Here is a 225,675-nt window from a genome sequence, read left to right as displayed (position 1 = left end):
CTTCTTGACCAGGCCAGAACGGGTGAGGTCGACGATGCGGCGTTCATCGCCTGCATCCGGAACTCCCTGCCCTACGCCTGGTCGGTGATCAGCGAGCTGGTCGAACAGCGCGACAGGACCGGCTCCGCCTTCGCGGACAACCAGACCCCGCCCCCCGACGAGGCCGCGCGCGGCCAGCTCCTGCGTTGCCTGGCGAGCGACGCCATGCGCAACGCGCTGGAGCGTCACTTCGGGATGCGGCTGGCTTTCCAGAACTGCCACCGCGTAGCCGTGTTCGACCCGACCGCCACCGAGGCCCTGCGCGACTTCGTCACCCCGAGGTCGCAGATCCTCAATCAGGAGCCCGAGCTCGTCGACTGCTGACGTAACGCGGGCAGCACTTCGGCACCGAGTCTGGTGATGTTCTCCAGGGTGCGGGCGTGATCGCCCGCACCCTCCACCATGAGGATCAGGTGCCGCACCCCCGTCCGCCGAGCGGTCCTGGCGATCGTCCGCACGCAGTGCTCGGGCGAGCCGACGGGGTGGATACGACAGAGCATCTCGACATAGGCCGAAATATCGCGCTTCGGCCGTGCTCTCCCGTCTACCGGCACGTAACCCGCCAATCCCGGCTCAAGCCACGCCGGCATCGCCCCCGCCAGCTCCCGCACGGCCTCCGCCGTCGTATCCCCCACGAACCCGACCCCCGCCGCGACATGCCGCGTCTCCCGCAGACCGGTCCCCTGGGCCTGCCGGGCATAGTCGGCGATCATGGCGGCCTTCTCCTCATCGCCGACGTGCATCCCCAGCAACATCGGCAGCCCCCGCTCCGCCGCCAGCGCCACACTGCTCTCCGACGTGCACGCCACGACCGGCCGCAGTCCCGTCCCCGCCGCCCCCGGCACCATCGCCACCTCGCGGAACCGGAAGAACCTCCCGTCCGCGGACACCGCCCGTTCGGACAACGCCGCGCAGAGCAGGTCGAGCGACTCCCGCCAGCCGTACTCGAACCGCTCGATCCCGGTCCCGAACACCTCCAGGTCCAGCCACGGCCCGCCCCTGCCGACCCCCAGCCTGAACCGCCCGCCGGACGCGTGGTGCAGCACCGCCGCCTGCTCCGCCAGCGCCACCGGATGCTGCGTCGACAGCACGCTCACCGCCGTCCCCACCTCGATCCGGCTGGTACGGCCCAGCGCCACGCCGGCCAACGCCACCGCCGACGGGCACACGCCGTACGACATGAAGTGATGCTCGGCGATCCACGCGTCGTCGAACCCGGCCGCCTCCGCCGCCACCACGGCGTCCACCGTGTTCGCGATCACCTCTCCCGCCGCCATCCCCGGAAACCGAGCCGCCAGCAGAAACACCCCGACCCGCATCCCCGGATTCCCATGCTCGTGCACCACCACGGCTCCTCCCGGCCCGCGCGGACGCACGCCGAGGGACGAGCGCTCGCAGATCGGTCACTACGCGAGATTCCGGCAAGTTGCGACCTTCATTGCTGAAGATCGCATACTCCAGCGGCCAAGGCATGATGTCCACCGACGAGATCATGCGGCTGTTCCGCGGCGACGACTGGAGCGGGTGACGTCTCCAAGCTCCTCCGCCGCACCGTACGAATCTTCCAGAGGTTACAGGTCGAGGAGATCGAGCTGTCCCTCGCCCGCCATCGGATCGCGATGCCGCTTGAGATGCCGCCATCGAGGCAGGTCGTCGAGGTAGGACCAGGAGAGCCGGTGGTGCTCGGTCGGCCCGTGCTCCGCGAGCGCCGCCTGATGGATCGGCGAGGGATAACCGGCGTTGTCCGCGAAGCCGTACTCGTCGAAGCCCAGTGTCGCCATGTGGGCGTCACGCCGTACCTTCGCCAGCACCGACGCGGCCGCGACCGACACGCACGACAGGTCGCCCTTGATCTCGCAGCGGACCGGCCAGGGTGCGCCGAGGTAGTCGTGCTTGCCGTCGAGGATGACGGCGTCCGGGCGGACGGGGAGGGCCTCGAGGGCACGTCTGGCCGCCCTGCGCAGGGCCTCGGTCATGCCCAGCTCGTCGATCTCGGCCGCGCTCGCCTCGCCGTGGCCGATCCCCGCCGCCCAGGCGTCCACCAGGGGTGCCAGCGCCGTACGGCGGGCGGGGGTGAGGAGCTTGGAGTCGGTGAGCCCGGCGGGCGGATCGGAGAGATCGGTCACCACCGCGCAGACCGAGACCGGCCCCGCCCACGCCCCCCGGCCCACCTCGTCGACCCCCGCCACCAGCTTGGCCCGGCCGCCGGAGGTGAGCAGACGCTCGATCGCATATGTGGGACTCACGGCGGAAACGTTAGCGGTCGGCGAGGACCGGCGGCGCAGATCGCGCATCTGTCCGGCACCCACCGCGGAAATGCAGCCAGATCGACGGCGGACAGCGCACATCTACGCGACACGATCGTCAACGGGCCGCGAGGGTCAGCGGGGACAGGTCGGCGGCCAGGACCCGGGCGGCCACGTGCATCGCGCGCAGGGTGACCGACACCGAGGGGCGGTCGATGCTGGAGACCCGGGCGACGGCGTGGATCTCGCGGCCGAAGGGCTCGCCGGGGAACTCGCGGACGACGATGCCGCGCACCCCGGAGGCGAGCGCGAGGGCGGGCACGGCGGCGATGCCGATCCCCTTGGCGACCAGGCCGAGGATCGTGCCGAGCCCTTCGAACTCCCACGGGACGGGAAGCGCGCCGCCGACGTCGGCGAGCAGGCGGTCGACGGCGAGCCGGGAGGGTTCGCCGTCGGGTGTGGCCATCCACGGCTCGTCGCGGAGGGTGCGCAGATCGACCGGGACGGCGGGATCGGCCATCGGGTGCTTGCGCGGCACCACCAGGACCAGCGGGTCGTACAGCAGGGGGAAGACGCGCAGGGTGCCGGAGCCGCGTTCGAGCACCCGGCCGTACCAGTCGTCGACCAGGGCGATGTCCACCTCGCCCGACTCGACCTCGCGCATCCCCCGCCCGGACCGCCCCTGGCGCATGCGGAGGGTCAGGGAGGTGTGGCGGCGGAGTGAGCGGGCGAGGGCGGGTGCGAAGGCCACCGCGGCGGTGGGGAAGGCGGTGATCACGACCCGGCCCGACGGGGTCGCCGCGTGCGCGGACAGGTCGCTCTCCGCGGCCTCCACCATGGACAGGATCCGTTCGGCGTGTTCGACGAGCCGCCGCCCGGCGTCGGTGAGTTCCGCGCTGCGGGCCGTACGGTCGAGCAGTGCCGTGCCGGCCTCCCGTTCCAGCGCCACGAGCTGCTGGGAGACGGCGGACGGACTGTAGCCGAGAGCGGTGGCGGTCGCGGCGATACTGCCACGGCGAGCGAACTCGCAGATCAACGTTAAACGCCGCAAATCGAGCATCAGACTTCCTTACGCCTACCCACGAAAAGCCTCGCTTGCCGTGATGCCTGATCCCCTTCACGCTGGGAACGTTCCGAGCATAAGCAGGAGGCACCACCATGAACGTAACCCTGTCCGCCACTTTGGCGGCGAACGAGGAGATCGAACGAAGACGCCGCGCCGGGGAGAGGGTGCTCAACCTGGCCTTCGGCGAGGCCGGGCTACCCGTCCACCCGGCCCTGCGCAGGCAACTGATCGCGGCGTCGGAGCGCAACGGCTACGGACCGGTCGCGGGCTCGGCCGACCTGCGAACCGCGGCAGCCGGCTACTGGAGCCGTCGCGGCCTGCCCACCGACCCCGACCTGGTGGTTTGCGGACCGGGCAGCAAGCCGCTGCTGTACGGCCTGCTGCTGGCGATCGGCGGCGACATCGTGCTCCCGATGCCGAGCTGGGTGAGCTACGCCGCGCAGGCGGACCTCGTCGGCGCCCGACCCATCCTGGTCCCCGCGCCCCCCGGCGAGGGAGGGGCGCCGGATCCCGGCCAGGTCAGGTCGGCGGTGTTGCGCGCCCGGGCGCGGGGCCGCACGGTCGGCTCGCTGCTCGTCACCCTTCCGGACAACCCGTCGGGCACCCTGGCCTCGCCGGAGACGATCCGCAGCCTGGTGGAGATCGCCAGGGAACTCGATCTCACGATCATCTCCGACGAGATCTACCGCGACCTGGTGCACGACCAGACGACCCCTTTTCTCAGCCCGGCCGACCTGGCGCCCGAACGCACTGTGATCACCACGGGACTGAGCAAGAGCCTGGCGCTCGGCGGCTGGCGGATCGGGGTGGCCCGGCTGCCCGACGGCGAGTACGGCCTGCGCGCGCGGATGCTCGCGGTGGCCAGCGAGATCTGGTCGAGCCCGGCGGCGCCGGTCCAGGAGGCGGCGGCCTACGCCTTCACCGAGCCGATCGAGCTCATCGAGCGGGTGGCGATGAGCCGGCGCCTGCACGGCACCGTGGTGCGCGCCGCGCACGCCCGGTTCACGGCTGCGGGGGCCGAGGTCGCGGAGCCCAAGGGGGGCTTCTACATCTATCCCGACCTCGGGCGTCTGCGGGAACGGCTGCGCGTGACGACCTCGGCGGAACTGGCCGCGATGATGCTCGAACGGCACGGGGTCGGCGTGCTGCCCGGGCACGCGTTCGGTGACGACCCGGCCGAGCTGCGGATCAGGGTGGCCACCAGCCTGCTCTACGGTGAGACCGCCGAGCAGCGCCTGGCGGCTCTGCGGTCCGGCGATCCACTGGCGTTGCCGTGGATCTCGGCGTCGCTCGACCATCTCAGCGAGGCACTGGCCGCGATGAGCTCGACGCGTTCCACCTCGCTCGTCGCCAGCTGACACGTCGAACGGCCCGCCCGGGATCTCCCGGGCGGGCCGTCGGCGTGTGTGGCCACGATCCTGGTGGACGTGGTCCCCCGGCTGCTACGACTCGTCGGCCTCGTAGATGTAGTCCCACCGGCCGCAGTACTTCTTGGAGTCGGTCCGCTCGTTCCAGTAGCAGACCCGGACCTGGACGTTCTCCACGTGACGCTCGGAGAAGCGGAAGGAGCGGTAACCGTCGGAGCCGCACTTCTTGGCGGCGCGGGTCTCCTCCTCGCCGTCCTCGTCCTCGAACTTCACCTGGACGTAGCCGCAGAGCCACCACGGCGAGTTCTTGTCGTACACCCGGCCCTCAACGTGGACCCGGCTGCCGCTGGTCGACACCTCGCCCCTGGCCCGGGCGCGGGCGTCGTTGTAACGCTTGGAGTAGTACGAGCCCCAGAAGTCCTCGAAGTCGGCCCGCACGCCGGTGCCGACGGTCGTGGCGGACGGGCCGCCCGTGCCGATCGTGGCGGACGGACCGCCGGCGCTGACGGTCGACGCGCTGGCGGCCGAGGCGGGCAGGGCGAGGGCAAGGGCGGTGGCGCTGACGGCCGCGAGGCCGAGCAGGGTGCGAGTGGTGCGGCGCATCGTGGTTCTCCTTCGGAAACTCCCCCAGTGCCGGGGCGATGGCTCATTGATAGGCCCTGCCGCCTGCACACCGCTTACACACTGTTGACGGCAGCCTGCAGCCCGCTATAAACGTGCTGTACGGCACGCGACAAGGGGCCCGCATCGGTTGATGCGAGCCCCCGGAATATCAGGGAGGCATGGCCGCCCCCGTTTGGCTCGGGGCCACGCCTTTCATGTGTCTCAGCATGTCCCCCCATGTTCAACGGAGGATCAACAGCCGATCAACGTTCGGCCTCCTACCTTTGGCGTAAGCGTTCAAGGACCTATCATCTGGTCATAAAACTTTCCTCGGAGTCGGAGAACCCCGGAATGGCTGTTCGGGACAGCGAAGACGGCCTGCGCTTCGCCGTGCTGGGGCCTGTTCAGGCGTGGCGGGACGGCAGGGAACTCGATCTGGGCACTCCTCTGCAACGTTCCATCCTGGCGATGTTGCTGCTCCGCGAGGGCAGGGCGGTCACCCCGACGGAGATGATCGACGCGATCTGGGGCGAGGAGGCGCCGCCGCGGGCGCTGGGTGCGCTGCGCACCTACGTCTCCCGGCTGCGGGCCGTACTGGAGCCGGGCCGTTCGCCGCGGTCCCGGCCGGAGCTGCTCACCTCGGTCGGCAAGGGCTACGCGCTGCGGCTGCCCGAGGACGCGGTCGACCTGACGCTGTTCGAGCGGGACATCGCGCGGGCGGAGACCGCCAGGCGCGCCGAACGGTTGTACGACGCGGCCCGGCTGCTGCGTGACGCGCTGGCGCTGTGCGGCGGCGAACCGCTGGCCGGAGCCGTCGGGCCGTACGCCGAGCACCAGCGTGACCGGCTCGCCGAGCGCCGGATGAACGTCGTCGAGTCGCTGATGGACCTCGACCTGCGGCTCGGCAGGCACAACGAGATCGTCTCCGAGCTGATCGCGCTCACCGCCGACCACCCCCTGCGCGAGCGCCTGCGCGCCCAGCTCATGCTCGCCTACTACCGGTGCGGACGGCAGGCCGACGCCCTCGCCGTCTTCGCCGACACCCGTCAGGCGCTGGTCGAGGAGCTGGGCATCGACCCGGGGACCGAGCTGACCACCCTGCACCGGCGCATCCTGGCCGCCGACCCCGCCCTCGCCGCGACCCCGGTCCCCGCCGAGCCGGTACGGCAGGAGCCCGAACCCGAGCAGGAGGAGGAGCTTCCCCGGCCGGCCCAGCTCCCCGCGGCGGTGGGCGACTTCACCGGCCGCCGCCAGGTCGTCGACCGGCTGCGGACGATCCTGGGAGGCGAGGGAGTGCCGGTCGCGGCCATCTGCGGGATCGGCGGCGTCGGCAAGACCACGCTCGCCGTGCACGTGGCGCACGCCGCCGGCGATCTCTACCCCGACGGGCAGCTCTACGCCGACCTGCGCGGCCACGGCGACGAGCGGACCGATCCCGGCTCCACCCTCGGCGCCTTCCTGCGCGCTCTCGGCATCCCGCCCGACGTCATCCCCGAAGGCGTGGCCGAACGGTCGGCGTTGTACCGTTCCATGCTCGCCGAGCGCCGCATGCTGGTGCTGCTCGACAACGCCTTCGACGCGGCGCAGGTGATCCCGTTGCTGCCGGGCGCGCCCGGCAGCGCGGCGATCGTGACCAGCCGCACGAAGCTGGCCGACCTCCCCTCCGGCCGGCTGATCGACCTGGACGTGATGGAACCGGACGAGGCGTTGTCGCTGTTCGCCGCCGTCGCCGGGCCCGAGCGGGTGTCGGCCGAGCGCGCCCCGGCGATGGACGTGGTCGCCGCCTGCGGATTCCTGCCGCTGGCCGTACGCATCGTGGCGGCGCGGCTGGCCGCGCGGCCCGCGTGGACCGTCGCCTCGCTGGTGCCCCGGCTGGCCGACGAGCGGCGGCGGCTGGACGAGCTGAAGGTGGGCACGCTCGCGGTGGACGCCACCTTCGCGCTCGGCTACAACCAGCTCGATCCCGCCCAGGCGCGGGCGTTCCGGCTGTTGTCGCTGCCCAGCGGGCCCGGCATCTCGTTGTCCGCGGCCTCGGCCGTGCTCGCCAGGAGCACGATGGAGTCGGAGGACATCCTGGAGTCGCTGGTCGACGCGAGCCTGCTGGAGGCGCCCACGCCGGGGCGCTACCGCTTCCACGACCTGCTCCGGCTGTTCGCCAGGCGGGAGGCGGAGCACGCCGAGCATCCCGAGGTCAGGGCGCAGGCGCTGGCCAGGCTGCTCGACTTCTACCTCGCCTCGGCGAAGGAGGCGCACCGGCTGGCCTACGAGGGCAGCCTGATCGCCGACCGCCTGGCCGTGAACGGCACCGGACGCGTCTTCGCCACCGCCGACGAGGCCGTCGCGTGGCTGGACGTGGAGGCCGACGCGCTGTTCGCGGCGATCGGCCAGGCGGCGGAGCGGGTGACCGGCCCGCTGCTGCCCGCCGCCGACCTGCTGCTGGCGATGGAGCCGCTGCTGGAGTCGGGCACGCACATGCGCGAGTTCGACCGGCGCACCGCCGAGCTGCTGGCCGCCGCGCAGCGGATCGGCGACATCCCGAGCGAGATCCGCAGCAGATACGTCCTGGGCCGGGTGCTGTTCGGCGCCGACGACCTCCTCGCCGCGGAGACGGAGTTCCGCGCGTCGCTCGATCTCGCGGGGGCCACCGGCGAGCGCATCGTGTCCGGCGAGACCATGAACGCGCTGGCCGTCGTCGCCGGCCGCCGGCGGCGCCACCACGAGGCGCTGGCCTGGTTCGACGCGGCGTCGAAGGTCTACCGGGAGATGGGCGCCCGGGCGGGTGAGGCGCTGGTGCTCAGCTACTCGGTGCGCGACCACCTGGGCCTCGGGCACGCCGACGACGCCATCGCCGCCGCCGAGCAGGGACTGGCGATCTTCACGGAGATCGGCAGCGGCGCGGGCACCGCCCGGGCCCGCTACCACCTGGGCATCGTGCTCTCCCGGGTGGGCCGCCTGAGCGAGGCCGTCCACCACCACGCCGAGTGCCTGGCCTTCTTCCGCGCCAGCAACCAGCGGGTCTGGGAGCAACGGGTGTGCTGCCGCCTGGCGCAGACGTTCATCGCCGCGGGCCGCTTCGAGGACGCGATCCGCCACGCCGAACAGGCGCTCACCGTGAGCCGCGAGATCGGCCACCCCTATGGCGAGGCCCTGTCACTCTCGGTCCTCGGCCACGCGCTCGCCGGCCTCGGCAGCACGGACAGGAGCAACGACTGTCTCCGGCGCGCCCACGACCTCTTCTCCCGGCTCGGCGCCCCCGAGGCCGAGGACCTCCGCGCCCTGCTGAACCTCGACCAGGTCCAACGCTGACACCCGCCCTTCGTCCACCCCCCGGACCTCGCCCAAGCCGGACCCCGGCCCACCCTCCAGCACCTCGGCCGCACCGGAATCCGACGCTCGCACCTCAACCAGCTCGAAACCCCGCATCCCGGCCGAGCCAGACACCAACCCACCCTCCCGCACCCCGGCCGGCCCGGAATCCGACGCTCGCACCTCAATTCGCTCGATACCCCCCACGTCCTCCCACGCCTCGGCCGAGCCAGACGCCGACCCGTGCTGCCGGACCTCGGCCGGCCCGGAATCCGACGCTCGCACCTCAACCCGCCCGATACCCCCCATGTCCTCCCACGCCTCGGCCGAGCCAGACGCCGACCCGTGCTGCCGGACCTCGGCCAGGCCGGGAGCCGACGCGTCCTGCCGGACCTCAGCCGGCCCGGGAACTGACGCATCCTCCTGGGCCTCGGCCAGGTGGGGAGCCGACACGTCGAGCCCGGCGAACAGGTCGTCATCGAGGCGTGTCATGCGCACGTGATTGATCAACCTGGACCGTCCTACGCGTTCGAGTGGTAGCCCGGCCGGCCGCCTGACCATCACGTTCCGCTAGGGGGCCCGGTTAAGGGGTGCGGCTCGCGACGGCTAGCCGCCTCACATCGACGGCCGGCCGGACTGGGCACGACCGCGAACCCCCCGGGGCCGCACCCATGGTCAGAGCCTTCCGCTCCCGGTTCAACGTCCGATCAACGCCGGATCAAAGCGCTAGAAACCCCTCCGCGACCAGGGCCCGGATCGACTCCGGAGGCGTGCCGTACGGCTCCTCGCCGGTCAGTTCGGCGATCGCGGCGAGCAACGGCCGCAGCGGCAGCCCGCCGTCGCAGACCCCCGCCAGCGCCGCCTCAACGGTCCCGACCGATGTCGTACGGCGGAGCCCGCGGATCTGGCGGAGCACGATCTGGCCCGGGTCGTCGGCTCCCGGCGGCCCGATCCGCTCCTCCAGCACCCCGTCGGGAACGCTCAGGCAGGCGGCCATCAGCTCCTCGTCGCTCACCCGGTGGGCCGCCGCGATCGCGGCGAGCACGTCGTCGACGTATCCGCCGACGGGGAGTTCGACCTTCTGGGTGAGCTCCTCGACGCGGATCACGGGGTCGAGCGCGCCCGAATCGTGCAGGGTGATCCAGCCGAAGCCGATCCCGGTCACGTCCATCGACTCCAGCCAGCCGAGCCACTCGTCGTAGCGCTCCCGGTAGGCGGGGGTGCCCTGCTCGGCGGCGTCTCTCAGCCACAGCTCGACGTACTCGGCGGGGTCCTGCGCCTCGCGCTGGACGGCCCAGCCGTCGCAGCCGGATCCGGCCAGCCAGCCGCCGACGCGGTCGCGCCAGTCCTCCCCCTTGACGTGCAGCCAGCTCGCGAGCACCTGGCACCGGCCGCCGGGGGCGAGGTACCGGGGCGCGAGCCGCAGCAGGTCGCGGCAGAACCCGTCGGCCTCGAATCCGGATTCCCGATAGGTCAGCCGCTCACGTGGGGAGATCACGAACGGCGGGTTGGACACCACCAGGTCGAACCGCTCCCCCTCGACCGGCTCGAACATCGATCCCGCACGGGCGTCGACGTCGCCGACGCCGGACAGCCGCCAGCTCAGCCCGGCCAGTTCGACGGCGCGCGGGTTCACGTCGGTCGCGACGATCCGCTCCGCCCGGCCGGCGAGGTGGAGGACCTGGACGCCGCACCCGGTGCCGAGGTCGAGGGCGCGTTCGACGGGCCGCCGGGAGACGAGCTGCGCCAGGTTGGCGGAGGCCCCGCCCGCGCCGACGACGTGGTCGTGCCTGAGCGCGGGGTCGCCCGGCCGTACCTTCCGGTCGGAGACGACGTAGCCGCCGGTCTCCCACGGCTGGAGGTGGACGGTGGCGCGGACCCCGTCGGCCTCGGCGACGAGCAGGCCCGTCTCGACCAGCCTCGCGACGTCGAGCGGCACGTCGGCGGCGGGCACCGGGACGCCCAGCCACCACAACCGGATCAGGACGCCGAGCGCGTCACGGTCGCGGGTGGCGCGCAGGGCGGGCACCAGTTCCTCGCGGGCGAGCGCGGTCGCGGCGACGTCGCCGAGTCGCTCGCGCACGCCGTCGATGGAGTAGTCGCTCTCGACGAGCCGGTCACGCAGGCGGTCGAGGAGGTCGGCAGGCACGTTCACCGGTCCATTCTGCACCGGACGCGTTGCGTCACAGGACGATTACATAACGGCCGTGGCGCCCTGCAAGTAGCAATCAAGCGAGAAGGGATAATTTGCCATGATCGCAGTCGTTACTACTTAGCGTTCGGATTGATAAATGTTGATTCCCTGCCTGGCCTGCGATTCGCGCTTCATCCCCGATGAGTACTTCCGTGCCTGCCACGACTACAACCGGGGGCGCGACCTCGTCGCCTGGACCTGCCCCCGCTGCGGAAACCGCGACGACCTGCGGGTCCTTCCCGGGGAACTGGGCTTCGGGTGTCCTGGCCGGCGGCGTTTCGACGTGCACGACCGGTTCCGGGTGCCAGGGCTCCGCCGTAAGCGCCAGATCCTGCGGCTGGACATCTCACTCGACGAGAAGACGTGGCGGGTGCCCACCCGGCTTTCGCCGACCGGCGTCCCCGACCACCGCTTCACCTGCGCGGAGACTCGGCTTCCCGCACCCCTGATCCGCGGCCGGTACGCGGGTGACTCCTAGCGCTCCTGCGCGTCGGGCTGGCGGAGGCTCTGCCAGGCGGCCTCGCCGAGACCGACGATCTCCTCGGGGGTCGGCTGGTGGGCGCTGGCGAACCAGAGGCGGCACATCTCCTGGGCGGGGCCGAGCCACAGCACGTAGCACATGGTCGGGTGGACCGGCTGGAGGACGCCGTCCTTCATGTGCGGGCGCCACCAGTCGGAGACCTGGCGGAAGAACGCGCGGCGGGCGTCGTGGACCTCGGTGCCGCCGGGCTCCTCACGCCGGGGCGGGCGTTCGCTGATCAGCAGGCGGGCACGCTCGGGATGCCGGCCGCACCAGGACATGTGCAGGGCGACGATCGCCTCGATGCCGTCGCGGGCGTTCTCGTGGCGGCGGATCTCTTCGAGGAACGCCTCGTGGTACATCGCCAGGGTCTCGGCGTACAGGACGCCGTACACGTGCTCCTTGCTGGCGAAGTGATGGTAGAAACTGCCGACGCTGACGCCGCTCTCCTCGCGGAGGCTGGCCAGGGTGGTGGCAGACACGCCGTCCTGGGCGAACCTGCGCAGCGCTCCCTCGATGATCCGGGTTCGGCCGTCGCGTCCGCTCTTGACACTCTTCACGAAAGCCATGGTGAGGGTGTAGAACCTTGTTCCGCAAATACCAGAGATGGTTCTAGAAACTGGTCTCAATTTCGACGGTTCCCGAGGCCACACGTGTGGTCGCCTGCGGCCATCTTCTGCGGATCATCGCCAGCACCCGGCGATTGTCGCCCAGCACGTCCATCCCGACGGTCCGCGCCCCCCGCGCCGCCGCCCGGCCGAGCAGCGTGCCGACGAGGCGGGAGCCGTACCCCAGGCCCTGCCACTCGTCCGCCACCACGACCGCGATCTCCACCGGCGAACCGGGGGCGGCGTGGAAGCTCATCGCGTGACCGATCACCGTGTCGGTGCCGGGGAGTACGGCGAGCAGGACGTCTCGCCGGGCGTCGAGGAGGAGCAGGGAACGCAGCACGCTCGGGCTCGGACGGGTCATCCCGGCGAAGAAGCGCGAGGTCGCGGTGGCGAGTGACAGCCCGCACAGGAACGAGCGGACCCTCTCCTCGTCGCCGGGCCCGGCGAGCCGGATCTCGACCACGTCGGCGGGTCGCACCTGAGTTCCAAGCATGGACTCAGGGTGACGTCTCCACCTGAGTATGTCAACTAGACTCAGATGCATATTGGACGGGAGAAGGCGACGACCTACTATTCGAGCATGACCGTGCCCTTCCGAGTGGACAACTGCTCGATCGGCGCCACCCTGGAGATCGTCGGGGAGAAGTGGACGTTCCTCGTGCTCCGCGAGGCGTTCACCGGCGTGCGCAGGTTCGCCGACATGCAGGCGGCGACCGGCGCCCCACGCCAGGTGCTCAGCGCCAGGCTCGCCCGGCTCGTCGAGGAGGATCTGCTGCGCAAGGTCCCCTACCGCGAACCCGGCCAGCGCCAGCGCGATGAGTACCGTCTGACTCAGAAGGGGCTCGACCTCTATCCGATCATGGTCGCGCTGATGCACTGGGGAGACCACTACGTCAACGAGTGCGCTCCCGTGGTGCTCACCCACCGCGGTTGCGGCGCCCCGATCGCACAGCACCTGCGCTGCGAGAACGGTCACGAGGTCCCCTCCCCGCGCGAGGTCACCCCGCGTCCCGGCTGAACCGTGAGCCGGAGACGGGAGCGGTAGGGGCGGTGCCTACCCTGGGGTGGTGTACCGGTTCCTGCTCACTCCTCGATGGCTGGGCTTCCACGTGTTGGTCCTGCTGATCATCCCCGCGTTCGTCCTGCTGGGTCAGTGGCAGTTCGGGCGCTACGAGGAGCGCTCATCCGCGACCACCAGGATCTCCGCGAACATGGCCGCCACCGCCACACCGGTGGCCGGCCTGACCACACCGGGCGGCGTGGTCCGCGAGGCCGACGGCTACCGCACGGTCACCGCGTCGGGCACCTACGACGCCGCCCACGAGCTGCTGGTCCGCCGCCGTCCGCAGAACGGCCAGACCGGCTTCTACGTCCTCACCCCGCTCGTCACCGGCCAGGGAACGGCCGTGCTCGTCAACCGGGGCTGGGTCCAGGCCGGGGCCACCGCCGACGCGCGCCCCGAGGTGCCGCCGCCGAGCACCGGGCACGTGACGGTCACCGGGCGGCTTCGACCCGCCGAGAGCGAGGCGTCCTCCGGCATCCGCAACCGGCCCGGCCTGCCGCCGGGACAGATCCTGCTCATCGACACCCCCGCCATCCGGGCCGGCCTGCCGTACGAGCTGCTGGGCGGATATGTCGAGCTGACCGCGCAGAGTCCCGCGGCGAAACCGGCTCCCGCGCCGGTCCCCGAGCCCGACATCGGCGGGGGCGGCGGGCTCAACCTGGCGTACGGCGTGCAGTGGTGGGTGTTCATCGTCATCGCGATCGGCGGCTGGTACTTCCTGATCCGGCGCGAGGCCGCCGACCGCAGAGCCGCCGCCTCAGCCCACGAGGACCGCGCTGACCAGGCGCCCGAGGGCGAGGACGGCCCGGAGCGTGCGGCCCAGGACGACCTGGGGCATGAAAGATCCGGAACGCTCGGGCCGTGACGGTCTAGGGGCAACTCAGGGCATGACGACCGGGATGGTCCCTGTCCGGAGATGACCGGCCGTACACCTGGTTAGCGGGCCGAGTCGCGCCTGTGGAGCCGTTCTGATTGAGCGTTCCTGCCCAACGGATACCAACAGGAGACCTCCCAGCTTGTTCTGTGTGATGCCCGCGTCATACGGTTTATCTGTGACTTCGCCGCTGCTTCCCGAACCCGAGCCGAGGCGGCGCGACTACGTGATCGTCTCGGCCGACGATCATCTCATCGAGCCGCCCGACATGTTCGAGGACCGGCTCCCCGAGAAATACGCCGACCACGCGCCGAAGGTCGTCGAGACCGAGGCGGGCCACCAGGTCTGGCGGTACGGCGGGGCCACCTACCCGTGTGCCGGGCTCGACGTGGGCGCCGGCCTGCCGCGAGAGCAGTGGACCCTCGATCCGGTCCGCTTCGAGAACATGCGGCCCGGCTGCCACGACATCGAGGCCCGCGTCGACGACATGGACCTCGCGGGCATCTGGGCCGCGCTCTGCTTTCCCGGCATGCTCGCCGGGCAGGCGGGCTCGGTCTTCTCCAAGACCCGCGACCAGGACCTCGGCCTCGCCGTGCTGCGGGCCTGGAACGACTGGCACGTGGAGGTCTGGGCCGGCACCTACCCCGAGCGCATGATCGCGTTGCAGCTGCCGTGGCTGTCGGAGCCCGAGATCGCCGCCAAGGAGATCCGCGACAACGCCGCCCGCGGCTTCAAGGCGGTCATCTTCCCGGAGTTCCCGACCCGGCTGCGGCTGCCGTCGATCCACAGTGGCCACTGGGACCCGCTGTTCGCCGCCTGCGAGGAGACGGGCACCGTCGTGTGCCTGCACACCGGCGCGGCCTCCTGGGCGCCTGTGCCGTCTCCTGACACCCCCATCGAGGCCATCACCACGCTGATCCCGGCCAGCGCGATGTTCGCCTGCGCCGACTGGCTCTGGTCGGGCGTCCCGCTGCGCTACCCCAACCTGCGCATCCTCATCGTCGAGGGCGGCGTGGGCTGGCTGCCGATGCTCGCCGAGCGCGCCGACTACGCCCTGGACCATCCGGTGGCGGGCGAGGCCAAGTGGGAGGGCGGACTCAAGCCCAGCGAGGTGCTGCGCCGCAACTTCTACTTCGGCACGCTCAACGACGCGGCCCTGTCGGGGGTACGGCTCGCCGTCGGCCTCGACCACGTGCTGCTGGAGAGCGGCTACCCGCACTCCGACTCCACCTGGCCGGACACCCAGCGGACGGTGGCCCGCAACCTCGGCTCGCTGCCTCCCCCCGACATCGCCAGGGTCGCGTACGGCAACGCCGCACGCCTCTTCGGTCACCCGCTGCCCTCGCGGGCCTGGCTCAGGTCGGAGGAGTTCTAGCGCGCTCCCAGTCGACGTAGCGGCCGCTCTCGCCCAGCAGCGAGGTCATCAGCCACAGGAAGACCCCGAAGTCGTCGGCGACGCCCACCAGGAGCAGGAAGTCGGGGATGACGTCGACGGGCGACAGGATGTAGACGACTCCCATGCCCATCATGACGAGCTTGCTCTTCGCCATCCCGGGATAGCGGCCGCGAAGCACTCCGCCGATCATGCGGGGCACGGCTCGCAACCGGGCCGTCACACCCGGCGTGCCCGGTCGGCTCACCTCGCGGTACGCCCGTAAGGCCGCCGCGGTACGCGCTGGTTTCGCCATCGTGCCTCCCTGAAGTCAACCCACGGCCTACCCCGGCCGCTCGGGTGGTTAACGTCCGGGGGGTATCAGCGCGTTCCTGGCGCGAGGTCCCGGACCGCCTGGGGGATGGGAACTTCACCGCCGGGGATGGGCGCGAGCACGGGGGTCGTCAGGCCGTTGGCGACGTACTCCTCGATCCTGGCCCGGCAGGTGGCCGCGTCGCCGTGCACGATCAGCGCGTCGACGACCTCGTCGGGGATCGCCTTGAGCGCGTCCTGCCGCTGCCCCGCCGCCCACGCCTCGTGCAGCGGGCGCAGCACCTCGCCCCGGCCCAGCCAGTCGTGGAAGGCCGCGTAGACGGGCACGGTCAGGTAGGCCGCCAGCATCCGTCTGCCCAGCGCCCGCACCTTCTCGGCGTCCTCGCTGACGCACACGAACAGCCGGGCGATCAGCTCGGTCTCGGCGCCGATCTCCGCCCTGATCTTCCCGACGTCCTCGGGCGCGAGCCAGTTGGTGATCGCCCCGTCGGCCTCGGACGCGGCCAACTGGAGCATCCGGGGCCGGAGCGCGGCCAGCACGATCTTCGGCGGCGTCTTGGGCGCCCGCTCCAACCGGAACCCCTTGACCTCGAAGGTCTCGTAGCGCTCGGTGACCTTCTCCCCCGCCAGCGCCTTGCGCAGGAACCGGAGCGTGTCCCGGGTCCGGGAGTACGGCTTGCTGAACTCGCCGGCGTTCCACCGCTCCACGATCGCCGGGGAGGAGGAGCCGATGCCGAGCACGAAACGCTCGGGGGCGAGGTCGGCGAGGGTCGCGGCGGACATGGCCAGCAGGGCCGGGCCACGGGTCGAGGCCGGCACGATGGCGGTGCCCAGCCGCAGGCCCGGCGCCCACTCACCGGCCAGCGCGAGCGGCACGAAGCCGTCGGTGCCGCCCACCTCGGCGGACCAGACGTCGGTGTAGCCCAGTGCGGGCAGTTCGGCGATCAGCTCCTTGGACTCCGCCAGCGTGCGGTCGAAGAAGGGGACCGTCATCCCCCAGCGCTTGGCCATGTTCGCCCTCCGTCCAGAATGTCATTCTGGAGTAGCGTACCAACCGACCGGTATGTCGCTCCGGTCAAGCGCGGAGTTCCTGGACGGTCTCGATGAAATCCCTGGCCACGCCCCGCATACCGGGCAGGTGCGACAGCCTGACCAGCCGGCCGACGAGGGGAACCGTGCGGTCGATCAGGTGGAAGGTGCGGGTGCAGTCGGGCGAGGTGTCGTGCACCCAGAACAGGACCACGCCCATCTGCATGAGCCACAGCAGCTCGGGCAACTCCTCGCGCAGCTCGGCGTCCATCCGGTCGGTCGAGCCCTGCACGACCTGCCGATAGATCTCGATCGACGACTCCCGCGCGGGCGTCGACTCCGCGCTGAACGGGCTCAGCGGGTTGGTCGGCTCGGCCGCGTGCTTGAAGAACTTGACCGCGAACTCGTGGTACGGCTCCGAGACGCGCACCCACTCGCGCAGCACCCCGCCCAGCCGCGCCTCCAGGGACCGCTCGGTGGCGAGCAACTCCCGGCAGGCGGCCTCGTGCTCCATCTGGGCACGGTCGTAGTACGCCTGGACCAGCGCCTCCTTGGAGGCAAAGTAATAGTAGGCGTTTCCCACAGAAACGCCCGCCTCAGCAGCGATCGCCCGCATCGTGGTGGCCTCGTAGCCCCGAGCGCGGAAAAGGCGCAGGGCTGTCTCCACGATCAGCTCACGGGTCGTCTCCGATCCTCGCCCTCGTTGGGCCGGTTCCACCACATTCGTCACTGTACGTCTCACCCTCCTGCTAGGTCATGAACCTTGACGGTGATCTCCAGTTCACCGCAAAGACTCGCTGACACGAGGGATCATCGCCCGGGAAACGTGGGATTGATCCAGCTGGCGGAAGGGCAATCCGCGAAAAGGGATCAACATGGGGATCAGTCCGTGCAAACGGGGGCCCAATTGGCTCGCCGGGTGCGTGTTGCTTGCCGTACAGACTTCCATCATCGCGCTGGTCTCGACAGGAGCCCAGACCGCCCACGCGCACGCCGCCGGGTATCCACCCACCGGCCCGACCATCACGCGAACGTACGTGACGATGCTGTCCGCCGCCCGGCAATCTCTTCAAGGAGCCGCCGACGTCGTGCCGCGCCCCCGCCCGAAGCAGGCCATGAGAGCACGGCTGGGCCATGGCCAGGCCATGCGGCGGCTGCGGAGCGCCGGCCTGCGGTGGCGGTCGTCGGGCGACTGCACCAACCGGAAGCTGCGCTGGTGCACCTCGCTCACGGCCGTCCGCAGGGGCACCGTCGCCTCGATCATCGAACTGAAGCGGCGCAGCGGGTGCCCGATCGTGGTCACCGGCGGCACCGAGGCGGGCCACTCGCCCGGCGTGTACAGCCACGCGGCCGGCTACAAACTGGACATCACGCTCAACGCCTGCGTCGACCGGTTCATCACCGGCCACTATCCCCTCTACGAGGTGCGGGGGGACGGCGCGCGGATGTACAGATCGCCTGACGGCGACCTGTACGCCCGCGAGCACGATCACTGGGACATCCTGTTCCGCTGAGACCCGCCTCGGCCGCGGAACTCAGAACTCGGCCGCGACCAGCTCGGCGATCTCCGCCGTGTTGAGGGCCGCGCCCTTACGCAGGTTGTCGCCGCAGAGGAAGAGGTCGAGCGTGTCCGGGAAGTCGAGAGCCTGACGGATCCGGCCCACATAGGTGGGGTCGGAGCCGACCACGTCAGCCGGCGTGGGGAAGACGCCGGCCGCGGGGTCGTCGAGCACGACCACGGTCGGCGCGTCCTCCAGGATCGCCCGGGCGCCGTCGGCCGTCACCGGCCCGGCGAAGGTCGCGTGCACCGCCAGCGAGTGGGTGGTGATCACCGGGACCCGCACACAGGTCGCGGAGACCCGGAGATCCGGGATGCCGAGGATCTTGCGCGACTCGTTGCGGACCTTCAACTCCTCGGAGGACCAGCCGTCGTCCTTGGCCGAGCCCGCCCACGGGACCACGTTGAACGCGATCGGCGCGGGAAACGGCGAGTCCGCCAGGTCGGGCACGGCCTTGCGGACGTCGCCCGCGACCGTGCCGATGCTCCGGTCGCCCGCCACGGCCGCGATCTCGTCGTAGAGCCGCTCGGACCCCGCCGCCCCCGCACCGGAGACCGCCTGGTAGGAGGCCACGACCAGGGCACGCAGGCCGTACGCCCGGTGCAGCGCGCCCATCGCGGCCATCATCGACAACGTGGTGCAGTTGGGGTTGGCGATGATCCCCTTGGGCCGGTCGCGGACCGCCTCCGGGTTGCACTCCGGAACCACCAGCGGCACGTCGGGGTCCATCCGGAAGGCGCCGGAGTTGTCGACGGCCACGGCGCCACGCGCGGCGGCGATCGGCGCCCACTCGGCGGAGACCTCGTCGGGCACGTCGAACATCGCCACGTCGACGCCGTCGAACGCCTCCGGAGAGAGCGCCTGGACCACAACCTCCTCGCCCCGGACCCGCAGCACCTTGCCCGCGCTCCGCGGCGAGGCGAGCAGCCGGATCTCGCCCCACACGTCGGGGCGGGTGGAAAGGATGTCGAGCATGACGGTGCCGACGGCACCGGTCGCGCCCACGACAGCCAGAGTCGGCCTGCTCATCGTCCGCTACCTCCGTACACCACTGCTTCTACCTGGTCCGCGTCGAGGTCGAACGCGCGGTGCGCGGCGCTGACCGCGGAATCCACCTCGTCCTGCCCGACGATCACCGAGATGCGGATCTCCGAGGTGGAGATCATCTCGATGTTGACGCCCGCGTCCGCGAGGGCGGCGAAGAACTTCGCGGTGACGCCGGGGTGCGAGCGCATGCCCGCCCCGATCAGCGACACCTTGCCGATCTGGTCGTCGAACAACAGCGACTCGAAGCCGATCCGGTCCTGGATCTTCTTCAGCGCGGTGAGCGCCGTCGTGCCGTCGGTCGCCGGGAGCGTGAAGGAGATGTCGGTACGGCCCGTGGCCGCGGCCGAGACGTTCTGCACGATCATGTCGATGTTGATCTCGGCGCCGGCCAGCGTCTTGAAGATCGCGGCAGCCTCTCCGACCTTGTCGGGCACCCCGACAACCGTGATCTTGGCCTCACTCCGGTCGTGTGCCACGCCGGAGATGATCGGCTGCTCCATCTCGCTTCCTTCACTGTCACTGGGGGTGGGCCGCGCGGCGACGACCCACGTGCCTTCCCGCTGGCTGAACGAGCTCCTGACGTGGATCGGCAGGTCGAACCTGCGCGCGTACTCCACACAGCGCAGATGCAGGACCTTGGCCCCGCAGGCCGCCATCTCCATCATCTCCTCATAGGAGATGCGCGGAATCTGCCGCGCCGCCCGGACGATGCGCGGGTCGGCCGTGAAGATGCCGTCGACATCGGTGTAGATCTCGCAGACGTCGCCGTCGAGCGCCGCCGCCAGTGCTACCGCCGTCGTGTCGGACCCGCCCCGGCCGAGCGTGGTGATGTCCTTCTTGTCCTGGGAGACGCCCTGAAAACCCGCCACGATGGCGATCTGGCCACCGTCGAGCGCCTCCCTGATCCGGCCGGGCGTGACATCGATGATCCGCGCCTTCCCGTGCGTGGAATCGGTGATCACCCCGGCCTGGGACCCGGTGAACGACCGGGCCTCGTGACCCAGGTTGGCGATCGCCATCGCCAGCAGCGCCATCGAGATGCGCTCTCCCGAGGTCAGCAACATGTCGAGCTCACGGCCCGGCGGCAACGGCGAGACCTGCTGTGCGAGGTCCAGCAGCTCGTCGGTGGTGTCACCCATCGCGGAGACCACCACGACGACGTCGTTGCCGGCTTTTTTCGTCGCCACGATCCGCTGCGCGACCCGCTTGATACTGGACGCGTCCACGACGGACGAACCACCGTACTTCTGAACGACGAGCGCCACGAGATCTCCGAAGCGTTGTAAGGCTGTGGAGGTCACAGTTTACGACGTCGTGCCAAAACGTCTTTACACGGTGGTGCGCTCGTCGACGACGTCGAGCCGCGTGTGCGCCACCAGGGCCTGCAGCGCACGCATCGCCGCGCCCGCGTGGTTGCCCCAGGTGTTGAAGTAGGAGTACTGCCACCACCAGAGCGCTTCGAGCGGCCGGCCGGCGCGGTAATGCCCCAGACCGTGCACCAGATCCGCGGCCACCGCCGTCAGATCGTCGGAGAGCCGGTACGCGGTGACGCCGGTGTCCTTGTAGGGATCGAACACCTCGGCGTAGTCGTCCACCTCGTTCAGCCGATCGGCCAGGGCCTGCCTGATCTCGTCGAGATCGGGGTCCTCGCTCAGCGGCGGCTCCCAGTTGCCCGACAGGATCACGTCCTGGCTGGCGCCGAGTTGCGCGCCGGCCAGGCTCATCTGCGCGACCTCCATCAGCAGCAGCGAAAGCGTCGCGTCGCCACCCTCGCCGCGCGCCAGCCGGGTCAGGCCGTCGACGTAGTTCTCAGCGTGCCCCGCGACCGTTTCCGCGAGTGCGCTCCACTCATCAGACATCCAGCAGCCTCCTTCCTTCGAACGCGCGGCCCAAAGTGACCTCGTCGGCATACTCGAGGTCACCGCCTACCGGCAGACCGCTGGCCAGTCGTGTCACTTTCACGCCCATGGGCTTCACCAGGCGGGCGAGATAGGTCGCCGTCGCCTCCCCCTCCAGGTTGGGGTCGGTGGCGAGGATCAACTCGGTCACCTGACCGTCGGCCAGGCGGGTCATGAGCTCGCGGATCCGCAGGTCGTCGGGGCCGATGCCGTCGATCGGGCTGATCGCGCCGCCCAGGACGTGGTAGCGACCGCGGAACTCGCGGGTCCGCTCGATCGCCACGACGTCCTTCGACTCCTCCACGACGCAGATCACGTGCAGGTCGCGGCGGGCGTCACGGCAGATCCGGCAGTCGTCCTCCGCCGCGACGTTCCCGCACACCCGGCAGAACCGGACCTTCTCCTTGACTTCGAGCAGCGCGTGCGCGAGCCGCTTCACATCCGTCGGATCGGCCGACAGCAGGTGAAAGGCGATCCGCTGGGCGCTCTTGGGACCGACACCGGGAAGCAGCCCCAGCTCGTCGATCAGGTTCTGGACGACCCCCTCGTACATCGCCTAGAACCCTGGCAACTGTCCGAGGCCGCCGCCGAGGCCCTGCGCCAGCGGGCCGAGCTTCTCCTGCTGCAACTCGGCCGCGGCGCGCACGGCGTCGCGGACGGCCGCGATGACCAGATCGGCGATCGTGTCGGCCGTGTCCTGCGGGTCGGCGGAGTCGATGACCTCCGGCTTGATCTTCAGCTCCTGGAGCTCGCCCGAGCCGTTGACCGTGGCCACCACGAGTCCACCGCCGGCCGAGCCCTCGACCAGCGACTCGCTCAATTCCTGCTGGGCGCTGACGAGCTGCTGCTGCATGAGCTGAGCCTGCTCCATCAGCTGCTGCAGGTTGACATCCCCTGGGTTCACCGTCGTGCGCTCCTCAGCCCTCGTGACGTTCGTCGCCACGAGCCTACGGTGTTTGGGCCGAACGTTGCACTGGCGGCGGCCCGTGTTCCCCAGCTTCCCCAGTAATCCCACCGGCCGGGTCCCAGCCCCCCTCCAGACGCCCGGGACCCGGCCTCCAACGCCCGCCGGAGCGGCCGCGCCTCAGCGGGTGGAATCCGAAGGTAACCGGGACGAGGTTGCACACAGGTTGCGATTGCCCACTCACCCTCTGCACATCGGATTGGTCGAATGGCTTGCATGGACAGCCCGAAACCCGGATGCTTCGCCCAGGGCGCGACTACTGGGGGTTGCACATGGGTAACAGACGTCTCCCCCCGAAGGACGAACGCCGCCGCCTTCGCAAGTGGCACGAGGCGGCGATGGCCGGGGAACGCCCGCCCGAGACCCAGCGGCGCCTGATCTCCGCGTCCTGGCGGCGCTCCCTGCGCGCCGGAGTCGACCCCGAAACGCCGTCGGCCCCCGCCGTCTACAACCAAACGGACATCCGAGACGTACGGCAGGCGCATCCGCTCAACCCGCTGCTCCCCGTCCTCGCCGACACCGTGCTCCCCGCCACCGACGAGACCGGCGCCTTGATGGTCGTCACCGACGCGGACGGCCTGGTGCTGTGGCGTGACGGCGACCGCCAGGCGATGCGGCACGGCGACCGGATCGGACTCGCGGACGGCTTCGACTGGAACGAGGAATCGGTCGGCACCAACGGCATCGGCACCTCCCTGGTCGCCGGCCGGCCCGTTCACGTCTACGCCGCCGAGCACCTGATGAAGGTCCTGCACACGTGGTCCTGCTCCGCCGCGCCGATCACCGATCCCGACAGCGGCCTGGTGCTCGGCTGCGTCGACATCAGCGGTGTCGTCAACGACCTGCATCCGTCCACGGTCGCCCTGGTCGGAGCGGCGGCGAAACTCGCCGAGAGCCGGCTCGCGCTGCGGATGCGCGAACTCGACGACCAGCTCAGGGCGCGCTACGAGGCACGGCCGCGCAGCTCTGATCCCGGTGTGCTGCTCGCCCCCAGCGGGCGCGTCATCGCGGGCGACCCCTACGGGAAGTGGGGGGCCAGAATCCCCGTCCCCGACGCCGGCCCGGGCGACGTCGTCCTGCCCGGCGGCGTCCTGGGCACGCTCGAACCCATCGGCGACGGCTACCTGCTGCGCCCCGGCAGCCGGCTAGTCCTCTCGGTGCTGAGACTCTCCTGCCTCGGCACCGACCACCCGACCGCACGCCTCGACGGCACCACCGTCCAGCTCTCCCAGCGCCACGCCGAGATCCTCACCCTGCTCGCGCTCAACCCGCACGGCATGACCGCCGAACAACTGACCTGCCGGCTCTATGGCGACTTCGGCAACCCGGTGACCATCAGGGCCGAGATCCACCGGCTCCGCGCCCTGCTCGGCACCGCGATCGCGGCCAAGCCGTACCGCCTGACCTGCCAGATCGAAGCCGACTTCCTCGACCTCAAACGGCTGCTCACCGTCCAGGACCCCACCGCCGTCGCGCACGCCTACCCCGGCCCGCTCCTCCCCCGCTCCGAGGCGCCCGCTATCCGCAGCGAACGCGACGAGCTCGAAGGGCAGGTCCGCGCGCGCATCCTCCTCAACGGCTCCCCGTCAGACCTGTGGATCTACGCCCAGACCGACTCCGGCCGCGACGACCCGCAGATCCTCCAGCGCCTCTCCACCCTCCTGCCGGCCACCGACCACCGCGCCATGATCGCCCGCCTCCGCCTGTCCACCGACCCCTGACCAGGCGACACAGATCAGGTGTGGTCGATCTCGCCGATGACCTGGCCGCCGAGCTCCCGCTGGATCAGCGCCATCCCGGTGAGCCCGCCGGCGTCGGCACCGGCGTCGGCGTCGTTCTCCAGATCCACCTCTTCGGAGTCTTTCGACCGGGTCTGCCGGGCGGGAACCGCCTCCGGCCACCCGTTGTTCTGCTTCGGCCGGGACTGCGACTGAGCCGCCGACTGAGCCGCGGACCGCGCCGCGACCAGCCCCACGCTGGGCGGCGGCGGTGAGCCCACATCCTCAGGGGGCGGCGCGTCAGGCCACGACTCATCGGTAGCCGCCGGAGCCCCCGAGGCCCGTACGGCAGGCGCCTGCTGAACGGCAGACGAAGCCGCACCCCCGGCCCGTACGGCGGCGCCCCCGTTCACGGAGTTCGCGGCCCCGTCACCCTGGCTGCCGTTACCGGTCGAAGAACGCGCGGACCCGCCTCCCGGCCCGGCACCGCCACCCGGCCGCTCCGGCGCGCCACCACCACTCGGCCGGACCGGTGCGCCGCCGCCACCGGGCCGCACCGGCGCACCACCGGCGCTGCCGGGCGCCGGGCCGCCACCGGAACCGACGACCGCCTCGACCCGCCACTGGCCCCCGAGCACATCGCCCAGAGCGGCGGCGACCACCGCGTCCTTACCTCCGCCGACGAAGTTCTTCATCGCGCCGACCTGGGCGAAGCCGAGCGTGACGATGTTGCCCTCGACGCCCACGACCTGGGCGTTGGTGTTGACGTTCGCCCACACCACGATGCTGCGCTGCTTCAACGCGCCGAGCACCGCCGGCCACGCCTGCTGCAACCCGCCGGGCCCGGAACCGGTCTGCACCGGCTGGGGAGCGTCCGCCACGGGCTCCGCGGAGACCGCCGGAGGCGTCGCCCCCGGCCGAGCCGCCGCCGGCCAGTCGTCCGCCCCGGCATCCCTGACGCTCGCCGTACCCTCCTCCGCCGGAGCGGCGGAAGCCGGCATCCCTGCCGGTGGGCCCGCTTCCCCCGGCGTGGGCTCGGGAGTGGTCTCCCTCCGCCCGGCCTGAGCGGCCGCCCGGGGCACCGCGATCTCCCGGGGCACCGCGCTCTCCCGGGACGCCGGGCTCTCCCGGGGCGCGCTCGGGGCGGCCTCGCGTGGCGCCGGGGCCTGGGCGATCGGCCCACTCCGCTCCAGCCGCTCCAGGCGGGCGAGCAGGGCGGCCTCCCCCTGCTCGGCGGCGGGGAGCAGAATCCTGGCGCACATCAATTCGAGCAGCAGGCGCGGAGAGGTGGCTCCGCGCATCTCGGTCAGGCCGGCGTTGAAGACCTCGGCGGCCCTCGTCAGCTCGGCGGGCCCCATGGACTGCGCCTGTGCCTGCAACCGCTCCAGCTCATCGGCCGGACGATCGAGCAACCCGCTCCCGGCCGCCTCCGGCACGTTGGCCAGGATCACCAGGTCGCGGAACCGCTCCAGCAGGTCCATGGCGAACCGCCGCGGATCGTGCCCGCCCTCGACCACCCGGTTGACCGCCTGGAACACCGCCGATCCCGTCCGGGCGGCGAACGCGTCGATCACCTCGTCGAGCAGGTCGGCGTCGGTGTAACCGAGCAGCGACACCGCCTTGGCATAGGTGATGCCCGCGTCGTCGGCCCCCGCGAGCAACTGGTCCAGAATCGACAGCGAGTCACGCGCGGACCCGGCCCCCGCCCTGATCACCAGGGGCAACGCGGCCGGCTCGTACGGCACGCTCTCCGAGAGGAGGATCTCCTCCAGCAGCGCGCGGAGCGCGGCGGGCGGCATGAGCCGGAACGGATAGTGGTGGGTACGCGACTTGATGGTCCCGATGACCTTCTCGGGCTCGGTGGTCGCGAAGACGAACTTCAGGTGCGGCGGCGGCTCCTCGACGAGCTTCAACAGCGCGTTGAAGCCCTCGCGGGTCACCATGTGCGCCTCGTCGATGATGTAGATCTTGAACCGCGCGGACACCGGCGCGAAGAAGGCCCGCTCGCGCAGGTCACGCGCGTCGTCCACACCTCCGTGCGAGGCGGCGTCGATCTCGATCACATCGAGGTGCCCCGGTCCGGTCGCGGCCAGCGCCACACACGAATCGCACTTGCCACACGGATCCGGGGTGGGTCCCTGCTCGCAGTTGAGGGACCGGGCGAGGATTCGGGCACTGGAGGTCTTGCCACACCCGCGAGGCCCGCTGAACAGGTACGCGTGGTTGATCCGGCCGGACCGCAACGCCTGCCGCAGCGGCTCGGTCACATGATCCTGGCCCTTGACCTCAGCAAACGTCCCGGGCCGGTACTTGCGGTACAGCGCGAGGCTCATGTGGGGTCCCCTCCAACGAAGAGAACCCCCCGCACACCCGCCAGAGCCCGCTTATCCTTGCTGCCTTCCGGCCCTGGGGAGGTTCACAGGATGACGCCGCGCGAGGGGTCCAGAGACAGTGTAGCCCGGTCCGCGAGTGCTCCGGCGCAGAAAACAGGGTCACTCCATGCCCGGGAATCCGGTAAGCTTCTCGACGGAGGATTCGCCTAGTTGGCCTAGGGCGCACGCTTGGAAAGCGTGTTGGGGGCAACCCCTCAGGAGTTCGAATCTCCTATCCTCCGCGCCTGGTTGAGGCAGAAACGCAGAGGGGCCGGTCCCATCCAGACCGGCCCCTCTTGCTGTGCCGGGTCTCAGTTGCACCCAGCGCCCACACGTGGCAGCACTCACCACCCTCGCCCGACCCCTCCGTGGACGCGAACCGACTCGGCCCGGAACTCCTAAAGCTCCGGCGAGCCGCCACCTTGTTGATCAGTGGGTAAGGCGGCGGGGGGCCAGGACCTCTGTGACCTTGGCGATGGCCTCAGCGCCGGGTTTGACGGTCCACGCGCTGATCAGCTCATCCTGTTCCCAGACGGTACGCACGTCGGAGTTCCTCCCCCAGGCCGATGCCATCAACGGGCCCGATCACCATCGAGAAGCCCGAGGGGGTTACCGGAAGGCATGCGCCACCTGAGACAACTACGTACTGAAATCGATGGCTAACTCTTCGCATATCGCCCAAGCGGCCTCCGGGCCGGGGTGGCGGCTCGCCGTAGCTATAGGAGGTCCAGGCCGTATCGCTTGGCCAGCCTGTGGCGCAGATCCTGGTCGAAGGTGTTCGTCTCGATGACGACCCGGTTGGCCTCCTCGTCGATCCCCGCCCCAAGGGAGCCGGGCTCGTCAAGCAGCCCGGGCCCGCCATCGAACGCCCAGCTCAGTGCCGCCTGACTGTTCGCGACCCGCCGCACCTCCGGCACGATGTCGAACCTGACCCGACGCGCGCTGGCCGCTCCGGTGCTCTCGTTACACTCTGCGCGCATGCAGCGGGCCCAGGCGCAGACCGCGAGATTTTGTCATCCGAACTAGCTGGGCAGACGCTTGAAGGTCGTTAAGCCACGTTAGGCAAGCAGTCTGGCCGCGCGGCTAGCCCGCCCTCCCCCAGCGCCTCCAGCGCGGCCCTCACCTAGTCGTCCGCGTTCAACTGCCCCGCCGGCCCGGCCTTTCACGCGCCGACCACTTTCCCGTGGGGAAAATAGATGCTACTTTCCTCAAAGGAAAGTAGTAGTCGACTTCGGGGGGATGGTCCCATGAACCAGCACGACGCCCAGACTTCGCTCGACGACATCCACCGCCTCCAGGACAGGACCCGAGAGCAGATCGTCCGCCAGAGCTTCGCGCTTCCGCGCGTGGTCATCTCCGCGCTCGGCCTCTTCATCGCCCTCGCGGCCATCGACCTCCCGCGCCCCTGGAACTTCGTCGTCCTGGCGCTCGGGATGGTCCTGTACGCGGGCGTGGGGATCGTCTACGAGCACCGGGCCTCGGTCTGCCGGAAGGCCACCCGCCAGGAGGCCCTTTTCCACGGCGGGCTGCTGGCCTGCATCATGGTGGCCTTCAGCATCGGCCGGATCGCCGCCTTCGCGCTGTTCGACCTGCCGCCTCAGGGGCTGCTGTCACAGGCCGCCGCGGGCGCGATCGTGGCGGCCGTGGCGTACGTCGCGGCCACGCCCGTGAACCGCTCCATCATGAAGTCGATCGTCCAGCAGGGCGGCGGGGCCGCCTGATGGATCCGCTCTTCGACGAGTTCCTGCACGTCCCGGCGCGTCTGTCGGTCGTGGCGCTGCTGGCGCCGGCCGAGTGGGTGGACTTCGGCTTTCTCAGAGACTCGGTCGGCACCAGCGACTCGGCGCTGTCCAAGCAGGTCTCCGCGCTGGCCGCCGCCGGATACGTCATCGTCCGCAAGGACCAGGACAAGCGGGCGCGGCGGACGTACGTGCAGCTCACCCCGCAGGGACGGCTGGCCTTCCAACGGCATGCGGCGGCTCTGGAGCGGATCGTCGCCCTCGCCCGCGATTCCGCCGGTCAGCCCACCACCGACTAGAAGTGCACTGAGGATGTTGGGTGCTGGGTCCGCTTACGGGGTGTTCCTGCTCCGGTCCACGACTCGAAGGCTGTCCTGGTCAACCCGCCGCCGGCTCGGCGAGCCGGGCCTCCAGACCGGCATCGGCTCGTCCACCAGCTCAGCGCATCATCGCCATTCAGCTGCGCCAAGCTCGGGCTCGACCCGCCGCGCAGATAGTCCTGAGGTCAGCGCGGACGCGGACCGGCTCTGAACAGCTTCGCGTTCTCCCCCGCCCACCGGTCGAACGTCACCGGCTCCCGGCCCAGAATCTCCCGCACGTCATCCGTCCCCGGATGCGGCTGCGACGCCCATGAGGTCAGCAGTTCCACGTCCGCTTCGCCGAGCCCGGCCTGCCGCAACCGCTCGCGCGCCTGCGCGTCGCTGATCTCCACGAACTGCAGCCGTCTGCCCGTCGCCTCGGCGATCGCGGCCAGCCGCTGTCGCGGCGTGATCCCCTCAGGACCGGTCAGCGCGTACGAGCGGCCCGCGTGCCCGCCCAGCACCAGTACGGCCGCCACCACCGCGCCCACGTCCGCCTCGTGCACGAACGCGCTCGGCACATCACCGTACGGTTCCCGCACTTCGCCCGTCTCCCTGAGCTCCTCGGCCCACGTGCCGGTGTTTCCCATGAAGTCGAGCGCCTCCAGCCGGGTCCACTCCACCCCGCTGTCCTCGAAGGCCCGCTCCACCGGCCCGACCGCGCCATTCCACAACAACGTCACCCGCCGCACGCCGGCCTTCCGCACCACGTCGGCGATCTCCGGATCCGTCGGCGTGCCACCGGCGGCGGCCAGCAGATGCGCGCCGACGACGCCCTCCAGGGCGGCGGCGAGGGCGTGAGGGTCGCCGACGTCCCCCTTCACCACCTCTACACCCTGCGGAAACACCGCGGCGCCGGGGTTCCGAGTCACCGCGCGCACCCGCTGCCCGGCCTTGAGCAACTCATCGACGACATGCCATCCGGCCTTGCCGGTGGCTCCGATCACCAGGTATGTCATGCCTCCCGACGCTAGACGGGCCGTACAGCCTCCCACTATCGGACTTTTGGCCTAGGCCACGGCGCCTGGTGCTGTGGGATGGTGGTCACGTGACGTTGGAGGACCTCGTCCGGCTGCGCCGGGCCCGTGACCTGATGGACCGTGACTACGCGAAGCCGCTGGACGTTCCGGCGATAGCACGTGTCGCTCTCATGTCGCCGGGCCATTTCTCCCGCAGCTTTCGCGCTGCCTTCGGGGAGACGCCGTACGGCTACCTGATGACGCGCCGGATCGAGCGGGCCAAGGCGCTGCTGCGGCGGGGTGACGTGACGGTGACGGATGTCTGCTTCGCGGTCGGCTGCACATCGCTGGGGTCGTTCAGCTCGCGGTTCACCGAGCTGGTCGGCGAGAGCCCGAGCTCGTACCGGGCCCGCCGTCATGACGAGGGGGCCGCCATCCCGGCCTGCGTCGCAAAGATCTACACACGACCGGTCAGGAATAGAGAAGCGAAAGCTGCCCTCCGCCCGTAGCGTGAAATGCATGGACATCAAGCTTTCAACGTGCTTCATCGCCGTCGACGACCACGACAAGGCGCTCACCTTCTACCGCGACGTTCTCGGCCTGGAGGTGCGCAACGACGTCGGCTTCGAGGGGATGCGCTGGGTGACCGTCGGCGCGCCGTCACAGCCCGATGTGGACATCGTCCTCGAGCCGCCCCTCGCGGACCCGAACGCCTCGCCCGCCGACAGGGAGGCCATGGCGGAACTGCTGGCGAAGGGCCTGCTGCGCTCTGTCATCTTCAGCACCGACGACTGCGACGCCGCCTTCGAGCGCATCCGCGCCGCGGGTGGCGAGGTGTTGCAGGAGCCGATCGACCAGCCGTACGGCGTCCGCGACTGCGCCTTCCGCGATCCCTCCGGCAACATGCTGCGCTTCACCCAGTCTCGCAAGCAGTGAGCTCTGGTCCCGCGAACCGGACGCTACCGGCCTACGAAACGCCCTGAAGTTACAGCGCTTCCCCACTTACGTAGGAGGCCACTCGCTGCCGCAAGGTGTTCGCCCGCGGCGCGTAGTCCTAATCTTCACGCTCGGTGGCGTCGCCGCCCTGAACGTGGTCGGAATCGCCCCCGCTGTCACCCAGCCGCTGCGATGGCCCTCCTATGGATTCTTTGGTTCGACAGTCGGTAAAATGTTGTGCGAGTAAAGCAACTCTTATTGATGTCCGGCCGAAGATGAGGATTCACATATGTCGACCGGCTCCGATGATCATTCAATGCGGCGATCGGATCTCGCTGCAGCCGTGGTAGGCGCTGAGGACTATTTGAAGTCGCCGGTGCACCTTGGCCGCGCGCTGTCCGGGTCCATCGTGAATACGGTCCACGAGATCCGGGTCGACGGAAAGCGCATGATCCTCAAGTTTGGCGAGGAAAGCGGAATCAAGCGAGAGTACGCCGTTCTGCTTGAACTCAAAGGACGGCGCCTTCCAGTGCCGCGCGCGGAGCTCGTGAAGGCATCTGCCGGCGGTCCCGGTGTTGTGCTGCTGATGGATGCGTGGGATGGGGCTGCGGCCGAGGAGGACAGCCCTGCGTTGGTCGGTGCCGGAAGGGCTCTGCGACACCTGCACAGCTTGGAGAAGAACGGATTCGGGCCCGTCGATCCCAGTGCATCTGAAGTTCGAGGCTCTTACTCCAGCTGGTCTGCCTATGTCGACCACCTGTTGGAGCGAGCTTGGAGTCGAATCCCGGAGGCCGTACTGGATGCGGAACTGCGCGGCTTGATACTGACCGTGGTACAGGAAAGCGCGGACTCGCTATCCCATCCCGGCAACGGCGTTCTGTTGCACGGCGACCTCGCTCCTAGGCACGTCTGGTGCCATGACGAACGATTTGTTGGACTTATCGATTGGGGTGATGCGATGGTGGGTGATCCGGTGTTCGACATCGCTCGGGCGTCGCTGGCAGGGCCGACAGCACTGAAGTTGCTGATGAGCGGGTATGGCCAGGAAGTAGAATTAGACGCCCGATTGCTTTCCCTTTATCGCTTGCTGTGGTCCCTTTCGGCGTTGACGGGCGAGTGCGAGGCAGGTGGCGATTGGCTGGAGAGCTACCTGAATATCATCATCAAAGAAGCCGCTGCTGGGTAAAGCGGCCATTTTCCGGCAGCGGTATGTACAACCACGCTGGTTGAGCGCTCAGCCAGGTGAGGCGAAGCTCCGTGTTCAGGCCCGGGAGTTGAGGGTTGGCCGAGTCCAGAGGCTGAGGTCACTGCTGGTGGCGACTGCGAGGGTGCGGCCTGAGGGCGAGAATCCGGCGGCGCGGAATGTGGAGTAGTTGGCGTGGAAGATGTGCCACCAGCGCTCTCCCGGTGGGTCCTTGTATATGTCGCCGCCTGCCGAGAGCAGGACGCGGTCGTTGGGCCATTCGGGGCTGACGACATTGAGGGCCCAGCCGTCCGGGGTGGTGCTGTGGAGGCCGCCGCCGAAGAGGCCGGCGATGTGCACCCGGGTGCCTGCGATTGGCCCGAGACCGGGACAGGTGAGATCTGGGGAGACGTCGGGTGTGTCGGGGTCGGGATCACGATCCCGCGCGATCTTCTCGCCGGTGACCGCGTCGAAGAGCCCGTGGCCGTCGCTGGAAACGACCATGACCAGATCGCGGCTGCTCTCCGGATGGACGGCGAAGCCGATGCCCAACAGGCCGCCGATGGGCGTTCTGTTGTCCAGCACCGGATGCCAGGGCGCCGGGGCCTGGAGGACGGGAGCAGCCAGAAGGTGCTCGCGCAGCCGTTGCTGATAGTCCGAGATCAACACATCTCCCTGTGAGGCCGCGACCCGTCATCAGGCACGAATCCGCCAACTGAAGTTGGGGAGAGGCTACGGGTTCCGCTCGCAGATCCGCTCGGGCCAACTACCCCCGGCCTGCTGACCAGTGAGGCCCCAGCGACGATGCATGCACGTGCAGGACTGGGGCCTTGGAGTCGCGCCTGAGGGCGGCTCCCAACTGATCGACGTGGCACCGGAGGCGCAATCGCTCGCCTTGACGGGAAGCACGTGGCCGCTGAATACTCGGTTCCGAGTGATAGGAGGCGATCTCTTGGTTTCGAGTAATCGGCGTGTCGGGTCCAATCCGTTGGGGCTGGCGGTGCTGGGGCTGCTTATCGAGTCCCCGATGCATCCCCATGCCCTCGCCACGACACTGCGGGAACGCGGCTTGGACCGGGTGTTCAAGGTGACCACCGGGTCCCTGTACGACGTGGTCCGGGCACTGGAACGGACCGGCTGGATCGAGGTGCGGGAGACGGTTCGCGTCGGCGCCCGGCCGGAGCGGACCGTCTACCAACTCACCACGCTGGGGGGTGAGGAGTTCGTGCGCTGGGTGGACGACTTGATCCGCGTTCCAGCTGATGAGTATCCGAAGTTCATGTCCGCGGTCAGCTATCTCGGCGCGCTCGGACCGGACGGCGCGGTGGCGGCGTTGCGCGAGCGGGCCGGCCGAGTGCGCACGTCGCTGGAGGAGCTCCGGCAGGGGCACCGCGAGGTGCTGGAGGCCGGCGAGGTGCCGCGGTTGTTCGTCGTGGAGGCCGAATACGCGGTGCGGATGCAGGAGGCCGAGCTCGGCTGGATCGAGGAGACCATCAACGAGATCGAGACGGGCCGGCTGCCCTGGCCCGAGCCGAAGACCGGCGAGGGGGCTCAGTGAAGCCACGAGGAGCTGACGGTTCGATGACGGTCATGGTGGCCGGGGCGGGGCCGGGCGGGTTGATGCTGGCGGCGGAACTCGCGCTCGCCGGGGTCGAGGTGACAGTGGTCGACCGGTTGCCGCGACGCTCGCCGTACTGCCGTGGTTTCACCCTCAATGCCCGTAGCCTGGAACTGCTGGATCGGCGCGGTGTCGTCGACCGTTTTCTGGGCGAAGGCCCGGCGGTGCCGTACGGCATGTTCGCCGATCCGAGCCGGCCGCTGGATCTGACCGCGATGGACACCGATCACGCGTATGTGCTCGGCATCGCGCAGACGCGGGTGGAAGAACTCCTGGAGCAGTGGCTGGCCGAGCTGGGCGTGCCGGTGCGCTGGGGGCACGAGGTCGTCGGCTTCGACCAGGACGGCGACGGGGTCGATGTGACCGTCCGGGTCGGCGGCGAGCACGAGGCCAGGCGGGTCGGCTACCTCGCCGGTTGCGACGGCAGCCGCAGCATCGTACGCAAACTCGCCGGGATCGGCTTTCCCGGCACACCGGCGACCGCGTTCGGCCTGCTCGCGGACGTGAACCTGGCCGACCCCGCCGACCTGCCGTACGGAGTGACGGAAGGCGAGCGTGGCACGGTGTTCGTGATCCCCCGGCCCGGCTATGTGCGGATCGTGCTCGACGAGCCGGCGCCGCCCGCCGATCGTGACCAGCCGGTCGAACCGGCCTACTTCCAGCAGGTGCTCGACGAGACGCTCGGCCGCCCGGTGGGGCTTGCCGATCCGCGCTGGCTGACCAGGTTCTCCAATGCGGCCAGGCAGGCGGATCGCTATGTCGCGGACCGCGTCGTACTGGCCGGGGACGCCGCGCACATCCACCCGCCGGCGGGGGCGGTGGGCGTGAACGTGGCGTTGGCGGACGCGGTCAATCTCGGCTGGAAGCTGGCGGCCACCACGCTCGGGCACGCCCCGGACGGCCTGCTCGACAGCTATCACCAGGAGCGGCACGAGGCCGGGGCGCGCGTACTGCGGACCACGCGCGCACAGGCGATCCTCGGGCGGCGCGATCCCGAACTCGATCCGCTGCGGGACCTGTTCGGCGAACTCACGGACCTGCCACCGGTCGGCAGATACCTCGCCGAACTGGCGACCGGGGTGAGCACCCGCTACGACCCGAGGATCCCCGGCGACAATCCGATGCTGGGCAGGCTCGCCCCGAATCTGAAGCTGATCCTCGGCGACGAGGACACCACCGTCGCCGAACTCCTCCGGCCTGCCAATCCGGTGCTGATCCAGTTCGGCGACCGCGCGCTGCCGGCAGACGCGGCCGGCAGGGTGGACGTCTTCCGCGCCCGCTGCCCCGAGCAGCCCGACCTCGAAGGGCTGCTGATCCGCCCCGACGGGCACACCGCCTGGATCTCGACCACGACCGATCCGCAACCCGCCGACACCCTCGCCACCGCCTTGACCACCTGGTTCGGCGTCCGAACGCCCCCATCCGGTGCGTGGCGGACCCGCCGTTCGCCAAAAGGCGCCGGCTCTGCGTGAGTGATCGAGCTCAGGGCGAGGCACGGTTGCGTGTACTCGCCCTGAGCCTGTACGGCGTTACTTGCTGTAGTTCTTCCCGAGGGCCTTGCCAGGGATCGGCTTGGCGATGAGAGCGACGGGGATGAAGAAGCAGATCTGGCCGATCGCCAGGGTGAGCGTCCAGAGCGCCTTGTCGTCGTAGTGGGCGGATGCCTTGGCGTACAGCTCGTCGGGGACTCGCTCCCCGAACGGGTTCGCGGTGAGGACCGCCTCCACGAGCTCCAGAGCGACCCGTTCGGCGTCGGTGAAGTAGGGGGCGTCCTGCCATGACGCCACGGCGGTGATGCGCTCCTCTGTTTCCCCTGCTTTGCGGAGCTCGCCGGTTTGCCGGACGGCGTGGTAGGTGCTGCCGACGATCTGCCCGGCGCGGAGCTGCACCAGGTTGACGGTGGTCTGCGGAATCGAACCGTTCCGGGTGGCCTTGGTCATGGCTCCGGCGATTGTCGCCACCTCGGGAAAGAACTGGACGGGGTCGGGCAGACGTGACTGAAAGTTGTCCTGCTCGGCCGTCGTGGGTGTGGACATCACGAGGTCTTCCTTTCTCGATTCCAGCGGTTCTGAGGCTTGCGACCTGGTGGGTGCGGGGACGATCACACGTTCCGACGCGGGTTCTCGACGGCGATCCGCTTCCCGGCCGGGGTCGCTGAGCCTTCCTCCGTGTTGGAGGGTGTCTCAGCAGTCCGACGACACAACCCCGCGAAAGGTGAGGCGACCCGCCAACCTGCTACGAACCGATGCGATCCCCGAGCCGATGCCACAGACCGGGCAGCCGTCCCGAGCCGTGAGAGCTGCCGCCGCCCCCGGCCGCCGGCCGAAGGGGCAGCACGAGGGCCAGCGCGCCCGCGGTCAGCAGGCCGCCGGCGAGGAAGGCGCTGCGCACCCCCAAGAGGGGCAGGATGACCCCACCGGCGAGGGCGCCCGCGGCCACGCCCACGTTGAAGGCGGCCGAGTTCGCGGCGAGGGCGATCTCCGTACGGCCCGGCGCCACCCGCAGGACCTGGTTCTGGGTGGCCATGAAGACCGGCCCCACCGAGGCCCCGAGCAGCGCCAGCATGGCGACCGACACGACCCGCAGGTCACCGGCGGCGGACAGCGCGAGCAGCGCCACCGCCTGCCCGGCCACCGGAACCGCCAGCGTTGCGAGGGGGAACCGGTCGAGCAGCGGCCCGGTCAGGATGACCGCGGTGATCCCTGCGACGCCGAACACGAGCAGGAGTGCGCTGACCGAGTCGCCGGTGAAACCGCTCGCTTCTCTGAGGAACGTCACGACATAGGTGAACGCCACGAACGCTCCGGTCGCCGACAGGACCGTGGTCGCCAGCACGATCGCGAACCGGCGGGGGTCCGGGGTGACACCGCGGGCTGCGTGCCCCTCCTCGGGCCGCGAGGTCGGCAGCAGGACGGCGACGATGACGAGCGAGACGAGGGCGAGCCCGCCCAGCACCAGGAAAGGGCCCTGCCAGCCGGCGTGCCGTCCCAGCCAGGTACCGGCCGGGACGCCGAGCACCGAGGCCAGCGAACCACCGAGGGACAGCACGCCGATGATCCGGCCGCGCATCCGCGGCGCGAACAGTCCCACCGCCACCGGTCCCATCACGGCCCAGAAGAGCGCCTGGGCGGACGCGGTCGCCACCCGGGCTGCGAGTAGCGCCCCGTAGGAGGACGCCAGCGTCGGCACCAGGCTCGCGAGGACGAGTACGGCCAGCAGGCCGACGAGCAGATACCGGCGAGCGATCCGGTGGGTGAGCCGCGCGACGGGCAGGGACAGGACCGCCACCGTCAGGCCGTACCAGGTCACCAGGTGGCCGACGGCTGACGGTGACACGCGCAGGTCTGCGGAGACGAGTTCGAGCAGCCCGATCGGCAGGTTCTCGGTGGTGTTGAAGGTGAAGGCACCCAGCATGAGCGCCGCGACCACGGCGACCGCGCGCCAGGAGACGACAGAGGTGCAGGAGGATGGGGGCACCCGGCAAGAGTGCCGAACCGGCGACGCCCCTTCTACTCTTTCGGATACGGACGAATCACCGCTAACTGACCGGGAGGGCCGGGTGCCGCTGCGGATGCGTCTCGGCGTCGAGGATGTGCTGCGATGCCGGTTCGCGGTCTCACCGCTCTGCCAGACGCATGAGGCGCTGCGAATGCTGCGGCGGCCGGAGCGGCACGGCTACCACCGTGCGTGGCTGCGGCGCATGCAGGCCGCTGTGGCGGGACTCGACCTGGCCCGCATGTGGCTGTTCATGCCGCCGCGTGGCGGGTACACGCCGGACTTCCTCGGAGCACCGCCCGAGGTGCCGTCCGCCTCGTTCGCCGACGAACTGGCCCGTATGCGGTCCACCGACCCCGCCATGGCACATACGGAGATGGCCCGCTCGCTGGCGTGCACACCGGGCGCCACCGAATCTCCGGAAGGCAGGCGGGCGCTCGCCGACCCCGCGCGAGCGGTACGGGAGCTGGCCGATCTCACCGAGCGTGCCTGGCATGCGCTGCTGGCACCGCACTGGTCCGGGGTGCGGGCCCTGCTGGAGGCGGACATCGCCTACCGGTCAGGACGGCTGGCGGCAGGCGGGTGGGAGGCGCTCTTCGCCGACCTGCATCCGGATCTGGCCTGGACGGATCACACCCTCGTCCACCACACCCCGCACGACTACCCGGCGGCACAGCAGGCGGACGGCCGGGGCGTGTTGATGGTGCCCAGCGTCTTCGTCTGGCCAGACGTGGTGAGCGGCTTCGCCGCGCCGTGGCAACCCACGGTGATCTACCCGGCCAGGGGCGTGGGCACGCTGTGGCAGGACCCCGCCGCGGGGGTGACGAGCGCGCTCGTCCGGCTCGTCGGCCGGACCCGGGCCGCCATCCTCGCCGACCTGGACGGACCCGCCTCGACGACGGCGCTCGCCGCTCGCCACTCCATGGCGCCGTCCTCCGTGTCGGCCCACCTGTCGGTGCTGCGCGACGCCGGGCTGCTGACCTCACGCCGGCACGGCCACCAGGTGCTGTACGAGCGCTTGCCGCTCGCCGTGGCACTGCTGGCGGCCGGACCGGCGGCTCAGGGCTGAGCCTGCGATGGTGCGAGAGCGTGATGGTGCGGGAGGGGTGTCAGCGGTGGCCCAGCACGTTGACCACTCGGCCGTTGGGGTCGCGGACGAAGAACCGGCGCACTCCCCACTCCTCGTCCTGCAAGGGATGCACGATCTCCGCCCCGCTCTCCCGCATGACCGCATAGGCCGCGTCGACATCGTCCACCTCGACGCTCAGGTCGGGGGTGACCGATGCGGTCTTGTCGCCGGCAATGAAGCTGACCTGCGCTGTCGGGCTGGACGGGGAAGCGAGCGTGACGATCCAGCCGAGGTTCATGACCTCTTCGAAGCCCAGCAGCCCATAGAACTCCCGGCTCTCCGGCACAGCCTCTGACCGGACGTTGGGCACGACACGGCGAACGGCCATCGACGACTCCAAACGATGAGACTCCCTACGTGAACATGCCCTAGCAGCCGGGATAGGTACCGAAGCTCCAGAGGTTGCCCTCCAGGTCGCGCACGGTGAAAATACGGTTCCCGTAGTCCTCGTCCTTGATCTCCCGTACGACCTTCGCTCCGGACGCGGTCGCGCGGGCGTAGACGGCGTCCGGGTCGTCGGTCACGACGTAGATCGAGCCGCCGCCGGACGGCTGGGCGCACTCGTCGGCCGCGTCGACCGCGCCGATCATGATCCCGCCGGCACCGGATGGCCAGCCGATCTCCACATGCAGGGTGTCGTCGTCGCTACGGCGGGTCCGCTCCACGAATCCGAACGCGTCGACGAGGAAGCCGATCGCAGCGTCCGCGTCGCGGAAGGACAGGCAGGGCCACACTGAGGGACGGTCAGTACTGCTGGTCTGCGTCATGCGGCCCATCGTCGCCCAGGGCCGCGTCCACGTCTTGTACGGATGGGAACTCCGCGAGCCATTGCGTCGCGGTGAGGTCGCCCAGGGCGCGGAAGTCCCGCGCCAGGTGGGCCTGATCGACGTAGCCGCACTGGACCGCGGTGTCGGCCAGCGACAGCCGGGGCGGGGAGCGCAGCAGGCGCCGGGCGCGTTCGAACCGGATCACCCGGGCCGCCGCCTTCGGTGGCAGGCCGATCTCACGCTGGAACCGGTTGTTGAGGTGTCGGCGACTCCAGCCCACCTCCCGGGCAAGCGCGCCGATCCGCAGGTTCCCGGAGGTCTCGGTCAGCCGCCGCCACGCCTGCACCACCTCGGCCGGCGGCTCGCCGCGGCCGTCGTCGACCAGCCCGGACAGCGTGGTGTCCAGCAGCCGGAACCGGTGCCGCCACGTCGGCGCGGCGGCCAGCCGTTCGACCAGCTCACCGGCCCGATCGCCGAGCAGATCCGGCAGACCGACCACGTCACCGGCCAACTCGCCGGCCGGCAGTCCCAGCAAGGTCCGGGCGCCTCGCCAGGTCACATCCAGTTGTAGGCCGTGCTGCCGGCCGTCGTGCGACATCACGACCGGATCGTCGTGCAACCCGCCGGCCACGGACACGAAGGACGCGGGCCGACGTCCGACGAAGTCGAGCGTGCCGGACAGGCAGATGATGAGCGTCAGATGCGTGGACGGCAGCCCATGATGCAGCCCCGGCGCACCGGACCAGCGATACCCCGAGTACCCGGACACCAGCCCGCGTAGCACCGGCGCCGCCCGCCTCCACACATACTCCGACATGTGCCCAGGCTAGGACAGCACGGATCGTCGCTGCCGCGACCAAGCAGGACGATCTCCGGTCGCGTCTGCCCGACCCCATCCGGCTCATCCCCGAGCCGGCGGGTAACGCCCAACAGGCCCCGTGCCTCATCCCGAGCCCGTTCCAGGTCGATGCGCAGCCGGCCAAGCTCAGCGGTGGCACCAGGGCAAGGGCCAGAGGCGGTCGGCCAGCCCCAGGGTCGCGTGATGGCAGGCGCGCGGGATCATGGAGAGCCCGAGTCCGGGCCCGTCGTCCGCGAGGGCCGTTCGGCAGGCCCCGGCGATGACCCCGTCGTAGTCATCGCAGATCGTCTCAAGCCGGAGCGACGTGTCCACGGACCGCCCGCGCGCGGGACCGGCGGGACCGACGGCGGGCGGGCGCCGGGCCGGGAGAGGTCGTCCGCGGGGGATCATCACCCGGCGCGCCGACATCTTCTCCCTGACGGCCCTGGGCATGGGTTCGGCCACCGCCGGCGGGATGGTCACCGGCGACGCCATCCGCCCGCCATGAGGAGGGGGCTTGGGGGAGGAGACGGCCGCCGCCGCAGGTGGTTGTTCGCGGTGCAGCAGCACGCCGAGCCACACGTTGGCCCCCGCCGACAGAGCCAGCAGGAGGGGCGTGAGCAACGGCCCCCGCCGCCGGCCCGCCCGAGGCCAGACCGGCACGCCTCGTCCCACCGGAGGTTCGGGACCGCTGCGAACGTAGTAGCCGGGTGGATAGTCGTCTCCGTCCGGCAATACCGCCACCTCCTCCTGGCCTCCTGCCGGACCCACGGTAGCCGGACGATCACTCTCAGAGGCGATGCCTCGCCGATCGCAGGAGCCGACACCGAACCCGTGACCCGTACGCGATTCCGTGACGACTCGGGGCAACTGGTTCAGCGTGCCCCGGCAACGCCGGGCCCCTTGACGTACGGAACCGCGTAACTCCTGGCGTTCAGGGAAGTTACCCTGGGTAGTCGTAAGGCGACAGTGAGGGACGTCGGAGGATGGCTCTGGATGACACCCCCGGGAGCGGGACCCGGCCGCGCGGGCTGAGGGGCGAGGCGGTGACGAGGGCGGGGCAGGTGCTCGCCCTCGCGCTCGGGGTCGTCATGCTCGCCTTCCTCGGCCTCGACCCCGGCCCAGCCCCCGAGGAGGAACAGCCACCGCAGCCGGCTCGGTTGAGCGGCGCCCAGGCCGGCCAGTGCCTGACCGACGACTGCCGGATCATGCGCATCGTCGACAACGTCCAGGCGTACTGGACCAGGGACTTCGACGAGCCCGGCGACCAGTCGTACCGGCCCGCGCAGCCCGTCCTGTTCACCGAGACGATCGACACGCCGTGCGGGCGCACCACGTCGACCGGCGGCCCGTTCTACTGTCCCGCCAACCGCCGGGTCTATCTCTACCGGCCCTTCTTCGAGGCCCTCCAGCGCGACCACGGCGTCAGGGGCGGCCCGCTCGCGGAGGCGTACATCGTCGCCCACGAGTTCGGGCATCACGTGCAGGGCCAGCTCGGCATGCCGCAGGGCGACTCCCTGAGGATGGAACTGCAGGCCGACTGTTTCGCGGGGACCTGGGCGAAGAATGCCGTCCAGTCCGGTTTCTACGTCGAACCGTTCTCGTCCAACGACATCCGGCAGGCGTTCCAGGCGGCCAAGGCCGTCGGCGCGGCCATGTTCGGCAGGCCGTCCGGCCCGCCGCGCGACCCCGACTGGTTCGTGCGCGGCGCCTTCGACCAGCGCGTGAAGTGGTTCACCCTCGGCTACCAGAGCGGTGATCCGATGCGCTGCGACACCTTCTCCGGCGACATCTGAGCATGCCTCCCCCTGACCAGGGCAGTTTCCTCGCAGGAGGAGCCATGGACTTCAGGGACGACGCCAAACTCGACAGTTCACAGGTGGAGGACGCCGGCGGACGCGGCGGATTCCGCAGGGGCGGACTGGCCATCGGCGGCGGCCTCACCGGGATCATCGCGCTGATCGCGGCCCTGCTCCTCGGCCTCGACCCGGGTGACCTCACGGGCGGGGAGCCGGCCGGGCTGGAACCCACGTCCAACCTGAACACCGAGTGCAGAACCGGCCAGGACGCCGACCAGTCGGAGAAGTGCCGGGTCGTCGGGGTCGTCAACAGCATCCAGGCGTACTGGGCCGGCGCCTTCGCACAAGGCTCTTACCAACCGGCCAAAACCGTCCTGTTCTCCGGCAACGTGCAGACCGGCTGCGGCGCGGCCGACTCCTCCGTCGGCCCGTTCTACTGCCCCCGCGACCGGCGCGTCTACCTCGACCTGACCTTCTTCGACCAGCTCCAGAGCCGCTTCGGCGCGAAGGGCGGCCCGTTCGCCCAGGCGTACGTGATCGGCCACGAGTACGGTCACCACGTGCAGAACCTGGTGGGCACCCCGAGGGAGGACTCCGTACGGCTGGAGCTCCAGGCCGACTGCTACGCGGGTGTCTGGGCCGACAACGCGGTGCAGACCGGGTTCTACACGAGGAGGTTCACCGACGCGGACATCGAGGAGGCGCTGAGCGCCGCCGCGGCGGTCGGCGACGACCGGATCCAGGAACGCACGCAGGGCCGGATCGACCCGGAGGCGTTCACCCACGGCAGTTCCGAGCAACGCGTGAAATGGTTCAAGACGGGCTACCAGAGCGGCGATCCCGCCGCCTGCGACACCTTCTCCCAGCCGATCTGACCTGCCGAAAGACCCCCGGAGAAGCGGAGCATGCGGATCTTCTCATAAACTTCATAGCGTGATCTTCAAGCTGGTCGGCGACGGACGGCCTTATCCCGAACACGGACTCTCGCATCGCGAGTGGGCCCAGATACCTCCACGACAGGTCCGGCTCGACTCCCTGATCACCACGAAGGCGGTGCTCGACCTCCACTCACTCCTCGCCAAGGACTCCACGTTCTACGGGGATCTCTTTCCGCACGTGGTCTTCTGGCAGGACGAGTACTACCTGGAGGACGGCCTGCACCGCGCCCTCCGCGCCGCCCTCCACCAGCGCTCCGTCCTGCACGCCCGCGTCCTGGAGCTCCCCCCTGCCCCGTGATCCGCAGCGTCCTCACGCCGGCCCTGGAAGAAAGGTCAGTGACCACCCGATTCCGCGGTCTCCCGCGGCAAGCATCGGGCAGCGTAACCGATGACTTCCGCGGGCAAGGCAGGCGGCGGGGCTGCACCGTTCGCGTCCAGTCAGTCTGACGGGACGACCTTGCTTCGTGCGGTTGACGGCCTGGTCCTTCGTAACCGGGACCACAGCAAGGCACCGGGACCCGGACGCGAAGAAGCCCGCTCCCATGGGGAACGGGCTTCGGTGTCACTACGGGTGAGCGTGGCGGTGGAGGTGGGATTTGAACCCACGGAAGGTTGCCCTTCACACGCTTTCGAGGCGTGCGCCCTCGGCCACTAGGCGACTCCACCGTCGAGAAGCCTACCGGAAAACGAGGGGTGGTCGTTACCTGCGTCTGGCGAAGAAATCCCTGAGGACGGCGGCGCACTCGTCGGCGAGGACACCGGGGATGACCTCCGGGCGGTGGTTGAGCCTGCGGTCGCGCACGACGTCCCACAGGGAACCGACCGCGCCGGCCTTCTCGTCGATCGCGCCGTACACGATTCGGTCGACACGGGACAGTACGGCGGCGCCGGCGCACATGGTGCAGGGTTCCAGGGTGACGACGAGGGTGCAGCCGGTGAGCCGCCAGTCGCCACGGGCGCGCGCCGCCGTACGGAGGGCGAGGATCTCTGCGTGCGCGGTCGGGTCGGCGGCGGCCTCACGGTCGTTGCCGGCGGTGGCGAGCACGGTCCCGTCGGTGTCGAGCACGACAGCGCCCACGGGGACCTCGCCGAGTGCGGCCGACCGCCCGGCCTGGGCGAGGGCGAGCCGCATCGGCCCCTCGAAGGACGTCACCCCAGGTCCCCGGCGAGCGACCCGGCCACGGAGCACCGCCGGTCGCGAACCTCCTGGACGCCACCCCGAAGAACACCACGCAGACGGACGCCGCGTACACGGACATCACGCAGGCCGACACCGCGCATCTTGGCACCGCGCATCTTGACGGCGTGGCACGGACCGACAACGTGGCGCGGACCAACAACGTGGCGCGGACCGACGGCATGGCGCGGACCAACAACCTGGCGCGGACCGACGGCGTGGCGGGGACCAACAACCTGGCGCGGGCCGACGGCGTGGCGCGATGCGGGGGGCATCAGCGCAGGCGGTCGAGTTCGTCGGCGAAGGAGAGGCGTTCGGCGATGACGGAGAGGGTGTCGGCGGGCAGGACGCCCTCCTCCATGCTGAGCTCCAGCAGCTCCTCGGAGCTCAGCCCCAGGTCGCTGAGCAGCTCGAAGTCGCCGGCCGGGCGTACGCCGAGGTCGGCGGCCTCCTTGTCGGGGGCGACGCCGGCGAGCTCGGTGAACAGGGCGCCGAGGGAGTCGGTGAGGCCGGCCTGGGCGTCGGAGACGAAGACGCGGGGCTCCGCGTCGCCCTGGTAGCGGGCGATCGCGAACCATTCGTCCTCGACCTCGACGCAGAGAAGGGACAGCTCGTCGCCGTCGAGCCCGAGATGCTCCTGCACGGCGTCGCTCAGGTCATCGGCGAGCTCGGCGTCGCCGAGGTCGACTTCCGCGCCGCTCCATCCCGCCTCGGTTCTGACGAACGCGGCGGAGAACAGGCTGTGGCCGGAGGGTCTGGAGGGCATGACTAGCTCCCGAGGTCAGCCGAACACCGAGTCGAGGGCGCGTTCGAACGGCTCGGAGAATCCCAGCCGCGCGGCGATGCTGGAGAGCATCTCGTCGGGCAGCAGCTCGACGTCGCCGGAGAGGGCGCCGAGCTCCATCTCGTCGAGCCCGAGGTCGGCGAAGATCGACAGGTCACCCGCGGGCAGGGCGATGTCCTCGTCCTGGGTGATCGCGTCGAGCTCCTCCTCGTCGGGCACCGGCACGTCGAGGTGGTCGAGGGCCTGCTGAGCCAGCGGCCACTCCCACGACGCGGCGATGTCGGAGAGAAAGAGACTCACCCGCTCGCCGAAGACCCTTAACGCCACGAAGAACTCATCCCCAACGGCGACCAGCCCAATCGTGCCGCTCATGCTCGGCTGCTGTCGCAACGCGTGGATGAGCCCGTGGAGATCGGAGGTGAGTGCGATGGGAAGCATCGCGGCTTCCCACTGCTCATCCTCGCGATAGACCACGATGGCGAAGTCGAGTGCATCTTCGTCTGTCATCGTCACCCCACCGACGTGGTCCCTTTCGGTTTTCAATCGTCCCAGAAGCCTCTCACGACCGTAGGCTCCTCCGACCAAATTGTGATCAAAACCGGGTGTGCCACCGTGCCCGTACCGTCCAGGCACCTCACCGGCTACCGTGGAGGCCCATGAAGACCCTCGTCGTCGACCACCCGCTCGTGGCCCACAAGCTGACCGTGCTGCGAGACGTGCGCACCGATTCGCCGACGTTCCGGCGGCTCGCCGACGAGTTGGTCACCTTGCTGGCCTACGAGGCCACCCGTGACGTGCGCATCACCGACGTGACCGTGCAGACGCCGCTCGCCCCCGCCCACGGCGTACGGCTGGACCGTCCGGCGCCGCTGGTGGTACCGATCCTGCGGGCGGGGCTCGGCATGCTCGACGGGATGACCAGGCTGCTGCCGACCGCCGAGGTCGGCTTTCTCGGCATGGTCCGCGACGAGGGCACGCTGACCGCGCAGACCTACGCCACCCGGCTGCCCGAGGACCTGTCGGGCCGGCAGTGTTACGTGCTCGATCCGATGCTGGCCACCGGCGGCACGCTGGCGGCGGCCATCCAGCTGCTCCTCGACCGTGGCGCCGAGGATGTCACCGCGCTGTGCCTGCTGGCCGCGCCGGAGGGGCTCGCCCACCTGGACGAAGCCCTGGCGTCGTCGGGGCGGCCGGTGCGGGTGGTGACCGCCGCGCTGGACGAGCGGCTCAACGAGCAGGGCTACATCGTGCCGGGTCTCGGCGACGCCGGCGACCGCCTGTACGGCGTCGTCTGAGCGGGTCGCCGGCCCGCCCATCTGTGTGGCCCATCTTTCTGCGCAATTTGATGGGAATAAGCATCGCCCACCCCTCTTCTCGTTACATACTGTTGCGGTGTGGGTACTAAGCGTAAGGAACACATCTCTTCAGCGGCCTGGTCGGCCCGACAGGCGCGCACCGGGGAGAACCATGAGCGAGCGAACCGGCGGAGGCTCAGGATGAGGCGTCCCGAGGACGTCGAGCCGGATTCCTATTCGGAGGTCGAGGCCACGCTGCGGGACGAGTTCGCCGGGGTTCATCCGCCGGCGACGGTCACCCGATGCGTGGAAGCGGCCCACTACGGCGCGCTGGAAGTGACGGGCGGTGCACAGCGGGGGCTGGTGGAGCGCATCGCGCGCCGCCACCTCGAGGTCCTCGCCATGGTCGCGACCGAGCGCGGATGAGGGGCGGCCTGGAGACCGGGGTCAAGGTCAGACGCGGTCACGATCAGTTCTCGGCATCGCCCGAGACTCTCGTGGTCTGAGCGCTTTACCCAAGGTAAAGCGCGGGTAATGTATACAGCGGGTGCAGTGGGTGAGTGGTATCGGGAGGCGACCGTGCAGGTCAAGAAGGTTCTTTCGTACGCAGGCATCGGGTTTGTAGCGTTTTTCTTGCTGTCTCGACCTGGTGACGCCGCCGGCGTCGTCAGAGGCGCCATGCAGTCGGTTTTCAACGCCGCCGACTCGCTGGCCCAGTTTGTGGCGCACCTGTCATGAGACTTGTGACCCACGGGGACTCTGCGCCATCGTCGGTCAACCGCTACCTACTCCCCCATGAACAACAAGTCATCATGGTCCGGCGCCACCCTGCCATCCTGCTCCGGCCGGTGGCCGAGGTCTTCGGCGGCCTGATCATCGCCGGCCTGCTCAGCAGATGGCTGAGCAGTACGGCAGGCGGCGAGGCTCTGGTCATCGTCTGGTGGGCGTGGCTGCTGTTGCTTATTCGCTTCGTATGGAAAGTCGCGGAGTGGTCAGTCGACTACTTTGTGGTCACTTCCAAACGGATGCTACTCACCACCGGACTAATCACGCGCAAGGTCGCGATGATGCCGCTCGGCAAGGTCACCGACATGAGCTTCCAGCGTTCCCTGCTGGGGCGCATGCTCGGTTACGGGGAGTTCGTCCTGGAGTCGGCAGGCCAAGATCAGGCGCTCACGAACATCAACTATCTCCCCTACCCCGAGACTCTCTACCTTGAGGTCTGCTCGATGCTCTTCCCTGGCAGCGATGCTTCGGATGATTAATGCCTGATTGTCGGGAATCCCGAGTTGTGATCAAACCTTCACCCTCGGGATTCTTCACCTGGGGTTACCCGATTCCTCGCCTTTATGCAATCATGACGAGAACATTGACCATTACCCCGCCCTGAGAGATCAGATGCCGAGTCAGGGAACCATTGGTGACCGCGTCCGCGGATTGCGGCTGAGCAGGCGGATGTCCCAGGCCCAACTGGCCGGGCCCGACCTCTCCGACAGTTACGTCTCACTGATCGAGTCAGGCAAGCGCACACCGACGCCAGTCGTCGCGCGACTCCTGGCCGAAAGACTCGGCTGCACAACCGAGTTCCTGTTGCACGGCATCGAGCCGCGTCAGCGCATCGACACCGAGCTTGGCCTGCGTCACGCCGAGCTCGAACTCAACCACGGTGACCCGTCGGTGGCAGCCGACCGGTTCGGAGAGATCATCAAGGCCGCGGGCGAGGAGAACGCCATGCTCGCGGCGCACGCACGGCTTGGCCGGGCGCGCTCACTTGAGGCTCAGGGCAAGCTCAGTCCCGCTGTGGAGGCCTTCGAGCGCCTCCGCAGGGAGGCCGCCGCGCACCCCGAGCGTCTCGCCGATCTTCCCCTCACCGTCGCGCTGTGCCGTTGCTACCAGCGAGCGGGCGACACGCTGCGTGCCCGCGACCTGGGAGGCCATGCACTCCGTCAAGTTGCCCGGCTCGGTCTCACCCATGGTGAGGTCGCCGTCGAACTGGCGTCCGCGCTGGTCGAGGCCGGCCCGATCCCCACGCAGCAGAACGGAAACCTGTCCTACGTACGGCAGGTGCTCGCCGACAACGGGGTCCCACCGGCGGTCGACCGCGAGCAGGAGATCCACGCCCTCTGGCAGGCCAGCGTCACTGCCGCCCAAGGCGAAGACTCCGCCCTGGCCGTACGGCTCGCCGACGACGCGATCGCGACCGGGCGGCCCGCCCGGATGGCCGTGCGCCTGGCGCGGATCGCGATGGAGTGGTCCAGGCTCGCGATCGGCGTGACCACCGACGACCACCTCAACGAGGCGAACGACTACGCGACGGCCGCGACGGAGATCTTTTCTGTTTTCTCTGGCACGGTCCACGAACACGCGGCGAGCAAGATCGTGCTCGCCCGGGTGCGCCTCGCGATGGACGATGCCGACACCGCGGAGACTCTGGCGATCTCCGCGCTCGAACTGCTGACCACCACCGACGCGGCCACCGCCGCCGGCGCCCATCTGGTGCTGGCTCAGGTGGCGCTCGGCAGATCTCAGGGTGACGCACTGGGTGCCCTGGGCGACGCCAAGCGGGTGTTGGCGGAGGCGGCGCAACCCGACAGACAGACAGCTCGCGCCTGGCGTGAACTGGGGGACCTTTACGGAAGGGTGGGTGCGGGCGACGATCAGGCCGCCGCATACAACAAGGCGCTCGAAGCCGTGGGCGTACGCTCGTCGCTGACGGGCGTGACGGTCGACTCAGCGCTCGTTCGCTGAAACGGGACCCCTCCTCCGGGCTTGCCCCGCGGGTCTGGAATAATAGGGTTCTACCAGTCATTGACTCATAGGATGATTGGTTACCCCGGAGGAGGCGGACTGTGAGTCTGCGTACGGCTCAGCGGGCTTCCCTCGTCGACCAGGTGATCGACCAGATCAAGGAGCAGATCACATCGGGATCGTGGCAGTTGCACGCCAAGATACCGACGGAGACCGTGCTCGCCGAACAACTGGGAGTCGGGCGTAACACCGTGCGGGAAGCCGTTCGAGCACTGACCCATGCCGGCCTGCTCGACTGCCGCCAGGGAGATGGCACCTACGTGCGGGCCACCAACGAGTTGTCCGGCGCCATGCTGCGACGACTGCGGCAGGCCGAGCACCTTGAGATCCTTGAAGTGCGTCGCGCCCTTGAGGTCGAGGCCGCCCGGCTGGCCGCCACCCGGCGGACCGAGAGCGACGTCAAGCTGATCGAGGACGCGCTGGCCCACCGGGAGCGCGCCTGGGAGGCCGGCGAGCCCAACGCGTTCGTCGAGGCCGACCTCGCCTTCCACATGGCCGTCGTGCACGCCACCCACAACCGGGTGCTGCTGGATCTCTACGAAGACTTCTCCGAGGCGCTCCGCGCCAGCATCACCGCCGCGGGCACCTCGCTGAACAGCACCTACATCCCGCACGACGCCATCGCCAGAGCGATCGCGGCCGGCGACGCCACCGCCGCCGAACGCGCGGGCCACGCGTGCATGGAGCACATCCTCATCGCACTGACCGAGGCATGACGGTCAGCCGCGCATGAACCCCTGATCGTGAACGGACGGTTCCCGCCGGTAGCCGCGTGCGATCTCGTTGAGCGAACTCGCGCACGGCCGCCCGTTCCCCCTCCGCCGGGCGCAACCGCGCCTCTCTCCAGGGCCTCCGCCGCGTCGAGCAGGCTGTCACGCGCTTCCGCGGCGAGATCGCGCTTCGATCCCCGCGGACCTCTCTCAGCCTGCGGTGCAGGCGGCCAACGTAGTCGTCGATAACGCTCGTGCCGGCCACGGTCCTGCCGGCCGTGGCCGTTCCTGACGTCACCTCGTCCCCAGCCGGAGCCCGAGGAGTTCGAACCCGGCGTAGACGTCCCCGCTCGTCACGTTGACGAGGCGTCCGTGGTCCGGCTCCGTCACCGTGACGCCGGTGATGTGCAGCTGCTGTCCATCACCGACTTCCACGGCTAGGCTGCGGGTCGAGCGATCCCTGCGTCTCCTTGAGCAGCCCGAGCATCCGGCGCAGCTGCCCCATGGCGTCCCTGCCGCTGGCGGCGATCGCGTCGAACGCCGCCTCTCCTCCTCTCGGCATGCCGGGCTCCGATCCGCTTGAGAGCTGGGGTCGCGCTCGGACGCGCTCCGCCCCGGACCGCGTCAGCCGAGGCGGAGCGACATCACCAGGTAGCGGAACTCGGGGGCCGCGTCTCCGGGAACCTCGCTGATCAGCGCGGGCCTGGTCGGCGACTCCATGTTGATGCGGGCCAGCTCCGTGGTGACCCCGCCCAGGCCGTCGAGCAGGAACTGCGACTGGAACGCGATCTGCATGTCGTCGCCGGTGAGCTCGGCGTCGAGCACCTCCGCACCCCGGCCGATGTCACCGCCGCCGGCCTGGATCAGCACCTGACCGGAGCTGAAGGACAACCTGATGGCGGTGTTGCGCTCGGCCACCAGGGCGACCCGCCTGATCGCCTCGATGAACGGCGCGACCCGCACGTCGGCCCGGACCGACCAGTCGTTGGTCAGCCGCTTGCGATAGTCGATGAACTGCTCGTCGAGAAGACGGGCCGTGGTGCTCCTGCCGACGCTCTCGAACCCGGCGATGTTGTCGCCCAGGCCCAGCACCACCTCGCCCTCCCGCAGCGACCGGGCCACCTCGACCATCACCCGGGCGGGGATCATGGCGGCCGCGGTCACCTCCGGCCGCTCCGGCCGCCACGCGAAGTCACGGGCCGCGATGCGGTAGCGGTCGGTGGCGGCGAGGGCCACGCTGTCGCCGTCGATGTCGATCCGGATGCCGGTGAGCATGGGCAGGGTCTCGTCACGGCTCGCGGCGGGCGCCACCTGCCCCACCGCGGTGGCGAAGACGCCGCCGCCGACCGCACCGATCCGCTCGGGCATCGTCGGCAGGGCCGGGAAGTCCTCGACCGGCATCGTCAACAGCGCGAACTCGGCGCTTCCACAGCTGAGCAGCGCCTCGGCCCCCGTCGTGGAGATCTCCACCGGCTCGCCGGGCAGGCTCTTGCTGATCTCGGCGAGCAGCTTGCCCGGGATGAGGACCCGGCCCGGCTCGGCAACGTCGGCCTCGATCGAGGCGCGCGCCGACACCTCGTAGTCGAACCCGGACAGCGTCAGATCGTCGCCCGCCTCAAGGAGCAACCCGGACAGCACCGGCGTGACAGGGCGCGCGGGCAGCACCCGGGCGGTCCACGCCACGGCGTCGGCCAGGACATCGCGGTTCACCCGGAACTTCACTTGATCCACCCCTCGTCTCGGACAACCTCTCCGAAGGTAGCGGCTCGCTCCGACATTCAGCCTGCTTGCGCGGCATTCAGATAGGCCAGCACGGCGAGGACCCTCCGGTTGTCGTCGTCGGACGGGGCGAGGGCGAGCTTGCCGAAGATGCTCGCCGTGTGCTTGCCGACCGCGCTCTCGCTGAGGAAGAGCCGCTGGGAGATGGCCGCGTTGGACCGCCCTTCGGCCATCAGCTCCAGGACCTCGCGTTCGCGGGGGGTCAGGCTGCCGAGCGGCTCGTTGCGCGCCTTGCTGGCCAGCAGCTTGGCGATCACTTCCGGGTCCATCGCGGTGCCGCCGTCGGCGACCCTGCGAACGGCGTCGACGAACTGATGGGCGTTGAGGACGCGATCCTTGAGCAGGTAGCCGACCGCCCCGGAGCCGTCGGCGAGCAGTTCGCGGGCATAGAGCTGCTCGACATGCTGGGAGAGCACGAGGACGGGCAGGCCGGGCACCCGCCGTCTGGCCTCCAGCGCCGCCTGGAGCCCTTCGTCGGTGAAGGTGGGCGGCAGCCGTACGTCGACGATGGCGACCTCGGGGCGCTCCTCCGTGAGCGCCTTGAGCAGCTCGGGGCCGCTTTCGACTGCGGCCACGACCTCGAACCCGTGGGCCCGCAACAGATGCACGAGTCCCTCGCGGAGCAGGTGGAGATCTTCGGCGATGACGACTCTCACTCGGCCGGCTCCAGCTTCCGTAGCCTGGTGTTCTGCACGCTCAGCACAGTAGCGGTGGCGAGCAGCGCGAGTCCCAGCACGATCATCGCGGTGATCGTCACCCACCCCAGCGGCCCGGCCGGCCCGAGCCACCCCGCCCAGCGGTCGTACGGCGCGGCGGTGAGCTTGAAGATCGCGGCGACGATGCCGAGCGGGAAGAGCGGCAGTGCGAACGACCCGTAGCAGAAGCACATCAGCACCTTCTTCCACCTGGGCAGGCCGGTCGCGACCGGGGCCGGGGCACTGATCGCCTCGGGCACTTCGAGGGTGACGGCCGTCGGGCCGCCCGGCGGGCTGTGCAGCAGCAGGGTGCCGTCGAAGGACGCCATCCTGCGCTCGATGCCCCGCAGGCCGCTGCCCCGCTCGGGGTCGGCGCCGCCGCACCCGTCGTCGGTGACGGTCACCACGAGCGCCCTGCCGCTCAGGGCGGCCTCGACGGTGACCTGGTGCGCGTCGCCGTGCCGGGTGGCGTTGGTGAGCAGTTCGCTGACCGCGAAGTAGACGGCCGCTTCGACGGGGGCGTCGCACCGGTCCGGCAGGTCGGCGCGTACGGTCACCTTCAGCGGGCTGTCCAGAGCGAGGGCGCGCAGGGCCTCGGCGAGCCCGCGATCGGCCAGGACGGGCGGCTGGATCCCGCGGACGAGCCGGCGCAACTCGGCGAGCGCCAGGGCCGACGCCTCACGGGACTTGGCGATCAGCGCCTCCGCCGCCGCCGGATCGGTGTCGACCAGTTCCTCCGCCGCGCTCAGCGTCATGCCCACCGCCACCAGCCGGGCCTGGGCCCCGTCGTGCAGGTCGCGCTCGATCCGGCGGAGCTGCGCGGCCTGCGACCCGACCGTCTCCGTACGGGTCTCGGCAAGGTGGCGCACCTGGCCGGCCAGGCGGGACTTCTCCGTGGGGCCGAGCAGCCCTCTGAGCCACAGACCGTGCACGCGCAGGATCAGCGGCGCGGCGAGGAACCCCAGCACCGCGAGCGCCGCTCCCGTGGCGACCATGAGCGGCTCTCCGGTGAGCGCGAGCGCCGCGCCGTACACCGGCAGGGCGGCAGGCAGCAGCGGGAGCAGCGGGCCGCCGAAGCAGTAGGAGAACAGCCAGGCGAAGTCGCGCCAGGTCGCGGGGTCCTTGAAGGTCCAGTCGATGCGGAGGGAGAGCTTGGGCAGGCTGGGCGACTTGTAGAGGCTGCGGCCCGATCGGTACCAGCCGTCGGGCTGGCGGACCGGGGGCGGCGGCTTCGGCCGGTACGGCGAGGCGATGGCGACGCCGCACCAGCGCCCGGCCAGCCGTCTGGCGAGACCCGTCCACGCCCGGGTCAGCCAGACGGCGGGAAAGAAGAGGAAGACCATGCCCAGACCGACCGTGCACAGCAGCGCCCCCAGGACGACGACGGCGACCACGACCTGGACCACGCCGATCGCGGCCAGCACGACGCCTCGGACCACAGCGGTCGCGGACCTTCTCAGGAGTGTCATGGCGTCACCGCTCCAGCCACAGGCGATGGGGGGTGGCCTCGGCCAGCCAGCGTTCCCGCGAATGGCGGAGCGGGATGGTCGCGGCCATGCCGATCATGACCGCTCCCAGACAGATCATGAAGACGATGACCGGCCACTGGAACGGCTCGGGAACGTGCAGCGCGAGGAACCAGGCGCGCTCCTCGGTTCCGGAGAGTTTGAACACCATCGACACCAGCCCTTGGGGGAAGAGCGGCAACCAGCCGAGCGACCAGCCGAACACCACCAGGAAGACCTTCCACCCGGGCATCTTCGGCGCCTTGTCGGTGATGGTGTGGGTCAGCGCGTACGGCAGGTCGAGGGTCAGCGTGGTCGGGCTGCCGGGCACACCGGAGACGGCGAGCACCCCGTCGAAGGACGCCAGCCGCCGTTCGACGCCGTGCCGTACCTCCTCGGACGGCTCGGCGTCTCCGTCGCCGGTGATCGTGACACGCAGGGCGGCGCCCTGATGGCTGATGTCGATCAGCACCCGCTCGGCGCCGGGTTGCCCGGCGGCGTCGGTGAGCAACTCGCTGACCGCGAAGAAGGCCGCGGACTCCACCGGCGGCTCGGGCCGTACCGGCAGGTCGACCTCCACCGTCACCTGGATCGGGCTGTCCAGCGCCAGTGCGCGGACCGCGTCGCCGAGCCCGCGCTCGGCGAGCACCGGCGGGTGGATGCCGCGCACCACCCGCCTGAGTTCGCCGAGCGCGGTGGCCGACGCCTCGCGCGCCCTGGCGAGCAGGACCTTGGCGGCGGCCGGATCGTCGCGGACCAGCCCTTCCGCCGCGCCGAGGGTCATGCCCATCGCGATCAGCCGGGCCTGGGCCCCGTCGTGCAGTTCGCGCTCGATCCGCTGCAGCTCGGCCGACTGGGAGTCGATGGCCTCGGTCCTGGTCCTGGCCAGGTGGCGCATCGTCCCGGCGAGCAGGGTACGCGCGGTCGGGGCGAGCAGCAGGACGGTCCACCGGGCATGGGCCTGTAGCAGCCGGGGAGCCGCCAGCACACCTGCCGCCGCGACAGCCAGGCCGAGCGGGGCGGCGAACGGGTGCCAGAGGAACGGCGTCGCCACACCGCAGCCGATCAGGAGGAGGGGGAGCAGGCCGAGGACGCCGGACACGAAGGGGTCGAGTGCCAGCCACAGCATGTCGCGCCAGGTGGCGGGATCGGCGAACATCCACTTCCAGCGCATGTTCCACGCCGGGACGGTGGGCGTCTTGTAGAGGGTGCGCTCCGACCGGTACCAGCCGTCGGGCTGGAGGACGGGCGGGGGCGGGGGCGGGTCGTACGGCTCGGGGACGCGGATGCCCGACCAGGCCCACGCCCTGCTGCGGGCCAGCCCGGTGAGGACCCGGTGCATCCGCACGACGGGCGTCAGGAGGAAGACCATGCCGAGCCCGTAGACGAGGATCAGGGACATCGCCCCGGCGACGGTGGCCACGGCCTCCGCCAGCGCCGCGAGAACCAGCGCCATCGTGCGGAGGAGGGCTTGTGCGTGTCTCCTCATGGTTCCCCAGTCTCGGTGATCCCGCGGGGTGCCGGTAGTGGCCCTGAATACCTTTCCAGGTGGAGCTAGCCCCACCCCCACCGGGCGTCAAACCGGATTCCGTACGGCTCGCCGCGTTCCTACCGTCGTGGTCATGGCAGTCATCGAAGTGAACGAACTACGCAAGAGGTACCGCGACATGGTCGCGGTGGACGGTGTGTCCTTCACCGTCGAGGAAGGCGAGATCTTCGGCGTGCTCGGGCCGAACGGCGCGGGCAAGACGACGACGGTGGAGTGCCTGGCCGGGCTGCGCACCCCCGACAGCGGCACGATCTCCGTGCTGGGCCTGGACCCCCGGCGGGACGCCGCCGAGCTGAAGCAGATCCTCGGCATCCAACTGCAGAGCTCAGGGCTCGCCGAGAAGCTGAAGGTGTGGGAGGCGCTCGACCTCTACGCCTCCTTCTACCGCGCGCCCAGAGACTGGGACGCGCTGCTCGACCAGGTCGGCCTCGCCGACAAGCGGGACGCCGCCTACGGCAAGCTGTCCGGCGGCCAGAAACAACGGCTCTCCATCGCCCTGGCGCTGGTCGGCAACCCCCGGGTGGCGATCCTCGACGAGCTCACCACCGGCCTGGACCCGCAGGCCCGCCGGGACACCTGGGGCCTGATCGAGGAGGTCAGGGCGAGTGGGGTGACGATCGTGCTGGTCACGCACTTCATGGAGGAGGCGGAGCGGCTCTGCGACCGGCTCGCCGTGATCGACTCCGGCCGGGTGGTCGCGGTCGACAGCCCGGCGGGGCTCGTCGGCCGGGTCGACGGAGAGCAGCGAGTGACCTTCCGGACCTCGACGCCGGTGGCGGACCCGGTGCTCAAGGCCCTTCCCGAGGTGCTGAACGTGACCAGCTCACGCGGCCAGATCACCGTGACGGGCACCGGGAACCTGCTGACGGCGATCACTCTCGCCCTGGCCGAGCACGACATCGTGCCCATCGACCTGCGTGTCGAGCGGGCCAGTCTCGACGACGCCTTCGTCGCCCTCACGGGCAAGAAGATCGACTTCTAGGGAGAACGCCGAAATGATGAAGACACTCACGGTGGAGACCAAGCTCTTCCTGCGCGACCCGGCCTCGTTGTTCTTCGCCGTGCTGCTGCCCACCGTGCTGCTCCTGGGCCTGAGCAGCATCCCCAGCATGCGCGACCCCATTCCCGAGTTGGGCGGCCAGGCGGTGATCGACACCCACATGCCAGCGATGATGACCGTGCTCGCGGTCGTCATGCTGGCCTTCACGGTGCTGCCCGCGGCCATGGCGATGAGCAGGGAGAGCGGTCAGCTCCGCCGGATGTCGACCACGCCGGTCTCCCCGAGCCGGCTGATCATCGCTCAGGTCCTGATCAACGTCGGCGTCGCGATCATCGCCACCGGGCTGATGATCGTGCTCGTCAACCTCGTGCACGGCGTCGCCATGCCGCGGCAGCCGCTCGGATTCCTGCTGGTCTTCCTCCTCGGCAGCGCCTCGGTCTTCGCCGTCGGGCTGCTCATCGGCGCGCTGGCGCCGACTGCCAAGTCCGCGCCGGGGATCGGGTCGCTGCTGATGTTCCCGCTGCTCTTCGTCAGCGGGATGTGGATGCCCCGCGAGGCGATGGCCGACCTGCTGCGCCAGGTCGGCGACTTCCTGCCGGTGGTCCCGTTCGGCCAGGCGCTGCGCGACACCTGGGGCGGCGCCGCCCCCGCACCGCTGAACCTGGTCGTCATGACGGCCACCCTGCTGCTGGCGGGCGGTGCGGCGGTGCGGTTCTTCAAGTGGGAGTAATTTTGACCGATCGTTCTCGAATGGTTTAGAGTCGGGGCCATGGCAAGGACGAAGGAGTTCGATCCGGATACCGCCCTGCAGGCGGCTCTGGAGCTGTTCTGGGCGCGGGGATACGAGGCGACGTCGATGGCCGACCTGGTGGCGCGCCTCGGGATCGGCCGGGCGAGCCTCTACGCCACCTTCGGCAGCAAACACGAGCTCTACGTGCTGGCCCTGCGGCGGTATGTGGAGAAGCGCGATCCCTCACCGATCGAACTGCTGTCACAGCCGGGGCCCGCGCTGCCTGCCGTACGGGCGCTGGTCGAGCTCTACACCGAGCAGTCGGTGGCCGACCAGCGCGGATGCATGATCGTGAACGCGGCCGCCGAGTTGCTGCCCGGCGATCTGCCGGTGACCCGTTTCGTCGAGGGCAACTGGGGTTCGCTGGAGACGGCTCTGACGTCGGCGTTCATCCGGGCTCGTGCGCAGGGTGAGCTGCCCGCCGACCGGGATCCGCAGGCACTGGGGCGTTTCATTCTCGTCTTCCTGCAGGGCCTGCGGCTCATGGCCAAGGGCTCCCCCGATCCCGCCAGGCTCCGGGATGCCGCCGCCCAGGCCCTTGCCGTACTTGCGTGAACCGGCTTTTTTGTGCCGTAATTCTAGAACGACTGGTCAAGATAGAGGATCGAACATGAAATTTGCGGATAAGACGGTGCTCGTCACCGGCGCGGGTTCCGGCATCGGGCGCGCGGTCGCGCTGGGCTTCGCCCGCCAGGGGGCGACGGTCGTGGTGGCCGCCAGGACCCGCGACCCGCTGGAGGAGACCGTCAGGCAGATCGAGTCCGCAGGCGGCCGGGCCACGGCGACCACCGTCGACGTCACCGACTCCGCGAGCGTGGCCGCCCTCGTCGGCGAGATCGTCGAGAGGTACGGCCGGCTGGACATCGCGATCAACAACGCGGGCGTCTTCACCATGGGCAGCGTCACCGACCTCCCCGAGTCCGAGTGGACCCGCGTGCTGGAGATCAACGCCACCGGCGTCTTCCTGGCGATGAAGCACCAGGTGGCCGCCATGCGTACGGCGGGCAAGGGCGTCATCGTCAACGTGAGCAGCAACCTCGGCGCCCACATGCACGTCCCCGGCCTCAGCGCCTACGCCGCCTCGAAGGCCGCGGTCACCGCGCTCAGCCGTACGGCCGCGCTCGAACACATCGGTGAGGGCATCCGGATCAACGTGGTGAGCCCGGGTCCCCACGACACCGAGATGTCCATGCGTCCCGGCGAGACCGAGGCCGAACGCGAGACGCGCATGAAGGAGCAGGTGCCGATCGGGCGGGTCGGCTCGCTCGACGAGATCACCGGGACCGTCCTGTGGCTGGCCTCCGACGACGCCGGCTTCGCCGTGGGCAACGATCTCGTCGTGGACGGGGGCACCTCCCTCTGAGCCGGACGCCTCACCGGCGGTCGATCAGGCGGGGCGCTCCGTTGACGGTGAGCATGATGGAGTAGACGGAGGTGGTCGCGGTCACGAAGAGGCGGTTGCCCTTCGGGCCGCCGAAGACCAGGTTGGACACGGTCTCCGGGAAATGGATCTTGCCGATCAGGGTGCCGTCCGGGTCGAAGCAGTGCACGCCGTCGCCGGCCGCCGCCCAGATCCGGCCCGCGTCGTCGAGCCGGATCCCGTCGAAGACGCCCTTCGAGCACTCGGCGAGGACGTCGCCACCCGTGAGCGTGCCCTGCGGGGTCACCTCGAAGGCGCGGATGTGGTTGACGCGGGTGTCGACGATGTAGAGCAGCCGCTCGTCGAGGGAGAACGCCAGGCCGTTGGGGCGGACGAAGTCGTCGGCGACGATCCGCACCTCGCCGGTGGCCGGATCGGCGCGGTAGACGTGGCAGCCACCGATCTCGCTCTCGGCCCGGTGGCCCTCGTAGTCGCTGTCGATCCCGTACGACGGGTCGGTGAACCAGATGGAGCCGTCCGACCTGACGACGGCGTCGTTCGGGCTGTTGAACCGCTTGCCCTGGTGGCGGTCGGCGATGACGGTGATCGAGCCGTCGTGCTCGGTGCGGGTGACCCGGCGGTTGCCGTGCTCGCAGGAGACGAGCCGGCCCTCGGCGTCGAGGGTGTTGCCGTTGGTGTAGCCCGCAGGCTGCCTGAACGGGCCGACTCCGCCGGTCGCCTCATCCCAGCGGAGCATCCGGTCGTTGGGGATGTCGCTCCACACCAGGGAGCGGTGTGCGGGAAAGTAGACCGGGCCCTCCGCCCAGCGGCACCCCTGATAGAGCCGCTCGACCTGGTCGTCGCCTCGGCAATCCTTGAATCTCGGGTCCAACATCTCAATCATGACTTAACCCTATCTCGCTATATTGGGATACGACCGAACTCTATATGGCGAGGACAGGGTTTCTATGGATGAGATTGACCGTAAGCTCATCGAGCTCCTCCAGCACGACGCGGCCAGGCCGTACTCCGCGCTCGGCGAGGCGGTCGGGTTGTCGAGCGGCGCGGCCCATGAACGGGTGCGCAAGCTGAGGGAGCGCGGGATCATCCGCCGCACGACCATCGACGTCGATCCGGTCGCGCTCGGCCGGGGAGTGCTGGCCTTCGTGATGATCGACTCCAACGCCTGGATGGGCGACCCGCCCACCGCCGAGGCCCTGCTCGCCGTGCCCGTGGTCGAGGAGGCGCATGTGATCGCGGGCTCGTCGTCGCTGCTGGTGAAGGTGCGTACGGGCAGCACCGACGAACTCCAGGCGGTCCTGCGCCGGCTGTTCCAGATCGACGGGGTCACCGGCACCCAGGCGATCGTGGTGCTGCAGACCTTCTTCGAACGGCCCACGAGTAGCCTGTCGGCATGCTGAGAATCGCGCACATCAGCGACATCCACATCGGCGGCTCCCCGCAGAGCGTAGAACGCGCCGAACGGGTGATGCGCTATCTCGCCGCGCTGCCCGGCCCGATCGACGCGCTGATCGTCACCGGCGATCTGGCCGACCACGGAACGGTCGAGGAGTACGAAATCGTCCGTGACCTGCTGCGGCGGTCGCCCTACCCGACAGTCATCTGCCCGGGAAACCACGACTCCAGGCCGGAGTTCCGCAAGGTGCTCCTCGGCGAGCAGGGAGACGGCCCACCCAACGGGCCGGTCAACCAGGTGCTGCATCTGGCGGCGGCGACGATCGCGTTGTGCGACTCCAGCATCCCCGGCCGTCCTGACGGTCTCCTCGCGGACGAGACCCTGGCGTGGCTCGACGACGTGCTGGCCGCCAGCCGGGTGCCCGTCTTCGTCGGCATGCACCACCCGCCCATTCCGCTCGGCCTGCCGTACGTGGACGAGATCCGGCTGGGCGAGGCGCACCGGCTGGCCGAGGTGCTGGGCCGCCACCCTTCGGCGGCGGCGCTCCTGGTCGGGCACGCGCACACCGCCGCCAGCGGCACCTTCGCCGGGCTCCCGCTACGGGTGGCGCCCGGCGTGGTCTCCACGCTGCTGCTCCCGGTGGAGTCGGCGGAACGGGCGCCGATCGACTACGACCTGCCGCCCGCCGTCGATCTGCACCTCTACGACGACGGCAGCCTCGTCACGCACACCCGTGTGATCACTTAGCGCGCAGTCCCGCCCCGACCTCGTGCATGTGGCCCAGCGCCTGGCGGTAGGAGTCGACCAGGCCGCACTCATGGTAGGGAACGCCGATCTCCGCGCAGAACTCGCTCACGATGGGCTTGGCCTTGCGCAGGTTGACCGACGGCATGCTCGGGAACAGGTGGTGCTCGATCTGGTGGTTGAGCCCGCCCAGCGCGACGTCGATGACCCGGCCGCCCGTGACGTTCCGGGAGGTCAGCACCTGCTTGCGGAGGAAGTCGAGCTTCTCGTCGTCGCCGCAGAGCATCTGCATGCCCTTGTGGTTGGGGGCGAACGTCATGCCGAGGTAGACGCCGAAGACGGCCTGGTTCACGACCACGAACGCCAGCGCCATGCCGAACGGCAGCAGCGTGAAGATCACCGCAAGGTAGATCACGACGTGCGCGACGAGCAGCGCCCCCTCGATGGGGCGGTTCTTCATGGTCGACTTGAACAACGAGCGGAAGCTGGCGACGTGCAGGTTCATGCCTTCCAGCGTCAGCAGCGGGAAGAAGAGATACGCCTGCCAGCGGCCGATGAGCTTGGGCAGCCCGCGGCTCACCTTGGCCTGCCGCTCCGACCAGAGCAGCACGTCGGGCGAGACGTCGGGGTCGTGGTCCTCGTGGTTGGGGTTGGCGTGGTGCCGGGTGTGCTTGTCGGTCCACCACCCGTAGCCCATGCCGATGAGCAGGTTGCCGACCAGCCAGCCGGAGACCTCGGTGATGCGCTTGGTGCGGAACACCTGCCGGTGCGCGAGATCATGCGCGACGAGCGCGGCCTGCGAGAACGCCACCGCCAGCAGCGCCGCGACCACCAACTGCAGCCACGACTCCCCGACCAGCACGACCGCGGCCCAGCTGCCCACGTAGAGGCAGGCGACGATGGTGAACCGCGCGGCGTAGTAGCCGGGCCGTCGCTCCATCAGACCCGCCTTGGCGATCCTTCGGGACAGCCGTGCGAAGTCACTGCCTCTGGCGTCCTCTGACCGACCGGTGGGTTCGATCGCGATTGAGCTGGTCACGGGTCTCCTCACGTGGTTCCTTGACGATGGCCTCAGCCGTACCGGTTGCGGGTCTCTCTAGTCTCGGAACCACCCCGGCCTGCGGGAATCCCGTCGCCACCCCGGCTCTTGGTAGTGCTGACCCCACCATGACTCACGCCTGATTCGGCCGCGTGCGGGCGACCATGGGGGTATCGGCGACGAGCCAGTCCTTCGAAGCGGTGTAGACGATCACGTGTTACGACTCCCGCGTGGGATCTGTCTGGTCCGTGACCGCAAAGAGTAGCGGACGCGGGAGGTTTCGTCCCCATTGTCCGACCAGATGATGCTGACCTGCGAAAACTCAGTGTGCAGCCATGTCGACGAAACGGCTGTAGTGGCCCTGAAAAGCGACCGTAACGGTGGCTGTTGGGCCGTTACGATGCTTGGCCACGATCAGGTCTGCCTCACCGGCTCTCGGCGATTCCCGCTCATATGCGTCCTCGCGGTGCAGAAGGATGACCATGTCGGCATCCTGCTCGATCGAGTTGTGGACATTGATGCCGTTCGCCACGAAGTTATGAGTGCCGGGGACCGTGGCGTCGTAAACGGGTTGCATTCCCAGACTCTGAACCGAGGCTACCTCGTCCCAGAACACATCGTTGGTCGCGAGCATCTCCAACTCGGCGTCGTCCAGGATCGCCGCCACCTCGCCGAGGCTCTGCCGGGCGTGCCTCACCGTCGAGGACGGGTGATGCGCGAGGGCGCCACCGACCCGATCCCAGACCGCACCGGGTACGGCGTCGCGGTCGGCGCCGCCCCTCGCCGCGCGCAGTCCGGCCGTGCACCGGGCGGCTTCGGCCGATCGTTCGCCGACGCCGTCGAGGAAGCGCAACTGGTTCTCGGCGTCGTCGATCGACAACCGGTGCCGGCGGTCGCCGCTCCCGGACTCCCCGACCCGGGCCAGCACGTTGAAACGCAGCAGGAGACGGGCGACGTCGTCGGCCTGCCGGCGACCGGCCGACGCGTAGTGGACCTGGGCCTGTCCCGTCGTCTCGTCCCACCGGATCCGGCCGTCGGCCGCCCACAGGTGGCGCAGGAAGCGGGCGATCCGGTGCTTGGGCAGGGCGAAGACGCCCGGGGGCACGCCTGCCGGGTCGCCGGTCATCTCCTCCGGCGACCACACTTCTCCGGTCTCCAGGGGCGCGGGCACGTGGCGGGCGACCGCCAGTCGCGTGCCGGCCTGGACCTCTCCCAGCGGACGCCAGCCGTCGTAGGTCAGGAACGGATGGTTGGCCGTCGCCTCGATCTCCCGCCCGGAGGCGAGCCGCAGCCGGAAGACCTCCTTGACCCCGCTGGAGAAGGCATGCGTCAGGGTGCGGGGGACCAGCCGGAGCCCTTCGTCGAGCGACCAGACCGGGACGTCACGCTCACCGCTCGCCAGCAGGTCGCCGATCGACACCTCCGCGCCGGTGTCGGCGCGGAGGATCCGGGTCGCCGCCGTGAGACAGCCGGACTCACGCAGGTCGCTGACCATGGGCCGCTTGTCGGTCCGCTGCTCGGGGCCACGGTTGAGCTGCGAGATCGCGATGACCGGGACCTCAAGCTCCTTGGCGAGCAGCTTCATGGCCCGGGAGATCTCGGAGACCTCCTGCTGGCGGCTCTCCGTCTTCTTCGGCGAGCTCATCAGCTGGAGGTAGTCGACGATCACGAAGCGCAGGTCGTTGCGTTGTTTGAGCCGGCGGCACTTGGCCCGGATCTCCATCATCGACATGTTGGGCGAGTCGTCGATGAACAGCGGCGCCTCGGCGACCTCGCTCATCCGGCGCGCCAGCCTGGTCCAGTCGTCGTCGTTCATCAGACCGGACCGCATCGACTGCAGTGACACCCGCGCCTCCGCGGACAACAGGCGCATCGTGATCTCATTTCGCGACATTTCCAGCGAAAACACGACGGTGGTCATTCCGTGCTTAATAGCGGCAGATCTCGCGAAATCCAAGCCCAGGGTGCTGTTGTGCGTCGGTATACAGGCCCTGCTCGCCAGGTACATGTGATCGGCGTTGTCGACCTCGACGCATCGCACCGGCGTCGAGGGCACGGCCCGGACGTCGACGATGTACCGGACCAGGCTCGCGGGGCGCGCCGTGGCCGCCTGCCGGACGGCCTTGCGCGTAAGACGGAACACCGTCTCCGCCGCCGTAAAATCGATCATGTGACAGACCGAGGAGCCGGCGGCCCGGCCCTCGACCGCCCTGGTCCGCATGGTCGCCCGGTAGCCGAGGCTCAGGACGAGCTCCAGGGCGTCGTTGGCGAGCCGCTCGTTCGTCACGGCGAACTGGATGCGGCCGGCACGGCTCACGTAGCCGTCGGTGTCCAGCAGCCCGGCCAGCAGGGCCCTCCGCTGCTCCTCGGAGGCACGCAGGTATCGCCGCGGAATGTGCTTGTCACCGAGAACCCCCAAGGACCGCAGGGTCGCCCGCACGGTGTCAGGCCGGTCCCCGCAGTCGGCGCAGGCGGGCGACGGAACGGGATCACCCGACCGGGGAGCGACCATCGCCTCGCAGACCGCACAGCCACGCGACACCGGACCCTCCGGACCGGGGAACCCGATGGAGTGGGTGACGCCGTCGCCGGCACGGGTGACCCACAGACCCTCCGCTTCGACATTGGCGACGATCTCCGGGTCGACGGTCGTGAACCTCGCGTCCTCGCGATGACCTTCGCCGAGCCATATCCCGAGGACGTACGGCGGCAGAGGTAGGTCTTGCTCGTCCAGATCGAACGGCATCGCGACCCCGACCGCGTGGTTCGGCCGGGCGTCGGCCGGGGAGCGGCGCAGGGTGGCGGCGATCTCCTCGGTGGTCACGATCTCGCCGTGCATCGCCGTCGTGGCGGTGTTCTCCGGCCGGAGAACCGGTGCTTCGAGGAGCCGCCGGGAACCGTCGGGCCGGCCAGGGCCGGCCAGGGCGGAGGACATCGGCCCGATCCCCGTCTCCACGGTGCGGAGAACAGGACGGAACTCCCTCGCGATCGAGAGACGCACCCCGCTGCTCGACGCCACGGAGGCCTGCGTGACGCGGGCGGCCGACTCGGCGGGCCAGGAACGGGACGGCTGCCGGCGGCTCACGCGCGCGCTGGTCCGCCACTGGTGCCGGGCATCGGCGACGATCACCGTGCCGTCGCTGAACTCGACCTCGTAGCAGGGCCGCCCGCGCATCGCCTCGGTCGCCGCGACGACCCGGGTGGGCTTCCCGTCGGCGCCGATCAGATGATCACCGACCGCGACCTCGCCCATGGTCGTCCAGCCGGTGGGGGTAGGCAGCGGCGTGTCTAGCGCGAGGGCCTTCCCGATCGCCGGCCGGGCCGCCACGACGATCATCTGGCCGGGGTGCAGGCCGTTGGTGAGCGAGTCGAGGTCCTGGAAGCCGGTGGGGACGCCGACCATCTGGCCGGATCGGCTGCCGATGGCCTCGATCTCGTCGAGGGCGCCGGGCATGATGTCGGCGAGCGGGAGATAGTCCTCCGAGGTGCGGCGCTCGGTGACCTTGTAGATCTCGGCCTGGGCGCGGTCGACCAGCTCGTCGACCTCTTCGTTCTGCCCGCCGTAGCCGTAGGAGACGATGCGGGTGCCGGCCTCGATGAGCCTGCGCAGGATCGCCTGCTCCCTGACGATCTTCGCGTAGTAGCCGGCGTTGGCCGCCGTGGGGACGACGGCGGTGAGGGTGTGGATGTAGGCGCCGCCGCCGACCCGGCCGAACTCGCCGCGTTTCTGCAGCTCGTCCATGACGGTGATGGCGTCGGCGGGCTCGCCTCTGCCGTACAGGTCGGTGACGATGTCGTAGATGATCTGGTGGGCCGGGCGGTAGAAGTCGTCGGAGCGCAGTGCCTCCACGACGTCGGCGATGGCGTCCTTGGACAGCAGCATGCCGCCCAGCACCGACTGTTCCGCCTCGATGCTGTGCGGCGGGGTGCGTTCGAAACCTGCCGCGAAACCCGGCGACTCTCCGTCCACCGCGCACCCCCTTGCTCTCGCGGCCGGCCCACTTCCCCACATGTAGTCGACCAGTGAGACAGTTTCGCGGCTTGATGAGCATGGTCGCAACGCGGCCTGTGGATGAGCCTGTGGCTAACGTGTGTACTACTCCCCGAAGAGTGGGGAGAGCCTGGGGACGAGACTGTGGATAACTCTTCCACAGATCACGAGAACCCCGCCCTGTCAGCAAAAACGTTATCCACCGCCTGTGGATGAAAGAAAGTCGCAGTTATCTGGGGGGCCGCGTGTCGTTCGGCCCGACGTAATAGGCAGAATACCCATATGCCCCTTACCTCCCGCGCGGGCCGTCAACACGACCGCGAGATCTTCCGCCTGGCCGTCCCCGCGTTCGGCGCGCTGGTCGCCGAACCGCTCTTCCTGCTCACCGACTACGCCATCGTGGGGCGGCTGGGCACCACCGCGCTGGGCGCGCTCGGCATCGCCGGGGCGGCGATGACCGCGCTGGTGAACTTCTGTGTGTTCCTGGCGTACGGCACCACGGCGGCCGTCGCCAGGCAGATCGGCGCGGGCGACACCCGGCGGGGGATCAAGCTGGGGGTCGACGGGCTCTGGCTGGCCACCGGGATCGGCGTGGCGGTCATCGCGGTGGCCTGGCCGCTGGCCCCCGCGATCGTGACCATGTTCGGCGCCTCCCCCGAAGTCGCCGCCCAGGCGGTGACCTATCTGCGGATCAGCCTGATCGGCACCCCCGCGCTACTGGTCATCCTGGCCGGCACCGGCGTGCTGCGCGGTCTCCAGGACACCGTCACCCCGCTCGCCGTCTCGATCGGCTCCTTCGCGCTCAACGCGCTGCTGAACGCCTGGTTCGTGCTCGTACTGGATTTCGGCATCGCCGGGTCCGCCTGGGGCACCGTGCTCGCCCAGGCGCTCGGCGCGGCCGTCTACGTCGTGGTCGTCGTCAGGGGCGCGCGCCGGCACGGGGCTCCGCTGCGGCCGGACCTGTCCGGCATCAAGACGGCGGGCACGGCCGGCATCGCCCTGCTGATCCGGACCTTCTGCCTGCGCATCGTCATCATCATCGCCACCGTGGTGGCCACCCGGATGGGCGACGCGCAGATCGCCGCGCACGCCATCGCCATCCAGATCTGGACCCTGCTCGCCTTCGCCCTCGACGCCATCGCCATCGCCGGTCAGGCCATCACCGGCCGCGCGCTCGGCGCCGGCGACGTGGCGGCCGCCCGTGCCGCGACCCGGCGCATGATCGGGTGGGGCGTCGTCTGCGGCGTGCTGTTCGGACTCGCCGTACTCCTGTTGCGCCCGGTCACACCCGGCCTGTTCGACGCCGAGCCCGCGGTCGCCGCCGAGTTGCTGGCCGTACTGTGGCCGGTCGCGCTCTTCCAGCCGATCGCCGGGGTGGTGTTCGTGCTCGACGGTGTCCTGATCGGCGCAGGCGACCGTTCCTACCTGGCCTGGGCGGGGGTGTGGACGACGCTCGCCTATCTGCCCGCCGCGCTGCTGGTGGTGGCTCTGGGCGGCGGGCTGGTGGCGTTGTGGCTGGCCTTCGGGGTGTGGATGGTCGCGCGCCTGCTCACGCTGGGTTGGCGGGCGTACGGCACAGCGTGGTTGATCACGGGGGCGTGACCTGCTCTTGTCCATCATTTGACGACGCCGTGACCTTCGCGGCCCTTGTCGAGCCGAACCCTTCGGGGGATGGTGGGCGTCCGGCCTCCCGGGGCAAGGCCGCCAAATCTGGTCATCCCTCAGGAATGGTTCACTGTGTCCGCAGACCGCTCCACGTCGATCGGGCGCCGGCTACCCGCCACCGCCGCGACGGGCTTACGCACCGGAGCCCGCCGCCGGCTCCCTCTCGTGTACCGGCCACGCGACCTCGTCGTGCTCGGACTCGGCGTCATGATCGGCGCCGGAATCTTCAGCATCGCGGGCAGGCAGGCCGCGGCCGTCGCCGGGCCCGGCGTGGTCCTGTCCTTCATGATCGCCGGCATCGCCAGCCTGCTCGCCGCGCTCTGTTACGCCGAACTGTCGTCCACCATGCCGACCTCCGGGAGCGCCTACACCTATACATACGTGATCTTCGGCGAGGTATGGGCCTGGGTCATCGGCTGGGCGTTGATCCTTGAGATGGAACTGGCCGCCGCCGTCGTCTCCCGCGCCTGGTCCCTCTACGCCGCGCAGACGCTGAGCGACTTCGGCGTACGCGTCCCCGAGCCGCTGGCCGGGATGATCGGCCAGACCTCGGGGTTCGACCTGTTCACGCTGGTCATCCTGGTCACGCTGACCGCCGTCGTGGCGCTCGGCGCTCGGGTCGGGCTGCGCGCGCTGTGGATCTTCGTGGCGGCCAAGCTGCTGGCCATCGGCGCGGTGATCGTCGTCGGGGCCCTCCACTTCGACCCGGCCAACCTGGAGGGCAAGGTGCCCGCGCCCAGCGGCCCGGCGCCGGTGGAGACCGACTTCCTGCACACGACCGTGCTGGGCGCGGCCTTCGGCGAACCGCACACGTTCGGCTGGTTCGGCGTGTTCGCCGCGGCCCCGGCGATCGCCTTCGCCTACATCGGCTGGGACATCGTGGCCACCGCCTCCGAGGAGGCCGAGGACGCGTCTCGCACCATCCCCAGGGGGATGATCCGCAGCCTGGTGTTCGCCACCGTCCTCTACATCGCGGTCGCCCTGGTGATGGTGGGCATGATCCCCTACGAACGGATCGATCCGGCCGCGCCGCTGTCCGCCGCCTTCCGCCACGTCGGCGAGGGCTTCATGGTGCACGTCATCAACATCGGCGCGGTGCTCGGCCTGACCACGGTCGTGCTGGTGCTCCTGGTGGGCCAGACCCGCGTGCTGTTCTCCATGGCCAGGGACGGCCTGCTGCCGCGCGGCCTGGCCACCCTGAGCCGCCGCTACCACACGCCCTCGCGCGCCACCCTGGTGATCGGCGCGGTCGCCGTGCTCCTCGCCCAGACCGTGCCGGTGCTCACCCTGGAGCAGATGGTCGTCATCGGCACCCTCTTCACCTTCATGTTCGTGGCCGCCGGCGTGATCATGATGCGCCAGACGATGCCCGACCTGGACCGCGGCTTCCGGGTGCCGCTCTCCCCCGCCGTCCCGATGCTCTCCGTGGCCGCGTCGCTCTGGCTGATGATGAACCTCCAGCTCATCACCTGGGTCTACTTCACCGGCTGGATGATCTTCGGCCTGGTCGTCTACCTCCTGTACGGCAGAAGCCACAGTGTCCTGGCCATCGGCGCCGGACCCGACAGAACCGAGCCGGGACGGCACCGACGCTGACTACAGGCGGCGGCTCTCCAGAACGCTGCGCAGGAACTCCTGGGTGCGCGGCTCGCGCGGCGCGGTGAAGATCTGCTCGGGAGAGCCGCGTTCGAGCAGGACGCCACCGTCGAGGAAGCAGACGGTGTCGGCGATCTCCTTGGCGAAGCCCATCTCGTGGGTGGCCAGGATCATCGTCATGCCGCCCTCCTTGAGCTCTCTGATCACGCCTAGCACCTCGGTGACCAGCGCGGGGTCGAGCGCCGAGGTGACCTCGTCGAGCAGCAGCAGCCGCGGCCCGGTGGCCAGCGCGCGGATGATCGCCACCCGCTGCTGCTGGCCGCCCGAGAGGCGGTCGGGGTAGGCGGTCGCCTTGTCCGCCAGGCCGAACCTGGCGAGCAGGTCGCGGGCCTGCCGCTCGGCCTCCGCGCGGCCGGTCCCGTGGACCTTGCGGGGCGCGAGGCAGATGTTCTCCAGCACCGTCATGTGCGGGAAGAGGTTGTACGCCTGGAAGACCATGCCCAGCCGCTTGCGCACGTCGTCGGGATCGGTGCGGACCGCGGTGATCTCCTCCCCGTCCAGGTAGATCGCGCCGTCGTCCACGGTCTCCAGCAGGTTGACGCAGCGCAGCAGGGTCGACTTGCCCGAGCCCGAGGCCCCGATCAGGCAGACGACCTCGTGCGGCCGCACGGTGAGGTCCACCCCGCGCAGCACGCTGTGCCCGTGGTAGTGCTTCCAGACATTCTCGATCGTCAGCATCGTCACGCGCCTCGCCGCCGCTGCGAACGGGCCGCCAGATGGTCGGTGAGGCGGGCCATCGGGATGGTGAGCAGGATGAACAACAGGGCCGCCACCAGATAAGGGGTGTAGTTGAACGTACCGCTGGCGTAGATCTGCGCCTGCCGCAGCGCCTCGACGACGCCGATGGTCGACACCAGCGCCGTGTCCTTCTGCAGCGACACGAAGTCGTTGAGCAACGGCGGGATGACCCGGCGCACCGCCTGGGGCAACACCACGTAGCGCATGGTCTGACCGTGCCCGAGCCCCAGCGAACGCGCGGCGGCCCGCTGGCTCGGGTGCACCGTGGCGATCCCCGCCCGGAAGACCTCGGCGACATAGGCGCTGTACGACAGGGTGAGCGCGACGACGCCGAGCGTGACCTCGTCCTTGGGCACGCCCTGCAGTTCGAGCGCGGGCAGTCCGAAGCCGACGAGCAGGATCACCAGCAGGGTCGGGACCCCTCTGAAGACGTCCACATACGCCACGGCCAGCGCGCGCAGCGGGAAGAACACCGGCGCCTTCAACTCCCTGACCAGCGCGATGAGCAGGCCGACGATGAGGATCAGCGGCTCGGCGATCAGGAAGATCTGGATGTTCGTCCAGAAGCCGGACAACACGTCGGGCAGGGCCTCGGTGAACGCCTCGACGTTGAAGAAGGTCTCCCGCACCCGGGCCCAGCCGGGGGCGTTGGTGACCAGTGCCGCCAACGCCACCAGGCAGACCAGGGTCGAGGCGGAGGCCACGGACCCCGAGCGGAACGCCCGTCTGCCGCGCTGCCGCTCCCGCTCGACCTGCCGCTCGCTCTTGACCCAGCCGTCGACCTGCTGGGTCACTTCAGCTCCGGCGCGCCCGCGGCCGAACCCAGCCACTCGGTCTCGATCTTCGCCAGGTCGCCGGAGGAGGCCACCTTCCCGATCGCCTCGTCGACGCAGGAGACCAGGCGGTTGCCCTTCTCGAAGACCATCCCGAACTCCTCGGCCGCGCCCGGCGCGCCGAACTGACCGACGATCTTGGACTTCTCCACCTGGGCGGCCGTCACGTAGAAGCCGGTGGGCAGGTCCACCACGATGGCGTCGACCTGCTTGTTCTTCAGCGCGTTCACCGCGTCGACCTGCTGGCTGTAGACCTTGGGCTGGGTGGCCGGCTGGATGACGTCCGTGACCGCCTGCAGCGAGGTGGTGCCGACCTGGACGCCGATGACGGCGTCCTTGAGGCCCGCCAGGTCGGTGGCGGAGGCGAACTTCGACCCCTCGACCGCCACCACGGCCTGCTTGGCCTTGTAGTAGCCCTTGCTGAAGTCGACGACCTTGGCCCGGTCAGGGGTGATGGAGACCTGGTTGAGGTCGAAGTCGAACTTCTTCGCGCCCGGGGCGAAGGCGGTGTCGAACGCCACGGTGATCCACTCGACCTCGTCACGGGTGAAGCCGAGCTCGCCGGCGACGGCGTAGGCGACGGCGCTCTCGAAGCCCTTGCCGTTCGCGGGGTCGTCGTCGGCGAACCACGGCTCGTAGGCGGGCTTGTCGGTGGCGATGGTCAGCTTGCCCGGGGTCTTCAGGGGGAGCTGGTCCTTGGCGCAGGAGGCCGGGGCGGACGGGCTCGCCGTGCCGGCCGTACCGGTGTCGCTCACCGGGGCACAGGCGACCGCCGCCGTCACGAGCGCGCCCAGCGCGAGCAGCATCGAGGGACGGACCATGACAGCCTCCAGCGGGGACGTCCAACCTGGTGAACGTGAAGATTGTATGCGTATCCCATTATTTCCCGATCACTTGACCAGGACTTATCAACGCGTCAGGCCCTCCCCCGGAAACCGGGGAAGGGCCTGATCGCGAAGGGAACGCCGAGCCGGTGTGGCTCAGCCCGCGACGACCTCGACTTCGAGGGCGGCGGAGACCTCCGGGTGCAGCTTGACCGAGACCCGGTGCGCGCCGAGGCTCTTGATCGCGTTGTTGATCTCAATGCGACGACGGTCGAGCTGCGGGCCGCCGGCGGCCTTGACCGCGTCGGCGATGTCGCCCGTGGTGATCGAGCCGAACAGCCGGCCGGTGTCGCCGGCGCGGGTCTTCAGCGTCACCTTGAGCGACTTGAGCTGGCCCGCGACTTCCTTGGCGGTGCCGAGGTCGCGGATCTGACGCGCGTCGCGCGCCTTCTTGATCGAGGCGATCTGCTTCTCGCCGCCACGGCTCCACAGCATCGCGAAACCGCGCGGGAGCAGGTAGTTACGGCCGTAGCCGTTCTTCACCTCGACGATGTCGCCGGGGGCGCCGAGGCCGGAGACCTCGCTGGTGAGAATGAGCTTCATCGGTCCTGACCTCCTAGCGAGCGGTGCTCGTGTATGGCAGCAGGGCCATCTCACGAGCATTCTTGATCGCGGTCGCCACGTCACGCTGGTGCTGGGTGCAGTTGCCCGTCACCCGGCGGGCACGGATCTTGCCGCGGTCGGAGATGAACTTCCGCAGCAGCGCCGTGTCCTTGTAGTCGACGTAGGAGATCTTGTCGTGGCAGAACAGGCAAACCTTCTTCTTCGGCTTGCGCAGTGCCGGCTTGGCCATCGTGGTGCTCCTTTCAGAGCCCCGCCGAAGGGGCGGGAATGGTCAGTTCGGATATTGGACAGTGATGGAACGTGATCAGAAGGGAGGCTCGTCGCTGAAGTCTCCGCCGCCGCCGCCTTGCTGCTGGCCGCCGCCGAAACCACCGCCACCGCCACCGCCGCCGTAGCTACCGCCGCCGCCGCCACCGGAGGGGGCGGGAGAGGCGGACGCCCACGGGTCGTCGGCGGGACCGCCGCCGAAGCCACCGCCACCGCCGCCACCCTGGCGGGTGGTGCGGTTGACCTTGGCGGTGGCGTTGCGCAGAGACGGGCCGACCTCGTCGACCTCGACCTCGTAGACGGTGCGCTTCTCGCCTTCCTTGGTCTCATACGACCGCTGGCGGAGCCGCCCCTGGAGGATGACGCGCATCCCCCGCTGGAGGCTCTCTGCGACGTTCTCCGCTGCCTGCCGCCAGATGTTGCAGGTCAGGAAGAGCGCCTCGCCGTCTTTCCACTCGTTGGTCTGCTTGTCCATGAACCGCGGAGTGGACGCGATGCGGAATCGGGCCACGGCCGTCCCCGTCGGGGTGAAGCGCAGCTCCGGGTCGTCGACGAGATTGCCGACGATTGTGATCTGGGTGTCGCCTGCTGCCATGGCTCCCGTTTGCCTTCCTGCACGGTTTCGCGTTGGTTACGGCTCAGAGTACGGCTGCCGCCCGACAAAAAAGCGGGTTGCCCCTCTAGTGCGCGTCCGGGCGCAGGACCTTGGTCCGCAGGATGCCCTCGTTGAGGTTCATCTGACGGTCGAGTTCCTTCACCGTGGCGGGCTCCGCCGTCAGGTCGATCACCGCGTAGATGCCCTCGGGCTTCTTGATGATCTCGTAAGACAGCCGGCGGCGGCCCCAGACGTCGACCTTCTCCACGGTGCCACCGTCATTGCGGACGACGGCCAGGAACTGGTCGAGCGAGGGAGCCACGGTGCGCTCATCGAGCGACGGGTCGAGAATGACCATCATTTCGTATCGACGCATGCGGACTTCCAACCTCCTCTGGACTCTTGCGGTCACGACACCGTGCCGTGACAGGAGGACGCTGACGTCTTCGCGGGAACGCCTCTGAGCGGCGGTTCTCCACGATGAGGGTGACAAGGCACCCATCACAACGCAGCCGGTCCAGGCTATCAGGGCGGCCCGAGTGCCCGGCGCAGGATTGCGACGCCTCCAACCAGGGAAATCCTTTAGCACACGCATCCTTGAGGGGGTGGCGCCGATGCCACACGTGTTCGGCCCCGTGGAGACCCAGCCGTTCCGCCTGTCCTGGGGCGGTGACGGCCGCTCACATCCCATCGAGAACCTCCTGAGCGTCGCCACGCTGGTGTGCGGCCTGGTGGCGATCGTCGCGGGCTTCATCACCGACGCCCACGTGATCGCCAGCTGGGCCGGCATGCTCGGCTTCGTCGGAGGGTTGTGGTCGCAGTACGTCTCGGCCACGACCGCGGAGAGGTCGCTCAACGTCATCGGGATCGTCGCCTCGTTCGTCGGCGCGACCCTCGGCATCTACCACGGCGGTTTCATGCCGTAGTGGGACGACTCCTCCACAGGGCCGCCAAGCCCTGTGGAGTTGCCGCACGCTCAGCCGCCGATGTGCAGGTCCACCCCGAGCAGGACCAGGAACCAGAGCAGGACCGCGAGCAGCGCCTCGGCGACGTCCTTGAGCAGGGCGGGGGTGATGTAGTCGTAGACCCAGGCCACGTACAACCCGACCAGGATGTAGATCAGGCCGATCAGGCTGATCCCTCGGCGGTAGTAGGCCACGTCCGTCTCCTTGGGGCTGGGGGGTTTCGCGCCCCACGACTGCCCACGGGCGTACTTTCGAAACGCCACGACCCGCGTCGGCTACCCTCGAACCCATGGTGCGCATCGGAGCTCACGTCGACCAGGACGACCCGCGGGCCCACGCGACGGCTATCGACGCCGACGTGGTCCAGTTCTTCCTCGGCGACCCCCAGGGGTGGAAAGGGCCGAAGGTCCCGGACAAGGCGGCCGACCTCGAAGGCTCCGGCATCGACGTCTACATCCACGCCCCCTACGTGATCAACGTCGCGACGGCGAACAACCGGATCCGCATCCCCAGCCGCAAGCTGCTCACCCAGCACCTCCAGGCCGCGGCCGGCATCGGCGCCAAGGGCCTGATCGTGCACGGCGGCCACGTCAACGCGGGCGACGATCCGCAGGGCGGGTTCGACAACTGGCGCAAGGTGTTCGAGCGGATGGAGAGCCCCATCCCCGTGCTCATCGAGAACACCGCGGGCGGCGGCAACGCGATGGCGCGCAGGCTCGACCGCATCGCCCGGCTCTGGGACGCGCTCGACGGCTTCGACGTGGGTTTCTGCCTCGACACCTGTCACGCGCACGCCGGCGGCGAGGAGCTGGTCGACCTGGTCAGCAGGGTCAAGGCCATCACCGGGCGGATCGACCTCGTGCACTGCAACGACTCGCGCGACACGTTCGACTCGGGGGCCGACCGGCACGCCAACCTGGGCACCGGGCAGATCGACCCCGAGCTCATCCTCAGCGTGTGCCGCGAGGCGGGCGCGCCGGTCGTGGTGGAGACGCCCGGCGCGGGTCACGCCGACGACATCGCGTTCCTGCGCAAGAATCTCTGACCGCCGAGGCCCGGCCTCCTCCAACAGGCGACCGACCTCAGCCGTCCGGCTGCCCGGGGTGGTCGCCTCCGGCAGGCGACCCGCTCCGGCCGCCTTGGGCGCTCACCCGGCCCAGCCGCCTTTCAGGAAGGTCAGCACGTTGACGACCATCAACGGGCCGATCACCAGTCCGTAGACCGGCACCACGGCCGGCCGTACCAGCGCCCGCCGGCCCTGCTCGTCCGGCCGGGGCGTGCCCGCTCTGGCCAGCGCCAGCCAGAGCGGCCACCACAGCAGGGCCGAGCGCGGGATCGACAGGTAGTAGGCCGAGCAGAGCAGCGCGCCGACCTGGAGCCCCACGTAGACCAGCTCGCTCCACCGGCCCATGGCCAGCAGCCACAGCGCCAGCAGCAGTCCGACCAGCGCCCCGGCGATCTCCAGCCGGAACGCCCACGCGAACTGCCCGTCGCCCGACGCCGACTGCCAGGTCGTGGCGAGCGACTCCCACGGCCACACCAGGCTGCGTCCCCAGCCGGCCTCCTGCGCGTGGTTCCAGGCCAGCCAGTCGCCGGTCCTGGCGTACTGGAAGGCCGAATAGAGCGCGAGCGGCACGAACGGCACGAGCAACCAGCCCGGGTGCGTCCGGTAACGGTCACGCTCCCCCTCCGCCGTACGCCAGGGGCCGGTGAAATACTCCACGATGAGCGCCAGCGCCAGGAACAGGCCGGTGATACGCACGCAGGCCGCCCCGGCGCCGAGCAGCCCGGCCGCCGTCCAGTTGCCCTGGCGGGCGGCCAGCCACGCGGGTATGGCGAAGGCCAGGAAGAGCGCCTCGCTGTAGCCCGCGAACAGGAAGACCGCCGTGGGGCACAACAGCAGCAGGAGTACGGCCCGCCTGCCGGTGCCCACCGGCCCTTCGAAGTCGCCGAGCCGGGCCAGCGCCACCATCGCGACCCCGCCGGCGACCAGCGAGATCAGCAGCCCGCTCGCCGTCCAGTCAGGGATGACCATGTGGACCACGCGCAGCAGAGCCGGCATGCCGGGGAAGAAGGCGGGCAGCCCGGCGTCGGGCTTGCCCGCGGGATCGCCGCCGTAACCGTGTTCGGCGATGACGATGAGGAGGTTGGCGTCCCAGTTGCGCCAGCGTTCGAGGAGCGGCTTGGCGTTCTCCTCCAGGAAGACTCCAGCGCCCACGACCGAGAGGATCACGATTCCGAGGCGGGAACCGATCCACAGGGCGAGTGTCTGGTAAGTGGTCTGCCGGGTTGAGAGAGACACAAAACTAGAGAATAAGGGCCAGACGATCAGCGAGTCGCGGCGGGCAGGAGGCGAAATTTGTCGGGTGCGCCGTCGAGGACCCCGCCGGCCTGGTCATCCGTTCCCGCCTGCCGTACGAGATCGTGTTCGGGACGGAGGATGTCGCGGACGACGAGGGCCATCATGAGCACGATGGTGAGGGCACGGCCCCAGACGGCGGTGAAGTAGGTGGTGTCGGTGATCCCCAGCTGCTCATTGCCGGGCTGGAGACCGACCAGGTAGAGCCAGATGGCGAAGAAGTACCAGATCTCGGCGAGCTGCCACAGGGCCAGCGGCTTCCAGTTGGGCCGGGCGAGCACGGCGAAGGGCACCAGCCAGAGCACGAACTGCGGCGACCACACCTTGTTGGTCAGCATGAACGAGGCCAGCGCGAGGAAGCAGAGCTGCATCAGACGCGGACGGGTCGGGGCCATCAGGGTGAGCACCGCGATACCGAGACAGAGCAGGGCCAGCGAGGCGATGCCCAGGATGCTCAGGCTGTCGGGGTCGCCCAGGACCGGCCACTGCCGCTGCTGGAAGTAGAACCAGAGCGAACCCCAGTCGGCGCCGCGCTCCTGGCTGAAGACGTAGAACCGCTTCCAGCCGTCGAACGCGAAGATCATGATCGGTACGTTCACGACCAGCCAGGCGCCCGCGGTCGCGGCCATGGTCCGCAGGAACGGGAGCCACACGCCGCTTCTCAGGGTGAGCAGGAAGAGCGCGCCGATGAACATCAGCGGATAGAACTTGGTGGCGATCGCCAGCCCGAGCAGGATGCCCGCCAGCCACTGCCGCTGCTTCGACCACGCGAGCATCGCACCGAGGGAGAGGGCGCCGGCGGCGAGGTCCCAGTTGATGTAGCCCGCCAGGATCACGCCCGGGGCCAGGGCGTACCACAACGCGTCCCACCGGCGCTCCGGCCCGGCGAGCACGGCCATCAGCACCACGCCGACCACCAGGCAGACCGCCATGAGCAGCACGGTCACGTCATAGAACCGCTCGCCCCGCGCCGCCGCCTCCGTCACGGTGCCGACGAACCGGGAGACCGCCTCCATCACCCCGCCGAGCACGACGGGATACTCCACCGCCTTCTCGAACGGCACGTCGGCGAAGTAGGGGATCTTCCCCTCCGCCAAGCCCCGGTCGTAGTAGAGCGGGTAGATGTCGGTGTAGCAGAAGTTCGTGAACTGCAGAGTGCCGTCGTTCCAGGCCCCGCCGAACCGGCAGGGCCACTTCCACAGGTAGGCGAGCAGCGCCCCCATCACCGCGAACAGCCCGAGCGGGACGTACGGCAGGGCGCGCGCGCTCAGGGTGGCGGGCACGGAACGGGTGTCGGTCATCCGTCCGCCGGGTCACGTCCGCTCGGCACGGTGTTCGGCTTCGCTTTGCCGCCGAACCCGTTGCCGTTGCCGTTTCCGTTGCCGTTCATGTCGTCCGGCGTGCCACAGGAGAGGTCCCCTTCTTCGCAGGTCTCCGCCTCGTCGCCTTCGTCCTGCGGGTCGTCGGGGAACGGGTTCTCGTCCTCCGGCGGCCAGCCTTCGTCGTCGATCGGCACGTCGGGTTCCACGGTCTCGGACGGCTTGGGGGTCGGAGTCGGCTTGGGAGCCATGTTCTCCGGGGTGCCCGCGTTCACCCGCTCGGGGAACTGCTCGATCTCGGCGCGCTCCAGGGCCTTGGCCATGAAGTCGTGCCAGATCTGGGTGGGCACGCCGCCACCGCCGATCTCGCCCGGCAGCGCCTCCTCCTTGAAGAAGTACTTGTCGGGGTTGATCGGCTTGCCGGTCTTGCCGTTGATCGCCTTGCCCGTCTTGGGGTTGACCTTGAGCTTCGCGCCGGACTTCAGGCTGACCGGCACCTCCTGGTACATCCCCACAGCGGTGGAGAGCTGCGGCGTGAAACCGACGAACCAGGCGTCCTTGGAGTCGTTGTTGGTGCCCGTCTTGCCCGCCACCGGGCGGGTGCCCAGGTTGGCCGCGGTGCCGGTGCCGGCCTTGACCACCTGGGTCAGCGCGTAGGTCGCGTCGGCCGCGGCTTCCGGCGAGATCACCTGCCGGTCGGCCTGGACCTCCTTGACCACCGTGAGCTGCGTGCCCGTCGCCCGGTCCTTCTTCTTGGCCCACAGCACGGTGTGCCAGTGGGTGTGCTTGCCGGCGTTGGCGAAGATGGAGTAGCCGGCCGCCTGCTCGACGGCGGTCACCGAGGCGCTGCCGATGGTCGTCTGGTAGCGCTGGCTCGCCACCGCCACGTCGACGGCGTTCTTCCCCTTCTGCGATCCCCGCTCGCCGAGACCCGCGGCCTTCGCGATCTCCGCGACCGCGTCGAGCCCGAGCTTCTCGCCCATCTGGACGAAGACCGTGTTGACCGAGCTGGCGGTGGCCTTCACCAGGTTGATGGAACCGAAGGACTGGTTGCCCGAGTTCCCGATGGGCGTGGTGCCTTCCGCCTTGTAAGGGGATTTGCCGCTGATGTAGCTGTCCAGGCTGAAACCGGCGTCCAGCCAGGCGGCCAGCACGTAGGGCTTGAAGGCGGAGGCCGCCTGCTTGGCCGCGTCGAAGGCCCGGTTGTTGAAGTCGGTGAGGTAGTCCCGGCCGCTGTAGAAGCCGAGCACCCGGCCGTTCTTCGGATGCACGGCGGCGAGGCTGGCGTGCACGGTCTTCGGGTAGACCTTCGTGCGCGCCTCGACCGCCTCCTTGGCCGCCGTCATCGTGGCCTTGTCGAAGGTCGTGCGGATGGTGTACCCGCCGGACTTCAGCATGTCCTTGCTGATGCCACGCTGGCCGAGCTCGCGCTCGACGATGTTGAGCATGTAGCCGCGCATGCCCTTGTAGTCCTGGGAAGTGCGCTGCGGCTTGGGCTTGGGGAACTTCGCGCCCTGGATCTTCGCGGTGTACTCGGGGTTGACCACGGGCAGGCCCTTGAGCGCGTAGGTGAAGCGCTCCGTGGTCTTGGCGTAGTCGCCGTTCGCCTCCAGCTTGTCGAAGTCACCCGGAGACTGGATGCGCCCGGCCAGGTAGGCGCCCTCGGCGATGGTGAGCTTCGCGGCGGGCTTGCGGAAGAACTCCTGCGCCGCCGCCTCGATGCCGTAGGTGTCGCGGCCGAAGGAGATCGTGTTCAGGTAGAACTCGAGGACCTTCTTCTTGTCCCACTCGCGGTCGAGCCGGACCGCGACGAAGATCTCCTTGACCTTTCTGGTGATCGCGCGTTCGGTGCTGAGGCCCTCGAAGTAGTTACGGGCCATCTGCTGCGTGATCGTCGAACCGCCCTGCGTCTGCTGGCCGGTCGCGGTCATCCACACCGACCGGGCGAGGCTCGGCAGGTCGATGCCGTTGTCCTGGAAGAAGCTGCGGTTCTCCGCCGCGATCACGGCGTCCTGCACGTGCTGGGGGACCTGGTTGATCTTGATGGAGGTGCGTTTGGTGCCGACCCGGGCGAAGGTCGTGCCGTCGCGGTACTGGAACACGCTGCCCTGGGCGATGGCCTGTGCCTGGGCGTCGTTCTCGCTGGGGAGCACGGTGTTGGAGTAGGCGACGGCGATCATGCCGAACACGCCCGCGGCGACCACCACGATGCCCGCCATGACGAGCTTCCAGTTCGGCAGGAACCGCTTCCAGTCGCCCTTGTCGTGCTTGTCGCTCTTGGCGCGGCGGCGTCCGGGGCCGTCGTCGCCGGGTCCACCGGGTCCACCAGGGCCACCAGGGCCGCCAGGGCCGCCAGGTCCACCTGGGCCGCCGGGACCACTAGGGCCGCCGGGGCCGCGTCTGCCGGGGCCCTGCGGGCCGTCGGCCTCCATGCCGCTGCGCGCCGTACGGGAGGAGCGAGTCCTGCCGCCGCCGGCGCCGCTCTGGGTGGCCTCGGGACCACGCGGGCCGCGCGGGTCCTGGAGTTCACGCGGGCGCTGGGCCCGCCTGCCGCCCTCGGCTCGCGGGGTGTCGCCGTTGCGTGAGCCGCCGGCCGCCGCGGCCATCATCGCCTGGGTGTCCTCGAACTCCGCCTCGGCCCTGCGATCGCCCGCGGGTTCGGCCCTGCGACCGCCCGCGGGATCGGGCCGGCGGGCCGGCTGCCGCCCGTCGGCGGGTTCGCGCGCCGGGCGACTCGCGGGCGGCGCGCCTCTGTTCGCCTCGCCACGCGGGGGCGGCTGCGGTGCGGAGGGTTGCCGGCTGGAGACAGTACGGGGGGCGCTTGCCGGGTTAGAGCGACGGCGACGCCCCTGCCGCGCCGAAGAGCCCTCACGGGCGGAACCTCCGGTCGGCTCCGGGTCATTGCTGCTGTAACTCACGCGTCCTCGTTCAGTCATCGGCGATGGGAAGTGTCGACGGCCGGCCCGGTGAGTGAGATCCCACCCGGCTTCCGGCCTCAGGTCTCCGTCGGGGGATCTCCATTCCCGAGGACAAACGAGACCGTCAGGTGGTTCCAAGCACAACCTTGACAGACCTCGACCACGTAGACGCGGAATTCGCGGTATTCGTGTGCCATCTCGACAAGGTCTGACGACGCTTTTACCCTGCCCACGGAGCGGCCGAGCTCGTCTCCGTAGACGTAGGTAACGTTGGTCACATTCTGCCGTTCGCACACCGGGCAGAGGCGCTCGGTCGCCTCACCGTGATACCGAGCGGCGCGCAGCAGATCGGGGTGCGCGTCGCAGATGTCATGCGTCGTCGCCCGGCCCGCGCGGAGCGAACCGACCGTCGCCCGCTTCGCGAGGCCGTAATCGACGACCGCCCGCTGTGACCACATACGCGCCAGACTACGGCTTTTTACGGATTCGACCCAACCTCTTGAGGAAGTCATGACCCTCACCCCACGTTGCAGGGTATGCCGAGCCGACGTATCCTTCAGATGTATCGAGTCGATACATCGGCGCGAGAGGGGGTGATTTCCAGTGGCTGTCGGGAAGGGCAACGTGCTGGAGCTCGCCGTCCTCGGATCGCTGCACGAGACCCCGCTGCACGGCTACGAGCTGCGCAAACGGCTCAACGCGCTGTTGGGCATGTTCCGGGCCTTCTCCTACGGCTCGCTCTACCCGTGCCTGCGCTCGTTGCTCAACGACGGGCTCATCATGGAGGAGCCGCCCACTCCCGCGGAGAGCGTCACGGCGCTCACGGGCCGCCGGTCGAAGATCGTCTACAAGCTGACCGCGGAGGGCAAGGAACGGCTCCAGGAGCTCCTCACCCAGTCGGGCCCGTCCGCCTGGGAGGACGAAAGCTTCGGAGTCCACTTCGCCTTCTTCCGCCACACCGAGGCCGAGGTGCGCCTGCGCATTCTCGAAGGGCGACGCAGCCGGCTCGAGGAGCGGCTGGAGGGAGTCCGCACGGCACTCGCGCGCACGCGCGAACGCCTGGACAGCTACACGCTGGAGCTCCAGCGGCACGGCCTGGAATCGGTCGAGCGCGAGGTGCGCTGGCTCAACGAGCTCATCGCCACCGAGCGAAGCGGAGCGCGGGCCGTACCAGAAGAAATCATCGAAACCGGGGACGGCATAGGCATTCGGCCCCCGGATGAAGGTCCGCAGAGGACCGCTGAATAACGATACGTAAGGGAGCGAGTGCCATGGGTTCGGTGCGCGTAGCAATTGTCGGAGTCGGCAACTGCGCCTCGTCGCTGGTGCAGGGCGTGCATTACTACAGGGACGCCGACCCGGCGAGCCGAGTGCCAGGCCTGATGCACGTCGAGTTCGGCGAGTATCACGTGCGCGACATCGAGTTCGTCGCGGCGTTCGACGTCGACGCCAAGAAGGTCGGGCGCGACCTCTCCGAGGCCATCGTCGCCTCGGAGAACAACACCATCAAGATCTGTGACGTGCCGCCGACCGGGCTCACCGTCCAGCGCGGGCACACCTACGACGGTCTCGGCGAGTACTACAGCGAGATCATCGAGGAGTCCGACGACAAGCCGGTCGACGTCGTCCAGGTCCTCCGCGAGTCGCAGGTCGACGTGCTCGTCTCCTACCTGCCCGTGGGCTCGGAGGAGGCCGACCGCTTCTACGCCCAGTGCGCCATCGACGCGGGCGTGGCCTTCGTCAACGCCCTGCCGGTGTTCATCGCCTCCGACCCCGTGTGGGCGGCGAAGTTCACCGAGGCGGGCGTGCCGATCGTGGGCGACGACATCAAGTCGCAGGTCGGCGCCACGATCACGCACCGCGTGATGGCCAAGCTGTTCGAGGACCGCGGGGTGGAGCTGCTGCGCACCTACCAGCTCAACGTCGGCGGCAACATGGACTTCATGAACATGCTGGAGCGCAAGCGCCTCCAGTCCAAGAAGATCTCCAAGACCCAGGCGGTCACGTCGCAGATCCCGCACGAGATGGGCAAGGCCGACGTGCACATCGGCCCGTCCGACCACGTCCCGTGGCTCAACGACCGCAAGCTGGCCTACGTCCGCCTGGAGGGCCGCTCCTTCGGCGACACCCCGCTCAACCTGGAGTACAAGCTGGAAGTCTGGGACTCCCCCAACTCCGCGGGCATCATCATCGACGCCGTGCGCGCCGCGAAGATCGCCAAGGATCGCGGCATCGGCGGCCCGATCCTGTCGGCCTCGTCCTACTTCATGAAGTCGCCGCCGGAGCAGTACTCCGACGACGAGGCTCGCGACTACGTCGAGAAGTTCATCCGCGGCGAGGTCGACCGCTGAGTCCGCCCGATGCGGGAGCCCTCGCCCGAGGGCTCCTTCAGGCCAGGCGCGCGGCGGGCGGCAGCGTGGCGAGATCGGCGGGCCGCCAGCTGAGCGGATCGGCGCCCAGTTCGGCCAGCAGCGGGACCTGTTCCCTGCACCAGGGAGAGATCGCGAGCAGCTCGCTCTGCACGCCCTCGGCGAACTCCTTCCACGGCAGCCAGCGCACCGCCCCCACCTCCTCCGGGTTGGGCAGGGCCTCGGCGGCGACGACCACCCGATAGACCGGGCAGATCTCGTTCTCCACGATGCCGTTGTCCATCACGGCGCGGTAGGCGAAACCGGGCAGCAACAGGTCGATCCGCTCGGTGCCGAGGCCCAGCTCGTAGGCCAGCCGGCGCTCGACGGCACGCTCCATCGGCTCGCCGGGCAGCGGGTGGCCGCAGCAGCTGTTGGTCCACACGCCGGGCCAGGTGGTCTTGTGGGCGGCCCGCCTGGTGAGCAGCACCCGCCCGGCCTCGTCGAAGACATAACTTGAGAAGGCAAGGTGCAGAGGGGTCTCGGAACCGTGCACCGACGCCTTGGAGGAGACCCCGGTCGCATTGCCCGCAGTGTCGACCAGCACCACTAGCTCGTCACCTGTCACGTGCCTGAGGATACGAGACCATGGTGCGTCACACCGACTATCGGTATCTCAATGTGGTCACGCCATCGCTCACCGTAGGCCGAAGCGAGACGACCGGGGGAAGTCTCGGGGTTGCTCCGGATGGCCCGCACCCCCGCCGCCCCTTAGGCTGACCGGGTGTCCTTCGTCTCCGATCTCCGTGCCGTCCTCGAAGAGCGTGACTTCAGACGTCTGTTCGGTACCCGTCTGGTCTCGCAGTTCTCCGACGGGATCTTCCAGTTCGCGGTAATCGGCTTCGCCTTCTTCAACCCCGAGCAGAAGACCACCGCGGCCGAGATCGCCGCCGGGCTGGCCGTCCTGCTCCTGCCGTACTCCATCCTCGGGCCCTTCGTGGGCGTCTTCATCGACCGGTGGTCCAGGCGTCAGATCCTGGTCGTCGTGCCGATCGTCAGAGGGGTGTTGCTGCTGGTCGCGGCGGCGCTGGTGGCGGGCGGCGCGTCCGACACGTGGTTCTACGGGGCCGCGCTGGGCGCGCTGGCGGTGAACCGGTTCTTCCTCGCCGCGCTGGGCGCGTCGCTGCCGCACGTGGTCTCCCGCGACAAGCTGATGATGGCCAACGCGGTCACGCCCACCTCCGGCACGATGCTCACGTTCGTCGGTGTGGGCGCCGGCTATCTGCTGCGGTTCGTCTTCGGCTCCGAGGCCGGCGGCACGGCACTGCTGCTGGTCACCTCCGGCCTGGTGCTCATGCTGACCTCGCTGGTCGCCGGCACGATGGAGCGCTCGCTGCTCGGCCCCGCCCACGATCCGGACCGCCCGCAGACCCGCGAGGCCGTACGCAACGTGGTGCGCGGCCTCGCCGACGGCGTGCGGCACGTGATCCACCACCGCGCGGCGGCCGCGGCGCTCGGCGCGATGGCCACCCACCGGTTCATGTACGGCATGTGCACCGCCATGCTGATCATGCTCTACCGCTACTACTTCACCGACGACGCCGAAGCCGCCCTGTCCGGCGCGGCCGTGGTCGTGGCCGTCTCGGGAGTCGGGTTCTTCGGCGCCGCCCTCATCACCCCGTGGGCCACCGAGCGGTTCGGGCTGACCAACTGGGTGCCGGCGATGCTGGTCACCTCGGGCGTGCTGACGCTGGTGCTGTGCTTCTCGTTCCAGGAGTGGGGTTTCATCGCCGGCGGCTTCGTGCTGGGCATCGCCGGGCAGAGCGTGAAGATCTGCGCGGACGCCACGGTGCAGCGCGACATCAAGGACGCCTACCTGGGCCGGGTGTTCTCGATCTACGACATGCTCTTCAACGGGATGTACGTCCTGGCCGCGGCGCTGGCCGCCACCCTGCTGCCGCCCGACGGCAAGTCGTTCCTGGTGCTCGGCCTCATCTCAGGCGGCTACATCGGCGGCGCGATCCTCTACCGGATCATCACGCCGACGCGGCAGGTGCCTCAGAGCGCCTGAGCGGCGGCGACCATCGCGCCGGTGACGGCGGCCAGGTCGCCAGGCGTGATCGAGTAGGGCGGCATGGCGTAGATCAGCCGGTTGAAGGGGCGGAGCCAGACGCCGCGGGCCATCGCGACGTCCTGCACCCGCCGCACGTCGACCGGCTCGCGGGTCTCGATCACGCCGATCGCGCCGAGCACCCTGACCTCCTTGACCGCCGCGAGCCCCGCGGCCTCGGCCAGCCCTTCGGTCAGCCCGGCCTCGATCCCCCGGACCTCCTCGCGCCACGGCCGCGCCGCCAGCAGATCCAGCGACGCCTGCGCGACGGCGGTCGCCAGCGGGTTGCCCATGAACGTCGGCCCGTGCATCAGGACCCCGATGCCCTCGGCCACCCGCTCGGTGCACAGCGTCGCCGCGAGGCTCAGATAGCCGCCGGTCAGCGCCTTGCCCAGGCACATGATGTCGGGCCTGATCCCCGCGTGGTCGCACCCGAGCAGCTCACCGGTACGGCCGAAGCCGGTGGCGATCTCATCGGCGATGAGCAGAATGTCGTGCTCGTCGGCCAGCTCCCTGAGCCTGCGCAGGTAGGCCGGATGGTAGAAACGCATCCCACCGGCCCCCTGGACCACCGGCTCCACGATGATCGCGGCCAGTTCGCGGGCGTGCGCCCCGACCGTCACGGTCAGCTCGTCGAGGTAGGCGTCGCTCAGCTCACGCGGCGGCAGGGAGGCGAAGACGTGCACGGGCAGCGCCCCGGTGAACAGGTGGTGCATGCCGTTGACCGGGTCGCACACGGCCATCGCGCCGAAGGTGTCACCGTGGTAGCCGCCCTTGACCGTCATCAGCCTCCTGCGGCCCCGCGGCCTGCCGTACTGGAGGGCCATCTTGATGGCCACCTCGACGGAGACCGAGCCGGAGTCGGCGAAGAAGACCTTGGGCAGGCCCGTCAGGTCGGCGAGGGTGCGGGCCAGGCGGGCGGCGGGCTCGTGGGTGAGCCCGCCGAACATGACGTGCGCCATGGTGCCTACCTGGTCGGTCAGCGCCTGGTTGAGCAGCGGGTGGTTGTAGCCGTGGATGGCGGCCCACCACGACGACATCCCGTCGATCAGCTCGCGGCCGTCCTGCAGGGTGATCCGCACGTCCTTGGCGCCGGTGACCACGTGCACGTCGGCCGGCGTCGCGGCGTACGGGTGCCAGACGTGCTCGCGGTCCCATGACGCCACGTCGGTCATGACAGGTTCTCCTCGGCCCAGACGCGCAGCGCCTCGGTGGCGGCGTCCTTGCCGATCATGCCCTTGTCGAGGCGCATCTCCAGCAGGAACTTGTACGCCTTGCCGACGACCGGCCCCGGGGCGACGCCGAGGACCTGCTGGATCTCGTTGCCGTCGAGCTCGGGACGGATCTTCGCGAGCTCCTCCTCGTCGGCGAGCCGGGCGATGCGCTGCTCAAGGTTGTCGTAGGTGCGTGAGAGCGCCTGGGCCTTGCGCTTGTTCCTGGTCGTGCAGTCGGCCCTGGTGAGCTTGTGCAGGCGGTCCAGGAGATGGCCCGCGTCCCGCACGTAGCGGCGCACCGCGCTGTCGGTCCACTCGCCCGTGCCGTACCCGTGGAAGCGCAGGTGCAGCTCGACCAGCCGCGACACGTCGGACACGACGTCCTTCGGGAACTTCAGCTCGACCAGCCGCTTCTTCGTCATCTGGGCGCCGACCACCTCGTGGTGGTGGAAGGAGACCCGGCCGGCCGACTCGTGCCTGCGGGTCTTCGGCTTGCCGATGTCGTGCAGCAGGGCGGCCCAGCGCAGCACCCGGTCGGGGCCGTTCTCCTCCAGCGCGATGGCCTGCTCGAGGACGATCAGCGTGTGCTCGTAGACGTCCTTGTGCCGGTGGTGCTCGTCGATCTCCAGGCGGAGTTTGGGCAGCTCCGGCAGCACGTGCGCGGCCAGGCCGGAGTCGACGAGGAGGGTGAACCCCTCCCTGGGACGCGCGCCGCAGATCAGCTTGTCCAGCTCGCCCTGGATCCGCTCGGCGGACACGATCTCGATGCGTTCCGCCATGTCGGTCAGCGCGGCGAGCGTCGCCTGCTCCACGGTGAACCCGAGCTGGGAGACGAACCGCGCGGCGCGGAGCATCCTGAGCGGATCGTCGTCGAACGACCGCTCGGGCGGCCCCGGGGTGCGCAGCACCTTGGCCGACAGGTCGCCCAGGCCGCCGTGCGGGTCGACGAACTCGTGGCCGGGCAGCCGCACCGCCATCGCGTTGACCGCGAAGTCACGCCTGGCGAGGTCGTCTTCGAGGTTGTCGCCGTACACCACCTCGGGCTTGCGCGACTTGGGGTCGTAGGACTCGCTGCGGTAGGTGGTGATCTCCAGCACCCACCCGCCCTTGCGCACGCCCACCGTGCCGAAGTCGATGCCGATCGTCCACACGGAGTCGGCCCAGTCGCGGACGATCTCCAGCACCCGCGCGGGGTGGGCGTCGGTCGTCAGATCGAGATCGTTGCCGATCCGGCCGAGGAACACGTCGCGCACCGACCCGCCGACCAGGGCGAGCTCATGGCCGCGATCGGCGAAGAGCGCGCCGAGCTCGTTCGCCACCGGGGCGATGCGGCGGAAGAGAGCCAGCACGCCGCGCTGTTGGCTGTCGGTCAGATTTGAATCGGACAAGCTGGGTAGGTCCTTTGGTTACGGAGGATGTTTTTCCCCCGGGCCATACCTGGTGTAACCCTGCGGGAGCTACACCGTCAGCGATCACCAGGTTACGGTCGAACAGAGGACCATCGGGGGCCGTGCGACGAGGCAAGGAGCGCATACATGAAGGATGCCCTCGCAATCCACCGCTGGCTCCTCGCACACCAGGTCCATCATGAGATCGTACGCCTTCCACGCGTGTTGACGTGCGCCGCCGAGCTTCCCGAGGTCATCCGAGCCGCGCCGGCCGACTGCCTGGAGGTGTCGGTCTACGAGGTCGACACCCGGATCGGCATCGAACCCGTGGCGGTCGTCGCCTCCGTCGCCGCGCCGCCGGCGCTCGGCCTCCTCGGCGGCCTGCTGGGCGCCAGGAAGGTACGGCCGGCCTCGGCGTTCCTGGTCAACGCCGCCACCGAGTACGCCGCGGGCCTGGTGTGCCCGTTGCTGCTCCCCGAGAACCTCACGCTGCTGATCGACGAGCGACTTTTCGATGACATGTCGGCCGATCGCCTCCTGCACACCCCGACCGGAGAGCGCCGGACCGCCCTTTCCCTGCGCGCCCCCGACCTGCTCGCGCTGGTCCCCGGCAAGCGCCTTGACCTGGCCCCACGGTCACGCCTGCCGATCTCGCACACCTCCCCTCACACACGCCCGCTGACGCGCTGAGCCCGTCGCGGCCATGGGGAGGCCTTAGCATTGCCGCGTGCGCCGTACTCCAGCCCGGGCCGGCACGTGATCAGAAAAACCGCGCTGCTCACGGTCCTCACTGCCATGTTGCTCGCCCCGATGGGCGTGGCCGCAGGAGATTCGGCTGCCGCGACCACGGCGGCGGCCCGCCAGACTCCCTCGCTCGTGGTGTCCTCGATCACGCCCGACGCCCCGCGCGAGCGGTCCACCGAGATCAAGCTCTCCGGCACCTACGTCAACACCGGCAGCACCCCGCTGAGCAGCCTGCGTCTCCGTCTCCGCTACAGCAACAGGGCCCTGACCTCCCGGGCCGAGATGGAGGCGTACCAGGCCGGGCAGGACCCGTGGCGCGACCGGGCATCCCTGTCGCAGTCGCTGGACATCCCCGCCCTCGCGCCCGGCGCGAAGCAGGCGTGGAGCTTCACCGTGACGCCCGCCGCGATGGACCTGTGGGGGTTCGGCGTCTACCCGCTGGCCGTCGAGGTGGTCGACGCCACCAACCAGACCCTGGCCCGGCAACGCACCTTCCTGCCCTTCGCCCCCAAGAACACCAAGGTCAAGCGGACCAAGATGGCGGTCGTCCTGCCGCTGCTCGACCAGCAGCCGCGCAGGAGCGACGACCGGACCTTCCTCGACGACGGCCTGCGCGGCGCGCTGACCGGTGACGGCCGGCTGGCCGACATGCTCGCCCTGGTCAAGCAGTCCGCGAACGCCAAGGGCGTCACCTGGCTCGTCGATCCGGCGCTGCTCGACGACGTGCGGGCGATGACCAAGCCGTACGTCGTCGGCACGGGCGGCGACCGGAAGGAGCGCCCGGCCGAGGCCGCCGCGACGCCGTGGCTGGACGGCATGCGAGCCGCCCTCGGATCAGCGTCCGTCGCCGCCACGCCGTACGCGGACCCCGATGTGGCCGCGCTGGCGCACCAGGGCCTCGACGGGATGACGGCGATGGCGCTCACCGCCTCGGCGGAGGCCGCCAAGGCGAACCTGGGCAGAGACGTGCCGACCACCCTCAACTGGCCGGTCACCGGGCTGCTCGACCACGACGCGCTCGACGAGCTGGCCGTCGGCGGGGTGAAGACCGTGGTGCTGAGCCACCAGAACCTGCCACCCGCCCAGACGCCCCTCGGCACCCCCGACGCGGCCGCCTCCCTCACCAGCGTCTCCGGCGACGTCGACGCGATGGTGGCCGACGAAGGGCTCAGCGAGCTCGTCGGCAGCGACGTCAGCGTGCCCGGCTCCGCCGTACTGGCCAGGCAGCGGTTCATCGCCGAGACGGCGATGATCAGCGGGGAGCGGCCCGACACGGCGAAGAACGTGGTGGTCGCGCCGTTCCGGCGGTGGAGTCCCGATCCCGCGTTCGTCTCCGGGCTGCTGAAGAGCGCCGCCGGGCTGCCCTGGCTCGCGCCGACGCCGATCACCTCGCTCAAGCGGCCGGCCGCGCCCGAGCCCCGCGCCGGCCTCACCTACACCGAGCAGAACCGCCGCGACGAGCTGGGCAAGGGCTACCTCGCGACGGTCAAGCGGGCCGTCGCCCAGGCCAAACTGACCGCCGACATCACCGAGGCCGACGACCGGCACGGCTTCGAGCGGTCGCTGCTGCGCCTGTCCTCCGCCGCCTGGCGGGGCAAGACGGGTACGGCCCGCGCCGCCGTCGAGCATGTGGCGGCCTCCGTCGCCGACCGCGTCGGCCAGGTCGCGATCACCGGCACCGACCAGCCGCGCACGCTCGCCGGCAGCGACGGGGTGATCCCGATCAGCGTGCACAACGCCCTCGACAAGACCATCACGCTCAAGGTGGAGGTGAAGTCGACCAGCCCCAAACTGCTCCAGATCGGCGCGTTCGATCCGCCGCCGCCGATCCTCAGGGGCCAGAACCAGACCGTCAACGTGCCGCTCACCGCGAGCACCGACGGCGAGACGATGGTCACCGTCCAGCTCAGGACCGCCGACGGGAAGAAGTACGGCCCGCCGGTGAAGCTGGTGGTCCGCACGACCGGATACACCGGCATCGCACTGGTGATCGTGGGCGCCGCGCTGTCGGTGATGCTGGCGGCCGTGGTGCTGCGGGTGGTACGCAGGCGGACCCGCCGCTCGGGCAAGGCGCGTAGCGAGGCGCGAGCCGTACAACAGCCCGAAGCGAAGGCAGGGAAACAGCATGAGTAGGGTGCTCCGCGCGGGCGCGATCATGGCCGCGGGCACGATGGTCTCACGCGTGACGGGTTTCCTGCGTACGGCGGTGCTCGCGGCGGCGATCGGCACCGCGGCGCTCGGCGACGCCTACAACGTGGCGTACACCATCCCGTTCATCCTGTTCGACCTGCTGATCGGCGGAGTGCTGAGCAGCGTGGTGGTGCCGATGATCGTGCGCGCGCAGCAGCGGGATCCGGACGGCGGGAAGGCGTACGAGCAGCGGCTCATGACGCTGGCGAGCCTGTTGCTCATCGTGGTCGCGGCGGTCGCGGTGCTGCTCGCCCCACAGATCATCGACCTCTACACCGACGACTGGACGGGAGAGCAGCGCGAGGCGGCCATCGTGCTGGCCCGTTACATCCTGCCGCAGATCGCCTTCTTCGGCGTGGGCGCGCTGGCCGGCGCGATCCTCAACACGCGCGACCGGTTCGCGGCGCCGATGTGGGCGCCGGTGCTGAACAACCTCGTGGTGATCCTCGTCGGGCTGCTCTATCTGTCGATGAGCGACGCGGGAGCCGACGTCGAGGCGGCGACCGGCTCCGACCTCCTCCTGCTCGGGATCGGCACGACCGCGGGCATCGTCGTCCAGTGCATCGCCCTCGTCATCTCGCTGCACCGGGCCGGGTTCCGCTTTCGACCGAGGTTCGACGTGCGGGGCGTCGGCCTGGGCGAGATGGGCCGCACCGCGAGCTGGACCATCGCCTACGTGGTCATCAGCCAGATCGGCTACTGGGTCATCACCAAGCTGGCCACCGGCGCGGGCGAGGAGGTGCAGGGCGCGGGCAACGCCGCCTACTCCTACGCGTTCCAGCTCTTCCAGCTTCCGTACGGCATCATCGCGGTCTCGGTGATCACGGCGATGCTGCCGCGGATGAGCCGGTCGGTCGCCGACGGCGCGTTCGACACCGTCAGGGAGGAGTTCTCCTCCGGCGTACGGCTGGTCAGCTCGCTGATCGTGCCCGCCGGGCTGCTGCTGATGGTGCTCGGCCCCGCGGTGACCGTGCTGATCTTCGGGCACGGCAACATGACGATCTCCGACGCCATCTACATCGGCAACGTGTTGCAGGTCTTCGGCCTCGCGCTGGTGCCGTTCTCGATCTTCCAGCTGCTGCTGCGGGTGTTCTACAGCTTCGGCGACACGCGCACGCCCGCCTTCATCGCCGCCGGGAACGTGCTGGTCACCTCGGCGATCAGCCTTCTCGTCCACTTCACCCTGCCGCCCGAGTACGTCGTGATGGGGCTGGCCTTCGCCTTCACCCTCACCTACATCGTCGGGGCGGGGGTCACCTGGATCATGGCCAGCCGCAGGGTGGGCGGCCTCGACGGGCGGCGGGTCGCCGCGGCGCTCACCCGGATGCATCTCGCCGCGATCCCGTCGGCGGTGTTCGCGCTGGGGGTGTTGTGGGTGGTGGAGCGGTTCGCGGGGCTTACCGTTCTCAGCTCGCTGATCATGCTCGCGGCCGGTGGCGGACTCGGCCTTCTGCTGTATCTCGCGATCGCCCACCGGGCACGGATACCCGAGGTCAGCTCGATCGTTGGACTCGTGGCAGGGCGGGTAAGAAGCCGCTAAACGACGATTGGGAACACGGGAGGAACCGGCTCGGCACTACCATGGTGCCCTACACGCGGCGGAATGGAAGCAGGAGGGGCGTGGGCGGATCCACCCGGCATCTCGCGATGCATGGCATGGTGCTGTGCCCGCGTGGCTCGCTATCTAGGCATGGACTGGTGATCGCCGCATGAGCGCCCCCGCAGTGGAGCCCGGCACCAAGCTGGCTGACCGGTTCCGTCTGGAGGACCGCGTCACCGAGCAGGGTGGCGCGACATTGTGGAAGGCGATCGACGAGGTGCTTGCCCGTCCGGTCGCCGTGCACACCTTCACCCCGGAGTTCCCGCGGGTCAGCGAGGTGGTGACCGCCGCCAGGACGGCGAGCCGGCTGTCCGACCCGCGGCTGACGCAGGTGTTCGACGCCGCGGAGGAAGACGGGCGTTCCTACGTCGTCAGCGAGTGGGTGACCGGCGAGACGCTGGCCGACCTGCTGTCGGCGGGCCCGCTCGACCCCGAGAGGGCCGCCGGCTTCGTCGCCGAAGCGGCCGAGGCGCTCGTCCACGCCCACGAGGCCGGGCTGGCGCATCTCTGCCTCACTCCCGACCGGCTCATCTGGACCTCGGGCAGCACCGTCAAGGTGCTCGGCCTGGGCGTCGACGCCGCGCTGGCCGGCCTGGAGAGCGACGACCCCGCCCGCACCGACGCGGAGGGCCTCGGCAGGCTGCTCTACGCCGGGCTCACAGGTCACTGGCCGGGCGGCGACGAGAGCGGCCTGCCCGCCGCTCCGATGACCGACAGTCACGTCTGCACGCCGCGCCAGGTCACCGCCGGCGTGCCCGGCTACCTCGACACGATCACCTGCCGGGCGGTCATTCCCGAGGCGCGGCGGGGGCTGACGCCGCTGGCGAACCCGGCCGAGGTCGCGGACGCGCTCGGCGGGGTGCCCCGCCCCACGCCGGTGGCGGTCTCCGCGGTGCCCCCCTCGGTCCCGATCGCCGCCGACGAGGACGTCCGGTTCGAGATGACCCGGCCGCGCCCCGAGTTCACGGGCATGATCCCCGCGCCGCGACCGCCGCACAAGCAGGGCGGGATGGTCAACCGGGTGCTGATGGCGGCCGTGGTGCTGCTGGTGATGGCCGCCGTCGGCCTCGGCGCGTGGACTCTCGGGCGCAACATCGGCTCACCCGGCGACACCCAGGCCGAATCGACCCCGACCCCCTCCGTGGCCGTCGAGCCGAAGATCGTCAAGGCGGAGAGCGCGTCCGGCTTCGACCCGCTGGGCGACGACAGGGAGGAGCATCCCGAGCTCGCCCGCTTCGCGATCGACGGCAAGCCCGACACCGAATGGCACACGACCAACTACAACAGCGCCGACCTCGGTCGGTTGAAGGACGGCGTGGGCCTGCTGCTCGACATGGGCAAGCCGGTCAAGGTCGCCGACGTGATCGCCACGCTGTCCAAGGCGTCGGGCGCGACCGTCGAGCTCAAGGTCGGCGACTCGCGGGAACTGAGTTCCCTCAAGACCGTCGCCCGGCAACGGAACGTCTCGGGCAAGGTCACTCTGACGCCGGAGACCGCCGCAAGCGGTCAGTACGTTTTGATCTGGTTTACCCGACTTCCGATGGATCAAGGGAAGTTTCGTGGCACCATCTATGACGTAGTGGTCTCCTCTACCGGAACGGCATAGCAGGACTCTCCTTGTGAATTCCCCATCCGAGACCCCGCCCACGGCGGATCAGACGGCGCGGGCCACGATGCCCGACGCCGAACTGCTGACGCGCCATACCAGCGGGGACCCGCACGCGTTCAGCGAGATCGTCAAACGTCATCGAGACCGCATGTGGGCGGTCGCCCTGCGCACGCTCGGCGATCCCGACGAGGCGGCCGACGCGGTGCAGGACGCCTTCGTCTCGGCCTATCGCAAGGCGGAGAGCTTCCGCGGCGAGGCGGCCGTCACGACGTGGCTGCACCGGATCGTGGTCAACGCCTGTCTCGACCGCATGCGCCGGAAATCGGTACGACCGGTCGCCGACGACGAGCTCATCGAAGCCGCCGAACGCGAAACCCCGATGCCTGATCAGACCGGCGAGCGCGAGGTCTCCATGGAGGTCTCCGCCGCCCTCAAATTACTGCCCACCGACCAGCGCGCGGCGCTCGTACTGGTGGACATGATGGGCTACTCCGTCGAGGACGCCGCCCATGTCCTTCAGGTTCCCAGCGGCACCGTGAAGAGCCGCTGTGCGCGAGGCCGCGCGAAACTTGCCCCGATTCTTTCCCATCTGCGGAACCGATCCGATCTCAGTCGCGTCTCATCCGCGAAGGGAGCAGAACTTCGTGACGGGTGACACGCACTACGATTTGGAGATCCTGGCCGAATTGGCCGAGGGACTCCTCGACGCCGCCTCGGCTCAGCCGGTACGCGAGCATCTCGCGGTATGCGTCCCATGCGGGGAGCATCTGGCTGATCTTGCGGCGGTACGTGAAGTGCTCGCGGCGACTCCGACACCGGCCATGCCGATGGGAGTCGCGCTGCGAATCGACCAGGCAATCGCCGCCGAGGCAGCGAGAAGCGGTTCCAGGACCGCCGTCGCGCTCGCCGAGGCCCCCGACTGGGACCGGCTGATGGCCGACGCTCCATGGGAGACCTCCCCGCAGGAGGAGCCCGCGGAGCCGGAGCCGGTGCGCCTGGGCGTGGTCGCCGACGACGGCAGCGTCGTCCGGGCGAGACGGTCCAGGTCGAGCAGGCGACGTCGGTTGGTCATGCCACTGACGGCAGCCGCGGCAGCGGCTGTGGTCATCGGCTCGGCGGCGGTGGCGACGACCATGATCGCTGCTTCGGGCGGCTCCTCGGGGCCCTCGGTGCCGGCAGTCGCATCTAAGGAGTCCAAGACTTACGCCAGCGCGCTGGCCTACAAGGTCACAGATACGAACTACAACTTCACCAACCGCGCACTGAGCGGCTCGCTGAGCGACTACCTCGCGCCGGCTCCGATCTTCCAGGGGCCGGAATCAAGCAAGACCGAGCTGACGAAGTGCATCGGCAAGGTCGCGGGGAAGGTCAAGACGAACCCCTTCCACGTCGATCAGGCCATGTACAACGGCCAGGAAGCAACGATCATGTTGTTCTGGAAGGACAAGGCGGCCAACTCGGTCCAGGTCCGCGTGGTCGACCCGGAGTGCAGGAGCCTCAGGAAGCCTGCCCTGGCGAAGTGGTAGCACCGTAGTGCGAAGAGCCCGCTTCGGCGGGCTCTTTCGCGTTCCACCACAGGCCGGGAATCACCTGCGCCTAGGATCTGTTGTCGCCACTGGCAACAGCAGACGGGAAAGGCGTAGAGCGTGAGCGACGTCCGTAATGTGATCATCATCGGGTCGGGCCCGGCAGGCTACACCGCCGCCGTCTACTCCGCCCGCGCCGACCTGAGGCCGCTGGTCTTCGAGGGCTCGGTGACCGCTGGCGGCGCCCTCATGAACACCACAGACGTGGAGAACTTCCCGGGCTTCCCTGACGGGATCATGGGTCCCGACCTCATGGACAACCTGCGCAAGCAGGCGGAGCGGTTCGGCGCCGAGCTGGTCACCGACGACGTCGTCGAGGTCGACCTGAACGTCGAGCCCAAGGTGGTCAAGACCACCACCGACACCTACTACGCCAAGACCGTCATCCTGGCCACCGGGTCGCGCTACCGCGAGCTGGGCCTGCCGAACGAGAAGCGCCTGTCCGGCCACGGCGTCTCCTGGTGTGCCACCTGTGACGGGTTCTTCTTCCGCGACCAGGACATCGTGGTCGTGGGCGGCGGCGACTCGGCGATGGAGGAGGCCACCTTCCTCACCCGCTTCGCCCGCTCGGTCACGGTGATCCACCGCCGTTCCGAACTGCGCGCCAGCAAGATCATGCAGGACCGCGCCTTCGCCAACGACAAGATCCGCTTCGTCTGGGACAGCGAGGTGACCGACGTCCTCGGGGACGACCGCGTCTCCGGCGTACGACTGCGCAACCTCGTGACCGGCGAGGAGAGCGAGCTGGAGGTGACCGGCCTGTTCGTCGCCATCGGTCACGACCCGCGCAACGAGCTGGTCAAGGGCCAGCTGGACCTCGACGACGAGGGATACATCCAGGTCAAGTCCCCTGGTACGGGGACCGCGATCAGCGGTGTGTTCGCCTGCGGAGACGTCGTCGACCACATCTACCGTCAGGCGATCACCGCCGCGGGCACCGGCTGCCAGGCGTCTCTCGACGCCGAGCGCTGGCTGTCCCACCAGGAAAGCTAAGGAGAACCGAACCGTGGGCACCATCAACAGCGTCACCGACGCCAGCTTCGCGACCGACGTCCTGAAGAGTGACAAGCCGGTGCTGGTCGACTTCTGGGCCGAGTGGTGCGGTCCCTGCCGTCAGGTCGCGCCCATCCTTGAAGAAATCGCCAAGGAGCAGTCCGACAAGCTGACCGTGGTCAAGCTCAACATCGACGAGAATCCTCAGGTTCCTCGCGACTACGGCGTACTCCAGATTCCGACCCTGAACGTCTATAAGGGTGGAGAGGTCGTCAAGCAGATCATCGGCGCCAAGCCGAAGGCCATGCTGCTTCGCGAGCTCGAGGGCATCATCTAGAGCTCGTCCCCACGGAGCTCCGGGTGGCCCCCTGCGGCACGGCACCCCGGGGCCGGCCGTACCACCGCTCCCTGAGCGGCACCCACCCAACACAAGCGGCCCCTTCGCCCTATTGCCGGGCGAAGGGGCCGCTTGTTGTTGAAGCTCTCAGATGCCCTCAGACGGGGCGCAGAGCCCTCTCAGGGCTCATGGACCCCAGGAGCCTCTCCAGGGCCACCTCGACGTCCTCACGCCACGAGATGGCCGTCTTGAGCTCAAGGCGGAGACGGGGGTAACGGAGATGGGGGCGAACCGTCTTGAATCCCACCGCAAGCAGATGATCGGCGGGAAGCACGCATCCGGGCTGCTCCCACTTCAGATCGCCGAACGCCTCGATCGCCTTGACACTCCGCCGAGTGAGATCCTTGGCCGCTCCCTGGATGAGCATCCGGCCCAGGCCGCCCCCGGTGAACTCGGGAATGACATGGGCCGTCATCAGCAGCACGGCGTCGGCGCTCACCGGCGAGGTGGGGAAGGCCACCGAACGCGGCACGTAGAGTGGCGGAGCGTAGAGCACGAATCCCGCCGGCACGCCGTCGACGTAGACGATCTTTCCGCAGCTACCCCATTCGAGGAGCGTGGCCGAGATCCACGCTTCCTTCTCCAGCCCCGGCTCGCCCACCTCGGCCGCACGCTCGCCGTTGACGGGATCGAGCTCCCAGAAGACACACCGCCGGCACCGACGCGGAAGATCGTCAAGGTTGTCCAGAGTGATGTTGGCGAGGCGACGCGACAACAGCTGGCCCCATTCCTGACGTGGCTCTTAGTGGAAAACCCCGCGAACACGACGTCTCCAGGTGGCATCGTAGCTCAGGTGGGGTAACGCCAGGTGGCTGAAATGTGCAGGGTCGGCCAAATGACTTCCCCGGAGATGTCTGTCACAGATGGTGACGTATTCTGATGTATCCGACTGCTTTTTGCAGGCTATCGAGCGAGGAGGTGGACCGTGACTGAGGAGACGATGGATCACGGTCAGACTGCGGCGACCCAAGGGTCCCGCATCGACGCCTATGTCGATCGGTACGCCGCGCGAGCTACCGGGATGGTCGCCTCCGAGATCCGAGCTCTGTTCGCCGTCGCGTCGAGGCCCGAGGTGGTCTCACTCGCCGGCGGCATGCCGTACGTCACGGCCCTTCCCCTCGACGTCGTCGGCGAGCTCGTCGCCGACCTGGTGGCGCGGCGCGGACCCGTCGCCCTCCAGTACGGCTCGGGCCAGGGTGACCCGCACCTGCGCGAGCAGATCTGCGAGGTCATGCGGCTGGAGGGCATCGACGCCGGCTCCGACGACGTCGTCGTGACCGTGGGTTCCCAGCAGGCCCTCGACCTGATCACCCGGATCTTCATCGACCCCGGCGACGTGGTGCTCGCCGAAGGCCCCTCCTACGTGGGCGCGCTCGGCACCTTCGCCGCCTACCAGGCGTCCGTCGTGCACATCGCGATGGACGACCAGGGGCTGGTGCCCGCCGACCTGGCCGAGACCATCGCCAGGCTGGAGCGGGCAGGGCGACGCCTGAAGTTCCTCTACACGATTCCGAGCTTCCAGAACCCCGCCGGAGTGACGCTGAACCTGGCGCGCCGCCGCGAGGTCCTGGAGATCTGCCAGCGCGCGGGCCTGCTCGTCGTCGAGGACAACCCGTACGGCCTGCTCGGCTTCGACGGCGAGCCGATGCGCGCGCTCCGGGCCGACGACCCCGAGGGCGTCGTCTACCTCGGCTCCTTCTCCAAGACGCTGGCCCCCGGATTCCGGGTCGGCTGGGCGCTCGCCCCGCACGCGGTGCGTGACAAACTCGTGCTGGCCATGGAGTCGGCCGTGCTGTCCCACTCCTCGTTCTCCCAACTCGCCGTGGGTCAGTATCTCGCCACCCAGCCGTGGCGCGAGCAGATCAAAACCTTCCGCGAGCTGTACCGTGAGCGCAGGGACGCCATGCTCACCTCGCTGGAGGCGCTCATGCCGCCCGGCTGCACGTGGACCCGCCCGGCAGGCGGCTTCTTCGTCTGGATGACCCTGCCCGAGGGCCTCGACTCCAAGGCGATCCTGCCGCGGGCCGTCGCCGAACGCGTCGCCTTCGTGCCCGGCACAGGTTTCTATGCCGACGCGCAAGGTGCCGGGAACATGCGGCTGTCCTACTGTTATCCCCAGCCCGATCGCATCCGCGAAGGCGTCCGTCGCCTGTCGGGAGTGATCGAGCAGGAGATACGGCTACGCGACACCTTCGGAACCGGCTCAGCCCCCGATCACATCGGGGTCGACACCCCCGGTCCCGACCTCGCCTGAGTTTTCCGTACGGCCGGCGCCCTTCGCTGGGGTGCCGGCCGTACACGAACGTGAGAGAAGAGGGACCTTCCCGATGAGCGATCTCGGCCATGTGCTGGTTCTGGCCGGCGGACTGTCATATGAGCGGGAGGTGTCCCTGCGATCGGGGCGCCGGGTGAGCGAGGTGCTCCGCGCCGCCGGTATCGACGTCGAGACGCGCGACACCGACTCCTCCCTCATCCCCTCCGTGCTCGCCGACCCGCCTGACGCGGTGTTCGTGACGCTGCACGGTGGCGCCGGAGAGGACGGGGCGATCCGCTCGGTCCTCGAACTGCTCGGCGTTCCCTATGTGGGCGCGGGTCCCGACGCCTGCCGGGTGGCCTTCGACAAGCCCAGTGCCAAGGCGGTCGTCCGCTCCGTCGGCCTGCGTACGCCCGACTCGGTGACGCTTCCCAAGGAGACCTTCCACGACCTCGGCGCCTCGGCGATGCTGACACGCATCGTGGAGCGCCTCGGACTGCCTCTCTTCGTCAAGCCCGCCCGCGGCGGGTCCGCCCTGGGCGCCTCCATCGTCCGCACCGCCGAAGAACTGCCCGCCGCGATGGTCGGCTGCTTCGCCTACGGCGACACCGCGCTGATCGAACGCTACGTCGAGGGGATCGAGGTGGCGGTCTCCGTCCTCGACCTCGGTGACGGGCCGGTGGCCCTGCCCGCGGTGGAGATCGTGCCCGACGAGGGCGTTTACGATTACGCCGCTCGCTACACCGCCGGGCACACCGAGTTCTTCGCCCCCGCCCGCCTCTCCTCCGAAGCCGCCGCCGCCTGCGCCGAGATGGCCGTGACCGCCCACACCGCGCTGGGCCTCCGCGACATCTCCCGTACCGACCTCATCGTCGACTCCTCCCGCCTGCCCCATTTCCTCGAAGTCAACGTGGCACCCGGCATGACGGAGACCTCCCTCCTCCCGATGTCCGTCGAAGCCGCCGGTCAGGATCTGGGCACCGTCTGCCGCTTCCTCCTGGAATCCGCCGCCGTCCGCTGACCGCCGACATTGCGACACGGGTGCGGTCTGCCGGTGTGCGCCTTCCTTAGCCGGGTGGTTCCGGAACGCCGGGTGGTTCCGAGGAGCACCCGGCGGCCTCTGCCCACCCTTGCCGGAGCCCACCACCGCAAGTCCGCCGCCTCAAGTCCGCCGCCTCAAGTCCGCCGCCGGCCATGAGGCACCCCCTCCGTGGCCACGATGCCGTTCTTACGGTTAACCGCCACTGCACGTCCACCACCGGGCTCGGCACCACCGGCACGAATCAGACCTTCACTTCCTGCCGCAACATGACACCAGATGCAACACGGGGACGGCCTGCCGCCGGTGTGCGCTTCCCTTGGCCGGGTGGTTCCGGGGGGATCGCCCGGCGGCATCCGCCCGCCACTTCGCCGGAGCCCGCCACCGGGCACCGGGCACCGGGCACCGGGCACCGGGCAGGATTCCGGACCCTCATGCCCGCCGGGACAGGTCATCGGCCGGCATCTCACTGGGCGGGGAATGGCTGGGCACGGCCTTCTGCGTATCCGCTGCGGGGGCATCCTCTGGTTCTCCATGTTCATGGCTGGGGAGGATGCCGGTCCCGTAACACCGCCATCGTCGGCGATGATTCGAGCGGTCAGGGTCTCGGTGTCTTCATCTCACATCGCTGAATCCGCCGACGGGCCGCTCGCTGCGTGTCGTACTCGCCTACAGTCGGCGCACCGCTGGATGTGGGCCCTCCTTGCGCACACCTTCGCAGAAGAACTCGGTGTCCCTGTTGGATTCCGTCACTACTTCCACGTGTTTCACGTGAAACCGTACTGATCCTCTGTGTCGTACGCTCCGCCCTGAGGAGCAATTGTCAACGCCTGTGGATTGGTGGTGAGCGTTATTACCCCTCGAGGTCTTGGTGGCCCTTTGGAGTGAGTAGCTGACGGAGTCGTTTGATTTCGGCGATCAGCCGAGGGATATCTTGGCGGGCGTTCGCGATGAACTGGGCGTTCTCATCCCAGCGTTCGTCGGCGACGTCGACGTAGCGAGGGTGCTGGATGAGGGTTGCGGCCACGATCTCGTGATGATCGAAGTCCGGCCACCGTTCACCGTGGCCGGTGTCGGGAACGGTGCTGATGGCCACGAGGCTCATGGCCACCTCGTCGTCGAGGTGCCGGATGAACCACGGCCCTGGAGTTGCCGCCTCAGCGAGTTCTTCGATTGCGGCCAGTTCCTCATCGGTCAGCGGCTCGGGAGTTGTCATTAGGCTGCCCGCTCCTCACGTTCGACCAGTCGTCCTTTCTCAAAGCGGGCTCCGGCACGGACCAGGGCGACGAGGTGGGGTGCGTTGACCGCCCGCCAGCGGGCCTGGGCGGACTCGATCAGTTTGAAGGCCATGGCCAGCCCGGCAGCGCGTGAGCCCGGCCCCTTGGTCACCTTGGTCCGATGCCGGACCGTGGCGAAGGTGCTCTCGATGGGGTGGATCGTGCGCAGATGCACCCAGTGCTCGGCCGGGAAGTCGTAGAAGGCGAGCAGTTCGTCCAGGTCGTCGGGCGGCGAGCATCTTGCGGGCGCCCTCGCGCACCAGTTGGTCGATCAGCGAGACCGACGAGGGGCCAGCCGAGCCGTCGCCGCCGTCAGCGGGCAGCTCGGGAACTCTGGTGAGCATTCCGGGTGTGCCTTCCCGACCGATGCGCCAACATCGGCCTACTTGAGAACCTCATCTCAGATCCGGGAAGGTACACCCCTTCCCGGCAGATCCACAGGTTTCAAGCATTGCTCCGCTCTGAGTGGGTCGGCGCCCTCTGCGCCAGCGGGTAAGCGTGGTCCCAGACCAACGGCAGGGTCGAACGCTTCAACCTCACTCTGGCCGACGGCTGGGCACTGGAACGCTTCTGCAACTCAGAACAAGCACCCCGCAACCCACTACCCGCCTGGCTCCATCGCTACAAGCACCACCCACCCCACACCGCTACCGACGGCAAGTCACCTATCACCAGGTTGGCCAACGTCTCTGGGCAGTACAGCTAGTGCGATGCCCAGAGACGTTCTCCGGCTCCAGGAGTCGTGATCACCGAGATTGGGAGCCGGCTTGGACCTCGGCGAAGGTTCGTGGAGACCGCTTTAGCCGGAGCGTCCAAGCGCCGAAGAGAGTCGCCACGGGGTGATCCCCAGTGACATGGCGGCCTGCCATGCCCGTTCTGCTTACTCCCCGGGCAGTCTCCGACGGAGGGTGGCGAGTCGGGCGCTCGGGACGGCGGCGTAATGTGGCGGCGTGCTGATCGAATCCTCATATCCCAAGAGTTTCGCCAGTGACAACCACGCTGGAGTGCATCCTGCCGTGCTCGCCGCCATGGCCGCAGCCAACGACGGCGACGCGCCCGCGTACGGCGACGACCGCTGGACCCACGTCTTCGAGGAGCAGATCAAGGAGATATTCGGGCACGAGGCGACCGGTTTCGCCGTGCTCAACGGTGCGGGAGCCAACATGGTGGGGCTCGCCGCGATGCTGGGACGCTACGACGCGATCATCTGCCCGGACACCGCACATATCGCGACCCATGAGGCCGGCGCCGCGGAACGTCTGTTGGGCGTCAAACTGCTCACCGCCCCTACCGCCTCAGGCAAGCTCAGCCCCAACGATGTCACCGACCAACTGCACGCCATCGGTGATGTCATGGTGTCCCAGCCGCGCGTCGTCTCCATCTCCCAGGTGACGGAACTGGGAACCTGTTACACGGCCAACGAGGTCGCCCGGTTGGTGGAGGTCGCACATGCCGGGGGGCTGCTCGTTCACATGGATGGTGCGAGGCTTGCCAATGCGGCCGCCTTCCTCGGCTGCTCGCTCCGTGAGTTCACGACCGACGCCGGGGTCGATGTGCTGAGTTTCGGGGGAACCAAGAACGGCGCACTCGCCGCTGAGGCCGTCATCGCGCTGCGCCCCTCCGTCGTGCCCCAGTTGCCTTTTCTGCGCAGACAATCCCTGCAGTTGGCGTCGAAGATGCGGTTCGTCTCCGCCCAGTTGTCCGCCCTTCTCACCGATGACCTCTGGCTCGCCAACGCCGCCCACGCCAACGGGATGGCTCGTCGACTGTGTGCCGGAGTGGCTGACCTTCCGGGTGTCTCGATCGAGTACCCGGTCGAGTCGAATGCCGTCTTCGCCGCCCTACCACCGCAGGCGATTCCCACACTCCAGGAGAAGTTCTCCTTCCACGTGTGGGACGAGTCCAGTGGCGTCGTCCGCTGGATGACGGCCTTCGACACCTCCCCCCACCACGTGGACGACTTCATCACCCACATCCACAAAACCCTCAGCCCCGAAACCCACTAAGACGGGCGTCAGATCACCCCGGCACCCGTTTCCCTATCTTCCGCTCGGCGGTGCCGACAGGGAGACCCGCCACGTCGGCGGCCACGTGCGGGGCCCGGACTCCCGCCACTCCCGCCACTCCCCCGCTCCCCGCGTGGCCAGTGGCCACGTCGAACGCGGCCTGGCCACTCCGCTCGCGCACACGGAGACACCGAGCCCGTCGCCGCAGAGGGCAGCCATCGCGATCCTGAACCCTCGCCGCGCTCGCCGACCAGCGCCTCGGGCGGCAGCCGCAGGCCGTCGAACCTGACCTGGGCCGGCGCGAAACCACGACACCTACGGCTTGGGCAGAACCGCGCGGCAGGTGCGGGAGGCGGTCGCGAAGCTTCGCCGCGTGCACAACGAGAACCCCAAGAGGAGCCAGGCGGATAGGGCTTTGCGGCGTGCTTGTTCTGAGTTGTAGAAGCGTCCCAGTGCCCAGCCGTCGGCCAGGGGTGCGGTGGAGCGTTCGACTTTGCCGTTGGTCTGGGGGCGGTAGTGGTCGGGTCTTCTTGGGCCGGATGCCGAGTTCGGCGCAAGCATGGCGCCAGGCATGGGATCTCGCCCTGTGTGGGCCGGGGGCCATGTAACTCATCCCGGTCGGCGTGGCGGCGAACTGCCCGGGACATCAGCGGACAGCGGCTGCCTCCCGCTGCCACGGTCGGGAACGATCGGGGAGGAGAACCAGCAGTGTCGAAGGACGCGGTGTTGTAGGTGTCGACGGCGGTGGGGTAGGCGCTCCACCTACCGGCAACCGTGCACCCGGCTCTCGAAGGAACTGGATCTGGCGTCGGATCGACAGAGACCGGATGGAGCTGGACGCCTCCGGGTCTAGCCAACTCCCGGAGAACCCCGGCAAGCGTCGGCGTCCGCGTCGACGTTTCACGTGAAACAGCTGACCGGTAGCGCGCAAATGCAGCGATGCGTGGCGCTGAGGGGGCATCGCACCGCCCAGCGGAAGCCGGCTCGCCCGGCGAGCCAGAACGGCAGCGCTACCGGAACGGAGAAGAAGCGAACAATCGGTCCCCGATCTGACCAACGTCGCCATGTCGGCTTCGGCGAACCAGCGGGCCAGGCCGCCAGAGGCGATCAGGCGCTCGACGGCGTCCATCCTGCGATGGCCCACCCCAGAACCGGGAGCCCGAAGGTCACAGACTCGGCACCAGGCCCCCTTGAGAGAGAGGACCAGATGCGCAGCGGCGCCTCGCCCGTGACCGGGATCCGCCGGCCAGGCGCTCAGCCGGATGTAGGCCGGTTGGCCGAGCGTAGGCCGGCTGGCCGCGCCAGGCCGCCTGCTCGTACACGAAGTCCAGGTCCTGAAGCCCGGCAGTTGGAACCGCCGCTCCCACGCGGGGCGCGTGCGCGCCAGAGATCTCACGTGGTCCGTCAACCTACGAGCGGAGGGCCCACCCCTGACGCGTGGCGAGTGCGAGTCGTGTGTGGCACCGCGATGGCCGGCACAGCCACCCAGGAACGCCGATCCCCACCAACAGCGCTCCGGCAGCAGCAGCCCGCTCACGTCCGGACCCACGGTATTCGCCGTGGCCGGACCGGGGCGCCATGGACCACGTTCGTATGCGCTCCCTCAGAAGCGGCGGGAAGATGCGGTCGAGATCGACGTCACCTCGCTCGGAGGTGTGGACGACACGCGCGACCCTGCGCGAGCGGACCTTCGTCGCGCCGATGTCCACGCGGCTCAATCCGCGTCATCGTCGAGGTGCACACGGCGACCCGTGAGGACTTCAACATGCTGCAGGCCGTACGCAGCGCAGCCCGGTGTGTCCACGCCTGCCCCATCGCCATCGTCACGTTTCACGTGAAACAAGCGCCCCGACGCCCATCTCAATCAGCGTCACTCACTGGAACCACACGGCATCCTGTCGTGCGAAGACGCTGAACCCCTCTCGCCATCCTCGAACGCCATGACTCAATCCGCCGCCTTCGTCGCCGACCCCCCACCCCGCACCTACCTCACGGTCGGACCATCCGCATCGATGCCCCCGAGCAGATGCCTTCCAGAGCCAGGGGAACAACGCCTCGCATACAAGCACGCGGTGCACGACTGTCGGCCCGGCCGGCCCGCTGCTGTGTTCGGCGACCGGACCCCGCCCAGCGCAACCGCGGCAGGGCGTGAGGGCGAAGTGTCCACCACAATCCCCCCACCCGGGGGGCTTGAGCCTTTGTGGCACAGGCCAGAGGCTCACGTCACGCTGGCGTCTAGGTCTCCACCCGCGACTGCACTCCTTTTGGGCGGATCGCCGGTTCGCCCCACACCCTCCTCAGCGCCTCCTCCAGCACCTCGGCGAGCTCCTTGAATGCGACCGAGGTACCGCTGGGGGTCGCCGAGGCACTCAACCGCCGGCGTGTGCGTGGCTCAGACCTTCTGATCGATGGGCGGTGAGCGACGCAAAGAGGGCGCGATGAGAGAACGCGATGAGAGAGCGATGAGCTCAGTAGCCTTCAGGGCTGATAGGAGTGGCGGCTTCGGGGGCCATGGTGCCGATGATGCGTTCGAGGTCGTCGATGGTGGCGAACTCTACGACGATGCGGCCCTTCCGACGGCCCAGGTCGACTTTGACCTTGGTCTCGAAGTGGTCGGAGAGGCGGTCGGCGAGGTGGCGGAGCGCTGGGGCGACGGGCTTCTTGGCCGCCCGTTCGCGGGGAGCGCCCCCGGCCTTCGCGTCGCCGACGGCGACGATCTCTTCGACTGTGCGGACGGAGAGCCCTTCGGCGACGATGCGGCGGGCGAGCTGCTCCTGGGCGGCGGAATCGTCGAGAGAGAGGAGAGCCCGGGCGTGGCCGGCGCTGAGCAGCCCTGCGGCAACCCGCTTCTGAACGTCGGGCGGAAGGTTGAGCAGACGCAGGGTGTTGCTGATGTGCGGGCGGGAGCGGCCGATGCGCTGGGCGAGTTGCTCGTGCGTGGCGCCGAAGTCATCGAGGAGCTGCTGATAAGCGGCTCCTTCTTCGAGGGGGTTGAGCTGCTCGCGCTGGAGGTTCTCGATGAGGGCGTCGCGGAGGAGCTCGTCGTCCTGGGTGCTGCGGACGATCGCCGGAATCTCGGTCAGGCCCGCCATCTGGGAGGCACGCCAGCGCCGCTCCCCCATGATGAGCTCGAACCGGCCTTCGTGGGCGGGGCGCACCACGATCGGCTGGAGGAGGCCGACCTCACGGATGGACGCCGCGAGCTCGTCCAGGGCGATGTCGTCAAAGATCGTGCGAGGCTGGCGAGGGTTCGGATCGATCCTGGAGATCGGAATCTCCTGGAAGTAGGCCCCTACCACCGGCGAGGGCCCCAGATTCTGCTCCCCCACAGCCAGCGCGGTGTCCATGGCCGGGACGATGATCCCCGGACCGTCGACGATCGGGCCGGTCGGGATGAGCGCCCCGAGTCCTTTGCCCAGTCCACGCCCGCGCCGTTGCTGACTCACAAAATCTCCCTCATCCGCACGGCCACCTCCGGCCACTCCTGCTGAGGTTACCGTCGCGGAAGCTCGTCCCACGCCGGGGACGCGCAGCCTGTGGATTACTGTCCCACAGCGGCACCGCGGTAGGCGATCTCCCTCGCAGCATCCATGTAGGCCATCGCGCCACTGGATCCCGGGTCGTACGTCATGACCGACTGGCCGTAGCTGGGGGCCTCTGAAACACGAACACTTCTCGGGATCAGGGACTTCAGAACCGTCGCGCCGAAGTGCGAACGCACCTCGTCGGCGACCTGGGACGCCAGACGAGTCCTGCCGTCGTACATGGTCAGCAGGATCGTGGACAGGTTGAGCGTGGGATTCAGGTGAATTCGGACCAGGTCGACGTTGCGGAGCAGCTGGCCCAGCCCTTCGAGCGCGTAATACTCGCACTGGATCGGGATCAGCAACTCGTCGGCTGCCACCAGAGCGTTGACCGTGAGCAGGCCCAGCGACGGCGGGCAGTCGATGAGAATGTAATCGAGCTCCAGCGAGTTGAACGCGGCAAGCGCCCGGCGGAGCCGCGTCTCACGGGCGACCAGCGAAACCAGCTCGATCTCCGCGCCGGCCAGATCGATCGTGGCGGGAGCGCAATAGAGTCCGGGCATATCCGGTACCTCTTTGACGATCTCCGCAAGCGGAAGATCGTCAACCAGCACCTGATACACATCGGGGACGTCACCACGGTGCTCGGTGGCGAGCGCGGTCGACGCGTTCCCCTGCGGATCCAGGTCCACGACCAGCACACGCTGACCATGCATCGACAGGGCGGCGGCCAGGTTGACGGAGGTGGTCGTCTTGCCTACCCCGCCCTTCTGGTTGGCCACGGTGATGACACGGCACTTGGGCGGGCGCGGCCACCCCCCGTCCCTCGGAGTAGATCCCGCAGAAGGCGCGGCCGTCGTCGGGGAAGCGATTGTTTCACGTGAAACCACTGAGCTGAGTGCCTCTCGTACCAGCGGCGAATCGCCGGGGTTAAGGGGGGTCTGGGTCACGGTCGTCGTCCTTTCAACCGGCCTGGCAACGGCAGCGGGCTCCGGCACCGAGGACCATCCCTCCGAGGAAACCGGCCAGCCCAAGCCAGAGGGGCGTGCCACTTCCGCGACGGCCGTGGTCTTCGGCCAGCCCAAACCGCGAGCCGTACCAGGCAAGACCGTCACCTCTTCCGTCTGCGCCGCGAGGCCTGCCGACCTTGCTCGGGCGCGCGACCGGCGACCACACGAACGAGAGTTGCAGGCGGCTCGACCTTACCGTGCCCGACCGATACAAGCTCGGCCTGCTGCGCGCCACTCGCCCGCAACTGTGCCTGAGCGCCGGCAAGTTCCTCGGCGGCTCGCTCACCCTTCATCGCCAGCAACTCGCCTCCTTCGCGTAGCAGTGGCATGGACCAGGCCAGCAGCCGCTCCAAGGGGGCGACGGCACGGGCACTCGCCACATCGAACTGCCGTCTGCCCGCCAACTCCTCCGCGCGACCACGCACGACCTCGACGTTGTCGAGATTCAGCGCGTCGACACACTCCTCAAGGAAAATCGTCCTTCGGAGAAGTGGTTCAAGCAGGGTCACGGAGATGTCGGGCCGGACGATCGCCAGCACGATCCCGGGAAGCCCCGCTCCGGAGCCGATGTCCACCAGGCTCACAACCGGCGGGATCGCCTCGGCCACCACCGCGCAGTTGAGCAGATGGCGATCCCAGATCCTTGGCACCTCACGTGGACCAAGCAACCCGCGCACGACAGCGGGGCCGGCCAGCAGCTCCGCGAACGCCTCAGCCTGCGGCCACGATTTGTCATCGAAGACCTTGCGGGCCATGGCAGGTGGCTCCGGCATGCCGTCGCCAAAGCGGTCGCCATCCGCAGGCACATCGTCGCCGCGCCCATCGGCCCACTCGTCGCTCACTTCGGTCGATCTCCCCTACGCTTCGCGGACGGCCTCGTCTCGGCCACCCTCTCCGCGCCTCGCGCCGGGGTGCGCTCTGTTGTCATCGCCGTCTCTCACTCGCTTTGACGACCCTATCCAGCACTGCGGGCCCGTCCCGCCGGTACAGCCTCATGCGAGCAGGCTAACGCCCCTCCCCTTCCCAGCACGCTAGGCACAACGCCCGGCCCTCATCCCGTACGGCCGGCACCGCCCAGATTCCTCTCGCGACCGTCACCAGCCGAGGCGCTGGATGGATATCGGCGCTCTACGCGATGGAGGTGCTGTCAACGGTGCCGGTATGTGCCCAGTTCAGTGAGGGCAGAGACCTCTGTACGGCCGATTGCTGCCGTGGCGTCCGACGCCCAGGGCCGGGAGGTCTAACAGGGAGTCGCCACAGAATCGGATGCCGACCCGGCTGACGTGCGCCCCGTGATGATCCGGATGTGGCACCGGCGGAAACACTCGATCGAAGCCAGATCGAGAGTCCAGAGAGAATCGCGCATGGTCTCGCTCGGGTAGCCGCTGCACGCAGGCCGTACCCGCCGCTTCTCAGTCGATCGACCGCGCACCCACCGGGATACAGGTCGCCTCTGAATTCACAGCCTGTGGATAACCTCCCGGGAGCCTGCCGTCTCACAAGACCCGCCGACCCACTGCCGATGGCCGGTCTGACCTGCGCAGACCCGGGTTTCAGCCGCCGATCCGCGAGGCGCGCACGAGGCCCACGTTATGCCACAGAGATATACACAGGCTGTGGATAACGCACGCTCTCCGGTGACTGCGCCACACGTGATTCGCGGCCGCCCGCACGTGCCGGACGACACGAGTATCCGTGCTCAATGAAGTACGTTCGCTCAGCCCGCGTCAACGAACGTGCGGCTCTGCGCCGACACCACCATTCCCGTGTCACCGCCAAGTCCAACCGCGGACGAACCTGCTCGGCCGTACGGCTGGACAGATCGTCGCGGCGGTCACGGCAGTGGCGACGCGCGTGGTGATGCGGGGCGGTCACAGCAGGCGACGGCGCCGGTGGTGCTGGGGGTGGTCGCGGTGGCGGGCGTGGAAAGGCCGCCGGGGCAGGAGGCGTCCGGCGGCCGATCTTGCGATGAGGTTCAGGCGGGAAGGACCACCACGAAACGGTTGGGCTCCTCGCCCTCCGATTCGCTGCGGAGACCCGCCGCGGCCACCGCGTCGTGCACGATCTTGCGTTCGAACGGGGTCATCGGCTGGAGCGGCTTGGGCTCGCCGCTGCGCTTGACCTCGTCGGCCACCTCGCCGCCGATCTTGCTCAGCTCCGCGCGCCGGCGCTCACGGAAGCCGCCGACGTCGAGCATCAGGCGCGACCGCTCCCCCGTCTGGCGGTGCACGGCGAGACGCGTGAGCTCCTGGAGCGCTTCGAGGATCTCGCCGTTCCTGCCGACGAGGTCGCCGCCCTTGACGTCGACGACGGACACGACCGCACGGTCCCCCTCGACGTCCATGTCGATGTCGCCGTCCATGTCGGCGATGTCCAGAAGGCCCTCGACATAGTCCGCCGCGATCTCGCCTTCCTGCTCAAGCGCCGCGAGATCGGGGGCGGCTTTCGCCACCGTCTCCTGCTCGGCCTCGGTCACGTCCGGCCTCTCCTTCATGGTGTCGGGTCGGAGGTCCGACCCGGCCTGCTACGACTTCTTGCTGCCCGTGCGCTTACTACGAGGCTGCCTCGTCGGCTGCTGACGGGCGACCTTCGGCGGAGGGGGAGGCGGCTCAGGAGTGTCCTGCTCCTCCTCGGCCTTGGTGCTGCGGATCTTGCTCATCAGCGTCCGCCTGGGCTCGGGATCCACCACGTTGCCCTTGGCATCGAACTGCGGCATCGGATTCCGGCTGTAGAACCAGTGCTGCTGGGAGAGCGTCCACACGTTCGTCGTCACCCAGTACAGGATCAGCCCCAGGGGGAAGTTGAGGCTGAAGATGGCGAACAGCGGCGAGATGTACATCAGGATCTTCTGCTGCTGCGCCATCGGGTTGTCAGGCATCTGCGCCATCGACCGGGTCACGCTCTGCCGCACCGTCAGGAACGTGGTCAGTGAGCTGACCGCGACGAAGATCGCCAGAACGATCTTCGTCATCACCGGGTCGGCGCCCAGCTTCACGATGTCGTCGGCGCTGGTGAAGAAGGTCGCGGGGATCGGGGCGCCGAAGATGTGCGCCGCACGGGCGCTGTCGACCATCTCCTGCGTCATGCCGAACTTCGGCTGGCCGTTCGCCATCGCCTGCAGCACGGTGAACATCGAGATGAAGATCGGGAACTGCGCGACGATCGGCAGGCAACCGCCGAGCGGGTTGGCGCCCGCTTCCTGGTAGGTGCGCATGACCTCTTGGTTCATGCGCTGCTTGTCGTTCTTGTACTTCTTGCGCAGCTCCGCAACCTTGGGAGCGAGTGCCTGCATCTTCCGCGACGAGCCCATTTGCTTCATGAACAGCGGGAAGATCAGCAATCGCATCAGCACGGTCAGCGTGATGATGGTCAACGCCCAGTTGAGCCCGCTGTCCTTCGCGAGGAAGGTGCTGTAGCCCTGGTGAATCCAGGTGATGACTTGCGCGACGGCCGTGTAGAGCCAATTCAGCCAGGACAGCTCCACCGAGCTAGCTCCCTTGCTTTTCGTGGGGTCGGATCGGGCGTGGAGGCACCGGGTCGTGTCCTCCTGGATGGAAGGGGTGGCAACGCCCGATTCGCCGGATCGTCAACCATGAACCGCGCAGCGCGCCGTGGACAGTGATCGCTTCGAGCCCGTAGGCGCTGCACGAGGGATGGAAACGGCACTGGGGGCCCAGCATCGGTCCTATGAACGCACGGTAGAACCGGATGGGGAGCAGCAGGATCCGAGCGGCTGAACTCGGCTCGGCGCTTGGTAGCGCCGTGCTCGCCTGCACTCGGTCCGTCATCGATGTCCATCCGTCCGGGCCTGTGTGTCAGACCCCCGCCGCCTGAGTAAACGATCGAGCGCGACGTCGAGTTCGGCGGCAAGGCGCTCGATTCGCGCGGACGCGGCCAATGGATTGGCGCGTACCACCAGCAGGCTACCCTCCGGAAGCCGATGCAGACGGTCCCGGACCAGGTGTCGCAACCGACGCTTCACCAGATTTCGTACTACCGCCCCCCCAACAGCTCGGCTCACGACGAATCCCACCAACGGCGGCACGTCGGTGTTTGGGCGCATGCTCAAGTGCGCGACCAGCGTGGGGCGGCCTGCGCGGCTCCCCTGCCGTATCGCGGCGGCGAATTCCTCGCCGCGCCGCATGCGGGATCCGGGCGGCAACACGAATAGACCTCAGGTAACGGCTTGTCGCCCGCCGGCACGTGGCACGGCGGGCGACGAAGCACAGGGACGACCGTCAGGCCGACAGGCTCTCGCGCCCCTTACGGCGGCGGGCGGCCAGGATTGCGCGACCCGCCCGGGTGCGCATGCGCAGCCGAAAGCCGTGGGTCTTCGCGCGGCGGCGGTTGTTCGGCTGGAAAGTACGCTTGCTCACGAGTGGGCTCCAGGCTTCAGAAACGTCCCGGGGGACGCTTATACACAGGACTGGCTTGCCGGCTCGAGCAAGGGCATGCGAAATAGCCGTCGCGTGGCAAGCCGACCGTCGTACGTTACGGGGCAGCTGTGCCCCAGGTCAAACCGAACCAGGTTATCCACTAATCCACATGTGGGTTTTCCACCGCCGTCCCTTTGTCCACAGGATGTGCACCCAGCCTCCCTCGCACTGCCAGTAGGCTGTGGACAACGTCTTGAACACGGATGTGCACACGGCTACTGTCGGCCCTCCGGACCTGAGCTCCCTCGCCTGGCCGCACGTGAAAGTGATCCATCACAGGCTGTGTACACAGTTGTGGATTTCCTGTGGATCATCGGTGGACAACGTGCGGGCCACAGGGTGGGGACGCGGGGGCTCCGCTGCCGCAGGTGTGGATAACGATCGCGGGGGCCGCGGCAGAAGGGAGGGGATCACAACCATGGACGGTGTCGACCTCGACGCGGTATGGAATCGGGCGCTGGACAACTTTCTCGACGGCAGCGTCCCGGCGCAGCACCGCGCCTGGCTGTCCATGACACGTCCCCTCGGCCTCGTCAACGACACCGTCGTCCTCGCCGCCCCGAACGAGTTCGCCAAGGACGTGCTGGAGAGCAAGCTGCGGCCGCTGATCGCGCACACGCTCTCGCAGGAGTTCGGCCATCCCATGCGGGTCGCCGTCATGGTGGACCCGATGGCCGCGGACCCCGACGGCGGAACGCCACGCCAGGAGAGCTATCCCCAGGCCCCGCCGCAAAGTTATCCCCAGGACGCCGGTCCCCAGCAGGGTTATGGACAACCCGCGCAACCGCAGCACAGGCAAGGGCTTGAGCCCCATCGCCCGTACCCTCCCGCGCCTGGTCATCCACAGTTGTCCACAGACTTTCCACAGGCTCAGCCACAGGTTCGGCCGGCCCAGTTCCCCTACTCCTATGGTGTGGAGGAGCCCGCCCAGCCGTACAACCAGAGCGACCCGCCGCAGGCGGAGCGTCGCGGCCAGCCGTACGCCGACCAGGAGCCGGTGCAGAAGCAGGAGCGCCAGGAGCCGCAGAACCGGTGGGACAGCAGAGGCGCGCGTCCAGGTGAGCCCGCACGGCTGAACCCGAAGTACACCTTTGAGACATTTGTCATCGGGTCGAGCAACAGGTTCGCGCACGCGGCGGCAGTCGCGGTGGCCGAGGCGCCGGCGAAGGCGTACAACCCGCTCTTCATCTACGGCGACTCCGGACTGGGCAAGACGCACCTTCTGCACGCCATCGGCCACTACGCGCAGAGCCTGTACGACGGGGCCCGGGTGAGATACGTGAGCTCCGAGGAGTTCACCAACGACTTCATCAACTCCATCCGCGACCACAAGGCCGACGGCTTCCGCAGCCGCTACCGGGCGGTCGACATCCTGCTGGTGGACGACATCCAGTTCCTGGAGGGCAAGGAGCAGACGCAGGAGGAGTTCTTCCACACCTTCAACACGCTCCACAACGCCAACAAGCAGATCGTGATCTCCAGCGACCGCGCGCCGAAGCAGCTGGTGACGCTGGAGGATCGGCTGCGCAACCGGTTCGAGTGGGGCCTGATCACCGACGTCCAGCCGCCCGAGCTGGAGACCCGCATCGCGATCCTGCGTAAGAAGGCCATCCAGGAGGGCCTGGCCGCGCCGCCCGAGGTGCTGGAGTACATCGCCTCCCGGATCTCCACCAACATCCGGGAGCTGGAGGGCGCGCTCATCCGGGTCACCGCCTTCGCCAGCCTCAACCGGCAGTCGGTCGACCTGCAGCTCACCGAGGTCGTGCTCAAGGACCTGATCACCGAGGACTCCAGCTCCGAGATCACGGTGGCCACGATCATGGCGCAGACCGCCGCCTACTTCGGGATCTCCATCGACGACCTGTGCGGCGGCTCGCGCTCACGGGTGCTGGTGACCGCCCGGCAGATCGCCATGTATCTCTGCCGCGAGCTCACCGCCATGTCGCTGCCCAAGATCGGCCAGCAGTTCGGCGGCCGCGACCACACCACGGTGATGCACGCCGATCGGAAGATCCGCTCGCTGATGGCGGAACGGCGCTCGATCTACAACCAGGTCAACGAGCTGACCGGCCGGATCAAGCAGCAGTCGCGCAACGCCTGACGACTTGTGCACAGCCTGTGGATAACGCTGTGGATCACTGTGGACGGCCCGCATTCCCGCGAAAACGGCCCTCCCCGGCTAGAACGATCTTCAACGCCCTGGGGATAAGGCTGGGGACATCCTGGGGACATCTTGGGGATAACTCGTGGATAACCTGTGGATGCCCTGTGTAGTCGTTATAAACCGAGGGACAAACTGGACCCATACCCAGTGGATAACCTGGGGAAACCTTGTGGAAAACCAGTGGACAGAGACCCCCTCTTCTGGGGACGGCCTGTGGGTACAGCGAGGTTGTCCCCAACCGAACGAGTTTCCCCCAGGCTCCGTGCACAGCCCCGGTGGACAAAATTACGCCACATGACCTGCGGAAACGATGGTTCTCCACAGTATCCACAGCCCCTATTAAGATGACCTCTCATCTCTCTTCCTAAGAACTCAAGAGCCATAGAAGGGTTCCCGCCCGGCCCGAGCGCGGGACAGGGAACAATCAACGAGAGCCAGACACCCACAGGAGGCGGATTCACGTGATGTTCCGGGTCGACCGAGACGTGCTCGCAGAGGCGGTCGCGTGGACGGCACGCAGCCTTCCGGCGCGTCCCTCCGTGCCAGTGCTCGCCGGCATGCGTCTGGAGGTCACCGACCAGCAGCAGTTGAAGCTGTCCGGCTTCGACTACGAGGTCTCCGCCGAGGTGACCCTCGAACTCCAGACGGGCGAGGCCGGAGTGGTCCTCGTGTCGGGCAGGCTGCTCGCCGAGATCACCAGAGCGCTCCCCGCACAGCCTGTGGATTTCGTCGTCGACGGGGCCAAGGCGGTCGTGACGTGCGGCAGCGCCAGATTCACGCTGCTGACCATGCCGGTGGAGGACTACCCGTCCCTGCCCGCGATGCCCCCGGCGGCCGGACACGTCGGGAGTGACATCTTCGCCTCGGCCGTGAGCCAGGTCGCCGTCGCCGCGGGCAAGGACGACACGCTCCCGATGCTCACCGGCGTGCGCATGGAGATCGAGGCCGACACGGTGGTCCTCGCCGCCACCGACCGCTACCGCCTCGCCGTACGAGAGCTCAAGTGGCAGCCCGGCCAGCCCGACTTCTCGGCGATCGCGATGATCCCCGGCAAGACCCTCGCCGACACCGCCAAGTCGCTGACCACCGGCGCCCAGGTCGAGATCGCGCTCAGCTCGGCGGGCGGCACCGGGGAGGGCATGATCGGGTTCTCCAGCGGCGGCCGCCGTACCACGACCCGCCTGCTCGACCCCGAGTTCCCGAAGTACCGCTCGCTGCTGCCGACGGAGTTCTCGGCGCGGGCCGACATGACCACCTCGGCGTTCGTGGAGGCGGTCAAGCGCGTGGCGCTGGTCGCCGAGCGCAACACGCCGGTACGGCTGGCGTTCCGCGGCGACGAGGTCGTGCTCGAGGCCGGCAGCGGCGACGAGGCGCAGGCGGTCGAGGTGCTGCCCGCCGACTTCGACGGCGACGAGATCAACATCGCCTTCAACCACCAGTTCCTGCTGGAGGGGCTCGGTGCGATCGACTCCGACGTGGCACGCCTGCAGTTCACCACGTCGACCAAGCCCGCCATCCTCACCGGGGGCAAGCCTGTGGATGACGAGGTGGCTCCCGACTACCGTTACCTGATCATGCCTATCCGGCTCTCCGGGTGACGTAAGATCCCTGGGGGCCGACGGCCGGTTCGACTCGCCGCGCCTGGGAAAGCGTGATGGAATCCCGAGGGGGGTGCTCAGATGCAGATCGGCATGGTCGGGCTCGGCAAGATGGGCGGCAACATGGCCGAGCGCCTTCGGCGTGGCGGCCACGAGGTGGTCGGCTACGACCGCGATCCGGCGCTCAGCGACGTCGAGCACCTGGCGGATCTCGTCGACCGGCTCCAGGCGCCCCGCGCGGTGTGGGTGATGGTGCCGGCGGGCAAGCCGACCCAGTCGACCGTCGATCAGCTGAGCGAGCTGCTCTCCCCCGGTGACGTCGTCGTCGACGGCGGCAACTCGCACTATGTGGACGATCAGAAGCACGGCGGCGAGCTGGGCGCCAAGGGCATCGGCTTCGTCGATGTGGGCGTCAGCGGCGGCGTGTGGGGGCTGGAGAACGGCTACGCCCTGATGGCCGGGGGCGACAGCGCGCACATCGAGCAGCTGTCGCCGATCTTCGAGACGCTCAAGCCCGAGGGCAGCGACGGGTTCGTGCACGCGGGCGACGTCGGAGCCGGGCACTTCGCGAAGATGGTCCACAACGGCATCGAGTACGGCATGATGCAGGCCTTCGCGGAGGGCTGGGAGCTGCTGGAAGCGGCCGATGTGGTCACCGACGTGCCGGGGGCGTTCAGAAGCTGGCGGCACGGCACCGTGATCCGCTCCTGGCTGCTCGATCTGATGGTCCGGGCCCTGGACGAGGACCCCGACCTCTCCGACCTCCGTGGTTACGCTCAGGACTCCGGAGAGGGCCGCTGGACCGTGCAGGCCGCCGTCGAACACGGCGTCCCCCTGCCGGTGATCACCGCGGCGCTCTACGCGCGCTTCGCCTCCCGGCAGGACGACTCGCCGGCGATGAAGGTCGTCGCCGCCCTGCGGAACCAGTTCGGCGGTCACGCGGTCGCCTCGGCCGAGGGCGGGCGGGAGAAGGGCGCCGACGCGCCGGGCGCCGACGTCGAGCCTCCCGCCGATATCGCATGATCGCGACATACCGGACGACTCGGGTGTGACCACGGTGAGCCCTGTGGCCCAGTAGCCTTCCTGGGTGCACGTTGCCCACCTGTCGCTGACCGACTTCCGGTCGTACGAGTCCGTGGAGCTCGGCCTGGAGCCGGGCGTCACGGCGTTCGTGGGCCCCAACGGGCAGGGCAAGACCAACCTGGTCGAGGCCCTCGGTTACGTGGCCACGCTGGCCAGTCACCGGGTCTCCACCGACGCGCCGCTGGTGCGGCACGGGGCGGCCAGGGCGATCGTGCGAACCGCCGTCCACAGGGACGACCGCAGGGCGCTCGTCGAGCTGGAGATCAACCCGGGACGCGCCAACCGCGCCAGGCTGAACCGCTCCCCCGTCTCGCGGCCGCGTGAGGTGCTCGGGCTGCTGCGCACGGTGCTGTTCGCCCCCGAGGACCTCGCCCTGGTCAAGGGAGACCCCGCCGAGCGCCGCCGGTTCCTCGACGATCTGCTCGTCGCCAGGACGCCCAGGTTCGCCGGTGTGCGGGCCGACTACGATCGCGTGCTCAAGCAGCGGGGAGCCCTGCTGCGGACGGCGTCCATGGCCAGGCGCGGTCGCAGATCGGCCGGCGGCGACGCCCCCGGCTCCCACGGCGACGTGCTGAGCACCCTGGAGGTCTGGGACGCCCATCTCGCCCGGCACGGGGCGGAGCTCCTGGGCGCGAGGCTGGAGCTGGTGGAGGCGCTGCGGCCGCTGTGCGAGCAGGCGTACGCCGCGCTCGCCCCGGGATCGGGCGCCGCCACGCTCGCGTACCGGAGCACGTTGTCGTCGGAGTTGTCCTCAGAGTTTTCCACAGGGCTGGGGATAACTTCCGACCGCGCCGCCCTGACCGAGCAGTTGCTGGCCCGCCTGCTGGAGGTGCGCAGCTCCGAGATAGAGCGCGGCGTGACGCTGGTCGGCCCGCATCGCGACGACCTGATCCTCGGGCTCGGGGAGTTGCCCGCGCGCGGCTACGCGAGCCACGGCGAGTCGTGGTCGTTCGCCCTTGCCCTCCGGTTGGCCGCATATGACCTGCTCCGCGCCGATGGCGGCGATCCCGTGCTGATCCTCGACGACGTCTTCGCCGAGCTCGACTCGCAGCGCCGTCGCCGTCTGGCGGAGACCGTCGCCCCCGCCGAGCAGGTTCTGATCACCGCCGCCGTGCCGGAAGACGTGCCGTCCGAGCTCGCCGGCGTCAGGTTCGACGTCGCAGAAGGGGGCGTGGCCCGTGCCGGCTGACCCCGTCCGCCCTGTGGATAACATCACGGCCAGAGGAGCCGCGATGGCCAGGGAGAAACTCGCCCAGGCCAAGGCCGACGCCGCGAAACGCGGGCAGCTCCCCCGCCGCGAGCCCCGGCGGAAGGCGGCCGGACCGCGCCGGGACGCGAGCGATCCCCAGCTTTTCGGTCGTGCCATTCGCGATCTCCTGGCCGACCGCGGCTGGGAGCAGGACGTCGCGGTCGGCGGCGTCTTCGGCCGGTGGAAGGAGATCGTCGGCCCCGATCTCGCCGCCCACACCCGGCCGGAGACCTTCGCCGAGGGCGAAGTCATCGTCTCCGCCGACTCCACCGCCTGGGCCACCCAGGTCCGCCTGCTCGCTCCGACGCTGGTCAGAAGGCTGAACGAGGAGCTGGGCGACAACACGGTGCAACGTGTGAAGGTCCGCGGACCGCAGCGGGGCCCGGCCCAGACCAGAGGGCTGCGGGTAACCGGCAGCCGCGGGCCGGGCGACACCTACGGCTGAGCCGCCCAGATTCGCGCCGCCGTACGGCATGCGGGGGACGAAAAATCGCGGATAGGTGGGTCAGCGTGGCGTGTGCGGCGGCGACCCCCTTGCCCGTGGGGGGATGCTTGAGTGAGGGCTGAACGTGCGACAGGCCATCACAGCGGCCGTCAATGCCACATTGGGCGCTCAGGACCGGTAGAATGAAACTGGATTCCGGACACGTCCGCTTGCGAGTCACCCCGGCATGCAAAGCCGACTCCCCTGGGTGAACGCATCGGGGCATTCACGACGGTGACGGGCACGGCAGGGAAGCTCTGTACATGGCTTCCGCGCCGCGTGTCCGCGGCAGGAGGATTTCGCACTTGTCCTACGACGCTAGCTCAATCACCGTACTCGAGGGGCTCGAGGCGGTTCGTAAGCGCCCAGGCATGTATATCGGCTCGACCGGTGAGCGTGGTCTTCACCACCTCGTCCAAGAAGTTGTGGACAACTCGGTCGACGAGGCACTGGCGGGTCACTGCGACACGATCGAGGTCACGCTGCTGGCGGACAACGGCGTCAGGGTCGTCGACAACGGCCGTGGCATCCCCGTCGGCATCGTCGAGGCCGAGGGCAGGCCGGCTGTCGAGGTCGTCCTCACCGTGCTGCACGCGGGCGGGAAGTTCGACAGCAAGTCCTACGCCGTCTCGGGCGGGCTGCACGGCGTGGGCGTCTCCGTCGTCAACGCCCTGGCGACCAGGCTCGACGTCGAGATCCGCACCGAGGGCCACTACTGGCGGCAGCGCTACGAGCAGTCGCGCCCCACCGCGCCGCTGGCCAAGGGCGAGCCGACCGACGAGACCGGCACGTCGATCACCTTCTGGGCCGATGACACGATCTTCGAGACCACGACGTGGAACTTCGAGACGCTCGCGCGCAGGTTCCAGGAGATGGCCTTCCTCAACAAGGGCCTGACGATCGCGCTGCGTGACGAGCGGCCGGACCACATCAACGGTGAGCCGCACCTCGTGACTTACTTCTACGAGGGCGGAATTTCCGACTTCGTAGCGCACATCAACTCGAAGAAGGAGCCGGTCCACAACTCGGTCATCGACTTCGAGTCGCACGGCGACGGGATCTCCGTAGAGATCGCCATGCAGTGGAACGCTTCCTACAGCGAGTCGGTCTACACCTTCGCCAACACGATCAACACCGCCGAGGGCGGCACCCACGAGGAGGGCTTTCGCGCGGCGACGACGTCGATCGTCAACCGTTACGCGCGCGAGCAGAAGTTCCTCAAGGAGGGCAGGGACGACAACCTCACGGGTGAGGACATCCGCGAGGGGCTCACCGCGATCATCTCGGTGAAGCTGGCCGATCCCCAGTTCGAGGGGCAGACCAAGACCAAGCTGGGCAACACCGAGGCGAAGTCGTTCGTCCAGAAGGCGTGCAACGACCATCTGCGCGACTGGTTCGAGCGCAACCCCGGCGAGGCCAAGGAGATCATCAACAAGTCGCTCCAGGCGTCCCGCGCCCGGCTCGCCGCCCGCCAGGCGCGCGACCTGACCCGGCGCAAGTCACTGCTCGAATCGGGCTCCGGCCTGCCGGGCAAGCTGGCCGACTGCCAGTGGAGCGAGCCGGACAAGTGCGAGCTGTTCATCGTCGAGGGCGACTCGGCGGGCGGCTCGGCCAAGGGCGGACGCGACTCCAAGTTCCAGGCGATCCTGCCCATCCGCGGCAAGATCCTCAACGTGGAGAAGGCGCGGATCGACAAGGTCCTGCAGAACAACGAGGTCCAGGCCCTCATCACCGCGCTCGGCACCGGCGTGCACGACGAGTTCGACATCGCCAAGCTCCGCTATCACAAGATCATTCTGATGGCCGACGCCGACGTGGACGGCCAGCACATCAACACGCTGCTGCTCACGTTGCTCTTCAGGTTCATGCGCCCGCTGATCGAGGCGGGGCACGTCTATCTCTCCCAGCCCCCGCTCTACAAGATCAAGTGGGACCGCAGGGGCGACGACGCGTCCTACGCCTACTCCGACAGGGAACGTGACGCGATCATCGAAGCCGGCATCGCCTCCGGCAAGCAGGACCCGCGGCCGCGCGACAACGTGCAGCGCTTCAAGGGTCTCGGCGAGATGAACGCGGCGCAGCTCTGGGACACCACCATGAACCCCGACACCCGGCTGCTGCTCCAGGTGACCCTCGACGACGCCGCCCAGGCCGACGAGCTGTTCAGCGTGCTGATGGGGGAAGACGTCGAAGCCCGGCGTGACTTCATCATCCGTAACGCCCGTGACGTTCGCTTCCTCGACGTCTAGGCAGAGAAAAGGATCCTGAACCCGTGACGGAAGTGAACACCACTCCTCCGGCTGACCGCATCGAACCGGTGGACATCCAGTCCGAGATGCAGCGCAGCTATATGGACTACGCGATGTCGGTCATCGTCTCGCGTGCGCTGCCGGACGTCCGCGACGGCCTCAAGCCGGTCCACCGCCGAGTGCTCTACGCCATGTACGACGGCGGCTACCGGCCCGACCGCGGCTACTTCAAGTGCTCCCGTGTCGTCGGTGACGTCATGGGCTCCTACCACCCGCACGGCGACACCTCGATCTACGACGCGCTGGTACGGCTGGCACAGCCCTGGTCGCTGCGTTACCCGCTGGTCGACGGTCAGGGCAACTTCGGCTCCCCGGGCAACGACCCGGCCGCGGCCATGCGATACACCGAGGCCAAGCTCGCGGCGATCGCCATGGAGATGCTCCGCGACATCGACAAGGAGACCGTCGACTTCCAGTCCAACTACGACGGGCGCTCCCAGGAGCCCGCCGTACTTCCGTCGCGGTTCCCCAACCTGCTGGTCAACGGCTCGGGCGGGATCGCGGTCGGGATGGCCACCAACATCCCGCCGCACAACCTGCGCGAGGTGGCCGAGGCCGTCAAGTGGTGCCTGGAGAACCCGGCCGCGACCGACGAGGAGTTGCTCGACGCGTCCCTGGCCAGGGTCAAGGGCCCCGACTTCCCCACCGGCGCGCTGATCGTCGGCCGCCGGGGCATCGAGGACGCCTACCGCACCGGCCGCGGCTCGGTCACCATGCGGGCCGTCGTCGAGGTCGAGGAGGACGCCAAGGGCCGCCAGTGCCTTGTCGTCACCGAGCTCCCCTACCAGGTCAACCCGGACAACCTCGCGCTGAAGATCGCCCAGCTCGTGCGCGAGGGCAAGGTCACCGGGATCGCCGACGTCCGTGACGAGAGCTCGGCGCGCGTCGGCCGGCGACTGGTGATCGTCCTGAAGCGTGACGCGGTCGCCAAGGTGGTGCTGAACAACCTCTACAAGCACACCCAGCTGCAGGACACCTTCGGCGCCAACATGCTCGCCCTGGTGGACGGCGTGCCGCGGACGCTCCCCCTCGACCAGTTCGTGCGGCACTACGTCGCGCACCAGATCGAGGTCATCGTCCGCAGGACCCGTTACCTGCTGCGCAAGGCGGAGGAGCGGGCGCACATCCTGCGCGGCCTGCTCAAGGCCCTTGACCGGCTCGACGACGTCATCGCCCTGATCCGGGCGTCCGACTCGGCCGCCGCCGCCCAGCAGGGGCTCATGGGGCTGCTGGCGATCGACGAGGTTCAGGCCCAGGCCATCCTCGACATGCAGCTCCGCAAGCTCGCCGCCCTGGAACGCCAGCAGATCCAGGACGAGTACGACAATCTGATGACGCACATCGCCGACTACAACGACATCCTGTCGTCGGAGTCGAGGCAGCGGCAGATCGTCGGCGACGAGCTCTCGGAGGTCGTGTCCAAGTTCGGCGACGACCGCAAGACCGAGATCATCGCCTACGACGGCGACATGTCGATCGAGGACCTCATCGCCGAAGAGGACATGGTCGTCACGATCACCCGCGGCGGCTACGCCAAGCGGACCCGCACCGACCTCTACCGCGCCCAGAAGCGCGGCGGCAAGGGCGTGCGCGGAGCCCAGCTCCGCCAGGACGACATCGTCGACCACTTCTTCGTCACCACGACGCACCACTGGCTGTTGTTCTTCACGAACAAGGGCCGCGTCTACCGCGTCAAAGCCTACGAGTTGCCCGACGCCGGACGCGACGCGCGCGGGCAGCACCTGGCCAACCTGCTGGCCATGCAGCCCGACGAGGTGGTGATGGAGGTGCTCTACCTGCGCGACTACAACGTCACGCCGTACCTCGTCCTCGCCACCCGCAGCGGCCTGGTGAAGAAGACCCGCCTGTCGGAGTACGACTCCCCGCGCTCCGGCGGTCTGATCGCCATCAACATCCGCGAGGACGACGAGGTGATCGGCGCCCGGCTGGTCTGCGAGGACGACGACCTGCTGCTCGTCTCCCGCAACGCCCAGTCGATCCGCTTCACCGCCTCCGACGAGGCGCTGCGTCCGATGGGCCGCGCCACGAGCGGTGTCATCGGCATGCGGTTCCTCGAGGGAGACGAACTTCTCGCCATGAACGTCATCGGTGAAGGTCATGACGTGTTAATCGCCACCGAGGGCGGGTATGCGAAGCGCACGCCGGCTGATCAGTATCCGGTGCAAGGACGCGGTGGCAAGGGCGTGCTGACGGCGAAAATCGTCAGCGCACGTGGCAAGCTGGTCGGAGCACTAATGGTCAGCCCGGAGGACGAGGTCTTCGCGATCACGTCCGTCGGCGGGGTGATCAGGACGAGCGCCGGGGAGATCAAGCAGTCTGGCCGCCAGACCATGGGAGTGCGCCTGATGAACCTCGCACAGGGGGACACGGTGGTGGCCCTCGCCCGGAACGCGGAGTCGTTGGAGACTGTGGAAGAAGCGGAAGCGGGGGAAGAGTAGGCCATGAGCGCCCAGGCGCAATCCGGTGGTGGAAAGGGCTCGGGTGGCAAGCCTCAGCGGAAACCTCCCGCTGCCTCCTCATCCACACGGAATCACGTGACGGAGAAAATGGACACATCGACCGATAACGAGATCGTCGAGGTGGTGAACAACGGCCCCGGCGCAGCTCCGCCGAGTCCTCCGAGTCCTCCGAAGGAGGACAACCCCGCCCTCCGGATCCGTCCGGCCGGCGGCGGCCCGGCCGACTCGGTCATGCCGAGGCAGCCGCCGCCTCCCAGCGGCGGCTCCGCGCGCAACCCGCGCAAGGCACACCTCGTGCTCCGCCGCATCGAGCCGTGGTCCGCCATGAAGTTCAGCTTCGTGGTGTCCCTGGTCTGCTTCGTGGTGCTGTTCGTCGCCGTCGCCGTCCTGTACGGCGTGCTGAGCGCGGTAGGCGTCTTCGACTCCGTCGTCGAAACCGTCAACTCGCTCACCAACCCGGACGGCAAGGCCACCAACGCCATCGACGCGTCCGCCTGGTTCGACCCGGTCCGCATCCTGGGCTTCACCGCCCTCATCGGCGCGATCAACGTCGTCCTCATCACCGCCCTGGCCACCCTGGGCTCGGTCATCTACAACCTCGCCTCCGACGTGGTCGGCGGCGTCGAGGTGACCTTCAGCGAAGCCGAGTAAGCGCACCCCGGTCCCCCGCCGTCCAGGGGGACCGGGACAAGCAACTCCTGAGACACGGTAGGCTTTTCCTCGTCGGTTAACGGGTTCGCCCCAGACATCTGGATGCGATACCGTTGAGCCGCCACCTAGCAGCGGGGCTATAGCTCAGACGGTTAGAGCGCTTCCCTGATAAGGAAGAGGTCCCAGGTTCAAGTCCTGGTAGCCCCACCCAGCTCAGAGGCCATTTCCCAGACGCGGAAATGGCCTTTTTGATCTTCTGAGTGACTATGTTTTCTCGGTGTCCTGGGCGAAGATCCGGTCCATTGCTTCGGCCCCTTCGAGTAACACGGGGCGAAGCTGCTTCCGATAGATCTTCTCTGTGACCACGGTCCCCCTTGTGGCCGACCAGTCGGGCGATGTCTTCCACCGCCACTCCCGCGTCAGACATCAGCGAGACGAAGCTGTGGCGCAGTTCCCGAGGTGTCCACTCCTGTGGATCCAGGTCGGTCTTCTTGAGGATCACCCGCAGCGCACGGCGGACGTTGCCCGCGTCAAGGCGGCAGCGCTTCGCGCCGCCGCTCGGCGGGGCACGCCCGCCCGCTCCGCTCGGCCAGCGAGCCGGGCATGCGGCCTGGGGGCCGGTCCCGGCCCGCGCCGCCCGGCCCGGCGCGTGGACCCCGCCGCCCGCCGTACCAGCGCCGCGCCGTACCCAACCGAACGCGCCGCGCGTGAACCGCACTGCCGCCCGCTCCGCAGCAGGCCCCCACCGCTACGCGGCCCCTCCGGGGTGCTTCGCATGGACGCCGGCAGCTCCGCTCCGATTCATGGTCTCCGGGTTGATGCCCGTACCTCCCCCGCCCCCGCTACCGGATTGTTCGTGTCCCTCGGTCGGTGTCAACTCCGTCTGTGCCGGTTGGGAAGGTAACCGGCGGGACACGCGAAGACGGAGTTGACACCTCGGTCGGGGCGGAGGAGGAATGGGCCAGGAGCGCAGCCCCAGCCGTTCAAACGGCGCGACGACACAGGGGATGTGGATCAACCCAAGGGGGACGGGTGATCACTGTGCCGCCGCGCCCGATCATGGAGAACCAGGCAGCGCGAGAGGTTCCTGCCAATCAGACATCGGCAGGAAGATCAGTCACGCCGCCGTGTCGGCCTTCGATGCGCCGCCACTCCTCATCGGACAACGGTGGCATTCCCAGACTGACGGCCCGCCGCATCCAGGCTCGTACGGGTGAGATCCCAGCGACGTATCACCTCCACCGCCTCAGAGTCGGCATCACGCGCCACCATCACAGCCAGCGCGGCCCGCAGCCGAGCCACCATCTCCCGCGTGGCCCGTAGCTGCTCCCCGGCCTGCGCCGGGACGTCCACCGGTTCGAGCGGTACGGTCCACATCAGCGGGTCCTCGTCATCAGCTCAGACAGCGGATGCGTCCGGCGAAGTGAGTCGTACCGGTCAGCGACACAGCGAGCGACGGTGGCCGGGTTGTCCACGCCGTAGGCCACGTACAGGCGACGGCCGGTGTTCCTGAAGGTCTGGCCGGCCCACCACCGGTAGACGAACCCATCACACCAGACCAGGAGATCGGCACAGATCGAGACGAGGGCGATGCCGTACCCCTCCTGTACATCAGCGAGGACGCCGCAGCGTTCGAGGCTGTCCCGCAGTCGCGTGGCGTGCACGGTCGCCGGGCGACGTCGAGCGGACGGCGCTGTCCGTGTCGCCGTCACGACTCCAGCCCTTCCTGTAGCCGTAGCTGCTGGGCCAGGCTGGGCACGTCGTCCGCGTCCAGCGTTTGGTAGAGCCCGCTGGATAGGTCTTCTTCCGTGAGGCGTCTCCCATTCCGGGTCGCCCACAAACGACCTTCAGAACTCCGCCATATGCACCAGCCGGGAAAGGCGGATTGGAGGTCTTCCAGAATCACCGGGGTTGACATACACGTGAGCATCGTTCGATTGGTGTGACGTACCCACCGCGTTTTAGAGACGTCCAGGACGTTTCAAAGTTAGAGTCAGAAACGTCCCTGACGTCCTCTGCCTCCAGAGGTGTACCGTGGCCAACATCTCCCTGCGCCGCGCCATGCACGACGCGAAGCTGACTGATCAGAGTCTTGCTGAGCACTGTGGGGTGGACGTGAAGACGGTCGCGCGCTGGTTGCAGGATGAGACGCGGATACCGCACCAACGGCACCAGTGGGCCGCCGCCGAGGCGCTAGGAGTTGATTCGGCCGTGTTGTGGCCAGAGGCGATTCGTAACACTGTGAAGACCGGGCCGGATCGAGAAGTTCTGACCGTTTATCCGTATCGGTCAGCATGCCCTAAGGCGATATGGCGGAATCTGATCGGTTCGGCCCGCAACGAGATCGTATTTGCGGGATACACCAACTACTTCTTGTGGCTGGAACACCCCAACCTCGCCAAGGCGCTCAAGCGCAAGGCCGAGCAGGGATGCAAGATCCGTTTCCTCATCGGTGACCCCGACAGCGAGGTCACCCGCCACCGTGAAGAGGTGGAGAACGTACCGCTGACCGTGTCCACCCGCATCCGGATCACGCTCGCCGAGGTCGAGCAGCTCCGGAACATCCCAGGAGTCGAGGCGAGGTTCGGAGACGAGCACATCGCCATGAGCGTCTTCCGGTTCGATTCCGAGATGCTGGTGACACCGCACCTGGCCAAGCTGGTCGGCCACGACTCGCCGATGCTGCATCTACGCCGCTACCAGGACGACGGCCTGTTCGACCGATTCGGCTACCACGCCTCGGAGCTGTGGAGCAGCGGCCGTGACGTCTGGGCGGAAGGCCCCCGAGAGCACCGCGAGCCGCCAATGCCGAGTGACTAACTGAGTGACAATGACCGCAGACGAGCCCGGACGAGGGTGGATCATCACGGACCGCCTGCGCAGGTGGGGACGGGTGTCGGCCATGATCCCGCCCCCTCCTGCTTTGCCTGACAAGGAAGAGGTCCCAGGTTCAAGTCCTGGTAGCCCCACCCAGCTCAGAGGCCATTTCCCAGACGCGGAAGTGGCCTTTTGATCTTCTGAGTGACCATGCTCCCTCGGTGTCCTAGGCGAAGACCCGGTCCACCCGGTCCATTGCTTCGCTCCTTCGAGTAAAGGGGCGATCGGTGCGGCTTATCGCTGATGGCACTGTGTGTGATCAAGGCCAAAGGGTGTGCTTCCAACAGTGGCATGCTGGGGGCCGTGCATATCTCGACGGTCGACCAGCCCAGGCCGCTGGCAGCGTGCTGGCTTTGTTGGATCGCGATACCGACTGGAGATCAGCCGGGGGTGATGGCAATGCTGGGACTCACTCAACCTAGTCCCGTGACGTTCGCCGTAGCCGAAGAGGTGATCGATTCGAGCAGCCATGGGAACTCGGACCAGGATCACGATGGACTTGCTCAGGTCTACGTGAGCCCCGAACTCGAGGGTTGGACCCTGGTCATCGGTCGCTGGTGCGATCCCTGCGATAGCGAGCGCAGCGATGATGTACTCCGTATGTGCTTGAGACTCAGCCAGCGCTATGGGCAGGCACAGGCCTACTACTACGGTGCGCAAGGCGACGGCTCGGCCTGGCTGATCGCTGAGGAAGGCTCCGTGGTACGCCGATACTGCGAGACCGGTGAGGGCGGGGATGCCCTTCTCACCCTTGGTGAGCCCCTTCTGATTGAGAAGACACGGCGCGAGCAGCTTGGGCTACCGCCAGTGTGGGACGCGACGGGTGAAACACAAGAAGCCGAAGAGGAGTGGAGAGTGGCGGCGTTCGACATGGCACCCGAAATTGCCGCAGCCCTCGGCACCAGTCCGCTGGCCCTTACTCCGGAGACCCAGGTACGCGGCGTCGGGGTTCTTGCTCTCACACCATCTCCGGTGCCGCTCACTCCCTCTTGAGATGCGGAATGCCTCCGGCGGAGGGGGTCATGCCGGGGACGGCGCGGCCGTGCTGTCCCCGGCATCGCTGAAACACCGGCTACCTGGTCGACCGCCCGTCCAAGTGCGCTTCGCCGTGGAACACGGCCTGCCACTGGCGGCCACGGCGCGTTCGCCGCTCACGATGGCGGGGTGCTGATGCTGCTCACGTCCCTGGATGAGGGCGAGGTCCGCGATGATCGCCGGGTCGAGGTCGGCGGCGGCGCGGTGTGGGGCCAAGTCGCCAGTGCGCTGCGCGCGCATAGGTTGGCGTTGAGTTCGGGGGACACCAGTACCGGCGGTGTCGGCGGGCTCACACTCACCGTCGGCTGGCTGGTGCGCTGGCACGGGTTGACCCTGACAACCGCCGTCCGAGGTTCACCTGATCAGCACGATGCTGTTCACCTTGCTGATCGCGTCCTGGCGGCTTTCCTCGCTCATCGACCACCTTCGCTACGCGCCGGCCCATGCCGCCCTTGTCACGGGCCCATCAAGCATATTACGGTCAAGGCCGTTATGTAGCCCTCTGGGGAGGTCGTACATGCGCTTCATCATGGTTGCGCTCCTTGTCGCCTTAGCGCTCTCAACTCCGGCCCAGGCCGAAACCGCAGCGGCCCCACCTACCGGGTGCGGCTTCCACAACCTCGGCAGGCTCCCGCTGACCGCCACCACCACCGCCGGCACCGCACTGGACGCCGACTACCCGCAGGGCCCGCGCGTCTACTCCGTCACCTCCCACGCCTCCGGCCCGGCGATGCTCGGGATCAGGGACGTCCGCGACGGCCGCCTGATCGGCGAGCGGCCGCTTCCGCTCGCGCTCGGCTCCTGGGCCGTCACCATCGCACCCGATCATTCGGTGTACGTCGGCAGTTACAACGGCACCGCCGGAGCGATGGGCCGCCTCTTCCGCTACAACCCGTCCACCGACCAGGTGAGCGAGCTCGGCATCCCCATCTCGACCGAGACGTTCGTCTGGTCCGTCGCCGCCAGCCCCGACGGCTCGGCCATCTACGGCGGCACCTCGCCCACGGGCAAGCTCTTCCGCTACGACACCGCGACCGGCGGGTTCACCGATCTGGGCAGCCCGGTCCCGGGCGACCAGTTGGTCAGGGACCTGGCCGTGGGCAAGGACGGCACCGTGTACGCCGGCGTCGGCGCGAGCAGCATGAAGGTCGCGGTGCTCTCCCCCGGCGGCACGCTCCAGCGGGTGATCGACCCGCCCATCGAGGGCACCGGCTTCGCCTACGACGTGGACGTGGACGGCCGCTACCTGCTGGTCCGCTTCCTCACTTCCACCGGCGCCAACCCCATGGGCGTGTACGACCTGGACAAGCGCGAGTGGAAGGACGTGGTGGAGGACGTCGACAGCCTCACCGTCGGCGGCGGCAGGGACGGCCACGACCTCTACCTGTTCCAGCACGACGAGCTCGTCAAATATGACCTCAAGACCCGAAAGATCACCCGACTGGGCTTCACCGAGTACGGCGAAGGCGCCGCCCGCCCGCTCGGCTGGCTCGGCCACACACTCGTCGGCACCAGCTCCACCGGCCGCATCTGGCACTTCGACCGCAAGACCGGACAGGGTCGGCTGCTCGACGGCACGCTGACCCCCCTGCCCGTCAGCATCCGCTCGCTCGGCACGGGCCCCGACGGCCGCGTCTACGCGGGCGGCTTCTTCACCGGCGGCCTGGCCGCCTATGACCCCGCCACAGGCGAGGCCGAGTACTGGCCGAACGTCGGCCAGAGCGAGGGCATGGTCACCCACAAGGGCAAGCTCTATCTCGGCGTCTACCCCGGCGCCCGGATCTACGAGTTCGACGGGACCGCGCCCAAGCTCCTCCTCGACCTCGGCGACCAGGAACAGGACCGGCCCTTCGCAATGACCTCCGCGGGCGACTGGCTGGCCTTCGGCACGGTACCCAAGTCCGGCACCCACGGCGGCGCGCTCGGCCTGCTCGACCCCGCCACCGGGCGTACGGTGATCAAGCGGGACATCATCCCCGGCCACAGCATCATCGCACTGACCTACCGGGACGGGGTCGTCTACGGCGCCACCTCGGCGTTCGGCGGCACCAGCACGCCACGGGGCGAGGCCGTGGCGTTCGCTTACGACATCGCCACGGATTCGCTCAAATGGCAGACCACTCCCGTCCCCGGTGACCTTGCGCTCGGCTCGATCACCTTCGACGACAGCGGGCGGTTGTGGGGGCTGACCCCGGACGCCCTGTTCGAGCTGGACCCGGCCACCGGGCGGACCGTCAGGACCGTCAAGCACCAGAGCTACGCCTGGTCCAGCGCCACGCAGGTCTGGCTGGACACCTACCTTGTCTTCCACAAGGGCTCCCTGTGGGGCAAGGTGCAGGGCAAGGCGTACCGGATCGATCCGGCGACGATGACACTCGCGCTCATCGTCCGCCCGGTCTCGAACATGGTCCTCGGTGCCGACGGCCACCTCTACCTGTCGCGCTTCGAGAACTTCTACACTTACCGCGTCTGCTGACAGGTCAGCCGGAAGACCCTTCGGCGAAATAGACGTCCCAAGACCCGTGCACCGCGAGCTGGTGCACGGGTCTCCGCCGTAGCGCCGCCACGCCGTACCCACCGAACCCGCCGCCCCAGCGCCGCACCGCCCGCCGCACCGCCCGCCGCACCACCCGCCGCACAAGGCTGCTCCGCCATCGGGCCGCACAAAGGGACCCACACCAGGCCCCCCGGGACACCGTCTCAGCTGAAACTCAATGGCGACGAACTTGTGGTCACGCCATGATGTCCCGATGCGCAAGGCGACCGCTTACCATGACGCACTCGGCGATTACTTCGCCAAGCATGCGGAGACGAGCCCCTACAACGCCTACACCGACAGACCCGCGATGCTTCAACTCGCGGGCGATGTCTCCGGGACCAGAATCCTGGATGTCGGCTGTGGAGCAGGCCACTATGCGTCCGAGCTTTCGGCCCGGGGCGCCCAGGTGGTCGGAATCGAAGGCAGCGCCACACTGCTGCGCCACGCACGAGCACGCGTGAACGGCCATGCAGAACTACTTCTCCGTGATCTGGAAGAGCCACTCGATTTCGCCGCTGACGCATCGTTCGACGGCGTGGTCTGCGCCCTCGTCTACGAGCACGTCAGGAATCGTGTGCAACTGTTGGGCGAACTACGCCGCGTCCTGCGACCAGATGGATGGCTCCTGATATCGACCACCCATCCCACAGCCGACTGGCGACACTTCGGAGGCTCGTACTTCAGCCACGACTGGAGAGACCTGCCTCTCGGAGACGGCACGCTCTCGATCCACTACCAGCGCATGCCATTGGAGACCTTCCTGGGCGAGCTGTTGGCCGCAGGGTTCGTGCTGGAGCAGCTGATCGAACCGCGCCCCACTGCCGACCTCCGAGAGATCGACGAAGCCGCCTACAACAAGCTTCACCAAGCGCCGTCCTTCCTCGCGGTAAAGCTGAAACGTCCTTGATAGCCATCTACGAACTCCACCCCACCTCATAGAACCAATCGGCTCCTCCAGGTGGGCGGGGACAACGGCGACCATGTGGTCCAGGGTGACGGGTTGCATGAGGTAGACAACGGGACCGGTGCGGCCGCTGCCCGTGGCGCCAAGCTGCGCTCCATCGCAGCCGTGGTCGGCGGCTCGATCACCAGAGCCCTGCTGCTCGGAGCCCGGATTTTGCGGCCCTACGTACGACGTGGGCCGGCCAAGGCAGGACCTTGGAACGACAGTTGACCTTGCACCATAATCAACCTCATGCAGAAACTGCCCAGTCTCGCGAAGTTAACGATTCTAGTTACTCTCTTACCCTTTATCTTCAAGGCACTCAAAATCACGCTTGGAGAGCCATACAACGTTCGTGATCCGTTTGACTGGGCATTGATGGTCAGCGCAGGACTCGCAGGAGTCTCTATCTTGGGCGTGGCGACCTGGTGCATCGTGAAGCCCCGCCAGCCCTCAGAACCCACTCCTCCTACGCTCGCCAGGCCATTCAACCAACGCACGTTCGGCATAATAATCTTACCTATAGCGCTGATCGAATTCAGCGTGACCACAGGCACACTGAGTGCCACCGATGGCGGAGACTCATTCGTGAGCAGCCCTCTGAACTGGGTTACATATACCCTCTGGGGCGTTGCGCTCGTCGCCCTTGTAGGGATCGGGTTCTGGGTCGACTTTGTCGGGCGCAGGGGTCGGGATATGCCGAGGTAGGCAGCATCGTAGTGCGGCAACCCCATCGACCAGCAGCGACCATTCGGGATCTTCATAGGCAGTCTGACGACCGTGACGACCTCTATGCCCACGAGGTGAAGCAGCGAGGTGCCCAGCAGATTCCAGATCGTCGGCTCCTTAAGCTGACAGAGGCCGAGAGCAGGATCTCTCAGATGCGCGCGAGGCCCACCTGTTCAGCTAGCTGAGGTCAGCCCGCGATCGGGTCGTCCCAGCCGCCGCCGAAGGGCGTCTTGATCGTTTCTGTCCCGCCCGTCCGCGTGTCGAGGAAGCTCACCGCGCCGAACTGGCCGAGCACGATCCTGGCGCCGCTATAGGCCAGCCTGACGCCCGACACGGGGATGCGACGCTCGCCGCCTGCCGCCAGGACCTGCAACGTGGCGGGCTGCGGGTTCGGTGTCGTCCACAGCACCGCGACCTGCTCGCCTGTGGCGGCCAGCCGGGGCGTCTGGCCGGTGTAGGGCCCGAGCGGGTGAGCCAGGGTCCGCAGCGGCTTCAGGTCGGGGCCGTACACCTGGACCAGGCCGCAGTTCGATGCCCCGACCGCGAGCCCCGCCTCCCGCGACCAGGCCAGGCTCCGGCCGACGTTCGTGCACCCGCCTTCGGGCGCCGGTAGCCGCGCCGCGGTCAGTTTCTGGGCAGTGATGTCGCGGATGACCGTCACGGCGCCGGTCACGGGGTGCCCACGGCCGCGGTCTTGCCGCCCGGGCCCGTCGTCGGCTTCGTAGGGCGCGCCGACCGCGAGCCCGCCCGGGCCGAACGCGAGGGTCAGGCCGAAGGAGTCCGCCCACTCGTCGTTGCCGGGGACGCCCGGGGTGTCCTGGGTGATCCGCCGGAGAGTTCCCTTGCTGAGGACGTAGACGGCGCCGCCCTTCTCCTCGGACGGCGCGCCGATGGTGATCGTGTCGCCCGAAGCCGCCACCGCGACCCCGAAATTTCCGTCGGTCTGAGGCTTCGGAGCGACGATGCGCTCGGTGCCGCGAGCAGTGATGACATAGACGGCGCCCGCGCCCTCCTTCCCCGCCACCTTCGCCTCCGGGGCGCCCACCACCACGTCGACGCACCGGTCGCCGTCCACGTCGGCCCGGGCGAGGGCGGTGCCGAAGCTCCCGCCGGCCGGTCCGGGCAGACGGGTGAACCGGCCGGCCGACAGGAGGTACACGCCTCCGTGTGGCTCCAGGAAGCTGATGGCGACGTCGTCGCGGGCGCCGCACCCGGGCGCCGCACCGGTCATGACGGGAGACGTCTGCGACAGCAGGAGGGCGGCCAGCGTGAGGAGCCTCATCCGGCCACCGCCCTGCCGAAGGACTGGCCCTGGCTCTGCCGTACCTGCTGGGTTGGGCCGGTGGCGGGATCGACGAGAGAGACCCATCCATCCGGGTAAGCCGATGGGTGGCTCACGGCAAGACGGCTGCCGGTCCAGGTCACCGGGCCGTCCATGGCTCCGGTGCCCGGCACCTGACGGTCACCGGAGGAGTCGGTGAGCGAGAAGATCAACGTGGGCCTGCCCGCCCAGTGCGCGGCCACCCGGCCGTCGGCGGCGACGTCCAGCGCCCCGTCGGCCGCCCCGCCCTTGCCTCCGCCGAGAAAGCGCAACTGCCGGATCGGCTTGCGCGCCGGGTCGAAGAGCCGCAGGTCACCGGTCATCGAGCTGGCGGCGAAGCCGATCCCGTCGACGACGGCGAGGCCGCGGCCGAACTGCCGGCCGTCGGCGGCGCCCGGCAGGGTCGAGCCGGTCAGCGTCGCAGCTTCCGCGTCGGGCAGCACGGTGACCATGCCCGGATCCGTGGTGGTGGAGGCGGCCTGTTCGCCGGGCGCGCCCACCAGCAGTCCCACGCGCCCGCCGGAGAGCGTCCCCAGGGCCACGGCCGAGCCGAAGCGGTCGCCCTCCTCGCTGACGTCCGGCACCCCCGGACTGTCCTGGGTGATGGCGCGCAGGACCGCTCCGCCCCGCGCGAGGTAGGCGGCACCCGCATACGCAACCGCGCTGACCTGCTCGTACGGCGCGCCGATCGCGATCAGGTCGCCGTGCAGGGCCAGCGCGGAGCCGAACCTCGAGCCAGTCTGCGGCGTCGGCGCGAGCAGTTTCGCGGGCGGCGCCACCCCGCGGCCGTAGAGGACATAGACGGCGCCAGTCTCGCGGAGCTGATCGTCGGCGTCCGCCGTCGGCGCGCCGATGATCGCATCCGCGCAGCCGTCGCCGTTGACCTTGGCCAGCTTCAGCGCCGCGCCGAAACCGTCCTGACCGCGCCCCGGCCGCGGGAGCGGCACGAGTTTGCCCGCCGTCAGCAGATAGACCGCGTCCTCCCAGTCCTGGTCGAAGCGGGAGGCGCTGATGAGCACGTCGTCGCGCCCGTCGCCGTCGAAGTCACTGGCACCCGCCTTCGCGCAGGGATCGACCGGTGTCGGGCGGGCATCGCAGGCCGCGAGGGAGCATATGAGCATCAGCGCGGCAATCATCCGCATCGGTCCATTATGAGATCAATCCGCGATGGACGCCTCGAAATCAGCGCCAATGCCAGGCCTGAAACCTCTCCCTGGGCGTCGCTGCGCTCGAACCGAAACCGTGCCGTACGGCAGGCCGTCCACGGCGCCGACGACCAGGGAAACCCTTATCGAGGCGGGGTGCCGCTCGCAATGGTGCCCCCCGCGGACTGCATTCACATTCCGTGCATCACCTGAAAGCCCCTGTGGGGCAGGTACTGCACGCCGTTGAAGTCGATGTTCGATGCCGCTGCCATCGCCTCGTGGCCAGGCTCGCCGGCCTTCGTCGGCCCTGTCGACCCGATCAGGCCAGTCAGCCGACTACCACGATCTTCGTGACGAAAGTCTCGGTGCGGAAGCCGATCAGGCCCCGCGCCGGGACCACGAACTCCATCCGGATCCAGCCGGTGCCGTGGTTGGTCGGCGGGACATCCGCTGCGGTTCGGCTACCTGCTGAGACAGGACAGCCTTGTGGTCTGTAATAGCTCTATGACAAGCGCATGCGCTGCGATCGCGGTGCCGCGTTGTCACAGATCGGAATGCTGCCCTGTCTTCATACGGACTGGACTTTGCGGAGCGACAGGAGCAAGACCTTGCCACCAGCCATCCCCACCATCCGGACCCGGGTCCGGATGAGCGCTCGTGCCATCGATGAGCCGCACCGCGTTTCGAGCCAGCTCGAGCTGCTGTTCGACCTGACCTTCGTGGTCGCGGTCGCGACCGTCACCGCCCAGCTCGCGCACAGCGTCGCCGACGGTCATGGCCTCGCCGGGCTGGTCCCGTTCCTCCAGGTGTTCTTCGCGATCTGGTGGGCGTGGATGAACTTCACGTGGTTCGCTTCGTCCTACGACACCGACGATGTCGCCTATCGGCTGCTGACCATGGTGCAGATGGGCGGCGTGCTGGTGCTCGCCGCCGGTGTGCCGGCCGCGTTCAGTCACTCCGACTACGGGGTCGTCACGCTGGGCTACCTCATCATGAGGATGGCGCTCGTCGCCCAATGGCTGCGGGCCGGTCTCGAGGACCCGGACAGCCGCCGCACCGCGCTGCGCTACGCCACCGGCATCAGCCTCGTGCAGATGGGCTGGTTGCTTCGCTTCTTCCTCGCGGCGACGGGAGCCCTGCCCTCATCGTTCCAACTGCCGTCCTTCGTCTGTCTGGTCGTGCTGGAACTCGCGGTGCCACGGTGGGCGGAGCGGGCCAGGGCCACCAACTGGCACCCGCACCACATCGCCGAACGCTATGGCCTGTTCACCATCATTCTGCTCGGTGAAAGTGTCCTCGCCGCGAGCAGGGGAGTCGAAGGCGCGCTTGAAACGGGCGAGATCAGCGGTCCCCTCATCCTCATCGCTGTCTCCGGCCTCGTCCTGCTGTTCGCTCTTTGGTGGCTCTACTTCCTGGTAGAGGCCGGTGAGGGCCTCAGCGACCGCCGTCATCGGTCCTACCTGTGGGGATACGGTCACTACGGCATCTTCGCGGCCCTTGCCGCCCTCGGCGCCGGGCTCGAGGTCGCGGTCGAGCAGAGCGGGCACGAGGTGGCGGCGGCACCGCTGGCACTCGGCTACGCCGTCGCCATCCCGGTCAGTGTGTATCTCATCCTCCTGTGGGCGGTACACGCACTCGTCAGCACAGAGCCCGTCATTCACCCTGCCGCGGTTCTGGGCGGCGTCACCGCCATCTTGCTGCTGCCGCTCATGGCGTCCCAGATCGGCGTGGCCGCCGTGGTCGCGGCGATCGCGGGCATCTGCGCCCTGCTGGTCGCTGTCACGATCCTGGCCAATTCGCGCGCTACCGGTGGCTGACCGGCGGCACCGCGCGATCCGCCTGTCCCGAGCGGACCATCGCCCAAATGCCTGGAACTCGGTCGTGGACATCACGCCACGACCAGTTTTCGGGCGATCTCCTTCGGATTCGGTCTCGTCGCAGGTCAGTGGGTACGTCTAGCGCAGACACCGAAAGAATTTCACGGCGGTTGTCACAAGCCCGGAGGCTGCTCTGTCTTAGCTGGCGATCGGCTGGCGATCGGCCGGCGATGGGCCGGCAACAGTGGTGCCCCGGCGGAACAGGAAGGCTTGTCATGAAGATCGTAGTAATCGGCGGGACCGGGATGATCGGGTCGAAGCTGGTGGCCAAGCTGGGTGAGCACGGGCATGAGGCGGTGGCGGCCTCGCCGAACACCGGCGTGAACACGCTCACGGGGGAAGGGCTGGCCGAGGCGCTGGAGGGCGCGCAGGTGGTGATCGATGTGTCGAACTCGCCGTCCTTCGAGGACGCCGCGGTGCTGGAGTTCTTCCAGACCTCCACCCGCAACCTGCTCGCCGCTGAGGCGGCGGCCGGCGTCGGTCACCACGTGGCGCTGTCGGTGGTGGGGACCGAGCGGTTGCCCGAGAGCGGCTACTTCCGGGCGAAGATCGCGCAGGAGCAGCTGATCGAGAAGTCGAAAATCCCGTTCTCGCTCGTGCACGCCACCCAGTTCTTCGAGTTCACCCGGAGCATCGCGGACGGAGCCACGAACGACGGCGAGGTCCGGGTGGCGCCCGTGCTCTTCCAGCCCATCGCGGGCGATGACGTCGCTCAGGCGGTCGGCCGGGTCGCGGTGGGATCGCCGGTGAACGGAAGAGTCGAGGTGGCCGGGCCTGAGCAGTTCAGGATGGACGATTTCTTCCGCGACGCCCTGGCCGCCTGGGACGACCCGCGCGAGGTGGTCACCGACCCGCACGCGCGCTACTTCGGATCCGAGCTGAGCGAGCGATCCCTGGTGCCGGGCGACGGCGCGATCCTCGGCCAGATCCGCTACCGCGACTGGCCCGGCCGGACCGCGCCCAAGAAGTAGGGCGTCTCGCCCAGGCTCCATCATCCTTAGGTCACGAAAGGTAATCCCATGTCCGATATCGACCCGGCGGCCGCCGCACCCAAGCCGAGATCGACCGCGTGGCAGACGGCGCTCACCGTGGTGCAGGAGGCCGAACCGCCCTTCATCCCGGCGGGAGCGCACGCGATGACCGTGGTCATCGCGTATCCGCCCGGCGATCCCGGCACGCCGCCGCACCGGCACTTCGGGCCGGCGTTCGGCTACGTGCTGGAAGGCGAGATGCTGCTGGAGCTGGAAGGCGAGCCGGAGCGGGTCGTCCGCGCGGGAGAGGCGTTCTGGGAGGCGGGCGGCGACGTCATCCACTACCAGGACGGAAACAACCGCGACGACATCCCGCTCCGCTTCACCGTCACCATGCTGTGCGAACCCGGCAAGCCGATGCTCGTCCTGGTGGACGAGGAAGAACTCGCCCAGCGCAAGGACCGCCGCGCCCCGCGCCCGTCCTGAGCGCGATGTTCGCACCATGACGACAGGCGGCCCGCGGGCGAGGCGAGCGCCCTCGACCGGACAGGAGTACTCGTCGGCTTGCGGACGGCCGGGCCGCCGCGGTTCTCTCCGCAGGACCCGGTTGCCGTACTCGATTCGGTCCTCGCCTTGTAACTGGGAGAGGGTTGCGAGGCGGTTGCCTGGTGATGCGATGGGTCGGTCTTCGCCGCAGCGGTGATCTCGTCATGCAACGGACGGTCTGCGCGGGTGGGGGCGGGTATCACGCCTGGTCCCAGGTGATCGGGAGCTGGTGCACGCCGTAGATGTCCAGTCCGGTGCGCATCGGGACGTCTTCGGCCGGGACGGCCAGGCGGAGGGTGGGGAATCGGGTGACCAGCGCGGGGATGGCGACCCGCATCTCGACGCGGGCCAGTTGCTGGCCGAGGCACTGGTGGATGCCGTGGCCGAAGGCCAGATGCCCGGTGGCGTGCCGGTGCAAGTCGAGGGTGTCGGGGTCGGCGTACTTGTCCGGGTCGCGGTTGGCGGCCTGAATCGCCAGGGCGACCGTCTCGCCTGCCTTGATCAGGTGTCCGTCCAGGTCGACGTCTTCCAGCGCCGCCCGTGCCCCGGTGTGGGCGATGCTCAAGTAGCGCAGCAGTTCTTCGACGGCCTTGTCGGCGAGGTCCGGGTCGGCGCGCAAGGCGGTGAGCTGGCCGGGGTGGCTCAACAGGGCGAAGGTGCCCAGCGCGATCATGTTGGTGGTGGTGTCGAGCCCCGCGCCCAGCAGGAAGCTGCCGATGCCGGCCAGCTCGGAATCGGGGAGGCCGCTGGTGGTCAGGTCGCTGAGCAGGTCGTCGGTGGGGTCGGCGCGCTTGGCCGACACCAGCTCGTGCACATACTCCTGGAGCGCGCCGAAGGCGGCGTACTGCTCCTCCGCGGTGACGTCCAACCCGCTCAACGTCGCCGCATGCCGCTGGAAGGACTCGCGGTCGGCGTACGGCACGCCGAGCAACTCGCAGATCATCAACGCGGGGACGGGCTGGGCGAACGCCTGGACCAGGTCCACCGGCCCGCCGTGCCGTTCCATGGCGTCCAGGTGCTCGGCGGTGATCGCCTCCATCCGGGCGGTGAGCTCGCGCATCCGGCGAACGGTGAACTTGCCGGCGAGCAGCTTGCGGTAGCGGGTGTGCTCGGGCGCATCCATCCCGGTGAGGTCTCCGACCGGCGCCGGCGGCATCTCGTCGATGGCCGCCAAGGGGTAGTGCATGAGTTCGTACCTTGAGCTGAAGCGGGGGTCGGCCAGCACCGTGCGGGCGAGGGCGTGACCGGTCACCAGCCAGCCCATGTGTCCGTCAGGGAAGCGCATCGGGCTGATCGGCCGGTGTTCGCGCAGCCGCGCCAGGTCTTCCGGGGGGTCGAAGGGGCAGCCCGCGGGACGGGTGGCGGGCAGTTCGACCGGGATGGGCAGGGACATGTCGACTCCTTCTGGCGGGGGCGGTCGGCGCCGTCATGGCGCTTTCCTCGTACGGGGAAGTGCTGTTTACGCGTCGGTGGTTTCCAGTTGGCGCTCCTCCGCCGGAGCGGGTGCGGGCTTGCGGTCGCGGATGACGATCAGGGCGAGTACGGCTGCCGCCAGCACGCCGAAGGCGCTGATGGCGAAGGCGTCGGACATGGCGGCGGTGAAGGCGTCGCGAGCGGTCTGGGCGATGGTGGGGTCGCCGAGGGCGAGCGCGTCGCCGATGGACCGCTTGGCCTGGTCGGGCGCGGTGGCGGGGATGGCGCCGGTGTAGGTGCTGGACAGGATGCTGCCCAGTACGGCGATGCCGAGCGCCGCGCCTGCCTGCTGGATCGTGTCGTTCAGCGCGGAGCCGACGCCTGCCTGCTCGGGCGGGACGGTGCCCATCAGGGCCGCGATGGCGGTGGGCATGGCGATCCCGCCACCGGCGCCCAGCACGAACAGCGCGACGGCGGTCATCACGAAGCCGGCGCCTGCGGACAGGGTGGCCAGCAGGCCGAACCCGGCGGCCATCACGACCAGCCCGGTGACGATCATCGGACGATTGCCGATCTTGGCGCCGAGGGTGGCGCCGAGCCCGTTGAAGAGCAGCGAGGCGAGGGCCATCGGGATGAAGGCCAGGCCGGCTTCGGTGGGCGTGTAGCCGAGCACGTACTGCAGAAACTGGGTGAGCACCAGCAGCAGGCCGCCGTTGCCGATCTGGACCAGGGTGAGGGAGAAACTGGCGCCGCTGAAGGTGCGGTTGCGGAACAGGCTGAGCGGGACCATCGGGTACGGCGTGCGCAGTTCCCAGATCACGAAGGCGGCGAGGGCGACGACCGTCACGACCAGTGCGGGAACGGACAGGCCGTGCGGAAGCTCGATGATCGTCCAAACCAGCGCGATCATGCCGACCGCCGACAGCACGGCACCGAGCGGATCCGGCTTGCTCCACGGCCCCTTGGTCTCGGGCATCAGCACCAGGGCGGCGATGATGGCCAGCGCCGCGATCGGCACGTTGATCAGGAAGATGGCACCCCACCAGAACCAGGCGATCAGCACGCCGCCCAGCACCGGGCCGGCGATCAGGCCGACCATCGCCACCGCGCTCCAGGCCGCCATCGCCTTGCGCCGTTCGTCATCGTCGAACACCGTGATCAGGATGGACAGCGTGCTGGGCATGATCAGCGCGCCGCCGACGCCCATCACCGCACGGGCGGCGATCAGCAGTTCCGGGGTGGTGGCGTAGGTGGCGGCCAGCGAGGCGACGCCGAACATCGCCAACCCGATGATCATGACTCTCCGGCGGCCGAACCGATCGGACAGGCTGCCCGCGGTGAGCAGCAGTCCGGCGAAGACCAGGATGTAGGAGTCCAGGATCCACTGGATCTCCTGGGCGTCGGCGCCCAGGTCGGCGGCCAGCGGCGGGATCGCCACGGTGAGCACCATGTTGTCGATGACCAGCACCAACGTGCTCAGGCACAACACGACCAGGATCAGCCAACGACGCGGATGGCTTTGCTGCGTCACTTCCATCGGAGTTCCTTTCACGGGACTGCGAGTACGGCGTGCTCTCTAAGCGAACACTGTACGCATGGAGATGGTTGTACGCAAGAGCGCACGATGTGCTCAAGGGGATGTGCCGCGGGTCAGGCCCCGGCGGTTCGACAAGCTGGACCACAATGGGCCATGCACTGTACGCATGATGCGCACGCCGTACGCTATCCTGGGTTCAGGAAGAAGGAGGCCCGCATGCCAGCCGACAAGCAGCCCATCCCCTCGGTATGGGCCCGCCCGCGTGCAAAGCGAGAGCAGCCGGCGCTGAGCCGCGATCGGATCGTGTCCGAGGCCATCCAGCTCCTGGATGCCGAGGGCATCGAGGCTCTGAGCATGCGCAGCCTCGGTACCCGGCTGGGCGCCGGGGCCACCTCCCTCTACCGGCACGTGGCCAACAAGGACGAGCTGATCGAACTGGTCGTGGACGAGATCTACGGCGAGATGCGGGTGCCCGCCGACGCCGACCCGGCGGGCTGGCGGGCGGCCATCGCCGGCTGTGCCCACAGTCTGCGGGCGATGGTTCTGCGGCATCCCTGGGTCGTCTCCGTGCTCGGCCAGGTCGGGCTCGCCTATCTCGGGCCGAACCTCATCCGGCAGTCGGACCGCATGCTCGCCCTGTTCCAGGCGGCGGGCTTCAGCCCCGGCGAGGCCGATCAAGCCATGAAAACCCTCATCGCCTACGTCATCGGGATGACCACCAGCGAGGCGGCCTACCTGTCGATGCTCGCCCGCAGTGGCCAGAGCGAGCAGGACTTGCTGGAGAGCCTGCGACCGGCCGCCGAACAGGCCGTGCAGGACCACCCGCTCCTGCGCGACGGATACGCCGCGCAACAAGGCAGAGAGCCGGAGCAGCTCCGCGAGGAGACCTTCGTCTACGGCGTCGAGCGCGTGCTGGACGGACTGGAGACCAGGCTCGGCCCGACGGCCGCCTCCGCCCGATGAGACCCGTGCACGTGAATCCGCACCCCGAAAGGAGCGCCGCCGGTCGGCGCTGAGCCGATAGAGCACCTGGCCGCCATGGCCGGCGGGGTGCCGCAGCGGAAGGCGATGGGGTGGTCACCAGATGCCCGCGCGGCCTCGGGGATCGAACCGCCCTTCTCCTCGGCGGCCCCGGTACGGCACAGCCGGCGAAGAAGCATCGCTGACACCTGTCGTGCCGGGACTTCAGCGACTGGGCCGACTGAGTCGCCGCCCGTTTACCTGCGCCGCGGTAAATCGCCTTCCCTGCCGTTCGCAATTCTAGAGAGCGCTCTCTTGACACGATGGCTGATATTGCCGCAATGTTTCGGTAAAGCTACATCCGTGAATCGGTGAGGTAATCCGTATGGTCCGCACCCCCCGTTCCAGAACGCTGCTCGCCATCGGTACCGCTCTTGCCGCCGTCATCGCGATGCTCATCCCGATGACCGGCACCGCCAACGCCGCTCCCGCCCCCGGTCCGCTGGTCTGGTCCGACGAGTTCAACGGATCCGCCGGCGGCGCCGTCGACCAGTCGAAGTGGCGCTTCGACACGGGCGGCGGCGGCTGGGGCAACAACGAACAGCAGTACTACACCAACAGCACCCGCAATGCCGCCATGGACGGCGCCGGCAACCTGGTGATCACCGCCCGCCGGGAGAACCCGTCCAACTACCAGTGCCACTACGGCACCTGTCAGTACACTTCCGCCCGGCTGCTCACCGCCGCCACCTTCACGCGGGCCTACGGACGGTTCGAGGCGCGCCTGAAACTGCCCCGCGGCCAGGGCATCTGGCCCGCCTTCTGGATGCTCGGCAACGACATCGGCTCGGTCGGCTGGCCGAACAGCGGCGAGATCGACATCATGGAGAACATCGGCCGCGAACCCAGCACCGTTCACGGCACCCTCCACGGCCCCGGATACTCCGGCGCCGGAGGCATCGGCGCCGGTTACTCGATCAACGGCGCGTTCGCGGACGCCTTCCACACCTTCGCCGTCGACTGGTCCCCGAACCTGATCATCTGGTACGTCGACGGCAACGAGTACCAGCGCCGGACGCCGGCCAGTCTCGGCGGCAACCGATGGGTCTTCGACCACCCGTTCTTCATGATCATGAACCTGGCGGTCGGCGGACACTGGCCCGGCTACCCTGACGGCTCCACCACCTTCCCGCAGACCCTGTCCGTCGACTACGTCCGCGTCTACGCTCCGCCCACCGGCGGGACCGGTGGCCAGATCACCGGCGTCGGCGGCAAGTGCGTCGACGTGGCGGGCGCCAGCACCGCCAACGGCGCGGCCGTCCAGCTCTGGGACTGCAACTCCACCGCCGCCCAGAGTTGGACGTGGAACGGCGACGGCTCGGTGCGGGCGCTCGGCAAGTGCATGGACGTCACCGCCGGCTCCACGGCCAACGGCGCCCAGGTGCAGCTGTACGACTGCAACGGCAGCGGCGCCCAACGATGGACCTACAATTCCGGCACCGGCCAGATAGTCAATCCTCAGGCCAACAAGTGCCTCGACGCGACCGGCGCAAGCTCGGCCAACGGCACCCGGCTGCAGCTCTGGGACTGCGCGGGCAGCGCCAACCAACGGTGGACCCGCGCCTGACCCCCCGCACCCAGTCTGCCTTCGGTGGCCGTCTGCTGCGAAAGGCGGCCACCGAAGGCCTCGATATCGTTGGTCACGGATAGCGAGAACGCGCTCTCCCGAGCGTCAAAAGCAATTTCTTTCGAGTGCGGCTCCGTTTGGCGGAGACAACTGTTTTGCCGCAGGCTCCTTTATTGCGTCTCACCGCGGGCGAGTGGACCCGGTGAACCCAGGGGGTCAGCCGATTCTGCTCGAAGTGAGACGATCGCCCGTAGAATTCCGCCAGGGGTGAGCGATGAGGCGGCCAGGGATCAGCATCGCGGTGCTCGCTTCCTTGGCGGTGGCCGTCTGGCTGCTCGTGATCGGGTTGCCGGAGACGCGCCGCGACCCTTCATGGGGGGTCGGCGCGATTCTGGGGGCATCGTTCCTCTTCGCGGGCGTCGTGGCCTGGCGGCTGCATCCCCGCAACCGGGTCGGCCTGCTCATGGTCGCCATCGGGATCGCGTGGATCCCGCAGCAGTTGTCGGCCTCTTCCGAGGTGCCGCCGCGGTTGGTGTGGCTGGCCCTCTGCGGTCTTTGGGCGGCGCTGGCCTGCCACCTGTTCCTCGCCTTTCCCACCGGACGGCTCGGTGGCCGCGCGTCCAGGATCGTCGTCGGCGTCGCCTACGCCGAGGCGGTGATCTTCCCGGTGGCGGTCATGCTCACCCGCACGAAGCCAGCCGAGCCGTTGAGATCAATCATGGAGTTCGTCGACGACTCCTCCTGGCAGGTGCTCCTCGTCACGGGGGCGGCGGTTCTGGGGCTGGCGATGACGCGATGGCGTGAGGGCAGCGTGGCCCAGCGGCGTGCAGTGACGCCGGTCGTGGCCGCCTCGATGATCGCCACGGTCGCGTTCGTGGCGGAACGACTGGTGATCTCGTGGGGGCCTGAAGACCTCGAACGGCCGATCGTCTACGTCACGTTCGTCGCGTTCATCACGATTCCGCTCGCCTACCTCGGCAGCCTGATCCGGCACCGGATCGACCGCGCCCGGGTGGCCGACCTCGTCGTGACACTCAGGGACAGGAAACAGCCCGACGGTTTGGAGCGCGCCCTGGCGACGACGCTCCATGATCCGACGCTGCGCGTCGGCTACTGGATGGCCGACCAGGCCCGCTATGTCGATGCCGAGGGACATCCGGTCACCCTGCCGCCGAAGGAACACGGCAGGGTGACGACCCGCGTCGACCAGGGGCGGTCGCGGCTTGCCGTACTCCTGCATGATGAGGCTCTGCTGGAGCAGCCGCTGCTTGTCGAGGCGGCGTGCGCGGCCGCCGCGCTGGCGTTGGAGAACGAGCGGCTCACCGCCGATCTGCGGGCACGGCTGCGGCAGCTCGCGGCGTCGCGGGCGCGGATGCTCCAGTGGGGCGAGGCGGAACGCCGCAAGATCGAACGTGACCTGCACGACGGTGTTCAGCAGCGGCTGCTGTCGGTGGCGATGACGCTCGGGCTCGCCGAGGCCACCACCGATCCCGCCACGGCCGGTGCGCTGATGGGGGAGGCGAAGGCGGCCGTGCTCGCCTCGCTCGACGACCTGCGTGCCGTCAGCCACGGGATCCATCCGCCGGTCCTGACCGAGCGAGGGCTGCCGGGCGCGGTGAAGGAGCTCGCCGCCGTCACGCCCGTCGCCGTCGAGTGCGTGATCGATATGGTGGAGCCGTTGCCCCCGGCGGTCGAGAGCGCGGCCTACTACATCGTGAACGAGTCGCTGGCCAACGTGACCAAGCACGCGAGGGCGGGCCGGGCGTGGGTACGGCTGACGCGCGGCGACGGGCGCCTGATGGTGGAGGTCGGCGATGACGGCTGCGGGGGTGCCGACCCGGCCCGGGGCTCCGGGCTCGAAGGACTGATTCACCGCGCGGAGGCCAACGGCGGCCGGCTGCACATCGACAGCCAGGAGGGCAGGGGCACCGTGCTGAGGGTGATGCTGCCATGCGAGTAGCGATCTGCGAGGACTCCACGCTCTTCCGGGAGGGCCTGGCGCGGCTGCTCGCCGAGGCGGGGTTCGAGGTGGTGGCGGCCGTGGACGACGCGGACAAGCTGCTGGCCCGGATCGGTGCGGACCCGCCCGACGTCGCCATCCTGGACATCCGGCTGCCGCCCACGCACACCGATGAGGGGCTGCGGGCGGCGCTCACCCTGCGGCGGCGCCACCCGGCGGTCGGGGTGCTCGTGCTGTCGCAGTACGTGCGGGTCAGCTATGCGGTCGAACTGCTCGACGGACGCGTCGAGGGCATCGGCTACCTGCTCAAGGACCGCGTCTCGGACCTGGTGGAGTTCGCGGCGGCGATCCGCAGGGTGGGCGCGGGCGGGTCCGCGCTGGACCCCGTGGTGGTCGAGCAACTGGTGAGCCGGCACCGCCAGCCCGACGACCCGCTGATCCAGCTCACCGCGCGCGAACGGGACGTGCTCCGGCTGATGGCCGAGGGCCGGACCAACCTGGCCATCGCCGAACGGCTGGCCATCGCGGAACGCACGGTGGAAAAGCACGGTACGAGCATTTTCGGCAAGCTCGGTCTGGAGGCCGGCCCGCATGACCACCGGCGCGTCCTGGCCGTCCTGCGCTACCTCAACGCGTAGGTGCGGCTAACGCGTAGGTGCGGCTAACCGCACCCGCGGCGGTGGGGCTGCCCGGCTTCCCCGCTCTCCGTCCCGATGGAAGCATCCGACGGGACGGAAGGGAGCCGCACAGTGGCTATGGCAAACGTCGCCGTACGGCGATTGCTCGCGGACTCGGGCGAGGCACGAGGGTGGGTCTCGCTCCGAACCGACCTGGTCACGGCGCTGCTGGGCGTCTGGTTCGGCATCGGGCTGATGATCGACGCGTGGGCGCACAGCAATCTGACCGAGCTGGAGACGTTCTTCACCCCCTGGCATGCGGCGTTCTACTCGGGATTCGCCGCGGTCTCCGGCTGGATCATCTGGCAGGCGTGGCGCAACGTCCGAACCGGCCGCCAAGGGCTGGCGGCGGTGCCGATGGGCTATCTGGCCGGGCTCGTGGCGATCCCCGGGTTCGCCGCCTTCGGGTTCGTCGACATGATGTGGCACACCTTTCTCGGCGTCGAGACGACCATCGACATCCTGTTCAGCCCATCGCATCTGGGACTGATCGTGACGATGATGATCATCGTCACCACGCCGCTCCGCTCCGCCTGGAACGCCGCCGACCTGGGTGCGCGACCGTCGCTCGGCCGTCTGCTCCCGGCGCTGCTCGGCCTGGCGCTGGCGACCACGCTGGTGTCGCTGTTCGTGTCGTACGGCAACGCCATGCAGTTCGGCGCGGCCGGCGTCGTCGAGGCGTTCTCCGTGCTGGACGGTCCGGAGGCCGGCACGCTCGGCGCGGCGATGATCATCACTGGCGTGGTTCTGCTCGCCCCCGTGCTGCTGCTCGTCCGCCGGTGGCACCTGCCGTTCGGCAGCGTCACCCTCATCTACACGGTGGGCGTGCTGATGCCGGGAGCCCAGACGGCGTTCAGCAACCTGCCGATCCTGTTCACCTTCGTCGCCGCCGGTGCCGCGAGTGACCTGCTGATCCAATGGCTGCGCCCGTCGGCCGGCCGGCGGGGCGCCTACTGGGCGTTCGCCGGGCTGTCGGCCTTCGTCACGTGGTCGCTGTACATCGTGGTCGCGTCGGTGGCGGCCGGGGGGTTGCCCGCCGTACCCGAGCTCTGGACCGGTGCGCCGATCGTGGGCGGGCTGATCGGGCTGGCGCTCGGGGTGCTGTTCCTGCCGAATGCCGACACCGGCCGGGCATGATCCGAGTTCTCTGCCTCGTCGCCCTCCTGGTTCTGGCGAGCGCCACTCCGGCCGCGGCTCACGTGGTCACGGCAGGGGCGGATCTGCGGATCGCGCAGACGATCGCGGGCACGGAGCTCACTGTGGTGATCAAGGGGACGGCGCGGGTGCCGGGGCCGTTGCGGGTCGGTGTCATCGCCTTCCAGCCGGTCGCCGATCTCCAGGTCGGCCTGGAAATCCGCTCGGTCATCGACGGCCGCGCGCAGGCGGGGGCGGCGCGGGCGGCGAAGGAACCTCGGTATGTCCAGCTCCGGGTGGAGCGGACCGGCCCACACGAGCTCCGGCTGCGGGTGGGCGACGAGGTCGCCGTGGTGCCGTTCCGGGTCCTGGTGGATCGCGGGTCGGCATGGGAGTTCCTGATTTATGGCGGTCTGTTCGCGGCCGGGCTGCTGCTGACAGGCGGCCTTCTGACGGGGGCGCTGTCCCGGCGAAACCCGGCGATGGCGCTGGTCGGCGGCGCCGCGGTCGGGCTGACACTGGCAGCCATGGTCGTCGTGCTCGAACCGTACCTGCCCGCGAGTCCGCCGGACGGCGCCGCGCCCACGGCGGAGACACCGGCGGTCGGGCGCCCGTTCGCGCAGGCGCTGATGGAGACGGTGCCGGCCCGTCCGACCTCGGGAGCGGAGTTCACCTTGCGGATCGATCTCGTCGACGGGTCCACCGGCCGGCCCGTGGACGATCTCACCGTTCATCATGAGGCGCTCGCTCACCTGGTCGTCACCAGCGAGGACGGGCGGTACTTCCGCCATCTGCATCCGCTGCGGACGGCACCCGGGCGGCTGGAGGTGCGGATGCGGGCGGATCGGCCCGGCCGGTATCTGGCGCACGCCGAGCTGGAGCGGGAGGACTCCGGCCAGCAGCTCATCACCGGACGGTTCAGCGTCGACGGCGAGCCCGCGGCGTCCGAACCACTCGCCGAGCCCGCCTCGCCGTACCTGCGACCCGCCGTTCCCGTGGCCGGACGGCCCACCACGATCGAACTCGGCACCACCGGCGGCGTTCGCCCCTGGCTTGGCATGGCCGGTCATCTGATCGTGCGCGGCGGCGACGGAGCCTTCCTCGGACACGTCCACGAGATGGGGTCGCCCGGACCCCGGCTGCGCTTCACCTTCACCTTCCCTCGCGCCGGCCGGTATCTCGCCTGGGCGCAGTACGCCACGGACGACCGGATCGTGACCATGCCGTTCACCGTCGACGTCACAGCACCGGGGGTCCCGTGAAGAGGCGGGCCCCGGCTGTCGCAGCCCTCGCGGCGGTCACGGTGACGATCTTCGTCCTGGGATGGAACGCGGCGGCCGAACCACGCCGCCTGAGCGCCGTGGGAACGCACTACGCCGTCACCGTGCTGATCGACGAACCGGGGACGGAGGTGCTGCTCGACTCAGGTGACGCGGACACCGTCACCCTCTCGGCGGTGATGCCCGACATGGGCCACGCCCTGCCCGAGGTCGTCACCCGGGAGCCGGACCCCGGCCGCTTCCTCGCCGAGGGCGACCTGTTCCCCATGAACGGTGTGTGGGAGCTGTCGATCCGCCTGACCGGACCCGCGGGTGAAGAAGTGCTGACGGTCAACACCCTGGTCACCGGGTAACCCCGCCGTCGCACGTGGGGGGGTATTCCCTACGTCGGTTGGGGTGGCCGCAGGCATGATCTGCTCCAGCCCGGCGGTGGAGACTCTTGGGGTATCGCTCACCATTTGCCGCCGAGAGGTTCCCATGTCCACGCAACTCCTGGTCGACTCGACCGCTGTCCCCGCCTCCGTCAGGACGGCATCGTTGCTCTGGTTCACCGCCGTGGGCGCCGGCGCGTTCGAGGCCACCTTGGCCGCCGTCGGCATGCTCGCCGGCGGGGCGGCCTCCTTCGCCGACCTGGCCGGCGGTCTGGGTCTCCGGTTGGCGGTCTTCGCCGTGGCGATCTACCTGGCGATGCGCCTGCGTCAGGGGCGCAACTGGGCACGCATCGCGCTCGCCCTGTCGCTTGGGATCTTCGGCACCTTGTCCTTGGTCATCGAGCCGGTCCAGTGGCTGATGGACGGCAATTCGATCGGTGAGTTCTTCGCCAACGCCGACGCCATGACACTGACGTTCACCGTCAGCAGGGTCGTGCACCTGGCGGCGGTTCTGGGGGCCATGGTGCTCATGTTCGGTCCCGCGGCCAACGCCTACTTCCGCGGTGTCCGCCGCCGTGCTCTGCACCGATGACGACGGGTGACCGTTCAGCGTGCCCGCGGCTTCTCAGAGGGCCCGTCCCACCGAGGGGCGCTCGGTGGGACGGGGGTGCTTCAGCTGCCGGGCACGAGGGGTGCTGTCAGTCGCGTTCTCTGGCCGCGCGTCGTGCCGCGTCGATGGCCTCGGCCGGTGCCGATCGGGCGGGCCGGGTGAGGATGCGCCGGACGGTTTCGGCCGGCACCTTGGGCGCGCGGTCCTCGGTCAGCAGGCCGTTGCTCTCCTGTTCGGTGTCCGTCAGCTGGGTCCAGCAGAAACCGGCGAGTTCGGGGCTGTCGAGCACCGCGTCCACGAACTGCCGCAGCTGCTCGGCCAGTTCCTCCGCGGAGTCGACGGTGGCGTACCCGTGCCAGGGCTCGTCCGGCCGGGGGCGCAGGCTGGTCCCGCCGATCTCCGACAGCACCACCGGCTGGCCGCGTTCCGCGGGGGAGCCGAGCAACGCGACGCGTCGTGCGGGCGGGCGGTCCTTGAAGACGCGCGCCACCGCTTCCGGGTCGGCGTAGCGCTGCCGGATCGACTCGCCGGTCGGCGCGTAGTCGTGCAGCCCCCAGATGTCGCTCTCGGTGTGCTCCCACCCGTCGTTGGAGATCACCGGCCGGGTGCCGTCGAGTGACTTGGTGAGGTGGTAGAGCGCGGTGGCGGCGTGGCGCTGCTCCGGGACGTCCGCCGCATGCCAGATGCCCCAGCTCTCGTTGAACGGGACCCAGGTCACCACGCACGGATGGCTGCGATCACGGGCGACGACCTCCATCCACTCGCGGGTCAGCCGTTCGACGGTCCGGGGCGCGTACTCGTAGGCGCTGGGCATCTCGTCCCACACGAGCATGCCGAGCCGGTCGCACCAGGCCAGGAATCGTGGATCCTCGACCTTCTGGTGGATCCGGACGCCGTTGAACCCGAGCTCCTTGGCCAGTTCGACTTCGCGGCGCAGCGCGCCGGCGTCGGGCGCGGCGAGGTGGGAACGGGGCCAGTAGTTCTGCGCCAGGACGAGCCGCAGGAAACGCGGCTGGCCGTTGAGGAGGAACCTGCCGTCCCGGACGCCGACGCTGCGCAGGCCGGCATAGGAGGTCACCGTGTCGACCGGGTGGCCGTCGTGGCGGATTTCGACCCGGGCGTCCAGCAGGGTCGGCGTCTCCGGCGTCCACAGCAGCCTGGCCTGTTCCATCTGGTGCCGGGCGGCCGGGATGGCGATCACCCACCGGCCGTCCTTGCGGTCGGTACGGCAGGTCTGCTCCGCCAGCACCTCCTCGCCCAGGGTGAGGACGACATGGACGTCGACGGGCTCCGCCGGCCGCCGGGAGAGTTCGACTTCGAGGGTCACCGCCGCGCCGGGGACGTCCGGAGTCCAGTGCAGCCGCCTGACGTGCAGCGCCGGCACCACCTCCGCCCAGACCGGTTGCCAGATCCCGGTGGTCCGGTGGTACCAGATTCCGTGGGGTTCGTCGCGCCAGTCCTGCTTACCGCGTGGCTGGGTGGTGTCGTCGCACTCGTCCTCCACCCGGACCACGATGACCTGCTCGTCCCCCGGTACGAGGGCGTCGGTGACGTCGAAGGAGAAGGGCGTGTGCCCGCCTTCGTGCTCGCCGACGCGCACCCCGTTGAACCAGACCTGCGCCCGGTAGTCCACCGCCCCGAAGTGCAGCAGGAGCCGCTCACCCGGGCCCGGCGTCTGGTACGGCCGGAGCGTGCGGCGATACCACACGATCGGGTGGGCCGCCGGATCGTGCACGCCGGACAGCTCGCTCTCCGGCGGGTACGGCACGGCGATCGTGCGCGTGAAGGCGGCGGCGTCGCTGTGCCAGCCGAGGGCCCTGCCCTGGTCTTCGTCGTCTGCCGCGAATCCCCACGGGCCGCACAGGTCCTGCCAGTGCGGCCGCACCAGCAGCGGACGGGGATGGTCGAGGTGGTCGGTCACGATCCTCCTGCTCTCGGAAAGGTCGGTCGGTTCACCGCTCACCGACGGGCCCGCCGCCGGCGCGGGTCAGTCACCGGTCGCGGTCGGCGAGGGTCAGGACGGTCACCGAGTGCGGCGGGATGGCCCACGCGCCGCCGTCCGCCTCGACCTCTCCGAGGTCCCGTACCGCCACCGTGTCCGGCGCGCCGAGGTCGTTGACCGCGTGCAGGCCGGGGACGTCGGCTCCGAGGGTCCGGACCCGCGCGCGGCCGGGGGTGTTCTCGGCGGCGCCGTCGAGGACGACCCGGAGCAGCACGGTCTCGTCGCGGTGCCGGTTGACGACGGCGATCCGAATCGAGCCGTCGTCGGCGCGGGTGGTGGACACGTCGAGGTGCGGAACGGTCATGGGCGCGGTGAGCAGCTGTCCGTCCGGGCCCCGGTTGTCGCCGAGCCTGACCATCGTGGATCGCGCCGGGCCGTCCACCTCGCACGGCAGCACGGTACGGCCGGTGTGGTGCCGGTACAGGTGCCAGACGTGGTAGATGGCGGACCGCAGGGCGCCGCCGGGACGGGCGACCACCAGGCCGTTGGCGTTCACCAGGTTCACCGGGTTGGCCATGGTCACGGGTGCGGGCAGGCCGGTGGTCCGGTGGATGGCGTGGAAGACGCCGGCGCAGAAGACGGCGTCGCCGACCGTCCGCGGGCTCCACCGGTTCACTCGCACGTGGTCCGGCGACCCGTCGACGTCGGCGGTCTCGCGCGGGGCGATTCCCCCGTCGTCGCCCGGCAGGGGCTCCGGCCAGGCGGCGGGTTCGAGGTGGCGCATCGTCCACTCGTCGAGCGCCAGCGCGGGCGGACGCTCCAGGCCGACCTCCGCGGCGATCGCGGTGACCAGCCGGGAGTAGGTGTGGATCTCCTGCTCGAAGAACAGGGACTGCGCGGCGATGGCGTCGTAGTCGTCGCCGGTCCACAGGTGTGTGCTCGCGCCGTACAGGTGGAGTGACAGATAGTCGAGCCACTTGCCCGCCTGCGCCAGGACCGGGCGCGTCCATTCTTCCTGCTGCCACGGGATGCCGACCCCCACCAGGCGGATCGCAGGGTCGACCAGGCGCATGAACCGGGCGTGCTCGCGGGCCGCCGCGGCGTACTCCCCGGCTGACCGGTGGCCCATCTGCCACGGGCCGTAGACCTCGTTGCCGACGCCCCAGTAGCGGACGCGCCACGGCTCGGTCCTGCCGTTCTTCGCGCGGCGGCCGGTGAGCGCGGTCTCCTGGGCGGCGTTGGTGTACTCGATCCAGCGAACCGCCTCGTCGACGTCGCGTGCGGAGTGCACGAGGTACGGCTCTGCGCCCACGGCCTCACACCAGGCGAGGAACTCGTCGGTGCCGAAACGGTTCGACTCCATGCCTTCCCAGGCGAGCTCCAACCGGGTCGGGCGTGCGTCCCGTGGGCCGACGCCGTCCTGCCAGTGGTAGGCCGACGTGAAGTTGCCGCCGGGCCAGCGGATGGGACCGGGCCCGAGTTCCCGGCACAGTTCGAGGACGTCGGTGCGCATGCCCTGCAACAGGCCGGGGTCGGTGATGGAGAGCGGTGATCCCTCGTCGAACACCCCGCCCTCGATGTTGCCGAAGAAGGCGGACTCCAGGAAGTGTCCGTAGACGTCGTCGTCGATCCGGCCCACCGGGCGGTGGGTGTCGACCGTCACGAGTGCCTCACGGCGGGGGACGGACATATCAGGGGTTCTCCGTTCGAGTCATTGCTTCACCGCTCCCGCGATGCTGTCGACGAACTTCCGCTGCAGCACGATGAAGACGGCGATCACCGGGATCAGCGAGATCACGGCGGCCGCGGCCATCCCCGACCAGTCCGTGCCCCGTTCGCCGATGAAGACGGTCATGCCCACGGCCAGCGTCCGCAGGTCGGGCTCGCTGAGGGTGAACACCAGGGGCAGCAGGTAGACGTTCCAGGCGAAGAGGTACGTGAGGATGACCACCGTGGCGGTGATCGGCCAGGCGAGGGGGAGCATCACGCGGAAGAAGACGGTGAAATGTCCGGCGCCGTCCAGGCGCGCGGACTCCTCCAACTCCTTCGGCAGCCGCCGGAAGTAGCCCGCGTAGAGCAGGGTCGAAGCGATCTGCCCGCCGGCGCCCAGCCCGAGGATCACGCCGGCGTGCGTGTTGAGCAGGCCGAGCTGGTCGGTCAGCTGGGCGATCGGGATGATCGTGTACCCCTCCGGAAGGAAGAAGGTGATCAGGAAGAGGGCGATGAGGGGCTTCTTGCCGATGAAGTCGTATCGGCCGAGCACGTAGCCCGCGAGGGCGCTGCGGACGACGACGAGGAGCACCGTCCCGATGGTGACGATCAAGGTGTTGACGAAGTACGTCGCGAAGCCGACTTCGGTCCAGGCGCGGGTGTAGTTCTCCCAGACCGGTGCTTCGGGCAGCAGGTTGAGCCCTCGGCCGAAGATCTCGGGAGAGGTCTTCAGCGACGCCGAGACCAGCCAGATGAACGGGTAGATCCACATGCCGCCGAGCACCGCCAGCCCGACGACGGTCACCACCTGCCCGGGACTGGGGCGACGGAAACGACGGGCGAGCGGTGGCGTCACGCCGGGGCCTGTCTTCGCGCGGGCCGTCATGCCGAGCCGATCCGGCTCCGGGCCCAGCGGAAGCCCAGCGCCTGGGCGACCGCGAGGGCCATGGTCAGCAACCCGAACAGCACCGCCGCGGCCGACGCGTAGCCGAGCTGGGGGACGGTGGCTTGGAATGCCGTACGGAAGATGTAGATCTCGATCACCTCGGATGAGAAGGACGGGCCGCCGCCGGTGAGGGTCTGCATCAGGTCGAAGACGTTGAGCGCCGCCACGGTGTCGATCAGCGTGATGATCACGAGGAAGGGGACGAGCAGCGGCATCGTCACGCGACGGAACTCCGCCCAGGCGCCCGCGCCGTCGATCATCGCGGCCTCGTGCACTCCCTGCGGGATCGTCTGCAACGCGGCGAGCCAGTAGATCAGGGTGATGCCCAGCCACTTCCACACCCAGACGGCGATCCCGGCGTAGAGCGAGGTGCCCGCGTCGGCCGCGAAGTTCGCGGGTGAGTCGAGCAGCCCCGACGCGACCATGGACAGGCTCACCGGGCCGCCGGCGTCGAGCAGCAGGGTGAAGACGACGCCGACGATCGCACCAGTGGTGACGACGGGGAGGAAGAAGAGCGTCCGGAAGAAGCCCTTGAACGGCGTCTTCTTCCGGTTGAGCAGGATCGCCAGCGCGAGAGCCAGCCCGACCCGCAGGGGGACGGCGACCACGAGGAACACGATCGAGTTCCAGAAGGCGTTCCAGAAGAGGTCGTCCTCCAGCAGCCGCTCGAAGTTCTCGATGCCGATGAACGTCCCGGAGGTCGCGAACCCCGGCCAGTCGAGGAACGCGAACCACCACGAAGCCAGCAGGGGATAGATGGTGTAGGTGCCGTACCCGATGATGGTCGGGAGCAGGAAGACGTAGATCCACCAGTCTTTCCGCAGGCGTTGCGGCCATTCCCACCGACGGCGTCGTGCCGCCACCGTGGCGGGGGGGTTCCGCTCCTGAGTCGTTGTCATCGCGCTCCTGTTCGGCCGACATCGCGGGGCCCCTCAGCGGTCGTCGCCACTTCGGGGCCGCGAACTCAGCGCCCGGCGTAGGCCTGCTGGTCGTAGTCCGCCTTCGGGTCCCAGTTGGCGAAGATCCAGGCGTTGAGGTCGACCTTCGCCCCCTTCTCCTCGCGAACGACCTTGATGGCACGTTCCCGCTCGGCGCTGATCGCGTCGTTGAAGCGTTTGAGCTCGCCGGCTATGTCGGAGGTGGAGCCGGTCAGCACCGACTGGACGATGTCGCCGAGGTTCGGATGGATGTCGCGCATCTCGGCGAGCACCTGCCAGACACCGGGATTCCCCACCTCGGGCGACGGGCTGATCCGGACGTCGTCCTGGAAGTAGTCGACGCAACGCTTGTAGGCCGGGTGCACATCCGCCTCCGCCACGACTTCGGCCAGCGCGGGCGGCTGGTCCATGGCGGCGGCCAGCTTGAGCTGGAACTCCTTGGTCGTCATCCGCAGCATGATCTCGGCGGCGGTCTTGGCCTGCTTCGACTGGCTCGACACCCAGAGCATCCCCGGCTGCGGCGGGTTGTAGACGAAGTTCCGGGTCGTCTCCGGGCAGGGAATGTGCCACACGCCGACTCCGCGCTCCACCGCCTCCGGCTCGTCCACGCGCAGTCCGCCGATGAACCACGCCCCCCATGGATAGATGGCCGCCTGCCCAGCCGCCCAGCGGGCGCGGGCGTCGCGGGCGCCCATCGACGCGGACGCGGGGTGCACGATCTTGTCGGTCTGCAGCGAGACCAGGAACTCGATCGCGTCGATGTACGGCTGGGAGTCGAACACGTACTTCCCGGTGGCCCAGTCGATGGCGCCGGGCGCACCGGCGGTCATGGCGAGCCGGTGCACCAGGAACTGCAGGTACTCCGTGTCCTTGCTCGGCACCACGATTCCGTAGACGTCACCGGCGGTCTTCTGGGTGATACGGCGGGCGACCTCACGGAGCTTGTCCCAAGTGGCTGGACTCTCCTCCGGATCGACCCCGGCCTCTTTGATGAGCGCGGTGTTGAACCACGGCACCGCGTCGTGCCAGCGGGCCGAGAACGGGGGAACGGTGTAGATCTCACCGTCGAACCGGTGGATGCCGTCGTAGAGGAGATCGCTGACCGGGCTCCCCTCGAAGTCCGCGAGTTTCCCGATCGGCTGGAACCATTTCTCGCTCACCAGGGCGGCCGGCGAGATTCCCCCCAGACCCGCGATCGAGTGCACGTCCGGCATCTGGTTGCTCCGCCGGGCGACCTGCAGCGCCTGCCCCAGGTCCGGCGTGTCCATCTGCCGCCGCGTGATGGTGACGCCCGGATGCTCTTTCTTGTACGGAGCGAAGAGGTCGTTCTCCAGCATCTTCGTCAACGGCCGGAACTGGTCCCACCACTGGAGGGCTCCACCCGGCCCGGCGGCGTTCTGGCTCTCCCGGGCCAGTTGCCCGCCTCCGGTGCAGCCGGCGAGTGCCGCTGCCAGGAGACCGGCGCCCGTTCCGCCGACGAACTGCCGTCGGCTGATGCCGTGCCGCCCGACGCTCGCCGCGTCGGGACGGGCTCCAAGGATTCGGCGATGCGGCCCCATGGGGACTCCTCTTCGTCGGCTAGGTCACCGACCCACTCCGTCCGGTCCCAATTCAGGGGGTCACGGTCAAGCGGATCTATGTTTGCGCTAACTTATGACCGTTGCCTATCAGCGTCAAGAGTGCGGTGGTGAGGTCCTTGCGCCAGCCCGGAGGTCGTGGAACAGCCTCGATCCGCGCCCGGCAGGACACGCGAATGCGTGCGGAGACAGACATGGAGGCCCCGTGAACCGATCTACCAACATGCTGTTCGTGATGACGGACCAGCATCGCGTGGACACCCTCGGGTGCTACGGCAACCCGCACGTGTCCACTCCGCACCTGGACGCTCTCGCCGCTTCGGGAACCCGCTTCGACTCCTGCTTCACCCCGTCGGCCATCTGCACTCCCGCGCGGGCCAGCCTGCTCACCGGCGTCCTGCCGTACCGGCACGGGCTGCTCGCGAACTACGAGCGCAACGTGGGGTACTCCGAGGAACTGTCGGATGAGTTCGTCCCCTTCTCCCGGCGGCTGCGTGAGCTCGGCTACAACGTCGGGATCGAGGGCAAGTGGCACGTCGGGCGCCGCCGCGGGCCGGGCGAGTTCGGCTTCGACGGAGCCCACTACCCGGGCTGGCACAATCCGGTCGGACATCCGGACTACCTGGCCTGGCTGGAGCGGAAGAACCTGCCCGCGCCGGTGGTGGACGAGGAGGTGCGCGGGTTCTTCCCCAACGGCGAGCCCGGCAACCTGCTCGCGGGCGTCCTGGACCAGCCGGCTGAGGCCACCTTCGAGTACTACCTGGCCGACAAGGCGATCGACCGCCTCGAAGAGTACGCCCGCGACGTCCACCGGGACGGCCGGCCGTTCTACATGGCCGTCCATTTCTACGGCCCGCACCTGCCGTACCTGCTACCGCGGGACTACCTGGAGATGTACTCGCCGGACCTCGTCGAGCTGCCTCCGTCGTTCGGGGAGACGTTCGAGAACAAGCCGCCCGTCCAGCGGCGGTACTCCGAGCACTGGACGCACGACACGTTGAGCGAGGACACCTGGCGCCGGCTCGTCGCCGCCTACTGGGGCTACGTCACGCTCATCGACGAGCAGGTCGGCCGGCTCAACGACGCCCTGCGGCGCCTCGACCTGCTGGACAGTACGGCGGTGGCGTTCACCGCGGACCACGGCGAGTTCACCGGCGCCCACCGCCTGCACGACAAGGGGCCCGCGATGTACGACGACATCTACCGGATCCCCGGCCTGCTGCGCGTCCCCGACACGGCGGGCGGGACGTCGACACCGGCCTTCGTGAGCCTGGTGGACTTCACCGCGACGATCCTCGACCTCGCCGGGGCGGAACCGGAGCCGGGCGCGGACGGCCGCAGCCTGGTGCCGTTCGCGCGGGGTGCGGAACCCGCCGACTGGCGTGCCGACATCACCGCCGAGTTCCACGGCCACCACTTCCCCTATCCGCAGCGGATGCTGCGCACGTCCCGCTTCAAGCTGGTGGTCAACCCGGAGAGCGTGAACGAGCTCTATGATCTCCAGAGTGACCCGTACGAGCTGACCAACCGGTACGACGACCACATGCTGGCCGACGTCCGAGCCGATCTCATGCAGCGGCTCTACCAGCGGCTCCGGGACTCGGGAGACAACTTCCACCACTGGATGACGTCGATGTACTCTGTCGGCGGCAAAGACTACGACACGTCCCTGAGCGACTTCGAAGGGGCCAGCCACCAGGGCCTGGCCTGATCGGGACGACCGTACGGGCGACACGAGATCCCGCGGGAGATCGTGCGCCTCCGCAGACAGGCGCCGAGAGGAGACAACCCGGCGTGGCTCGACCACCAGGGACGGGGGCGTCCGGCGGGGCGTCCATGGCAGACGTCGCCAAGCTCGCCGGAGTGTCGGGTCAGACCGTGTCCCGGGTGGTGAACGGGAACGACCGCGTGACCGACGCCACCCGCACCAAGGTCGAAGCGGCCATGAAGCAGCTCGGCTACCGCGCCAACATCGCCGCGCGAGCGCTGGCCACGGGCCGGTTCGGCACGATCGGCGTCGTCATGTTCAACCTCAGCGCCGTCGGCAACGTCCGCATCGTCGAAGCGGTCGTGGCCGGCGCCCAGGCGCGCGGCTACTCGGTGAGTCTCGCGGTGGTCGACGCCCCCACCGAGCAGGAGGTGCGCGCCGCCGTGCGCGGCCTCACCGATCGGGCGGTCGACGGCGTGATCGTGATCGAGGCCCGGGTGCTCGACACCGCGCACCTGCGGTTGCCGGAAGAGGTGCCCGTCGTCATCGCCGACAGCAGGGCGGCGCACAAGCACCCCACGTTCGGCATGGACGAGGCCGCCGGCGCCCGCGCCGCCGTGGATCACCTGCTGGAACTGGGGCATGCCACGGTTCACCACGTGGCCGGGCCGGCCGGCTCCAACCCGGCGCAGCGCCGCCGGGCCGCGTGGCAACGGCTGCTGAAGCGGTCGGGGCGAATCATCCCGCCGCCGGTCGTCGGCGACTGGTCGCCGCGGTCGGGGTACGACGCCGCCCACCGCCTGCTGGCCGACGACAGCGTGACCGCCGTCTTCGCGGCCAACGACCAGATGGCCGTCGGCGTCCTGCGGGCGGCGGCCGAGCTGGGACGCCGGGTACCTGACGATCTGAGCGTCGTCGGCTTCGACGACCTCGACCTCGCGCCGTACCTCACCCCGCCGCTGACGACGGTCCGCCAGGATCTCGCCCAGGTGGGCCGACGCTGCCTGGACCACCTGATCGCGCAGATCGAGGCGCCGCCGGGGAGCCCGGCCGCCCCTGTCGCCGGCCGGTTCGTTCATCCCGAACTGGTGATCCGCGCGTCCACGGCCCCGCCCGGCGGCTGACGCGCCCGGCACCAAGGCGTCGGACGGCCATTGACGGGAATATCAAGTTAGCGCAAACATGATAGCCAAGCGCGTCGGCGACGACGTGACCACCTTGGGAGCATCAGGAGCCATCCACATGCTGCGCCAATTGTCGATCATCGCTCTGTCCGCCGTTCTGGCCGCCTCGACCGTCGCTCACCCCGCCGCCGCGAAGGCGGGCAAACCCGTGAACGAGGACGAGCCACGCGGCGCCCTGGGAGCGAACTTCAACCAGAACCTCGACGCGGTGAACTACCGGGAACTGCGGGAGACCGGCACCGAGTGGGTCCGCGGATTCTTCCCGATGCCCGCGACGGACCAGGGCGATCCCGCCGAACACTTCGCGATCCGCACCATCGTCCAGACCGCCGGTCGCGGGTACGACACCATCCTGAGCCTGAAGTTCCCGTACAACCAGGCATCGTTCCCCGAGCCCGGCAGCGCCGCGATGGCCGCCGAACTGGCCCGTCTGGACCGGGTGCTGCCGAACCTGCTGGACAAGGTCGACATCATCACGATCGGCAACGAGCCGTTCATCGAGAGCCTGCCCGCCGAGCGCGACCAGCGCCTCAACGAGTTCTACGAGACCGTCGCCCGGCACGTGATCGACTACCGACGCGAGCACTGCGGCGCGGACTGCCGCACCACGCTCTACATGGGCGCGCTGAACCGGCTCGACCTGCCGGACCGCCGCACGCCGGCGGCGGAGCGCTGGATGACCTTCGTCCGTGAGACGCCGGAGATCGCCGGCGTCGACATCCACCCCCACGTGCCCGCACCGGAGAACGCGCAGGCGTTTCTCGACTACATCCTGCCGAGGATGCGCGACGACCAGACGTTCCTCGTCACCGAGTTCTCCCTCGTGTGGTACTGGAAACAGCACCTGGAAGACCCCATCTCGGCCGAGTTCGCGAAGCGGTACGGCTTCGCCCCGGACACCCGGGTCTGGCAAGTGATCAAGGCTGCCATCGACGAACCCGTCAGCCGGCGGCAGTGGCACGACTTCCTGACGAGCAGCCCGTGGTTCATGCGCCAGTCCGGCTTCCTGCGCGACCAGATGCGGCTGTACCGCGACACCGGCCGGCTGGCGGTCGCCACGTACGGCCTCAAACAGGACGATCTGATGGTTGCGAACTTCGGGCCGAAGAAGGACCCGTGGCTCCTCAACAGCGTGTTCGCCACGTTCACCGTCAAACCTCGCGCCTCGGGCCTGTCCGCCCCGGGCTACTGGCTCGACGACTTCAAGGCGCTCCAGGCGGACTGACGCACGGCTCCAGACGATGCGGTCCGCACCCCTCGCCTGCAGACCGGGCACTCCGACTCGCTGCTCCTGCGGGCCGGCGGCTCGGGCGGGCGGCAGGATGGCGTCCGGGCGTCCATGAGCTGAGGGGTGGTGTCACGCGGGCGGGGCGAAGGGGCATGCGATCGCCGGCGGCCGAGGGAACCGCCGGCCGATCGCACCGGTCAGCGCAACTCGCCCGCGAGGAGACTCATGAGGATCATGTCGTGCCACCTGCCGTCGCGCCGGAACGCCTCGCGCATCCGGCCCTCCTCGACGAATCCCACCTTCGCGTAGACCCGGCGTGCCGCGGCGTTCTCGGCGACCACGGTCAGGGAGATCCGGTGCAGCCGCATCTTCTCGAAGCCGTAGCGGCACGTCAGCCGCATCGCGTCGGTGGCGTATCCCTGACCCCAGACGTCCTTCTCGCCGAGGTAGAGGTCCAGTTCGCTGGCGCCGGTCTCGGGCTCGGCCCCCCTCAGCGCGACGATCCCGATCGCCCTGCCCTCGACCGTCTCGACGACCAGGGTCAGCTTCTCGAAGGAGTCGGGGGCGCGCTCGGTCAGCCGCTTGGTGAGGTGAGCCAGCGACGGCGGGTAGCCATCGCTCATCCACCGCATCACCTCGGGGTCGCTGTGCCAGCGCCACATCGTCTCGGCGTCCGACGGTTCGATGGCGCGCAGCCGTACGCGGTCTCCTGTAAGCACACCCAGGTTCCTAGCAGAAGGCGTGACAAACGTGATAATCGAGCGGTCAGGCGCGCTCGGGTTATCAAAGGGTGCGCCGCCGGAAGTCACGTGGACGAGCACCGGGTGATCGGCAGGGCCCGCGGCTGCCGGTTTCTCCCCCTGCGGAGGGAGGCGGTTCGCGCGGCTGGGGGAGTCGGCCGTGGTGGGCGGATTGCGAGCATCGAGGGGTGAAACGACAAGCAGCGCTGGTCGCGTGTGGTGGAGCCCTGGCGTACACGGTTTCGAAGGTGACGCTGGCGCTCCGGCAGGAGCTCGGTATTCACGGCTTCCCCGCGCCACCGGAGTCCTACGTGCCGTGGCAGTCGGCCGACATCGCCGCCGCGCAGTTCGGCAACGCGGGGGTCGGGCTGGTGGCCGCGCTGCTGGCGTTGCTGCTCGCCCGGTCCGCCGGGTACGGCCGGCTGCGCGTCGTCGTGCTCGCCGTCTCCTGGATCGGGGTCGTCGCGATCGGCGCGGGGGTGGCGGGGTTCGCGTTGCGCGCCTTCGGCGTGGCCCCCTCCCTTGGACCGCCGGCGGCGGACTGGACCACCTACGCGGCGCTCGCCGTCGGGTTCGGGTGGGTCGGCGCGTGGGCGATGGCCACGATCGAGGCGCACCGCACCTGGTCACGTGCCCGCGTGGGCCGCCGGTAGCCGGCCTGGTGGACAGGTAAGCGTCGGCACATGGCCCGAAACGTCTGCGCGGGGTCGGCCGGTGGGCATGTCCGAAGGTATCCGGCGGGGGGCCGACACGTTCGGGTGAGTATGCCGGGGTGCGGCGTTGGCGGGTGGGCCTTGCCACGTCCGTGTGCGACCGGCCCGGTGGAGACGTTGTGTGGCGTCCGTGGGTGTCAGGTGGCCGGCCGGGTCAGTGGTCGGTGTCCGGGGAGTGCTGGTCCGGCTCCGGGTGGCCGGCTCCGACGGTGGTCAGGCCGAAGGTGCCGACCGGGTCGCTGGACGCGGTCGACGGGTTGGCCGAGGCGGTCAGACAGAGCACGTCGGGGCGGAAGACGAGGCGTCCGGTCGCCACGGCGTGCGGGCCGGAGGCGTACAGCTGGCAGTCGATGACCAGCAGCGGGAAGCCCACCGCCACGTCGAGATCGGCGGCGAGCGACTCGGTGGCCGCCTCGGCGGTGATGGTGTGGTCGCTGCGCGTGAGCTGGATGTTCTCCGTCTCGCGCAGCCAGGTGGTGATGCCGTCGGTGAGTGCGTCTATGCGAACCGGCTGTCCTGCGAAGGTGCCGGGCAGCCGGTGTTCCAGTCGGGCCGCGGCGCGTCCTTCGACCTCGTACAGCCTGGTCGCCCGGTAGACGGGGGCGCCGGGGGCCACACCCAGCAGGGCCGCGTCGTCGTCGTCGGCGTTCTCCCTGGTGATGTTGACCGTACGGACGGCGTAGGACGCGTGGGCCTGCGCGAGGAAGTCGGACAGCGACAGGATCAGGTCGACGGGGTAGGCGAGCGAACCGGCGTGCACCGCGCGTGCCGGGGCGGCGGTGATGAGGGTGCCCACCCGCCGCCGGCGGACGATCTCGCCACCCGACTCCAGACGGCTGAGCGCGTCGCGGAGTGTGCTGCGTGAGGTGCCGATCAGCTCGACCAGCCGGCTCTCCGGCGGCAGCCGGGTGACCCCGGCGCGCTGGTATTCGGCGATCAGGGAGCGCAACGCCGCCTCGGTCTCGTCCACACGGCTGCGACGCCGGACGGGAGCCGCCTCGTTGACCATGCTTCCCCCTCGCTGATTGGTCATACCTTAAGGGCGGCTCGGATGCCGTGCAACTGCGGCAGTTGTGCTGGGAAGGGCAGTCCAAGGGTGAAATCTCCCCGTAACGAATGCTTGACAGGGCAATTCATTGGTCATAACTTACCGGCTAATTGATCGGACTTAAGGTGTTCGACCTGGCAGAGCAGGGTGAGGCGGATGGCCGAGGTCGTATTGGGGGTCGACATCGGCACCTCCAGTGCCAAGGCGGTGGTGGCCCGGCCGGACGGGACCGTCCTCCGCACCGCCGTACGACCGCTGGAGCCGGCGTTCCCCCGGCCCGGGTGGGTCGAGCACGATGCCGAGCGTGACTGGTGGCAGCCCTTGGCCTCGTTGTGCCGGGAACTGCTCACCGGGGACGCGGCGCGACCGGCGGCCGTCTGCGTCAGCGGGATCGGGCCCTGCGTGTTGCCGGCCGACGACGCCTACCGGCCGCTGCGCCCGGCGATTCTCTACGGCATCGACACGCGAGCCACCGCGGAGGCCGCGGAGCTGACCGGCCGCCTGGGGGAGTCCGCCCTGGTCGCCAGGAGCGGTTCGATCCTGACCAGCCAGGCCGCCGGTCCGAAGCTGCTGTGGTTGCGGCGGCACGAGCCCGAGGTGTGGGCGCGGACCAGGCGCTTCCTGATGGCCGGCTCGTTCGCGGTCGCCCGCCTGACCGGCGAGTACGTGCTCGACCACCACTCCGCCAGCCAGTGCCAGCCCATGTACGACCTGCACGGCCAGCGCTGGGACGCGGAGTGGAGCGAACTGGTCGCCCCGGGCCTCCCGCTGCCACGCCTGGCCTGGCCGGGAGAGATCGTGGGCGTCACCTCCCCGGAGACGGCCGGCGAAACGGGCATCCCGGCGGGCACCCCGGTCGCCGCGGGCACCGTCGACGCCTGGGCCGAGGCGCTCAGCGCCGGGGTGCAGGAGCCGGGCGACACCATGCTGATGTACGGCACGACCATGTTCCTGGTCCAGGTGCTCGACCGGCCGAAGACCGACCGGCGGCTGTGGGCGACCCGCGGGGTGACGCCGGGCAGCGCCACCCTGGCCGGCGGCATGGCCTCCTCGGGCGCCGTCACCGACTGGCTGCGCCGGATCACCGGCGAGGAGGAGTACGGCACGCTGGTGGCGGAGGCGGCCGAGGTGCCGGCGGGCGCCGACGGCCTGGTCATGCTGCCCTACTTCGCGGGCGAGCGCACACCCCTGTTCGACCCCGGCGCGCGGGGCACGGTGCTCGGCCTCACCCTGCGGCACTCGCGAGCACACCTCTACCGGGCGGCCCTCGAGGCCACGGGCTACGCCGTACGCCATCACCTCGACGTGCTGGCCGAGGCGGGCGCGGAGCCGCGGCGGCTGGTCGCGGTCGGCGGCGGTACCCGGGGCGGGCTGTGGACGCGGATCGTCTCGGACATCACCGGACGGCCGCAGGAGATCCCCGCGCAGACCATCGGCGCGTCCTACGGCGACGCGCTGCTCGCGGCGCGCGCCGTCGGCCTCGCCGGGCCCGACGAAACCTGGGCGCGGCCGGGCCAGGTGGTGTCACCACAGCCGGGCGGCACCCCCTACGACGAGCTCTACCAGATCTACCGCGCTGCCTACCCGGCCACCCGTGACCTGTCGCACCGGCTCGCGGCGCTCCAGCAATCCAGCTCTTGACCAGGAGAGAACATGGCCGAAATCGATCTCGCCCCGGCGCGGAGGGTCGGCGTCCCCGATCCGCCGTCCCGGGACACGGCAAGGCGCGTCCTCGCGCGGCTGCGGAACGGCCTGCTGGGGCTGGCGGGCTTCGCCGTGCTGGTGGTGCTCTGGCAGATCATGGCGGTCAGCCGGATCGTCGGAGACGGACTGCTGCCCCGGCCCGACGAGGTCTTCGGGGTGATCTGGTCCGGGCTGGGCACCGGGTTGGCGAACGATGTGCTGATCAGCAGCCGCCGGGTGGTCGTCTGGGTGTCGATCGGCATCGTCGCCGCGGTGCCGGTGGGCTTCCTGCTCGGCTGGTTCCCGCTGGTCAGGGCGATGCTCAATCCGCTGGTCAATTTCTTCAGGGCGTTGCCGCCGATCGCACTGGTGCCGCTGGTGATCGTCTATTTCGGGATCGGTGAGCCGGCCAGGGGCATCATCTTGATGTACGCGGCCTTCTTCGCCACCGTCGTCATCGTCTTCGAGGGCATCGCCGGTATCGAGGACAAGTACGTGCGGGCGGCGCAGACGCTGGGGGCCGGACGGGCCGAGGTGCTGACGAAGATCGTGCTGCCGTTCTCGGTGCCGCACATCCTGACGGCCGCGCGGGTGTCGCTGGGCATCGGCTGGGCCTCACTGGTCGCCGCCGAGCTGGTCGCCGCCCAGGACGGCCTGGGCGCGGTCATCCAGAACGCCGGCAACTTCCTGGACATCCCGCGGGTCTACGCCGGGATCATTCTGATCGGTTTCTGCGCGCTGGTGATGGACGCCCTGATCCGGCTCCTCTCGGCGCGCCTGGTGCGGTGGCAGGACAGGGGGAGCCGATGACGACGTCGGTCAGTCGTGGCGGCCTGGCGGTCGCCGGCGTCAGCAAGCGGTACGGGTCGATGACCATCCTCGACGAGGTGGACTTCCACGTCGCGGAGGGGGAGTTCGTCGCCGTCGTGGGGCCCAGCGGATCCGGCAAGACCACGCTGCTCAACACCGTGGCCGGGTTCGTGGATCCGGACGAGGGCGAGATCCTCGTCAACGGTGCGGCGGTGACCGGCCCGGGGCCGTCCCGGTGCGTGGTCTTCCAGGAGTACGCGATCTTCCCGTGGCTCACCGTGCGCCGCAACATCGAGTTCGGCATGCGGCTGAAGGCGCGGCGCAGGCCCGCGGCGCAGCGGGACGAGGTGGTGGACCGCTACCTGGAGCTGATGGGGCTGACCGCGTTCGCCGACGCCCTGCCGAAGACGCTGTCCGGCGGGATGCGGCAGCGGGTCGCGCTGGCCCGCGCCTACGCGGTGGACCCCGAGATCCTGCTGATGGACGAGCCGTTCGCGGCGCTGGACGCGCAGACGCGGGAGACCATGCAGGAAACCCTTCTGGAGATCAACCAGAAGGAGAAGCGGACGGTCCTGTTCGTCACCCACCAGGTGGAGGAAGCGATCTTCCTCGCCGAGCGGGTGGTGGTGATGTCCGCACGACCGGCCCGGGTGCGGGAGGTCGTGCCGGTCCCGTGGCAGGGCCGCCGGACCCATGAGCTGAAGACCACCGTGGAGTTCATCGAGCTGCGCCGGGAGATCGAGACGATGCTCCGCGGCTCCGCCTGATCGAGGAGAGGCACCATGCTACGACGAGCTGTCGCGGTGGCGGTGGGGCTCGCGCTCGCACTGACCGCCGCCGGATGCGGGAGCGAGGACTCCGCGGGGTCCTCGCAGAAAGTGCGGATCGGTTACATCGCCGGTCCGGCGCCGGGCATGCACCTGCTGCTCGGCATCGAGAAGGGCTACTTCGCCGAGGCGGGCCTGGATGTCACGGCCGTGCCGTTCCAGACGGGCATCTCCCTGTCCAACGCGCTGACCGGTGGCAGCGTCGACATCGGGGTGATGGGCGCGGTCGTCGCCAACTTCCCCGCCCGTGGCCAGGGCAAGATCTTCCTGCTCAACAACCTTGAGGCGAACATCCAACAGATCTGGGCGGCACCCGGCTCCGGCATCACCTCGATCGCCGGCCTGCGCGGGAAGAAGGTCGCCACCACCACCGGGACCGCCGCGCACCTGCTGCTCCACGTGGCGCTGGCGGAGAACGGCATGTCCACCGAGGACGTCCAGATGGTCAACCTCGACATGCCCGCCGCCGCCAACACCTTCGTCACCGGAGGGGTGCCCGCCGCCGCCCTGTGGGCGCCCTTCGACAGCCAGATCAAGCAGCGCACGCCCGACGCGAAACTGCTCGCCACGGCGAAGGACTTCTACCCGAAGTCGGCGATCGCCGGCGGCTGGGTGGCCAACAACGACTTCCACGCCGAGCACCGGGACGCCCTGGTGAAGGTCGCCAAGGCGTGGGTGAGATCCAACGACGACATCATCGCCGACCCGGCGGGCGCGCTGGCCGCCGGCTGTCCCGGGCTGCGGAAGTTCATGACCGCAGAGGTGTGCGCCCAGATCTACAAGCAGGCCGAGAGCTACCCCACCGACAAGTGGAAGACCTACTACGCGGACGGCACCGCGACGGACTGGATCGGCCGGATGGAGCGGCTCTTCGTCGACATCGGCGCGTTGCCGAAGTACGTCGAGCCGAAGACGTTCTTCGATCCCTCGGTGTTCCGCGAGGCCGCCGGCACATGAGCCACGTCACGACGGGGGACGGCTTGACCACTCCAGGCCGCCGGCCCAACATCCTGCTTCTCATGGCCGACCAGCTCAGTGCGTTCGGCACCGGGCCGTACGGAAACGACGATGTTCTCACCCCGCACCTGAACACCCTCGCCACGCGTGGGACCGTGATGGACAACGCCTACTGCAACGCGCCGCTGTGCGTGCCGTCCAGGGCGGCGATGCTCACCGGCAGGCTGCCGAGCCGGGTGCCCTCCAACGACAACGCCGAGGAGTTCCCCGCCTCGGTGCCCACGTTCGCCCACTCGCTGCGCCGCGGCGGCTACCGCACGATCCTGTCCGGCAAGATGCACTTCGTCGGGCCCGACCAGTTGCACGGGTTCGAGGAGCGGCTGACCACCGACATCTTCCCGCCGGACCTGACCTGGACCCGCCCGTGGGAGGAGCAGGGCGACCCGCCGCGGCTCACCGGGGAGCAGCAGAACGGCGGCCGGGAGTACATCGACATCCTGCGCGCCTCTGGAACGCTCCCGTGGACCTACCAGATGCACTACGACGAGGAGGTCCGGTTCGCCGCGCTGCAACGCCTGCGCGAACTCGCCCTCGACAGCGGGGACCGGGCCGCCGAACCGTGGCTGATGGTCGCCTCGTTCACCCAGCCGCACGACCCCTACGTCGCCCCGCCCGAATACTGGGACCGCTACGAGGGAAGACCCATCGCCCTGCCCGAACCCGTGCCGGACGACGTGCCCGCGCACCCGCTCGACGGCTGGACCAACTCCTTCCACGGCGTACGGCCCGGCCAGATCAGCGACGACCTCACCTACCTGGTACGGCGCGGCTACTACGCCATGACCAGCTACATCGACGACGTGGTGGGCTCCTTCACGGCGGAGCTGGAACGGTTCGGCCTGCTCGACGACACCGTGATCGTCTTCACCAGCGACCACGGCGACCAGCTCGGCGAGCACGGCATGTACTTCAAGCGGACCATGCGCGACTGGTCGGTGCGGGTGCCGTTGATCATGGCGGGACCGGGTGTGCCGGCCGGTCACCGGGTCGAGACCCCGGTGTCGCTGACCGACCTGCACCCGACGTTCGCCGACCTCGCCGACGCCCGGCCGCCGGAGACGGTGACCGGCCACTTCGCCGGTCGCAGCCTCCTCGGGCTGCTGCGCGGCGAGGCCGGAGACCATCCCGACGTGATCATCGAGAACCTGGCCGAGGGCACCATCCGCCCGGTGCGCGCGGTGGTCAGCGGCCGGTACAAGCTGGTGTACGTGCACGGCCTCCCCGACCAGCTCTACGACCTGGTGAAAGACCCCCGGGAACTGGACAATCTCGCCGGCGACCCCCGGCATGCCGAGGTTCTGCGGCGGCTGCGCGAGCGGGTCCTCGACGACTGGGATCCGCTGCTCGCCGAAGAGGAGATCGTGGCGAGCCAGCGGGTGCGCAGATTCCTCGGCGAGGCGATGGCCCATGGGGACGCCGCTTCCTGGGCGTACCAGCCCGTCGCCGACGCGGCCCACCGCTGGATTCGCAGCACCGACGACGACCCGTGGGACCCGCTCTGCGGCTTCTGACCCGTCTCGCTGTCCGGGATTGGGGCTTGGGCTGGTCTCGTGGGGGATGTGCGCGTTCAATATCGATGGGGGTGGTAGGCGATCCGCCGGCCGTCCGGCTGCGAAGGACCTGTGTCGGCGTCGGTGCGATGAACGGGAGAGCATGTGGAGCCGAGGCAACGAAGGGCGGGGTCGGACGAGGGTCGCCTCGGGTCCGTCGCTCCCCATGACGGTCACGCGGGCGACGAGAGCCTGGCCGGTCTGCTCCAGAGGGTGGCGCGGGGTGACCGCGCGGCCTTCGAGCGGGTGTACGAGCAGGTGGCCGGGCCGGTCTTCGGGCTGGTGCTGCGTGTGCTCCGCGATCGGGCGCAGAGCGAGGAGGTGGCCCAGGAGGTGCTGGTGGACGTGTGGCGCAGCGCCGCCCGCTACCAGTCGTCCCGGGGTACGGCGATGGGCTGGGTGATGACGATCGCGCACCGCCGGGCGGTGGACCGGGTGCGCTCGGCCCAGGCGGCGGTGGACCGGGAGGATCGGCTGGCGCGGCTGGAGGTGCACCGGCCCTTCGACGAGGTCGCCGAGTCGGTGGAGACCCGGCTGGAACGCGAGCGGATACGCCGCTGCCTGGATCGGCTGACGGAGTTACAACGCGAATCGGTGACCTCCGCCTATTACGACGGATACTCCTATCGTGAGGTCGCCGAGTTGTTACAGGTGCCGCTGGCGACGGTGAAGAGCCGGATGCGTGACGGGTTGATCAGGATGCGCGACTGCCTGGGGGTGGAAACGTGAGCACCGTCAGCGATCCCGAGCCGCACACCCTGGCGGGCGTGTACGCGCTGGACGCCCTCGACGACGACTTGGAGCGGCGTCGCTTCGAAGACCATCTGAGCCGGTGCGCCGACTGCGCCGAGGAGGTCCGCGGCCTGACCGAGACGGCCGCCCGGCTGGGACGGGCCGCGACCGTCTCGCCTCCGCCAGGACTGCGGGACAGGGTCATGGCCGAGATCGGTCAGGTCCGCCAGTCGCCTCCGGGGGTCGCCCCGGATCGGGCCGCCAGGGCGGCGGGCCGGTCGCGCTGGTGGCCGCGGCTGGCCACCGGGTTCGCCGCCGTCGGTGTGGCCGCCGCGCTGGCGATGGGAGCCCTCACCCTGCGCGCCCAGGAGCGGGTGGCGGAGATCGAGACGGTCAACCGCGAGATCGCCGCCGTGCTGGCGGCGCCGGACGCCCGGACCGTCACCGGTACGGCGGAGCAGGGGGTCAGCGGGACCGTGGTCGTCTCCCGCGCGCAGCGCAGAATGGTGTTCGCGTCCTCCGGGCTGGCCGCGCTGCCGCCGGAGCGGACCTACCAGCTGTGGCAGATCAGGCCGGGCCGGATCCGTTCGGCGGGGTTGGTGCGCCCGGACGACAGGGGCCAGGTCCCGCCGGTGGTCGTCGGCATGGTCGGCGGCGGTCAGGTGGGCGTGACGGTCGAGCCCGCGGGCGGGTCGGAGCAGCCCACCACCGAGCCGTTGCTGCTGCTGAAGCTGCCGGGCGCCTCGTAGCGGGGGCGGCGCGCACGCCGCCCGACGCGTGCCGTGGATCGTGGGCGGTCGGGCCAGGGGCGTGGGGCCGGGATCGAGGCCCGCCCGCGTGACGCCGCCCGCGTACGGCAGGCCGCGGTGCGCGGAACGGGAAGTGGCCCGCCGGAGAACCGGCGGGCCACGGGAGGAGCTTCAGGAGTGATGGATCACCCGACGCGGAGGGTGAGACCGTACACGCCCAGGATCTCGTTGACCGGCTGGTGGTAGGTGGTGCCGCCGACGGAGCAGTTGCCCGAGCCGCCCGAGGTCACACCCTGGGCCTGGCTGCCGGAGATGAACGAACCGCCGGAGTCGCCGGGCTGTGCGCACGCGCTCGTCCGGGTCAGGCCGCCGACCGTGCCCTGCGGGTAGGTCACGCTGGCGTTGTGCTGCTGGATGGTGCCGCAACGCCATCCCGTGGTCGAGCCGGAGCGGCAGATCGACGAGCCGACGCTGGCCTGGGTGGAGCCGCGGACGATGACGTTGGCGCCGCCCGAACCGCGTACCCAGGGCTGCGGGGTGTGGCCGGGGGTGGCGACCCACGCGTAGTCGTTGCCGGGGAAGGAGGAGCCCTGGAAGGTGCCCGACGGGTTGGTCGTGGTGTTGCCGGCCCTGCCGCAGTGTCCGGCGGTCACGAATCCCGGGGTGCTTCCACGGGTGACGGAGAAGCCGATGCTGCACCGGCTGCCACCGATGTAGAAGGCGGCGCCGCCGATGAGGTTGATGAAGGGCTGCGGGCGCTCGGCCGACGGCGACACGCGCACCACGTTCTTGTCCACGCCCGCCGCGGTCGCCAGTGCCTCGCCGGCCGCCTGGTCGGGGGCCAGGATGACGACGCTGTTGGTGGTCACGTCGACGTACCACAGCGAGGCGCCGGCCTTGGCCTGCTCGGGCGCCCGGTCGAGCTGGTCCTTGACGGCGGTGAGCTGGGCCAGGGTACGGCCGACGACCACCGGCTGCGCACCCTGTGCCTTGATCGTCGCCGCGCCGGCGGGATCGGTGGTGGCGACCATGAACTGGGAGGCGTCGGCGTTGACCCAGGCGCCGGCGTAGGAGGCGCCGAGCGCCGCGGTCAGTGTGGGCTCCGTCTTCGCGGCGCGTTGTTCGGTGGCCAGCCGTGCGAGGACTTGCTGCTCGGTGAGGTTGAGGTCGCGCTCAAGGGCGTCGATCACGGCGGGGGGTGCCGGCTCAGGGGAGAGGGGGGCGAGTTCGGCGAAGGCCGGGGCCATGGGGGCCATGCAGAGGGCCACGATGGCGGTGCCGACGAGGGCCGAGCGCTTACTTAACATATGCACTCCTCTGGGGTGAGTGCTGTCAAGTTAACGGCTCGGAGGAATCGAGGGATGTGCCAAATCTCCCATACCGTGGTGTTATGGGGGGTTATGCGCCCGGGTGGCTCAGTCGACGATCAGAACGGTCTTGCCGCGTCCGTGACCGGTCGCGACCAGGCGATGGGCGTCGGCGGCCCGGCTCAGCGGAAAGGTCGCGCGCACGTGGACGCGTAGCCGCCCCTCCTCGTAAAGACGGGCGACCTCGGCCAGGCGGGCCGCGGATCGTTTGCGAGGGGTCGTGCGGACGCCGAGGTCGGCCGCCCGCTCGTGCTCGACCAGCGTGATGATGCGGTGGGGGTCCTTGACGAGTTCCAGCGAGGCGGTCAGCGCGTCGCCGCCGGCTCCGTCGAGGGCGGCGTCCACGCCGTCGGGCGCGACGGCTCGAACCCGTTCCACCAGGCCCTCGCCGTACGTGACGGGGAGCGCGCCGATCGAGCGGAGGTAGTCGTGGTTGGCCTCGCTCGCGGTGCCGACGACGGTCGCGCCCCAGGCGCGGGCCAGTTGCACCGCGACGCTGCCGACCCCTCCGGCGGCGGCGTGGATCAGCACCGTGTCGCCCGCGCCGACGCCCATCTCCTCAAGGGCGATGTGGGGCGTCATCACGGACGCGGGGAAGCCGCCGGCCACCTCCCACGGCATGCTCGCCGGCTTGGCGGTGATCTGGTCCGCGGGCACCACGGCGTACTCGGCGTAAGCGGTGAGCTGGGTGAATCCCAGCACGTTGGCCCCGAGCGAGACACCGGTGACCCCCTCGCCGACCTGGTCGACCACGCCCGCGAACTCGTTGCCCGGAATCCTGGGGAACCCGGTGGCGATCTCCGGCGGGGTCCAGCCCTCCCGGATCGCCAGGTCGTACGGTTGCACCCCGGCCGCTCTGACGCGGACCCGGACCTCACCGGGGCCCGCGTACGGGGTCGGCAGTTCCATCAGTTCCAGCACGTCCGGCCCGCCGGGGGTGGAGAACGCCACAGCCTTCATGATCAGTCCCTTCGCCGGACGTCGTCCGGCTGATCGACAACCGGCCATCAGGATGCAACCTCAAGCATGGTTGGGGTCAATCCGGCGGTCGCTGGGACGGGACTCGACGAGCGGATCAGGGCCGCTGGGGGCCGCGGTAGGGCAGGGTGTGGCTGTAGACGAGGTTGGTGGTGGTGCCGCCGAACTGGGCCAGCTCGTTGATCAGCTGTTCGAGGTGGGCCATCGAGGTCGCGGCCACCTTCAGCGTGTAGCAGTCGTCGCCGGTCGTCCGCAGGCACTCCAGGATCTCCGAGCGCTCGCCGAGCAGCCGGTGCAGCGGCTCGTGCCTGCTCCCCGGATACTTCAGGCGCACCACGGCGAGCACCAGGAAGCCGACCTTCGTCAGGTCGACGTCGGCCCGGTAGCCGGTGATGACGCCCGCCGCCTCCAGCCGCTTGACCCGTTCGGTGGCGGCGGAGGCGCTGAGGCTCACCCGCCGTCCCAGCTCGGTGAGAGGGAGGCGGCCGTCTCGCTGGAGTTCGGCCAGGATCGACCAGTCCGTCGCGTCGAGACTCTCGGTCATTCGGCAAAGATACCGGCAGATTCCCGGCTGTAGAGCCCGTCCGCGGGGAAGTCTCCCTTCCAGCCGGGCTGACCCGCTCGATAGCCTTAATGGGTGCAAATAGGTGTAAATATCCATAATTTTGGGCCTGGAGCCGATCCCGGGACCCTGCGCAGCTGGGCGCAGACGGTGGAAGGGCTGGGCTTCGATCTGCTGCTGGTCTCCGACCACATCGCGGTGACGCCCGACGTCGCCGAGCAGTATCCGGTGCCGTTCTACGAGCCCTTCACCACCCTCTCCTGGCTGGCCGGGATCACCAGCCGGGTCAGGCTCGGGACCACCGTGCTCATCGTGCCGTACCGCCATCCGCTGCTCGTCGCCCGGATGGCCGCCAACCTGAACGCGCTCAGCGGGGGACGGCTGGTCCTCGGTGTGGGCGTCGGCTGGGCGCGGGAGGAGTTCGACGCGCTCGGCGTCCCGTTCGAGCGGCGGGGGGCGCTGACCGACGAGTACCTCCAGGTGATGCGCACCGCCTGGCAGAACACCGACGACTACCCCGGCGGCGACATACCGATCTGGATCGGCGGCAACAGCGACGCCGGCCTGCGGCGGGCCGTACGGCTGGGGGAGGCGTGGCATCCGCTGCGGTTCACGCTGCCCTGGCTGCGGGAGGCGCTGGACCGGATGAAGGCCATCGCGGACGAGCGGGGGCGGCCGACGCCGGGCCTGAATCCCCGTATCGTCCTGCGGCTCACCGAGTCGCCGATCACCGGTCCCGAACGCCTCGCCGGCGAGGGCACCATCGACCAGATCGTCGACGATCTCGATCAACTGCGCCTCCTCGGGGCCGAGACGGTCGTGCTCGACCCGTTCAACGGCGACCCGAGCGAGACATCTCATCCCCAGGTGGCGTGGCAGGCACTCGCGACCGTGGCCGCTTACCGGACGGAGCACTGATGACGAACGACGAAACCCTGCTGCTGCACAGGGCCATCGAACTGGCGGGCGAGGCGCAGGCGAGCGGAAATCCGCCCTTCGGATCGCTGCTGGCGGACTCGGACGGCGGTGTGCTCGCGGAGGAGCGCAACACGAGCGTCAGCGACGCCGACATCACCGCCCACCCCGAGCTGAAGCTGGCCAGATGGGCGGCCCGCGAACTCGACCCCGCCACGGCGGCCGCCACCACCATGTTCACCAGCTGCGAGCCGTGCGGCATGTGCACGGGCGCCATCGAGCGGTCCGGCCTCGGCCGCGTCGTGTTCGCGCTCTCCACCGAGCAGCTCACCGGCCTCAAGCCGGCCGCCACGGGCGCGGGCGCACGCTACGAGGGACCGGCGCTCTTCGACGAGGCGCGCGCCGCGGTCGAGGGCTATTACCAGTGATCCACTTTGCACCACATGCACCACTGTTGATGGGGTAGGTTCCTGGATCACGGATCGGCCGTTCGCGTGGACGCCGCCGTATTTCGGTGGGGTCGCGAGCCGTTTCTGGCTGGAGGTCGAGGGTCGTGAACGCGGACAGAACCGCGTGGGAACAGCGCAGCACCGTGCGGGTCGTGTCGCCCGTCAAGCCCCGCAAACTGGCGAAGGTCCCCTTCGTCGAGCTGGCGGACGGGCGGCTGCAGGGCGTCGTGTCGAGCGGTTCGGACATCAACCGGGTCTACGTCTCGTCGATCTCCGCCGCAACCCACGCCCTGAACTGCAGCACCAACAACAACCGCCCGTGCGGCGGCCTGTACGGCTCGTCGCCGTGCAAGCACCTGCAGTCACTCGTCGCGGAGGCCGCGCTGCAGTACGGCGTGGACCGGGTCGCCCGGTACCTGCGCATCGAGATCGACGACAGCGTGTCGTCCGGCTCCGGCCTGGTGAGCCGCCTCAACGGTCATCACGAGTCCGCGCCCGCGGCGATGGTCTTCAGCCGGTTCCTGAGCCACCTGGCGTACCTGGAGCTGCCCGACAGCACCACGCCCATCACCGAGCTGCACTGGTTCCCGGCGATGGGGGCGATCCGCTGATGCTCGGCGTCCAACTCGGTGAACTGCTCGACGGCACCCCGCCGGGCATCGAGGAAGCCCTCGACCTGGTGACCGGCTTCGACGACGGCCTCGTGCACGGGCTCGGCCGGCTCGGCGAGGAGCGGGCCGCCGCGCTCGCCGCCCTGGCGGGCGCGCTGGCGGCCACGCCGCTCGGCGAACGGGCCGGCGAGGCGGCCGAGAAGATCGCGGCGGGCTCCGTCGCCGACGAGCACCTGGTGGCCCTGGCCGGCGGGCGGACCGCGCTGTTCGGCGCGGTCCACGACGCCCTGCTCACCCACCTCGACACCGCGCTGGGCCGGACCCGCGCCCCGGAGTGGGAACCGGCGCCCCCGGCCGAGCCCCTCTCGGACAACCTGCTCGCCGGTTGCCGCTCCTGGCTCAACGAACTGGCCATCACCGGCTGGCGGGGAGTCGACCACGACCTCGTCTCCGCCTCCGGCCAGCCGATCGAGGCCCTGCTGGCCGTACCGGGGCTGCGCGGGCTGGCGGTGCTGCTCGACGGGCTGGCCGCGGAACTGCGGGCGTCGTGCCCGGTCGCGACGCTGGATCGGCTGCCCACCCGGCGATGGTCCGACCTGTGGACACGCGCCCTGCTGCTGTCGCAGCCCGGCGGACGTACGGCCGGGCGCGCCGAACCGGTGTCGGGCCGGCTGCTGATCCTCGGCGTGGACATGCACGAGCACGGCACCGCGGTACAGGTTCAGGTGCACGGGATTCTGGAACCCAAGGGCGGCGGGCCGTCCCGGCTGGTGCGCACGAGCGTCGCCGTCGCCAAGGTGGACACGATCGTCGGCCCGGCCGTGTGGCAGCTCCTGCACCGGTATCCCGTGCTGCTCGCCGCGCTGGCCGGGCGCCGCAGCCTGGACGTCACGGACGTGCCCCTGCTCGACAGCGGTGACCTGGTGTGGCACGACGACCGGGCGAGTGCGGGAGAGCCCGCCGACCCGTTCGCCACCGCCCGGGTCCAGCTCGCCGGCGCCCTCGCCCCGGCGGTGCCACCCCTGGACCGTCATCCCGTCAGGATCGCCGAACCCGTGCTGGTGGAAGGCTACAAGGCGAAGGCCGCCGACGGCGGGGTCACGCTGGCGCTGGACGGGCACACGCTCACCGTCGACGTCGACCGCCTGCCGGCCTCCGGTCCGCTCACCGCCAAGCTGGTGGCCGCCTCCTCGGCGTGCATCGGCCTGGTCCGCTGGGACGGCGGCCGATGGCTGCTGCAACCCCTCGCGGTCCAGACGGTGGTCAAGGGCACGACGACCGAGGCGCACAACGGCGACTGGGCGCTCGGCCCCACGGATCCCAAGGTCGTGAAGGCCGAGGCCAAGGCCGGTGACGTGGTGGCCGTACTGCGCGAGCGGGCGGGGCGGTTGCTGAGACGTTGACCTCGTCTCCTCCCTGAAGGTCTCCTCCCTGAAGGTCTCCTCCCTGAAGGTCCCCTCCCCGCGGCCGAAGGGAGGGATTCCCGCGGTCACCTGTCCCACCGCCCGCCGCCCGCCCGGAAAGGATCTTGCTTGAGGTCTTACCCCAGCTCCACAGGCGTTCCACCGCGCCGCCGCCCCGGCAAGGGCGACGGCTCGGTCATCGCGTGCGGGCTCAAGGAGCTTCGATGACCGACTCCGCGGACGGCACACCGGGCAACGCGCACGAGACCCGGCGGCAGCTGCTCTACTGGCGCCTCCTGGCGCGGGTGTTCGACAACGACGAGCAGCCCTCGCTGGAGGCCGCCGGCATGGCCGTCGTCGACGACCTCGGACTGCCGGCCGCCGTGCTCGATCCGGGGGTGTCGGTCGACACCCTCGTGCAGCGTTTCCCCGAGCTGGGCCCCGAACTGCGCGGCCTGATGGCGCAGGAGTACGACGACGAGCACCCGCCGGGGCCGGCCGAGGTACGGCGGGCGGCCCTGGTGTCGAAGCTGCTGCTCAACGTGTTCGCGACCGGAAGCGGCGACGTCAGCGCCACCCAGCTGGCCGGCTGGCAGCAGGACGCCGGCTGGTTGGAGCAGGCGCTCGGGGCCGAGCCGGGCCAGCTGCGCTCCCAGCCCGGCGGGAGCGAGATGGCCGGCGTCCTCGCCGGGCTGGAAGGCGACCTCGTCCGCCGGATGCGGCTGCGCGAGGTGCTGGCCGACCCGAAGCTGGCCGGCCGGCTCACGCCGAGCATGTCGCTGATCGAGCAGCTGCTGCGGGACAAGGCCAATCTGTCGGGGGTCGCGCTGGCCAACGCCAAGGCGCTGATCCGCAGGTTCGTCGACGAGGTCGCCCAGGTGCTGCGCACACAGGTGCAGCAGACGAGCGTGGGCAAGATCGACAGGTCGGTTCCGCCGAAGCGGGTGTACCGCAACCTCGACGTCAACCGTACGATCTGGAAGAACCTGACCAACTGGTCGCCGGAGGACCAGCGGCTGTACGTCGACCGGCTCTACTACCGGCAGACCGCCAGGAAGACCACGCCCTCGCGGCTGATCGTGGTCGTCGACCAGTCGGGCTCGATGGTCGACGCGATGGTCAACTGCACCATCCTGGCGTCGATCTTCGCCGGGCTGCCCAAGGTCGACGTGCACCTGATCGCCTACGACACCCGTGCGCTCGACCTGACGCCGTGGGTGCACGACCCGTTCGAGGTGCTGCTGCGTACCCAGCTGGGCGGTGGCACCGACGGCACGGTGGCGTTGACCCTGGCCCAGCCGAAGATCGCCGACCCGCAGAACACCGTGGTGGTGTGGATCTCGGACTTCTACGAGTGGCAGTCGGAGCAGGTGTTCCGCGGCATGGAGGCGATGCACCGGTCCGGCGTCCGGCTCATCCCGGTGGGCTCGGTGAACAGCGGCGGCCAGCAGAGTGTGAACCCGTGGTTCCGTCAGCGGTTCAAGGACATGGGCACGCCGGTCCTCTCGGGCCACATCCGCAAACTCGTGTTCGAGCTCAAGAACTTCCTCACCTAGGAGAACCCGCGAATGTCCGACGAGATGCTGCGTGCCCCCGCCGAGGTCAAGTACGCCGAGGAGCTCGACTGGCTGGAGTCCGTCGACGACGGCCCGAAGCCGTTCTCCTGGCGGCTCAGCCCTCGGATGGTGCGGCTGTTCGTGCTCGGGTCCGAGCGCGCCGACGGGCTCGACCGGGAGATCTCCCAGAAGTGGTTCGGCGACCGCAGCTTCGTCGAACGCAGCATCGTGACCCTGGCGTCGGACCGCGGCCTGTTGCTGATCGGCGACCCCGGCACCGGCAAGAGCTGGCTCGCCGAACTGCTCGCCGCGGCCATCTCCCGCAACTCGACCCTGGTCGTCCAGGGCACCGCCGGCACCACCGAGGACCACATCAAGTACTCGTGGAACGTCTCCATGGTGATCGCCAAGGGGCAGTCCCGCGAGTCGATGATCCCCTCGCCGATCATGACGGCGATGGAGGAGGGCGTGATCGGGCGCTTCGAGGAGCTGACCCGGTCGACCAGTGACGTGCAGGACGCCCTGATCTCCATCCTCTCCGAGAAGTACGTGTCCGTCCCCGAACTCGACGACGACGGCATCGTGTTCGCCCAGCCCGGGTTCTCGATCATCGCCACGGCCAACAGCCGGGACCGGGGCGTGAACGACCTCTCCTCGGCCCTGAAGCGGCGGTTCAACTTCATCCGGATCCCGATGGTGACGAACAAGCGCAGCGAGGAGGAGATCGTCCGGTTCCGTACCGTGGAGCTGCTGCGACGGCACCAGATCGAACTGGACGTGCCGCCCACGCTGCTGGACATCCTGCTGCAGAGCTTCGCCGACCTGCGAGCCGCCGCGGCGGCGGCCACCAGCGACGACGAGCGGCTGGAGTCGGCGCTGTCCACGGCCGAGCAGATCGGCGTGCTGGAGGACGCCATCCTGCACAGCCACTTCTTCGGCGACCGCACCCTGCGGGCGGGCACCCTCGCCGGCTCGCTGGTGGGCTCGCTGGTCCGGCGCAGCCCGGAGGACCTGGCCATTCTGAACAAGTACTGGCACGGCGTCGTCGAGCCCCGCAGTAAGAAGGACGGCGGGGAGTGGCAGGACTTCCTGGAAGGCGGTCGCCAGGCGATCGCCACACTCTCATGAGCCAGGGCCCCTTCGGAGCCCTCCGCGGGCAACTGCTCGACGCCGCCGGCGCGTTCGCCGAGGCTCCCGACGCCGTGGCCGGCATCCTGACGGGGATGGTCGACGACGTCGACCGGGCGCTCAGCGAGGAGCTGGAGATCTTCCCGGTGTGCCATCACTCGCCGGCCTCCGCGCTGGCCATGGCACGACGCCTGCGGGAGAAGCAGCCCAAGGTCGTCTACCTGGAGCTGTGCGAGGATCTGCAGCCGCTGCTCGGCGAGCTGCGCAACTGCCGCCTCCCGGTGGCGTTGCAGGCGTTCGCGACCGAGCTCGACGGTTTCCCGAAGGACTGGGGCCCGCTCAGCGTCATCGCGCCGATCACCGAGGCGTCGGCCGAGTACCAGGTCATCGCCTACGCCCTGGACTCGCCGGACGTCGAGCTGGTGCTGGTGGACCGCTCCGCCGACCACGTGTTCCAGTGGCTGCCGCGGGAGAAGGAGTCGGCCGAAGGCGACGCCGCCGATACCACCGACGCCGCCGAGCCCGGCGAGGAGGCGGCCCTGCACGGCGACGCCGTGGGGGTCGAGATCGGCGACCTGCGGCCCCGCTTCGCCGAACTCGAAGAGCACCTGCTCCACCACGGCAAGGTCCGGCACTGGTCGGAGTGGTGGGACCAGTACGTGGAGCAGCCCCTGGTCGGCGCGGACTACGACACCTACCGCCAGGTCATGGTGCTGATCGGCAGCCTGTTCCGCCGTCTGGCCCCCGACGCCGACGCCCGGACGGCCCGCGACGAGGACCGCGAGCGCTACATGTGGACCCGGATGCGCGAGCACCTCGCCACCTCGGCCGCCGACCCGTCGCAGTGCCTGTACGTGTGCGGCGCGGCCCACGCGGCCAGCCGGGTCGAGCAGTTCGGCCTGGCCTCGGCGGCGCCCTTCGACATCAGTCCCCGTACGGCCTCGCGCTGGCTCTACGGGCTCATCCCCTCCAGCCACTCCGCCATCGAGGCCCAGTTCGGGCTCGCCGCCGGCTCCGTCTCCATCGCCGCGGCCACCTGGACCAAGGCGGTCACCGCCGGCCAGGCCGCGCCGTACCAGCTGGAAGGGCAGAAGGGGGCGACCAAGCGCAAGGGGCGCGTGCGGCCGCAGGCTCCGGCCCCGCCCGAGGCCGTCACCGACCGGCTGTCCGGCTTCCTGTCGAGCCCGCCCGCGCTGGACGCGCTGGAGGAGGCCGAGCTGCTCGGCTGGTCCGTCGACATCGTACGGCTGGCCCGGCGCAACGGTTACCTGGCCAGTACGGCGGACGCCATCGCCGTGTTCGAGACGTCGATCCTGCTCGCCGGCCTCCGCAACCGGGGGCGGCCCACGCCGTACGACTTCCAGGACGCCGCGGTCACGTGCATCGAGAAGGACGTGGTGCCGGGCCGTCGTGACGTGCGCCGGCTGTGCGAGATCCTGCTGGGCGGCGACCGGATCGGCGAGGTCGGCTACGAGGCGCTGCCGCCGCTGGCCCGCGATGTGTACGACCGGCTGGCCCCGCTGGGGCTCGACCTGGAGAAGCGCACGATCCAGCGGGCGCTGATCGACCTGGACGCGCATCCGGAGCTGGTGCCCTGCTCGCACCTGCTGTGGATGCTGCGCTACCTGCTGCCCGACGACGCCGTCCGGCCCATCATGGGGCGTCGGCAACTGGGCGAACGCTCGATCCAGGAGAGCTGGGACCTGGCGATCGGCCGCCACCAGCGATCGATCATCGAGCTCGGCTACGAGGGCGTCACCGTCGAGCAGGTGCTGGAGCAGCGGCTGCGCCGTTCCGTGTGGGCGCCGCAGGCCACCGCCGCGGTCGCGCTCGGCGCGGTGGAGGACGCCATCCTGTTCCTGGGCAGCCGGCGGTTCGCCGACGAGCTCGGGGCGCGGGCCGTGGAACTGCTGGCCGCCGAGCGGACCGTGGACGACGCGCCCGAGGTGCTGCGCAGGATCCGCCGGTTGCTGGCCCACTACCGCAGCACCGAGCCGACGCTGCCCGCGTGGTGCGAGGCGTTCGTCACCGCCGGGTACGCGCACTACTGCACGCTGTTGCCGACCGCGTTCGTCGACGAGGCCGTCGGCGTCCGCCAGGTGGCGGCCATGCTCGGGTTCCTGTTCTCCATGGAGAGCTTCGCGCTGGCCCTGGGCTGCGACCGCGCCCAGCTCGAACTCGCCGTGCGGCAGTCGCATCCGGAGGCTCCCGCCAAGGTCGCGCTGTCGTGGGCCGCCGGCTCCCAGCTCGGCCTGCTGACGCCGGCCGAACTGCGTTCGCGGTGTGACGAGCTGCTGGCCAACCCGCTCGTCGTCCCGGCGTTCCCGCAGTACATGAGCGGGTTCGTGCAGGCGCTCGAGCCGGTGCCGGTGCTGGCGCCGTTCTTGGTCGAGCTGATGTCCAAGGCGTTCGGCCGGCTGCCCGACTCCGTGCTGCTGCCCTGGCTGCCCCTGCTGATCACGACCCTGCGGGACCAGGCGAAGGAGCTGGTCCCGGTGCTCGTGCGCGAGGCCGGCCGTACGTTTCCCGGGTCCCTGCCCGCCCTCGACGCGTGGGTGCCGCCGTGGGTGGCGCGGGCCGTGCCCAAGGCGGGACCGGCGCCGGCGATCTCGGGGCCGGTCGCCGACCTGCTGGCCGGTCACCCGGCGGCGTGCGACGCCGTGGCCGAGCTGCTCGGCTGCGCGGGCGGCTGGCAGCAGGCCGTAACCGTCGCCGGTGGACACCCCGAGGTGGGGGAGCTGCTGGCCCGTCATCCCCGGTCCGCCGACGCCGTCGCGACCCTGCTGTCCCATGGCGTGGCCGGGCCCGGATGACGCTCGGCTCACGCGGTATCGGGTGCGGTATCGGGCCTGGTGAGGTGCCGATTTAAAAGATCTTGAAAAGTTTTCCGGCGAGGTGTCGAAACGGCGTGACCCTGTTCGAAGCGTAGTCAGAGGGCCGAGAGAAACCCGGTCCCGGACACGTGAGGAGAGGGCCATGACCCAGCAGCTGACGAGGACCGCGACGGCGACCTGCGACCCGGGGACCAGCGCCACCAAGTCACTCCTGGGCTACGGCGTCATCGCCGGCCCGGTGTACGTCGTGGTCTCCCTCGCCCAGGCGCTGACCCGCGAGGGCTTCGACCTCACCCGCCACCAGTGGAGCCTGCTCGCCAACGGCGACCTCGGCTGGATCCAGATCGCCAACTTCGTGCTCGCCGCGCTGACCACGCTCGCCGGCGCGGCGGGCCTGCGCCGGGCACTCGCCCCGGGCCGCGGCGCGACCTGGGCCCCCCGCCTGGTCGCCGGGTACGGCATCAGCCTGATCGGCGCGGCGGCCTTCCGGGCGGATCCGGCGCTGGGCTTCCCGGTGGGCACCCCGGAGGGGATGGGGGTGATCAGCCTGGCCGGCATCCTCCACCTCGCCTCCGGCGCGGTCGGCTTCACCTGCCTGGCCGCGGCCTGCTTCGTCATCGCCCGCCGGTTCGCCGCCGAGGGGCGCAGGGCATGGGCTGTGTACTCCCGGGGCACCGGCGTCGTGTTCCTCGCGTCCTTCGTCGCGGTGGCGATGGGCGCGGGCGCGGTCTGGGCCAACCTGACCTTCGTCAGCGGTGTCCTGATCGTGTGGGCCTGGCTCTCGGCCCTGTCCCTCCACCTCTACCGGACCACCGCGGTCCGGCACGCCTGACCTGAGACTTCACCCGCAGCACCTTAAGCTCACCACTCAAAAGGAGATTCCGCGATGCGATACATGGTCATGCTCAGGGCGACCGCGCTGCCCGCCACCCCGCCGCCCGCCGAACTGATGGAGGCCATCGCCAAGCTCGGCGAGGAGGCCACCAGGGCCGGGGCCCTGCTCGACAACGCCGGGCTGGCCCCCAGCGCCGAAGGGGCGAGGGTCGCGCTCACCGGAGGCAGGCTGAGCGTCACCGACGGGCCGTTCGCCGAGGCGAAGGAGCTGATCAGCTACGCCCTCTACCAGGTCAGGTCGAAGGAGGAGGCCGTCGAGTGGACCTCCCGCTTCCTGAAGATCCACCGTGATCACTGGGCGGGCTGGGAGGGCGAGGCCGACGTCCTGCGCGTCTTCGGCCCCGAAGACTTCGCCGCCCCCGAATGACCCCCGCGCCGGGACCGGCGCGTTCGAAGGGTCGTCACGAGTGATCAGCGGACGCTCGGCCGGGTTTCCCGGCCGAGCGTTTTCGTCATGTCCACCGGCGCCGACAGGGCGTGGCGGGCAGGTCTGCGCGGGCAGGTCTGCCCGAGCACCGGCATCCGGCCGGAAGTGCTTGAATCTGGGGCATGACGGTTGCTGATCCCCGCCGGTCGGTCGAGGCGGTCTGGCGGATGGAGTCCGCGCGGGTGATCGCCGGGCTGGCCCGGATGGTGCACGATGTCGGGCTGGCCGAGGAGTTGGCACAGGACGCCCTGGTCCTCGCGCTTGAACAATGGCCGAAGTCGGGCGTGCCGGACAATCCAGGCGCTTGGCTCATGCTCACCGCCAAGCACCGGGCGATCGACCAGCTGCGCCGCCGTACCCGATACGAGCAGAAACTCGAAGAGGTCGGCAGGGACATGGAGCGCCGCCAGGAGTCGGCCGAGGCCGAACTGGACGACGTCCTCGACGACCACATCGGCGACGACCTGCTGCGCCTCCTCTTCACGGCCTGCCACCCGGTGCTTCCCACCGAGGGGCGGCTGGCCCTCACGCTTCGCCTGCTCGGCGGCCTGACGACGGAGGAGATCGCCAGGGCCTTCCTGGTGCCCGAGCCGACCGTCGGCCAGCGAATCTTCCGCGCCAAGCGCACTCTCTCCGACAAACAGGTACGGATCGAGATGCCCGCTCCCGGCGAGCTGGCCGACCGGCTCTCCTCGGTTCTGGAGGTCATCTATCTGATCTTCAACGAGGGCTACTCGGCGACCGGCGGCGACGACTGGATGCGCCCGTCGCTGTGTGAGGAGGCCCTGCGCCTGGGCCGGATCCTGGCCGAACTCATGCCGCAGGAGGCGGAGGCGCACGGGCTCGTCGCCCTCATGGAGATCCAGGCGTCCAGAACCGGCGCCAGGACCGGCCCGAACGGCGAACCGGTCCTGCTCCTCGACCAGGACCGGGGCCAGTGGGACCGGCTGCTCATCCGCCGCGGACTGGCCGCGCTCGCCCGTGCCGAGTCCCTGGGCACCCTCGGCCCGTACGGCTTGCAGGCCGCGATCGCCGCCTGTCACGCCCGCGCGCTGGCGGCCGAGGACACGGACTGGGAAAGGATGGCCGCCCTCTACCTGGTCCTCGCCCACCTGGCGCCCTCCCCGGTCGTGGAGTTGAACCGGGCGGTCGCGGTGGCCATGGCGGAGGGCCCGGCGCGCGGACTGGAGATCGTGGACGGCCTGGTGACCGAGCGCCTGCTCAGGGAGTATCCGCAGTTGCCCGCCGTACGAGGGGATCTGCTCGCGAGGCTGGGCCGATCCGCCGAGGCACGCGAGGAGTTCCTGCGCGCCGCAGCCTTGACCCGCAACGAACGCGAACGCGCCCTCTTCCTCGCCCGCGCGGGCGCCGCCGCCGTCTAGGTTCGCCGGCGCTTCGCGCGGTCATCGATGTGGCGCCGCGAGGTCAGGGGCGCTTGTACTCCTGTAGTTTGCCGCAGTAGCCGATGCCGGGCGAAGAAGAGGTCTGCCGGCAGACGGATACGGTGACTCTGTCGATCCCTCCGACACCTGAGAGCGTGAAGGCGAGGTCGATGCGGCCGTTGTCCACCTTGTGCTGCTCGCTGTCGACCAGGATGCCGCCGGCGTAGGCCGAGTAGGTGGCGAGGGAGAACAGGCGGTCGAGGGCGCAGGGGCTGAATTCGCCCTCATCCCGCAGGTGGCCGCGCACCCGCACCGTCGGACGGATGACCGGGCCGTCCACCCAGGTGAGGACGCCCTCGGTGGAGCCGCGCCGGCAGGAGTCACCCGAGTCGGCGGCGAACGGGACATCGGTGTCGAGCGACTGGGCGGCGGCGGGTTGTGCGGTTAGCAGGCCGATGGCGAGTGCCAGGAGAAGAGGGCGGACGGTGAGTCGCATGGGGGGACGCCTCTCTGGTCGAGCCACAGAATCGGCCTCACAGTAACAATTCATCCGATGAAATGTCCGAAAATTGACCGCATCCGGACACTAATCGTCAGGTCCCCGGTCGTCTGGTCGCGGCGCAGCGGCGCTGATGTTTGTCGATGAGGAACCGGGTGGCCGCGGGCGGGGGCAGCCGGTCGGGCGAAGGGCGGATGCCGGCCAGGAGCAGGGCCAGGTAGCGGCGGTGGTCGGCGCCCTCGGCGTCCTTCGGATGCGCGGTCGCCAGGGCCATCACCACGATCGCCGCCAGGTCGCGGACCAGCAGGTCGGCCCGGACCTGCCCGCGCTCCCCGGCGGCGGCCAGCACTTCGCCGAGCGGCCCCATGAACCGCTCGGCGAGATCGACGGTGAACGCGCCCGACTCCTTGGCGGCGGCGAGCAGGACCTGGTGGGCGGCGAGCGAGTCCACCGCGGCGGCGAGCGCGTCGGCCAGCGCCTCGCCAGGGTCGCCGGCCTGTCGAGCCGCCAGCGCCAGCGGTTCGACCTCCTCCGCGAAATAGGTCTGGAAGGCGGCCCGGATCAGCCCGTCGCGGTCGCCGAACCGGCGGAACACCGTCGCGATCCCGACCCCGGCCCGCCGGGCGATCTCTTCCAGCGGGACGCTCGGGCCGGACTCTTCCAGAGCCGTGATGGCGGCTCGCACGATCCTGTCGGAGTTGCGCAGTGCATCCGCCCGATTTCGATGCTCTTGCACACGCCGAACGCTAGCAGCCACCTGCGGCCGGTCCTACTCGTCACGCAGGGTCAACGCCCCCGACGGGCAGTTGCGTACGGCTTGCCGTACGGCGGTGGCGTACTCGGCGGGGGGCGTCGGCAGGAGCAGCAGCACGATGCCGTCGTCGTCCTGGTCGAAGACCTCTTCGCACGTCATGACGCACATTCCCGCGCCGATGCAGACGTTTCGATCGGCCCGGACCTGCAGCGGCTCGCTCACCACGCCACCTCGAACGAGCTCAGCCCGTAGACGACATGGAAGGAGCGGAACGCGGCCTCGTCGGAGACGGCCCGCAGCCCGGGGAAGCGTCGCAGCAGGGCGGGGAACGCGATCCGCATCTCCATGCGGGCCAGCGGCGCGCCCAGGCAGTGATGCAGGCCGTGGCCGAAGGCGACGTGCCCGACGCCGTGCCGGGTGATGTCAAGTTTGTCGGGGTTGTCGAGCAGTTCGGGGTCGCGGTTGGCGGTCGGCAGGGCGAGCATCACCAGCTCACCGGCCGGGATGTGCTGACCCGCGATCTCCACGTCCGTCGTGGTCACCTTCGCGGTGCCGGAGTGGACGACGCTGAGCCAGCGCATCAGCTCCTCCACGGCGTCGTCGATCCGCTCCGGCTCCTTCTTGAGCAGCTCGAACTGGTCGGGGTTGCGCAGCAGGGCCAGCGTGCCGATCGACAGCATGTTGGACGTGGTCTCGTGGCCGGCCACCAGCAACAGATTGCCGATTCCGATGAGCTCCTCGGCGGTCACGGCGTCGCCGTGCTCACGGACCAGCATGCCCAGCAGTTCCTCGCCGGGATCGGCCTGCGTTCTGGCGACCAGCTCGGCCATGTAGGCGCGCGACTCCAGCTGGAGCTCCATCCGCTGTTCGAGCGGCACCGACACGTCCAGCAGCCGGCTCGTCCTGTCCTGGAAGACGGCCCTCTCCTCGTACGGCACGCCGAGCAGCTCGCAGATCACCAGCGACGGGACCGGCAGCGCGAAGGAGGAGACCAGGTCGGCGGGCGAGCCGTTCCGCTCCATCACGTCGAGGTGTTCCTCGACGATCTCCTGGATCCGCGGCTCCATCCTGCGCATCCTGCGGACCGTGAACTCGGGCGTCAGAATGCGGCGCAACCGGGTGTGCTCGGGCGGATTGAGGGCGAGAAGGTTGCCCGCCTGCCGTCTGACGAGTTCCTCATCGCTGATGTCCGGCATGGAGGCCGACTGGAACGGGAGTCGCGCAGGCTGCTTGAACCGCTCCACGTCACTCAGCACCGCGCGAACGTCGGCGAACCGGGTGACCAGCCAGGCGTCCACGCCGAACTGCGTGGGAATCCGCCGCACTCCCTCGCCGTCACGCAGCTCGGAAAGCTCGGGCGCGGGGTCGAAACCGGCGCGGCGCATGTGGATCGGCACCGTTGAGATCTCACTCATGCAACCTCCTATGTGACCTGCGGTCGGACATTGCTCCGACAGAAACGATAGTAAGCTATCGATTAGGTCCGTGTGCGGGGAGGCGTTTACGTCCTACCCGGAATAACGATCGGCCCCCGTCGGTTCCTTCCATCGTGACCGGTGTGCCCAATGTCCCCGGGCCTCACCTATCGCCTTCGCGGAATACCGTCCGGCTGGAGCCGCGTTGAGCAACTCGCCGAGAGGCGACATGCACACCGGTACGCAAGCGCGGCGGCGCCCGTTCTCCCTTGTGGAGAGCGGGCGCTTCCGCGTTTCCAGGGTCCACCGCCGCCTCAGTCCGGTGCTCACCGCAGGCCGTCGAGCAGCGCGCCGACACCTTCGGACAACACGCTCTCCCCCACCTCGGGGCTGTCGAGGAACCAGCCGGGCAGCGGGCTGCGCAGCGCGTGGGTGAGCTCGATGCTGACGATGCCGTGGATGACGGTCCACACCAGGTAGGAGGTGCGGATCGGGTCGGACGAGGTGACCAGCCGGGCGCGTACGGCGGCGCGGAGGGCGTCGACGAGCAGCTCGAAGGTCATGCCGAGGGCCTGACGGCGCAACTCGGGCGACGGGTCGAAGTCGGGGATGGGGCGCTCGAACATCAGGGCGTATCGGGCGGGATCGGCCAGGGCGAAGCGGCGGTAGGCGAACGCCACCGCGCGGATCCGCTCGATCGGATCGCCGTCCACGTCCCCGGCGAGCGCGTCGCGAAGGGCCTCGAAGCCGCGTAGATAGATCGCCTCCAGCAGGCCGGCCCGGCCGCCGAAGCTCGTGTAGATCCCCATCGTGGACGATCCCGCGGCCTCCGCCACGCGGCGCAGCGTGAACTCGGCGGTCCCGTGCTCACGAAGCACCCGGACCCCGGCGTCCACGAGTTCTTTCGAGGTGCTTACATCCCTGGCCACGGTCTCCACCATAGATCCGATAACGAGCATGATAACAAGCGTTATCCTCCCTCCGTGGAAAGGAAGACGCATGTCGATCCTCCGTGTCACCGGCGCCGCCGGATTCGGCTGCGCGGTCCTGCTCGTCGTCAACGTCGCCCGGCGGGGCGACCTGTTACCCGAGACCGCGTTCACCCACGCGATCGCCCCATTCGCCCCGCTCACCGGCCTATTCGCGATCACCGGCATCTACCTGCTGCTCCGCCACACGGCGGGCACGCTCGGGCTGGTCGGCTACGTGCTCAACTCGGCAGGCCTGGCGGGCGCGTTCGCCATCGAGTACACGCTGCACTTCGTCTTCCCGAACCTGCCGGGCGACGTCGTCGCCGGGCTGGTGGCGGGCGGCACCGGCAGGGCGTTCCTGGTCACCTCGGTCGTGCTGCTGGCCGGTGTGCTGACCTTCGGCCTGGCGGCCGTGCGCGCCAAGGCGATGCCGGTGGTGGCCGTCGCGCTCTACGTCGTGGGGATGATCCCCGGCTCGCTGCGCAACCTGGTGCCGCTGCCCGTCTACCTGGTCGGCCTGGTCTTCGCGGCGGCCGGGATCGCCTGGATGGCCGCCAGGCTGTGGACGACGGCCGAGGAGAAGGAAGCCGGACAGGCCGGGGCCGCCCTCCGCACCACCTGAGAGTCGCGGCGCCGTTGAGAGCCGCGGGGCCGGACAGGCCGTGCCGGACGACGTGGGGATCGCAGGCCGTACGGCTCGCTGGGCCCGGTCTTCGAGCCGGCCGCCTTCGTGGAGCAGCCGTGGTCGGTGGCGGCTGCTCCGTCGGAGCCCCTCGGTTATACGAAATCCGTGAGCTTCGGCACGGGGATGGAGAACGAGGGCAGCGGCTCGAAGATCGAGGGCGCCGGCAGTGAGGAGTCGTTGAACGTGGCCGCGCAGAGTCCGGCGACCAAATCGATGATCTTGTCGGCGTCGCCCCCCGAACTGATCTCGCCGACCTTCTCCCACGCCTGTTCCAAGACCGCGTGCTCGGCGTCCGTGAGCTTCTGCGGCGGCGGGTCGGTACGCGGATGGCCCTCCCTCAGCAGCCTGAGCAACTCACTCGTGACGTTGATCTGACACGTGGTGGCCGCCAGAGACGTCCCGGTCGGTGCCGGGCTCGGCGTCGGGGCGGGCGTCGCGACAGGCGAGGGACTGGCCGGCGCCGGAGCGGGGGTGCTGATCACCGCCTCCAGCGGAGCCGAACACCCGACCAGGAGGAGGCCGAGAGCGAGCACCGGCAGCGACAGCTTCGCGCGGCGAAGGACAGTCATGATCACCCCGAGTGACTTAAGTATGCCCAGCCGGAGAAACACCGTCGTTTCCGACAGTGAACCATGAACGCCATTCACCGGAAAGCGCCCGGCGAGCCCCTTTGGCGGCGCATTGTCGGCACAGGGGCCCGGCCTGGGATCTCCCTCGGGCCCAGGGCCTCCCGGCATCACCGGATGGTTCGACGCCACCGCGCCCGGCGGAAAACGGGACGAGGGGCCCGGTCGGAAACCGGGCCCCTCGTGTTCAGCTGGTCGCGCTCTAGCGGAGCGAGCCGGTCCACAGGTTGGCCGCGTACTTGTAGATGGCGGCGGTCTCACCGTCGAAGTACGGGGAGGAGATGCGGTCGTACCTCTGGTTGTCGTCGGTGTCGAGAGCCAGGCTCACCACGCCGTTGAGGTAGCCGACGCGCTTGGAGCTGCTGTACTGCAGCAGCCAGGGGCCGCCGCTGGAGCCCGGGGTGAAGGTGCACTTGATGGCGATGTGCTCTTCGACCTTGTACTGGGGCACGGCCGGGCCCTCGTAGGTCTTGTTGTAGCAGTACTTCATGGTCTCGCCGGTGAAGGCCTTGTCACCGTCGGGGTGCGGACCGGTCGGGTAGCCGAAGACGAAGACGTTCTTGCCGGGGCTCTGGTTCCAGGCGAAGCCCTGGGCGCCGACGTTGTCGCTCAGGGGGCCGACGTCGACCCACTTCCTGCCATCACGCTTGATGCCGTTGTAGACGTTGACGAAGGCGTAGTCCTTGTCGTAGTCCTCGAAGACGTCGAAGTCGTAGTGCGTGTGCATCTTGGCGCCGACGTAGATGCCCCACGGAGCCTTGGCCTCGTGGTAACCCGGGATGAACACGAACCCGTCGACCGGCTTGTTCTTGTCGGTGTCGTAGACGCAGTGGCCCGCGGTGGCGACCAGGTTCTTGAACTTCGACTGGATGGCCGAAGCCGAGCAGTAGTACGGCCGGCCGTCGACGAAGAAGAACACCCGTCCGACGGTGGTCGGCAGGTTGACGTTCTTGGAGCGCCCCGCCGAGCGGTTGTTGTTGGTGGGGGCGACCAGGCCGGCGCTGCCGTCCGCGGACGCCTTCTTGGAGTTCTTGAACTTGCCTGACGCGCCCGAGCCCTCCGTGTAGTTCGTGGCGGCGCTGAGCTTGCTGGCAGTCCAGGAGCCGGCGACGGCCTTGACGCTCTTCGCCGAGGCGAGCGAGCGCGACTTCCGGTCAGGTGCAGCCTCGGCCGAGGTGGCGAGCGACGCGCCCACCAGGGTCGTGGCGAGCAGGGCGCCTCCGAGGGGGAGGACCAGGCGCTTGGCTCGGGTGTTCAATCGTGCTCCTTCTTGATCGTCGTCCGGCCGGGCGTCAGGTGGGTGCCGCGCCGCGCAGCCGGGCGAACAATGGTCAAGGCATGTAAAAGAGAAGTCCATAGCCCCGTAAAGAGATCAATGGAGACGGTAGCCACCTGATCATGGTCTAAGGCAGCTTAAAGAGGACATAAGGCCAGACCGTTATCAGTTCGTTGCTATCCAAAGGGTGCAAATTGATGATCACCTGCTCGTGTTGACGGCGTGACCTGGAGTGATGACGAGATGTCGGCCAATAGCGGCTTAAGGTCACCTTGGGTAGCGATCACGCGCTCATGAGCAGGGCTCATGTCGGCCGCGGAGTGAGCGCCCGCCCCGCGCCGGTCCTACGAGCGCGACGGCTCCCCGCGATCCACGGGCCGGCGGCGACGGGCCGGCGACTCGTCCGCGTCCGGCTGCGGATCGGACAGAGCCTCGAAGGTGGCCGGTGAGCTCGACGCCGTCCTTCCGGATGCGCACCGGGTCTCGGACGCCCGAAGACCCTGACTTATCTCAGCATTTCGGCCATCCTTACGATTGATCACCGTACCTGTCCCACCCGGGGGGTTGACCACTTGCCAGGCCGCGAACGTGTGCGCTCGTTCCTCGAAAGCCGACGCTTCGAGCGGGTCTTCGTGGTCATCATCCTGATCAACGCCATCACGATCGGCTGTGAGACCTCCTCGTTCATCATGGAGAACGTCGGCGGGGTGCTCCATGTGGTCGACCGGATCGTGGTGACCGTCTTCGTCCTGGAACTCGCCGCCCGTCTCCACGCCTACCGGGGCGCGTTCTTCAGGGACCCGTGGAACTGGTTCGACACGGTGGTCGTGGCCGTCGCGCTGGTGCCGGCCTCCGGTCCCGCCTCGGTGCTGCGCGTGCTGCGGATCCTCCGTGCGCTGCGCCTGATCTCGTCGGTCTCCAGCATGCGCAAGGTCGTCGCCGCGCTGCTCGCGGCGATCCCCGGGATGGCGTCGACCATCGGCCTGCTTGCACTGATCATGTACGTCTCGGCGGTGCTGGCCACCGAGCTGTTCGGCGAGATCGCCCCGGAGCACTTCGGCGAGTTGCCGGCCTCGCTGTTCACCCTGTTCCAGGTGATGACGGGCGAGGCCTGGCCGGAGATCGCGGCGGACGTGATGGCCGTCGCCCCGTGGGCCTGGATCTTCTTCGTGGTCTACATCCTGATCGCCACGTTCGTGGTGCTGAACCTCTTCATCGCCGTCGTGGTCAACGCCATGGACGATCAGAACACCTCGGCCGAGGAGCAGCGGACGGAAGATCAGCTCGGCGCGGTCGTCGACGAGCTGGCCCGGCTGCACGCCAAGATCGACGCCCTGCAGGGTACGCCGCGGGCCGACGAGGAGGCCCGGCTGAACTGATCGATTCGGCGGCGACCGTTTGCCGAGGGCCACGATCGCGCGCCAAGGGCCGGGTTCCGCCGACTGCGCCCACTATCGAACAGATTAGCGATATCCTTGCCGATGCCGCCGGTCAGGCTCCCTCCCGTCGTGGCCGCTCCACCGAGCCGGTGAGAGCGAGACGGCACAGAGCGGCGAACCCGGCGATCACCGCACCCGCCGGCGGCTGTCCACCCCATCAGCAAGAGGAGATCTTCTTGAGTTTCAGCGGTCCTGCCGTGGGCGGCGACGACAGCATCCGGATCGTCGGCGCGCGTGAGCACAATCTCAAGGACGTGTCCCTCACCATCCCGAAGAACCGGATCACGGTCTTCACCGGGGTGTCGGGCTCGGGCAAGTCGTCGATCGTCTTCGACACGGTCGCCGTCGAGGCGCAACGCCAGCTACACGGCACCTTCTCCTGGTTCATCCGCAACCAGCTCCCCAAGTACGAGCGCCCCCAGGCCGACGCGATCGAGAACCTCACCACCCCGGTGATCGTGGACCAGAAGCCGGTGGGCGGCAACGCCCGCTCCACGGTCGGCACCATGACCGACATCTACTCCATGATCCGTGCCCTGTTCGCCCGGTACGGCTCGCCGACCGACGGCCGGGTGTCCACCTACTCCTTCAACGACCCGCAGGGCATGTGCCCCGAGTGCGACGGGCTGGGAAAGACCGTGCGGGCCGACGTCGACAAGATGCTCGACCACACGAAGTCGCTCGACGAGGGCGCGATCCTGCTGCCGGGCTACACGGTGGGCGGCACCGAGTGGCAGCTGTACGCCAACCACGAGGGGGTCGACCCGGCCAAGCGGCTGAGCGACTACACCGAGGACGAGTGGCACACGCTGCTGCACGGCACCGGCGGCAAGGTGGAGCTGACGGTCAAGAGCGGCACCTACAAGGTCAACTACGAGGGCCTGGTCGTCCGGTTCACCCGGCTCGGCGTCAAGCGTGACCTGAGCGCCGTCAGCGACCGGACCCGCGAGTCGCTCCAGCGGTTCATCACCGAGGGCACCTGCCCGGCCTGCGACGGCGACCGGCTGAACCCCACGGCGCTGGCCACCCTGATCGACGGCCGCACCATCGCCGACTGGTCGCGGATGCAGGTCACCGACCTGATCGAGGTGCTCGGCGGCATCGACGACCCGGTGGCCACCCCGATCGCCGAAGCCGCCCGCACCGCCCTCGCGCGGGTCGCCGCGATCGGGCTCGGCTACCTCAGCATGGACCGGGCCACCATGACGCTGTCCGGGGGCGAGGGACAGCGGCTGAAGATGGTCAGGCACCTGGGCAGCAGCCTGACCGGGATGACCTACATCTTCGACGAGCCCAGCGTCGGCCTGCACCCGCGCGACGTGGGCCGGCTCAACGATCTGCTGCGCGCCCTGCGCGACCAGGGCAACACGGTCCTCGTCGTGGAGCACGACCCCGACGTCATCGAGATCGCCGACCACGTCGTGGACGTCGGCCCGCGGGCCGGGGTGCACGGCGGCGAGATCGTCTTCACCGGCACCGTCGAGCGGCTCCGCGAAGCGGACACTCTCACCGCTCGCGGCCTGCGCGGCGGCGGCGCCGTCAAGGACACGTTCAGGCAGGCCCGGGGCGCGCTGTCGATCGCGGACGCCGACCTGCACAACCTGAAGAAGGTGTCGGTCGACATCCCGGTGGGCGTGCTCACCGCGGTCACCGGCGTCGCCGGATCGGGCAAGAGCACCCTCATCGGCGACGTCTTCATGGCCGCCTACCCCGACACCATCTTCGTCGACCAGACGGCCATCGCCGCCTCCTCCCGGTCCACCCCCGCCACCTATCTCGGCCTGATGGACCAGGTGCGCAAGCTCTTCGCCACGGCCAGCGGCGTCGCCCCCGGGCTGTTCAGCTTCAACTCCACCGGCGCCTGCGAGGAGTGCCAGGGCCGGGGCGTGATCATCACCGAGCTGGCGTACATGGACCCGGTCACCACGCACTGCGACACCTGCGACGGACGCCGCTTCAAGGAGTCGGTCCTCTCCCACACGCTGCGCGGCAAGTCCATCGCCGACGTGCTGGAGATGCCGGCCGAGGAGGCCGCCGAGTTCTTCACCGAGCGCGCCCTGCGCGCCAAGCTGCACACGCTGATCGAGGTCGGCCTCGGCTACCTCAGCCTCGGCCAGTCGCTGAGCACCCTGTCCGGCGGCGAGCGGCAGCGCATCAAGCTCGCCACCCAGCTCCACCGCACCGGCGGCGTCTACGTCCTGGACGAGCCCACCACCGGCCTGCACATGTCGGATGTGGACACCCTGCTCACCCTGATGAACGGACTGGTCGACAAGGGCAACACCGTCATCGTCATCGAGCACAACCTCGACGTCATCCAGCAGGCCGACTGGATCATCGACCTCGGCCCCGACGGCGGCAAGAACGGCGGCGAGATCGTCTTCACCGGCACTCCCCGCGACCTCCTGGCCGCCGAGCACTCCCTGACCGGCGAACACCTCCGCCGCTACCGGCTGGAGAACGCCGCGACATGACCCGCGGCACGAAGGGCTGGGCCGCCGATCCCGGCATACTCCGGGATCGGCCGCCCCGCCCTGCTGCTCCCGATCCGGACGGTCTCCGTCGCCATCTTGGTGGATCAGCGGTGCGCCATACGTCCGCCCGTCGGCCGGAAGGCCGACCGGCTCGTCAGGCGAGAGGCCACCCGCTCCGGCCGGATCGGCACGTCGCGCACGGTGGGCTGTTGACCTCAACCGAGGTTCAAGTTGCAGGCTGGTCACATCGACGACGAAGGAGATCGATCATGATTTTGGTGACCGGTGCGACCGGCAAGGTCGGCGGCCAGGTACTCGCCCAACTGCTCGAACGTGGAGAGCCGGTGCGTGCGCTGGCTCGCGACCCGGAGTCGGCCCGCCTGCCCGCGGGCGTCGAGGTGGTGCGCGGCGACCTGGCCCAGCCGGACAGCCTGCACGAGGCGCTGACGGGGGTCGACTCCGTCTTCCTGGTCTGGCCCACTGTGACGGCCGACCACGCCGCGTCCGCCTCGCTGGCGGTGATCGCCCAGCACGCCCGCAGGATCGTCTACCTGTCCGCACACGGTGTTCCTGACGACCCCGAGGAGCAGGCCGAGTCGATCATCGGCTCGCATGCCATGATCGAGCGCCTGATCCAGGCGTCCGGGATGGTGTGGACCTTCCTGCGTCCCGGCGGCTTCGCGACCAACACGCTGATGTGGGCGCCGGAGATCCAGGCCGGCGACGTCGTGCGGGGGATTTACGGAGAGGCCGGCAGAACGCTGATCCACGAAGCAGACATCGCCGCCGTCGGGGTCGCCGCGCTCACCGGAGCGGGGCACGAGGGGGCGAAATACGTGATGACCGGGCCTGAGGTCGTCACCACGGCCGAACAGGTGCGGATCATCGGGGAGGCGATCGGGCGTCCGCTGCGTTTCGAGGAGGTCCCGGCGGAGGTAGCCAAGGAGCAGATGACCCGCGAAGGCATGCCGGCGGAGATGGCCGCCGCGATCATCGACGCCCACGCCCAGATGGTGACGAACCCCGAGTTCGTCGTCGAGGGGGTGGAGAAGATCACCGGTGCGCCCGCGCGCACCTTCCGCGCCTGGGCCGCCGACCACGCCGATGATTTCCGGTAAAGCCATGGTCAGATGCCGGATCGAGGGCGGTGGGCAGGGAACGAACGGGACATGAGGATCCTGGCTCGCGCGCATCAGCTTCCGGCCCGCTGGGTCGCCGGGGCGCTAATTCTGAACTCCGGGCTCAGCAAGGTCACCGCGGACGAGGAGACCGCCCGGGGGGTGCACGGGATGGCCGCCGGGACGTACCCGTTCCTCAAGGACGTCGACCCGGTGGCCTTCACTCGCCTGCTCTCCAAGGCCGAGATCGCGCTGGGGACCGCGCTGCTGCTGCCCGTCGTGCCCTCCCTGTTCGCGGGCGCGGGCCTCACCGCCTTCGCCGGCGGCCTGCTCGGCCTCTACATCCGGACCCCGGGGATGCGCAAGGCCGGCAGCCTGTTCCCGACTCAGCAGGGCATTCCGCTGGCGAAGGACGCGTGGTTGCTCGGCATCGGCATCGGCCTGATCGCCGAGGAACTCCTCACCGACTGACGTGAACCGACTGACGTGAACCGGGTTTCCGGCTGAGCGGTCAGCCCGCCTCGTCGGATCCTCGTCCGGAGGTGCGGACGGCCCTGATGATGGCGATCACCGTGCCGACCGCGGCGACGGCCATGGCGACGGTCAGCAGGGGGATCCCGGCGAGCAGTCCGAGGGCGCCGAAGCAGACCGCGAAGAACACCACGAACGCGCCGATGAGCACGTAGGCGACATCACGCGGTGTCGCGGAGGCGGCGGGCAGTCGGCTTGCCGGACGCGGCTCAGGTGGGGTGGCCGAACGCATCTCGGGGGGAGGGGTCTCCTCCGGGCGTTCTTTTGCGCTCATAAATGCGGAAATACCCGGACCTGATGGTCACTATCGTCAGCTTCCCCCATTTGGCCGTCTCTTGACCATGGTCACAGTGCGTCACCAGCCTCCCCCGGGTACGTCACCGCGAGCACGCACAGCAAGGGGGAGCGCAATGACGCGAGTCGAGCCCACCCAGAGCGGGCAGACGCCGCTGCCGGCCAGAAGGCCCACCGGCAGCATGCTCGCCTCCTGGCTGTCCACCACCGATCACAAGGTGATCGGCTATCTCTACCTCATCACGTCGTTCTGCTTCTTCCTCGCCGCCGGTGTGATGGCGATGGTGATCCGGGTGGAGTTGATGCAGCCGGAGATGCAGTTCGTCTCCCACGAGCAGTACAACCAACTCTTCACCATGCACGGCGCGATCATGCTGCTGTTGTTCGCGACCCCGCTGTTCGCCGGGTTCGCGAACGCGATCATGCCGCTGCAGATCGGCGCGCCCGACGTGGCGTTCCCGAGGCTCAACATGGCCAGCTACTGGCTGTTCCTGTTCGGCGGCCTGATCGCGTTCAGCGGCTTCTTCACCGCCGGCGGGGCGGCCTCCTTCGGCTGGTTCGCCTACACGCCGCTGTCGACCTTCACCTACACCTCGACCATCGGCGGCGATCTCTGGATCATGGGCCTGGTGCTCGCCGGCCTGGGCACGATCCTCGGCGCGGTCAACTTCATCACCACGATCATCTGCATGCGGGCGCCCGGCATGACCTCGTTCCGGATGCCGATCTTCACCTGGAACGTGCTGCTCACCTCGATCCTGGTGCTGCTCGCCTTCCCCGTGCTGGCCGCCGCGCTGCTGGCGCTGGAGGCCGAACGCAAGCTGGGCGCGCGCATCTACGACGCCGAGACCGGCGGCGCGCTGCTCTGGCAGCATCTCTTCTGGTTCTTCGGCCATCCAGAGGTCTACATCATCGCGCTGCCGTTCTTCGGCATCATCACCGAGGTGCTCCCGGTCTTCAGCCGGAAGCCGCTCTTCGGGTACATCGGCCTGGTCGGCGCCACTCTGGCGATCTCCGGCCTGTCGATGACCGTGTGGGCGCACCACATGTTCCCCACCGGGCACGTGCTGCTGCCGTTCTTCTCGTTGATGACGTTCCTGATCGCGGTGCCCACGGGGGTGAAGTTCTTCAACTGGGTCGGCACGATGTGGCGTGGGCACCTGAGTTTCGAGTCGCCGATGCTGTTCGCGATCGGCTTCCTGGTGACCTTCCTGCTGGGCGGGCTGACCGGGGTCATCCTGGCCTCGCCGCCGCTCGACTTCCACATCAGCGACACCTACTTCGTCGTCGCCCACTTCCACTACGTGGTCTTCGGCACCGTGGTCTTCGCGATGTTCGCCGGGTTCTACTTCTGGTGGCCGAAGTTCACCGGGAAGATGCTCAACGAGCCCCTCGGCAAGCTGCACTTCTGGACGCTGTTCATCGGCTTCCACACCACCTTCCTCGTGCAGCACTGGCTCGGTGTGATCGGTTTTCCGCGCCGCTACGCCGACTACAGCGTCGCCGACGGGTTCACCACGCTCAACCTGATCTCCTCGCTCGGCTCCTTCCTGCTCGGCGCGTCCACGTTGTTCTTCCTGATCAACCTCTGGTACACGGCCCGCTCGGGGGAGCGGGTGACCGTCGACGACCCGTGGGGCTTCGGGAACTCGCTGGAGTGGGCCACCTCCTGCCCGCCGCCCCGGCACAACTTCACCTCGCTGCCCCCGATCAGGTCCGAGCGCCCGGCGTTTGACCAGCACTATCCCCGGACCTGAAGAATCCGCGTGGCCCTGGCGACCGAACGCCTCAGCGCCGCCGCCGTGATCCACAGCCTTCCCGCCTTGCGGGACAGGGGGTCCTTGGGCCGCCGAGGGACCCGCTATGTGGTCATTAAGGGCGTTACGTAAGACTTGCCGGAATGTCGGGGATTTTGGTGGCTTTTGCCACGTTGGTGTCGGTTGCTGTGTTGGGCTACCTGGTCGGGCGTGCCGGCGTGCTGCGCGCGCAGGACGAGATGGTGCTCTCGCGGCTGGCGTTCTTCGTGGCCACCCCGGCGTTGCTGTTCACGACCGTGGCGACCGCCGATCTGCAGTCGATCTTCTCGCCGGTGCTGCTGACCAACGTCGCCGGGCTGCTCGTCGTGCAGGTCGCCTATCTCATCGTGGCGGGGCTGATCTGGCGGCGGAAGAAGGGCGAGCTGACCATCGGCGTGCTCGCCTCCTCCTACGTCAACGCGGGCAACCTGGGCATCCCCGTCGGTGTCTACGTGCTCGGCGACGGCGCGCTCATCGCTCCCGTCCTGCTGTTCCAGCTGCTGGTGATGGCCCCCATCGCGTTCCTGATCCTCGACAACGGGCCCGCCGGCAAGCGCGCCGCCCTGCTCCTGCCGCTGCGCAACCCGCTGACGGTCGCCTCCCTGCTCGGCCTGGCCGTCGCCCTGTCGGGGATCGACCTGCCCGAACAGTTCATGCGCCCGTTCGATCTGGTGGGCGGCGCCGCGGTGCCCGTCGCTCTCATCGCGTACGGTCTGAGCCTGAGCTCCGCCGGCCAGTCCGCCGTCAACGGTCACCGCCGGGACGTCGTGCTGGCCGTACTGCTCAAGGCCTTCGTCCAGCCCGCCGTGGCCTACCTCATCGCGAAGTACGCCCTCCGGCTGGACGGCACGATGCTGCTGGCCTGCACACTCTTCGCGGCCCTGCCGACGGCCCAGAACATCTACGTCTACTCCGTGCACTACGACGTGGGCAGAAGACTGGCCCGCAGCGCGGTGTTCACGAGCACGCTGCTCTCCATCCCCGTCATGGCCGCACTCAGCGCGCTGATCGGCTGACCCATCCCTGCGCGCCCGCTCGGGGGGCGCTGAATTTACGGCAAGCCCACCCGGCGCCACTCGCCGTAGGTGGTCTCGGTCCGTGACTCCATGGCACTCCAGCGGCTGTGGCCAGGCGCCGTGACAACTCGGACGAGTGACGTGTGCCCATTTGGACCATGGCGAAGCCGGTGCCTGCCGGCCTTTCGGCACTGCCTGGCTCTGCTGGGAACGGAAACGCACCGGATCGTGGGAGAAGCGGGGTAGGCCAGGCGGCGATTCAGGGGGATCGGTAGGAGGATGCGCCGGACGGTTTCGGCCGGCACCTTGGGCTCGCGGTCCTCGGTCAGCAGGCCGTTGGTGTCGTCCGTGTTTCGCCCCATTGGCGTTCTGTCATGGGTAAGCCATGTCCGGGCAAGTCAGCGCGGTAGGACGCCTCTCCGGGTGTCGGCTTAGCACCGCCATAGACTTGGAGAGCTGGGGGACCCGGGGATCGGACCCGGGACCGGGGAATCGCTACCCCAGGAGGAAGCCATGCGGCAGACGAAACTGGCTGACGAATCAGCGGAGTACCTCGCCGCCCGCAAGGAACTGCGCCTAGCCGAGATCGACCTCATGCGCCACCGCGAGAAGGTCGCGGCCCAACGGCGGGCGCTCCCGCAGGGGCCGCCCGTCGACGACTACGTCTTCATCGAGGGCCCCGCCGATCTCGACGCGGGCGACGCGCCGATCCGCGAGGTCTACCTCAGCGGGCTCTTCACCGCGCCGGACCGCCCGCTGATCGTCTACCACCTCATGTACGGCAAGCTGCAGACCGACCCGTGCCCCATGTGCACCCTGTGGATCGACGGCTTCAACGGCATCGCCCACCACATCGCCCAGAACGCCGACTTCGCCATCGCCGCGGCCGCCGACCCGCCCGCCCTGCGGCAGCACGCCCGCGACCGCGGCTGGCACCGGCTGAGGCTGCTGAGCTGCGGCGACAGCACCTTCAAGTACGACCTCGGCAGCGAGGACAAGGACGGCGAACAGGACTCCACCATCTCTGTCTTCACCCGCGACAGCGACGGCGCGGTCCGCCACTTCTACTCCACCCACCCTCGCATGGCCGAGGACATCGACGAGCGCGGCATCGACCTCCTCGCCCCCGTCTGGCATCTCCTCGACCTCACCCCTAACGGCCGGGGCGAGTGGTTCCCGAGACTCGACTACTGACCTTCGACCGCCGACCGCGCGGGTCGGTATCACCTCGTACGGCACCCTGAAGGAGGGGAGTCCACTACGTGGCCATTTCCTCCTCCACCAGCCCCGGTGCTCTCCCATCGGGCGTGCGCCCGGTTTGGCTGTGGCAAGTGGCCATGCCGGTTCTCCCCTGCGATCGCCGTGACTTGCGCGGCACCGGCCCTCATCGCCGGCTGCGCGAGCAGCCCCGTACCGGTTCCCGCGTCGAGCATCGCTCCCGTACCTTTCTCGGCCGCCTGGTCACGCCAACGACCGGAGATGGCTGCGGGATCGGGTAGGGATTGAGGATGCGTGCGGCCCGGTTGATCTCTCTGGTGTTGATGTTGCAGGCGAAGGGCTCGATGACGGGCGCGGAGCTGGCCAGGGAGCTGGAGGTGTCGGAGCGGACCGTCGCGCGGGACATCGTGGCGCTCTCGGCGGCCGGCGTGCCGGTGTACGCGGACCGGGGCAGGGCCGGTGGATATCGCCTGATCGGGGGATACCGCACCCGGCTGACCGGGTTGACCAGGCAGGAAGCGGAGGCGTTGTTCCTGTCGGGGCTGCCGGGGCCGATGGCCGACATGGGGTTGGCCGACGCGGTGGCGGCGGCCAGGCTGAAGGTGCTCGCCGCCCTCCCGCCGGTCATGCGGGACGCGTCGCAGCGGGCCGGGCAGCGTTTCCACCTGGACGCGCCCGGCTGGTTCGCCGACGCCGAGCCGCCGCCGCTGCTCGCCGACCTGGCCGCCGCCGTCTGGCGGGATCAGGAGATCGAGCTGCGTTACCGGCGCGACCGCGAGGTGACCCGTACGGCCCGGCCGTACGGGCTGGTGCTCAAGAACAGCGTCTGGTACCTGGTGGCCCAGGTGGGTGACGGCCACCGCACCTACCGGGTGGACCGGATGGTGGCCGTCACGCCCACCGGGGAGACGTTCGCCCGCGAGGAGGGGTTCGACCTGCCCGGGTTCTGGGGGGACAGGTCGGCCGGGTTCGTGGAGTCGCTGCTGGCCGGCCGGGTCACCGTACGGCTGAGCCCGGCGGGGATGAGCGCGCTGCGCCACGCCACCGAGCCGCCGGCCGTACGGCGGGCGAAGGAGGCGGCGGGGGAGCCCGACGAGGAGGGCTGGGTGCGCACCGTCCTGCCCGTGGAGTCGCTGGACGTCGCCTACGGGGTGCTACTCCGCCTCGGGCCGGAGGTGGAGGTGCTCGATCCGCCGGAGCTGCGCGCGAAGATGGTCGCGGCGGCGCGGCGGATGGACATGCTCTATCGGTGAGCTCGGTGACGCGAGGTGCTGTGTGTCACCGGTAGCCGGTCGTGTCGGCGACCTTGCTCGTCTGGTCGACCTCGACGAGGTAGCGCCACGCGTCTGGTCGGCTGCCGTCGACGTCGGTGTAGCCGTAGACCTTCGCGAGGCCGCCGCTGGAGAGGGACTGCCCGGTCCAGCGGTGCACGTCGGGGTCGGCGGCGAGTGCGGCGACCGCTCGGCCGGTGAACGCGGGGGTCTCGGAGATGGCGAAGTGCGGCTGGTCGGTCAGGGCGTCGCGCCAGTTCTCCTCGGTGACCCCGTAGTGGTTCAGCATGCCCTCCGAGCGGATCCAGCCGGGAGTGAGGCACACCGCCGTCCCGCCGTACTCCTCGAGTTCCTTGGCAAGCCCGAACGCCATTCTGAGGGGGGCGGCCTTGGCCAGGTCGTAGAAGGCGGACAACCGGTAGTTGGCGGCGTTGTACTCCGCGGTGCCGTCGGTGACCTCGACCACCAGGCCGCCCCGGTTCCTGATCAGCAGGGGGAGGGCGTGGTGGCTGGTGACGAGGTGGGTTTCGACGCCCAGCCTGAGCAGCCGCAGGCCCTTGTCGAGGTCGTGCTCCCAGATCTTGACGTCCCATTCGGTGAGGTGATCGCCACCCCAGATGTCGTTGACCAGGATGTCGAGCCTGCCCTGTTCGCGGTCGATCCGTGCCACCAAATCCTTGACCGCCGCCGAGTCGAGGTGGTCCACCGCGACGGCGATGCCGCTGCCGCCCGCCGCCGTCACCAACTCGGCGGTCTCCTCGATCGTCTCCGGCCGATCTATCTCCGAACGGTTCCCTCGCGTGGAGCGTCCGGTCACGTAGACGGTGGCCCCCGCTGCGCCGAGTTCCACCGCGATGCCGCGTCCGGTGCCACGCGTCGCCCCCGCGACCAGTGCGATCTTTCCTGCTAGTTCCATGACGTCGATGGTTCCAGTGATATACGACAACCAGTGTCCGGTTTTAAATCGTGTCGCGCAGCAGCCTGTCTCAGTCGGTCAGGAACCGGTCCACTCCGTAGCGGGTCGCACCATCGCGGGACCGGCGTTGTAGGGAACGTCGATCACGAGCGTGCCGTCACGGTCGAAGAGGACGGCGCAGGCTTGGCGTGAGTCAGCACGCGCTCCGGCTAGAGCCGCTGCACACGGTGACCATTTGCCCTATTGCGCAGGTATTCAGAGATCGGCGGTTTGAGAGGCGCTTCTCTCGGTAGCGGTCAGTCCCGGTGTCGAGCATCGGGGGAGCTCTGTGAGGAGAGCACATGCTGGGAAACATTCTGATCACCGGCGGGGCGTCCGGCCTCGGCCGGGCCGCCGCCAATGCAGAGGGGCGGCCGCTGGTCATCGACGTGAACGGCCTCGCCGGCGACGGGGACCACGTGGACAACGTGATCGTCGACCTGTCCGACCGGGCCGCCGAGGGGGACCGCGCCGAGCGGTACAAGCCGGGACCCGACGCCCGCCTCAACCAGCCGGAGGACGCCGCCGCCGTCCTCGCCCTCGGCCAGCCCCCGGGCTGCGAGCTGCGCGAACTCGTGATCCGCCCCTCCACAGAAACCTCATGGCCATGAGCGCCCCCGGTCCTGACCTGCGCCCTTCGTCCGTGTGGTCGTCCTCCGTGCGGTCGGCCCCCGCCTGGTCCTCCTCGGTGCGGTCGTCGCCCGTGCGCCCCCATCCCGCGTCGTCGTCTCCCACCGGAGCGCCGTCGGCGAGTCACGCGCGGACGTCGTCAGCGTTCGGGGCGGAGCCGGTGGTGCTGGTGTTGCGCGGGCTGGGCGTGGGGAACCTGCCGGCCGTGGTTCCGGCGCTGCGGCGGGCGTTTCCCGGGTACCGGGTGGTGCTGGCGACGCCGGCCGGGCTGCGGCCGCTGGTGTCGCTCATCGGCGGGGTGGACGAGGTGCTCGACGTGCGCGGCCCGGGGCCGGTGTCCTGCGACCGGCCGGAGGCGGCCGTCAACCTGCACGGGCGCGGGCCGCAGAGCACGGAGCCACGGTGGACCTGAGCCTGCACTTCGCGTCGGCCGGTGCTCAGGGACTTATCAGGATCTTGATGGCTCCCTCGCGCTTCTTCTGGAAGGTGTCGTACGCCTGCGGCACCTGGTCGAGGGAAACCTTGTGGGTCGCCAGATCCCGTACGGCGAGCGGATCGGAGTCGTCGCAGACCAGCGGCATCAGGTCGTCGATCCACCGCTTGACGTGCGTCTGTCCCATCCGCAGGCTGATCCCCTTGTCGAACATCGACAGCATCGGCAGAGGATCGGCCATGCCCGCGTAGACGCCGACGACGGAGATCGTGCCGCCTCGCCGTACCGTCTCGATGGCCTGGTTGAGCGCGGCCAGCCGGTCGATGCCCGCCGTGGGCAGCACGGACGCGGCGATCCGGTCGGGGAGCAGGCCGGCCATGGTCTGGGCGAGCTTGGCGGCCGGTGACCCGTGGGCCTCCATGCCGACCGCGTCGATCACCGAGTCGGTGCCCCGGCCCTCGGTCAGTTCCCGCACGGCGGCCGGCACGTCCCGGGTGGCCGAGGCGTCGATCACCTCGATGTCGTGCCGCTCGGCCATCCGCAGTCGCTCCTGCACTCCGTCGACGCCGATCACCCGGTGGCCGCGGCGCTTGGCGATCCTGGCGCTCATCTGGCCGATCGGACCCAGGCCGAAGATCGTGACGCTGCCGCCCTCGGGGATCTCCGCGTACTCCACCGCCTGCCACGCGGTGGGCAGCACGTCGGAGAGGTAGAGGAACTGCTCGTCGGGAGGGCCCTCCGGCACCTTGATCGGGCCGAACTGGGCCTGCGGCACGCGGAGATACTCGGCCTGGCCGCCGGGCACCTGCCCGTACAGCCTGGTGTAGCCGAACAGCGCGGCCCCCATGCCCTGGTCGCGCACCTGGGTGGTCTCGCACTGGGCGAAGAGCCGCCGCGCGCACATGGCGCAGTGCCCGCAGGAGATGGTGAACGGGATGACCACCCGGTCGCCGGGCCGGATCTGGGTGACCTGGGAGCCGGTCTCCTGCACGACGCCCATGGGTTCGTGGCCGAGGATGTCGCCCTCGTTCATGAACGGGCCGAGCACTTCGTACAGGTGCAGGTCGGAGCCGCAGATGCCGCTGGAGGTCACCTTGATGACCGCGTCGGTGGGCTCCTCGATCACGGGATCGGGCACCTCCTCGACGCGGACGTCGCGTTTTCCGTGCCAGGTGACGGCTTTCATCGTCTTGTCCCCTCCCTGTTCGGACGTTCCCGTCCCTCCCCACCCGAGATAGAGGTATGCCGATGAATCACGAGGTCACGACCCTAAACGCCCATACATATGTGCCCCACATCGGGGCATAGGAACCGGACGGGAGGAAGCGTGATGACACGTACGTGCGGGTTGGGGCTGGAGGTGTTCGATCCGGCCCCGGTGGGGGTAGCCGTCACCAGCGGGGCCGACCATCGGCTCGTCTACACCAACTCTGCGTATCGGGTCATGTTCGGCCAGCGACCTCTGGGCGTGTCCATGCGTGAGGCGTTCAGCGACATCGAGGGGACCGAGTGGCTGGAGCAGTTCGACCGGGTTCTGGCCACCGGCGAGCCGGAGCACGTCGAGGAGGTGTCGGTGCGCCTGGCTTATCCCGACGTGCCGAGGTACGAGCGGTTCTTCAGGTTCAGTCTGTCGCGTGTCGCGCTGGGGGAGGGAGAGTTCGGGGTGCTGGCGGTGGCCCTGAACATCACCGAACAGGTCACCGCGACCCAGCGGATCGAGGAGATAGCCGAGGAGCGGCGGCGGGTTCTGCAGCGCTACGAGAGTCTGGTGCGGGTCGGGCCCACGATGGTGCTGCTGACCGACCCGGAGGGCAACGCGCTTGAGGCGAGCCCGGAGTGGGAGGCGACGACCGGGCAGACCGTGACGGGGTTCAGGGGATCGGGCTGGGAGGAAGTCGTCCATCCCGACGACCTCGCCGCGACGCGCGAGTCCTGGTACTCGGCGGTGCGGGAGCAAACCTCGTTGTGGGAGCACATACTGCGCCTGCGTATGCGGGACGGCAGCTACCGGCACCACGAGGTTCGCGCGGTGCCCGTGCGCGAGAACGACGAGCTCATCGAGTGGGTGGCCACCTGCTCCGACATCGAGGAGAAGTGGCGGGAGGACCGCCGCAGGGACCTGCTCGACCGCGCCGCCGCCGCGACGGCGGGCATCGTGCGACTGGAGGAGATGCTCTCCGCCCTGACCCGCGTGATCGTGCCCACGGTCGCCGACGCGTGCGGCATCTACCTTTTCCCCGACGCGCCCGACCGGCCGGAGAACGCGCCGCTCATCCTGGACCGCGCCGCCTCCGCCGTACGGGAGGGGCTGCCCAGCCTGCCGACGCACCACGCGGAGCACTTCGCGCCCGAGAGCGGGCTCGCCAGGGCGGTGCGCAGGCGGCGTGCCGTACGCAGCACGTTCAAGTTGGGGTCGCCGCCGCGGGGAGTGGTGCACGCGGGCACGGAGTCCTGGATGCAGGCCGCGGAGGCGAACTCCGTGGTGCTGCTGCCCGTCATCGTGGACGGCACCGTGGCCGCGGTGGTGGCCGCCGCCTCGTGCGGGGACCGTCCGCCCATCAGCATGTCCGACGTGGCGCTGATGGGCCAGATGTTCGACCACGCGCACAGCCCGCTCAGCAACGCCCTGCGCTTTCAACGCACCCAGCGCATCTCCCTCTCGCTGCAACGCAGTCTGCTGGCCCATCTGCCGCACATCCCCGACCTGGAGATCGTCGCCAGATACCGCGCGAGCCCGTCGGACGCCGAGGTGGGCGGCGACTGGTACGACGCCTTCGTGCTGCCGGACGGGGCCATCATGCTGACCATCGGCGACGTGGCCGGGCACGACCTCCCGGCGGCGGTGAACATGGGCCAGCTCCGCAACATGCTCAGGGGGCTGGCCGTGGACCGTCAGGAGCCGCCGGGCGACATCCTCCGGCGGCTGGACGTCGCCATGGACGCCCTGCGCAGCGAGCGGACCGCCACCTGTGTGCTCGCCCGCATCGAGGAGCTGGAGGACGGCGGCCGGCAGGCCTACTACTCGGTGGCCGGGCATCCGCCGCCGTTGCTCATCACCGCCGACGGCAAGAGTCGTTTCATGGAGGACGCGCCCAATCCGCTGCTCGGCATGATGCCGGGCAGTCCCCGGGTCAGCGCCATCGAGTCGCTGCCCGCGGGCGCCACGCTGCTGCTCTACACCGACGGCCTCGTCGAGCATCCCGGCGAGCACCTCGACGACGGCCTGGCCCGGTTGCGCCGCCAGGCCGAGTATCTCGTCGGCGAGTCTCTCGACGCCTTCTGCGAGAACCTGGTGACCAACATGGCGACCACCGGCAAGGACGACATCGCGCTGATCGCGCTCCGGGTGCCCGGTTAGCCCTTCCCGCTGATCGCGCCGGTGGCGGCGACCTGGATCGCGGTGGCGCGGCGGAGGTAGTCGAGGATCACCGCCAGTTCCTCCTCGGTGTAGGTGGCGTAGAGCGCGTCGAGGCCGTTCATCAGCTCGTCGAAGACCGGGGCGAATCCGGTGAGCCGGTGGTGATCGAGCCGGACGATGACCCGGCGACGGTCGGCGGGGTCCTTCTCACGGGTGACGAAACCCTTGGCCACCAGCCGGTCGATCAGGCCGCTGACGGAGGCCGGAGCCAGTCCGGTGTGCTGGACGATCTCGCCGGCGGTCAGCGGGCCCAGACGCTGGAGCAGGTCGACGGTCTTCTCCTCGGTGAGTCCCAGTCCCATCCGCTCCGCCACCACGCTGTGGAACATCACTGCGGCGTTGCTGTTCTGCCGGCCGATCATCCGGAGCTCCGTCAGCAAATTATTTCGATTATCCGAAATATCTCTTGACACCCAGGCTCCCCTTCGGCGTATATTTCGTTCGGACGAACTAAATACATCTGAAGAAGAGGCTAGCACGATGAAGGCTTTGATCATCGGATGCGGGATCGGCGGGCCGGTGACCGCCATGGCGCTCCAGCGGGCGGGCATCGACGCCGAGATCTACGAGGCGTACACCGGGACCGCCGACACGATCGGCTCGTTCCTCAACATCGCCTCCAACGGGCTCGACGCGCTGCGTACCCTCGGCGCCCACCGCGAGGTCATGGCCGCCGGCATCCCCACCTCCGACATGGTGATGTGGAGCGGCACGGGCAAACGCCTGGGCCAGGTCGCCAACGGCATGCCCCTGGCCGACGGCACGGTCAGCCACACCATCATGCGCGCCGACCTCTACCGGACCCTCTGCGACCAGGCCACCGCGCGGAAGATCCCGATCGTGTACGGCAAACGCCTGGTCGACGTCGTGGAGACGGCCGGGGCGGTGGTGGCGCGCTTCGCGGACGGCACCGAGGCGACCGGCGACGTGCTGATCGCCGCGGACGGCATCAGGTCGCGCACCCGCCGGATCGTCGACCCCGCCGCGCCCGGTCCCCGCTACTCCGGCCTGATCAGCTTCGGCGGCGTCGTGCGCGACCCCGCGTTCACCGGCACGCCCGGCGTCTACAACCTGGTCTTCGGCAAGAAGGCGTTCTTCGGCTACACCGTGGCCGCCTCCGGTGAGACCTGGTGGTTCGCCAACCTGCCGATGGCGCGGGAGCCGAGCCGCGAGACGCTCGAAACGACCGACTGGAAGCCGATCCTGATCGACGCGTTCCGGGGCGACGGCAACTTCTCCGCCGACGTCGTCCGCGCCGGCGACATCGGCCGGCCGTACCCCGTCCACGACCTGCCGCCCCTCCCGAACTGGCACGCGGGACGGGTGGTGCTGATCGGCGACGCCGCGCACGCCACCTCGCCCAGCTCCGGCCAGGGCGCCTCGCTCGCCATCGAGGACGGGCTGATCCTCGCCAAGTGCCTGCGCGACCTGCCCGGTCACGCGGCGGCCTTCCGGGAGTTCGAGCGGCTGCGGCGGGAACGGGCCGAGCGCGTGGTCGACTACTCCCGCAAGATCAGCAACAGCAAGGCCGCGGGACCCGTCGCCAGGGTCTTCCGCGACCTGATGATGCCGCTCTTCCTGAAGAAGACGGCCTCGTCCGACAATCTCACCTGGATGTACCGCTACCACATCGACTGGGACTCCCCGATGGCCGCCGCCTGACCCGTTTCGGCCCGCTCCGTGTCCCCGCCCGGCGGGGTATGGAGGCTCAGCCGGGGTCGTGCCGGGCCAGCAGGCCGATCTTGAGTCCGGCCTGGCGGACCCGCTCGACCAGTGCGTAGTCGGACCCGGCAGGACCCGAGGCCAGTACGGCGTAGCCGATGCGACGGGCGGCGGCGATCACGCCCACGTCGGTCCTGACGCCCGAGTCGGTGCCCGTCTTGTTCGCCACCCAGAACGTCTCCCGGGGCACGGAGGGCGGCTCCCGCTCCTCGGTGTCATGGTCGAGCAGGGCGGGAACCAGGCTTCTGTCGGTGTTCTGCGCCATCCAGCCGAGCATGATCCGTGTCCATTCGGCCCGCCCGTCGAGCCCGGCCGCGAACCGGGCCAGCTCGCCGGCCGTACCCACCGCGAAGTACGGCGGATCGGCCGGCGACCGGGGTTCGCGGATCCGGTCCATGAGCCTCGTCCTGGTGAACCCCAGCGTGGCCGACTCCTGGGCCACCCGGTCGAGCCCGACGTGCCGCAGCAGCGCGTTCGTCGCGGTGTTGTCGCTCACCGACGCCGTGAGCAGGGCGAGGTCCGCGACCGGCCAGGCCCGCCGGGAGAGGGTCCGCAGGATCCCGGAGCCACCGACGTACTCGTCGTCCCGGGGTGTCACGGGCCGGGCCGGATCCAGGTCGCCGGCGGCGATGCCCCTGGCCGTGGCGGCGAGCAGCAGCAGCTTGCCGACACTGGCCAGCGGCCGCTCGACGTCCTCGGCGACCGAGATCTCACCGGGCACGCACACGGAAACGGAGACGCTCATGTCCCCGGTCCAGGCTCCGGTCATCCGTGGAAGTCCGGCTCCGCGTGTGGGCGTCCCTTGAGCTCGTGGAATCCACGGACGCCGGCCACCAGCAGCGACCCGTCCCACAGCCGGCCGGCCTCCTCGCCGCGCGGGATCCGTGAGACGACGGGGCCGAAGAACGCGATCCGCCCGCCGTCCGCCCCGTCGGTGGCGATCACCGGCGTGCCCACGTGCTCGCCGACCAGCCCGATGCCCGCCGCGTGCGAGGCGCGCAGCGCGTCGTCGTACTCCGTCGTGTGGCCGGCTTCGATCAGCTCCGCGGGCAGCCCGGCGTCGGCCAGCGCGACCATGAGGCCGTCCATCCGGCCCTGCTCGATCACCCGGGCGCCGATCGCGGTGTACAGCCTGGCGAGCGCCTGCGCGCCGTACTGCTGCTCAGCCGCCACGCAGACCCGTACCGGAAACCACAGAAAGCCCTCGGGGTCGTTCTCCGGGTCGTCGTCGCGGTGCTCGTTGAGCACGGACAGGCTCATGATGTGCCACCGGACCTCGACCGGACGGACCCGCTCCACCTCCCGCATCCACTGGGAGGTGATCCAGGTGTACGGACACATGGGATCGAACCAGAAGTCCACCATCTTCTCGCCCGGCATCGTTCCTCGTCTCCCTTGATCGGCTCGTCGGCCCCAACGTTACGAGGGATCTCGGGTGGTCGCGTTCCGGTCAGGGCAGCGAGGCGGGCAGCCCGAAGGGTGACCGGACGCGGGGGAGGTTTCGGCGGGGTGGTGGGGGCAGGTGACGGGTCTGGTGAGGGGAGGGGAGATGCGGAACGACCGGACGGGGACCGAGCCGGCCAACGCGCGTAGCCCCCTGCGGACCAGGGCGGTGCTGTCCGGGGTGGTGCTGCCGCTCGCCGTACTGGCCGTCGTCTACTTCGTGCTCAAGGCGGTGCGCACCGGCGAGGCCGTGTGGACGGCCGAGGCGGTGATCGCCGGGGCGGTGGCCCTGGTCGCGGCCGTGGACCTGGCGGTGATCCGGCGCAGGCTGCGGGGACGGTGACCGGCCACGGGGCTGGCGGGGGCTAGATGGTGGTGTTGTGCTCCTCGACGAGTCGCTGGGCGGCCGGGCGGTCGCGGTCGGCGATGGCCTGGACGAGGTCCGCGTGCAGGCGGTGGCGTTGGGAGAGGTGGGCCAGGGCGGACGCGCCGGTCGGCAGCACGGCGAGGGTGTGCGACTCGATGAGGTCGAGCAGGCCGGTATAGATCGAGCGCAGCATCTCACTCGGGCTGACCGCGGCGATCCGGGCGTGCAGCCGCCAGTTGGCCCGGGTGAACGCCGTGCTGTCGAGGGCGTCGACCGCGAGGGCCATCTCGCCGATCAGGTCGCGCATCTGGGCGATGTCCGCCGGTGACGCGTGCCATAACGCGTCCTCGACCAGGAGCGCTTCGAGCGCGTTCCGGATGCGTACGGCGTCGGCCACCGAGGTTTGGTCGGCGTCGATGGCGAGCACGGAGTGACCGAGACGCACCATGGGCGATTGCTCGGCGGCGAACAGCCCGCCGCCCGGGCCCGGCCGTACCGAGACCAGGCCGCGGGCCTGGACCAGGCGCAGCGCCTCGTTGAAGGTGCCGACCGACACCCCGCAGGTGGCGCGCAGTTCCTCCTTGGTGCCCAGCCTGGCACCCGGCTCGGCCGCGCGGGCGAGCACGGCGATACGCTCGGCGGCCATCTCCGGCCGAGTCAGCGGGTCTCCATTCATCATGATGATTATGCCCTTGACAGGGCTCGCGTGGCATGACCACAATCTCCATATTCATAATGGTGAATAAGGAGGAGTTCTCGTGCGTATCGCGAATCTCGCCGGTCGGCTCGTGCTGCTCGCCGGCGACGGCGCCGTGGATGTCGAGCGGGCGAGCGGCGGGGCGTTCGCCGCCGACCCCCAGGCCGTGTTCGAGCGCTGGGAGGAGTTCACCGCGTGGGCGCGCGAGGCGGACACGGGCGGGGCCCAGCCGTACGAGGTGAGCGACCTGCTCGCGCCGGTGCCGGTGCCGCGTCAGGTGTTCGCGATCGGGCTCAACTACCGCGACCACGCCGCCGAGTCGGGGTTCGCCGCCCCTGAGCACCCGGTGGTCTTCACCAAGTACGTGTCCTCCATCACCGGGCCGACCGGGGAGATCGCGCTGCCCGAGGGCAACGTCGACTGGGAGGTCGAACTGGTCGCGGTGATCGGCCGCAAGGCCTACCAGGTGGCCGAGGCCGACGCCTGGGGACACGTCGCCGGGCTCACCGTGGGCCAGGACATCTCCGAGCGGCTGACCCAGTTCATCGCCCCGCCGCCGCAGTTCAGCATGGCCAAGTCGTTCCCCGGCTTCGGTCCGATGGGGCCCGCGCTGGTCACCCCGGAGGAGTTCGCCGACCGCGACGACATCGAGCTCGGCTGCGTGCTGAACGGCGAGAGCGTGCAGAAGGGCCGCACCAACGACATGATCTTCAGCATCCCGTCGCTGATCGCCCAGCTCTCCGCCGTGCTCACGCTGCTCCCCGGCGACGTGATCTTCACCGGCACCCCGGCGGGCGTCGGGCAGGGCATGACCCCGCCGAAGTTCCTCGCCGCGGGCGACGAACTCGTCACCTACGTCAAGGGCATCGGCGAGATGCGGCACACCTTCGCCTAGGCCGCCTGGGCGAACCTCTTGGCCACCCGGCGGCCCATCCGCTGCATCGGCACCTCCACCAGCCGGTAGGTCGCCCAGCTCGCGGCCAGGATCACCGCGACGATCAGCACGGCCGCGGTGAGCTGAACCCACCAGGACGACTGGCGCAGGTCACCAGTGATCTTCACGATGACCCTGAGCATCGGGTGGTGCAGCAGATAGACCGAATAGCTGATCAAGCCGAGCCAGGCCAGGAAGGCGGGAACGCGGCGGCGTCTGAGCGCCATCCCAAGGGCGAAGGTCGCCGCCGCCAGCACGATCGTGGTGATCCACGGTTGCGGCTGCACCCACCACCAGCCCGCCTGGCGCGCCCACACGGGGCTCAGCGCGATCAGCGCCCCCGCCACGAAGGCGGGCCAGAGCGGGCCGGCGCCGCGCTCCCAGCGGTGGATCACCGTGCCGGTGAACATCGCCGCCAGGATCGCGGCGCCCAGCCAGGGGACATAGCTGCCCAGGAACAGCAGCAGCACGGCCATCAGCCCGAGCACGCAGGCGGCCGTCCTGCGGAAACGCCCGGTGACGACGCAGATCATGCCGACCACGAACACGGCACCCGACACGTAGGCGGGCCCGGGGCCCTCCACCAGCGGTGCGCCGATCAGCAGGCCCGCGCCGATGGCCGCCAGCCCGAACAGCACCGCGAAGACCCCGCTCCGCCGATGGACCTTCACCACGAACAGCGCGGCGACCAGCAGGTAGAAGACCATCTCGTACGACAGGGTCCACATCGTGTCCGCCACGCCCGCCACATGGACCACGTCGAGCAGCATGGTCAGGTGCGCGGAAACGGCTGACATGTCGCGCGGCACGTGCGGGCGCACCGGTATCCACAGGCCCAGCAGCAGCGTGAGGCCGATCACGAGCAGGTAGAGCGGGTAGAGGCGGAACATCCGGCCGATCCAGAACGCCCGGACGTCGCCCCGGTGCTCCAGCGACGCGGGGATGATGTACCCGCTCACCGCGAAGAACACCAGCACGCCGTACATGCCGAGGTTGAACCAGTAGGGGCGCAGGGCCGGCATGACCCACGGCAGCATGTGCTCGGCCACCACCGCGAGGGCGGCGACGCCCCGCAACGCGTCGAGCCACGCCAGGCGGGCGGATCCAGGCGTGCGGGCAGGCGTGGTGTGCGGGAGGGCCGTAACCATTCCGTACAACTTACCTACTCGATCGTCGGCAATCCCGCAGACCTCAGATGATCTCGAAGTCGGCCATCATCGCCATGTCCTCGTGCTCCAGATTGTGACAGTGCACCATGTAGCGCCCCCGGTACCCCTCGAACCGGACCAGCACCTCCACCACCTCGTACGGCCGGACGTCAACGGTGTCCTTCCACCCGGCGTCCGCGGGCGACGGCGCTCTGCCGTTGCGCGAAAGGACCTGGAAGTGCGCCAGATGCACATGGACCGGGTGGTGGAAATCACTTGTGAAACGCCACACCTCGGTGGTGCCGAGCCGCGGCCGGGCCAGCGGACGGCCCGGCGTGAACGGGACGCCGTTGATCGTCCAGGCCGTGTCCGGGCCCTGTCCGGTACGCCGGAAGTCGAACAGCCGGGTGGCGACCGCGCCCGCCCGGTCGGCGGGCTCGATCCGCGACAGCCGCCGGGGGACCGCGCTGTCGTCTTCGACCGCGCGCGCCACCCGGAACCGCATGACGTTTCGCGCGGCGCCCTCGCCCAGGGTGTTGACCAGGGTCACCTCCGACCCCACCGGGTAACGGGCGAAGTCGACGACCACGTCGTACCGTTCGGCCGGCGCGATCGGCAGCGACTCGTGCGGCACCGGCGCGGCCAGCAGCCCGAGATCGCTGCCCACCTGCACGAGGGTCCCGCCAGGCCGCAACGCGAGCCGGTACCTGCGCGCGTTGGAGGCGTTGAGCAGCCGGAACCGGTACCTCGCCGCGTCCACTTCGAGCACCGGCCACGGCGCGCCGTTGACCAGGATCACATCTCCCTCGACGCCCTCCATGTAGGCGTCCCGCACCCCTGGGCGCACCAGCAGGCTGGGATCCAGCGACGGATAGCGGAAGGAGCCGTCCTCCTCGAAGGCCCGGTCGCAGATCATCAACGGGACGTCCCGCTCGCCCTTCGGCAACGGCAGCGCGTCGTCCTCGTCATCGCGGACCAGCGCGAACCCGGCGAGCCCCCGCCAGACCTGCGGCGCGGTGAAGTCCATCCGGTGATCGTGGTACCACAGCGTGGCGGCCCGCTGGTCGAGCGGGTAGACGTAGTCTCTGGCCCCGGAGTGGTAGCTCCACTGCGCCGGATCGTGCCGCGCGTGCGCCATCTGCGGCGGCCTGAACCCGCGCCCCGCCGCGACCACCAGATCGGTGGGATAGCCGTCGGAGTCGGCCGGCGTCACCCCGCCGTGCAGATGGGTGGAGGTCGGCACCCGCAACTCGTTGCGTACCCGGATGGTCGTACGGCTGCCGCGCCGCAGGTCGAAGGTGGGCCCGGGGAAGGTGCCGTCATACCCCCACACCTCGGTCCTGATCCCCGGGATGATCTCCACCTGGGCCGCCCGCTGCGTCACCTCGTAATGGCCCGGTCGTAGCGGTACGGCGGTCCGGGGGATCGGCAGCGGCACGGTGAACGGGCCCGGCAGCGGCAGCGCGCTCGCCAGGCCCTGGCCTGAGGTCTCCGAGGTCAGCACGCCGCAGCCCGCGGCGGCCAGCCCGGCGCCCGCCAGGGTCCCGATGAAACCTCTACGCGAGATCATGACCGGGTCCCCTCGCGCGAAGCCTTCCGCCGGGTCTCCGCGCGCGAAGCCGTCTGCGGGTTCTCCTCGCGTGGGGCCGTCTTCTGGTCGTCTTCGTGCGGGGCTGTCTGCGGGTCGTCTTCGCGTGGGGTCCTGCGCAGGCCCCACCAGGTCCAGGCGGTGAGCGCGGCCGAGACACCGAAGACGACCACGCCGAGCGGGATGTGCAGGGCGAGCATCCGCACGTACCCGAGGCCCGCTTGCATCTCCTCCACGACAAGGAGCAGGCCGCTCAGCCAGGCCGGCCAGACAGGGCCGCGTCCGGGGCGGCGGACCAGGACCGCAGCGACGATCTGGAGGAGCAGCAGGCCCCTGACGTTGATCGAGTTGACCTCGTGCCAGTGGAGCAGGTTCGCGTCTCCGGTGACGAAGAGCCCGGCGAGCGCCGCCTGCCCCAGCACGCCGGCCAGATGCGCGGTGCTGGCCAGCCGGATCGACCAGATGATCCAGCGGCGCTTCGTCGGGGCGGGTGGGGAGTTCATGGCTCCATGCTCCGGTCGCGGCGCTCTCGGATCGTCGGCTCGGAGGACGGTCTTGGCCCTACATCCCCTGGGTTATCCACAGGCCGCGGGGCCCTCGCCTACGACCGGGGATGTACGCGCGAGGTCATCCACAGGCAGGGCGGCGAGCTGCCGGCGATGGCTTAGCGTGACAGGCGTGAACGAGCGTAGAGCCGACGCGTTGATCGCGGTCGCCGTGCTGGCGGGCGTGGTCGGCGGCAGCTATGCGGGGTTGTCCCGGTCCGGCGGGCTGGAGCGCGACCTCGACCCGGCGGGGTTGACGCCGCTCGCCGTGGCGGCCCTCGCGCTCGTCTTCAGGAGGAGCGCCCCGCTGCCCGCGGGCGTGGTCGCCGTGGTGGCCGGCTTCACCTACTACGGCCTGCGCTATCCGGGTGTCTTCGCCGCCGCGCCCGCCCTGATCGCCATCTACACCCTCGCCACCCTGGGGCGCAGGCGCGCGGCGATCGTGCTGGCCGGTGCCCTGGCCTTCGGCGTCTACCTCCTCATCGCCCTGTCACACACCGATCCCAGCCCCGGCGACGGCTTCCAGTGGATCAGCGGCTGGCTGGTGGCGATCGTGGTCGTCGGGGAGGTGGTCCGCAGCCGCCGGGCCTACCTGCTGGAGGTCGAGCGGCGGCTGGCCGAGGCCGAGCACACCAAGGAGGAGGCGGCGCTGCGGCGGGCGGGCGACGAGCGGCTGTGGATCGCCCAGGAGTTGCACGACACGCTCACCCACAGCATCTCGGTGATCAACGTGCAGGTCGGCGTCGCCATGCACCTCATCGACCGCGACCCGGAGCAGACCCGCGAGGCGCTCGCCGCGATCAAGGAGTCGGGCCACGACGCGATGCGCGAGCTGCGGGCCACGCTGGGCGTGCTACGGCAGGCGGACGAAGGTCCCGAAGCGGGCCTGGCCCTGCTGCCCCGCCTGGTGACCAGGGCCGAGGCCGTCGGCCTGCCGGTGACGCTGGTGCGGAACGGCGAGCCGCGGCGGCTGCCGGAACAGGTCGACCGGGCGGCCTACCGAATCCTGCAGGAGTCGTTCACCAATGTGCTCAGGCACGCGGGGGCGGCGCGGGTGACCGTGACCACGGAATACCGGCCAGACATGATCGTTCTGTGTGTCGAGGACGACGGAGCCTCGGCGGCGGTCGCCGAGGGTGACGGAATGGGAGTGATCGGAATGCGCGAGCGTGCGGTCGCCGTGGGCGGCTCGCTCACGGCCGGTCGGCGGCCGGAAGGCGGGTTCGCCGTCAGGGCCGAGCTGCCCCTGCCCGGGCGCGACCGGTGATCCGGGTCCTGCTGGCCGACGACCAACCGCTGATCCGGGCGGGTTTCCGCGCCCTGCTCGACTCCGAGGCCGACATCACGGTCGTGGGCGAGGTGGGCAACGGCTCCGAGGCCGTCGACCGGGCCAGGGCGCTGAAACCCGACGTGGCCCTGCTCGACGTCAAGATGCCGCTGCTCGACGGTATCCAGGCCACTCGCCGGATCGGCGCCGACCCCGAGCTCGACGAGGTGCGAGTGGTGATCCTCACCAACTACGCCCTCGACGAATACGTCTTCGCCGCGCTGCGGGCGGGGGCCAGCGGGTTCCTGCTCAAGGACATCGAGCCGGTCGAGCTGATCCAGTCGGTGCGGGTCGCCGCCCGTGGCGACGCCCTGCTGTCGCCCGCGGTGACCCGCCGGCTCATCGAGGAGTACGTCGCGACCCCGCCGCGACCGGTCGCCTCGCCCGGCCTGGAGCGGCTGACCGAGCGGGAGCGTGAGGTGATGGCGCTCGTCGCGGCCGGCATGTCCAACGAGGAGATCGCGACCCACCTCGTCATCAGCTACGCCACCGTCAAGACCCACGTGAGCCGGGCCATGACGAAGCTGGGCGCCCGTGATCGCGCCCAGCTCGTCGTCTACGCCTACGAGACGGGTCTCGTCACTCCGGGCGGCTTCTGACGCCCGGTCAGTCCTCCTCGCCCTCTTCCTCCTCCTCTTCGAAGATCTCCTCGATCGCCTCGGCGGCCACGAGTCCGCCGACCACGCCCACCGCGCCTGCCGCCACCACGGTTCCCATCCCGGGGCCGCCGTGGTGCCCGTGGTGCCCATCGTGGTGGTCGTGCCGCTCGTGGTGGTCGTGCCCGTAGTGGGTCTCGTAGCCGCCGCCGGTCTGGTGGCCGAGCCACCCGGTGATCTCCGACTCCCAGTCCCGTCCGGCGGCCTCCTCGTGGGTGACGTGGAAGCGGCCGACGGCGTCGGCGCCGTGCCGGCTGTCGGCCTTGAGGATGACCTCCAGCCCGTGCTCGGACGCGACGAAGGCCAGCTCGATCTCGCTGATCCCGCCGGCGTACTGCGGCGGCGGGTAGAACTCGATCTCCTGGTGGAACGGCAGGTCCCGCCGCACGCCGTACAGGTGGCCGGTCTCCAGTTCGGTGCCGCCGAACTGGAAGCCGAGGCGGATGAGCGCGTGCAGGACCGCGTCCTGCGCTGGGAGGGGGTTGACCCGCACCAGGTCGAGGTCGCCCTTGTCCACGGCCTTGGCGATGGACAACTCGGTGCGGACGCCGATCGCCACCCCGCGCAGCGGCTGACCGTCGATCTCCGAGAGGGGCGTCTCCCACGGGATCGGCATCTCGAAGGGCAGGGTCCGCTCCTCGCCGACCGCCAGGGTGAACGGCCCGGACACCTCGGCGCGGAAGAACTCCCTGGTGTCCGCGCCGTCCTCCGAGCTGTCCTGGACGACGAGTCCGAGGGTGACGTGCTCGATGGACGCCTCGAAGTCGCCGCCCTTGATCCGGACCTCACCGGCGAGGGCCTGCCCCGGCCGTACGTTGGGTGCGGCCAGGACGGTGTCCACCGAGGGCGCTCCGACACCGAAAGCGCCCAACATCCGCTTGAAAACCATTGATCCCTCTCCCTGCTCGCTGATGATCACAGGGCAAACGCCCGGACCTGCCCGCTGGTTCCCTGGTGCAGGACTCAACGGACTTCTGGCACGAATCGCAGCCCCGTCAGGAGGGCCACCAGCCACTGCGGGTCGGCGCGGTGTCCCAGGGGGCGTGACGCCCGGCGTGGTGCGCGCGGGGCGTCCAGCGACCGGTTCACCGGGTTGACGGCGGCGACGTTCCGCATCCGCCACGGCATCGGCTCCGGCGCCATGAAGGGTCAGCGGCGATAGGAGATATGACGCGTCTGCGATGTCTCTCCTTTGCGCGCGGATTCCGCACAACCGCGTAAGGTGGCAAACCGGGCTCCCGCCCGATCCTTGCTAGGCTGCAGGGAACCGTTGGAACCGGGCGTCGTCTCACCCCGGCAGGTGAGACCGTCGAGAAGTGGGGTCACACCGTGAAGAAGCTGCTCGTTCTGGCGCTGGTCGCTCTTGGGGGGCTGCTGATCTGGCGCAAGGTGCAGGCTGACCGCGCCGAGCTGGATCTGTGGACTGAGGCGACCGGCAGCGAGAACTGACCACCACGGCTGCCGATGCGGGTGCGTCAACGGTCCATGAGCGCAGCGGAGGTGTAGGCGTGCCAATCGCCGCATCCATCAAGCTCGCGTGTCTGGACCTCGCGGGCACCACGATCGGTGACATCGCCACGGTGGAACGTGCGTTCGCCGAGGCGATCGCCACGCAGGGCATCGTCCCCGGGACCGGCGCTTACGCGCGTGCCATGGTGCACGTGCACCGGTCCCGGGGATATCCCAAGGTCGAGGTGTTCAGGGGGATCTTCCCCGGCAACGAGGCGCAGGCCCAGGCCGCCAACCTCACGTTCGAGCGTTCCTATGAGGGGGCGATCGAGCGAGCCGGGCTGCTGCCCAAGCCGGGCATCATGGAGGCGCTCGACAAGCTCCGCGGCTCCGGCGTCAAGACCGCACTGATCACCGGCTTCAGCCGGCTCACTCTCAGCCGCGCGCTGTCCGCGCTCGGCTGGGTCGACAAGGTCGATCTCGCCCTCTCCCCGGAAGACGCGGGACGCGGCCGGCCCTGGCCCGACATGGTGCTCACCGCCGTCCTGCGGCTCGGCATCGACGACGTCCGCCAGGTCGCGGTCGCCGGCGACGCCGAGAGCGACATGCTCTGCGGCAGCCGCGCGGGCGCCTCGGCCGTCGTCGGCGTCCTCACCGGAGTGCACAGCAAGGAGCGGCTCCTCAGGGGCGGCGCCACGCACATCGTCGACTCCATCGCCGACTTCCCCGGTCTCATCCTGGGCGGCGGCGTGCCGAGCACGTGCAGGACCCAGGGCTGACCCCAGGGTTCCCTCGGCCTCCCGGCACCTGCGACGACCCGCTTTCGCCCGGCAGCGCTCCCAGGTTCAGTGCACAGAGATGCTTCCTTGAGGTGCTGCGGCGTCTACCGCCGGGTGGTGGCCCTGCCGGTCCCGGCGTCGCCGTCCCCGAGCCCCTGCCGCCGGGCGCAACCCAGGTGATCGTTTGCTGGCGGCAGCCAGCATTGCGAGGTGGCCACCGCTGGGCTTCCTTCCGAGGGCGGCCAGTCCGTCCGGGAAGGAAGCCCGCCATGTCTGGTCAGGGAATCACTGGTCCGGCCTGAGAACCTGAGGTGGGATGGTGCGACGACCACTAGAAACGGAAGCAGTCCCCGGGCGGGCCTGACCTGGGGCGCTTACCGTCACCCTCCGGCGTCCGCCATGAGCCGTGCCCCGGCGGAGTCGACAACCGACGTAGCCCCGGCGCGCATCCTTACGTCACAACGTGTATCCGACGGTGATCTGAAGGCTGACGACACGAGAACCACGGTGTTCGTAAAGTCGCCTCGTCGTCAGAATCGTCTTTCCGCCGGGGGGATGCACGTGCGAAAGCAGAAAATTGGCCTTGCCGTTTCCATGGCGTACGCCTGGATCGCGATCATCGGATTCGGCGGCATTCTCGCCGAGACGATCGTCATTTATCCGAACGTCTTCCACGACGCCCCCGCCTCCCTCGCGGAGTCGATGGAATTCTTCGTGGTCACCGGTCCCGCCGACTTCTTCCCGCCGATGGGCGCGTTGACGGTGCTCGCCTCCCTCGCCACGCTGGTGCTGCTCTGGCCTGCTCGCCGGGCGCGGCCATGGATCGGAGCGAGCCTCGGTTCACTGGTGGCCGGTGAATTCCTGTTCTCCATGCTGTTCTTCTGGCCGCGAAACGACATCATGTTCGAGGAGGGGGCGGCGAAGCATTCCGTGGAATTCCTCCAGCAGACGGCCATGGAATTCGAGACCGGCCACTGGGCGCGACTCGCCATGAGCGGCGTCACGGCGGCATTGGCCTTCACCGGCTTCCTGCGCTTCCACCGCGCCTCCTCCTCCTCCTCCTCCTCGGCTGCCGCCGCCGATGGGACGATCTGACATGGAGGCCGTCGGTCGCCGGCTGGGCCTGTCGATCACCGTCGTCTGCGGGCTGGCCGCGCTGGGGGTGCCCCGGGTTGTCGCGCACGACCTCAAGCTCGTCGGCCCGTTCGTCAATTCGCTGCTGGTCTTCGTGCCGATCGCCGTCTGGCTGGCCGTCGTGCTGTGGAAGCGGGTGCCGAACCCGTTCCTGACGCTGCTCGTCGTGGGGACGATTTACGGTGTCCTCCTCGGTGTGACCCACCAACTACTGTGGACGGAGTCGTTCGACGGCGATCCCCCAAGCCTGGGCGGTAGCCTCGCGGGCGCACTCCCGCCGGCAGCCGAAGCCGCGCTGTTGCGGATCTTCGCGTTCTTCAGCAGCCTGGTCACCGGTACGGGCGTCGGCCTGGTCACCGGCCTGGCGGGCTGGGTGATCTCCCGGATGGTCCCGGGATTCCGCCCCCGCGACCACTGAACGGCCTGCTGCGGGCAGGGAGGCGCAAGGAGGGCTGACCCATCGAGGAATCCGGCGACCAGCGGCGGCAACGGGCGGTCGACACCGGACTCGCCATGCTGGTGCTGGTCGTGGTCGGCACCGCCATTACCGCGAACGTGGGCGGCGAGACGGCCGCCCCCGGCCCCGCCGCCTACGCCTTCGGCGCCCTCCTCGGCGCGCTGATGCTGGTCCGCCGCCGCTGGCCAGTCGCGGCGCTCATCGTCACGGCCGGGGCCCTGCTCGTCTACTACATGCTGTCCTACCCGCCGGTCGGGCTGGCCGTACCGGTCGCCGCCGCTCTCTACTCGGCGGCTGAGCAGGGGAAACTCCGCTGGTCCGTCGGTACGGCGGTGGCGTTGCTAGCGATATCGACCTTCGTGCGCAGCAGACAGGGCGACGACCTGGCGTTCCTCCTGGGGATTGAGCTGACCACCTCGGCCGGCCTCATGGCCACCGTCATCGCCCTGGGCGACAGCGTCCGGTCGCGTCGGGGCTGGCGTGCCGAGCTGGCGAAACAGGCGCGCGCCGCGGTGGTGGAACGGGAACAGGAAGCCGCCAGGCGGGTCGAGCAGGAGCGCCTGCGAATCGCACGGGACCTGCACGACCTGCTCGGCCACACCGTGTCGGTGATCTCACTGCACGCCGACGTGGCCCGCGAGGCGCTGCGCGACGACCCCGGGGCCGCCGAGCGCTCGCTGGCCGCCGTCCGCGCCGCGTGCAGCGAGGTCGTCCGGGAGCTTCGGGTCAGCCTGCGGGTGCTGCGCACCTCCGGCGACCCGGAGGCCGAGAACGCCCCCGTCCCCGGCCTCGCCCAACTGGACGACCTGCTGAGATCCGCCACCGAAGCCGGACTCGACGCCCGGCTCCAGACCACCGGCCCGGCCACGTCCCTGCCCGCCGTCGCCGACGTCACCGTCTACCGGGTCGTCCAGGAGTCGCTGAACAACGTGCTGCGGCACGCGAACGCGCGGACGGTGGTGGTCGAGCTGAGCTACGACGACGACACGCTGCTGGTGTGCGTACGCGACGACGGCCGGGGCGGGGGCGCCGATTCCGGTGGGCGGGCCGGTTGGGGCATCATCGGTATGCGGGAGCGTCTGGAACTGCTCGGCGGCAGCCTGCGGACGACGTCAGGACGAGGTGGAGGGTTCGTGGTCGAGGCGCGTGTGCCGCTCAGGGACCAGGCATGATCCGGGTGGCACTGGTCGACGACCAGCACCTGGTCCGGGAAGGGCTGCGCGCCCTCCTGGAACGGGCCGACGACCTCGCCGTGATCGGCGACGCGGAGAACGGCGACGCCGGGGTCGAACTCGCCGCCAGAGAACGTCCCGATGTGGTGCTGATGGACATCCGGATGCCGGGCGGCGACGGCCTCGACGCCACCCGGCGCATCGTCGCCGACCCGGCGCTCACGCACGTCCAGGTGATCATGCTCACCACCTTCGACACCGACGAGCACGTCCTCGACGCGGTCCGTGCCGGTGCGGCCGGCTTCCTGCTCAAGGACAGCAGCCCAGAAGAACTACGCGAAGCCGTACGTATCGTCGCGCGGGGTGACGCGCTGCTCTCCCCGGCGGTGACCCGCCGCGTCATGCGGGCCGCCGCGGGCAGCCCTCGCCCCCCGTCGACCGACCGCCTCGCCGTACTCACCGAGCGCGAACGAGAGGTGCTCGCCAAGGTCGGCGAGGGCTGCTCCAACACCGAGATCGCCGAAACCCTCTTCATCAGCGCGGCCACCGCCCGGACCCACGTCAGCCGCCTCCTCGCCAAGCTCGGCGCCCGCGACCGCTCCCAACTCGTCGTCCTCGCCTACGAGACAGGGCTCGTCGCGCCGGGGAACCGCCGGGAGTGAGGGTCAGCAGGAGCCGAGCATCGAGGTCAGCGCGGTCTTCTCGGCACTGTTCACGCTGAGGCCCCAGTAGTACTTCGCCTGGATCCACGCTCGGGCGTACGTGCACCAGAACGAGGTCAGCGACGGCTTCCACAAGGCCGGATCCTTGTCGCCCTTGGCCTGGTTGACGTTGTCAGTGACGGCCCAGAGCTCGGGCCCGCCGAGGTCGTTGGCGTACGACTGCCGCTTGGCCGTGGTCCACGCCCACGCCCCCGACCGCCACGCCTCGGCGAGCGGCACCATGTGATCGATGTCCACATCGGAGGCCGCCGTCCAGGTCGCCCCGTCGTAAGGGCTGTACCAACTGCCCGACGTGGCGGCACAACTGGAGTTGGTCACCACGTTGGTACCGTCGCGCTTGAGCACGGTCTCCCGGGTGTTACACGCCCCCGAGATGGTGATCCAATGAGGGAAGAGGTCCCGGTCGTAGCTGGACTCGTTGCTCTCGGCCGCGACGGTCAACGCCGCGAGCCTGGTCGCGGCCGTCGCCGCGGAGGGAATGTTGGGCGGTACGGCATGCGCGGCGCCGCTGGTCAGCACCAGGGTGACGAGAACCGCCACCACGGCCGTCAGGACTCGTCTCACGAGTCACTCCTTCTGCCCGCGGCCACGCCAGGGCGGGGGATGCCTGGTCGGGTCGAGGCCGCAGGTTCCAGAAGGACCGTCGCAACTAACAGCTCGCGTTGAAATGTCAGGATTTGCTGTCGGAAAGAGGTCGAATTGGTGACACTCCACCACCGATGCCCCGGCCCACCCCGTGAGCTGCCGAGACACCCACCCCAAGATCGCCCCGCTCAACTCCCTTCATCGGCCCCCCTCCACCCCGGGAGCGCCCCCTCCACCCCAGGAGCGCTCCCTTTACCACGGCCCGTCCCGCCTTCACCACGGCCCGTCCCGCTTCGACCACGGCCCGTCCCGCTTCGACCACGGCCTGTCCCGCCTCGACCGCGCTCGTCTCGCCTGCACCGCGTGGGCGATTCCACCCCCGAATCGTGGGCCTGCCCACCTCTGCCCCACGAGCCGCCTACGTCCGATCTGCCCACCAACCGCTCACCGGACGGGCCTCGTGATCGCAATCCAAGTGGCGGAGACACCCAGGCTGTTGCTACCGTGTCCCTTCGTAGGGAGTCACGCCGGGGAACACCCGCAGGTCACCGACTCCCTGTCTCAGGGGCCTTAGCTCAGCTGGCAGAGCGCCTGCTTTGCAAGCAGGAAGTCAGGGGTTCGAATCCCCTAGGCTCCACACACGAAAAAACCCAGGTCAGAGGCTATGTCGCCGACCTGGGTTTCTTGCTTTATTCGGTCTCTTTTCGCTTCCGTGCCCGTTGCGTGCCCGATGCCTTCTTAAGCGCCCCACGAGCGAGGCCGTCGAGCTTCTCAGCCACTTCACGTTGCCGCTCGTCCGTTCCGTGCTGGTAGATCATCGCCGCACGCGTGGAGGAGTGGCCCATCCGGTCCATCAGCTCACGGATCGACGCTCCGGCGTTCGCGGCGAGGGTGTTTCCGGTGTGCCGCAGGTCGTGAAAGTGGATCTTCGGAAGGCCGGCGACTTGGAGCGCTTGCGGCCAGATCCGGCGATTGAAGTTCGTGTTGCGAAGGGGGCCGTCATCCGGTCCCGCGAAGATGAGCCCGTGTTCGCCGTCCTGGGTGAAGTCCTTCACGTGCGCCCGTAGCTCGTCGATGATCAAGCCGGGAATGACCACCGTCCGCTTGCCAGCGGATGACTTCGGGTCGGTGTAGACGAGCCCTTGCCCTGTGAGCTGGATCAACTGGCGTTCCACCCGTACGGTTCCGGCGTCCAGGTCGAGGTCACGGCGTTGGAGTCCGGCCAGTTCGCCCCATCGCAGGCTCGCGAAGGGTCGCCAGCAGGACCAGGCCCGGTATCGCGGTTCGATTGCATCGGCGAGCTGATACACCTGCGCCACCGTGAGCACCGGCCGTTCTGGTGACTTCTCCTGTCCGGCCCCCTTGATCCGGCACGGATTGCGCCTGATGAGCTGGTCATCAACGGCCGTCGTGAGTACGGCCTTGAGCAGCCGATACGAGAATAGCGACCAGCAGCCCTGGAGGTAATCCGATGGATCACGACAACAGGCACTCGGTCAGCGTGGCAGGCGTGATCATCGACGACCACGGGCGAGCCCTACTGACACAGCGCCGGGACAACGGCCACTGGGAAGCACCTGGGGGAGTCCTGGAACGCGACGAGGACATCACCACTGGCTTGCTTCGTGAGATCTACGAGGAGACCGGTCTCAACGTCGAACCGGTGGCCCTGACCGGCGTCTATAAGAACATGACGCGGAGCATCGTCGCCTTGGTCTTCCGCTGCAAGGTCGTCGGAGGCCGTCTCACCGAAACCGACGAGACGCGGGCGTTCCGGTGGGTTACCGCGGATGAGGTCCGTGCGCTCTCATCCGAAGCGTTCGCCATCCGTGTTCTCGACGCCATGCTGTACGACCAGACGCCAGCCGTACGCCACCACGA

General features: G+C 69.4%; 220 protein-coding genes, 4 tRNA genes, 1 other RNA gene and 3 pseudogenes (1 of these 228 only partly in view). 124 read left to right on the top strand and 104 right to left on the bottom strand.

Features of this window, described 5'->3' with window-relative positions; translation table 11 throughout:
- Positions 1–363, top strand: the 3' portion of a protein-coding gene (locus tag MBA17_RS21025) for an SCO5389 family protein (protein WP_238498219.1). It extends 24 nt beyond the left edge of the window; only the last 363 of its 387 coding nucleotides appear in the window; its start codon lies off the left edge, out of view; its stop codon occupies positions 361–363.
- Here MBA17_RS21025 and MBA17_RS21020 read toward each other — a convergent pair.
- The 3 genes from MBA17_RS21020 to MBA17_RS21010 form a co-directional block, all read right to left on the bottom strand.
- On the bottom strand, positions 336–1,358 hold the full coding sequence (locus MBA17_RS21020; RefSeq protein WP_238498404.1) for an LLM class flavin-dependent oxidoreductase: 1,023 nt from the start codon (positions 1,356–1,358) through the stop codon (positions 336–338). The two genes, MBA17_RS21025 and MBA17_RS21020, sit on opposite strands and share 28 nt — an antisense overlap.
- Before the next feature lie 252 nt (positions 1,359–1,610).
- On the bottom strand, positions 1,611–2,333 hold the full coding sequence (locus MBA17_RS21015; RefSeq protein ID WP_238498218.1) for a ribonuclease HII: 723 nt from the start codon (positions 2,331–2,333) through the stop codon (positions 1,611–1,613).
- Positions 2,334–2,403: 70 nt separating this feature from the next.
- Positions 2,404–3,345, bottom strand: a complete 942-nt coding sequence (locus tag MBA17_RS21010) for a LysR family transcriptional regulator (RefSeq protein WP_238498217.1) — start codon at positions 3,343–3,345, stop codon at positions 2,404–2,406.
- Between the two features lie 98 nt (positions 3,346–3,443).
- Between MBA17_RS21010 and MBA17_RS21005 the strand changes: the two genes are divergently transcribed.
- A complete protein-coding gene (locus MBA17_RS21005) occupies positions 3,444–4,709 on the top strand; it encodes a pyridoxal phosphate-dependent aminotransferase (protein WP_238498216.1) in 1,266 nt (421 codons plus the stop codon).
- Between the two features lie 84 nt (positions 4,710–4,793).
- Here the strand turns inward: MBA17_RS21005 and MBA17_RS21000 are convergent, their stop codons facing one another.
- On the bottom strand, positions 4,794–5,321 hold the full coding sequence (locus MBA17_RS21000; protein WP_238498215.1) for a hypothetical protein: 528 nt from the start codon (positions 5,319–5,321) through the stop codon (positions 4,794–4,796).
- A gap of 351 nt (positions 5,322–5,672) precedes the next feature.
- Here MBA17_RS21000 and MBA17_RS20995 point away from each other — a divergent pair, with 351 nt between their 5' ends.
- Positions 5,673–8,627 (top strand): AfsR/SARP family transcriptional regulator, encoded by a 2,955-nt coding sequence (locus tag MBA17_RS20995; RefSeq protein ID WP_238498214.1) that lies wholly within the window; start codon positions 5,673–5,675, stop codon positions 8,625–8,627.
- Positions 8,628–9,345: 718 nt separating this feature from the next.
- Here the strand turns inward: MBA17_RS20995 and MBA17_RS20990 are convergent.
- The gene (locus MBA17_RS20990) at positions 9,346–10,782 is read right to left on the bottom strand and encodes a DUF7059 domain-containing protein (RefSeq protein WP_238498213.1); all 1,437 of its coding nucleotides are present in this window, start codon (positions 10,780–10,782) and stop codon (positions 9,346–9,348) included.
- Positions 10,783–10,918: 136 nt separating this feature from the next.
- Here MBA17_RS20990 and MBA17_RS20985 point away from each other — a divergent pair, with 136 nt between their 5' ends.
- Entirely contained in the window at positions 10,919–11,299 is a 381-nt protein-coding gene (locus MBA17_RS20985; protein WP_238498212.1) for a hypothetical protein, read from the top strand.
- On the opposite strand, the gene MBA17_RS20980 is transcribed toward MBA17_RS20985, so the two are convergent.
- Positions 11,296–11,901, bottom strand: a complete 606-nt coding sequence (locus MBA17_RS20980) for a TetR/AcrR family transcriptional regulator (RefSeq protein ID WP_238498211.1) — start codon at positions 11,899–11,901, stop codon at positions 11,296–11,298. The genes MBA17_RS20985 and MBA17_RS20980 overlap by 4 nt on opposite strands.
- A 52-nt stretch (positions 11,902–11,953) precedes the next feature.
- A complete protein-coding gene (locus MBA17_RS20975) occupies positions 11,954–12,445 on the bottom strand; it encodes a GNAT family N-acetyltransferase (RefSeq protein WP_238498210.1) in 492 nt (163 codons plus the stop codon).
- A gap of 87 nt (positions 12,446–12,532) precedes the next feature.
- On the opposite strand from MBA17_RS20975, the gene MBA17_RS20970 reads away from it, so the two are divergent.
- The 3 genes from MBA17_RS20970 to MBA17_RS20960 all read left to right on the top strand — a co-directional run bounded on the left by MBA17_RS20970 (position 12,533) and on the right by MBA17_RS20960 (position 15,264).
- A complete protein-coding gene (locus MBA17_RS20970; RefSeq protein ID WP_238498209.1) occupies positions 12,533–12,970 on the top strand; it encodes a winged helix-turn-helix transcriptional regulator in 438 nt (145 codons plus the stop codon).
- Between the two features lie 49 nt (positions 12,971–13,019).
- Positions 13,020–13,880, top strand: coding sequence for an SURF1 family cytochrome oxidase biogenesis protein (locus MBA17_RS20965; protein WP_238498208.1), 861 nt, complete (start codon positions 13,020–13,022; stop codon positions 13,878–13,880).
- 187 nt (positions 13,881–14,067) lie between these two features.
- Positions 14,068–15,264, top strand: a complete 1,197-nt coding sequence (locus MBA17_RS20960; RefSeq protein WP_238498207.1) for an amidohydrolase family protein — start codon at positions 14,068–14,070, stop codon at positions 15,262–15,264.
- On the opposite strand, the gene MBA17_RS20955 is transcribed toward MBA17_RS20960, so the two are convergent.
- From MBA17_RS20955 to MBA17_RS20945, 3 genes are all read right to left on the bottom strand, one after another.
- Positions 15,245–15,577, bottom strand: a complete 333-nt coding sequence (locus MBA17_RS20955) for a YkvA family protein (RefSeq protein ID WP_238498206.1) — start codon at positions 15,575–15,577, stop codon at positions 15,245–15,247. The genes MBA17_RS20960 and MBA17_RS20955 overlap by 20 nt on opposite strands.
- Positions 15,578–15,642: 65 nt before the next feature.
- Positions 15,643–16,605: an LLM class F420-dependent oxidoreductase gene (locus MBA17_RS20950; protein WP_238498205.1), complete on the bottom strand. Its 963-nt coding sequence runs from the start codon at positions 16,603–16,605 to the stop codon at positions 15,643–15,645.
- 64 nt (positions 16,606–16,669) lie between these two features.
- Positions 16,670–17,344 (bottom strand): TetR/AcrR family transcriptional regulator, encoded by a 675-nt coding sequence (locus MBA17_RS20945; RefSeq protein WP_238498204.1) that lies wholly within the window; start codon positions 17,342–17,344, stop codon positions 16,670–16,672.
- A gap of 154 nt (positions 17,345–17,498) precedes the next feature.
- Between MBA17_RS20945 and MBA17_RS20940 the strand changes: the two genes are divergently transcribed.
- Entirely contained in the window at positions 17,499–18,137 is a 639-nt protein-coding gene (locus MBA17_RS20940) for a hypothetical protein (protein ID WP_238498203.1), read from the top strand.
- A 21-nt stretch (positions 18,138–18,158) separates the two neighbouring features.
- Here the strand turns inward: MBA17_RS20940 and MBA17_RS20935 are convergent, their stop codons facing one another.
- The 5 genes from MBA17_RS20935 to MBA17_RS20915 all read right to left on the bottom strand — a co-directional run bounded on the left by MBA17_RS20935 (position 18,159) and on the right by MBA17_RS20915 (position 22,031).
- Entirely contained in the window at positions 18,159–19,211 is a 1,053-nt protein-coding gene (locus MBA17_RS20935; protein WP_238498202.1) for an aspartate-semialdehyde dehydrogenase, read from the bottom strand.
- The gene (locus MBA17_RS20930; RefSeq protein WP_238498201.1) at positions 19,208–20,494 is read right to left on the bottom strand and encodes an aspartate kinase; all 1,287 of its coding nucleotides are present in this window, start codon (positions 20,492–20,494) and stop codon (positions 19,208–19,210) included. The genes MBA17_RS20935 and MBA17_RS20930 overlap by 4 nt, the downstream gene beginning before the upstream one ends.
- A gap of 63 nt (positions 20,495–20,557) precedes the next feature.
- Positions 20,558–21,088: a DUF5063 domain-containing protein gene (locus MBA17_RS20925; protein WP_238498200.1), complete on the bottom strand. Its 531-nt coding sequence runs from the start codon at positions 21,086–21,088 to the stop codon at positions 20,558–20,560.
- Positions 21,081–21,680 carry a recombination mediator RecR gene (gene recR / locus MBA17_RS20920; RefSeq protein WP_238498199.1) on the bottom strand — a complete coding sequence of 200 codons (600 nt, stop codon included), beginning with the start codon at positions 21,678–21,680 and terminating at the stop codon, positions 21,081–21,083. The genes MBA17_RS20925 and recR overlap by 8 nt, the downstream gene beginning before the upstream one ends.
- Positions 21,681–21,683: 3 nt before the next feature.
- The gene (locus MBA17_RS20915) at positions 21,684–22,031 is read right to left on the bottom strand and encodes a YbaB/EbfC family nucleoid-associated protein (protein ID WP_238498198.1); all 348 of its coding nucleotides are present in this window, start codon (positions 22,029–22,031) and stop codon (positions 21,684–21,686) included.
- Positions 22,032–22,363: 332 nt separating this feature from the next.
- Here MBA17_RS20915 and MBA17_RS20910 point away from each other — a divergent pair, with 332 nt between their 5' ends.
- Entirely contained in the window at positions 22,364–23,812 is a 1,449-nt protein-coding gene (locus MBA17_RS20910) for a helix-turn-helix domain-containing protein (RefSeq protein WP_238498197.1), read from the top strand.
- A gap of 14 nt (positions 23,813–23,826) precedes the next feature.
- Here the strand turns inward: MBA17_RS20910 and MBA17_RS20905 are convergent, their stop codons facing one another.
- Complete coding sequence (locus MBA17_RS20905; RefSeq protein ID WP_238498196.1) at positions 23,827–26,142, bottom strand: DNA polymerase III subunit gamma and tau; 2,316 nt, start codon at positions 26,140–26,142, stop codon at positions 23,827–23,829.
- A gap of 17 nt (positions 26,143–26,159) precedes the next feature.
- Positions 26,160–26,255, bottom strand: an RNA gene (gene ffs, locus MBA17_RS20900) — signal recognition particle sRNA small type.
- An 82-nt stretch (positions 26,256–26,337) separates the two neighbouring features.
- Between ffs and MBA17_RS20895 the strand changes: the two genes are divergently transcribed.
- Positions 26,338–26,423, top strand: a tRNA-Ser gene (locus MBA17_RS20895).
- Positions 26,424–26,897: 474 nt separating this feature from the next.
- Here MBA17_RS20895 and MBA17_RS20890 read toward each other — a convergent pair.
- Complete coding sequence (locus MBA17_RS20890; RefSeq protein WP_238498195.1) at positions 26,898–27,161, bottom strand: hypothetical protein; 264 nt, start codon at positions 27,159–27,161, stop codon at positions 26,898–26,900.
- A gap of 267 nt (positions 27,162–27,428) precedes the next feature.
- Between MBA17_RS20890 and MBA17_RS20885 the strand changes: the two genes are divergently transcribed.
- Positions 27,429–27,902 carry a hypothetical protein gene (locus tag MBA17_RS20885; protein ID WP_238498194.1) on the top strand — a complete coding sequence of 158 codons (474 nt, stop codon included), beginning with the start codon at positions 27,429–27,431 and terminating at the stop codon, positions 27,900–27,902.
- Complete coding sequence (locus tag MBA17_RS20880; RefSeq protein WP_238498193.1) at positions 27,902–28,219, top strand: winged helix-turn-helix domain-containing protein; 318 nt, start codon at positions 27,902–27,904, stop codon at positions 28,217–28,219. The genes MBA17_RS20885 and MBA17_RS20880 overlap by 1 nt, the downstream gene beginning before the upstream one ends.
- Positions 28,220–28,425: 206 nt before the next feature.
- Here MBA17_RS20880 and MBA17_RS20875 read toward each other — a convergent pair whose 3' ends face one another.
- Complete coding sequence (locus tag MBA17_RS20875) at positions 28,426–29,238, bottom strand: NmrA family NAD(P)-binding protein (RefSeq protein WP_238498192.1); 813 nt, start codon at positions 29,236–29,238, stop codon at positions 28,426–28,428.
- 134 nt (positions 29,239–29,372) lie between these two features.
- Here MBA17_RS20875 and MBA17_RS20870 point away from each other — a divergent pair, with 134 nt between their 5' ends.
- From MBA17_RS20870 to MBA17_RS20860, 3 genes are all read left to right on the top strand, one after another.
- A complete protein-coding gene (locus tag MBA17_RS20870) occupies positions 29,373–29,747 on the top strand; it encodes a helix-turn-helix transcriptional regulator (RefSeq protein ID WP_238498403.1) in 375 nt (124 codons plus the stop codon).
- A 10-nt stretch (positions 29,748–29,757) separates the two neighbouring features.
- On the top strand, positions 29,758–30,174 hold the full coding sequence (locus MBA17_RS20865) for a VOC family protein (RefSeq protein WP_238498191.1): 417 nt from the start codon (positions 29,758–29,760) through the stop codon (positions 30,172–30,174).
- Positions 30,175–30,463: 289 nt separating this feature from the next.
- Positions 30,464–31,360, top strand: coding sequence for an aminoglycoside phosphotransferase family protein (locus MBA17_RS20860; protein WP_238498190.1), 897 nt, complete (start codon positions 30,464–30,466; stop codon positions 31,358–31,360).
- Between the two features lie 75 nt (positions 31,361–31,435).
- Here the strand turns inward: MBA17_RS20860 and MBA17_RS20855 are convergent, their stop codons facing one another.
- Positions 31,436–32,023 carry a hypothetical protein gene (locus MBA17_RS20855; RefSeq protein WP_238498189.1) on the bottom strand — a complete coding sequence of 196 codons (588 nt, stop codon included), beginning with the start codon at positions 32,021–32,023 and terminating at the stop codon, positions 31,436–31,438.
- 268 nt (positions 32,024–32,291) lie between these two features.
- Here MBA17_RS20855 and MBA17_RS20850 point away from each other — a divergent pair, with 268 nt between their 5' ends.
- Positions 32,292–32,915, top strand: a complete 624-nt coding sequence (locus MBA17_RS20850) for a helix-turn-helix transcriptional regulator (RefSeq protein ID WP_455432809.1) — start codon at positions 32,292–32,294, stop codon at positions 32,913–32,915.
- Positions 32,916–32,938: 23 nt separating this feature from the next.
- The gene (locus tag MBA17_RS20845; protein WP_238498187.1) at positions 32,939–34,447 is read left to right on the top strand and encodes an FAD-dependent monooxygenase; all 1,509 of its coding nucleotides are present in this window, start codon (positions 32,939–32,941) and stop codon (positions 34,445–34,447) included.
- 57 nt (positions 34,448–34,504) lie between these two features.
- Here MBA17_RS20845 and MBA17_RS20840 read toward each other — a convergent pair whose 3' ends face one another.
- On the bottom strand, positions 34,505–35,011 hold the full coding sequence (locus MBA17_RS20840) for a carboxymuconolactone decarboxylase family protein (protein ID WP_238498186.1): 507 nt from the start codon (positions 35,009–35,011) through the stop codon (positions 34,505–34,507).
- Positions 35,012–35,210: 199 nt separating this feature from the next.
- A complete protein-coding gene (locus tag MBA17_RS20835) occupies positions 35,211–36,452 on the bottom strand; it encodes an MFS transporter (RefSeq protein WP_238498185.1) in 1,242 nt (413 codons plus the stop codon).
- A gap of 82 nt (positions 36,453–36,534) precedes the next feature.
- On the opposite strand from MBA17_RS20835, the gene MBA17_RS20830 reads away from it, so the two are divergent.
- Positions 36,535–37,539, top strand: coding sequence for an ArsR/SmtB family transcription factor (locus tag MBA17_RS20830; RefSeq protein WP_238498184.1), 1,005 nt, complete (start codon positions 36,535–36,537; stop codon positions 37,537–37,539).
- 40 nt (positions 37,540–37,579) lie between these two features.
- On the opposite strand, the gene MBA17_RS20825 is transcribed toward MBA17_RS20830, so the two are convergent.
- The 4 genes from MBA17_RS20825 to MBA17_RS20810 form a co-directional block, all read right to left on the bottom strand.
- Complete coding sequence (locus MBA17_RS20825; protein WP_238498183.1) at positions 37,580–37,927, bottom strand: VOC family protein; 348 nt, start codon at positions 37,925–37,927, stop codon at positions 37,580–37,582.
- Between the two features lie 40 nt (positions 37,928–37,967).
- Entirely contained in the window at positions 37,968–38,366 is a 399-nt protein-coding gene (locus tag MBA17_RS20820; RefSeq protein ID WP_238498182.1) for a VOC family protein, read from the bottom strand.
- Entirely contained in the window at positions 38,344–39,183 is an 840-nt protein-coding gene (locus tag MBA17_RS20815) for an AraC family transcriptional regulator (RefSeq protein ID WP_238498181.1), read from the bottom strand. Before MBA17_RS20815 ends, MBA17_RS20820 begins: the two co-directional genes overlap by 23 nt.
- Positions 39,184–39,351: 168 nt before the next feature.
- A complete protein-coding gene (locus tag MBA17_RS20810) occupies positions 39,352–39,948 on the bottom strand; it encodes a hypothetical protein (RefSeq protein ID WP_238498180.1) in 597 nt (198 codons plus the stop codon).
- A gap of 242 nt (positions 39,949–40,190) precedes the next feature.
- Between MBA17_RS20810 and MBA17_RS20805 the strand changes: the two genes are divergently transcribed.
- From MBA17_RS20805 to MBA17_RS20795, 3 genes are read left to right on the top strand one after another with little or no spacing between them, the layout of a single operon-like run.
- Entirely contained in the window at positions 40,191–41,000 is an 810-nt protein-coding gene (locus tag MBA17_RS20805; RefSeq protein WP_238498179.1) for a neutral zinc metallopeptidase, read from the top strand.
- Between the two features lie 44 nt (positions 41,001–41,044).
- Positions 41,045–41,878, top strand: a complete 834-nt coding sequence (gene ypfJ / locus MBA17_RS20800) for a KPN_02809 family neutral zinc metallopeptidase (RefSeq protein WP_238498178.1) — start codon at positions 41,045–41,047, stop codon at positions 41,876–41,878.
- A gap of 58 nt (positions 41,879–41,936) precedes the next feature.
- On the top strand, positions 41,937–42,239 hold the full coding sequence (locus MBA17_RS20795; protein WP_238498177.1) for a type II toxin-antitoxin system VapB family antitoxin: 303 nt from the start codon (positions 41,937–41,939) through the stop codon (positions 42,237–42,239).
- Between the two features lie 280 nt (positions 42,240–42,519).
- Here MBA17_RS20795 and MBA17_RS20790 read toward each other — a convergent pair.
- The 4 genes from MBA17_RS20790 to MBA17_RS20775 form a co-directional block, all read right to left on the bottom strand.
- A tRNA-Ser gene (locus MBA17_RS20790) sits at positions 42,520–42,607 on the bottom strand.
- 34 nt (positions 42,608–42,641) lie between these two features.
- Positions 42,642–43,073 (bottom strand): tRNA adenosine(34) deaminase TadA, encoded by a 432-nt coding sequence (tadA, locus tag MBA17_RS20785; protein WP_238498402.1) that lies wholly within the window; start codon positions 43,071–43,073, stop codon positions 42,642–42,644.
- A gap of 319 nt (positions 43,074–43,392) precedes the next feature.
- A complete protein-coding gene (locus tag MBA17_RS20780; RefSeq protein WP_238498176.1) occupies positions 43,393–43,884 on the bottom strand; it encodes a tRNA adenosine deaminase-associated protein in 492 nt (163 codons plus the stop codon).
- A 15-nt stretch (positions 43,885–43,899) separates the two neighbouring features.
- Positions 43,900–44,409 (bottom strand): tRNA adenosine deaminase-associated protein, encoded by a 510-nt coding sequence (locus MBA17_RS20775; RefSeq protein WP_238498175.1) that lies wholly within the window; start codon positions 44,407–44,409, stop codon positions 43,900–43,902.
- Positions 44,410–44,558: 149 nt separating this feature from the next.
- Between MBA17_RS20775 and upp the strand changes: the two genes are divergently transcribed.
- From upp to MBA17_RS20745, 6 genes are all read left to right on the top strand, one after another.
- Positions 44,559–45,197, top strand: a complete 639-nt coding sequence (gene upp / locus MBA17_RS20770; protein ID WP_238498174.1) for a uracil phosphoribosyltransferase — start codon at positions 44,559–44,561, stop codon at positions 45,195–45,197.
- Between the two features lie 201 nt (positions 45,198–45,398).
- The gene (locus tag MBA17_RS20765) at positions 45,399–45,623 is read left to right on the top strand and encodes a hypothetical protein (protein ID WP_238498173.1); all 225 of its coding nucleotides are present in this window, start codon (positions 45,399–45,401) and stop codon (positions 45,621–45,623) included.
- Positions 45,624–45,776: 153 nt separating this feature from the next.
- The gene (locus MBA17_RS20760; RefSeq protein ID WP_238498172.1) at positions 45,777–45,935 is read left to right on the top strand and encodes a hypothetical protein; all 159 of its coding nucleotides are present in this window, start codon (positions 45,777–45,779) and stop codon (positions 45,933–45,935) included.
- Positions 45,932–46,462, top strand: a complete 531-nt coding sequence (locus MBA17_RS20755) for a PH domain-containing protein (RefSeq protein WP_238498171.1) — start codon at positions 45,932–45,934, stop codon at positions 46,460–46,462. Before MBA17_RS20760 ends, MBA17_RS20755 begins: the two co-directional genes overlap by 4 nt.
- Positions 46,463–46,595: 133 nt before the next feature.
- The gene (locus MBA17_RS20750) at positions 46,596–47,945 is read left to right on the top strand and encodes a helix-turn-helix domain-containing protein (protein ID WP_274385712.1); all 1,350 of its coding nucleotides are present in this window, start codon (positions 46,596–46,598) and stop codon (positions 47,943–47,945) included.
- A 101-nt stretch (positions 47,946–48,046) separates the two neighbouring features.
- On the top strand, positions 48,047–48,721 hold the full coding sequence (locus MBA17_RS20745; protein ID WP_238498169.1) for a FadR/GntR family transcriptional regulator: 675 nt from the start codon (positions 48,047–48,049) through the stop codon (positions 48,719–48,721).
- A 288-nt stretch (positions 48,722–49,009) separates the two neighbouring features.
- Here the strand turns inward: MBA17_RS20745 and MBA17_RS20740 are convergent, their stop codons facing one another.
- The 6 genes from MBA17_RS20740 to MBA17_RS20715 form a co-directional block, all read right to left on the bottom strand.
- The gene (locus MBA17_RS20740; protein WP_238498168.1) at positions 49,010–49,150 is read right to left on the bottom strand and encodes a hypothetical protein; all 141 of its coding nucleotides are present in this window, start codon (positions 49,148–49,150) and stop codon (positions 49,010–49,012) included.
- Positions 49,137–49,277 (bottom strand): hypothetical protein, encoded by a 141-nt coding sequence (locus MBA17_RS20735; protein ID WP_238498167.1) that lies wholly within the window; start codon positions 49,275–49,277, stop codon positions 49,137–49,139. The genes MBA17_RS20740 and MBA17_RS20735 overlap by 14 nt, the downstream gene beginning before the upstream one ends.
- 62 nt (positions 49,278–49,339) lie before the next feature.
- Positions 49,340–50,437 (bottom strand): DNA polymerase III subunit beta, encoded by a 1,098-nt coding sequence (gene dnaN / locus MBA17_RS20730; RefSeq protein ID WP_238498166.1) that lies wholly within the window; start codon positions 50,435–50,437, stop codon positions 49,340–49,342.
- 56 nt (positions 50,438–50,493) lie between these two features.
- Positions 50,494–51,150 carry a response regulator transcription factor gene (locus MBA17_RS20725; RefSeq protein ID WP_238498165.1) on the bottom strand — a complete coding sequence of 219 codons (657 nt, stop codon included), beginning with the start codon at positions 51,148–51,150 and terminating at the stop codon, positions 50,494–50,496.
- Positions 51,147–52,658 carry a sensor histidine kinase gene (locus MBA17_RS20720; protein WP_238498164.1) on the bottom strand — a complete coding sequence of 504 codons (1,512 nt, stop codon included), beginning with the start codon at positions 52,656–52,658 and terminating at the stop codon, positions 51,147–51,149. Before MBA17_RS20720 ends, MBA17_RS20725 begins: the two co-directional genes overlap by 4 nt.
- 4 nt (positions 52,659–52,662) lie before the next feature.
- Positions 52,663–54,183, bottom strand: coding sequence for a sensor histidine kinase (locus tag MBA17_RS20715; protein ID WP_238498163.1), 1,521 nt, complete (start codon positions 54,181–54,183; stop codon positions 52,663–52,665).
- A 133-nt stretch (positions 54,184–54,316) separates the two neighbouring features.
- On the opposite strand from MBA17_RS20715, the gene MBA17_RS20710 reads away from it, so the two are divergent.
- The 4 genes from MBA17_RS20710 to MBA17_RS20695 are packed head-to-tail and all read left to right on the top strand — an operon-like array spanning position 54,317 to position 57,396.
- Entirely contained in the window at positions 54,317–55,225 is a 909-nt protein-coding gene (locus tag MBA17_RS20710) for an ABC transporter ATP-binding protein (RefSeq protein WP_238498162.1), read from the top strand.
- A gap of 13 nt (positions 55,226–55,238) precedes the next feature.
- Positions 55,239–55,973 carry an ABC transporter permease gene (locus MBA17_RS20705; protein WP_238498161.1) on the top strand — a complete coding sequence of 245 codons (735 nt, stop codon included), beginning with the start codon at positions 55,239–55,241 and terminating at the stop codon, positions 55,971–55,973.
- 39 nt (positions 55,974–56,012) lie between these two features.
- Entirely contained in the window at positions 56,013–56,588 is a 576-nt protein-coding gene (locus tag MBA17_RS20700) for a TetR/AcrR family transcriptional regulator (RefSeq protein ID WP_238498160.1), read from the top strand.
- A gap of 55 nt (positions 56,589–56,643) precedes the next feature.
- Complete coding sequence (locus tag MBA17_RS20695; protein WP_238498159.1) at positions 56,644–57,396, top strand: SDR family NAD(P)-dependent oxidoreductase; 753 nt, start codon at positions 56,644–56,646, stop codon at positions 57,394–57,396.
- Positions 57,397–57,406: 10 nt separating this feature from the next.
- Here MBA17_RS20695 and MBA17_RS20690 read toward each other — a convergent pair whose 3' ends face one another.
- Positions 57,407–58,297: an SMP-30/gluconolactonase/LRE family protein gene (locus MBA17_RS20690; protein WP_238498158.1), complete on the bottom strand. Its 891-nt coding sequence runs from the start codon at positions 58,295–58,297 to the stop codon at positions 57,407–57,409.
- Between the two features lie 64 nt (positions 58,298–58,361).
- Between MBA17_RS20690 and MBA17_RS20685 the strand changes: the two genes are divergently transcribed.
- Positions 58,362–58,814: an Lrp/AsnC family transcriptional regulator gene (locus MBA17_RS20685; RefSeq protein ID WP_238498157.1), complete on the top strand. Its 453-nt coding sequence runs from the start codon at positions 58,362–58,364 to the stop codon at positions 58,812–58,814.
- Positions 58,808–59,557, top strand: a complete 750-nt coding sequence (locus MBA17_RS20680) for a metallophosphoesterase (protein ID WP_238498156.1) — start codon at positions 58,808–58,810, stop codon at positions 59,555–59,557. The genes MBA17_RS20685 and MBA17_RS20680 overlap by 7 nt, the downstream gene beginning before the upstream one ends.
- Here MBA17_RS20680 and MBA17_RS20675 read toward each other — a convergent pair.
- Positions 59,550–60,593 carry a fatty acid desaturase family protein gene (locus tag MBA17_RS20675; RefSeq protein ID WP_455432808.1) on the bottom strand — a complete coding sequence of 348 codons (1,044 nt, stop codon included), beginning with the start codon at positions 60,591–60,593 and terminating at the stop codon, positions 59,550–59,552. The genes MBA17_RS20680 and MBA17_RS20675 overlap by 8 nt on opposite strands.
- Positions 60,594–60,915: 322 nt before the next feature.
- Positions 60,916–64,476, bottom strand: coding sequence for a replicative DNA helicase (dnaB, locus tag MBA17_RS20670; RefSeq protein WP_238498400.1), 3,561 nt, complete (start codon positions 64,474–64,476; stop codon positions 60,916–60,918).
- A gap of 390 nt (positions 64,477–64,866) precedes the next feature.
- Here dnaB and MBA17_RS20665 point away from each other — a divergent pair, with 390 nt between their 5' ends.
- Positions 64,867–66,186 carry an MATE family efflux transporter gene (locus MBA17_RS20665; RefSeq protein WP_238498155.1) on the top strand — a complete coding sequence of 440 codons (1,320 nt, stop codon included), beginning with the start codon at positions 64,867–64,869 and terminating at the stop codon, positions 66,184–66,186.
- 135 nt (positions 66,187–66,321) lie between these two features.
- Entirely contained in the window at positions 66,322–67,845 is a 1,524-nt protein-coding gene (locus MBA17_RS20660) for an amino acid permease (protein ID WP_238498154.1), read from the top strand.
- On the opposite strand, the gene MBA17_RS20655 is transcribed toward MBA17_RS20660, so the two are convergent.
- The 7 genes from MBA17_RS20655 to rpsF form a co-directional block, all read right to left on the bottom strand.
- Entirely contained in the window at positions 67,846–68,589 is a 744-nt protein-coding gene (locus MBA17_RS20655) for an amino acid ABC transporter ATP-binding protein (protein WP_455432807.1), read from the bottom strand.
- The gene (locus MBA17_RS20650; RefSeq protein WP_238498152.1) at positions 68,586–69,437 is read right to left on the bottom strand and encodes an amino acid ABC transporter permease; all 852 of its coding nucleotides are present in this window, start codon (positions 69,435–69,437) and stop codon (positions 68,586–68,588) included. The genes MBA17_RS20655 and MBA17_RS20650 overlap by 4 nt, the downstream gene beginning before the upstream one ends.
- On the bottom strand, positions 69,434–70,297 hold the full coding sequence (locus MBA17_RS20645; RefSeq protein WP_238498151.1) for an ABC transporter substrate-binding protein: 864 nt from the start codon (positions 70,295–70,297) through the stop codon (positions 69,434–69,436). The genes MBA17_RS20650 and MBA17_RS20645 overlap by 4 nt, the downstream gene beginning before the upstream one ends.
- 159 nt (positions 70,298–70,456) lie before the next feature.
- A complete protein-coding gene (rplI, locus tag MBA17_RS20640) occupies positions 70,457–70,903 on the bottom strand; it encodes a 50S ribosomal protein L9 (RefSeq protein WP_238498150.1) in 447 nt (148 codons plus the stop codon).
- Between the two features lie 13 nt (positions 70,904–70,916).
- Positions 70,917–71,153, bottom strand: coding sequence for a 30S ribosomal protein S18 (rpsR, locus tag MBA17_RS20635; protein WP_061256131.1), 237 nt, complete (start codon positions 71,151–71,153; stop codon positions 70,917–70,919).
- A gap of 75 nt (positions 71,154–71,228) precedes the next feature.
- A complete protein-coding gene (locus tag MBA17_RS20630; RefSeq protein WP_238498149.1) occupies positions 71,229–71,786 on the bottom strand; it encodes a single-stranded DNA-binding protein in 558 nt (185 codons plus the stop codon).
- An 85-nt stretch (positions 71,787–71,871) separates the two neighbouring features.
- Entirely contained in the window at positions 71,872–72,162 is a 291-nt protein-coding gene (rpsF, locus tag MBA17_RS20625) for a 30S ribosomal protein S6 (protein WP_238498148.1), read from the bottom strand.
- A gap of 238 nt (positions 72,163–72,400) precedes the next feature.
- Between rpsF and MBA17_RS20620 the strand changes: the two genes are divergently transcribed.
- The gene (locus MBA17_RS20620) at positions 72,401–72,712 is read left to right on the top strand and encodes a hypothetical protein (protein WP_238498147.1); all 312 of its coding nucleotides are present in this window, start codon (positions 72,401–72,403) and stop codon (positions 72,710–72,712) included.
- Between the two features lie 50 nt (positions 72,713–72,762).
- Here the strand turns inward: MBA17_RS20620 and MBA17_RS20615 are convergent, their stop codons facing one another.
- Positions 72,763–72,945 carry a hypothetical protein gene (locus tag MBA17_RS20615; protein ID WP_238498146.1) on the bottom strand — a complete coding sequence of 61 codons (183 nt, stop codon included), beginning with the start codon at positions 72,943–72,945 and terminating at the stop codon, positions 72,763–72,765.
- A 95-nt stretch (positions 72,946–73,040) separates the two neighbouring features.
- On the opposite strand from MBA17_RS20615, the gene MBA17_RS20610 reads away from it, so the two are divergent.
- Complete coding sequence (locus MBA17_RS20610) at positions 73,041–73,796, top strand: deoxyribonuclease IV (RefSeq protein WP_238498145.1); 756 nt, start codon at positions 73,041–73,043, stop codon at positions 73,794–73,796.
- Between the two features lie 102 nt (positions 73,797–73,898).
- On the opposite strand, the gene MBA17_RS20605 is transcribed toward MBA17_RS20610, so the two are convergent.
- The 4 genes from MBA17_RS20605 to MBA17_RS20590 form a co-directional block, all read right to left on the bottom strand.
- On the bottom strand, positions 73,899–75,053 hold the full coding sequence (locus MBA17_RS20605) for a mannosyltransferase family protein (protein WP_238498144.1): 1,155 nt from the start codon (positions 75,051–75,053) through the stop codon (positions 73,899–73,901).
- A 26-nt stretch (positions 75,054–75,079) separates the two neighbouring features.
- Positions 75,080–76,411, bottom strand: coding sequence for a glycosyltransferase family 87 protein (locus MBA17_RS20600; protein WP_238498143.1), 1,332 nt, complete (start codon positions 76,409–76,411; stop codon positions 75,080–75,082).
- Complete coding sequence (locus tag MBA17_RS20595) at positions 76,408–79,038, bottom strand: transglycosylase domain-containing protein (protein ID WP_238498142.1); 2,631 nt, start codon at positions 79,036–79,038, stop codon at positions 76,408–76,410. Before MBA17_RS20595 ends, MBA17_RS20600 begins: the two co-directional genes overlap by 4 nt.
- Before the next feature lie 386 nt (positions 79,039–79,424).
- Positions 79,425–79,805 (bottom strand): DUF5318 family protein, encoded by a 381-nt coding sequence (locus MBA17_RS20590; protein ID WP_238498141.1) that lies wholly within the window; start codon positions 79,803–79,805, stop codon positions 79,425–79,427.
- 145 nt (positions 79,806–79,950) lie between these two features.
- On the opposite strand from MBA17_RS20590, the gene MBA17_RS20585 reads away from it, so the two are divergent.
- Entirely contained in the window at positions 79,951–80,595 is a 645-nt protein-coding gene (locus tag MBA17_RS20585) for a PadR family transcriptional regulator (RefSeq protein ID WP_238498140.1), read from the top strand.
- A gap of 23 nt (positions 80,596–80,618) precedes the next feature.
- Positions 80,619–81,698 (top strand): inositol-3-phosphate synthase, encoded by a 1,080-nt coding sequence (locus MBA17_RS20580; RefSeq protein WP_238498139.1) that lies wholly within the window; start codon positions 80,619–80,621, stop codon positions 81,696–81,698.
- A gap of 37 nt (positions 81,699–81,735) precedes the next feature.
- On the opposite strand, the gene idi is transcribed toward MBA17_RS20580, so the two are convergent.
- A complete protein-coding gene (idi, locus tag MBA17_RS20575) occupies positions 81,736–82,323 on the bottom strand; it encodes an isopentenyl-diphosphate Delta-isomerase (protein ID WP_238498138.1) in 588 nt (195 codons plus the stop codon).
- A gap of 156 nt (positions 82,324–82,479) precedes the next feature.
- On the opposite strand from idi, the gene MBA17_RS20570 reads away from it, so the two are divergent.
- On the top strand, positions 82,480–83,766 hold the full coding sequence (locus MBA17_RS20570; protein ID WP_238498137.1) for an MFS transporter: 1,287 nt from the start codon (positions 82,480–82,482) through the stop codon (positions 83,764–83,766).
- Here the strand turns inward: MBA17_RS20570 and MBA17_RS20565 are convergent.
- The gene (locus tag MBA17_RS20565; protein ID WP_238498136.1) at positions 83,754–84,980 is read right to left on the bottom strand and encodes an adenosylmethionine--8-amino-7-oxononanoate transaminase; all 1,227 of its coding nucleotides are present in this window, start codon (positions 84,978–84,980) and stop codon (positions 83,754–83,756) included. The genes MBA17_RS20570 and MBA17_RS20565 overlap by 13 nt on opposite strands.
- Complete coding sequence (locus MBA17_RS20560) at positions 84,977–86,407, bottom strand: CCA tRNA nucleotidyltransferase (protein ID WP_238498135.1); 1,431 nt, start codon at positions 86,405–86,407, stop codon at positions 84,977–84,979. The genes MBA17_RS20565 and MBA17_RS20560 overlap by 4 nt, the downstream gene beginning before the upstream one ends.
- Before the next feature lie 147 nt (positions 86,408–86,554).
- Between MBA17_RS20560 and MBA17_RS20555 the strand changes: the two genes are divergently transcribed.
- The 8 genes from MBA17_RS20555 to trxA all read left to right on the top strand — a co-directional run bounded on the left by MBA17_RS20555 (position 86,555) and on the right by trxA (position 95,466).
- On the top strand, positions 86,555–87,097 hold the full coding sequence (locus MBA17_RS20555) for a YbaK/EbsC family protein (RefSeq protein ID WP_238498134.1): 543 nt from the start codon (positions 86,555–86,557) through the stop codon (positions 87,095–87,097).
- A 30-nt stretch (positions 87,098–87,127) separates the two neighbouring features.
- Positions 87,128–89,284, top strand: a complete 2,157-nt coding sequence (locus MBA17_RS20550; protein WP_238498133.1) for a DUF6049 family protein — start codon at positions 87,128–87,130, stop codon at positions 89,282–89,284.
- Positions 89,277–90,881, top strand: coding sequence for a murein biosynthesis integral membrane protein MurJ (gene murJ, locus MBA17_RS20545; RefSeq protein ID WP_238498132.1), 1,605 nt, complete (start codon positions 89,277–89,279; stop codon positions 90,879–90,881). The genes MBA17_RS20550 and murJ overlap by 8 nt, the downstream gene beginning before the upstream one ends.
- Before the next feature lie 169 nt (positions 90,882–91,050).
- Positions 91,051–92,547, top strand: a complete 1,497-nt coding sequence (locus tag MBA17_RS20540) for a protein kinase family protein (protein WP_238498131.1) — start codon at positions 91,051–91,053, stop codon at positions 92,545–92,547.
- Positions 92,548–92,560: 13 nt separating this feature from the next.
- Entirely contained in the window at positions 92,561–93,205 is a 645-nt protein-coding gene (gene sigM / locus MBA17_RS20535; RefSeq protein WP_455432806.1) for an RNA polymerase sigma factor SigM, read from the top strand.
- Complete coding sequence (locus MBA17_RS20530; protein WP_238498129.1) at positions 93,195–94,076, top strand: anti-sigma factor family protein; 882 nt, start codon at positions 93,195–93,197, stop codon at positions 94,074–94,076. Before sigM ends, MBA17_RS20530 begins: the two co-directional genes overlap by 11 nt.
- Before the next feature lie 120 nt (positions 94,077–94,196).
- Entirely contained in the window at positions 94,197–95,129 is a 933-nt protein-coding gene (gene trxB, locus MBA17_RS20525; protein ID WP_238498128.1) for a thioredoxin-disulfide reductase, read from the top strand.
- A gap of 13 nt (positions 95,130–95,142) precedes the next feature.
- On the top strand, positions 95,143–95,466 hold the full coding sequence (trxA, locus tag MBA17_RS20520) for a thioredoxin (protein ID WP_455432805.1): 324 nt from the start codon (positions 95,143–95,145) through the stop codon (positions 95,464–95,466).
- 157 nt (positions 95,467–95,623) lie between these two features.
- On the opposite strand, the gene MBA17_RS20515 is transcribed toward trxA, so the two are convergent.
- On the bottom strand, positions 95,624–96,241 hold the full coding sequence (locus MBA17_RS20515) for a GNAT family N-acetyltransferase (RefSeq protein WP_238498127.1): 618 nt from the start codon (positions 96,239–96,241) through the stop codon (positions 95,624–95,626).
- A gap of 225 nt (positions 96,242–96,466) precedes the next feature.
- On the opposite strand from MBA17_RS20515, the gene MBA17_RS20510 reads away from it, so the two are divergent.
- Together MBA17_RS20510 and MBA17_RS20505 are read left to right on the top strand one after the other, a co-directional pair.
- Positions 96,467–97,780, top strand: coding sequence for an aminotransferase-like domain-containing protein (locus MBA17_RS20510; RefSeq protein WP_238498398.1), 1,314 nt, complete (start codon positions 96,467–96,469; stop codon positions 97,778–97,780).
- Positions 97,781–97,853: 73 nt separating this feature from the next.
- A complete protein-coding gene (locus MBA17_RS20505; protein ID WP_238498126.1) occupies positions 97,854–98,801 on the top strand; it encodes a D-alanine--D-alanine ligase family protein in 948 nt (315 codons plus the stop codon).
- Between the two features lie 871 nt (positions 98,802–99,672).
- Here the strand turns inward: MBA17_RS20505 and MBA17_RS20500 are convergent.
- Both MBA17_RS20500 and MBA17_RS20495 read right to left on the bottom strand, forming a co-directional pair.
- Entirely contained in the window at positions 99,673–100,035 is a 363-nt protein-coding gene (locus MBA17_RS20500) for a hypothetical protein (RefSeq protein ID WP_238498125.1), read from the bottom strand.
- Positions 100,035–100,322: pseudogene (locus tag MBA17_RS20495) on the bottom strand (IS256 family transposase); the annotation flags it as partial. The gene MBA17_RS20500 and the pseudogene MBA17_RS20495, both read right to left, overlap by 1 nt.
- Positions 100,323–100,601: 279 nt before the next feature.
- Between MBA17_RS20495 and MBA17_RS20490 the strand changes: the two are divergent.
- Together MBA17_RS20490 and MBA17_RS20485 are read left to right on the top strand one after the other, a co-directional pair.
- Positions 100,602–100,802, top strand: a pseudogene (locus MBA17_RS20490) (integrase core domain-containing protein); the annotation flags it as partial.
- Between the two features lie 244 nt (positions 100,803–101,046).
- The gene (locus tag MBA17_RS20485) at positions 101,047–102,102 is read left to right on the top strand and encodes a threonine aldolase family protein (RefSeq protein ID WP_238498124.1); all 1,056 of its coding nucleotides are present in this window, start codon (positions 101,047–101,049) and stop codon (positions 102,100–102,102) included.
- Between the two features lie 13 nt (positions 102,103–102,115).
- Here MBA17_RS20485 and MBA17_RS20480 read toward each other — a convergent pair whose 3' ends face one another.
- From MBA17_RS20480 to rpmH, 11 genes and pseudogenes are all read right to left on the bottom strand, one after another.
- On the bottom strand, positions 102,116–102,283 hold the full coding sequence (locus MBA17_RS20480; protein ID WP_238498123.1) for a hypothetical protein: 168 nt from the start codon (positions 102,281–102,283) through the stop codon (positions 102,116–102,118).
- Positions 102,284–102,498: 215 nt separating this feature from the next.
- A pseudogene (locus MBA17_RS20475) lies at positions 102,499–102,682 on the bottom strand (integrase core domain-containing protein); the annotation flags it as partial.
- Between the two features lie 1,655 nt (positions 102,683–104,337).
- Positions 104,338–104,475, bottom strand: coding sequence for a hypothetical protein (locus tag MBA17_RS20470; RefSeq protein ID WP_238498122.1), 138 nt, complete (start codon positions 104,473–104,475; stop codon positions 104,338–104,340).
- 95 nt (positions 104,476–104,570) lie between these two features.
- On the bottom strand, positions 104,571–105,548 hold the full coding sequence (locus tag MBA17_RS20465; protein ID WP_238498121.1) for a ParB/RepB/Spo0J family partition protein: 978 nt from the start codon (positions 105,546–105,548) through the stop codon (positions 104,571–104,573).
- A 95-nt stretch (positions 105,549–105,643) separates the two neighbouring features.
- Complete coding sequence (locus MBA17_RS20460) at positions 105,644–106,498, bottom strand: ParA family protein (RefSeq protein WP_455432817.1); 855 nt, start codon at positions 106,496–106,498, stop codon at positions 105,644–105,646.
- 239 nt (positions 106,499–106,737) lie between these two features.
- Positions 106,738–107,409, bottom strand: a complete 672-nt coding sequence (gene rsmG, locus MBA17_RS20455; RefSeq protein ID WP_238498396.1) for a 16S rRNA (guanine(527)-N(7))-methyltransferase RsmG — start codon at positions 107,407–107,409, stop codon at positions 106,738–106,740.
- A 1,202-nt stretch (positions 107,410–108,611) separates the two neighbouring features.
- Positions 108,612–109,130 carry a Jag family protein gene (locus tag MBA17_RS20450; RefSeq protein WP_238498120.1) on the bottom strand — a complete coding sequence of 173 codons (519 nt, stop codon included), beginning with the start codon at positions 109,128–109,130 and terminating at the stop codon, positions 108,612–108,614.
- A gap of 30 nt (positions 109,131–109,160) precedes the next feature.
- Positions 109,161–110,120: a membrane protein insertase YidC gene (gene yidC / locus MBA17_RS20445; protein ID WP_238498119.1), complete on the bottom strand. Its 960-nt coding sequence runs from the start codon at positions 110,118–110,120 to the stop codon at positions 109,161–109,163.
- A gap of 4 nt (positions 110,121–110,124) precedes the next feature.
- Positions 110,125–110,424, bottom strand: a complete 300-nt coding sequence (yidD, locus tag MBA17_RS20440; protein ID WP_238498118.1) for a membrane protein insertion efficiency factor YidD — start codon at positions 110,422–110,424, stop codon at positions 110,125–110,127.
- Positions 110,421–110,801: a ribonuclease P protein component gene (rnpA, locus tag MBA17_RS20435; RefSeq protein ID WP_455432804.1), complete on the bottom strand. Its 381-nt coding sequence runs from the start codon at positions 110,799–110,801 to the stop codon at positions 110,421–110,423. Before rnpA ends, yidD begins: the two co-directional genes overlap by 4 nt.
- A gap of 73 nt (positions 110,802–110,874) precedes the next feature.
- The gene (gene rpmH / locus MBA17_RS20430; protein ID WP_056680296.1) at positions 110,875–111,012 is read right to left on the bottom strand and encodes a 50S ribosomal protein L34; all 138 of its coding nucleotides are present in this window, start codon (positions 111,010–111,012) and stop codon (positions 110,875–110,877) included.
- Positions 111,013–111,490: 478 nt separating this feature from the next.
- Between rpmH and dnaA the strand changes: the two genes are divergently transcribed.
- From dnaA to MBA17_RS20385, 9 genes are all read left to right on the top strand, one after another.
- Positions 111,491–113,173 carry a chromosomal replication initiator protein DnaA gene (gene dnaA, locus MBA17_RS20425; RefSeq protein ID WP_238498116.1) on the top strand — a complete coding sequence of 561 codons (1,683 nt, stop codon included), beginning with the start codon at positions 111,491–111,493 and terminating at the stop codon, positions 113,171–113,173.
- Positions 113,174–113,697: 524 nt separating this feature from the next.
- A complete protein-coding gene (gene dnaN, locus MBA17_RS20420; RefSeq protein WP_238498115.1) occupies positions 113,698–114,834 on the top strand; it encodes a DNA polymerase III subunit beta in 1,137 nt (378 codons plus the stop codon).
- An 81-nt stretch (positions 114,835–114,915) separates the two neighbouring features.
- Complete coding sequence (gene gnd, locus MBA17_RS20415) at positions 114,916–115,857, top strand: phosphogluconate dehydrogenase (NAD(+)-dependent, decarboxylating) (RefSeq protein ID WP_238498114.1); 942 nt, start codon at positions 114,916–114,918, stop codon at positions 115,855–115,857.
- Between the two features lie 64 nt (positions 115,858–115,921).
- Positions 115,922–117,106: a DNA replication/repair protein RecF gene (gene recF, locus MBA17_RS20410; RefSeq protein ID WP_238498113.1), complete on the top strand. Its 1,185-nt coding sequence runs from the start codon at positions 115,922–115,924 to the stop codon at positions 117,104–117,106.
- 43 nt (positions 117,107–117,149) lie between these two features.
- A complete protein-coding gene (locus MBA17_RS20405; RefSeq protein WP_238498112.1) occupies positions 117,150–117,611 on the top strand; it encodes a DciA family protein in 462 nt (153 codons plus the stop codon).
- A gap of 344 nt (positions 117,612–117,955) precedes the next feature.
- Positions 117,956–119,899, top strand: coding sequence for a DNA topoisomerase (ATP-hydrolyzing) subunit B (gene gyrB / locus MBA17_RS20400; RefSeq protein WP_455432803.1), 1,944 nt, complete (start codon positions 117,956–117,958; stop codon positions 119,897–119,899).
- 23 nt (positions 119,900–119,922) lie between these two features.
- Positions 119,923–122,418, top strand: a complete 2,496-nt coding sequence (gyrA, locus tag MBA17_RS20395) for a DNA gyrase subunit A (RefSeq protein ID WP_455432802.1) — start codon at positions 119,923–119,925, stop codon at positions 122,416–122,418.
- Between the two features lie 108 nt (positions 122,419–122,526).
- Positions 122,527–123,090 carry a DUF3566 domain-containing protein gene (locus MBA17_RS20390; RefSeq protein ID WP_238498110.1) on the top strand — a complete coding sequence of 188 codons (564 nt, stop codon included), beginning with the start codon at positions 122,527–122,529 and terminating at the stop codon, positions 123,088–123,090.
- A gap of 133 nt (positions 123,091–123,223) precedes the next feature.
- A tRNA-Ile gene (locus MBA17_RS20385) sits at positions 123,224–123,297 on the top strand.
- 1,169 nt (positions 123,298–124,466) lie between these two features.
- Here the strand turns inward: MBA17_RS20385 and MBA17_RS20375 are convergent.
- Positions 124,467–124,754, bottom strand: a complete 288-nt coding sequence (locus tag MBA17_RS20375; RefSeq protein ID WP_238498109.1) for a hypothetical protein — start codon at positions 124,752–124,754, stop codon at positions 124,467–124,469.
- 370 nt (positions 124,755–125,124) lie between these two features.
- Between MBA17_RS20375 and MBA17_RS20370 the strand changes: the two genes are divergently transcribed.
- The 4 genes from MBA17_RS20370 (at position 125,125) to MBA17_RS20355 (ending at position 129,478) form a co-directional block, all read left to right on the top strand.
- Complete coding sequence (locus MBA17_RS20370; RefSeq protein ID WP_238498108.1) at positions 125,125–125,910, top strand: helix-turn-helix domain-containing protein; 786 nt, start codon at positions 125,125–125,127, stop codon at positions 125,908–125,910.
- Between the two features lie 483 nt (positions 125,911–126,393).
- On the top strand, positions 126,394–126,960 hold the full coding sequence (locus MBA17_RS20365; RefSeq protein WP_238498107.1) for a hypothetical protein: 567 nt from the start codon (positions 126,394–126,396) through the stop codon (positions 126,958–126,960).
- Between the two features lie 63 nt (positions 126,961–127,023).
- Positions 127,024–127,500: an FAD-binding protein gene (locus MBA17_RS20360; protein WP_455432816.1), complete on the top strand. Its 477-nt coding sequence runs from the start codon at positions 127,024–127,026 to the stop codon at positions 127,498–127,500.
- Positions 127,501–127,519: 19 nt separating this feature from the next.
- On the top strand, positions 127,520–129,478 hold the full coding sequence (locus tag MBA17_RS20355; protein WP_238498106.1) for a ligand-binding sensor domain-containing protein: 1,959 nt from the start codon (positions 127,520–127,522) through the stop codon (positions 129,476–129,478).
- Between the two features lie 4 nt (positions 129,479–129,482).
- On the opposite strand, the gene MBA17_RS20350 is transcribed toward MBA17_RS20355, so the two are convergent.
- Positions 129,483–129,641, bottom strand: coding sequence for a hypothetical protein (locus tag MBA17_RS20350; protein WP_238498105.1), 159 nt, complete (start codon positions 129,639–129,641; stop codon positions 129,483–129,485).
- A gap of 111 nt (positions 129,642–129,752) precedes the next feature.
- Between MBA17_RS20350 and MBA17_RS20345 the strand changes: the two genes are divergently transcribed.
- Positions 129,753–130,448 carry a class I SAM-dependent methyltransferase gene (locus tag MBA17_RS20345; protein ID WP_238498104.1) on the top strand — a complete coding sequence of 232 codons (696 nt, stop codon included), beginning with the start codon at positions 129,753–129,755 and terminating at the stop codon, positions 130,446–130,448.
- A gap of 288 nt (positions 130,449–130,736) precedes the next feature.
- Complete coding sequence (locus MBA17_RS20340; protein ID WP_238498103.1) at positions 130,737–131,192, top strand: hypothetical protein; 456 nt, start codon at positions 130,737–130,739, stop codon at positions 131,190–131,192.
- A 208-nt stretch (positions 131,193–131,400) separates the two neighbouring features.
- Here the strand turns inward: MBA17_RS20340 and MBA17_RS20335 are convergent, their stop codons facing one another.
- Both MBA17_RS20335 and MBA17_RS20330 read right to left on the bottom strand, forming a co-directional pair.
- Positions 131,401–132,495 carry a hypothetical protein gene (locus MBA17_RS20335; RefSeq protein WP_238498102.1) on the bottom strand — a complete coding sequence of 365 codons (1,095 nt, stop codon included), beginning with the start codon at positions 132,493–132,495 and terminating at the stop codon, positions 131,401–131,403.
- The gene (locus MBA17_RS20330) at positions 132,492–133,676 is read right to left on the bottom strand and encodes an FG-GAP-like repeat-containing protein (protein WP_238498101.1); all 1,185 of its coding nucleotides are present in this window, start codon (positions 133,674–133,676) and stop codon (positions 132,492–132,494) included. Before MBA17_RS20330 ends, MBA17_RS20335 begins: the two co-directional genes overlap by 4 nt.
- Positions 133,677–134,326: 650 nt before the next feature.
- Here MBA17_RS20330 and MBA17_RS20325 point away from each other — a divergent pair.
- The 3 genes from MBA17_RS20325 (at position 134,327) to MBA17_RS20315 (ending at position 137,013) form a co-directional block, all read left to right on the top strand.
- Positions 134,327–135,496, top strand: a complete 1,170-nt coding sequence (locus tag MBA17_RS20325) for a low temperature requirement protein A (RefSeq protein ID WP_238498100.1) — start codon at positions 134,327–134,329, stop codon at positions 135,494–135,496.
- Between the two features lie 275 nt (positions 135,497–135,771).
- Positions 135,772–136,527: an SDR family oxidoreductase gene (locus tag MBA17_RS20320; RefSeq protein ID WP_238498099.1), complete on the top strand. Its 756-nt coding sequence runs from the start codon at positions 135,772–135,774 to the stop codon at positions 136,525–136,527.
- 48 nt (positions 136,528–136,575) lie between these two features.
- Positions 136,576–137,013: a cupin domain-containing protein gene (locus tag MBA17_RS20315; protein ID WP_238498098.1), complete on the top strand. Its 438-nt coding sequence runs from the start codon at positions 136,576–136,578 to the stop codon at positions 137,011–137,013.
- Between the two features lie 259 nt (positions 137,014–137,272).
- Here the strand turns inward: MBA17_RS20315 and MBA17_RS20310 are convergent, their stop codons facing one another.
- Together MBA17_RS20310 and MBA17_RS20305 are read right to left on the bottom strand one after the other, a co-directional pair.
- Positions 137,273–138,466: a cytochrome P450 gene (locus tag MBA17_RS20310; protein WP_238498097.1), complete on the bottom strand. Its 1,194-nt coding sequence runs from the start codon at positions 138,464–138,466 to the stop codon at positions 137,273–137,275.
- 66 nt (positions 138,467–138,532) lie between these two features.
- Positions 138,533–140,023, bottom strand: coding sequence for an MFS transporter (locus MBA17_RS20305; protein ID WP_238498096.1), 1,491 nt, complete (start codon positions 140,021–140,023; stop codon positions 138,533–138,535).
- Positions 140,024–140,239: 216 nt separating this feature from the next.
- On the opposite strand from MBA17_RS20305, the gene MBA17_RS20300 reads away from it, so the two are divergent.
- From MBA17_RS20300 to MBA17_RS20265, 8 genes are all read left to right on the top strand, one after another.
- Positions 140,240–140,986, top strand: a complete 747-nt coding sequence (locus MBA17_RS20300) for a TetR/AcrR family transcriptional regulator (RefSeq protein WP_238498095.1) — start codon at positions 140,240–140,242, stop codon at positions 140,984–140,986.
- A 382-nt stretch (positions 140,987–141,368) separates the two neighbouring features.
- Positions 141,369–142,610, top strand: a complete 1,242-nt coding sequence (locus tag MBA17_RS20295; protein WP_238498094.1) for an RICIN domain-containing protein — start codon at positions 141,369–141,371, stop codon at positions 142,608–142,610.
- Positions 142,611–142,884: 274 nt separating this feature from the next.
- Positions 142,885–144,570, top strand: coding sequence for a sensor histidine kinase (locus MBA17_RS20290; RefSeq protein ID WP_238498093.1), 1,686 nt, complete (start codon positions 142,885–142,887; stop codon positions 144,568–144,570).
- On the top strand, positions 144,561–145,208 hold the full coding sequence (locus tag MBA17_RS20285; protein WP_238498092.1) for a response regulator: 648 nt from the start codon (positions 144,561–144,563) through the stop codon (positions 145,206–145,208). The genes MBA17_RS20290 and MBA17_RS20285 overlap by 10 nt, the downstream gene beginning before the upstream one ends.
- Positions 145,209–145,325: 117 nt before the next feature.
- Positions 145,326–146,384, top strand: coding sequence for a hypothetical protein (locus MBA17_RS20280; protein ID WP_238498393.1), 1,059 nt, complete (start codon positions 145,326–145,328; stop codon positions 146,382–146,384).
- Positions 146,381–147,643, top strand: coding sequence for a hypothetical protein (locus tag MBA17_RS20275; RefSeq protein WP_238498091.1), 1,263 nt, complete (start codon positions 146,381–146,383; stop codon positions 147,641–147,643). Before MBA17_RS20280 ends, MBA17_RS20275 begins: the two co-directional genes overlap by 4 nt.
- Entirely contained in the window at positions 147,640–148,014 is a 375-nt protein-coding gene (locus tag MBA17_RS20270; protein ID WP_238498090.1) for a hypothetical protein, read from the top strand. Before MBA17_RS20275 ends, MBA17_RS20270 begins: the two co-directional genes overlap by 4 nt.
- A gap of 124 nt (positions 148,015–148,138) precedes the next feature.
- Complete coding sequence (locus tag MBA17_RS20265) at positions 148,139–148,624, top strand: hypothetical protein (RefSeq protein ID WP_238498089.1); 486 nt, start codon at positions 148,139–148,141, stop codon at positions 148,622–148,624.
- A gap of 106 nt (positions 148,625–148,730) precedes the next feature.
- Here the strand turns inward: MBA17_RS20265 and MBA17_RS20260 are convergent, their stop codons facing one another.
- The 5 genes from MBA17_RS20260 to MBA17_RS20240 all read right to left on the bottom strand — a co-directional run bounded on the left by MBA17_RS20260 (position 148,731) and on the right by MBA17_RS20240 (position 155,737).
- Positions 148,731–150,563 carry a glycoside hydrolase family 2 protein gene (locus tag MBA17_RS20260; protein ID WP_238498088.1) on the bottom strand — a complete coding sequence of 611 codons (1,833 nt, stop codon included), beginning with the start codon at positions 150,561–150,563 and terminating at the stop codon, positions 148,731–148,733.
- A gap of 70 nt (positions 150,564–150,633) precedes the next feature.
- Complete coding sequence (locus MBA17_RS20255; RefSeq protein WP_238498087.1) at positions 150,634–152,274, bottom strand: alpha-L-arabinofuranosidase C-terminal domain-containing protein; 1,641 nt, start codon at positions 152,272–152,274, stop codon at positions 150,634–150,636.
- Positions 152,275–152,295: 21 nt separating this feature from the next.
- Entirely contained in the window at positions 152,296–153,180 is an 885-nt protein-coding gene (locus MBA17_RS20250) for a carbohydrate ABC transporter permease (RefSeq protein WP_238498086.1), read from the bottom strand.
- Positions 153,177–154,139, bottom strand: coding sequence for a carbohydrate ABC transporter permease (locus MBA17_RS20245; RefSeq protein WP_238498085.1), 963 nt, complete (start codon positions 154,137–154,139; stop codon positions 153,177–153,179). Before MBA17_RS20245 ends, MBA17_RS20250 begins: the two co-directional genes overlap by 4 nt.
- A gap of 65 nt (positions 154,140–154,204) precedes the next feature.
- Positions 154,205–155,737: an ABC transporter substrate-binding protein gene (locus MBA17_RS20240; protein WP_238498084.1), complete on the bottom strand. Its 1,533-nt coding sequence runs from the start codon at positions 155,735–155,737 to the stop codon at positions 154,205–154,207.
- Between the two features lie 223 nt (positions 155,738–155,960).
- Here MBA17_RS20240 and MBA17_RS20235 point away from each other — a divergent pair, with 223 nt between their 5' ends.
- From MBA17_RS20235 to MBA17_RS20225, 3 genes are all read left to right on the top strand, one after another.
- Positions 155,961–157,466 (top strand): sulfatase family protein, encoded by a 1,506-nt coding sequence (locus tag MBA17_RS20235; protein WP_238498083.1) that lies wholly within the window; start codon positions 155,961–155,963, stop codon positions 157,464–157,466.
- A gap of 125 nt (positions 157,467–157,591) precedes the next feature.
- Positions 157,592–158,587: a LacI family DNA-binding transcriptional regulator gene (locus MBA17_RS20230; RefSeq protein ID WP_238498082.1), complete on the top strand. Its 996-nt coding sequence runs from the start codon at positions 157,592–157,594 to the stop codon at positions 158,585–158,587.
- Between the two features lie 118 nt (positions 158,588–158,705).
- Positions 158,706–159,872, top strand: a complete 1,167-nt coding sequence (locus tag MBA17_RS20225) for a hypothetical protein (RefSeq protein ID WP_238498081.1) — start codon at positions 158,706–158,708, stop codon at positions 159,870–159,872.
- Positions 159,873–160,072: 200 nt separating this feature from the next.
- Here MBA17_RS20225 and MBA17_RS20220 read toward each other — a convergent pair whose 3' ends face one another.
- Positions 160,073–160,594: a GNAT family N-acetyltransferase gene (locus MBA17_RS20220; protein WP_238498080.1), complete on the bottom strand. Its 522-nt coding sequence runs from the start codon at positions 160,592–160,594 to the stop codon at positions 160,073–160,075.
- Between the two features lie 209 nt (positions 160,595–160,803).
- On the opposite strand from MBA17_RS20220, the gene MBA17_RS20215 reads away from it, so the two are divergent.
- Positions 160,804–161,268 carry a hypothetical protein gene (locus MBA17_RS20215; RefSeq protein WP_238498079.1) on the top strand — a complete coding sequence of 155 codons (465 nt, stop codon included), beginning with the start codon at positions 160,804–160,806 and terminating at the stop codon, positions 161,266–161,268.
- A 214-nt stretch (positions 161,269–161,482) separates the two neighbouring features.
- Here the strand turns inward: MBA17_RS20215 and MBA17_RS20210 are convergent, their stop codons facing one another.
- Positions 161,483–162,361 carry a GntR family transcriptional regulator gene (locus MBA17_RS20210; protein ID WP_238498078.1) on the bottom strand — a complete coding sequence of 293 codons (879 nt, stop codon included), beginning with the start codon at positions 162,359–162,361 and terminating at the stop codon, positions 161,483–161,485.
- A 171-nt stretch (positions 162,362–162,532) separates the two neighbouring features.
- Between MBA17_RS20210 and MBA17_RS20205 the strand changes: the two genes are divergently transcribed.
- The 7 genes from MBA17_RS20205 (at position 162,533) to MBA17_RS20175 (ending at position 169,744) form a co-directional block, all read left to right on the top strand.
- Entirely contained in the window at positions 162,533–164,017 is a 1,485-nt protein-coding gene (locus MBA17_RS20205; RefSeq protein ID WP_238498077.1) for an FGGY-family carbohydrate kinase, read from the top strand.
- A gap of 12 nt (positions 164,018–164,029) precedes the next feature.
- Positions 164,030–164,869, top strand: coding sequence for an ABC transporter permease (locus tag MBA17_RS20200; protein ID WP_238498076.1), 840 nt, complete (start codon positions 164,030–164,032; stop codon positions 164,867–164,869).
- Positions 164,866–165,636, top strand: a complete 771-nt coding sequence (locus tag MBA17_RS20195; RefSeq protein WP_238498075.1) for an ABC transporter ATP-binding protein — start codon at positions 164,866–164,868, stop codon at positions 165,634–165,636. Before MBA17_RS20200 ends, MBA17_RS20195 begins: the two co-directional genes overlap by 4 nt.
- Before the next feature lie 15 nt (positions 165,637–165,651).
- On the top strand, positions 165,652–166,653 hold the full coding sequence (locus tag MBA17_RS20190; RefSeq protein WP_238498074.1) for an ABC transporter substrate-binding protein: 1,002 nt from the start codon (positions 165,652–165,654) through the stop codon (positions 166,651–166,653).
- Positions 166,650–168,224 carry a choline-sulfatase gene (betC, locus tag MBA17_RS20185; RefSeq protein ID WP_274385710.1) on the top strand — a complete coding sequence of 525 codons (1,575 nt, stop codon included), beginning with the start codon at positions 166,650–166,652 and terminating at the stop codon, positions 168,222–168,224. Before MBA17_RS20190 ends, betC begins: the two co-directional genes overlap by 4 nt.
- 231 nt (positions 168,225–168,455) lie before the next feature.
- Complete coding sequence (gene sigK / locus MBA17_RS20180; RefSeq protein WP_238498392.1) at positions 168,456–168,992, top strand: ECF RNA polymerase sigma factor SigK; 537 nt, start codon at positions 168,456–168,458, stop codon at positions 168,990–168,992.
- Positions 168,989–169,744 (top strand): anti-sigma factor, encoded by a 756-nt coding sequence (locus MBA17_RS20175; protein WP_238498072.1) that lies wholly within the window; start codon positions 168,989–168,991, stop codon positions 169,742–169,744. The genes sigK and MBA17_RS20175 overlap by 4 nt, the downstream gene beginning before the upstream one ends.
- Before the next feature lie 185 nt (positions 169,745–169,929).
- Here the strand turns inward: MBA17_RS20175 and MBA17_RS20170 are convergent, their stop codons facing one another.
- From MBA17_RS20170 to MBA17_RS20160, 3 genes are all read right to left on the bottom strand, one after another.
- The gene (locus MBA17_RS20170; RefSeq protein ID WP_238498071.1) at positions 169,930–171,051 is read right to left on the bottom strand and encodes a S1 family peptidase; all 1,122 of its coding nucleotides are present in this window, start codon (positions 171,049–171,051) and stop codon (positions 169,930–169,932) included.
- Positions 171,052–171,159: 108 nt separating this feature from the next.
- Entirely contained in the window at positions 171,160–172,071 is a 912-nt protein-coding gene (locus MBA17_RS20165) for an NADP-dependent oxidoreductase (protein WP_238498070.1), read from the bottom strand.
- A gap of 115 nt (positions 172,072–172,186) precedes the next feature.
- The gene (locus MBA17_RS20160) at positions 172,187–172,633 is read right to left on the bottom strand and encodes an Lrp/AsnC family transcriptional regulator (protein ID WP_238498069.1); all 447 of its coding nucleotides are present in this window, start codon (positions 172,631–172,633) and stop codon (positions 172,187–172,189) included.
- 93 nt (positions 172,634–172,726) lie between these two features.
- Here MBA17_RS20160 and MBA17_RS20155 point away from each other — a divergent pair, with 93 nt between their 5' ends.
- The 10 genes from MBA17_RS20155 (at position 172,727) to MBA17_RS20110 (ending at position 184,250) form a co-directional block, all read left to right on the top strand.
- Complete coding sequence (locus MBA17_RS20155; RefSeq protein WP_455432801.1) at positions 172,727–173,569, top strand: LLM class flavin-dependent oxidoreductase; 843 nt, start codon at positions 172,727–172,729, stop codon at positions 173,567–173,569.
- A complete protein-coding gene (locus MBA17_RS20150; RefSeq protein WP_238498067.1) occupies positions 173,569–173,994 on the top strand; it encodes a nucleoside deaminase in 426 nt (141 codons plus the stop codon). The genes MBA17_RS20155 and MBA17_RS20150 overlap by 1 nt, the downstream gene beginning before the upstream one ends.
- Before the next feature lie 125 nt (positions 173,995–174,119).
- Positions 174,120–174,626, top strand: a complete 507-nt coding sequence (locus MBA17_RS20145) for a hypothetical protein (RefSeq protein WP_238498066.1) — start codon at positions 174,120–174,122, stop codon at positions 174,624–174,626.
- Entirely contained in the window at positions 174,626–176,029 is a 1,404-nt protein-coding gene (locus tag MBA17_RS20140) for a hypothetical protein (RefSeq protein WP_238498065.1), read from the top strand. The genes MBA17_RS20145 and MBA17_RS20140 overlap by 1 nt, the downstream gene beginning before the upstream one ends.
- A 224-nt stretch (positions 176,030–176,253) precedes the next feature.
- Positions 176,254–177,585 carry a VWA domain-containing protein gene (locus tag MBA17_RS20135; RefSeq protein WP_238498064.1) on the top strand — a complete coding sequence of 444 codons (1,332 nt, stop codon included), beginning with the start codon at positions 176,254–176,256 and terminating at the stop codon, positions 177,583–177,585.
- Between the two features lie 12 nt (positions 177,586–177,597).
- Positions 177,598–178,713 (top strand): ATP-binding protein, encoded by a 1,116-nt coding sequence (locus tag MBA17_RS20130; RefSeq protein ID WP_238498063.1) that lies wholly within the window; start codon positions 177,598–177,600, stop codon positions 178,711–178,713.
- Complete coding sequence (locus MBA17_RS20125) at positions 178,710–181,526, top strand: DUF5682 family protein (RefSeq protein WP_238498062.1); 2,817 nt, start codon at positions 178,710–178,712, stop codon at positions 181,524–181,526. Before MBA17_RS20130 ends, MBA17_RS20125 begins: the two co-directional genes overlap by 4 nt.
- Positions 181,527–181,689: 163 nt before the next feature.
- Positions 181,690–182,379: a DUF998 domain-containing protein gene (locus MBA17_RS20120; protein WP_238498061.1), complete on the top strand. Its 690-nt coding sequence runs from the start codon at positions 181,690–181,692 to the stop codon at positions 182,377–182,379.
- Between the two features lie 54 nt (positions 182,380–182,433).
- Positions 182,434–182,808 (top strand): YciI family protein, encoded by a 375-nt coding sequence (locus MBA17_RS20115; RefSeq protein ID WP_238498060.1) that lies wholly within the window; start codon positions 182,434–182,436, stop codon positions 182,806–182,808.
- A gap of 182 nt (positions 182,809–182,990) precedes the next feature.
- On the top strand, positions 182,991–184,250 hold the full coding sequence (locus MBA17_RS20110) for an RNA polymerase sigma factor (protein WP_238498059.1): 1,260 nt from the start codon (positions 182,991–182,993) through the stop codon (positions 184,248–184,250).
- Positions 184,251–184,293: 43 nt separating this feature from the next.
- Here the strand turns inward: MBA17_RS20110 and MBA17_RS20105 are convergent, their stop codons facing one another.
- The 5 genes from MBA17_RS20105 to MBA17_RS20085 all read right to left on the bottom strand — a co-directional run bounded on the left by MBA17_RS20105 (position 184,294) and on the right by MBA17_RS20085 (position 187,847).
- Positions 184,294–184,746, bottom strand: coding sequence for a hypothetical protein (locus MBA17_RS20105; protein ID WP_238498058.1), 453 nt, complete (start codon positions 184,744–184,746; stop codon positions 184,294–184,296).
- Positions 184,747–184,843: 97 nt separating this feature from the next.
- On the bottom strand, positions 184,844–185,485 hold the full coding sequence (locus MBA17_RS20100) for a TetR/AcrR family transcriptional regulator (RefSeq protein WP_238498057.1): 642 nt from the start codon (positions 185,483–185,485) through the stop codon (positions 184,844–184,846).
- Between the two features lie 33 nt (positions 185,486–185,518).
- Positions 185,519–185,725, bottom strand: a complete 207-nt coding sequence (locus MBA17_RS20095; RefSeq protein WP_238498056.1) for a ferredoxin — start codon at positions 185,723–185,725, stop codon at positions 185,519–185,521.
- Positions 185,722–186,918 carry a cytochrome P450 gene (locus MBA17_RS20090; RefSeq protein ID WP_238498055.1) on the bottom strand — a complete coding sequence of 399 codons (1,197 nt, stop codon included), beginning with the start codon at positions 186,916–186,918 and terminating at the stop codon, positions 185,722–185,724. The genes MBA17_RS20095 and MBA17_RS20090 overlap by 4 nt, the downstream gene beginning before the upstream one ends.
- Before the next feature lie 326 nt (positions 186,919–187,244).
- The gene (locus tag MBA17_RS20085) at positions 187,245–187,847 is read right to left on the bottom strand and encodes a TetR/AcrR family transcriptional regulator (RefSeq protein ID WP_238498054.1); all 603 of its coding nucleotides are present in this window, start codon (positions 187,845–187,847) and stop codon (positions 187,245–187,247) included.
- Between the two features lie 70 nt (positions 187,848–187,917).
- Here MBA17_RS20085 and MBA17_RS20080 point away from each other — a divergent pair, with 70 nt between their 5' ends.
- The gene (locus MBA17_RS20080; RefSeq protein ID WP_238498053.1) at positions 187,918–188,511 is read left to right on the top strand and encodes a hypothetical protein; all 594 of its coding nucleotides are present in this window, start codon (positions 187,918–187,920) and stop codon (positions 188,509–188,511) included.
- Positions 188,512–188,666: 155 nt separating this feature from the next.
- Here MBA17_RS20080 and MBA17_RS20075 read toward each other — a convergent pair whose 3' ends face one another.
- Both MBA17_RS20075 and MBA17_RS20070 read right to left on the bottom strand, forming a co-directional pair.
- Positions 188,667–189,143 (bottom strand): hypothetical protein, encoded by a 477-nt coding sequence (locus tag MBA17_RS20075; RefSeq protein ID WP_238498052.1) that lies wholly within the window; start codon positions 189,141–189,143, stop codon positions 188,667–188,669.
- Between the two features lie 259 nt (positions 189,144–189,402).
- A complete protein-coding gene (locus MBA17_RS20070) occupies positions 189,403–190,458 on the bottom strand; it encodes a trypsin-like serine peptidase (RefSeq protein WP_238498051.1) in 1,056 nt (351 codons plus the stop codon).
- A 590-nt stretch (positions 190,459–191,048) separates the two neighbouring features.
- Here MBA17_RS20070 and MBA17_RS20065 point away from each other — a divergent pair.
- The 4 genes from MBA17_RS20065 to MBA17_RS20050 all read left to right on the top strand — a co-directional run bounded on the left by MBA17_RS20065 (position 191,049) and on the right by MBA17_RS20050 (position 195,978).
- On the top strand, positions 191,049–191,855 hold the full coding sequence (locus tag MBA17_RS20065) for an ion transporter (protein WP_238498050.1): 807 nt from the start codon (positions 191,049–191,051) through the stop codon (positions 191,853–191,855).
- A 236-nt stretch (positions 191,856–192,091) separates the two neighbouring features.
- On the top strand, positions 192,092–194,389 hold the full coding sequence (locus tag MBA17_RS20060) for an ATP-binding cassette domain-containing protein (RefSeq protein WP_238498049.1): 2,298 nt from the start codon (positions 192,092–192,094) through the stop codon (positions 194,387–194,389).
- Positions 194,390–194,658: 269 nt separating this feature from the next.
- Positions 194,659–195,507 carry an NAD(P)H-binding protein gene (locus tag MBA17_RS20055; protein WP_238498048.1) on the top strand — a complete coding sequence of 283 codons (849 nt, stop codon included), beginning with the start codon at positions 194,659–194,661 and terminating at the stop codon, positions 195,505–195,507.
- A gap of 51 nt (positions 195,508–195,558) precedes the next feature.
- Positions 195,559–195,978 (top strand): hypothetical protein, encoded by a 420-nt coding sequence (locus tag MBA17_RS20050; protein WP_238498047.1) that lies wholly within the window; start codon positions 195,559–195,561, stop codon positions 195,976–195,978.
- Positions 195,979–196,018: 40 nt separating this feature from the next.
- Here the strand turns inward: MBA17_RS20050 and MBA17_RS20045 are convergent, their stop codons facing one another.
- Positions 196,019–196,312 carry a hypothetical protein gene (locus tag MBA17_RS20045; RefSeq protein WP_238498046.1) on the bottom strand — a complete coding sequence of 98 codons (294 nt, stop codon included), beginning with the start codon at positions 196,310–196,312 and terminating at the stop codon, positions 196,019–196,021.
- 136 nt (positions 196,313–196,448) lie between these two features.
- Here MBA17_RS20045 and ctaD point away from each other — a divergent pair, with 136 nt between their 5' ends.
- The 4 genes from ctaD to MBA17_RS20025 all read left to right on the top strand — a co-directional run bounded on the left by ctaD (position 196,449) and on the right by MBA17_RS20025 (position 201,615).
- Entirely contained in the window at positions 196,449–198,089 is a 1,641-nt protein-coding gene (gene ctaD, locus MBA17_RS20040; RefSeq protein WP_238498045.1) for an aa3-type cytochrome oxidase subunit I, read from the top strand.
- 143 nt (positions 198,090–198,232) lie between these two features.
- Entirely contained in the window at positions 198,233–199,144 is a 912-nt protein-coding gene (locus tag MBA17_RS20035; RefSeq protein WP_274385708.1) for an AEC family transporter, read from the top strand.
- A 513-nt stretch (positions 199,145–199,657) separates the two neighbouring features.
- Entirely contained in the window at positions 199,658–200,338 is a 681-nt protein-coding gene (locus MBA17_RS20030; protein WP_238498043.1) for a DUF899 family protein, read from the top strand.
- Between the two features lie 314 nt (positions 200,339–200,652).
- Positions 200,653–201,615 carry a helix-turn-helix transcriptional regulator gene (locus MBA17_RS20025; RefSeq protein ID WP_238498042.1) on the top strand — a complete coding sequence of 321 codons (963 nt, stop codon included), beginning with the start codon at positions 200,653–200,655 and terminating at the stop codon, positions 201,613–201,615.
- 25 nt (positions 201,616–201,640) lie between these two features.
- On the opposite strand, the gene MBA17_RS20020 is transcribed toward MBA17_RS20025, so the two are convergent.
- Positions 201,641–202,549, bottom strand: coding sequence for an SDR family oxidoreductase (locus tag MBA17_RS20020; protein WP_238498041.1), 909 nt, complete (start codon positions 202,547–202,549; stop codon positions 201,641–201,643).
- A gap of 341 nt (positions 202,550–202,890) precedes the next feature.
- On the opposite strand from MBA17_RS20020, the gene MBA17_RS20015 reads away from it, so the two are divergent.
- Positions 202,891–203,199, top strand: a complete 309-nt coding sequence (locus tag MBA17_RS20015; protein ID WP_238498040.1) for a hypothetical protein — start codon at positions 202,891–202,893, stop codon at positions 203,197–203,199.
- 182 nt (positions 203,200–203,381) lie between these two features.
- Positions 203,382–203,630 (top strand): glycosyltransferase family protein, encoded by a 249-nt coding sequence (locus MBA17_RS20010; protein ID WP_238498039.1) that lies wholly within the window; start codon positions 203,382–203,384, stop codon positions 203,628–203,630.
- A 25-nt stretch (positions 203,631–203,655) separates the two neighbouring features.
- On the opposite strand, the gene MBA17_RS20005 is transcribed toward MBA17_RS20010, so the two are convergent.
- The gene (locus tag MBA17_RS20005) at positions 203,656–204,837 is read right to left on the bottom strand and encodes a zinc-dependent alcohol dehydrogenase (RefSeq protein ID WP_238498038.1); all 1,182 of its coding nucleotides are present in this window, start codon (positions 204,835–204,837) and stop codon (positions 203,656–203,658) included.
- Positions 204,838–204,981: 144 nt separating this feature from the next.
- On the opposite strand from MBA17_RS20005, the gene MBA17_RS20000 reads away from it, so the two are divergent.
- Entirely contained in the window at positions 204,982–207,009 is a 2,028-nt protein-coding gene (locus MBA17_RS20000) for a SpoIIE family protein phosphatase (RefSeq protein ID WP_238498391.1), read from the top strand.
- Here MBA17_RS20000 and MBA17_RS19995 read toward each other — a convergent pair.
- Positions 207,006–207,431, bottom strand: coding sequence for a MarR family winged helix-turn-helix transcriptional regulator (locus MBA17_RS19995; protein ID WP_238498037.1), 426 nt, complete (start codon positions 207,429–207,431; stop codon positions 207,006–207,008). The genes MBA17_RS20000 and MBA17_RS19995 overlap by 4 nt on opposite strands.
- Before the next feature lie 118 nt (positions 207,432–207,549).
- Between MBA17_RS19995 and MBA17_RS19990 the strand changes: the two genes are divergently transcribed.
- The gene (locus tag MBA17_RS19990; RefSeq protein ID WP_238498036.1) at positions 207,550–208,731 is read left to right on the top strand and encodes an FAD-dependent monooxygenase; all 1,182 of its coding nucleotides are present in this window, start codon (positions 207,550–207,552) and stop codon (positions 208,729–208,731) included.
- Positions 208,732–208,777: 46 nt separating this feature from the next.
- Here the strand turns inward: MBA17_RS19990 and MBA17_RS19985 are convergent, their stop codons facing one another.
- Positions 208,778–209,536, bottom strand: a complete 759-nt coding sequence (locus MBA17_RS19985) for a serine hydrolase (RefSeq protein ID WP_238498035.1) — start codon at positions 209,534–209,536, stop codon at positions 208,778–208,780.
- A gap of 20 nt (positions 209,537–209,556) precedes the next feature.
- Complete coding sequence (locus MBA17_RS19980) at positions 209,557–210,171, bottom strand: mycothiol-dependent nitroreductase Rv2466c family protein (protein ID WP_238498034.1); 615 nt, start codon at positions 210,169–210,171, stop codon at positions 209,557–209,559.
- A 169-nt stretch (positions 210,172–210,340) separates the two neighbouring features.
- Here MBA17_RS19980 and MBA17_RS19975 point away from each other — a divergent pair, with 169 nt between their 5' ends.
- Positions 210,341–210,577 carry a DUF6343 family protein gene (locus MBA17_RS19975; protein WP_238498033.1) on the top strand — a complete coding sequence of 79 codons (237 nt, stop codon included), beginning with the start codon at positions 210,341–210,343 and terminating at the stop codon, positions 210,575–210,577.
- Positions 210,578–210,599: 22 nt separating this feature from the next.
- Here MBA17_RS19975 and MBA17_RS19970 read toward each other — a convergent pair whose 3' ends face one another.
- A complete protein-coding gene (locus MBA17_RS19970; RefSeq protein ID WP_238498032.1) occupies positions 210,600–211,277 on the bottom strand; it encodes a FadR/GntR family transcriptional regulator in 678 nt (225 codons plus the stop codon).
- A gap of 82 nt (positions 211,278–211,359) precedes the next feature.
- On the opposite strand from MBA17_RS19970, the gene MBA17_RS19965 reads away from it, so the two are divergent.
- Entirely contained in the window at positions 211,360–212,193 is an 834-nt protein-coding gene (locus MBA17_RS19965; protein ID WP_238498031.1) for a fumarylacetoacetate hydrolase family protein, read from the top strand.
- On the opposite strand, the gene MBA17_RS19960 is transcribed toward MBA17_RS19965, so the two are convergent.
- From MBA17_RS19960 to MBA17_RS19950, 3 genes are read right to left on the bottom strand one after another with little or no spacing between them, the layout of a single operon-like run.
- Positions 212,190–213,380: an acyltransferase family protein gene (locus tag MBA17_RS19960; protein WP_238498030.1), complete on the bottom strand. Its 1,191-nt coding sequence runs from the start codon at positions 213,378–213,380 to the stop codon at positions 212,190–212,192. The genes MBA17_RS19965 and MBA17_RS19960 overlap by 4 nt on opposite strands.
- Positions 213,381–213,423: 43 nt before the next feature.
- On the bottom strand, positions 213,424–214,950 hold the full coding sequence (locus MBA17_RS19955) for a multicopper oxidase family protein (RefSeq protein ID WP_238498029.1): 1,527 nt from the start codon (positions 214,948–214,950) through the stop codon (positions 213,424–213,426).
- Positions 214,947–215,471, bottom strand: a complete 525-nt coding sequence (locus MBA17_RS19950) for a COX15/CtaA family protein (RefSeq protein WP_238498028.1) — start codon at positions 215,469–215,471, stop codon at positions 214,947–214,949. The genes MBA17_RS19955 and MBA17_RS19950 overlap by 4 nt, the downstream gene beginning before the upstream one ends.
- Before the next feature lie 175 nt (positions 215,472–215,646).
- Here MBA17_RS19950 and MBA17_RS19945 point away from each other — a divergent pair, with 175 nt between their 5' ends.
- Positions 215,647–216,780 (top strand): sensor histidine kinase, encoded by a 1,134-nt coding sequence (locus MBA17_RS19945; RefSeq protein ID WP_238498027.1) that lies wholly within the window; start codon positions 215,647–215,649, stop codon positions 216,778–216,780.
- Positions 216,777–217,439 carry a response regulator gene (locus tag MBA17_RS19940; protein ID WP_238498026.1) on the top strand — a complete coding sequence of 221 codons (663 nt, stop codon included), beginning with the start codon at positions 216,777–216,779 and terminating at the stop codon, positions 217,437–217,439. The genes MBA17_RS19945 and MBA17_RS19940 overlap by 4 nt, the downstream gene beginning before the upstream one ends.
- Before the next feature lie 7 nt (positions 217,440–217,446).
- Here MBA17_RS19940 and MBA17_RS19935 read toward each other — a convergent pair whose 3' ends face one another.
- On the bottom strand, positions 217,447–218,370 hold the full coding sequence (locus tag MBA17_RS19935; protein ID WP_274385725.1) for a sporulation protein: 924 nt from the start codon (positions 218,368–218,370) through the stop codon (positions 217,447–217,449).
- A gap of 455 nt (positions 218,371–218,825) precedes the next feature.
- Here MBA17_RS19935 and MBA17_RS19930 point away from each other — a divergent pair, with 455 nt between their 5' ends.
- From MBA17_RS19930 to MBA17_RS19905, 6 genes are all read left to right on the top strand, one after another.
- Complete coding sequence (locus MBA17_RS19930; RefSeq protein ID WP_013130296.1) at positions 218,826–218,945, top strand: DLW-39 family protein; 120 nt, start codon at positions 218,826–218,828, stop codon at positions 218,943–218,945.
- Between the two features lie 59 nt (positions 218,946–219,004).
- On the top strand, positions 219,005–219,724 hold the full coding sequence (locus MBA17_RS19925; protein WP_238498024.1) for an HAD family hydrolase: 720 nt from the start codon (positions 219,005–219,007) through the stop codon (positions 219,722–219,724).
- Between the two features lie 399 nt (positions 219,725–220,123).
- On the top strand, positions 220,124–220,819 hold the full coding sequence (locus MBA17_RS19920) for an anthrone oxygenase family protein (protein ID WP_238498023.1): 696 nt from the start codon (positions 220,124–220,126) through the stop codon (positions 220,817–220,819).
- Position 220,820: 1 nt separating this feature from the next.
- On the top strand, positions 220,821–221,276 hold the full coding sequence (locus tag MBA17_RS19915) for a hypothetical protein (protein ID WP_238498022.1): 456 nt from the start codon (positions 220,821–220,823) through the stop codon (positions 221,274–221,276).
- A 41-nt stretch (positions 221,277–221,317) separates the two neighbouring features.
- Positions 221,318–222,487 carry a sensor histidine kinase gene (locus tag MBA17_RS19910; RefSeq protein ID WP_455432815.1) on the top strand — a complete coding sequence of 390 codons (1,170 nt, stop codon included), beginning with the start codon at positions 221,318–221,320 and terminating at the stop codon, positions 222,485–222,487.
- On the top strand, positions 222,484–223,149 hold the full coding sequence (locus MBA17_RS19905; RefSeq protein WP_238498020.1) for a response regulator: 666 nt from the start codon (positions 222,484–222,486) through the stop codon (positions 223,147–223,149). The genes MBA17_RS19910 and MBA17_RS19905 overlap by 4 nt, the downstream gene beginning before the upstream one ends.
- A 3-nt stretch (positions 223,150–223,152) precedes the next feature.
- Here MBA17_RS19905 and MBA17_RS19900 read toward each other — a convergent pair whose 3' ends face one another.
- The gene (locus MBA17_RS19900; RefSeq protein WP_238498019.1) at positions 223,153–223,773 is read right to left on the bottom strand and encodes an HNH endonuclease family protein; all 621 of its coding nucleotides are present in this window, start codon (positions 223,771–223,773) and stop codon (positions 223,153–223,155) included.
- Between the two features lie 585 nt (positions 223,774–224,358).
- On the opposite strand from MBA17_RS19900, the gene MBA17_RS19895 reads away from it, so the two are divergent.
- Positions 224,359–224,431 (top strand) — tRNA-Ala (locus tag MBA17_RS19895).
- A gap of 52 nt (positions 224,432–224,483) precedes the next feature.
- On the opposite strand, the gene MBA17_RS19890 is transcribed toward MBA17_RS19895, so the two are convergent.
- Positions 224,484–225,113: a tyrosine-type recombinase/integrase gene (locus MBA17_RS19890; protein WP_455432814.1), complete on the bottom strand. Its 630-nt coding sequence runs from the start codon at positions 225,111–225,113 to the stop codon at positions 224,484–224,486.
- 191 nt (positions 225,114–225,304) lie between these two features.
- On the opposite strand from MBA17_RS19890, the gene MBA17_RS19885 reads away from it, so the two are divergent.
- The coding region (locus tag MBA17_RS19885; RefSeq protein ID WP_455432800.1) for an NUDIX hydrolase at positions 225,305–225,675 on the top strand (371 nt) is incomplete at its 3' end.

The sequence above is a fragment of the Dolomitihabitans soli genome (genome assembly GCF_022213955.1).
GTDB lineage: Bacteria > Actinomycetota > Actinomycetes > Streptosporangiales > Streptosporangiaceae > Streptosporangium_A > Streptosporangium_A soli.
The sequence above is the reverse complement of the archived record's forward strand: the minus strand, read 5'-3'. Positions and strand labels throughout refer to the sequence as shown.

Coding starts and splice junctions, on each gene's coding strand:
- MBA17_RS19920 (WP_238498023.1), top strand. CDS start 220,124: ATGAGCCGTGCCCCGGCGGAGTCGACAACCGACGTAGCCCCGGCGCGC.
- MBA17_RS20330 (WP_238498101.1), bottom strand. CDS start 133,676: ATGCGGATGATTGCCGCGCTGATGCTCATATGCTCCCTCGCGGCCTGC.
- MBA17_RS20355 (WP_238498106.1), top strand. CDS start 127,520: ATGCGCTTCATCATGGTTGCGCTCCTTGTCGCCTTAGCGCTCTCAACT.
- MBA17_RS20240 (WP_238498084.1), bottom strand. CDS start 155,737: ATGGGGCCGCATCGCCGAATCCTTGGAGCCCGTCCCGACGCGGCGAGC.
- dnaA (WP_238498116.1), top strand. CDS start 111,491: ATGGACGGTGTCGACCTCGACGCGGTATGGAATCGGGCGCTGGACAAC.
- MBA17_RS20885 (WP_238498194.1), top strand. CDS start 27,429: ATGAACCAGCACGACGCCCAGACTTCGCTCGACGACATCCACCGCCTC.
- MBA17_RS20540 (WP_238498131.1), top strand. CDS start 91,051: ATGAGCGCCCCCGCAGTGGAGCCCGGCACCAAGCTGGCTGACCGGTTC.
- MBA17_RS19950 (WP_238498028.1), bottom strand. CDS start 215,471: ATGAACTCCCCACCCGCCCCGACGAAGCGCCGCTGGATCATCTGGTCG.
- MBA17_RS20245 (WP_238498085.1), bottom strand. CDS start 154,139: ATGACAACGACTCAGGAGCGGAACCCCCCCGCCACGGTGGCGGCACGA.
- MBA17_RS19985 (WP_238498035.1), bottom strand. CDS start 209,536: ATGAGCGTCTCCGTTTCCGTGTGCGTGCCCGGTGAGATCTCGGTCGCC.
- MBA17_RS20285 (WP_238498092.1), top strand. CDS start 144,561: ATGCGAGTAGCGATCTGCGAGGACTCCACGCTCTTCCGGGAGGGCCTG.
- MBA17_RS20925 (WP_238498200.1), bottom strand. CDS start 21,088: ATGTCTGATGAGTGGAGCGCACTCGCGGAAACGGTCGCGGGGCACGCT.
- MBA17_RS20595 (WP_238498142.1), bottom strand. CDS start 79,038: ATGATGGCCGCGGCGGCCGGCGGCTCACGCAACGGCGACACCCCGCGA.
- MBA17_RS20125 (WP_238498062.1), top strand. CDS start 178,710: ATGAGCCAGGGCCCCTTCGGAGCCCTCCGCGGGCAACTGCTCGACGCC.
- MBA17_RS20150 (WP_238498067.1), top strand. CDS start 173,569: ATGACGAACGACGAAACCCTGCTGCTGCACAGGGCCATCGAACTGGCG.
- tadA (WP_238498402.1), bottom strand. CDS start 43,073: ATGCGGCTCGCCCTCGCCCAGGCCGGGCGGTCGGCCGCACTCGGCGAG.
- MBA17_RS20910 (WP_238498197.1), top strand. CDS start 22,364: ATGGGTAACAGACGTCTCCCCCCGAAGGACGAACGCCGCCGCCTTCGC.
- MBA17_RS19995 (WP_238498037.1), bottom strand. CDS start 207,431: ATGATCGGCCGGCAGAACAGCAACGCCGCAGTGATGTTCCACAGCGTG.
- MBA17_RS21005 (WP_238498216.1), top strand. CDS start 3,444: ATGAACGTAACCCTGTCCGCCACTTTGGCGGCGAACGAGGAGATCGAA.
- MBA17_RS20090 (WP_238498055.1), bottom strand. CDS start 186,918: ATGAGTGAGATCTCAACGGTGCCGATCCACATGCGCCGCGCCGGTTTC.
- dnaB (WP_238498400.1), bottom strand. CDS start 64,476: ATGCTGCTGTCCAAGGACGCCATCGCCGACGTCGTGGAGGCACTGCGC.
- murJ (WP_238498132.1), top strand. CDS start 89,277: ATGAGTAGGGTGCTCCGCGCGGGCGCGATCATGGCCGCGGGCACGATG.
- MBA17_RS20955 (WP_238498206.1), bottom strand. CDS start 15,577: ATGGCGAAACCAGCGCGTACCGCGGCGGCCTTACGGGCGTACCGCGAG.
- MBA17_RS20045 (WP_238498046.1), bottom strand. CDS start 196,312: ATGAGCGCAAAAGAACGCCCGGAGGAGACCCCTCCCCCCGAGATGCGT.
- MBA17_RS19970 (WP_238498032.1), bottom strand. CDS start 211,277: ATGAATGGAGACCCGCTGACTCGGCCGGAGATGGCCGCCGAGCGTATC.
- MBA17_RS20335 (WP_238498102.1), bottom strand. CDS start 132,495: ATGAGGCTCCTCACGCTGGCCGCCCTCCTGCTGTCGCAGACGTCTCCC.
- MBA17_RS20820 (WP_238498182.1), bottom strand. CDS start 38,366: ATGACGCAGACCAGCAGTACTGACCGTCCCTCAGTGTGGCCCTGCCTG.
- MBA17_RS20720 (WP_238498164.1), bottom strand. CDS start 52,658: ATGACACTCCTGAGAAGGTCCGCGACCGCTGTGGTCCGAGGCGTCGTG.
- MBA17_RS20160 (WP_238498069.1), bottom strand. CDS start 172,633: ATGACCGAGAGTCTCGACGCGACGGACTGGTCGATCCTGGCCGAACTC.
- MBA17_RS20345 (WP_238498104.1), top strand. CDS start 129,753: ATGCGCAAGGCGACCGCTTACCATGACGCACTCGGCGATTACTTCGCC.
- MBA17_RS19905 (WP_238498020.1), top strand. CDS start 222,484: ATGATCCGGGTGGCACTGGTCGACGACCAGCACCTGGTCCGGGAAGGG.
- MBA17_RS20880 (WP_238498193.1), top strand. CDS start 27,902: ATGGATCCGCTCTTCGACGAGTTCCTGCACGTCCCGGCGCGTCTGTCG.
- MBA17_RS20035 (WP_274385708.1), top strand. CDS start 198,233: ATGTCGGGGATTTTGGTGGCTTTTGCCACGTTGGTGTCGGTTGCTGTG.
- MBA17_RS20305 (WP_238498096.1), bottom strand. CDS start 140,023: ATGGAAGTGACGCAGCAAAGCCATCCGCGTCGTTGGCTGATCCTGGTC.
- MBA17_RS20340 (WP_238498103.1), top strand. CDS start 130,737: ATGCAGAAACTGCCCAGTCTCGCGAAGTTAACGATTCTAGTTACTCTC.
- MBA17_RS20025 (WP_238498042.1), top strand. CDS start 200,653: ATGCGTGCGGCCCGGTTGATCTCTCTGGTGTTGATGTTGCAGGCGAAG.
- MBA17_RS20935 (WP_238498202.1), bottom strand. CDS start 19,211: ATGAGCAGGCCGACTCTGGCTGTCGTGGGCGCGACCGGTGCCGTCGGC.
- MBA17_RS20015 (WP_238498040.1), top strand. CDS start 202,891: ATGCTGGGAAACATTCTGATCACCGGCGGGGCGTCCGGCCTCGGCCGG.
- MBA17_RS20825 (WP_238498183.1), bottom strand. CDS start 37,927: ATGGCCGTTCGCCGTGTCGTGCCCAACGTCCGGTCAGAGGCTGTGCCG.
- MBA17_RS20210 (WP_238498078.1), bottom strand. CDS start 162,361: ATGACCAATCAGCGAGGGGGAAGCATGGTCAACGAGGCGGCTCCCGTC.
- MBA17_RS20510 (WP_238498398.1), top strand. CDS start 96,467: ATGGATCACGGTCAGACTGCGGCGACCCAAGGGTCCCGCATCGACGCC.
- MBA17_RS20190 (WP_238498074.1), top strand. CDS start 165,652: ATGCTACGACGAGCTGTCGCGGTGGCGGTGGGGCTCGCGCTCGCACTG.
- MBA17_RS20580 (WP_238498139.1), top strand. CDS start 80,619: ATGGGTTCGGTGCGCGTAGCAATTGTCGGAGTCGGCAACTGCGCCTCG.
- MBA17_RS20765 (WP_238498173.1), top strand. CDS start 45,399: ATGAGGCGTCCCGAGGACGTCGAGCCGGATTCCTATTCGGAGGTCGAG.
- MBA17_RS20630 (WP_238498149.1), bottom strand. CDS start 71,786: ATGGCAGCAGGCGACACCCAGATCACAATCGTCGGCAATCTCGTCGAC.
- MBA17_RS20750 (WP_274385712.1), top strand. CDS start 46,596: ATGCCGAGTCAGGGAACCATTGGTGACCGCGTCCGCGGATTGCGGCTG.
- MBA17_RS20500 (WP_238498125.1), bottom strand. CDS start 100,035: ATGACAACTCCCGAGCCGCTGACCGATGAGGAACTGGCCGCAATCGAA.
- MBA17_RS20890 (WP_238498195.1), bottom strand. CDS start 27,161: ATGCGCGCAGAGTGTAACGAGAGCACCGGAGCGGCCAGCGCGCGTCGG.
- MBA17_RS20000 (WP_238498391.1), top strand. CDS start 204,982: ATGACACGTACGTGCGGGTTGGGGCTGGAGGTGTTCGATCCGGCCCCG.
- MBA17_RS20280 (WP_238498393.1), top strand. CDS start 145,326: ATGGCAAACGTCGCCGTACGGCGATTGCTCGCGGACTCGGGCGAGGCA.
- MBA17_RS19980 (WP_238498034.1), bottom strand. CDS start 210,171: ATGCCGGGCGAGAAGATGGTGGACTTCTGGTTCGATCCCATGTGTCCG.
- MBA17_RS20505 (WP_238498126.1), top strand. CDS start 97,854: ATGAGCGATCTCGGCCATGTGCTGGTTCTGGCCGGCGGACTGTCATAT.
- MBA17_RS20290 (WP_238498093.1), top strand. CDS start 142,885: ATGAGGCGGCCAGGGATCAGCATCGCGGTGCTCGCTTCCTTGGCGGTG.
- MBA17_RS20255 (WP_238498087.1), bottom strand. CDS start 152,274: ATGTCCGTCCCCCGCCGTGAGGCACTCGTGACGGTCGACACCCACCGC.
- MBA17_RS19935 (WP_274385725.1), bottom strand. CDS start 218,370: ATGTTGGGCGCTTTCGGTGTCGGAGCGCCCTCGGTGGACACCGTCCTG.
- MBA17_RS21020 (WP_238498404.1), bottom strand. CDS start 1,358: ATGCGGGTCGGGGTGTTTCTGCTGGCGGCTCGGTTTCCGGGGATGGCG.
- MBA17_RS20080 (WP_238498053.1), top strand. CDS start 187,918: ATGTCGATCCTCCGTGTCACCGGCGCCGCCGGATTCGGCTGCGCGGTC.
- MBA17_RS20700 (WP_238498160.1), top strand. CDS start 56,013: ATGGCAAGGACGAAGGAGTTCGATCCGGATACCGCCCTGCAGGCGGCT.
- MBA17_RS20995 (WP_238498214.1), top strand. CDS start 5,673: ATGGCTGTTCGGGACAGCGAAGACGGCCTGCGCTTCGCCGTGCTGGGG.
- MBA17_RS20230 (WP_238498082.1), top strand. CDS start 157,592: ATGGCAGACGTCGCCAAGCTCGCCGGAGTGTCGGGTCAGACCGTGTCC.
- MBA17_RS20110 (WP_238498059.1), top strand. CDS start 182,991: ATGACGGTTGCTGATCCCCGCCGGTCGGTCGAGGCGGTCTGGCGGATG.
- MBA17_RS20685 (WP_238498157.1), top strand. CDS start 58,362: ATGGATGAGATTGACCGTAAGCTCATCGAGCTCCTCCAGCACGACGCG.
- MBA17_RS20590 (WP_238498141.1), bottom strand. CDS start 79,805: ATGTGGTCACAGCGGGCGGTCGTCGATTACGGCCTCGCGAAGCGGGCG.
- MBA17_RS20050 (WP_238498047.1), top strand. CDS start 195,559: ATGAGGATCCTGGCTCGCGCGCATCAGCTTCCGGCCCGCTGGGTCGCC.
- rsmG (WP_238498396.1), bottom strand. CDS start 107,409: ATGCCGGAGCCACCTGCCATGGCCCGCAAGGTCTTCGATGACAAATCG.
- MBA17_RS20690 (WP_238498158.1), bottom strand. CDS start 58,297: ATGATTGAGATGTTGGACCCGAGATTCAAGGATTGCCGAGGCGACGAC.
- MBA17_RS20870 (WP_238498403.1), top strand. CDS start 29,373: ATGGACCGTGACTACGCGAAGCCGCTGGACGTTCCGGCGATAGCACGT.
- MBA17_RS20320 (WP_238498099.1), top strand. CDS start 135,772: ATGAAGATCGTAGTAATCGGCGGGACCGGGATGATCGGGTCGAAGCTG.
- MBA17_RS20610 (WP_238498145.1), top strand. CDS start 73,041: ATGGTGCGCATCGGAGCTCACGTCGACCAGGACGACCCGCGGGCCCAC.
- MBA17_RS20020 (WP_238498041.1), bottom strand. CDS start 202,549: ATGGAACTAGCAGGAAAGATCGCACTGGTCGCGGGGGCGACGCGTGGC.
- MBA17_RS20715 (WP_238498163.1), bottom strand. CDS start 54,183: ATGAGGAGACACGCACAAGCCCTCCTCCGCACGATGGCGCTGGTTCTC.
- MBA17_RS19975 (WP_238498033.1), top strand. CDS start 210,341: ATGCGGAACGACCGGACGGGGACCGAGCCGGCCAACGCGCGTAGCCCC.
- MBA17_RS20325 (WP_238498100.1), top strand. CDS start 134,327: ATGAGCGCTCGTGCCATCGATGAGCCGCACCGCGTTTCGAGCCAGCTC.
- MBA17_RS20875 (WP_238498192.1), bottom strand. CDS start 29,238: ATGACATACCTGGTGATCGGAGCCACCGGCAAGGCCGGATGGCATGTC.
- MBA17_RS20120 (WP_238498061.1), top strand. CDS start 181,690: ATGACCCAGCAGCTGACGAGGACCGCGACGGCGACCTGCGACCCGGGG.
- MBA17_RS20905 (WP_238498196.1), bottom strand. CDS start 26,142: ATGAGCCTCGCGCTGTACCGCAAGTACCGGCCCGGGACGTTTGCTGAG.
- MBA17_RS20735 (WP_238498167.1), bottom strand. CDS start 49,277: ATGCCGAGAGGAGGAGAGGCGGCGTTCGACGCGATCGCCGCCAGCGGC.
- MBA17_RS19955 (WP_238498029.1), bottom strand. CDS start 214,950: ATGATCTCGCGTAGAGGTTTCATCGGGACCCTGGCGGGCGCCGGGCTG.
- MBA17_RS20295 (WP_238498094.1), top strand. CDS start 141,369: ATGGTCCGCACCCCCCGTTCCAGAACGCTGCTCGCCATCGGTACCGCT.
- MBA17_RS20390 (WP_238498110.1), top strand. CDS start 122,527: ATGGACACATCGACCGATAACGAGATCGTCGAGGTGGTGAACAACGGC.
- yidD (WP_238498118.1), bottom strand. CDS start 110,424: ATGACGGACCGAGTGCAGGCGAGCACGGCGCTACCAAGCGCCGAGCCG.
- MBA17_RS19990 (WP_238498036.1), top strand. CDS start 207,550: ATGAAGGCTTTGATCATCGGATGCGGGATCGGCGGGCCGGTGACCGCC.
- MBA17_RS20055 (WP_238498048.1), top strand. CDS start 194,659: ATGATTTTGGTGACCGGTGCGACCGGCAAGGTCGGCGGCCAGGTACTC.
- MBA17_RS20620 (WP_238498147.1), top strand. CDS start 72,401: ATGCCACACGTGTTCGGCCCCGTGGAGACCCAGCCGTTCCGCCTGTCC.
- MBA17_RS20105 (WP_238498058.1), bottom strand. CDS start 184,746: ATGCGACTCACCGTCCGCCCTCTTCTCCTGGCACTCGCCATCGGCCTG.
- MBA17_RS20005 (WP_238498038.1), bottom strand. CDS start 204,837: ATGAAAGCCGTCACCTGGCACGGAAAACGCGACGTCCGCGTCGAGGAG.
- MBA17_RS20315 (WP_238498098.1), top strand. CDS start 136,576: ATGTCCGATATCGACCCGGCGGCCGCCGCACCCAAGCCGAGATCGACC.
- ctaD (WP_238498045.1), top strand. CDS start 196,449: ATGACGCGAGTCGAGCCCACCCAGAGCGGGCAGACGCCGCTGCCGGCC.
- MBA17_RS20300 (WP_238498095.1), top strand. CDS start 140,240: ATGCCAGCCGACAAGCAGCCCATCCCCTCGGTATGGGCCCGCCCGCGT.
- MBA17_RS20130 (WP_238498063.1), top strand. CDS start 177,598: ATGTCCGACGAGATGCTGCGTGCCCCCGCCGAGGTCAAGTACGCCGAG.
- MBA17_RS20780 (WP_238498176.1), bottom strand. CDS start 43,884: ATGCCCTCCAGACCCTCCGGCCACAGCCTGTTCTCCGCCGCGTTCGTC.
- MBA17_RS20680 (WP_238498156.1), top strand. CDS start 58,808: ATGCTGAGAATCGCGCACATCAGCGACATCCACATCGGCGGCTCCCCG.
- recR (WP_238498199.1), bottom strand. CDS start 21,680: ATGTACGAGGGGGTCGTCCAGAACCTGATCGACGAGCTGGGGCTGCTT.
- MBA17_RS20985 (WP_238498212.1), top strand. CDS start 10,919: ATGTTGATTCCCTGCCTGGCCTGCGATTCGCGCTTCATCCCCGATGAG.
- MBA17_RS20075 (WP_238498052.1), bottom strand. CDS start 189,143: ATGACTGTCCTTCGCCGCGCGAAGCTGTCGCTGCCGGTGCTCGCTCTC.
- MBA17_RS20140 (WP_238498065.1), top strand. CDS start 174,626: ATGCTCGGCGTCCAACTCGGTGAACTGCTCGACGGCACCCCGCCGGGC.
- MBA17_RS20170 (WP_238498071.1), bottom strand. CDS start 171,051: ATGTTAAGTAAGCGCTCGGCCCTCGTCGGCACCGCCATCGTGGCCCTC.
- MBA17_RS20135 (WP_238498064.1), top strand. CDS start 176,254: ATGACCGACTCCGCGGACGGCACACCGGGCAACGCGCACGAGACCCGG.
- MBA17_RS20165 (WP_238498070.1), bottom strand. CDS start 172,071: ATGAAGGCTGTGGCGTTCTCCACCCCCGGCGGGCCGGACGTGCTGGAA.
- MBA17_RS20450 (WP_238498120.1), bottom strand. CDS start 109,130: ATGAAGGAGAGGCCGGACGTGACCGAGGCCGAGCAGGAGACGGTGGCG.
- MBA17_RS21000 (WP_238498215.1), bottom strand. CDS start 5,321: ATGCGCCGCACCACTCGCACCCTGCTCGGCCTCGCGGCCGTCAGCGCC.
- MBA17_RS20815 (WP_238498181.1), bottom strand. CDS start 39,183: ATGTCGGAGTATGTGTGGAGGCGGGCGGCGCCGGTGCTACGCGGGCTG.
- rpsF (WP_238498148.1), bottom strand. CDS start 72,162: ATGCGTCGATACGAAATGATGGTCATTCTCGACCCGTCGCTCGATGAG.
- MBA17_RS20975 (WP_238498210.1), bottom strand. CDS start 12,445: ATGCTTGGAACTCAGGTGCGACCCGCCGACGTGGTCGAGATCCGGCTC.
- MBA17_RS20665 (WP_238498155.1), top strand. CDS start 64,867: ATGCCCCTTACCTCCCGCGCGGGCCGTCAACACGACCGCGAGATCTTC.
- MBA17_RS20755 (WP_238498171.1), top strand. CDS start 45,932: ATGAGACTTGTGACCCACGGGGACTCTGCGCCATCGTCGGTCAACCGC.
- MBA17_RS20275 (WP_238498091.1), top strand. CDS start 146,381: ATGATCCGAGTTCTCTGCCTCGTCGCCCTCCTGGTTCTGGCGAGCGCC.
- MBA17_RS21015 (WP_238498218.1), bottom strand. CDS start 2,333: ATGCGCGATCTGCGCCGCCGGTCCTCGCCGACCGCTAACGTTTCCGCC.
- MBA17_RS20600 (WP_238498143.1), bottom strand. CDS start 76,411: ATGACCGACACCCGTTCCGTGCCCGCCACCCTGAGCGCGCGCGCCCTG.
- MBA17_RS20405 (WP_238498112.1), top strand. CDS start 117,150: ATGGCCAGGGAGAAACTCGCCCAGGCCAAGGCCGACGCCGCGAAACGC.
- rpsR (WP_061256131.1), bottom strand. CDS start 71,153: ATGGCCAAGCCGGCACTGCGCAAGCCGAAGAAGAAGGTTTGCCTGTTC.
- upp (WP_238498174.1), top strand. CDS start 44,559: ATGAAGACCCTCGTCGTCGACCACCCGCTCGTGGCCCACAAGCTGACC.
- MBA17_RS19960 (WP_238498030.1), bottom strand. CDS start 213,380: ATGGTTACGGCCCTCCCGCACACCACGCCTGCCCGCACGCCTGGATCC.
- MBA17_RS21010 (WP_238498217.1), bottom strand. CDS start 3,345: ATGCTCGATTTGCGGCGTTTAACGTTGATCTGCGAGTTCGCTCGCCGT.
- gnd (WP_238498114.1), top strand. CDS start 114,916: ATGCAGATCGGCATGGTCGGGCTCGGCAAGATGGGCGGCAACATGGCC.
- MBA17_RS20250 (WP_238498086.1), bottom strand. CDS start 153,180: ATGACGGCCCGCGCGAAGACAGGCCCCGGCGTGACGCCACCGCTCGCC.
- ypfJ (WP_238498178.1), top strand. CDS start 41,045: ATGGACTTCAGGGACGACGCCAAACTCGACAGTTCACAGGTGGAGGAC.
- MBA17_RS20200 (WP_238498076.1), top strand. CDS start 164,030: ATGGCCGAAATCGATCTCGCCCCGGCGCGGAGGGTCGGCGTCCCCGAT.
- MBA17_RS20860 (WP_238498190.1), top strand. CDS start 30,464: ATGTCGACCGGCTCCGATGATCATTCAATGCGGCGATCGGATCTCGCT.
- MBA17_RS20115 (WP_238498060.1), top strand. CDS start 182,434: ATGCGATACATGGTCATGCTCAGGGCGACCGCGCTGCCCGCCACCCCG.
- MBA17_RS20845 (WP_238498187.1), top strand. CDS start 32,939: ATGACGGTCATGGTGGCCGGGGCGGGGCCGGGCGGGTTGATGCTGGCG.
- MBA17_RS20225 (WP_238498081.1), top strand. CDS start 158,706: ATGCTGCGCCAATTGTCGATCATCGCTCTGTCCGCCGTTCTGGCCGCC.
- MBA17_RS20195 (WP_238498075.1), top strand. CDS start 164,866: ATGACGACGTCGGTCAGTCGTGGCGGCCTGGCGGTCGCCGGCGTCAGC.
- MBA17_RS20775 (WP_238498175.1), bottom strand. CDS start 44,409: ATGACAGACGAAGATGCACTCGACTTCGCCATCGTGGTCTATCGCGAG.
- MBA17_RS20310 (WP_238498097.1), bottom strand. CDS start 138,466: ATGTCCCTGCCCATCCCGGTCGAACTGCCCGCCACCCGTCCCGCGGGC.
- MBA17_RS20030 (WP_238498043.1), top strand. CDS start 199,658: ATGCGGCAGACGAAACTGGCTGACGAATCAGCGGAGTACCTCGCCGCC.
- MBA17_RS20865 (WP_238498191.1), top strand. CDS start 29,758: ATGGACATCAAGCTTTCAACGTGCTTCATCGCCGTCGACGACCACGAC.
- MBA17_RS20705 (WP_238498161.1), top strand. CDS start 55,239: ATGATGAAGACACTCACGGTGGAGACCAAGCTCTTCCTGCGCGACCCG.
- MBA17_RS19915 (WP_238498022.1), top strand. CDS start 220,821: ATGGAGGCCGTCGGTCGCCGGCTGGGCCTGTCGATCACCGTCGTCTGC.
- MBA17_RS20940 (WP_238498203.1), top strand. CDS start 17,499: ATGGGGATCAGTCCGTGCAAACGGGGGCCCAATTGGCTCGCCGGGTGC.
- MBA17_RS20265 (WP_238498089.1), top strand. CDS start 148,139: ATGTCCACGCAACTCCTGGTCGACTCGACCGCTGTCCCCGCCTCCGTC.
- MBA17_RS20695 (WP_238498159.1), top strand. CDS start 56,644: ATGAAATTTGCGGATAAGACGGTGCTCGTCACCGGCGCGGGTTCCGGC.
- MBA17_RS20710 (WP_238498162.1), top strand. CDS start 54,317: ATGGCAGTCATCGAAGTGAACGAACTACGCAAGAGGTACCGCGACATG.
- MBA17_RS20805 (WP_238498179.1), top strand. CDS start 40,191: ATGGCTCTGGATGACACCCCCGGGAGCGGGACCCGGCCGCGCGGGCTG.
- MBA17_RS20205 (WP_238498077.1), top strand. CDS start 162,533: ATGGCCGAGGTCGTATTGGGGGTCGACATCGGCACCTCCAGTGCCAAG.
- MBA17_RS20970 (WP_238498209.1), top strand. CDS start 12,533: ATGACCGTGCCCTTCCGAGTGGACAACTGCTCGATCGGCGCCACCCTG.
- betC (WP_274385710.1), top strand. CDS start 166,650: ATGAGCCACGTCACGACGGGGGACGGCTTGACCACTCCAGGCCGCCGG.
- MBA17_RS20565 (WP_238498136.1), bottom strand. CDS start 84,980: ATGACCGACGTGGCGTCATGGGACCGCGAGCACGTCTGGCACCCGTAC.
- MBA17_RS20555 (WP_238498134.1), top strand. CDS start 86,555: ATGAAGGATGCCCTCGCAATCCACCGCTGGCTCCTCGCACACCAGGTC.
- MBA17_RS20950 (WP_238498205.1), bottom strand. CDS start 16,605: ATGGCCAAGCGCTGGGGGATGACGGTCCCCTTCTTCGACCGCACGCTG.
- rplI (WP_238498150.1), bottom strand. CDS start 70,903: ATGAAGCTCATTCTCACCAGCGAGGTCTCCGGCCTCGGCGCCCCCGGC.
- MBA17_RS20645 (WP_238498151.1), bottom strand. CDS start 70,297: ATGGTCCGTCCCTCGATGCTGCTCGCGCTGGGCGCGCTCGTGACGGCG.
- MBA17_RS20840 (WP_238498186.1), bottom strand. CDS start 35,011: ATGTCCACACCCACGACGGCCGAGCAGGACAACTTTCAGTCACGTCTG.